203 protein-coding genes, 3 tRNA genes, 1 pseudogene and 1 riboswitch (2 of these 208 cut by a window edge) are annotated in these 226,225 nt (G+C 71.8%); of the genes and pseudogenes, 89 read left to right on the top strand and 118 right to left on the bottom strand.

What is annotated here, in order from left to right; genetic code table 11:
* The 3 genes from ACYBSK_RS01560 to bla form a co-directional block, all read right to left on the bottom strand.
* Positions 1-738, bottom strand: partial view of an FUSC family protein gene (locus tag ACYBSK_RS01560; RefSeq protein WP_460244922.1) — the 5' end (the start) only. 1,578 nt of this gene lie to the left of the window's left edge; only the first 738 of its 2,316 coding nucleotides appear in the window; it begins with the start codon at positions 736-738; its stop codon lies off the left edge, out of view.
* Positions 739-855: 117 nt separating this feature from the next.
* Positions 856-1,980 (bottom strand): DUF2786 domain-containing protein, encoded by a 1,125-nt coding sequence (locus tag ACYBSK_RS01555; RefSeq protein WP_460244921.1) that lies wholly within the window; start codon positions 1,978-1,980, stop codon positions 856-858.
* 71 nt (positions 1,981-2,051) lie between these two features.
* Positions 2,052-3,068 (bottom strand): class A beta-lactamase, encoded by a 1,017-nt coding sequence (gene bla, locus ACYBSK_RS01550; protein WP_460244920.1) that lies wholly within the window; start codon positions 3,066-3,068, stop codon positions 2,052-2,054.
* On the opposite strand from bla, the gene ACYBSK_RS01545 reads away from it, so the two are divergent.
* Both ACYBSK_RS01545 and ACYBSK_RS01540 read left to right on the top strand, forming a co-directional pair.
* The gene (locus tag ACYBSK_RS01545) at positions 3,067-3,909 is read left to right on the top strand and encodes a nitrilase-related carbon-nitrogen hydrolase (protein ID WP_460244919.1); all 843 of its coding nucleotides are present in this window, start codon (positions 3,067-3,069) and stop codon (positions 3,907-3,909) included. The two genes, bla and ACYBSK_RS01545, sit on opposite strands and share 2 nt — an antisense overlap.
* Before the next feature lie 215 nt (positions 3,910-4,124).
* Positions 4,125-5,813 (top strand): bifunctional 3'-5' exonuclease/DNA polymerase, encoded by a 1,689-nt coding sequence (locus ACYBSK_RS01540; protein WP_460244918.1) that lies wholly within the window; start codon positions 4,125-4,127, stop codon positions 5,811-5,813.
* Between the two features lie 12 nt (positions 5,814-5,825).
* Here the strand turns inward: ACYBSK_RS01540 and ACYBSK_RS01535 are convergent, their stop codons facing one another.
* The 6 genes from ACYBSK_RS01535 to topA all read right to left on the bottom strand — a co-directional run bounded on the left by ACYBSK_RS01535 (position 5,826) and on the right by topA (position 16,981).
* Positions 5,826-7,013, bottom strand: a complete 1,188-nt coding sequence (locus ACYBSK_RS01535) for a hypothetical protein (protein WP_460244917.1) — start codon at positions 7,011-7,013, stop codon at positions 5,826-5,828.
* Positions 7,014-7,360: 347 nt separating this feature from the next.
* Positions 7,361-7,434: transfer RNA gene (locus ACYBSK_RS01530), tRNA-Thr, on the bottom strand.
* A 94-nt stretch (positions 7,435-7,528) separates the two neighbouring features.
* Positions 7,529-9,106, bottom strand: a complete 1,578-nt coding sequence (locus tag ACYBSK_RS01525) for an alpha/beta hydrolase (protein ID WP_457474997.1) — start codon at positions 9,104-9,106, stop codon at positions 7,529-7,531.
* A gap of 80 nt (positions 9,107-9,186) precedes the next feature.
* The gene (locus tag ACYBSK_RS01520) at positions 9,187-10,392 is read right to left on the bottom strand and encodes a DNA polymerase III subunit delta' (RefSeq protein ID WP_457474996.1); all 1,206 of its coding nucleotides are present in this window, start codon (positions 10,390-10,392) and stop codon (positions 9,187-9,189) included.
* A 389-nt stretch (positions 10,393-10,781) separates the two neighbouring features.
* Positions 10,782-13,991, bottom strand: a complete 3,210-nt coding sequence (gene tmk, locus ACYBSK_RS01515) for a dTMP kinase (RefSeq protein WP_460244916.1) — start codon at positions 13,989-13,991, stop codon at positions 10,782-10,784.
* A gap of 149 nt (positions 13,992-14,140) precedes the next feature.
* On the bottom strand, positions 14,141-16,981 hold the full coding sequence (gene topA / locus ACYBSK_RS01510) for a type I DNA topoisomerase (protein ID WP_457474994.1): 2,841 nt from the start codon (positions 16,979-16,981) through the stop codon (positions 14,141-14,143).
* A gap of 420 nt (positions 16,982-17,401) precedes the next feature.
* On the opposite strand from topA, the gene ACYBSK_RS01505 reads away from it, so the two are divergent.
* Together ACYBSK_RS01505 and ACYBSK_RS01500 are read left to right on the top strand one after the other, a co-directional pair.
* Positions 17,402-18,013, top strand: coding sequence for a TM2 domain-containing protein (locus ACYBSK_RS01505; protein ID WP_460244915.1), 612 nt, complete (start codon positions 17,402-17,404; stop codon positions 18,011-18,013).
* A gap of 3 nt (positions 18,014-18,016) precedes the next feature.
* Complete coding sequence (locus tag ACYBSK_RS01500; RefSeq protein ID WP_460244914.1) at positions 18,017-18,433, top strand: DUF2752 domain-containing protein; 417 nt, start codon at positions 18,017-18,019, stop codon at positions 18,431-18,433.
* 27 nt (positions 18,434-18,460) lie between these two features.
* Here the strand turns inward: ACYBSK_RS01500 and ACYBSK_RS01495 are convergent, their stop codons facing one another.
* The 6 genes from ACYBSK_RS01495 to bldG form a co-directional block, all read right to left on the bottom strand.
* Positions 18,461-18,658, bottom strand: a complete 198-nt coding sequence (locus ACYBSK_RS01495) for a hypothetical protein (RefSeq protein WP_460244913.1) — start codon at positions 18,656-18,658, stop codon at positions 18,461-18,463.
* A gap of 136 nt (positions 18,659-18,794) precedes the next feature.
* Positions 18,795-20,318, bottom strand: a complete 1,524-nt coding sequence (locus ACYBSK_RS01490; RefSeq protein ID WP_460244912.1) for a DUF7059 domain-containing protein — start codon at positions 20,316-20,318, stop codon at positions 18,795-18,797.
* Positions 20,319-20,548: 230 nt separating this feature from the next.
* Positions 20,549-21,130 carry a small secreted protein gene (locus ACYBSK_RS01485; protein WP_457474989.1) on the bottom strand — a complete coding sequence of 194 codons (582 nt, stop codon included), beginning with the start codon at positions 21,128-21,130 and terminating at the stop codon, positions 20,549-20,551.
* Positions 21,131-21,402: 272 nt separating this feature from the next.
* Positions 21,403-23,814, bottom strand: coding sequence for a sodium-translocating pyrophosphatase (locus ACYBSK_RS01480; RefSeq protein ID WP_460244911.1), 2,412 nt, complete (start codon positions 23,812-23,814; stop codon positions 21,403-21,405).
* Positions 23,815-24,109: 295 nt separating this feature from the next.
* The gene (locus ACYBSK_RS01475) at positions 24,110-24,535 is read right to left on the bottom strand and encodes an ATP-binding protein (RefSeq protein WP_457474987.1); all 426 of its coding nucleotides are present in this window, start codon (positions 24,533-24,535) and stop codon (positions 24,110-24,112) included.
* Between the two features lie 117 nt (positions 24,536-24,652).
* Positions 24,653-24,994: an anti-sigma factor antagonist BldG gene (bldG, locus tag ACYBSK_RS01470; RefSeq protein ID WP_003975386.1), complete on the bottom strand. Its 342-nt coding sequence runs from the start codon at positions 24,992-24,994 to the stop codon at positions 24,653-24,655.
* An 81-nt stretch (positions 24,995-25,075) separates the two neighbouring features.
* On the opposite strand from bldG, the gene ACYBSK_RS01465 reads away from it, so the two are divergent.
* On the top strand, positions 25,076-27,532 hold the full coding sequence (locus ACYBSK_RS01465) for a DEAD/DEAH box helicase (protein WP_460244910.1): 2,457 nt from the start codon (positions 25,076-25,078) through the stop codon (positions 27,530-27,532).
* A gap of 116 nt (positions 27,533-27,648) precedes the next feature.
* On the opposite strand, the gene ACYBSK_RS01460 is transcribed toward ACYBSK_RS01465, so the two are convergent.
* The 7 genes from ACYBSK_RS01460 to ssd all read right to left on the bottom strand — a co-directional run bounded on the left by ACYBSK_RS01460 (position 27,649) and on the right by ssd (position 32,839).
* The gene (locus ACYBSK_RS01460; protein ID WP_460244909.1) at positions 27,649-28,026 is read right to left on the bottom strand and encodes an Rv3654c family TadE-like protein; all 378 of its coding nucleotides are present in this window, start codon (positions 28,024-28,026) and stop codon (positions 27,649-27,651) included.
* Positions 28,023-28,427 (bottom strand): TadE family type IV pilus minor pilin, encoded by a 405-nt coding sequence (locus ACYBSK_RS01455; RefSeq protein WP_457474984.1) that lies wholly within the window; start codon positions 28,425-28,427, stop codon positions 28,023-28,025. Before ACYBSK_RS01455 ends, ACYBSK_RS01460 begins: the two co-directional genes overlap by 4 nt.
* Positions 28,414-28,647 (bottom strand): DUF4244 domain-containing protein, encoded by a 234-nt coding sequence (locus tag ACYBSK_RS01450; RefSeq protein WP_457474983.1) that lies wholly within the window; start codon positions 28,645-28,647, stop codon positions 28,414-28,416. The genes ACYBSK_RS01455 and ACYBSK_RS01450 overlap by 14 nt, the downstream gene beginning before the upstream one ends.
* A gap of 98 nt (positions 28,648-28,745) precedes the next feature.
* On the bottom strand, positions 28,746-29,519 hold the full coding sequence (locus ACYBSK_RS01445; protein ID WP_460244908.1) for a type II secretion system F family protein: 774 nt from the start codon (positions 29,517-29,519) through the stop codon (positions 28,746-28,748).
* 6 nt (positions 29,520-29,525) lie between these two features.
* Positions 29,526-30,401, bottom strand: coding sequence for a type II secretion system F family protein (locus ACYBSK_RS01440; protein WP_460244907.1), 876 nt, complete (start codon positions 30,399-30,401; stop codon positions 29,526-29,528).
* A 43-nt stretch (positions 30,402-30,444) separates the two neighbouring features.
* Positions 30,445-31,590: a TadA family conjugal transfer-associated ATPase gene (locus ACYBSK_RS01435; protein ID WP_460246937.1), complete on the bottom strand. Its 1,146-nt coding sequence runs from the start codon at positions 31,588-31,590 to the stop codon at positions 30,445-30,447.
* A gap of 172 nt (positions 31,591-31,762) precedes the next feature.
* Positions 31,763-32,839, bottom strand: a complete 1,077-nt coding sequence (gene ssd / locus ACYBSK_RS01430; protein ID WP_460244906.1) for a septum site-determining protein Ssd — start codon at positions 32,837-32,839, stop codon at positions 31,763-31,765.
* A gap of 579 nt (positions 32,840-33,418) precedes the next feature.
* On the opposite strand from ssd, the gene ACYBSK_RS01425 reads away from it, so the two are divergent.
* A complete protein-coding gene (locus ACYBSK_RS01425) occupies positions 33,419-34,264 on the top strand; it encodes an HAD family hydrolase (protein ID WP_457474980.1) in 846 nt (281 codons plus the stop codon).
* Positions 34,265-34,602: 338 nt separating this feature from the next.
* Here ACYBSK_RS01425 and ACYBSK_RS01420 read toward each other — a convergent pair whose 3' ends face one another.
* Entirely contained in the window at positions 34,603-35,427 is an 825-nt protein-coding gene (locus tag ACYBSK_RS01420) for a Fic family protein (protein WP_460244905.1), read from the bottom strand.
* Between the two features lie 101 nt (positions 35,428-35,528).
* Here ACYBSK_RS01420 and ACYBSK_RS01415 point away from each other — a divergent pair, with 101 nt between their 5' ends.
* Entirely contained in the window at positions 35,529-36,509 is a 981-nt protein-coding gene (locus tag ACYBSK_RS01415; RefSeq protein WP_460244904.1) for an ATP-binding protein, read from the top strand.
* Positions 36,510-36,537: 28 nt separating this feature from the next.
* Here ACYBSK_RS01415 and ACYBSK_RS01410 read toward each other — a convergent pair whose 3' ends face one another.
* Entirely contained in the window at positions 36,538-37,845 is a 1,308-nt protein-coding gene (locus ACYBSK_RS01410) for a polysaccharide deacetylase family protein (RefSeq protein WP_460244903.1), read from the bottom strand.
* 338 nt (positions 37,846-38,183) lie between these two features.
* Between ACYBSK_RS01410 and ACYBSK_RS01405 the strand changes: the two genes are divergently transcribed.
* The 5 genes from ACYBSK_RS01405 (at position 38,184) to ACYBSK_RS01385 (ending at position 45,850) form a co-directional block, all read left to right on the top strand.
* Entirely contained in the window at positions 38,184-40,565 is a 2,382-nt protein-coding gene (locus ACYBSK_RS01405) for a bifunctional SulP family inorganic anion transporter/carbonic anhydrase (RefSeq protein WP_460244902.1), read from the top strand.
* Between the two features lie 183 nt (positions 40,566-40,748).
* A complete protein-coding gene (gene acs / locus ACYBSK_RS01400; RefSeq protein WP_460244901.1) occupies positions 40,749-42,704 on the top strand; it encodes an acetate--CoA ligase in 1,956 nt (651 codons plus the stop codon).
* A gap of 217 nt (positions 42,705-42,921) precedes the next feature.
* The gene (gene nhaA / locus ACYBSK_RS01395) at positions 42,922-44,325 is read left to right on the top strand and encodes a Na+/H+ antiporter NhaA (RefSeq protein WP_460244900.1); all 1,404 of its coding nucleotides are present in this window, start codon (positions 42,922-42,924) and stop codon (positions 44,323-44,325) included.
* Positions 44,326-44,390: 65 nt separating this feature from the next.
* Positions 44,391-44,900 carry a phage holin family protein gene (locus tag ACYBSK_RS01390; protein WP_457474973.1) on the top strand — a complete coding sequence of 170 codons (510 nt, stop codon included), beginning with the start codon at positions 44,391-44,393 and terminating at the stop codon, positions 44,898-44,900.
* A complete protein-coding gene (locus ACYBSK_RS01385) occupies positions 44,897-45,850 on the top strand; it encodes an alpha/beta fold hydrolase (RefSeq protein ID WP_457474972.1) in 954 nt (317 codons plus the stop codon). Before ACYBSK_RS01390 ends, ACYBSK_RS01385 begins: the two co-directional genes overlap by 4 nt.
* 360 nt (positions 45,851-46,210) lie before the next feature.
* Here ACYBSK_RS01385 and ACYBSK_RS01380 read toward each other — a convergent pair whose 3' ends face one another.
* The 3 genes from ACYBSK_RS01380 to nth form a co-directional block, all read right to left on the bottom strand.
* Positions 46,211-47,410: a MarP family serine protease gene (locus ACYBSK_RS01380; RefSeq protein WP_460244899.1), complete on the bottom strand. Its 1,200-nt coding sequence runs from the start codon at positions 47,408-47,410 to the stop codon at positions 46,211-46,213.
* 72 nt (positions 47,411-47,482) lie between these two features.
* Entirely contained in the window at positions 47,483-48,145 is a 663-nt protein-coding gene (locus ACYBSK_RS01375; RefSeq protein WP_460246936.1) for an NUDIX hydrolase, read from the bottom strand.
* 305 nt (positions 48,146-48,450) lie between these two features.
* Positions 48,451-49,356 carry an endonuclease III gene (gene nth, locus ACYBSK_RS01370; RefSeq protein WP_460244898.1) on the bottom strand — a complete coding sequence of 302 codons (906 nt, stop codon included), beginning with the start codon at positions 49,354-49,356 and terminating at the stop codon, positions 48,451-48,453.
* Positions 49,357-49,736: 380 nt separating this feature from the next.
* Here nth and ACYBSK_RS01365 point away from each other — a divergent pair, with 380 nt between their 5' ends.
* A complete protein-coding gene (locus tag ACYBSK_RS01365; protein WP_356387200.1) occupies positions 49,737-50,411 on the top strand; it encodes a Crp/Fnr family transcriptional regulator in 675 nt (224 codons plus the stop codon).
* A gap of 93 nt (positions 50,412-50,504) precedes the next feature.
* Positions 50,505-51,389 carry a sigma-70 family RNA polymerase sigma factor gene (locus ACYBSK_RS01360; RefSeq protein ID WP_460244897.1) on the top strand — a complete coding sequence of 295 codons (885 nt, stop codon included), beginning with the start codon at positions 50,505-50,507 and terminating at the stop codon, positions 51,387-51,389.
* A 61-nt stretch (positions 51,390-51,450) separates the two neighbouring features.
* Here the strand turns inward: ACYBSK_RS01360 and ACYBSK_RS01355 are convergent, their stop codons facing one another.
* The 4 genes from ACYBSK_RS01355 to ACYBSK_RS01340 all read right to left on the bottom strand — a co-directional run bounded on the left by ACYBSK_RS01355 (position 51,451) and on the right by ACYBSK_RS01340 (position 54,042).
* On the bottom strand, positions 51,451-52,281 hold the full coding sequence (locus tag ACYBSK_RS01355; protein WP_460244896.1) for an MBL fold metallo-hydrolase: 831 nt from the start codon (positions 52,279-52,281) through the stop codon (positions 51,451-51,453).
* Positions 52,278-53,162, bottom strand: coding sequence for an NUDIX hydrolase (locus ACYBSK_RS01350; protein WP_460244895.1), 885 nt, complete (start codon positions 53,160-53,162; stop codon positions 52,278-52,280). Before ACYBSK_RS01350 ends, ACYBSK_RS01355 begins: the two co-directional genes overlap by 4 nt.
* A 248-nt stretch (positions 53,163-53,410) precedes the next feature.
* Positions 53,411-53,881 (bottom strand): RidA family protein, encoded by a 471-nt coding sequence (locus ACYBSK_RS01345; protein WP_457474965.1) that lies wholly within the window; start codon positions 53,879-53,881, stop codon positions 53,411-53,413.
* Positions 53,878-54,042, bottom strand: a complete 165-nt coding sequence (locus ACYBSK_RS01340; RefSeq protein WP_086020382.1) for a DUF4177 domain-containing protein — start codon at positions 54,040-54,042, stop codon at positions 53,878-53,880. Before ACYBSK_RS01340 ends, ACYBSK_RS01345 begins: the two co-directional genes overlap by 4 nt.
* A gap of 100 nt (positions 54,043-54,142) precedes the next feature.
* On the opposite strand from ACYBSK_RS01340, the gene ACYBSK_RS01335 reads away from it, so the two are divergent.
* Positions 54,143-55,102, top strand: a complete 960-nt coding sequence (locus ACYBSK_RS01335) for an ArsA-related P-loop ATPase (protein WP_457474964.1) — start codon at positions 54,143-54,145, stop codon at positions 55,100-55,102.
* A 12-nt stretch (positions 55,103-55,114) separates the two neighbouring features.
* Positions 55,115-56,473 (top strand): ArsA family ATPase, encoded by a 1,359-nt coding sequence (locus ACYBSK_RS01330; RefSeq protein ID WP_460244894.1) that lies wholly within the window; start codon positions 55,115-55,117, stop codon positions 56,471-56,473.
* A gap of 54 nt (positions 56,474-56,527) precedes the next feature.
* Here the strand turns inward: ACYBSK_RS01330 and ACYBSK_RS01325 are convergent, their stop codons facing one another.
* Positions 56,528-56,872, bottom strand: coding sequence for a WhiB family transcriptional regulator (locus ACYBSK_RS01325; RefSeq protein ID WP_356387178.1), 345 nt, complete (start codon positions 56,870-56,872; stop codon positions 56,528-56,530).
* 450 nt (positions 56,873-57,322) lie between these two features.
* Here ACYBSK_RS01325 and ACYBSK_RS01320 point away from each other — a divergent pair, with 450 nt between their 5' ends.
* Positions 57,323-59,572, top strand: coding sequence for a transglycosylase domain-containing protein (locus ACYBSK_RS01320; RefSeq protein ID WP_457474962.1), 2,250 nt, complete (start codon positions 57,323-57,325; stop codon positions 59,570-59,572).
* Positions 59,573-59,872: 300 nt separating this feature from the next.
* On the opposite strand, the gene ACYBSK_RS01315 is transcribed toward ACYBSK_RS01320, so the two are convergent.
* Complete coding sequence (locus ACYBSK_RS01315) at positions 59,873-60,337, bottom strand: GatB/YqeY domain-containing protein (protein ID WP_460244893.1); 465 nt, start codon at positions 60,335-60,337, stop codon at positions 59,873-59,875.
* Between the two features lie 77 nt (positions 60,338-60,414).
* Here ACYBSK_RS01315 and ACYBSK_RS01310 point away from each other — a divergent pair, with 77 nt between their 5' ends.
* The 6 genes from ACYBSK_RS01310 (at position 60,415) to ACYBSK_RS01285 (ending at position 65,689) form a co-directional block, all read left to right on the top strand.
* Positions 60,415-61,368, top strand: a complete 954-nt coding sequence (locus ACYBSK_RS01310) for a metallophosphoesterase (RefSeq protein ID WP_460244892.1) — start codon at positions 60,415-60,417, stop codon at positions 61,366-61,368.
* Between the two features lie 121 nt (positions 61,369-61,489).
* A tRNA-Pro gene (locus tag ACYBSK_RS01305) sits at positions 61,490-61,563 on the top strand.
* Positions 61,564-63,171: 1,608 nt separating this feature from the next.
* Entirely contained in the window at positions 63,172-63,729 is a 558-nt protein-coding gene (locus ACYBSK_RS01300; protein ID WP_460244891.1) for a DUF5994 family protein, read from the top strand.
* A 5-nt stretch (positions 63,730-63,734) separates the two neighbouring features.
* Positions 63,735-64,019 (top strand): hypothetical protein, encoded by a 285-nt coding sequence (locus ACYBSK_RS01295; RefSeq protein WP_457474952.1) that lies wholly within the window; start codon positions 63,735-63,737, stop codon positions 64,017-64,019.
* An 11-nt stretch (positions 64,020-64,030) separates the two neighbouring features.
* Positions 64,031-64,579, top strand: a complete 549-nt coding sequence (locus tag ACYBSK_RS01290; protein ID WP_457474951.1) for a GNAT family N-acetyltransferase — start codon at positions 64,031-64,033, stop codon at positions 64,577-64,579.
* Positions 64,580-64,726: 147 nt separating this feature from the next.
* Entirely contained in the window at positions 64,727-65,689 is a 963-nt protein-coding gene (locus tag ACYBSK_RS01285; protein WP_460244890.1) for an anti-sigma factor RsbA family regulatory protein, read from the top strand.
* A 12-nt stretch (positions 65,690-65,701) separates the two neighbouring features.
* Here ACYBSK_RS01285 and ACYBSK_RS01280 read toward each other — a convergent pair whose 3' ends face one another.
* Entirely contained in the window at positions 65,702-66,172 is a 471-nt protein-coding gene (locus ACYBSK_RS01280; RefSeq protein WP_457474949.1) for a DUF5994 family protein, read from the bottom strand.
* Between the two features lie 312 nt (positions 66,173-66,484).
* Between ACYBSK_RS01280 and ACYBSK_RS01275 the strand changes: the two genes are divergently transcribed.
* The gene (locus ACYBSK_RS01275; protein ID WP_460244889.1) at positions 66,485-66,880 is read left to right on the top strand and encodes a DUF5994 family protein; all 396 of its coding nucleotides are present in this window, start codon (positions 66,485-66,487) and stop codon (positions 66,878-66,880) included.
* Positions 66,881-67,091: 211 nt separating this feature from the next.
* Positions 67,092-67,454: an ANTAR domain-containing response regulator gene (locus tag ACYBSK_RS01270; protein WP_460244888.1), complete on the top strand. Its 363-nt coding sequence runs from the start codon at positions 67,092-67,094 to the stop codon at positions 67,452-67,454.
* Positions 67,455-67,470: 16 nt separating this feature from the next.
* Here ACYBSK_RS01270 and ACYBSK_RS01265 read toward each other — a convergent pair whose 3' ends face one another.
* Entirely contained in the window at positions 67,471-68,019 is a 549-nt protein-coding gene (locus ACYBSK_RS01265; protein WP_460244887.1) for a hypothetical protein, read from the bottom strand.
* Between the two features lie 604 nt (positions 68,020-68,623).
* On the opposite strand from ACYBSK_RS01265, the gene ACYBSK_RS01260 reads away from it, so the two are divergent.
* Complete coding sequence (locus tag ACYBSK_RS01260) at positions 68,624-69,058, top strand: DUF5994 family protein (protein WP_460244886.1); 435 nt, start codon at positions 68,624-68,626, stop codon at positions 69,056-69,058.
* 17 nt (positions 69,059-69,075) lie between these two features.
* On the opposite strand, the gene ACYBSK_RS01255 is transcribed toward ACYBSK_RS01260, so the two are convergent.
* From ACYBSK_RS01255 to ACYBSK_RS01215, 9 genes are all read right to left on the bottom strand, one after another.
* Positions 69,076-70,137 (bottom strand): fatty acid desaturase family protein, encoded by a 1,062-nt coding sequence (locus ACYBSK_RS01255; protein ID WP_460244885.1) that lies wholly within the window; start codon positions 70,135-70,137, stop codon positions 69,076-69,078.
* A gap of 37 nt (positions 70,138-70,174) precedes the next feature.
* Positions 70,175-71,257 carry a ferredoxin reductase gene (locus tag ACYBSK_RS01250; protein WP_460244884.1) on the bottom strand — a complete coding sequence of 361 codons (1,083 nt, stop codon included), beginning with the start codon at positions 71,255-71,257 and terminating at the stop codon, positions 70,175-70,177.
* 544 nt (positions 71,258-71,801) lie between these two features.
* Complete coding sequence (locus ACYBSK_RS01245) at positions 71,802-72,536, bottom strand: GAF and ANTAR domain-containing protein (RefSeq protein ID WP_460244883.1); 735 nt, start codon at positions 72,534-72,536, stop codon at positions 71,802-71,804.
* Between the two features lie 316 nt (positions 72,537-72,852).
* Positions 72,853-73,101, bottom strand: coding sequence for a chaplin (locus ACYBSK_RS01240; RefSeq protein WP_457474940.1), 249 nt, complete (start codon positions 73,099-73,101; stop codon positions 72,853-72,855).
* 95 nt (positions 73,102-73,196) lie between these two features.
* The gene (locus tag ACYBSK_RS01235) at positions 73,197-73,856 is read right to left on the bottom strand and encodes a vitamin K epoxide reductase family protein (RefSeq protein WP_460244882.1); all 660 of its coding nucleotides are present in this window, start codon (positions 73,854-73,856) and stop codon (positions 73,197-73,199) included.
* A gap of 5 nt (positions 73,857-73,861) precedes the next feature.
* A complete protein-coding gene (locus tag ACYBSK_RS01230; RefSeq protein WP_457474938.1) occupies positions 73,862-74,362 on the bottom strand; it encodes a DUF5949 family protein in 501 nt (166 codons plus the stop codon).
* 163 nt (positions 74,363-74,525) lie between these two features.
* Entirely contained in the window at positions 74,526-74,807 is a 282-nt protein-coding gene (locus ACYBSK_RS01225) for a hypothetical protein (RefSeq protein ID WP_457474937.1), read from the bottom strand.
* A 210-nt stretch (positions 74,808-75,017) separates the two neighbouring features.
* Positions 75,018-75,257 (bottom strand): chaplin, encoded by a 240-nt coding sequence (locus ACYBSK_RS01220; protein ID WP_457474936.1) that lies wholly within the window; start codon positions 75,255-75,257, stop codon positions 75,018-75,020.
* A 400-nt stretch (positions 75,258-75,657) separates the two neighbouring features.
* Positions 75,658-76,068, bottom strand: coding sequence for a rodlin (locus ACYBSK_RS01215; protein WP_460244881.1), 411 nt, complete (start codon positions 76,066-76,068; stop codon positions 75,658-75,660).
* A 237-nt stretch (positions 76,069-76,305) separates the two neighbouring features.
* On the opposite strand from ACYBSK_RS01215, the gene ACYBSK_RS01210 reads away from it, so the two are divergent.
* Positions 76,306-76,716 carry a rodlin gene (locus ACYBSK_RS01210; protein WP_457474934.1) on the top strand — a complete coding sequence of 137 codons (411 nt, stop codon included), beginning with the start codon at positions 76,306-76,308 and terminating at the stop codon, positions 76,714-76,716.
* A 202-nt stretch (positions 76,717-76,918) separates the two neighbouring features.
* Positions 76,919-77,326 (top strand): rodlin, encoded by a 408-nt coding sequence (locus tag ACYBSK_RS01205; protein ID WP_457474933.1) that lies wholly within the window; start codon positions 76,919-76,921, stop codon positions 77,324-77,326.
* 83 nt (positions 77,327-77,409) lie between these two features.
* Here ACYBSK_RS01205 and ACYBSK_RS01200 read toward each other — a convergent pair whose 3' ends face one another.
* From ACYBSK_RS01200 to ACYBSK_RS01180, 5 genes are all read right to left on the bottom strand, one after another.
* Positions 77,410-77,691, bottom strand: a complete 282-nt coding sequence (locus ACYBSK_RS01200; protein WP_457474932.1) for a hypothetical protein — start codon at positions 77,689-77,691, stop codon at positions 77,410-77,412.
* A gap of 83 nt (positions 77,692-77,774) precedes the next feature.
* Entirely contained in the window at positions 77,775-81,398 is a 3,624-nt protein-coding gene (locus tag ACYBSK_RS01195; RefSeq protein WP_460244880.1) for an AAA family ATPase, read from the bottom strand.
* A 108-nt stretch (positions 81,399-81,506) separates the two neighbouring features.
* On the bottom strand, positions 81,507-84,464 hold the full coding sequence (locus tag ACYBSK_RS01190; protein ID WP_460244879.1) for an FG-GAP-like repeat-containing protein: 2,958 nt from the start codon (positions 84,462-84,464) through the stop codon (positions 81,507-81,509).
* Complete coding sequence (locus tag ACYBSK_RS01185; protein ID WP_460244878.1) at positions 84,464-87,049, bottom strand: S8 family serine peptidase; 2,586 nt, start codon at positions 87,047-87,049, stop codon at positions 84,464-84,466. Before ACYBSK_RS01185 ends, ACYBSK_RS01190 begins: the two co-directional genes overlap by 1 nt.
* Positions 87,050-87,432: 383 nt before the next feature.
* Entirely contained in the window at positions 87,433-88,473 is a 1,041-nt protein-coding gene (locus ACYBSK_RS01180) for a peptidoglycan DD-metalloendopeptidase family protein (protein ID WP_460244877.1), read from the bottom strand.
* A 394-nt stretch (positions 88,474-88,867) separates the two neighbouring features.
* Between ACYBSK_RS01180 and ACYBSK_RS01175 the strand changes: the two genes are divergently transcribed.
* From ACYBSK_RS01175 to ACYBSK_RS01155, 5 genes are all read left to right on the top strand, one after another.
* Entirely contained in the window at positions 88,868-89,455 is a 588-nt protein-coding gene (locus ACYBSK_RS01175; RefSeq protein WP_457474927.1) for a TMEM165/GDT1 family protein, read from the top strand.
* A 120-nt stretch (positions 89,456-89,575) separates the two neighbouring features.
* Entirely contained in the window at positions 89,576-91,249 is a 1,674-nt protein-coding gene (locus tag ACYBSK_RS01170; protein WP_460244876.1) for an FAD-binding dehydrogenase, read from the top strand.
* Entirely contained in the window at positions 91,246-92,043 is a 798-nt protein-coding gene (locus ACYBSK_RS01165; protein ID WP_457474925.1) for an SDR family oxidoreductase, read from the top strand. Before ACYBSK_RS01170 ends, ACYBSK_RS01165 begins: the two co-directional genes overlap by 4 nt.
* A gap of 388 nt (positions 92,044-92,431) precedes the next feature.
* Positions 92,432-94,225, top strand: coding sequence for a S9 family peptidase (locus ACYBSK_RS01160; RefSeq protein ID WP_460244875.1), 1,794 nt, complete (start codon positions 92,432-92,434; stop codon positions 94,223-94,225).
* A gap of 56 nt (positions 94,226-94,281) precedes the next feature.
* On the top strand, positions 94,282-95,076 hold the full coding sequence (locus ACYBSK_RS01155) for an SURF1 family protein (protein WP_460244874.1): 795 nt from the start codon (positions 94,282-94,284) through the stop codon (positions 95,074-95,076).
* A 201-nt stretch (positions 95,077-95,277) separates the two neighbouring features.
* Here ACYBSK_RS01155 and ACYBSK_RS01150 read toward each other — a convergent pair.
* The 9 genes from ACYBSK_RS01150 to ACYBSK_RS01110 form a co-directional block, all read right to left on the bottom strand.
* Positions 95,278-96,122 (bottom strand): IS5 family transposase gene (locus tag ACYBSK_RS01150; RefSeq protein WP_460242586.1). Its coding sequence is split into 2 segments (ribosomal slippage): positions 95,278-95,792 and positions 95,792-96,122, totalling 846 coding nucleotides; the frame shifts between segments, so codons are not numbered across the junction.
* A gap of 35 nt (positions 96,123-96,157) precedes the next feature.
* Positions 96,158-96,481 (bottom strand): hypothetical protein, encoded by a 324-nt coding sequence (locus ACYBSK_RS01145; RefSeq protein ID WP_460242585.1) that lies wholly within the window; start codon positions 96,479-96,481, stop codon positions 96,158-96,160.
* Between the two features lie 153 nt (positions 96,482-96,634).
* Positions 96,635-97,702: a hypothetical protein gene (locus ACYBSK_RS01140; RefSeq protein WP_460244873.1), complete on the bottom strand. Its 1,068-nt coding sequence runs from the start codon at positions 97,700-97,702 to the stop codon at positions 96,635-96,637.
* Positions 97,699-98,373 (bottom strand): SigE family RNA polymerase sigma factor, encoded by a 675-nt coding sequence (locus tag ACYBSK_RS01135; protein ID WP_457474921.1) that lies wholly within the window; start codon positions 98,371-98,373, stop codon positions 97,699-97,701. The genes ACYBSK_RS01140 and ACYBSK_RS01135 overlap by 4 nt, the downstream gene beginning before the upstream one ends.
* A 308-nt stretch (positions 98,374-98,681) precedes the next feature.
* Entirely contained in the window at positions 98,682-99,752 is a 1,071-nt protein-coding gene (locus ACYBSK_RS01130) for an aspartate-semialdehyde dehydrogenase (RefSeq protein ID WP_457474920.1), read from the bottom strand.
* Positions 99,752-101,038: an aspartate kinase gene (locus tag ACYBSK_RS01125; RefSeq protein WP_457474919.1), complete on the bottom strand. Its 1,287-nt coding sequence runs from the start codon at positions 101,036-101,038 to the stop codon at positions 99,752-99,754. The genes ACYBSK_RS01130 and ACYBSK_RS01125 overlap by 1 nt, the downstream gene beginning before the upstream one ends.
* Before the next feature lie 278 nt (positions 101,039-101,316).
* On the bottom strand, positions 101,317-101,985 hold the full coding sequence (locus tag ACYBSK_RS01120) for a DUF5063 domain-containing protein (protein ID WP_457474918.1): 669 nt from the start codon (positions 101,983-101,985) through the stop codon (positions 101,317-101,319).
* Positions 101,978-102,577 (bottom strand): recombination mediator RecR, encoded by a 600-nt coding sequence (gene recR / locus ACYBSK_RS01115; protein WP_385763237.1) that lies wholly within the window; start codon positions 102,575-102,577, stop codon positions 101,978-101,980. Before recR ends, ACYBSK_RS01120 begins: the two co-directional genes overlap by 8 nt.
* Positions 102,578-102,657: 80 nt before the next feature.
* A complete protein-coding gene (locus tag ACYBSK_RS01110; RefSeq protein ID WP_457474917.1) occupies positions 102,658-103,002 on the bottom strand; it encodes a YbaB/EbfC family nucleoid-associated protein in 345 nt (114 codons plus the stop codon).
* A gap of 323 nt (positions 103,003-103,325) precedes the next feature.
* Between ACYBSK_RS01110 and ACYBSK_RS01105 the strand changes: the two genes are divergently transcribed.
* Positions 103,326-104,093, top strand: coding sequence for an SLATT domain-containing protein (locus ACYBSK_RS01105; RefSeq protein ID WP_457474916.1), 768 nt, complete (start codon positions 103,326-103,328; stop codon positions 104,091-104,093).
* Positions 104,094-104,318: 225 nt separating this feature from the next.
* Here the strand turns inward: ACYBSK_RS01105 and ACYBSK_RS01100 are convergent, their stop codons facing one another.
* The 3 genes from ACYBSK_RS01100 to ACYBSK_RS01090 all read right to left on the bottom strand — a co-directional run bounded on the left by ACYBSK_RS01100 (position 104,319) and on the right by ACYBSK_RS01090 (position 107,205).
* Positions 104,319-104,969 (bottom strand): hypothetical protein, encoded by a 651-nt coding sequence (locus ACYBSK_RS01100; RefSeq protein WP_457474915.1) that lies wholly within the window; start codon positions 104,967-104,969, stop codon positions 104,319-104,321.
* A gap of 94 nt (positions 104,970-105,063) precedes the next feature.
* Positions 105,064-105,750, bottom strand: a complete 687-nt coding sequence (locus ACYBSK_RS01095) for a GntR family transcriptional regulator (protein ID WP_460244872.1) — start codon at positions 105,748-105,750, stop codon at positions 105,064-105,066.
* 99 nt (positions 105,751-105,849) lie between these two features.
* Positions 105,850-107,205, bottom strand: coding sequence for an aminotransferase class III-fold pyridoxal phosphate-dependent enzyme (locus tag ACYBSK_RS01090; protein ID WP_460244871.1), 1,356 nt, complete (start codon positions 107,203-107,205; stop codon positions 105,850-105,852).
* Between the two features lie 160 nt (positions 107,206-107,365).
* Between ACYBSK_RS01090 and ACYBSK_RS01085 the strand changes: the two genes are divergently transcribed.
* The 3 genes from ACYBSK_RS01085 (at position 107,366) to ACYBSK_RS01075 (ending at position 109,993) form a co-directional block, all read left to right on the top strand.
* Positions 107,366-107,878, top strand: a complete 513-nt coding sequence (locus tag ACYBSK_RS01085) for a hypothetical protein (RefSeq protein ID WP_460244870.1) — start codon at positions 107,366-107,368, stop codon at positions 107,876-107,878.
* A gap of 130 nt (positions 107,879-108,008) precedes the next feature.
* Positions 108,009-108,707: a response regulator transcription factor gene (locus ACYBSK_RS01080; RefSeq protein WP_460244869.1), complete on the top strand. Its 699-nt coding sequence runs from the start codon at positions 108,009-108,011 to the stop codon at positions 108,705-108,707.
* Positions 108,707-109,993, top strand: a complete 1,287-nt coding sequence (locus ACYBSK_RS01075) for a sensor histidine kinase (protein ID WP_460244867.1) — start codon at positions 108,707-108,709, stop codon at positions 109,991-109,993. Before ACYBSK_RS01080 ends, ACYBSK_RS01075 begins: the two co-directional genes overlap by 1 nt.
* A gap of 195 nt (positions 109,994-110,188) precedes the next feature.
* Here ACYBSK_RS01075 and ACYBSK_RS01070 read toward each other — a convergent pair whose 3' ends face one another.
* Both ACYBSK_RS01070 and ACYBSK_RS01065 read right to left on the bottom strand, forming a co-directional pair.
* Entirely contained in the window at positions 110,189-110,998 is an 810-nt protein-coding gene (locus ACYBSK_RS01070) for a polyphosphate polymerase domain-containing protein (protein ID WP_460244866.1), read from the bottom strand.
* Complete coding sequence (locus ACYBSK_RS01065) at positions 110,995-111,681, bottom strand: DUF4956 domain-containing protein (RefSeq protein ID WP_460244865.1); 687 nt, start codon at positions 111,679-111,681, stop codon at positions 110,995-110,997. The genes ACYBSK_RS01070 and ACYBSK_RS01065 overlap by 4 nt, the downstream gene beginning before the upstream one ends.
* A 170-nt stretch (positions 111,682-111,851) precedes the next feature.
* On the opposite strand from ACYBSK_RS01065, the gene ACYBSK_RS01060 reads away from it, so the two are divergent.
* Entirely contained in the window at positions 111,852-113,726 is a 1,875-nt protein-coding gene (locus ACYBSK_RS01060; RefSeq protein ID WP_460244864.1) for a serine/threonine-protein kinase, read from the top strand.
* 84 nt (positions 113,727-113,810) lie between these two features.
* Here the strand turns inward: ACYBSK_RS01060 and ACYBSK_RS01055 are convergent, their stop codons facing one another.
* Complete coding sequence (locus tag ACYBSK_RS01055) at positions 113,811-115,094, bottom strand: adenylosuccinate synthase (protein ID WP_460244863.1); 1,284 nt, start codon at positions 115,092-115,094, stop codon at positions 113,811-113,813.
* Between the two features lie 262 nt (positions 115,095-115,356).
* Between ACYBSK_RS01055 and ACYBSK_RS01050 the strand changes: the two genes are divergently transcribed.
* Positions 115,357-116,127: a diacylglycerol kinase gene (locus tag ACYBSK_RS01050; protein ID WP_457481621.1), complete on the top strand. Its 771-nt coding sequence runs from the start codon at positions 115,357-115,359 to the stop codon at positions 116,125-116,127.
* A 145-nt stretch (positions 116,128-116,272) separates the two neighbouring features.
* Here ACYBSK_RS01050 and ACYBSK_RS01045 read toward each other — a convergent pair whose 3' ends face one another.
* A complete protein-coding gene (locus ACYBSK_RS01045) occupies positions 116,273-116,779 on the bottom strand; it encodes a GbsR/MarR family transcriptional regulator (RefSeq protein ID WP_457474905.1) in 507 nt (168 codons plus the stop codon).
* Positions 116,780-116,871: 92 nt separating this feature from the next.
* Here ACYBSK_RS01045 and ACYBSK_RS01040 point away from each other — a divergent pair, with 92 nt between their 5' ends.
* On the top strand, positions 116,872-117,792 hold the full coding sequence (locus ACYBSK_RS01040) for an ABC transporter ATP-binding protein (protein WP_460244862.1): 921 nt from the start codon (positions 116,872-116,874) through the stop codon (positions 117,790-117,792).
* Positions 117,789-119,405, top strand: coding sequence for an ABC transporter permease (locus ACYBSK_RS01035; protein WP_460244861.1), 1,617 nt, complete (start codon positions 117,789-117,791; stop codon positions 119,403-119,405). Before ACYBSK_RS01040 ends, ACYBSK_RS01035 begins: the two co-directional genes overlap by 4 nt.
* 42 nt (positions 119,406-119,447) lie before the next feature.
* Here ACYBSK_RS01035 and ACYBSK_RS01030 read toward each other — a convergent pair whose 3' ends face one another.
* The 4 genes from ACYBSK_RS01030 to ACYBSK_RS01015 all read right to left on the bottom strand — a co-directional run bounded on the left by ACYBSK_RS01030 (position 119,448) and on the right by ACYBSK_RS01015 (position 123,663).
* Positions 119,448-120,671: a cytochrome P450 gene (locus ACYBSK_RS01030; protein WP_460244860.1), complete on the bottom strand. Its 1,224-nt coding sequence runs from the start codon at positions 120,669-120,671 to the stop codon at positions 119,448-119,450.
* A gap of 19 nt (positions 120,672-120,690) precedes the next feature.
* Positions 120,691-121,365: a response regulator gene (locus tag ACYBSK_RS01025; RefSeq protein WP_457474901.1), complete on the bottom strand. Its 675-nt coding sequence runs from the start codon at positions 121,363-121,365 to the stop codon at positions 120,691-120,693.
* Complete coding sequence (locus tag ACYBSK_RS01020; protein ID WP_460244859.1) at positions 121,362-122,681, bottom strand: sensor histidine kinase; 1,320 nt, start codon at positions 122,679-122,681, stop codon at positions 121,362-121,364. Before ACYBSK_RS01020 ends, ACYBSK_RS01025 begins: the two co-directional genes overlap by 4 nt.
* 97 nt (positions 122,682-122,778) lie before the next feature.
* Complete coding sequence (locus tag ACYBSK_RS01015) at positions 122,779-123,663, bottom strand: alpha/beta hydrolase (protein ID WP_460244858.1); 885 nt, start codon at positions 123,661-123,663, stop codon at positions 122,779-122,781.
* A gap of 126 nt (positions 123,664-123,789) precedes the next feature.
* Here ACYBSK_RS01015 and ACYBSK_RS01010 point away from each other — a divergent pair, with 126 nt between their 5' ends.
* Positions 123,790-124,425: a TetR/AcrR family transcriptional regulator gene (locus ACYBSK_RS01010; RefSeq protein WP_460244857.1), complete on the top strand. Its 636-nt coding sequence runs from the start codon at positions 123,790-123,792 to the stop codon at positions 124,423-124,425.
* A gap of 259 nt (positions 124,426-124,684) precedes the next feature.
* Here the strand turns inward: ACYBSK_RS01010 and kynU are convergent, their stop codons facing one another.
* The 10 genes from kynU to ACYBSK_RS00960 all read right to left on the bottom strand — a co-directional run bounded on the left by kynU (position 124,685) and on the right by ACYBSK_RS00960 (position 133,905).
* Positions 124,685-125,878 (bottom strand): kynureninase, encoded by a 1,194-nt coding sequence (kynU, locus tag ACYBSK_RS01005; protein WP_460244856.1) that lies wholly within the window; start codon positions 125,876-125,878, stop codon positions 124,685-124,687.
* Positions 125,871-126,725 (bottom strand): tryptophan 2,3-dioxygenase family protein, encoded by an 855-nt coding sequence (locus ACYBSK_RS01000; protein ID WP_460244855.1) that lies wholly within the window; start codon positions 126,723-126,725, stop codon positions 125,871-125,873. The genes kynU and ACYBSK_RS01000 overlap by 8 nt, the downstream gene beginning before the upstream one ends.
* Before the next feature lie 210 nt (positions 126,726-126,935).
* Positions 126,936-127,349, bottom strand: a complete 414-nt coding sequence (locus tag ACYBSK_RS00995; protein ID WP_457474895.1) for a DUF3151 domain-containing protein — start codon at positions 127,347-127,349, stop codon at positions 126,936-126,938.
* Between the two features lie 113 nt (positions 127,350-127,462).
* Complete coding sequence (fbaA, locus tag ACYBSK_RS00990) at positions 127,463-128,494, bottom strand: class II fructose-bisphosphate aldolase (protein WP_450816193.1); 1,032 nt, start codon at positions 128,492-128,494, stop codon at positions 127,463-127,465.
* Between the two features lie 200 nt (positions 128,495-128,694).
* Positions 128,695-129,249: an orotate phosphoribosyltransferase gene (gene pyrE, locus ACYBSK_RS00985; RefSeq protein ID WP_457474894.1), complete on the bottom strand. Its 555-nt coding sequence runs from the start codon at positions 129,247-129,249 to the stop codon at positions 128,695-128,697.
* Between the two features lie 36 nt (positions 129,250-129,285).
* Complete coding sequence (locus ACYBSK_RS00980; RefSeq protein ID WP_460244854.1) at positions 129,286-130,083, bottom strand: aldose epimerase family protein; 798 nt, start codon at positions 130,081-130,083, stop codon at positions 129,286-129,288.
* Between the two features lie 26 nt (positions 130,084-130,109).
* A complete protein-coding gene (locus tag ACYBSK_RS00975; protein WP_460244853.1) occupies positions 130,110-130,973 on the bottom strand; it encodes an SRPBCC family protein in 864 nt (287 codons plus the stop codon).
* Between the two features lie 136 nt (positions 130,974-131,109).
* The gene (locus ACYBSK_RS00970) at positions 131,110-132,642 is read right to left on the bottom strand and encodes a polyamine aminopropyltransferase (RefSeq protein ID WP_460244852.1); all 1,533 of its coding nucleotides are present in this window, start codon (positions 132,640-132,642) and stop codon (positions 131,110-131,112) included.
* A 102-nt stretch (positions 132,643-132,744) separates the two neighbouring features.
* On the bottom strand, positions 132,745-133,269 hold the full coding sequence (locus tag ACYBSK_RS00965) for a DUF2617 family protein (protein WP_457474890.1): 525 nt from the start codon (positions 133,267-133,269) through the stop codon (positions 132,745-132,747).
* Between the two features lie 333 nt (positions 133,270-133,602).
* On the bottom strand, positions 133,603-133,905 hold the full coding sequence (locus tag ACYBSK_RS00960; RefSeq protein ID WP_457474889.1) for a hypothetical protein: 303 nt from the start codon (positions 133,903-133,905) through the stop codon (positions 133,603-133,605).
* A 134-nt stretch (positions 133,906-134,039) separates the two neighbouring features.
* Here ACYBSK_RS00960 and ACYBSK_RS00955 point away from each other — a divergent pair, with 134 nt between their 5' ends.
* Positions 134,040-135,233 carry a pyridoxal phosphate-dependent aminotransferase gene (locus ACYBSK_RS00955; RefSeq protein ID WP_460244851.1) on the top strand — a complete coding sequence of 398 codons (1,194 nt, stop codon included), beginning with the start codon at positions 134,040-134,042 and terminating at the stop codon, positions 135,231-135,233.
* A gap of 107 nt (positions 135,234-135,340) precedes the next feature.
* Here ACYBSK_RS00955 and ACYBSK_RS00950 read toward each other — a convergent pair whose 3' ends face one another.
* Together ACYBSK_RS00950 and clpB are read right to left on the bottom strand one after the other, a co-directional pair.
* Positions 135,341-135,877, bottom strand: coding sequence for a YbjN domain-containing protein (locus ACYBSK_RS00950; RefSeq protein ID WP_457474887.1), 537 nt, complete (start codon positions 135,875-135,877; stop codon positions 135,341-135,343).
* Between the two features lie 115 nt (positions 135,878-135,992).
* Entirely contained in the window at positions 135,993-138,590 is a 2,598-nt protein-coding gene (gene clpB / locus ACYBSK_RS00945) for an ATP-dependent chaperone ClpB (RefSeq protein ID WP_460246935.1), read from the bottom strand.
* Positions 138,591-138,717: 127 nt separating this feature from the next.
* On the opposite strand from clpB, the gene ACYBSK_RS00940 reads away from it, so the two are divergent.
* The gene (locus ACYBSK_RS00940) at positions 138,718-139,137 is read left to right on the top strand and encodes a pyridoxamine 5'-phosphate oxidase family protein (RefSeq protein WP_460244850.1); all 420 of its coding nucleotides are present in this window, start codon (positions 138,718-138,720) and stop codon (positions 139,135-139,137) included.
* Positions 139,138-139,236: 99 nt separating this feature from the next.
* On the opposite strand, the gene ACYBSK_RS00935 is transcribed toward ACYBSK_RS00940, so the two are convergent.
* Complete coding sequence (locus ACYBSK_RS00935) at positions 139,237-139,590, bottom strand: hypothetical protein (RefSeq protein WP_457474884.1); 354 nt, start codon at positions 139,588-139,590, stop codon at positions 139,237-139,239.
* The gene (locus tag ACYBSK_RS00930; protein ID WP_457474883.1) at positions 139,587-139,793 is read right to left on the bottom strand and encodes a hypothetical protein; all 207 of its coding nucleotides are present in this window, start codon (positions 139,791-139,793) and stop codon (positions 139,587-139,589) included. Before ACYBSK_RS00930 ends, ACYBSK_RS00935 begins: the two co-directional genes overlap by 4 nt.
* Positions 139,794-139,921: 128 nt before the next feature.
* Here ACYBSK_RS00930 and ACYBSK_RS00925 point away from each other — a divergent pair, with 128 nt between their 5' ends.
* Positions 139,922-140,905 carry a helix-turn-helix transcriptional regulator gene (locus ACYBSK_RS00925; protein WP_457474882.1) on the top strand — a complete coding sequence of 328 codons (984 nt, stop codon included), beginning with the start codon at positions 139,922-139,924 and terminating at the stop codon, positions 140,903-140,905.
* Positions 140,906-141,021: 116 nt separating this feature from the next.
* Entirely contained in the window at positions 141,022-141,963 is a 942-nt protein-coding gene (locus ACYBSK_RS00920; protein WP_457481620.1) for a helix-turn-helix transcriptional regulator, read from the top strand.
* A gap of 34 nt (positions 141,964-141,997) precedes the next feature.
* On the opposite strand, the gene ACYBSK_RS00915 is transcribed toward ACYBSK_RS00920, so the two are convergent.
* The 4 genes from ACYBSK_RS00915 to ACYBSK_RS00900 form a co-directional block, all read right to left on the bottom strand.
* Complete coding sequence (locus ACYBSK_RS00915; protein WP_460244849.1) at positions 141,998-143,122, bottom strand: sugar ABC transporter substrate-binding protein; 1,125 nt, start codon at positions 143,120-143,122, stop codon at positions 141,998-142,000.
* A 188-nt stretch (positions 143,123-143,310) separates the two neighbouring features.
* Positions 143,311-143,550 (bottom strand): hypothetical protein, encoded by a 240-nt coding sequence (locus tag ACYBSK_RS00910; RefSeq protein WP_460244848.1) that lies wholly within the window; start codon positions 143,548-143,550, stop codon positions 143,311-143,313.
* Positions 143,551-143,747: 197 nt separating this feature from the next.
* Positions 143,748-144,578: a helix-turn-helix domain-containing protein gene (locus tag ACYBSK_RS00905; RefSeq protein ID WP_460244847.1), complete on the bottom strand. Its 831-nt coding sequence runs from the start codon at positions 144,576-144,578 to the stop codon at positions 143,748-143,750.
* A 211-nt stretch (positions 144,579-144,789) separates the two neighbouring features.
* Positions 144,790-145,254 carry an ATP-binding protein gene (locus tag ACYBSK_RS00900; protein ID WP_460244846.1) on the bottom strand — a complete coding sequence of 155 codons (465 nt, stop codon included), beginning with the start codon at positions 145,252-145,254 and terminating at the stop codon, positions 144,790-144,792.
* 157 nt (positions 145,255-145,411) lie between these two features.
* On the opposite strand from ACYBSK_RS00900, the gene ACYBSK_RS00895 reads away from it, so the two are divergent.
* Complete coding sequence (locus tag ACYBSK_RS00895) at positions 145,412-146,260, top strand: helix-turn-helix domain-containing protein (protein WP_460244845.1); 849 nt, start codon at positions 145,412-145,414, stop codon at positions 146,258-146,260.
* Complete coding sequence (locus ACYBSK_RS00890) at positions 146,257-146,466, top strand: DUF397 domain-containing protein (RefSeq protein ID WP_460244844.1); 210 nt, start codon at positions 146,257-146,259, stop codon at positions 146,464-146,466. The genes ACYBSK_RS00895 and ACYBSK_RS00890 overlap by 4 nt, the downstream gene beginning before the upstream one ends.
* Here ACYBSK_RS00890 and ACYBSK_RS00885 read toward each other — a convergent pair.
* The 4 genes from ACYBSK_RS00885 to ACYBSK_RS00870 all read right to left on the bottom strand — a co-directional run bounded on the left by ACYBSK_RS00885 (position 146,433) and on the right by ACYBSK_RS00870 (position 148,852).
* Positions 146,433-146,951: a GNAT family N-acetyltransferase gene (locus ACYBSK_RS00885; RefSeq protein ID WP_460244843.1), complete on the bottom strand. Its 519-nt coding sequence runs from the start codon at positions 146,949-146,951 to the stop codon at positions 146,433-146,435. The two genes, ACYBSK_RS00890 and ACYBSK_RS00885, sit on opposite strands and share 34 nt — an antisense overlap.
* Positions 146,952-146,985: 34 nt before the next feature.
* On the bottom strand, positions 146,986-147,879 hold the full coding sequence (locus ACYBSK_RS00880; RefSeq protein ID WP_460244842.1) for a hypothetical protein: 894 nt from the start codon (positions 147,877-147,879) through the stop codon (positions 146,986-146,988).
* 74 nt (positions 147,880-147,953) lie between these two features.
* Positions 147,954-148,445 (bottom strand): hypothetical protein, encoded by a 492-nt coding sequence (locus tag ACYBSK_RS00875; protein ID WP_457474873.1) that lies wholly within the window; start codon positions 148,443-148,445, stop codon positions 147,954-147,956.
* Between the two features lie 47 nt (positions 148,446-148,492).
* Positions 148,493-148,852 carry a helix-turn-helix transcriptional regulator gene (locus ACYBSK_RS00870; protein WP_457481619.1) on the bottom strand — a complete coding sequence of 120 codons (360 nt, stop codon included), beginning with the start codon at positions 148,850-148,852 and terminating at the stop codon, positions 148,493-148,495.
* Positions 148,853-149,548: 696 nt separating this feature from the next.
* On the opposite strand from ACYBSK_RS00870, the gene ACYBSK_RS00865 reads away from it, so the two are divergent.
* From ACYBSK_RS00865 to ACYBSK_RS00840, 6 genes are all read left to right on the top strand, one after another.
* The gene (locus ACYBSK_RS00865; RefSeq protein ID WP_460244841.1) at positions 149,549-150,097 is read left to right on the top strand and encodes a hypothetical protein; all 549 of its coding nucleotides are present in this window, start codon (positions 149,549-149,551) and stop codon (positions 150,095-150,097) included.
* Positions 150,094-150,270 carry a helix-turn-helix domain-containing protein gene (locus tag ACYBSK_RS00860; RefSeq protein ID WP_457474871.1) on the top strand — a complete coding sequence of 59 codons (177 nt, stop codon included), beginning with the start codon at positions 150,094-150,096 and terminating at the stop codon, positions 150,268-150,270. The genes ACYBSK_RS00865 and ACYBSK_RS00860 overlap by 4 nt, the downstream gene beginning before the upstream one ends.
* A gap of 260 nt (positions 150,271-150,530) precedes the next feature.
* Positions 150,531-150,932, top strand: a complete 402-nt coding sequence (locus tag ACYBSK_RS00855) for a hypothetical protein (RefSeq protein ID WP_457474870.1) — start codon at positions 150,531-150,533, stop codon at positions 150,930-150,932.
* A gap of 33 nt (positions 150,933-150,965) precedes the next feature.
* Positions 150,966-151,571, top strand: a complete 606-nt coding sequence (locus tag ACYBSK_RS00850; protein ID WP_457474869.1) for a phage tail tube protein — start codon at positions 150,966-150,968, stop codon at positions 151,569-151,571.
* A 76-nt stretch (positions 151,572-151,647) separates the two neighbouring features.
* Positions 151,648-151,938, top strand: coding sequence for a hypothetical protein (locus ACYBSK_RS00845; protein WP_457474868.1), 291 nt, complete (start codon positions 151,648-151,650; stop codon positions 151,936-151,938).
* A 65-nt stretch (positions 151,939-152,003) separates the two neighbouring features.
* Entirely contained in the window at positions 152,004-152,333 is a 330-nt protein-coding gene (locus ACYBSK_RS00840; protein WP_460244840.1) for a hypothetical protein, read from the top strand.
* Here ACYBSK_RS00840 and ACYBSK_RS00835 read toward each other — a convergent pair.
* On the bottom strand, positions 152,330-152,779 hold the full coding sequence (locus ACYBSK_RS00835) for a hypothetical protein (protein WP_460244839.1): 450 nt from the start codon (positions 152,777-152,779) through the stop codon (positions 152,330-152,332). The two genes, ACYBSK_RS00840 and ACYBSK_RS00835, sit on opposite strands and share 4 nt — an antisense overlap.
* Positions 152,780-152,831: 52 nt before the next feature.
* Between ACYBSK_RS00835 and ACYBSK_RS00830 the strand changes: the two genes are divergently transcribed.
* From ACYBSK_RS00830 to ACYBSK_RS00795, 8 genes are read left to right on the top strand one after another with little or no spacing between them, the layout of a single operon-like run.
* Positions 152,832-153,422 carry a hypothetical protein gene (locus tag ACYBSK_RS00830; protein ID WP_460244838.1) on the top strand — a complete coding sequence of 197 codons (591 nt, stop codon included), beginning with the start codon at positions 152,832-152,834 and terminating at the stop codon, positions 153,420-153,422.
* A 34-nt stretch (positions 153,423-153,456) separates the two neighbouring features.
* Entirely contained in the window at positions 153,457-154,446 is a 990-nt protein-coding gene (locus ACYBSK_RS00825) for a hypothetical protein (protein WP_457474864.1), read from the top strand.
* Positions 154,447-154,475: 29 nt separating this feature from the next.
* Positions 154,476-155,315, top strand: a complete 840-nt coding sequence (locus tag ACYBSK_RS00820; RefSeq protein ID WP_457474863.1) for a hypothetical protein — start codon at positions 154,476-154,478, stop codon at positions 155,313-155,315.
* Positions 155,302-157,701 (top strand): hypothetical protein, encoded by a 2,400-nt coding sequence (locus tag ACYBSK_RS00815; protein WP_460244837.1) that lies wholly within the window; start codon positions 155,302-155,304, stop codon positions 157,699-157,701. The genes ACYBSK_RS00820 and ACYBSK_RS00815 overlap by 14 nt, the downstream gene beginning before the upstream one ends.
* Before the next feature lie 25 nt (positions 157,702-157,726).
* Entirely contained in the window at positions 157,727-157,873 is a 147-nt protein-coding gene (locus ACYBSK_RS00810; protein WP_460244836.1) for a hypothetical protein, read from the top strand.
* Entirely contained in the window at positions 157,870-158,517 is a 648-nt protein-coding gene (locus ACYBSK_RS00805) for a hypothetical protein (RefSeq protein ID WP_457474860.1), read from the top strand. Before ACYBSK_RS00810 ends, ACYBSK_RS00805 begins: the two co-directional genes overlap by 4 nt.
* Positions 158,518-158,526: 9 nt before the next feature.
* Positions 158,527-159,381 (top strand): peptidoglycan-binding protein, encoded by an 855-nt coding sequence (locus tag ACYBSK_RS00800; RefSeq protein WP_457474859.1) that lies wholly within the window; start codon positions 158,527-158,529, stop codon positions 159,379-159,381.
* A gap of 14 nt (positions 159,382-159,395) precedes the next feature.
* Positions 159,396-159,644, top strand: a complete 249-nt coding sequence (locus tag ACYBSK_RS00795) for a hypothetical protein (protein WP_457474858.1) — start codon at positions 159,396-159,398, stop codon at positions 159,642-159,644.
* A 74-nt stretch (positions 159,645-159,718) separates the two neighbouring features.
* Here the strand turns inward: ACYBSK_RS00795 and ACYBSK_RS00790 are convergent, their stop codons facing one another.
* From ACYBSK_RS00790 to ACYBSK_RS00765, 6 genes are all read right to left on the bottom strand, one after another.
* Positions 159,719-160,177: a heat shock protein transcriptional repressor HspR gene (locus tag ACYBSK_RS00790; RefSeq protein WP_457474857.1), complete on the bottom strand. Its 459-nt coding sequence runs from the start codon at positions 160,175-160,177 to the stop codon at positions 159,719-159,721.
* Positions 160,178-160,182: 5 nt separating this feature from the next.
* Entirely contained in the window at positions 160,183-161,370 is a 1,188-nt protein-coding gene (gene dnaJ / locus ACYBSK_RS00785; RefSeq protein WP_457474856.1) for a molecular chaperone DnaJ, read from the bottom strand.
* 45 nt (positions 161,371-161,415) lie between these two features.
* Entirely contained in the window at positions 161,416-162,081 is a 666-nt protein-coding gene (gene grpE / locus ACYBSK_RS00780; protein ID WP_457474855.1) for a nucleotide exchange factor GrpE, read from the bottom strand.
* Entirely contained in the window at positions 162,078-163,931 is a 1,854-nt protein-coding gene (dnaK, locus tag ACYBSK_RS00775; protein ID WP_457474854.1) for a molecular chaperone DnaK, read from the bottom strand. The genes grpE and dnaK overlap by 4 nt, the downstream gene beginning before the upstream one ends.
* Before the next feature lie 181 nt (positions 163,932-164,112).
* Positions 164,113-165,075: a glycosyltransferase family 4 protein gene (locus ACYBSK_RS00770; protein ID WP_460244835.1), complete on the bottom strand. Its 963-nt coding sequence runs from the start codon at positions 165,073-165,075 to the stop codon at positions 164,113-164,115.
* A gap of 1 nt (position 165,076) precedes the next feature.
* Positions 165,077-165,913 carry an NAD-dependent epimerase/dehydratase family protein gene (locus tag ACYBSK_RS00765; protein WP_460244834.1) on the bottom strand — a complete coding sequence of 279 codons (837 nt, stop codon included), beginning with the start codon at positions 165,911-165,913 and terminating at the stop codon, positions 165,077-165,079.
* Positions 165,914-166,149: 236 nt separating this feature from the next.
* On the opposite strand from ACYBSK_RS00765, the gene ACYBSK_RS00760 reads away from it, so the two are divergent.
* From ACYBSK_RS00760 to ACYBSK_RS00725, 8 genes are all read left to right on the top strand, one after another.
* Positions 166,150-168,432, top strand: a complete 2,283-nt coding sequence (locus tag ACYBSK_RS00760; RefSeq protein ID WP_460244833.1) for a (Fe-S)-binding protein — start codon at positions 166,150-166,152, stop codon at positions 168,430-168,432.
* 197 nt (positions 168,433-168,629) lie between these two features.
* Complete coding sequence (locus ACYBSK_RS00755; protein ID WP_460244832.1) at positions 168,630-170,189, top strand: esterase; 1,560 nt, start codon at positions 168,630-168,632, stop codon at positions 170,187-170,189.
* A gap of 116 nt (positions 170,190-170,305) precedes the next feature.
* A complete protein-coding gene (locus tag ACYBSK_RS00750; RefSeq protein ID WP_460244831.1) occupies positions 170,306-171,700 on the top strand; it encodes an FG-GAP and VCBS repeat-containing protein in 1,395 nt (464 codons plus the stop codon).
* Between the two features lie 72 nt (positions 171,701-171,772).
* On the top strand, positions 171,773-172,978 hold the full coding sequence (locus ACYBSK_RS00745) for an FG-GAP repeat domain-containing protein (RefSeq protein WP_460244830.1): 1,206 nt from the start codon (positions 171,773-171,775) through the stop codon (positions 172,976-172,978).
* A 195-nt stretch (positions 172,979-173,173) separates the two neighbouring features.
* Entirely contained in the window at positions 173,174-174,649 is a 1,476-nt protein-coding gene (locus ACYBSK_RS00740) for an FG-GAP repeat protein (RefSeq protein ID WP_457474847.1), read from the top strand.
* An 81-nt stretch (positions 174,650-174,730) separates the two neighbouring features.
* Positions 174,731-176,239, top strand: coding sequence for an FG-GAP and VCBS repeat-containing protein (locus ACYBSK_RS00735; RefSeq protein WP_460244829.1), 1,509 nt, complete (start codon positions 174,731-174,733; stop codon positions 176,237-176,239).
* Between the two features lie 94 nt (positions 176,240-176,333).
* A complete protein-coding gene (locus ACYBSK_RS00730; RefSeq protein WP_457474845.1) occupies positions 176,334-177,734 on the top strand; it encodes a VCBS repeat-containing protein in 1,401 nt (466 codons plus the stop codon).
* Between the two features lie 112 nt (positions 177,735-177,846).
* On the top strand, positions 177,847-178,704 hold the full coding sequence (locus tag ACYBSK_RS00725; protein WP_457474844.1) for a Yip1 family protein: 858 nt from the start codon (positions 177,847-177,849) through the stop codon (positions 178,702-178,704).
* 76 nt (positions 178,705-178,780) lie between these two features.
* Here ACYBSK_RS00725 and ACYBSK_RS00720 read toward each other — a convergent pair whose 3' ends face one another.
* Both ACYBSK_RS00720 and dcd read right to left on the bottom strand, forming a co-directional pair.
* A complete protein-coding gene (locus tag ACYBSK_RS00720; RefSeq protein WP_457474843.1) occupies positions 178,781-179,287 on the bottom strand; it encodes a phosphoribosyltransferase in 507 nt (168 codons plus the stop codon).
* A gap of 11 nt (positions 179,288-179,298) precedes the next feature.
* Complete coding sequence (dcd, locus tag ACYBSK_RS00715; RefSeq protein WP_457474842.1) at positions 179,299-179,874, bottom strand: dCTP deaminase; 576 nt, start codon at positions 179,872-179,874, stop codon at positions 179,299-179,301.
* 548 nt (positions 179,875-180,422) lie between these two features.
* Between dcd and ACYBSK_RS00710 the strand changes: the two genes are divergently transcribed.
* The 4 genes and pseudogenes from ACYBSK_RS00710 (at position 180,423) to ACYBSK_RS00695 (ending at position 182,669) form a co-directional block, all read left to right on the top strand.
* Positions 180,423-180,496, top strand: a tRNA-Gly gene (locus ACYBSK_RS00710).
* Positions 180,497-181,328: 832 nt separating this feature from the next.
* Positions 181,329-181,934 carry a hypothetical protein gene (locus ACYBSK_RS00705; protein ID WP_460244828.1) on the top strand — a complete coding sequence of 202 codons (606 nt, stop codon included), beginning with the start codon at positions 181,329-181,331 and terminating at the stop codon, positions 181,932-181,934.
* A 232-nt stretch (positions 181,935-182,166) separates the two neighbouring features.
* Positions 182,167-182,376, top strand: a pseudogene (locus tag ACYBSK_RS00700) (transposase); the annotation flags it as partial.
* Between the two features lie 38 nt (positions 182,377-182,414).
* On the top strand, positions 182,415-182,669 hold the full coding sequence (locus tag ACYBSK_RS00695; RefSeq protein WP_460244827.1) for a hypothetical protein: 255 nt from the start codon (positions 182,415-182,417) through the stop codon (positions 182,667-182,669).
* 27 nt (positions 182,670-182,696) lie between these two features.
* Here ACYBSK_RS00695 and ACYBSK_RS00690 read toward each other — a convergent pair whose 3' ends face one another.
* From ACYBSK_RS00690 to ACYBSK_RS00675, 4 genes are read right to left on the bottom strand one after another with little or no spacing between them, the layout of a single operon-like run.
* Positions 182,697-182,996 carry a putative quinol monooxygenase gene (locus tag ACYBSK_RS00690; RefSeq protein WP_460244826.1) on the bottom strand — a complete coding sequence of 100 codons (300 nt, stop codon included), beginning with the start codon at positions 182,994-182,996 and terminating at the stop codon, positions 182,697-182,699.
* 39 nt (positions 182,997-183,035) lie between these two features.
* Positions 183,036-183,449 carry an arsenate reductase ArsC gene (locus tag ACYBSK_RS00685; protein ID WP_460244825.1) on the bottom strand — a complete coding sequence of 138 codons (414 nt, stop codon included), beginning with the start codon at positions 183,447-183,449 and terminating at the stop codon, positions 183,036-183,038.
* Positions 183,442-184,518 carry an ACR3 family arsenite efflux transporter gene (gene arsB, locus ACYBSK_RS00680; protein ID WP_457474837.1) on the bottom strand — a complete coding sequence of 359 codons (1,077 nt, stop codon included), beginning with the start codon at positions 184,516-184,518 and terminating at the stop codon, positions 183,442-183,444. The genes ACYBSK_RS00685 and arsB overlap by 8 nt, the downstream gene beginning before the upstream one ends.
* Positions 184,515-184,922 carry an ArsR/SmtB family transcription factor gene (locus ACYBSK_RS00675; protein ID WP_460244824.1) on the bottom strand — a complete coding sequence of 136 codons (408 nt, stop codon included), beginning with the start codon at positions 184,920-184,922 and terminating at the stop codon, positions 184,515-184,517. Before ACYBSK_RS00675 ends, arsB begins: the two co-directional genes overlap by 4 nt.
* Before the next feature lie 79 nt (positions 184,923-185,001).
* Here ACYBSK_RS00675 and ACYBSK_RS00670 point away from each other — a divergent pair, with 79 nt between their 5' ends.
* Both ACYBSK_RS00670 and ACYBSK_RS00665 read left to right on the top strand, forming a co-directional pair.
* Positions 185,002-185,415, top strand: coding sequence for an ArsI/CadI family heavy metal resistance metalloenzyme (locus ACYBSK_RS00670; RefSeq protein ID WP_460244823.1), 414 nt, complete (start codon positions 185,002-185,004; stop codon positions 185,413-185,415).
* A gap of 259 nt (positions 185,416-185,674) precedes the next feature.
* On the top strand, positions 185,675-186,874 hold the full coding sequence (locus ACYBSK_RS00665) for an IS110 family RNA-guided transposase (protein ID WP_460244822.1): 1,200 nt from the start codon (positions 185,675-185,677) through the stop codon (positions 186,872-186,874).
* Positions 186,875-187,270: 396 nt separating this feature from the next.
* Here the strand turns inward: ACYBSK_RS00665 and ACYBSK_RS00660 are convergent, their stop codons facing one another.
* The 4 genes from ACYBSK_RS00660 to ACYBSK_RS00645 all read right to left on the bottom strand — a co-directional run bounded on the left by ACYBSK_RS00660 (position 187,271) and on the right by ACYBSK_RS00645 (position 196,894).
* Positions 187,271-188,593, bottom strand: a complete 1,323-nt coding sequence (locus ACYBSK_RS00660) for an MFS transporter (RefSeq protein ID WP_460244821.1) — start codon at positions 188,591-188,593, stop codon at positions 187,271-187,273.
* Positions 188,594-188,775: 182 nt separating this feature from the next.
* Positions 188,776-190,536, bottom strand: a complete 1,761-nt coding sequence (locus tag ACYBSK_RS00655) for a PucR family transcriptional regulator (RefSeq protein ID WP_460244820.1) — start codon at positions 190,534-190,536, stop codon at positions 188,776-188,778.
* A gap of 167 nt (positions 190,537-190,703) precedes the next feature.
* The gene (locus ACYBSK_RS00650; RefSeq protein WP_460244819.1) at positions 190,704-195,785 is read right to left on the bottom strand and encodes a DUF5979 domain-containing protein; all 5,082 of its coding nucleotides are present in this window, start codon (positions 195,783-195,785) and stop codon (positions 190,704-190,706) included.
* Between the two features lie 134 nt (positions 195,786-195,919).
* Positions 195,920-196,894 carry a chitinase gene (locus ACYBSK_RS00645; protein ID WP_460246934.1) on the bottom strand — a complete coding sequence of 325 codons (975 nt, stop codon included), beginning with the start codon at positions 196,892-196,894 and terminating at the stop codon, positions 195,920-195,922.
* 197 nt (positions 196,895-197,091) lie between these two features.
* Here ACYBSK_RS00645 and ACYBSK_RS00640 point away from each other — a divergent pair, with 197 nt between their 5' ends.
* Genes ACYBSK_RS00640 through ACYBSK_RS00630 form a run of 3 tightly spaced genes read left to right on the top strand, consistent with a single transcriptional unit; the run spans position 197,092 to position 200,862 of the window.
* Positions 197,092-197,469 carry a hypothetical protein gene (locus ACYBSK_RS00640; RefSeq protein ID WP_457474831.1) on the top strand — a complete coding sequence of 126 codons (378 nt, stop codon included), beginning with the start codon at positions 197,092-197,094 and terminating at the stop codon, positions 197,467-197,469.
* A gap of 19 nt (positions 197,470-197,488) precedes the next feature.
* Positions 197,489-199,795 carry a bifunctional polysaccharide deacetylase/glycosyltransferase family 2 protein gene (locus ACYBSK_RS00635; protein ID WP_457474830.1) on the top strand — a complete coding sequence of 769 codons (2,307 nt, stop codon included), beginning with the start codon at positions 197,489-197,491 and terminating at the stop codon, positions 199,793-199,795.
* Positions 199,792-200,862, top strand: coding sequence for an acyltransferase family protein (locus ACYBSK_RS00630; RefSeq protein ID WP_460244818.1), 1,071 nt, complete (start codon positions 199,792-199,794; stop codon positions 200,860-200,862). The genes ACYBSK_RS00635 and ACYBSK_RS00630 overlap by 4 nt, the downstream gene beginning before the upstream one ends.
* A gap of 22 nt (positions 200,863-200,884) precedes the next feature.
* On the opposite strand, the gene ACYBSK_RS00625 is transcribed toward ACYBSK_RS00630, so the two are convergent.
* The gene (locus ACYBSK_RS00625; protein ID WP_457474828.1) at positions 200,885-201,742 is read right to left on the bottom strand and encodes an SCO6745 family protein; all 858 of its coding nucleotides are present in this window, start codon (positions 201,740-201,742) and stop codon (positions 200,885-200,887) included.
* A gap of 98 nt (positions 201,743-201,840) precedes the next feature.
* On the opposite strand from ACYBSK_RS00625, the gene ACYBSK_RS00620 reads away from it, so the two are divergent.
* Positions 201,841-202,533: a GntR family transcriptional regulator gene (locus ACYBSK_RS00620; protein ID WP_460244817.1), complete on the top strand. Its 693-nt coding sequence runs from the start codon at positions 201,841-201,843 to the stop codon at positions 202,531-202,533.
* On the opposite strand, the gene ACYBSK_RS00615 is transcribed toward ACYBSK_RS00620, so the two are convergent.
* Together ACYBSK_RS00615 and ACYBSK_RS00610 are read right to left on the bottom strand one after the other, a co-directional pair.
* Complete coding sequence (locus ACYBSK_RS00615) at positions 202,505-204,328, bottom strand: ABC transporter ATP-binding protein (protein ID WP_460244816.1); 1,824 nt, start codon at positions 204,326-204,328, stop codon at positions 202,505-202,507. The genes ACYBSK_RS00620 and ACYBSK_RS00615 overlap by 29 nt on opposite strands.
* 90 nt (positions 204,329-204,418) lie before the next feature.
* The gene (locus tag ACYBSK_RS00610; protein ID WP_457474825.1) at positions 204,419-204,553 is read right to left on the bottom strand and encodes a hypothetical protein; all 135 of its coding nucleotides are present in this window, start codon (positions 204,551-204,553) and stop codon (positions 204,419-204,421) included.
* A gap of 281 nt (positions 204,554-204,834) precedes the next feature.
* On the opposite strand from ACYBSK_RS00610, the gene ACYBSK_RS00605 reads away from it, so the two are divergent.
* Entirely contained in the window at positions 204,835-207,324 is a 2,490-nt protein-coding gene (locus ACYBSK_RS00605; protein WP_460244815.1) for a polysaccharide lyase family 8 super-sandwich domain-containing protein, read from the top strand.
* Positions 207,325-207,332: 8 nt separating this feature from the next.
* Here the strand turns inward: ACYBSK_RS00605 and cobN are convergent, their stop codons facing one another.
* Positions 207,333-211,139, bottom strand: a complete 3,807-nt coding sequence (cobN, locus tag ACYBSK_RS00600; protein WP_460244814.1) for a cobaltochelatase subunit CobN — start codon at positions 211,137-211,139, stop codon at positions 207,333-207,335.
* Positions 211,140-211,192: 53 nt separating this feature from the next.
* Positions 211,193-211,286, bottom strand: a riboswitch (cobalamin riboswitch).
* A 97-nt stretch (positions 211,287-211,383) separates the two neighbouring features.
* Between cobN and cobG the strand changes: the two genes are divergently transcribed.
* From cobG to cobJ, 3 genes are read left to right on the top strand one after another with little or no spacing between them, the layout of a single operon-like run.
* The gene (gene cobG, locus ACYBSK_RS00595; protein ID WP_460244813.1) at positions 211,384-212,565 is read left to right on the top strand and encodes a precorrin-3B synthase; all 1,182 of its coding nucleotides are present in this window, start codon (positions 211,384-211,386) and stop codon (positions 212,563-212,565) included.
* An 8-nt stretch (positions 212,566-212,573) separates the two neighbouring features.
* Complete coding sequence (locus ACYBSK_RS00590) at positions 212,574-213,224, top strand: precorrin-8X methylmutase (protein ID WP_460244812.1); 651 nt, start codon at positions 212,574-212,576, stop codon at positions 213,222-213,224.
* Positions 213,221-214,714 carry a precorrin-3B C(17)-methyltransferase gene (gene cobJ, locus ACYBSK_RS00585; protein ID WP_460244811.1) on the top strand — a complete coding sequence of 498 codons (1,494 nt, stop codon included), beginning with the start codon at positions 213,221-213,223 and terminating at the stop codon, positions 214,712-214,714. Before ACYBSK_RS00590 ends, cobJ begins: the two co-directional genes overlap by 4 nt.
* A 302-nt stretch (positions 214,715-215,016) precedes the next feature.
* On the opposite strand, the gene ACYBSK_RS00580 is transcribed toward cobJ, so the two are convergent.
* On the bottom strand, positions 215,017-215,787 hold the full coding sequence (locus tag ACYBSK_RS00580) for a cobalt-precorrin-6A reductase (protein ID WP_460244810.1): 771 nt from the start codon (positions 215,785-215,787) through the stop codon (positions 215,017-215,019).
* A 17-nt stretch (positions 215,788-215,804) separates the two neighbouring features.
* Here ACYBSK_RS00580 and ACYBSK_RS00575 point away from each other — a divergent pair, with 17 nt between their 5' ends.
* Entirely contained in the window at positions 215,805-216,920 is a 1,116-nt protein-coding gene (locus tag ACYBSK_RS00575) for a cobalt-precorrin-5B (C(1))-methyltransferase (RefSeq protein ID WP_457474818.1), read from the top strand.
* Here ACYBSK_RS00575 and ACYBSK_RS00570 read toward each other — a convergent pair.
* Genes ACYBSK_RS00570 through cbiE form a run of 3 tightly spaced genes read right to left on the bottom strand, consistent with a single transcriptional unit; the run spans position 216,917 to position 219,527 of the window.
* The gene (locus tag ACYBSK_RS00570) at positions 216,917-217,513 is read right to left on the bottom strand and encodes a YdeI/OmpD-associated family protein (RefSeq protein WP_460244809.1); all 597 of its coding nucleotides are present in this window, start codon (positions 217,511-217,513) and stop codon (positions 216,917-216,919) included. The genes ACYBSK_RS00575 and ACYBSK_RS00570 overlap by 4 nt on opposite strands.
* 23 nt (positions 217,514-217,536) lie before the next feature.
* The gene (gene cobM / locus ACYBSK_RS00565; RefSeq protein WP_457474816.1) at positions 217,537-218,286 is read right to left on the bottom strand and encodes a precorrin-4 C(11)-methyltransferase; all 750 of its coding nucleotides are present in this window, start codon (positions 218,284-218,286) and stop codon (positions 217,537-217,539) included.
* Positions 218,283-219,527, bottom strand: coding sequence for a precorrin-6y C5,15-methyltransferase (decarboxylating) subunit CbiE (gene cbiE, locus ACYBSK_RS00560; protein WP_460244808.1), 1,245 nt, complete (start codon positions 219,525-219,527; stop codon positions 218,283-218,285). Before cbiE ends, cobM begins: the two co-directional genes overlap by 4 nt.
* Before the next feature lie 443 nt (positions 219,528-219,970).
* Here cbiE and ACYBSK_RS00555 point away from each other — a divergent pair, with 443 nt between their 5' ends.
* Positions 219,971-221,749, top strand: a complete 1,779-nt coding sequence (locus ACYBSK_RS00555) for a DUF6049 family protein (RefSeq protein WP_460244807.1) — start codon at positions 219,971-219,973, stop codon at positions 221,747-221,749.
* Here the strand turns inward: ACYBSK_RS00555 and ACYBSK_RS00550 are convergent, their stop codons facing one another.
* Together ACYBSK_RS00550 and ACYBSK_RS00545 are read right to left on the bottom strand one after the other, a co-directional pair.
* Positions 221,750-222,712: a S8 family peptidase gene (locus ACYBSK_RS00550; RefSeq protein ID WP_460244806.1), complete on the bottom strand. Its 963-nt coding sequence runs from the start codon at positions 222,710-222,712 to the stop codon at positions 221,750-221,752. It lies immediately after the preceding gene.
* 79 nt (positions 222,713-222,791) lie between these two features.
* The gene (locus tag ACYBSK_RS00545) at positions 222,792-223,739 is read right to left on the bottom strand and encodes a LysR family transcriptional regulator (RefSeq protein ID WP_460244805.1); all 948 of its coding nucleotides are present in this window, start codon (positions 223,737-223,739) and stop codon (positions 222,792-222,794) included.
* Positions 223,740-223,866: 127 nt separating this feature from the next.
* Here ACYBSK_RS00545 and ACYBSK_RS00540 point away from each other — a divergent pair, with 127 nt between their 5' ends.
* From ACYBSK_RS00540 to ACYBSK_RS00530, 3 genes are all read left to right on the top strand, one after another.
* A complete protein-coding gene (locus ACYBSK_RS00540) occupies positions 223,867-225,102 on the top strand; it encodes an MFS transporter (protein ID WP_460244804.1) in 1,236 nt (411 codons plus the stop codon).
* Between the two features lie 82 nt (positions 225,103-225,184).
* Positions 225,185-226,015, top strand: a complete 831-nt coding sequence (locus ACYBSK_RS00535) for a nucleotide-binding protein (protein ID WP_460244803.1) — start codon at positions 225,185-225,187, stop codon at positions 226,013-226,015.
* Positions 226,015-226,225 carry the start of a ParB/RepB/Spo0J family partition protein gene (locus ACYBSK_RS00530; protein WP_460244802.1) on the top strand. The gene runs 614 nt beyond the window's last position, so 211 of the gene's 825 nt are visible here — the first part of the coding sequence; it begins with the start codon at positions 226,015-226,017; the stop codon falls past the right edge of the window. The genes ACYBSK_RS00535 and ACYBSK_RS00530 overlap by 1 nt, the downstream gene beginning before the upstream one ends.

Below are 226,225 nucleotides of genomic sequence, written 5' to 3'. Positions count from 1 at the left end.
CGGATCCGCGAGCGACGCCAGCACCGGCCGGATCCGCTCCGCGAGCCCCCGCGCCCCGTGCAACTGGGCCGGCCGCGTCCGCGCCTGCCGAGGCGTGAGCGCCGCCGCACTGCGCGCCAGCATCAACGGCTCCGGATCGAACGCCGCCACCGGATCGTGCCGAAGCCGCCGCGCGTAGTCCGCCTCCGCCGCCAGCGCGTCCGCGAGCGCGTCCCGGTGCGCTCCCCATCTGCGTACGGGAAAGAGGATCACCAGCGTCGCCTGGACCAGCCCGCCGAACGCCATCATCGCCGCGTGCCCCGCGGCCTCCGCCACCGACGTCGGCAGCGTGATCGTCACCAGCATCATCGCGACGTTCGAGGACGCCATGATGCCGATCGTCGGCCCCGCCGCCCACGCGAGCCCGGCGAGGTACGTCCACAGCGCGAGCAGCGGCAGGAAGAGGAACAGGTGGGAGCCGGTGAGGTAGCCGAGGAACGTCGAGACGCCGAGGCTCGCGCCGGAGGCGAGGGCGAGTTCGGGACGCGGCCGCCAACTGCGCTGGAACGTCGCGATCGCCGCCTGGAACGCGCCGAACGCCGACCCCGCCGCCACCGCCGGACCGAACAGCGCGAGGCTGACCGCGATCACGATCGCGAGCCCGGCGGCGCCCCGCAGAGCGATCAACGGTTCGAGCCGTTTGCGCTCGACCGTCAGGCCCGAGCGCGTGGTCACCTTCAGCGCCCGGAACCAGCTCATTTCGCCAGAATACGGGCATAAGCCGCACAGTACGGCCCTCGTTACGCCCCTTCGCGCGGCACCAGCTCCAGCAGACCGCGGAAACGCGCGTCGAACTCGGCGCGCCAGGCGCCCACCTCACCCCTCCAGCCGCGCCCGCTGCGCCGCCGCCGCGCCCTCCGCCCAGCCCGCCCCGTCGGTGACGCCCCTCATCCGCGTCGACACCGTCTTCGGGAACATCTCCTCGGCCCGCCCCGCGACCGCGACGTCGCGCGCCGCGAGCACCGGCAGCGCGTCGCCCGCCTCGCCCGTGACCCGCTCGGCGACGGCCGCGAGGCGGTCTCCGATCCGATGGGCGTACGCGGCGAGGAAGGACTGCCGGAACGTCTTCGTACGCTTGCGGCCACCGGCCCGCTGCTCGGCCTCGGCGCGCGTCATCGCGGCGGTGGCCTGCACCAGCAGCGACGTATGGAGCACCTCGACGACCTCCAGGTCCGGCTCGAAGCCGACGACCGTCGAGAACCCGAACGCCGAGTTCCACACCGCGCGGCAGCGGTTCGCCGTGGCCACCGCGTCGAGGAGGACCGCCTTCGCCGTCTCGTAGGGGGCGTCGACGCCGATCCGGCAGGCGGCGGGCGCGTCCTTCGCGTGCGTACGGGAAGCGAGCAGCGCCTCGTCGACCGAGTGCCGCGCCATCAGCTCCTGCGCCTTCGCCGACAGCGCCTCCGCCTCGGGCGGATACCCGGTCCGCTCCGCCTTGGCGAGCAGCGCCCGGATCCTCGCCAGCGCCCGCGGCTCCCCCGCCACGGGGACGGTGACCGACTCCCCCGGCACCGGCCCGACCGCCTCGATCGCGGGCAGCCGCGCCAGCAACCGGTACAGCTCCAAGGTGGCGGTGGCGGCCGAGAACCGGTCGGTGCGCGCGGGCTCCTCCGCCACCAGCTCACCGAGTTCGGCGAGCTGGGCGGCCCAGCGCGGCGGCAGCACCTCGTACCGCTCGGTCTCGGCGCGGACGAGCCGCGCGGCGAGCCGTTCGTGGGCGGCGTCCAGACCGTCGTCCCGGGCGACCATCCGCAGCACGTCGGCCGGCTGCCACCCGCGCTCCCAGGCCCGGCGCACGAACTCCCGCCCCCGCAAGCCGAGTTCGGCGTCGGACGCCGGGTCGGCGGCGAGCAACGAGGCGCCCGTGTCGAGGTCGCCGCCGTCGTGCAGCGCGACCTCGAAGGCCCGCTCGACCGTGCTGTGACCACTCGTACCGCTCATACGACCATGATCTCAGCCCCACGGAGCGCCGCCCGGACCGCGCGGCTCCCGCGCCGAACCCGCGCGGCACTTCAGCCGGCGAACGCCTCCACGATCAGCTCCGCCGCCCGGCGCACCAGCACGCTGTCGCCCTCCGCGTCCGCGTCCGGCTTCGTCGACAGGACGGAGAGGATCACCGGCGACCCGTCAGGCGTCCAGGCGATGCCCACGTCGTTGGCGGTGCCGTGCGAACCCGTGCCGGTCTTGTCGCCGAGCAGCCAGTCGGCGGGCAGCGCGGCGCGGAACCGTTCGCCGCTGGTGGTGTTGGCGAGCAGCCACTTCGTCAACCGGTCGCGGTCGGCGGGGTCGAGGGCGTCGCCGAGGACCAGCCGGGCGTACGTGGAGCCGAGCGCGCGCGGCGTGGAGGTGTCGGTGACGCGGTCCGGCTCGGCCGAGTTCAGCTCGGGCTCCCAGCGGTCGAGCCGGGTGACGCGGTCCCCGGTCGAGCGGGCGAAACGGGTGATGGCGGTGGGGCCGCCGAGGCGCTCCATGAGGAGGTTGGCCGCGGTGTTGTCGCTGTACGAGATCGCGGCGCCGCACAGTTCGCCGACGGTCATGCCGTGCGCGAGGTTCTCCGGCTTCCCGGTGACGGGCGCGCCGCCCGCACGGTCGATGTCGGCCTGCGTGTAGCGGACGCGGCGGGCCAGGTACTCCCCGTCCTCGTCGAGGTCGCGGAGCACGGCGGCGGCGGCGAGCGTCTTGAACGTCGAACACATCGGGAAGCGTTCGTCGGCCCGGTGCCGGACGGTGCGGCCGGTGGCGACGTCGTGCGCGAACACGCCCAGCCGGGCGCCGTGCCGGCGCTCCAGGGCGGTGAAACGCCCGGGGGCGGTGGCGGTTCCGGAACCCGCGAAGGCGGGGGCGGAGCCGGCGGCGGTCAGGGCGGTGACACCGACGGCGGTCGCGGTGGTGAGCAGGGCGCGGCGAGTGGTGGACACGGTGAGAGGTGTTCCCTTCTGCGCGAGCAACGGTCTCTTCGACCCGTACAGGTAGGTGTACGTGTGTACGTGTACGACGACGATCTTGCCCGCCCGTATGGTTGCGGACATGAGAGTGGCACTGGCGCAGACCGACTGCGAACTCGGCGACGTGGACGCCAACCTGGACACGGCCCGCGAACAGATCGCGCAGGCCAGGGCCCAGGGAGCGGACCTCGTCGTCTTCCCCGAACTGAGCCTGCACGGCTACCACCTCGGCGGCCTGAAGTCGGACACGTCGATCGCCACGAACGACCCCCGCCTGCTCGGCCTCACGACCTCCGACGGCCCGGACGTCATGGTGGGCCTGCACGAACACACCAGCCTGCGCGCGTACAACACGTCCGCGTACTACGCGGGCGGCGCCCTGCTGCACGCCCACCGCAAGCTGTACCTCCCGAACTACCTGGCCTGGGAGGAGCGCAAGCACGTCAGCCCCGGCCAGCACGCCCGCGCGTACGACCTGCCGCGCGACCGGGGCCGGGCCGCGACGCTGGTCTGCAACGACGCGTGGCAGCCGGTGCTGCCGTGGCTCACGGTGCAGGACGGCGCGGAGGTGTTGTTCGTCCCCGCGAACAGCGCGGCGACCCTCGACCCCGAGGCCATGGACACGACCCTCTACTGGGACACCCTGCTGTCGTACACGGCGAAGATGCTCCAGTGCTGGGTCGTCTTCGTGAACCGCGTCGGCAACGAGAACGGCGCCTCCTTCTGGGGCGGCTCCCGCGTCGTCGACCCCCGCGGCACGGTGGTGGCGCAGGCGCCCCAATGGGAACCGTCCCTCGTCACGGTCGACATCGACATCCACGAGGCCCGCCGCCAACGCCGAGCGGTCCCCCTGGTCGCGGAGGCCCGCCTCGGCCTGATCGACCGAGAGGTCCGCCGCCTGATCGACGAGGGCGGCGACAGCTGACCCACCGCGACGCCCTTTCCAGCCCCTCCGGCGCTTGAGGAGCGGGGTCCGGGGCGGAGCCCCGATCCTTTTGAGCCCGCGCGGCGCTCGATCAACGGAGCCCGGACCCTCTCAGCCCCTCCGGCGCTTGAGGAGCGGGGTCCGGGGCGGAGCCCCGAGGCCGCAACGGCGTCGCAGGACACACGTTGTCAGTGCCGGGTGTGACACTCGGCAACGTGACCGAGCGATGGGCCCTGACCCCCACCGACCACGGCGGCGCGGAGCTCATGCCGCTGGGCCCAGACGCCCTGCCCACCGCCCCACCCACCCACGAACCAAACCTCGCGGAAGCCATCCGCTCCCGCCCGAACACCACCCGCTGGATCTGGCGCGCCACCCACCCCGTCTACCCCCACCTCCTCGCCGCCGGCGTCCCCGTGGACCGCTGCTACGACATCGAGGCCGCCGAAAACCTCCTCCTCGCCCACGAGGGCCACCACGGCGACCCCCGCTCCGCCGCCGCGGCCCTCGCCCGCCTCAGGGGCACACCCGTCCCACCCGACCCCCCACCCCGCGTCGCCGCCCCCGGCTCCCAGTCCTCCCTCTTCGAACCCCGCCCACCCGTCGACGTATCACTCACCGACCTCGTCGCCGTGTACGCGGAACAGCAGCGCCGCCACGACGCCACCGCCCACCCGGGCCGGATGCGACTGCTCACCGCGTCGGAGTCGGCGGGCATGCTGGTGGCCGCCGAGATGCACGCGGCGGGCCTGCCGTGGCGGGCGGACGTGCACCGCGCGGTCCTCGGCGAACTGCTCGGCGAACGCTACGGCGGCGGAGGCGAGCCCCGCCGCCTGGCCGAACTGGCGGACGAGGTGTCCGCGGCGTTCGGCAGACCGGTGCGCCCCGACCTCCCCGCGGACGTGATCAAGGCCTTCGCCCAGGCCGGCATCAAACTGACCTCGACCCGCCGCTGGGAGCTGGAGGGCATCGATCACCCGGCCGTACCGCCCCTGATCGAGTACAAGAAGCTGTACCGGATCTACACGGCGCACGGCTGGTCCTGGCTCCAGGACTGGGTCAGGGACGGCCGCTTCAGACCCGAGTACCTGCCGGGCGGCACGGTGTCGGGCCGCTGGACGACGAACGGCGGCGGCGCCCTCCAGATCCCCAAGGTCATCCGCCGCGCGGTCGTGGCCGACCCGGGCTGGCGCCTCGTCGTCGCCGACGCCGACCAGATGGAACCGCGGGTGCTCGCCGCGATCTCCCGCGATCCCGCGTTCATGGAGGTGTCGGGCCAGGACGCCGACCTCTACCAGGCGGTCTCCGACCGGGCGTTCGCCGGCGACCGCGGCCAGGCCAAACTGGCGGTGCTCGGCGCGATATACGGCCAGACGTCCGGCGACGGCCTCAAGAACCTCGCCCTGCTGCGCCGCCGCTTCCCGCAGGCGGTGGCGTACGTCGACGAGGCGGCACGCGCGGGCGAGGAGGGCCGCCTGGTCCGCACCTGGCTGGGCCGCACCTGCCCACCGGCGGCGGGCGCCACGGACCCCGAGGAAGCGGGCATCCCCCAGGAGGACCCGGACACCCCCTCGGAGACCCCCGGCTCGACCTACGGCTACGCCTCGTCGAACTCCCGCGCCCGCGGCCGCTTCACCCGCAACTTCGTCGTCCAGGGCAGCGCCGCCGACTGGACCCTCCTCGTCCTCGCGGCACTGCGCCGCGCCCTGACCGGCATGGCGGCGGAACTGGTGTTCTTCCAGCACGACGAGGTGATCGTGCACTGCCCCAAGGAGGAAACAGACCAGGTCACGGCGGCGATCCGCGAAGCATCCGACCTGGCCGCCCGCCTCACCTTCGGCGACACCCCGGTCCGCTTCCCGTTCACGGTGGCCGTGGTGAAGTGCTACGCGGACGCCAAATGACGGGACGCCACGTCAGCTCTCACCACCGTTCTCACCACCGTTCTCACCACCGTTCTCACCACCGTCTTCGCGAGCCGTCCCTTGCACGGCGAAGCCGAGCACGGGGGCCAGCAGCCCCGCCGCGGCGATCCACGGGCGCCAGCCTCCGAGGTCCGGCAGCACAAGCAGCGCCACCAGACAGCCGAGCGCGACCATCCAGGCCGCCACGACCGGCAGCGAGGCCGTCGTGAGCCAGCCTCCGCCGAGGTCGAGGAGGCGGACCCGGCGTTGCGGGTCGGGCCGGGCAGGCTGCGTCTGCCCCGCCTTGACGACGCGCTCGGCCACCGCGACCGGAACCGCCCCGGGCAACTGCCAGCCGTCGTCGCCGACGAGGTCGGCCTGGATGTCGCGGCCACGGCGACGGCCCGGATTCCACAGCAGCCAGCCGTGGCTGCCGCGCAGGGCGTGCCCGGCGGCCTCGCTGGACATCTGGGAGTGGAACGGGAGCTCCGTGTCCCGGCCCTGGAGCACCAGCCCCTTCAGCCGCCGGGTGTTCTCCCGCTGCTTGCGCTCGTCGCCGTCGCCCGGCGGGGCGTCGACGTGCTCGCCCGCGCCGGTGACGGTGACCCGCAGGGCCAGCCACTCGGGTCCGACGGTGCGGGCGCCCCGGCGGGTGGAGCCGGTCACCCACCAGCCGGCGACCAGAGCGAGCGTCACCAGCACCCACAACCCCGCGATCACCCACACGGTGCCGACCTCCACGGCCCGCCCGGCCAGCTGCCGCTCCACGTCCGCGCGCTGATCGTCACCGACGGCCCCCAACTCGGGCCGCTCGGGAACGTACGCCACGTACAGCTCGCCGCCGACCTCCTGGCGCCGATTGGTGGACGCCTCGAACGTCGCGGGCACCCCGTCCCCGCCACTCACCGAGGGCAGCACAACGGTGAAGTCGGCCGTGGCGTCGGCACGAGGGCTGGATCCCTCCGCGACCTCGTTCTCGATCCGCGCGATCGGAAGCCGCTCGACGACCGCACCCTCCTCGGCCAGCACGGCACTCACGCCCGCACCCCGCGCGTCGGCGACCCCCACCGCCGCCCAGAGCGCCAACAACGCCGGAACGCCCACCAGCACCGCGACAACCCGCACCGACATCCAGCCCGCACCACCAAGCACCCCCGGCACCGCGTCACCGGGCCCCGCCGCCTCCGAAGCAGCGACCACAGCCCGCCGATAACTCCCCCGCCGGACCCCCCCCCCCCCCCCCCCCCCCCGAACCACCACCACACCGAGCACCACCACGCAGACCCCGAGCAGCCCCACCGCACACCACACGACGGCACCCCGCACCCCCGTCGCCCCCAGGAAAAGCCACGCGGCACTCAACGCCACGAGAGCAACAGGAACCACACCCGCCACAAACCTCCCCGCCCGCACAAACCCCACAACCACGGCCCGCTCCCCGCTCACCCAGACACCCCGTATCGATCGGAATCACGCCGCTCCCGCCCACGAGGCAGGTACGACAAAACCCCGGTTCGGAATGAGATCCGAACCGGGGTTTCAGTCTGAGCCGCCTTCGGGATTCGAACCCGAGACCTACGCATTACGAGTGCGTTGCTCTGGCCATCTGAGCTAAGGCGGCGCCGCCGCGCGCACCGGAGTGCGTCAGCAACGTCGCCAATCCTACACGCTCCGCGGGGGTGCTCCGTACAGGGTTTGTGGCCAGGGGACACGCACTACGAGCAGCGCTTTCCGTCGGTCGGAGGGGTTCCGGTCAGGAGGTAGTCGTCGATCGCGGTGTCGATGCAGTCGCTGCCGCGGCCGTACGCCGTGTGGCCGTCGCCGTCGTAGGTGAGGAGGCGGCCGGAGGAGAGCTGGGCGGCGAGGGACCTGGCCCAGCGGTACGGGGTGGCCGGGTCGCGGGTGGTGCCGACCACGACGATCGGGGCGGCGCCGTCGGCCGTGATGCGCTGGGGCTTGCCCGTCGGCTTCACCGGCCAGTAGCCGCAGTTCAGGGAGGACCAGGCGAGGCCCTCGCCGAAGACCGGGGAGGCCTTCTCGAAGTCGGGGAGCGCCTTCTCGACCTCCGCGGGCGAGGTGAAGGACGGGGGCTGGTCGAGACAGTTCACGGCCGCGTTGGCGAACATCATGTTCGAGTACGAGCCGTCGGGGTCGCGCTCGTAGTAGCTGTCGGAGAGCGCGAGCAGGCTCGCGCCGTCCTTCTTCTTCATCGCGGAGGTGAGGGCCTCGCGCAACTGCGGCCACGCCCCCTCGTCGTACATCGCGGCGATCACTCCGGTCGTGGCGAGGGCCTCGCCCAGCTTGCGGCCCTGCGGGTCGCCGGTGGCGATCGGGGCGCGGTCGAGGGTGGTGAAGAAGTCCTTGAGGCGCTTGCCGGACGCGTCGGGGTCACCGGTGCCGAGGGGGCAGTCGGAACGTTTCGCGCAGTCCTTCGCGAAGGACCTGAACGCGGTGTCGAAGCCGGCGGTCTGCTGCTCGTTCAGCTCGCGCGCGGACAGCGACGGATCCATCGCGCCGTCGAGGACGAGCCGCCCGGCCCGCTCCGGGTACAGCCCCGCGTACGTCGCGCCCAGGAACGTCCCGTACGAGGCACCCACGTAGTTCAGCTTCTCGTCGCCGACCGCCGCGCGCACGAGGTCCATGTCGCGGGCCGACTCGACCGTGGAGACGTGCGGCAGGACGCGGGCGGACGTACGGTCCTTCGACTCGCAGCCGGCGCCGAACCGCTGGTAGGCGGCGGTGAGGTCACTCTGCTCGCCGCCGTCGTCCGGAGTGACGTCGGTCTGCGTGTACGCGTCCATCCGCTTGCCGTCGAGGCAGGTCACCGGCTCGCTGCGGGCCACACCGCGCGGGTCGACGGCCACCATGTCGTAGCGGGCCCGGACCTTCTCCGGGTAGCCGATGCCCGCGTACGACTGGAGGTAGCCGATCGCGGAGCCGCCGGGGCCGCCCGGGTTGACCAGGAGCGAGCCGAGGCGCTTGCCGGGGCCCGTGGCCTTCTTCCGGGAGACCGCGAGGTCGATGTCGCCCGCGGACGGCTTGTCGTAGTCGAGCGGCGCCTTGAGCGTGGCGCACTCGAAACCGGGCACTCCGCAGTCGCGCCACTTCAAGGACTGCTCGTAGTACGGGGCCAAGTCGGCCGGCGTCGCCCGCGGCAGCGCGGCGAGCGAGGCCTCCGTCGTACCTGAACTCCCCGACGCGCACGCGGAGATGGCGGCGAGGGCCAGTCCGGCGGCGACGGCGAGGACGGCGGGTCGGCGGCGTGGGGGGAGGGGGAGGCGCCTGAAGTCCATCGGGCGAGCGTAACGCTCCGCTCGATTCCGGTCACATTACGTAAGCGGAGGGTGTGGGGCTCCTTCCCGGGTCTCCGGGGTCACCCCGAGCGCAGCGCCACCGTCATCGCCTCCACGGCCAGCAGCGGCGCCACGTTCCCGTCCAGCGCCACCCGGCACGCGCCGATCGCCTCGATCCTGCGCAGCGTCGACTCGGGCGAGGTGTTCCGGGCCAGGCGCTCCAGCGTGTCCTGGATCTCGGTGTTGGCCAGCTCCACCCGCGACCCCAGCTGCATCGCGAGCACGTCGCGGTAGACACCCGTCAGTTCGGTGAGGGCCAGGTCGAGGCTGTCACGCTGCGAACGCGTGCGCCGCCGCTTCTGCATGTCCTCCAGGTCCTTCATGACCCCGGCCGTGCCGCGCGGCATCCGCCCGCCGCTCTGCGCGCCGAGCGCCGCCTTCAGCTCCTCCGTCTCCTTCGCGTCGACCTCCTCGGCGAGCTGCTTGGAGTCCTCGGCGGCCGCGTCCACCAGATCCTGCGCCGCCTTCAGGCAGCCGCCGATCTCCTCGACGCGCAGCGGCACCTTCAGGACGGCGGCCCGGCGTTCCCGCGCGCGCGGGTCCGTGGCCAGGCGGCGGGCCCGGTCGATGTGGCCCTGCGTGGCGCGGGAGACGGCGGCGGCGACGTCGGGCTCGATGCCGTCGCGCCGTACGAGCATGTCGGCGACGGCGGAGACGGCGGGCGTGCTCAGGGTGAGGAGGCGGCAGCGGGAGCGGATCGTCGGCAGTACGTCCTCCACGGAGGGGGCGCACAGCAGCCACACGGTGCGCGCGGCGGGTTCCTCCACCGCCTTCAGGACCGCGTTCGCCGATTTCTCGTTGAGCCGCTCGGCGTCCTCCACGAGGATCACCTGCCAGCGGCCGCCCGCGGGTGCGGTGTACGACTTGCGGACCGTGTCGCGCATGTCGTCGACGCGGATCTGGGTGCCGACCGCGGCGACCGTCGAGACGTCGGCGTGGGTGCCGAGGAGGGCGGTGTGGCAGCCGTCGCAGAATCCGCAGCCGGGGGCTCCGCCCAGTGCGCGGTCGGGGCTGACGCACTGGAGGGCGGCGGCGAACGCGCGGGCGGCGGTCTCGCGGCCCGCGCCCGGGGGGCCGGTGAACAGCCACGCGTGGGTCATCTTCGATGCGGCGGGGGGCGGGGTGTCGGTGGCGGCTGCCGTCACCAGGGCGTCGGCGTCCCGCGCGGCCGCGTCCAGCGACGCGATGACGCGTTCCTGACCCACGAGGTCATCCCACACGGCCATACGACCACCACCCCTTCTCACCTACCACCAGCCATTGTGCCGCCCCCCACTGACAACCCCGCCCACCCCCACGCCACGCTGCCCATTCGCCGCCGGTCCAAAAGCCCGGGGCTCCGCCCCTCACCCCGCTGCTCAATCGCCGCAGGGGCTTGAAAGCCCCACACCCCACCGTGAGAGACCCTCGCCTTCGCTGCCCGAACGCCGCGAAGGCCCGAGGTGGCCGCACCCCGCCTTGGGCAATCTGCCGCCAAGGGCGGCAGGGTGGGCAAGGCGGCACCCCGGTGCGGGCAGCGCCTTGGGCGGGGGCCCGCCACGGTTCGGCGCAAGAACCCCGTGTGCCCGCCACGACGAACGTGGCGGGCACACGGGGTCAGGGTCCAGGCGGACGCCTACCGGCGGCGCCCGCCCCGGTCGTCCTCGTCCTCACGCCCACCGAGCAACTCGTCCGCCAGCGACGGCAGGTCGTCCAGCGGCGTCTCCTCCGCCCAGTCGGGCCGGGGCCGCCGCGGCCTGCCGTTCTCGTCGACCTGCGGCAGCTCGGCCGTACGTTCGTTGGGGTTCGGCCCCTCCGCACGCCCGCCCGCGGGCCGCTCGTCGCGGAAGTACCCCCGCGGCACCCGGTCCGCGGGATCCCGCTCGTCCGACACCTGCGGCAGCACCGCCGTCTCGTCCGCCGCCCCCGGCACGTGCTGCGGCAGCTGCGTCGTCTCCTCGGCGTCCCGCACGTCGTCCCGCACCTGCGGCAGCACCGTGGTCGCGTCGGAGTCCGCGTCGGAGCCACCCGTCTGCGGCAGCACCGCCGTCTCCTCGGCGTCCGAACCCGACTCCGGCCCCGCCTTCGAACCCGGCTCCGGCGCCTTCGTGAAGTCGACGATCGGCGTCGGCACGGTCGTCTCGTTGTCGACCGGCGCCTCGTCGGAAGCCCTGCCCGACGCCTCACCGGAAGTTCCGCGCAGCGACTCGCTCGGCAACTCCACCTTGCGCAGATTCGTCGTCGGCGCACTGCGCTGCGCCTGCTCCGCGGCCTGCGCCGCGAGGCGACGCGCCTCCTCCGCGCGCAGCAGGGCCTCCTCGGCCTTGCGCTGCTTCTCCAGGCGCCGCGCCTCGGCCTCGGCCCGCAGCCGCGCCTCCTCCTCGGCCTGCTTGCGCAGCCGCGCCTGCTCGGCGGCGCGCGCCTCCTCCTCGGCCTGGCGGCGGGCCCGCTCCTCCTCGGCCCTGCGGCGCTCCTCCTCGGCGCGCTGCCGGGCCTCCTCGGCCTGCCGCTCGGCCTCCAGGCGCTGCGCCTCCTCCAGCTCGCGGCGCTTGCGCTCCTCCTCCTCGGCGCGGAGCTTGGCGAGCTGCTCCTGGCGCTCCCGCTCCAGGCGCTCCTCCTCCGCCTTGCGGGCGGCCTCTTCCTCGGCCTTGCGGCGCGCCTCTTCCTCGGCGGCCTTGCGGGCCTCCTCCTGCGCCTTGATCTCGGCCTCGGAGAGCGGCAGGAGGACGTCCAGGCGGTGGCGGATCACCGTCGTCACCGACTCGGGCTCCTGGCCCGCGTCCACCACCAAGTAGCGGCCGGGGTCGCCCGCGGCCAGCGTCAGGAAACCGGACCGTACGCGCGCGTGGAACTCCATCGGCTCCGACTCGAGCCGGTCCGGCGCCTCCGTGAACCGCTCGCGCGCGGCCTCCGGGTCGACGTCGAGCAGCACGGTCAGGTTCGGTACGAGGCCGCTCGTGGCCCACCGGTTGATGCGGGCGACCTCGGTCGGCGACAGGTCGCGGCCGGCGCCCTGGTAGGCGACGGACGAGTCGATGTAGCGGTCGGAGATGACCACGGCGCCGCGTTCGAGCGCCGGGCGCACGACCGTGTCGACGTGCTCCGCGCGGTCGGCGGCGTACAGCAGCGCCTCCGCGCGGTGCGACAGACCGGCCGACGACACGTCCAGCAGGATCGACCTCAGCCGCTTGCCGACCGGCGTCGCGCCCGGCTCACGCGTGACGACGACCTCGTGCCCCTTGCCGCGGATCCACTCCGCGAGCGCCTCGGCCTGCGTCGACTTGCCCGCGCCGTCGCCGCCCTCCAGGGCGATGAAGAAGCCGGTCGCGGCCGGGGCCTGCACCGGGTCGTTGCCGCCGAGCAGCGCGTCCCGCAGGTCGTGCCGCAGCGGCACCCCGCTGCGGTCGTCGGCCTTGGCGAGCACCAGCGCGGCGACGGGCAGCAGCAGCGCGCCCACCAGCATCAGCGTGAACGCGGCGCCGCCGTGCGCGAAGACGAACTTGCCGCTCTCCAGGTGGTGCGGTCCGATCAGCGCGGCCAGGACCGGCGCGAGCAGGGCGCCGAGCGCGACGGCCACCCGTACGACGGCCTGGAGGTGTTCGGTCGTCCGGGCCCGCCGGAAGTCCTCGGTCTCCTGGTCGAGCAGCGCGTGCCCGGTGTTCGCCGCGATGCCCGCGGTGACGCCGGCGAGCGTCAGGATGAGGATCACGCTCGTCACGTCGGGCACCAGGCCGGCCGCGAGCAGCCCGATCCCGGTGAACGCGATGGCCAGCGCGAAGAGGCGACGCCGCGAGAGCGTCGGCAGCACCTTGGGCGCCGTACGGATGCCGACGACGGTGCCGCCGGTCACGCCGAGCACGAGCAGGCCGAACGTGACCGGGCCACCGCCCAGGTCCTTGGCGTGCAGCACGGCCACGGCGACGGCCGCCGAGATCGCTCCGGCGACACCGGCGCAGGCGAGCACGAGCAGCCGGATCGCGCCCGTACGCCCCTTGTCGACGCCCCCGCCGGTGCTGGGCCGGCGCAGCCCCTCCAGCGGGGACCGCGCGCGCGGGGTCTGCGTGTCGGGCAGCTCAAGGAAGAACACGACCGACAGGGAGGCGGCGAAGAGACCCGCCCCCACGTAGGACGACAGCGCCACCTGGTGCGAGGCGAACCAGTCGACGCCCGCACCGATCAGGTTCTGCACCAGCGTCACGACGACGAGCGCCGCGGCGCCCAGTGGGATCGCGACGAAGCCGGTGCGCAGCGACAGGCGGCGCAGGGCGTCCATGTGGTCGGGCAGCGGTCGTACGGCCGCGCCCTCGATCGGCGGCGCGGGCAGCAGCGAGGGCGCCGCGCTCTCCTTGGCGACGGTCCAGAACCGCTCGGCGACCCCGATGACGAAGGCCGTCACGAGGAGCATCGCCAGCGCGTTGTCCGGCACCCAGTCGATCCACAGGGGGGCGACGATCAGCAGCGCGGCGCGCACGCCGTCGGCGCCGACCATGGTCCAGCGCCGGTCGAGCGGCCCGCCGGGCGTCGTCAGCGAGGTGAGCGGTCCGAGCAGGACGGCGCCGAACAGCAGCGTCGACAGGATGCGCGCGCCGAACACGGCGGCGACGGCGAAGGCCACGCCCCGGTATCCGCCGCCGAACGACTCCTCGGGGATGGCCGCCTGGACGGCGAGCACCACCAGCACCAGCAGCGCGATCACATCGCCGACTCCGCCGACAAGCTGCGCCGACCACAACCTTTTCAGCTGCGGTACGCGCAACAGAGCGCGCACGGCTCGCTCCCGGGAGTCCGCGACCAGGGCGTCGTCTGGGGCCGTGTTGGGGTCCGTTGGCTGCTCGGCACGGGTCATTCGTCCAGCCTATCGGGCCCCACCGACACACCGAAGAAGTGTTCCCCACCCCGCCCTCCGGAGGGAGGCGCGGAATGGGGAACGAGTGCGTACTGCCGCGTACCGCGGCGCACGGCGGCTCACCCAAAGGCGGCTCACCCAAAGGTCGACTACTCGGCCGGAGCCGCCTTCTTCGCCGCGGCGGTGGTCTTCTTCGCCGTGGTCGTCTTCTTGGCGGCCGTCTTCTTCGCCGCCGTCGTCTTCTTGGCCGCCGTCGTCTTCTTCGCGGCGGTCTTCTTCGCGGGCGCCTTCTTGGCCGGGGCCTTCTTGGCGGTCTTCTTCTTGGCGGGGCCCTTCGCCCGCTTCTCCGCGAGCAGTTCGAACCCGCGCTCGGGCGTGATCTCCTCCACGGAGTCCGCCGACCGCAGCGTCGCGTTGGTCTCGCCGTCGGTGACGTACGGGCCGAAGCGGCCGTCCTTCACCACGACGGGCTTCTCGCTGACCGGGTCCGTACCGAGCTCCTTCAGCGGCGGCTTGGCGGCCGCGCGCCCGCGCTGCTTCGGCTTGGAGTAGATCTCCAGGGCCTCTTCGAGCGTGATGTTGAAGATCTGGTCCTCGGTCTCCAGGGAGCGCGAGTCCGTGCCCTTCTTCAGGTACGGGCCGTACCGGCCGTTCTGCGCGGTGATGTCGACGCCCTCGGCGTCCTGGCCGACGACGCGCGGCAGCGACATCAGCTTCAGGGCGTCGGCCAGCGTCACCGTGTCGAGCGCCATGGACTTGAAGAGCGAGGCCGTGCGCGGCTTCACCGCGTTCTTGCCGGTCTTCGGGGTGCCCTCGGGGAGCACCTCGGTGACGTACGGCCCGTAACGGCCGTCCTTGGCGATGATCTGACGCCCGGTCTCCGGGTCGGCGCCCAGCTCGAAGTCGCCGCTCGGCTTGGCGAGCAGCTCCTCCGCGTACTCGACCGACAGCTCGTCGGGGGCGAGGTCCTCGGGGACGTCGGCGCGCTGGTGGTTCTCGGAGTCGCGCTCGCCGCGCTCGATGTACGGGCCGTAGCGGCCGACGCGCAGCACGATGTCGTTGCCCACGGGGAACGACGAGACCTCGCGGGCGTCGATCGCGCCCAGGTCGGTCACGAGCTCCTTGAGGCCGCCGAGGTGGTCCCCGTCGCCGTTCCCGGCGTCCGCGGCGCCGCCCTGGCCGTCCGAACCCTCACCGAAGTAGAAGCGCCGCAGCCACGGCACGGCCTGCGCCTCACCGCGCGCGATGCGGTCGAGGTCGTCCTCCATGGAGGCGGTGAAGCTGTAGTCGACGAGCCGGCCGAAGTGCTTCTCCAGCAGGTTGACGACGGCGAACGACAAGAAGGAGGGCACGAGGGCCGTCCCCTTCTTGAAGACGTAACCGCGGTCCAGGATCGTCCCGATGATGGACGCGTACGTGGACGGACGGCCGATCTCGCGCTCTTCGAGCTCCTTGACGAGCGAGGCCTCGGTGTAGCGCGCGGGCGGCTTGGTGGCGTGGCCGTCGACCGAGAGCTCCTCGGCGGACAGCGGGTCTCCCTCGGCGACCTGCGGAAGGCGGCGCTCGCGGTCGTCCAGCTCCGCGTTCGGGTCGTCGGCGCCCTCCACGTAGGCCTTCAGGAAGCCGTGGAAGGTGATCGTCTTGCCGGACGCGCTGAACTCGGCGTCACGGCCGTCGGCGGAGGTGCCACCGATCTTCACGGTGACGCTGTTGCCGACGGCGTCCTTCATCTGGGAGGCGACGGTGCGCTTCCAGATCAGCTCGTACAGCTTGAACTGGTCGCCGGTCAGGCCGGTCTCGGCGGGCGTGCGGAAGCGGTCGCCCGACGGACGGATCGCCTCGTGCGCCTCCTGCGCGTTCTTGACCTTGCCGGCGTACGTACGCGGCCTGTCCGGCAGGTAGTCGCTGCCGTACAACTGCGTGACCTGCGAACGGGCGGCCGCGACGGCCGTGTCCGACAGGGTCGTGGAGTCCGTACGCATGTAGGTGATGAAGCCGTTCTCGTACAGCTTCTGCGCCACCTGCATGGTGGCCTTGGCGCCGAAGCCGAGCTTGCGCGAGGCCTCCTGCTGCATCGTCGTCGTACGGAACGGGGCGTACGGCGAGCGGCGGTACGGCTTGGACTCGACCGAGCGGACGGAGAACCGCGTGTCCTCCAGGGCGGCGGCGAGCGCCCGCGCGTTCGCCTCGTCCAGGTGCAGCGTGTTCGCCGAACCGGCCTTCAGCTGACCGAGCGAGTCGAAGTCGCGGCCCTGCGCAATGCGCTTGCCGTCGACGGCGGAGAGCCGGGCGGTCAGCGACGACGGGTCGGACGGGTCACCGGCGCGGCCGGTGCCGAACGTGCCGGTCAGGTCCCAGTACTCGGCCGAACGGAAGGCGATGCGGTCGCGCTCGCGTTCGACGACGAGGCGGGTGGCGACGGACTGGACGCGGCCCGCCGAGAGCCTCGGCATGACCTTCTTCCACAGGACCGGCGAGACCTCGTAACCGTACAGACGGTCGAGGATGCGGCGGGTCTCCTGGGCGTCGACCAGCTTCTTGTTCAGCTCACGGGGGTTCGCGACGGCGGACCGGATCGCGTCCTTGGTGATCTCGTGGAAGACCATCCGGTGGACCGGGATCTTCGGCTTGAGGACTTCCTGGAGGTGCCACGCGATGGCCTCGCCCTCGCGGTCCTCATCGGTGGCGAGGAAGAGCTCGTCGGACTCCTTCATGAGGTCCTTGAGCTTCTTGACCTGCGCCTTCTTGTCGCTGTTCACGACATAGATGGGCTGGAAGTCGTGCTCGACGTCCACGCCCAGGCGGCGCACCTCGCCGGTGTACTTGTCCGGCACTTCGGCCGCGCCGTTCGGGAGGTCGCGGATGTGCCCGACGCTCGCTTCGACGACGTACCCAGGGCCGAGATAGCCCTTGATCGTCTTCGCCTTGGCGGGCGACTCGACGATGACGAGTCGGCGGCCGCCCTGTGCGGTCTCGCTGGTCGGGGACAACTTCGCTCTTCTCTCCGGTCGGCGGTTCGGGGCCTTGACGGTGGTCTGCTCAGGCGTGCTCGCTGGCTGGCTCCCGCGGGATCGTGCCGATTTCGCGGCACTGCTGCGGAGTGTGACGGTACCTCCCGCCGGTGTGTCAAACGGGAAAAGCACGCAGCAGCCACTCGGAACGGTAACCCGACTCCTCGTGATCCTGCCCCCGGACCGACGAGGGCCGTGCCGACGGAGGCAGGGCCTCCGGGTACCCGCGCGGCGGCTCGTGTGCCACGCTCCAAGGGCGAACGTCCCGGTGGAGACGCGGTCCCGTGGCCCTCCGGGGCCCGGTTTTGTCCGTCCCTGACAAGATGGCGAGTGGCTGGGGGAGCCCGCGGGGAGCCTCCGGCTCGTCCCCGAGGCAACACCGACCCAGGAGCTTCCCGAATGTCCGACAGCAATCCGTACGGCCCGCCCTCCAAGGACCCGTCGGGCGGGAACCCGTACGGCCAGTCCCCCTCGGACCAGCCGACCCAGCCGGGCGCCGGCCCCTACGGCTACCCGCAGCAGGGCTCGGGGCCCGGCTACGGCACGCCCCCGCCCCCTCCCGGCCAGCCGCAGGGCCAGCCCGGCCAGCCCGGTTACGGCTACCCCTACCCCGGCTCCGCCCCGGCCGGCGACGGCGCCTACCCGCCGCCCCCGCCCGGCCCGGGAATGGGCGGCCCCGGCACGGGCGGACCGGGCATGGGACCGGGCATGGGCGCCCCCGGCATGGGCATGCCGTACGGCTACGACCCGGCCGCTCCCTACGGCTACGACATGTACGGCCGTCCGTACTCGGACAAGACCAAGCTCGCCGCGGGTCTGCTCGGCATCTTCCTCGGCACGTTCGGCGCGGGCCGCTTCTACACCGGGCACACCGGGCTCGCCGTCGGCCAGCTCATCGTGTCCCTCGTGACCTGCGGCTTCGGCAGCATCTGGGGCCTGATCGACGGCATCGTCATGCTCGCCTCCGACAACGCCACCGACGCACAGGGCCGCATCCTGCGGAACTCCTGACCCGTGCCCCGCGCCGCGTCCCCCACCACCCGCCTCGGAGCCGCACTCGGCTCCCCCGCGGCCGCCCCGCTCGGGGTGCTCGCCGCGGGCGCGGCGGCCGCGGCGTACCTGTACGGCACGAACCCGCACGAGCCGGGCCACCTCCTGCCCGGCTGCCCCTTCCGCGCCGCCACGGGCCTGCTCTGCCCGGCATGCGGCGGAACGCGGATGGCGTACGACCTGATGCACGGCCAGTACGGCACGGCCTGGCACGACAACCGCGCGCTGCTGCTCGCCGCGCCCTTCGCCGCCGCCCTGCTGGCGCGTTGGGCCTACGAGGGGCTGCGCGGCCGCCGTTGGTCGCCGCGGATCGGTGCGCGCGGGGCGGCGGCGATCCTCGCCGCGGCCGTGGGGTGGACGGTGCTGCGCAACGCGCTCTGAGTCGCCTGCGCACCGTACGGCCCGGCCCTAGATCTGGCCGAAGCACCACACCGCGAGCGCCAGGGCCCCGGCCCCGGCCACCCCCGCGACCACGGCCGCCGCCACGGGGCGCACGCCGTACGCCACCGGCGCCCGGTGCGCGGCGCGCGCCCCGGTCCACGTCAGCAGGCCCGCTCCGAACAACCCGAACACCGCGCCCGCGAACAGCGCAGGAACACTCTCCATCGCTTGCCTCCCGCCGTCGGGCCCCTTCCGGTACCCAGGCGGGTGACGCTGACACGGACAGTCGAACCCCGGATGAACTCCCGTACGCCACAAGGGGAATCCCGGTTGGCCGGTTCGACGCGGGCCCCGCGCGCGTTCAGTCCGCGGGCGTGAACGGCTCCAGGAAGCCCTGCTCCACCAGCGTGCGGATCTGCGCCGGAGTGCGGTCGCGCAGCAACACGGGATCCTCGCCCATGAGTTGGGCGATGGCGTCCAGGATCGTGCCGGCGCTCAGCGACCCGTCGCACACGCCCGCGAACCCGGCACCGACCGTGTCCACCTTGGTCGCACGCCGCATCCCGCGCCCCTGCCGCAGCACGACGTGCTCCGGGTCCTCGGCGCCCGGCAGCCCGACCTGCTCCTGCACGACCTCACCGGCCAGCTTGAAGTGCGCGCCGAGCAGCGCCGCGTCGTCGTGCCCGCGCAGCCAGTCGACCCGCTCGAAGTGCGCCCGCACGGTGTCGCCGAGCGGCTGCTCGACGGGGTGCGGCCACTCCTCGACGACGATCGACGGCTCGTCCGCAGCCGTCTTCCTCAGCGTGATCCAACCGAACCCGACGGCCCGCACCTTGCGCGCCTCGAACTCGTCGAGCCACGCGTCGTACAGGGCCGCGTACGCGGCCGGGTCGCCGCGGTGGTCACCGGCGTCGCGCAGCCACAACTCGGCGTACTGCGCGATGTCCTGCACCTCGCGCTGCACGATCCAGGCGTCACAGCCGCGCGGCACCCAGGAGCGCAGCCGCTCGGTCCACTCCTCCCCCTCCACGTGCTGCCAGTTGGCCAGGAACTGCGCGTACCCCCCGTCGTTCAGGTGCTCCCCTGCCCCCTGAACGACCGCGCGGCACAGATCGTCCCCGCTCATCCCGCCGTCCCGGTACGTGAGTCGGGCCCCGGGCGAGATCACGAACGGCGGGTTGGACACGACCAGGTCGTACGTCTCCTCGCCCACGGGCTCGTACAGCGACCCTTCCCGCAGGTCGGCGCTGTGCACGCCGGACAGCGCGAGGGTCAGCGCGGTCATGTGCAGCGCGCGCGGGTTGAGGTCGGTCGCGGTGACCCGGGTGGCGTGGCGCGCCGCGTGCAGCGCCTGGATCCCGGAGCCGGTGCCGAGGTCGAGGGCGGAGTCGACGGGCGTCCGCACGGTGATCCCGGCGAGCGTGGTGGACGCCCCGCCGACACCGAGCACGACCCCCTCCTCGCGGCTGCCGATGCCTCCGGCTCCCCCGACCGCGCACCCGAGGTCGGACACGATGAACCAGTCCTCGCCCTCGGGCCCGCCGTACGGGCGAACGTCGACGCTCGCCGCGACCTCGTCCGCGCCGACGGCCCGCAGCCACCCGCTCTCCAGGCACGCGTCGAGCGGCAGCACCTCGGCGACCCGCTCCCGCGTCGCGGGCTGCTGCAACAGGAACAGCCGTACGAGCGTCTCCAGGGGCCGCTCGCCGCGCGTGGCACGCAGGGCGGGCACGGTCTCGCTGCGCGCGAGCGCCGCGTAGGCGGACGCCCCGAGCAGTTCGAGCAGCCCATCGGCGGTGAACTCCGCTCCGAGCAGAGCATCGCGCAGCGACTGGGCAACATCGGAACGGTCGACGACAGGCAGCAGATCAGCTTCAGCACTCACCCCACCATTGTGACGCCCTCACCACCCCCTCCGCCGATTGCGTTTCTTGGAGCCCTCCGGCGATTGAGAAGCCGGGTCCGGTTTTTTGGAGCCCCTCCGGCGATTGAGGAGCGGGGTCCGGGGCGGAGCCCCGTGGGCGGGTCCACGGCGCGGCCCGCCGAGAACACGACAGCGCCCCCGGCGCAGCGCACGATGGCGCAACCCCGGAGGCGCGAAACGAACCGTAAGACCTAGGAACCCGAAGGCGTAGCGGAAGCGCTCTTGCAGCTCTCCTGCTTCGCCATCGCCTTCCCCACGTCCCCCTCCTCAAGGTTCTTCAGCGCATCGCTGCCGTCCTGGCTGAGCGTGTCCAGCTCCCCGGCGATGTCCTTGAGACCCTCGGCGAACTTCGCCTGGTCGTCCGTGTCAAGCTTGTCGACCTTCTTCTTGAGGTCGGCGTACGACGTCGAGATCTTGTCGAGCTCCTTGACGGCGTTCTGCTGCTTCTTCTCGCCACCGTCGACCGGCGGAGCCCCCGCCTTGTCGACCGCGTCACCGATCGCCTTGTACGCGTCGGACATGTCCTGGAACGCCTGCGAGTCGGTCTTCTGGACCTGCTCGGGTTCGCTGTTGTCCGAGGTCTCCTTCTGGATGGCGGTGTTCGCGGCCTCGATCTTCTTCGCCTGCGCCTGAACCTTGTCGCAGACCTGCTTCGCCCAGGAGTCCAGCTTCTCGTTGCTGTCGTCGCTGCAGCCCGACAACGCCAGTACCAGTACCGCACCGCCGGACAGTGCGGCAGCAAGCTTCTTGTTCACCGGATTGGTCCCTTCCATGGCTCTCGGCCCCGGAACTTACACGCCACGCACACGACAATCGCACGCCGGGTGTCCTGTACGACCACTTTATTGACCTTTAGCAGCCATTTGCACCAAGAGAGATAAGGCTCACTGAGAGCCCACGGGAACCGGAACGATCCACACCGGATGCCCAGGGAAAAGTACGCCAGAACAGACGAGTGGGCGGACAGTCCGTCAAAAGACGCTGTCCGCCCACCTGTTGCTGCTATCGGGAACCTTGCCGACGCACGGGACGTTCTACATACCGGCTACGTACCGGACGTCGACACCACCGCCGGATCCGCTTGCTTCGGCACCCCACCGGAGCCGCCCGCGTCGCTGTCCTCGTCACCGCCGACGGCGATGCCGCGCCGCTTGGACATGTACACAGCGCCGACGATCACGGCGAGCGCCACGACGGCCGCCGCGATCCGCACCCCCACGCTCGCGTCGTCCCCGTAGCTGAACTGGACGATCGCGGGCGCGATCAGCAGCGCCACGAGGTTCATCACCTTCAGCAGCGGGTTGATGGCGGGCCCGGCGGTGTCCTTGAAGGGGTCGCCGACGGTGTCACCGATGATGGTGGCCTCGTGCGCCTCGCTCCCCTTCCCGCCGTGGTGCCCGTCCTCCACCAGCTTCTTCGCGTTGTCCCACGCGCCACCGGAGTTGGCGAGGAAGACGGCCATCAACGTGCCGGTGCCGATGGCGCCCGCCAGATAGGCGCCCAGGGCGCCCACACCGAGCGTGAAGCCGACCGCGATCGGCGCCATGACGGCGAGCAGGCCGGGCGTGGCGAGCTCCCTGAGCGCGTCCTTCGTGCAGATGTCGACGACGCGCCCGTACTCCGGCTGCTCCGTGTAGTCCATGATCCCGGGGCGTTCGCGGAACTGCCTGCGCACCTCGTAGACCACCGAACCCGCGGACCGCGACACGGCGTTGATGGCGAGCCCGGAGAAGAGGAACACCACCGCGGCTCCGGCGATGAGCCCCACCAGGTTGTTGGGCTGCGAGATGTCCATCACCAGGTTCATCGGGCCGCCCTCGCCGACCTTCTCGCCGACGTCCTCGGCCGCCGTGACGATCGCGTCCCGGTACGAGCCGAACAGCGCGGCGGCCGCGAGCACGGCGGTCGCGATGGCGATGCCCTTGGTGATGGCCTTCGTCGTGTTGCCGACGGCGTCCAGGTCGGTGAGCACCTGCGCGCCCGCGCCCTCGACGTCGCCGGACATCTCGGCGATGCCCTGCGCGTTGTCGGAGACCGGCCCGAAGGTGTCCATGGCGACGATGACGCCGACCGTGGTGAGCAGCCCCGTACCGGCCAGGGCGACCGCGAACAGGGCCAGCATGATCGACGTACCGCCGAGCAGGAACGCCCCGTACACACCGAGCCCGATCAGCACCGCCGTGTAGACGGCCGACTCCAGGCCGATGGAGATACCGGCGAGCACCACGGTCGCGGGGCCCGTCAGAGAGGCCTTGCCGATGTCCTTGACCGGGCGCCGGGTCGTCTCGGTGAAGTAGCCGGTGAGCTGCTGGATGAGGGCCGCAAGGACGATGCCGATGGCCACGGCGACGACCGCGAGGACCCGCGGGTCGCCGTCCTTGCCGCTGATCGCCCCGTCGGTGACGCCGTCCAGATCGGCGTACGTCCCCGGCAGATACGTGAAGACGGCGACGGCCACCAGCACGATCGAGATCACCGCGGAGATGAAGAAGCCGCGGTTGATGGCGCTCATGCCGCTGCGGTCCGAGCGCCGCGGCGCGACGGCGAAGATGCCGATCATCGCCGTGATGACACCGATGGCCGGGACGATCAGCGGGAACGCCAGACCGGCGTCGCCGAAGGCCGCCTTGCCGAGGATCAGCGCGGCGACCAGCGTCACGGCGTACGACTCGAAGAGGTCGGCGGCCATTCCCGCGCAGTCTCCGACGTTGTCGCCCACGTTGTCGGCGATGGTCGCGGCATTGCGCGGATCGTCCTCCGGAATGCCCTTCTCGACCTTGCCGACCAGGTCGGCGCCGACGTCGGCGGCCTTGGTGAAGATACCGCCTCCGACACGCATGAACATCGCGATCAGCGCGGCGCCGAGCCCGAAGCCCTCCAGGACCTTGGGCGCGTCGGCCGCGTAGACCAGCACGACGCAGGAGGCACCGAGCAGACCGAGTCCCACCGTGAACATGCCGACGACGCCGCCCGTACGGAAAGCGATCTTCATGGCGTGGTGCGAAACAGCGGTGAGATCCTTTTCCGGCTCGCCTTCCGCCGGAGTCGCTTCCCGTGCGGCAGCGGCGACGCGCACATTGCTGCGCACCGCGAGCCACATTCCGATATAGCCGGTGACGGCCGAGAACAATGCGCCGATCAAGAAGAAGATCGACCGTCCCGCACGCTGATTCCAGTCGTCCGCCGGAAGCAGCATGAGCAGGAAGAACACGACGACGGCGAATACGCCGAGCGTGCGCAGCTGCCGTCCCAGATAGGCTTTCGCGCCTTCCTGGACCGCCGCCGCGATCTTCTTCATGGACTCGGTTCCCTCGCCGGCCGCGAGTACCTGGCGCACCAGGACTCCGGCGACGGCGAGCGCCGCCAGCGCGACGACGGCGATCACGACGACGATGAGTCTGTTGTCGTCCGTGAGAACTGCGGCTGCGAACGTAGCAGGGGTAGAGGGCTCCGCCATTCGTCCTCCTTGACGCTTGGGCTGAGCTCAAGATGTGGACGGATTGTAGGGAGCGGACCCTGATCAAAACAGGGCGCGGCAAACGGAATTGTTTCCTACCCAGCAAATGTTCGGTGAACCCCGGGCGGGCGACCACAGAGGAATGGCTAATACCCTCGGGGCATTAACGGAGATCAACGATCTCCGCATTTCTTGATCGACCTCAGGAGAAACAGAAAAGGCCCTGTTCACCGGCAGGTGAACAGGGCCAACAGGGCAACAGGGCCCCTCAAAAGATCTAGGAGATCGAGAAAAACTAGGGAAGCGTCGCCGGCAGCGTCGGCCAACTCATCCGAATGAGTCCGCCGTCCGCCTCCGCGGTCACCTCGACGTCGTCCACGAGCCCGCTGATGACGGCGAGTCCCATCTCGTCCTCACCCTCGGCCTCCAGATCGTCGCCCGCACCGGCCGCGGACGACGGGTGCACCGTGCGCGGCGCCTCGTCCCCGACCTCGATGGAGAACTGCTTCTCCTCCTCGATCAGGGCCACCCGCACCGGCGACGTGATGCCGCTGCTCTGGTGCAGCCCCACGGCGCGGCTGCAGGCCTCACCGACGGCGAGCCTGACCTCGTCGAGCACGGCCTCGTCCACGCCCGCCCTGCGCGCCACGGCGGCCGCCACCAGGCGGGCCGTCCTGACGTGCTCGGGCAGAGGGCTGAAGCGGAGTTCGACAGTGGCCATGCATCCCCCTCGGACAGACGGGCCCCACGGTTGTTCGGGCATGCTCCCCGGGGACCGGGCCGGCCTCGGCCGCCCGATCCCTGGTCTCCACCGGTGTCACCACCGGCATCATCCGGGTCAGTCGGTCGCCGCGACGGCTTCCTCGACCGAGGTGTGGATCGGGAACACCTTGGTCAGACCGGTGATACGGAAGATCTTGAGAATGCGCTCCTGGTTGCACACCAGGCGCAGCGAGCCCTCATGGGCACGCACGCGCTTCAGGCCGCCGACCAGCACGCCGAGCCCGGTGGAGTCGAGGAAGTCCACGCCCTCCATGTCGACGACAAGGTGGAAACTGCCGTCATTCACCAGCTCGACCAGCTGCTCGCGCAGCTTGGGCGCGGTATACACATCGATTTCGCCACCGACCTCGACGACCGTACGATCGCCGACGGTACGGGTCGACAGAGACAGGTCCACGGATCCTCCAGCACCTTGCTATCGAGCGGTCGCCCCTCGGGGACACCTCGGCTTGGTCCCCGAGACGGTTCGCCAGCCGCGATGGCATTCAATCACTTACTGGCAGGCGTGCACGACGCCTTCAGAGCATTGTCCGTCACGCCAGTGACACACTCGGTGCCGATGGCCAAGAATCACCGATCCGAACGACCCTCGGCGCCAGCCGCAGACCGCCCCTCCCCCGGTGCGGTCCTGGACCGGCTCGCCTCGGGTCCGAGCAGGGCTGCGCGCATCACTCATACGGAGCACTTGCCCCCTCGCCCCGGCCGTCATGCCGTCTGGCCGGACCGGATCCGCGCCGAGGTCATCGCGGCGGTGCAGAACGCCGGAATCGCGCACCCCTGGGCCCACCAGGCACGCGCGGCGGAGCACGCCCTCGACGGCGACTCCGTGATCGTCGCCACCGGCACCGCCTCCGGGAAGTCCCTCGCCTACCTGGTCCCCGTCCTGTCGACGCTCCTGGACGGATCCGAGGCGCCGAACGGGCGTGGCGCGACCACGCTCTACCTCTCCCCGACGAAGGCCCTGGCGGCGGACCAGTGCCGATCCGTGAAGGAACTTTCACAACCGCTCGGTACGGCGATCCGCCCCGCGGTCTACGACGGCGACACTCCGTTCGAGGAACGCGAATGGGTCCGCCAGTACGGGAACTACGTCCTCACCAATCCCGACATGCTGCACCGCGGCATCCTGCCCTCGCACCCGCGCTGGTCCTCCTTCCTCAAGGCACTCAAGTACGTGGTGATCGACGAGTGCCACACGTACCGCGGCGTCTTCGGCTCGCACGTGGCGCAGGTGATCCGCCGGCTGCGCCGGATATGCGCCCGCTACGGATCCGACCCCGTCTTCCTGCTGGCCTCGGCCACGTCGGCCGATCCGGCCGTCTCGGCCCGGCGGCTGACGGGCCTGCCGGTCGTCGAGGTCGCGGACGACGCCTCCCCGCGCGGCGAGCTGGTCTTCGCGCTCTGGGAGCCCCCGCTGACGGAGATGCAGGGCGAGAAGGGCGCGCCGGTGCGGCGCACGGCGACGGCCGAGACGGCCGACCTCCTCACCGACCTCGCGGTCCAGGGCGTGCGCTCGGTCGCCTTCGTCCGCTCCCGGCGTGGCGCCGAGCTGATCTCGGTGATCGCGCAGGAGCGGCTCGCCGAGGTCGACCGCTCCCTCGCGCGGCGGGTCGCGGCCTACCGCGGCGGCTATCTCTCCGAGGAACGCCGCGCCCTCGAAGCGGCCCTGCACTCCGGCGAACTCCTCGGGCTCGCCGCCACCACCGCCCTGGAACTCGGCATCGACGTCTCCGGTCTGGACGCGGTCCTCATCGCGGGCTACCCCGGTACGCGGGCGTCCCTGTGGCAGCAGGCGGGGCGGGCCGGGCGCTCCGGGCAGGGCGCGCTGGCGGTCCTCGTCGCCCGCGACGACCCCCTGGACACGTATCTGGTCCACCACCCGGAGGCCCTCTTCGACCAGCCCGTCGAATCGACGGTCCTCGACCCCGACAACCCGTACGTCCTGGCCCCGCACCTGTGCGCCGCCGCGGCGGAGATCCCGCTGACCGAACCGGACCTCGACCTGTTCGGCCCGGCGACCGCGGAACTGCTGCCGCAGCTGGAGGCGGCGAAGCTGCTGCGCCGCCGCAACGCCACGAAGGCCTGGCACTGGACGCGCCGCGAGTCCGCGGCCGACCTGGCCGACATCCGCGGCGAGGGCGGCGCCCCCGTGCAGGTCGTCGAGGCGGGCACGGGCCGGCTGCTCGGCACGGTCGACGCGGGCTCCGCGCACACCTCGGTGCACGACGGAGCGGTCCACCTCCACCAGGGCCGCACGTACGTGGTGAAGCACCTGGACCTCGACGACAACGTCGCCCTGGTCGAACTCGCGAACCCCACGTACTCCACCACCGCCCGCGACACCACCGCCATCTCCATCCTGGAGACCGACGTCGAAGTCCCCTGGGGCGACGGGAAGTTGTGCTACGGCTCGGTCGAGGTGACGAACCAGGTCGTCGGCTACCTCCGCCGCCGCCTCATCACCGGTGAGGTCCTCGGCGAGACGAAACTGGACCTCCCTCCTCGTACGCTGCGCACCCGCGCGGTGTGGTGGACGGTCACCGAGGACCAGCTCGACGCGGCCCGCGTGAACCCCGAGATCCTCGGCGGCGCCCTGCACGCCGCCGAACACGCCTCCATCGGCATGCTCCCGCTCTTCGCCACGTGCGACCGCTGGGACATCGGCGGCGTCTCGATCCCCCTCCACCCCGACACCCTCCTTCCCACGGTCTTCGTCTACGACGGTCATCCCGGCGGGGCGGGCTTCGCCGAGCGGGCCTTCCACACGGCCCGCGCCTGGCTCACCGCCACGCGTGAGGCGATCGCCTCCTGCGAATGCGAGGCCGGTTGCCCCTCGTGCATCCAGTCCCCGAAGTGCGGCAACGGCAACGAGCCGTTGCACAAGCGGGGAGCGGTACGGCTGTTGTCGGTGCTGCTGAGGGATGCGGAGGGGTAGGTCCGGGCTCGTCCTCAATCGCCGGACGGGCTCCATCCGTCGGCCGCCGTCGCCTTGGGCAATCTGCCGCCGGGGGCGGCAGGGTGGGCAAGGCGGCCCCCGGTGCCGCGCGGGGATCACGGCGGGCCGAGACCCGGTGTCGGCACCCCGGCGGACGGCGGGCCCGCCCGCGACCGCACCTCCGACCGGAACCCCCGCGCTCCCGCCACCGCGGTGACGTCGGACACCTCGCCGTGGAGGGCGCACCGCACCACCCCGGCTCCCTGCGCCCGCGCCACCCGCACCGCCAGGGCGCACGCCCGCGTCCTCCCCTCCGTCCAGTGGTCCGCCGCGGCGAGCGCCGCGAGGTCCGCCGCCGAGCCCGCCCGGTGCCGCGCCTCCACGGCCTGCGCCATGGCCAGCACCGCCCCGAACACCACCCCCACCGCGGCCATCGCCACGGCTGTCCACACCGTCGCCGACCCCCGGTCCGATCCCGCCCCACGTCTGCTCACGCCTGCCCCACCTCCTCCTCCGCCGCCGCCACGGCCTGCGCGCTCAGCTCCACCGCCAGCGGCCCCGGCCCCGCCGACGAGGCCCGCACCGTCACCCGGACCAGCCCGCCCTCCCGGCCCACCGTGATCCGCGCCCCCTCCGGCGCGGCCTCACGGGCCGCCGCAACCGCCGCGCCCCGCGCCTCCTGCCGGGCCACCGCACGGGCCCCGGCCCGCGCCGCGTCCACGCATTTGATCTGCGCCGACGCCGCGAGCACCACCCAGACCAGCGCCATCGTGAACGTCACCAGCACGGGCAGCACCACGGCCGCCTCCGCCGTCACGAAGCCCTTGTCGGCACGGTTGACGCGGCCCGCTCGGTCGGCGCGTCCAGTACCGCCGGACCGTTCAGAACGACCCATGGAGCGCCTTCGCCACCAAGGACTGAAGCGCCGACTGCACCACACCACTCGTCACCACCTGGTACAGCACCCCGGCGAAACCCACCGCCGCGATCAGCCCCACCGCGTACTCGGCGCTGACCATCCCGGCGTCCCGCCGCCCGGCCCGCACCGCCCGCGCCCACCTGAGGACACCTCCGCGCAGCCACCAGTACGCCCGCCCCGCTCGCATTCCCGCCATGTCAACTCCCTTGAGAAAAGCCCTCGTCACAGCTCTCGTCACAGCTCTCGTTACAGCTCTCGCCTGCTCGCCCACCGCCCCAGCGCCACCAGCGCCGGTCACCTCCCGCCCAGCACGCCACCTCCCAGTCCGATCACCACCGGCACCACCCCGACCACCAGGAACGCGGGCAGGAAGCAGAGCCCCACCGGCGCGGTGATCATCACGGCCGCCCTGCGCGCCACCGCCGTCGCGTGACGCCCCCGCTCGGCCCGGCACTCCGCGGCGAACCGCGCCACCGGCGCCGCCGCCGGAGCCCCGGACTCCCCCGCCCGCTCCAGCAGCCGCACCAGCCCCTCGGCCCCCGGCACGGCCGACAACTCCCGCCACGCCGAACCCAGTTCACCCCCGAGCCGCACCTGCGCCGCACCCCGCGCGAGCCCCCGACCCACCGGCCCGCCCAGCGCCTCACCGACGGCCCCCGCCGCCTCCACCGGACCGGCCCCCGCCGCCAGGCACGCCGCCAACAGGTCCGACGCCAGCGGGAGTTGCCGGACCGCTTCGCCTCTCTCCCGCCCACTCGCCACGACCGGCCCACCGCGCCGCCGCCAGTGCCACACCCCCACCCCGCACCCCGCCCCGACCACGATCCCGGCCACCCCGCCGACCAGGACGAACCCGGCACATCCCGCCCCCACGGCCGGCGCCCACCGCCGCACCGCCACGGGCACCCGCACGGTCCGCCGCGCCGCTTCCTCCGCGGCCACCTCCAGCACGAGCCGCACCCGTCGCCGCAACGCCCGCTCGGCCCGCCGCGCCGCGATCTCCCGCGCCAGCCACACCACCGCCGCCGCTACGCACAGCACCACCCCCAGCCTGTGGAAAACATTCATCGCCGCTCAGCCCTCCGCCCCTCGCACGATCCGCGCCGCCCACCACATCCCGGCGGCCTCCAACGCCCCGCCCACGACAAGGCACCCGATCCCCGGCCACGTGTGCAGCAGCACCCGCAGCGGGCGCGCCCCCATGGCCGCGCCGAGCAGCAGCGCGAACACCGGCAGCGCGGCGAGCATCACCGTCGTCGACCACGGGCCCGCCAACTGCGCCCTGAGGTCGCCCCGTTGATCCCGCTCCGCCCGCAGCGCGTCCGCGAGGCGCTCCAGGCCGGAGGCGAGCCCCGCGCCCCGGTCCACCGCCACCCGCCAGCACGCCGCGAGTCCGTGCAACCCCTCGGCGCCCGGCTCCCGCGCCGCCACTCCCAGGGCCTCCGGCACATCCCCGCCGAACCGCGCCGCCGCCACGACGGCCGCACTCCCCGCGCCGGTCAACGCCCCGGAGCCGCGCACCGCGACGACCAGCGCCTCCCCCGGCTGACGCCCGGCCCGCACCTCTCCCGCCACCAGCCCGCACAGCCGGATCACCGCCTCCCCGCGCCGCTCCTTTCCGCGCCGCGCCACCCGGGCCCGGCGCAACCGCCCCGCTCCCGGCACGGCGCACATCCCGAGCACCACCGGCAGCACCGAGGCGCCGACGATCCCGACCACCAACCCGCCGACCGCACACCACCTTTCGGGCCGCGCCCGCACCCACCCCCACCACCGCTCAACGGCACCCGGCCGCCGCGCCACCACCCCGTCGCCCGGACCGACCCCCAGCACCCTCCGGATCCGCCGCACCTCCACCTCCCGGCCCCGCACCACCCACAGCGCGACGACCGCCCACAGGCCGGCCACCACACCCGGTCCCCCGCCACTCAGCACCCAGCTCACATCCACACACCCCTCCCGTTCGACCATCCGCGACACCCCGCACCCGCCCTCACGCCCGCCGCATCCGCACCCCCAGCAACCCGCCGAGCCGCTCCCACCCGACGCCCTCCACGAACCCCCGCGCGCCCCACTCCAGCGCCGGCACCGCCCGCACCCAACCCTCCGGATCCCGCTCCAGCACCTGGACCTGCGCGATCCGCCGCCGCCCGTCCCGGTCCCGTACGAGGTGGACCACCACGGAGACGGCTGCCGCCAACTGGCTGTGCAGGGCGGCACGGTCGAGTCCGGCCGCCGTCCCCAGCGCCTCCAGCCGCACCGGCACATCGCTCGCCGCGTTGGCGTGCACCGTGCCGCAGCCGCCCTCGTGCCCCGTGTTCAGCGCGGCGAGCAGGGAGACGACCTCCGCGCCGCGCACCTCGCCCACCACGAGCCGGTCGGGCCGCATCCGCAGCGCCTGCCTGACCAGGTCGTCGAGGCCGACGGCCCCCGCGCCCTCCTGGTTGGCGGGGCGCGATTCGAGCCGTACGACGTGAGGGTGGTCCGGCCGCAGCTCGGCGGAGTCCTCGGCCAGCACGATCCGCTCCCGCGGGCCCACGAGCCCGAGCAGCGCGCTCAGCAGCGTCGTCTTGCCGGTGCCCGTACCACCGCTGATCAGGAACGACAGCCGCGCCTCCAGCAACGCCCGCAGCACCCGGTCGCCGCCCGGCGGCACCGTCCCCGCCGCCACCAGCTCGTCCAGGGTGAACGCCCGGGGCCGTACGACGCGCAGCGACAGACACGTGCAGCCCGCCGCGATCGGTGGCAGCACCGCGTGCAGCCGGGTCCCGTCGGGCAGCCGGGCGTCCACCCAGGGCCGCGCGTCGTCCAGGCGGCGGCCCACGACGGCCGCGAGGCGCTGCGCCAGCCGCCGTACGTCGGTGGGGCCCTCGAAGGACACGTCGGCCGGTTCCAGGCCGGCTCCTCGGTCGACCCACACCTCGTCCGGCGCCGACACCAGGACGTCCGTCACCGCGGGGTCGGCGAGCAGCGGCTCCAGCGGCCCCGCACCCACCAGCTCCGACCGCAGCCTGCCCGCCGCGCCGAGCACTTCCGTGTCGCCGAGGACCCGCCCCTGGGCGCGCAGCGCCTCGGCCACGCGCGCGGGGGTCGGCTCCGACCCGTTCTCGGCGAGCCACTGGCGTACGCCGTCCAGCATCCGCGCCCCGACCACCGCACTCACGCCACCCCACCCCGCCCCCACCAACCAGCCACCGGGCCCCGCAGCGCCCGGCCCCCGAGCACTCGACCACCGCCGACCACCCCGACCCGCACCGAGCGCACCGCGAACCGCCCGCACACACCCCTCACGCCCGCGCCCCGCACACCCCTCACGCCGCATCCCCCTCCACCGCCGCCACCGGCATCCGCTCCCAGAACGCCCCGCAGAACCGCCCCAGGGGGCCGCTGTCCAGTACGCCGGTGTCCGGAGGGAGTTCTCCGGCGAACGGCAGGCCGACGAGGCGCGCCACCTCCTCCGGGGCCAGGCCCCCCGCACCGCGCGCGGGCGCCGTCACCACCCGCAGGTCCCGCAGCACCATCCCCGCCGCCCCCGCCATCCGGCGGGCCGCCGCCACGGCCCGCAGCTCCGGCGGCACCACGAGCAGCCCGAGGTCGAGCTGGGCGAGGGCCTCGACGGATCCGGCGTCCACCCGGCGCGGCAGGTCCACCACGACGGTTCCGCCCCTGCGCCGCCCCGCCGCGAGCACCGCCCGTACCGCCTCCGAGGGCACCGCCGCGAGCTCGCCGCGGTCCCAGCTGAGCACCCGCAGGTCGTGCAGCCGGGGCAGCGACTCCTCCAGGGCCGTCGCTCCGACGCGGCCCCGCGACTCGGCGAAGGCCGGCCAGCGCAGCCCTTCGACGGCCTCACCGCCGAGCAGCACGTCGAGCCCGCCGCCGAGCGGATCCGCGTCGACGAGCAGGGTGCGCCGCCCGGTCCGCGCGGACGCCACGGCGAGCGCGCAGGCCAGCGTGGAGGCCCCGGCGCCGCCGCGACCGCCGAGCACCCCGACAGTCAGGGCGGGCCGCCCCACGCCTTCGGCGACATCGGCGATCCGGTCCATCAGCCACTGCTCGCCGTCCGGCAGCACCAGCACATGGTCGGCGCCGATCTCCACGGCCCGCCGCCAGACACCGGAATCGTCCTGATCACGACCAACCAAGATCACTCCGCGTCGTCGGGCCACCCCGCGCAACCGCCGCGCCGCGTCGTCCCCGACCAGCACGAGCGGCGCCGATTCCCAGCCGCCCCAGCTCCCTCTGCCCGACGGCGCCCCGTGCCCGACCTCGGGCCGTACGCCCGCCGCCGCGCACAGGCGCAGCAGGTCGTCGAGCAGTTCCACGTCCTCCGTGACGATCAGCGGGGCGCTCCGCGTGCCCCGCGTGTCGCACTCGATGACTTCCGTCATGTCCCGGTCCCCTCGCGCCGCGCTCGCCCGCCTCTGCGGACGATCCGTTCCGCACGCGAAGTCGGTGGCGTCCAAGCCGCCGAATACCGCCGGTCCGCCACAGCCCGGCCATAACGAACCGGCCATGAACACGGATCCGAACTTCGCGTGCGGAATCACCGTGCAGCGATCCCGGAAATCGTGGGGATCTTGGTCAATAACTGTGGACGTGAGAAGGCTTGTGAATATCCCGGTCACCCATACCAGTGACACCCTGAACTCGGCATGAATCTGCTCGCAGAGCAGCCCTTCGGTCACACAGAGTCACGGATCGAGGCCGCATCGGGCCAGGCATCGGATGCTCGGAAGCCGCCGGGAGGTCACGGGGCCGGAGAGGAAAAGGGACCCGAAAACGGGTCCGGACATGCGACGACCCCCGCCGGGGGGGAGAGCGGGGGTCGTCTTCCACGGTCCGACTCGGGGGGGGAGGAGCCAGACCGGGTTAGCACGGTCGCGAACGATCCGTGACTTCCATGGTGTACCCGAGAGCGTTCTCAAGCAAACCCACGCGCCCCAGCTTACGCCGAATGGTTGGCGCCTATGCTCGGCCTCGTGGAAAACCACTCCTTCACTCACTCCGCGCCCCGTACAGCGGCGTTCTTTGACCTGGACAAGACGGTCATCGCTAAGTCGAGCACGCTCACCTTCAGCAAGTCGTTCTACCAAGGCGGGCTGATCAACCGCAGGGCCGTACTGCGCACCGCGTACGCCCAGTTCGTCTTCCTCGCCGGCGGCGCGGACCACGACCAGATGGAGCGGATGCGCGCGTACCTCTCGGCGCTGTGCCGCGGCTGGAACGTGCGGCAGGTGAAGGAGATCGTCGCGGAGACGCTGCACGATCTGATCGACCCGATCATCTACGACGAGGCGGCGTCCCTCATCGAGGAGCACCACACCGCCGGGCGCGATGTGGTGATCGTCTCCACATCCGGCGCCGAGGTCGTCGAGCCGATCGGCGAGCTCCTCGGCGCCGACCGGGTGGTCGCCACGCGCATGGTCGTGGGCGAGGACGGCTGCTTCACCGGCGAGGTGGAGTACTACGCGTACGGGCCGACGAAGGCGGAGGCCATCAAGGAGCTGGCGCGCTCCGAGGGGTACGACCTCGCGCGCTGCTACGCGTACAGCGACTCGGCGACGGACCTGCCGATGCTCAGCTCGGTCGGGAATCCGCATGCCGTCAACCCGGACCGGGCGCTGCGCCGCGAGGCCCTCGCGCGCGAGTGGCCGATCCTCGACTTCCACAAGCCGGTCCGGCTCAAGCAGCGCCTCCCGCACCTCTCCGCGCCCTCGCGGCCCGCGCTCCTCGCGGCCGCCGCGGTCAGCGCGGCGGCGGTCACGGCGGGCGCGGTCTGGTACGCGAGCCGCCGCCGCGTTCGTCCTGTTTGAACCTAAAAGTAAAGAAGTGCGGCCAGGGCTTCCGCTTCCCCCGGGGGAGGAGTACAAAGGTTTCAACGGCCCGCGAGACCAAGGACATCCGAGAGGAACACCTTTAACCGCAAACAGGCCCCACGGACCGATGCATGAACACCAGGCACCCACGCGACGTCGACCCGTCGATTACGGGCCAGCCGCACCAGGCGACGGGCAAAAGTTCCCGACCTGATGGGCAACACTTCGAGGACGCTTGGTAACCCGGTGGACATGCCAGCGGCGGTACGAGTTCTCGTACCGCCGCACCCCTGTGCAGGACCCTTCTTCTTAAAGAAGGGCCCTTTTTCGCGCCGTTACGCGGCGCCCCGCTGAAGTGCCTCGCACACCGCCGTCGACTCCCGGACGCCCAGCTCGACCGCCTTGCCGCAGTGGGTGATCCAGGCCGCCATCCCCTCCGGTGTGCCGGAGGCGTAGCCGTCGAGGGCGGCCGCATACGCCGCCCGCCCGAGTTCGGCGTGGCCCAACTCCGCGGGGCAGATGGACTTCGGGTCGAGGCCGCTGCCCACCAGGACGATGCGCGAGGCGGCGCGCGCGACCAGGCCGTTGTGCGAGCCGAAGGGGCGCAGGGCGAGCAGTTCGCCCTCCACGATGGCGGCGCTCACCAGGGCCGGAGCCGCGCTCCCGGCGATGACCAGCTGAGACAGGCCCTCCAGGCGACCCGCCACCTCCTCGGCATCCGGCAGCGGGAGCTCCACGAGCGGCTCGTCGACCGGCTCGCCCACGAGCCGCGGCCGGCCCACCGCGTCGCTCTTGTCGGCCGCCGCGACCAGGTGCAGGCGCGCGAGCACCCGCAGCGGCGACTGACGCCAGATGGACAGGAGTTGACCCGCCTCGGCGGTCAGCCGCAGGGCGGCGCCGACCGTGGGCGCCTCCTTGTCGCCGTCGCCGCCGCTGAAGTCGGTGCGCCTGCGCACCTCTTCGAGCGGCCAGTCCGCGCCGGAGAGCGCCGCGCTGCCGCGCGCCCCGCGCAGCGCCGCCTCGGCGGTGACCTCGTTGCTGCGACGCCGCATGACCCGGTGCCCGTAGACCCGGTCCACGGCCTTGCGCACGGAGTCCACGGAATCGGCCACGCCCGGCAGGTCGGCCAGCGCGGCGAGGGGGTCGGCTGTCGTACTCATGAGTACGACAGTACGGGCCGCGGCGCGCCGCCCCACGAAGGAGTGGTCTTCTTCACCCTGGATCGACACGGACAGCTACAGCACCGATACCCTTTGTGAACATGAAGATCGCTTTCGTCGGGAAGGGCGGCAGTGGCAAGACCACGCTGTCCTCGCTGTTCATCCGCCACCTCGCCGGCACCGGCTCCCCGGTCATCGCCGTCGACGCCGACATCAACCAGCACCTCGGGCCCGCGCTCGGGCTCGACGAGGGCGCCGCCGGCGAGCTGCCCGCCCTCGGGGCACGGCTGCCCCTGATCAAGGACTACCTGCGCGGCTCGAACCCGCGCATCGCCTCGGCCGACACGATGATCAAGACCACGCCGCCCGGCGAGGGCTCGCGCCTGCTCCGGGTGCGCGAGAACAACCCGGTGTACGACGCCTGCGCCCGCCCGGTCGAGCTCGACGGCGGGACCGTGCGCCTGATGGTCACCGGCCCCTTCACCGAGGCCGACCTCGGTGTCTCCTGCTACCACTCCAAGACCGGAGCGGTGGAGCTGTGCCTGAACCACCTGGTCGACGGGCGCGACGAGTACGTGGTGGTCGACATGACCGCGGGCTCCGACTCCTTCGCCTCCGGCATGTTCACCCGCTTCGACATGACCTTCCTGGTGGCCGAGCCGACCCGCAAGGGCGTCTCGGTCTACCGCCAGTACAAGGACTACGCGCGGGACTTCGGCGTCGACCTGAAGGTGGTGGGCAACAAGGTGCGGGACGCGGACGACCTGGAGTTCCTGCGCTCCGAGGTCGGCGACGACCTGCTCGTCACCGTCGGGCACTCGGACTGGGTGCGCGCCATGGAGAAGGGGCGCCCGCCGCGCTTCGACCTCCTGGAGGAGCCCAACAAGGCGTCCTTGCGGGCCCTTCAGGACGCGGCCGACGCCACGTACGAGGCGCGCGACTGGGAGCGCTACACGCGGCAGATGGTGCACTTCCACCTGAAGAACGCCCAGAGCTGGGGCAACGAGAAGACCGGGGCCGACCTGGCGTCCCAGGTCGATCCCGGCTTCGTGCTGCGGGAGAGCGTCGCGGCGACCGCCTGAGCGGCCGCCTCCGACCTCCGTGCGACGGCTACGGCTTGGCGGCGGGGGCGCCCGGCACCCCCTTGGGGGCCGGGGCCCGCTCGCCCGCCAGGTACCGCGCCCAGCCGCCCTTCGGCGCCTCGGCCACCGCGAGGCGCGCGAGCTTCTTCAGGGTCTTCGGGTCCTGCGCGTCGAGCCAGTCGGCGAGCTGCCGGAAGGAGACACAGCGGACCTCGGGCTTCGTGCAGACCCGCTCGACCGTCTCCTCGACGGCGCGCATGTAGGTGCCGCCGTTCCAGGACTCGAAGTGGTTGCCGATGATGAGCGGGGCGCGGTTGCCCCGGTAGGCGCGGTCGAAGCCCGCGAGCAGGCTGTCGCGCATCTGGTCACCCCAGTACGCGTGCTTGGAGCGGTCGCCCTGGGTCGCCGAACCGGACTGGTTGACCATGAAGTTGTAGTCCATGGTCAGCTGCTCGTAGGAGTGGCCCTTGAACGGGACGAGCTGCATCGACAGGTCCCACAGGCCGTTCTTCTTCGTGGGCCAGACCTGGTTGTTGACGCCGCTGGTGTCGTAGCGGAAGCCGAGGTCGCTCGCCGCGCGCGTGAAGTTCTCCTTGCCTTCGAGGCAGGGGGTGCGGGCGCCGATGAGCTCCTTGTCGTAGTCGAAGGGCAGCGGGGCCGCCTTGTTCAGGCCCGTGTTGCTCTTCCAGCCCTTCACGAAGGACTTGGCCTGCTGGATCTCGCTCTTCCACTCGGCCACCGACCACTGGCCCACTCCGCCGCCCTTGCCGCAGAAGTGGCCGTTGAAGTGGGTGCCGATCTCGTTGCCCTCCAGCCAGGCACCGCGCAGTTGCTCGACGGTGTCCTTGATTCCCCTGGTGTCGTTGAAGCCGATGTCCGAGCGGCCCGCCGAGTGCTGCGGCGCGTGGTACTTGTCCGCCTTGGCCTGCGGGAGCAGGTACACGCCGCTCAGGAAGTACGTCATGGTCGCGTTGTTCTTCTTCGCGACCTTGCGGAAGTGCGAGAACAGCTTCTGGCTGTCCTCGCCCGCGCCGTCCCAGGAGAAGACCACGAACTGCGGCGGTTTCTGCCCCGGTCTGAGGCGCTCGGCCGTCGGCAGGTGCGGCTGCCGCCCGGTGTACGCGGTCGAGCCGTCGCCGATGAGGCGGACCGCGCTGCCCGGAGCGGCCTTGGGCTTCGCCTTCTTCGGGGCGGGGGCGCCCTGGCGGGGCTTGGTCTTCTCGGCGTCGTGCGCGCTCTCCTGGGCGGCGCAGCCGGCGAGCGCGGCGGCGCACGCGGCGGCGGCGGTGATGCCCGCGGCGAGCCGTGTGGTGACGGGCCTGGGGGTGGCGGCCATCTTCCGCCCACCTTCTTCCTGGTGTCGGCTTGTACGGCGGTGAAAAGAGAGGAATGCCCGCTATGTACGGGTACCGCCGCCACCGTGGCACGGGAACCGGACGTCATTAGTCCGACAAGCCGACAAGCTTTCTTATTCACTACTGAGCGTGAACGGCTGACCCGTTTGCCCCTTTGGTCCGGCCAAAGCATTTACTCTGCATTACGATTCATTTACCGAACGTTGATTTTCATCCCGCCGCTGCACGCCGTGAACCACGGCCGCGATCGACCCCACCCACCGCTCTGGGGTCCCCCCACATTCCGCGACCGCGCTGCACCCCGGAGGAGACGGGAAACATGTCAGCCTGCGTACCCACTCGCACCAATGACTCCGACCGGCCGGACGAGCCTTCGGGCGCCGCTCGTACCGCACACAGTCCCCCGCCCAAGCACCGCCGCTTCCGCATCGCGGGAGCCGACCTGTCCGCGTCCGTCGCGGTCTTCCTCATCGCCCTGCCGCTGTCGCTCGGCATCGCCCTCGCGACCGGCGCGCCCCTCGAATCGGGGCTCGTGGCCGCCGCCGTCGGCGGCATCGTCGCCGGCGTCATCGGCGGCTCACCGCTTCAGGTCAGCGGCCCCGCCGCCGGTCTCACCGTGGTCACCGCCGAGCTGATCCAGCGCTACGGCTGGCGCACCACCTGCGCCATCACCGTCCTCGCCGGACTGGCCCAGCTCGGCCTCGGCTGCCTCCGCGTGGCCCGCACCGCCCTCGCCGTCAGCCCCGCCGTCGTGCACGGCATGCTCGCCGGCATCGGCGTCACCATCGCCGTCGCCCAGCTGCACATCATGCTCGGCGGCAGCCCCGAGAGCTCCGTCCTCGCCAACCTGGCATCCCTGCCGCAACAGTTCGCCGATGTGCAGCCCGCCGCGCTCGGCGTCAGCGTGCTCACGCTCGCCGTGCTCCTCGCCTGGCCGCGCATCCCGGGCCGGGTCGGACGCGGCACACGCAAGGTGCCCGCCGCGCTCATCGCCGTGACGGTGGCCAGCGCGACCGCCGCGCTGCTCGGGCTCCGCCTGCCCGAGGTCGATCTGCCCTCCTGGAGCAGCCACGCGCTGGCCGGGCTGCCGGAGGGGCCGGTGCTCGGCATCGTCGCCGCCGTCCTGACGACCACGCTCGTGTGCAGCGTGCAGTCGCTGCTCGGGGCGGTCGCCGTGGACAAGATGACCGCCAAGCGCTCCGACCTGCCGCCCGCGATGCGCCGCTCCAACCTGGACCGCGAGCTGCTCGCGCAGGGCGCGTCGAACATCGTCTCCGGATCGCTCGGCGGGCTGCCCGTCGCCGGGGTCGCGGTGCGCAGCACGGCCAATGTGAACTCGGGCGCCGTGAGCGGGAACTCCTCGATCCTGCACGGCGTCTGGGTCGTGGCCGCCACGCTGCTCCTGGTCCCCGTCCTGGAGCTGATCCCGCTCGCCGCGCTCGCCGCCCTGGTGATGGCGGTCGGCATCCAGATGGTGTCCCTGAACAACATCCGCACGGTGACCCGCCACCGCGAGGTCCTCGTCTACGCGGTCACCACCCTCGGCGTCGTCGTCTTCGGCGTCCTCGAAGGCGTCGGGCTCGGTGTCGCGGTCGCCGTCGGCGTCGCGCTGCACCGCCTCGCGCGCACCCGCATCACGCACGAGGTGGACCCCCGCGGCTCCCACCACGTGCGCGTACGCGGCCAGTTGACGTTCCTCGCGGTGCCCCGGCTCAGCCGCACGCTGCACCAGGTGCCCCAAGGCGCCGACTGCGTCGTGGAGTTGGACGGGTCCTTCATGGACCACGCCGCGTTCGAGGCGTTGCAGGACTGGCAGAAGTCGCACACCACGCAGGGCGGTCAGGTCGAGGTGGCCGGGCGCGGCGGGGCCCGGATCGCCGAGCCCGCGCGCGCGAGCCACACCTGCTGCCGCCCCTGGACGCCGTGGCGCAACCACCACTGCGACCGGCCCTCGCACGACCACCGGGCGGCGGCCGCGGAGACGGCCGAGCCGCGACGCGTCGGCGGGCATCAACTGGCCAGCGGGATCAGCGCGTTCCAGCGCAACACGGCGCCGCTGGTGCGCGAGGAGCTGGCGCGCCTCGCCCGCGAGGGACAGCAGCCCACGCAGCTGTTCCTGACGTGCGCCGACTCGCGGCTGGTCACCTCGATGATCACGTCCAGCGGCCCCGGCGACCTCTTCGTCGTGCGGAACGTGGGCAACCTGGTGCCGCTGCCCGGCGCCGAGAGCGCGGACGACTCGGTGGCCGCCGCCATCGAGTACGCCGTGGACGTGCTGAAGGTGCAGTCGATCACCGTGTGCGGGCACTCCGGATGCGGGGCGATGCAGGCGCTGTTGAGCAGTCCGCCGAGCGGGCACGGCGCGCTCACGCCGCTCAAGCGCTGGCTGCGGCACGGGATGCCGAGCCTGGAGCGGATGTCCGACGCGGGCGTGCCGTGGGCCCGGCTCGCGGGGCGGGCGCCGGCCGACGCGGTCGAGCAGCTCTGCCTGACCAATGTCGTCCAGCAGCTGGAGCACCTGCGGGAGCACGAGTGCGTGGCGCGCGCGCTGGAGCGCGGCACGCTCGAACTGCACGGCATGTACTTCCATGTCGGAGAGGCGCAGGCGTATCTGCTCGCGGAGACCGATCCCGTCTTCGGGCAGGTCGAGGACGGCGCCCTCGACGAGCGCCTGGACGAGAGCGGCGCGGCGCGCGGCTGAACCGAGCCGCGCCCGGCGCCGTGCAAGCAGATGAGACCGTAGGGCTCCCGACCTGGTCGGGAGCCCTACGCGTACAGGTCTAAACCAATTGACCGACCCCCCTTGTCACCAGGGGGCGGCTTCTGATGAGCTGTGGCCTGGGACACAACGGTCGCCCCCGCACAGCAGCGCAAGGGAGATGTCGTGAGCAACGAAAGCCTGGCCAACCTCTTGAAGGAGGAGCGACGCTTCGCGCCGCCAGCTGACCTGGCCTCGAACGCCAACGTCACGGCCGAGGCGTACGAGCAGGCCAAGGCTGACCGGCTCGGTTTCTGGGCCGAGCAGGCCCGCCGCCTCAGCTGGGACACCGAGCCGACCGAGACGCTCGACTGGTCGAACCCGCCGTTCGCCAAGTGGTTCAAGGACGGCAAGCTCAACGTCGCGTACAACTGCGTCGACCGGCACGTGGAGGCCGGGAACGGCGATCGGGTCGCGATCCACTTCGAGGGCGAGCCCGGCGACAGCCGCGCGATCACCTACGCCGAACTCAAGGACGAGGTCAGCCGGGCCGCGAACGCCCTGACCGAGCTGGGAGTTCAGCAGGGCGACCGGGTCGCCGTCTATCTGCCGATGATCCCCGAGGCGGTCATCTCGATGCTGGCCTGCGCCCGCATCGGCGCCGCGCACTCCGTCGTCTTCGGCGGCTTCTCGGCCGACGCCATCGCCAAGCGCATCGAGGACGCCGACGCGAAGGTCGTCATCACCTCCGACGGCGGCTTCCGGCGCGGCAAGCCGTCCGCGCTGAAGCCCGCGGTCGACGAGGCGCTGACCCGCGTATCGGTCGAGAAGGTCCTCGTCGTGCGGCGCACCGAGCAGGACGTGGCGTGGACCGAGGGCCGCGACCTGTGGTGGCACGAGACGGTCGGGCGGCAGTCCACGGAGCACACGCCGCAGGCGTTCGACGCCGAGCAGCCGCTCTTCATCCTGTACACGTCGGGCACGACGGGTAAGCCGAAGGGCATCCTGCACACCTCGGGCGGCTACCTGACGCAGGCCAGCTACACGCACCACGCCGTCTTCGACCTCAAGCCGGAGACCGACGTCTACTGGTGCACGGCCGACATCGGCTGGGTCACGGGCCACTCGTACATCACGTACGGCCCGCTCTCGAACGGCGCGACGCAGGTCATCTACGAGGGCACCCCGGACACCCCGCACCAGGGCCGGTTCTGGGAGATCGTGCAGAAGTACGGCGTCTCGATCCTCTACACGGCGCCGACCGCGATCCGTACGTTCATGAAGTGGGGCGACGACATCCCCGCGAAGTTCGACCTGAGCAGCCTGCGCGTGCTCGGGTCCGTGGGCGAGCCGATCAACCCCGAGGCGTGGGTCTGGTACCGGAAGAACATCGGCGGCGACACGTGCCCCGTCGTCGACACCTGGTGGCAGACCGAGACCGGCGCGATCATGATCTCGCCGCTGCCGGGTGTCACCGAGGCCAAGCCGGGCTCCGCCCAGCGTCCGCTGCCGGGCATCGCCGCGACCGTCCTCGACGACGAGGCGGGCGAGGTGCCCAACGGCGGGGGCGGCTATCTGGCGCTCACCGAGCCGTGGCCGTCGATGCTGCGCACCATCTGGGGCGACGACCAGCGGTTCATCGACACGTACTGGTCCCGTTTCGAGGGCAAGTACTTCGCCGGTGACGGCGCCAAGAAGGACGAGGACGGCGACATCTGGCTGCTCGGCCGGGTCGACGACGTCATGCTCGTCTCCGGCCACAACATCTCGACCACCGAGGTCGAGTCCGCGCTGGTCTCGCACGCGGCCGTCGCCGAGGCCGCCGTGGTCGGCGCCGCCGACGAGACGACCGGTCAGGCCATCGTCGCCTTCGTGATCCTGCGCGGCAGCGCGAACGCGGAGGACGAGTCGCTGGTGGCGGACCTGCGCAACCACGTCGGCTCCGTCCTCGGCCCGATCGCCAAGCCGAAGCGCATCCTGCCGGTCGCCGAGCTGCCCAAGACCCGCTCCGGCAAGATCATGCGCCGCCTGCTGCGCGACGTCGCGGAGAACCGGGCGGTGGGCGACGTCACCACGCTCGCCGACTCCTCCGTCATGGATCTCATCCAGGCGGAGCTGCCGTCGGCGTCGAGCGAGGACTGACCCCCGTACGACACCCGTACGAACCCGTGCGACCAGGAAACGGGCATCCGGCGAGCGAGCCGGGTGCCCGTTTCGTGCGTAGGGTGATGATCGACAAGCCCGCCGGGGCACCCTGTAGGGTAAAAGCCGCGTCAAAGACGCGTCAGAGATCCGAATAGGTGCGCCGGGAAGTCTGGTCGGCAACGCAGTCAGCCGTACCCGACTGGAGGTCTCTCCCGTGAGCGCGCCCCCCAACAAGTCCGACCGCAAGGCGTTCGGCCGCCTCTCCCTGCCCGAGCGCACCTTCGTGGCCGACGCGCTGCGCACCGAGACCGTCGGCGGCGTCCTGCTCCTCGTGGCCGCGATCGCCGCCCTCCTCTGGTCCAACATCCCGGCCCTGCACCACAGCTACGAGGCGGTCAGCGACTTCCACATGGGCCCGAGCGCCCTCGGCCTGGACCTCTCCATCGAGCACTGGGCCGCCGACGGACTCCTCGCGATCTTCTTCTTCGTCGCCGGCATCGAACTCAAGCGCGAGCTCGTCGCGGGCGACCTGCGCGACCCCAAGGCCGCCGCGCTGCCCGTCGTCGCCGCCCTGTGCGGCATGGCGATGCCCGCCCTCGTGTACGTCGTCGTCAACGCGACCGGTGGCGGCTCACTGGCCGGCTGGGCCGTGCCGACCGCCACCGACATCGCCTTCGCGCTCGCCGTCCTCGCCGTCATCGGCACGTCGCTGCCGAGCGCCCTGCGCGCCTTCCTGCTCACCCTCGCCGTGGTCGACGACCTCTTCGCGATCCTGATCATCGCGATCTTCTTCACGGACGACCTGAACTTCGCCGCACTCGGCGGCGCGTTCCTCGGCCTCGCCGTCTTCTGGCTGCTGCTCAGGAAGCGGGTGCGCGGCTGGTACATCTACGTACCCCTGGCCCTGGTGATCTGGGGGCTGATGTACAACAGCGGCGTGCACGCCACCATCGCCGGTGTCGCCATGGGCCTGATGCTGCGCTGCCACCGCGAGGACGGCGAGGAGCACTCCCCCGGCGAGCACATCGAGCACCAGGTGCGGCCGCTGTCCGCCGGACTCGCCGTGCCGCTGTTCGCACTTTTCAGCGCCGGTGTCGCCGTGTCGGGCGGCGCGCTCGGCGATGTGTTCACCAAGCCGGAAACGCTCGGCGTGGTGCTCGGCCTCGTCGTCGGCAAGACACTCGGCATCTTCGGCGGTACGTGGCTGACCGCGCGGTTCACCAAGGCCTCGCTCTCCGACGACCTCGCCTGGCCCGACGTGTTCGCGGTCGCCTCGCTCGCCGGCATCGGCTTCACCGTCTCGCTGCTCATCGGCGAACTCGCCTTCACCGACGACCCGTTGCTGACCGACGAGATCAAGGCGTCGGTGCTGATGGGCTCGCTGACGGCCGCGGTGATCTCCAGCGTGCTGCTGAAGATCCGCAACGCCAAGTACAAGGCGCTGTGGGAGAACGAGGAGCGCGACGAGGACCGCTCCGGCGTCCCGGACATCTACGAGGAGGGCGATCCGGAGTACCACCTCCGGATGGCCGAGATCTACGAGCGCAAGGCCGCGGAACACCGGAGGCTTGCGGAAGTGGCGGCCGGGGCAGGCGACGAGGACCGCCGTCCGGCATGATCTGACGGAGAGTCCGCGCAGTACGCGCATACGGAGCAGCCACAGAAGAACAGGGGAGTAACGCGATGAGCGCACCCGACGACAACCCGGTCGGCGCCGAACGCAGCATCGGCCAGCTGTTCGCATCGGCGACGGCCGAGATGTCCGCGTTGGTGCACGACGAGATCGCCCTCGCGAAGGCCCAGCTCAAGCGGGACGTGAAGCGGGGCGCGGTCAGCGGCAGCGCGCTGGGAGCGGCCGGCGTGGTCCTGACCTTCTCGCTGCCGATGCTGAGCTTCGCGCTCGCCTACGGGATCAACGCGTGGACCGGCGGGTTCAACGGCGACGGCGGCTGGAACATGGCCTGGTGCTTCCTGCTGTCGTTCGCGGCCAGCGTGGTCGTCGCGCTGCTGCTCGCGCTCATCGGCGTCGTCTTCGCCAAGAAGGCCGCGAAGGGCAAGGGCCCGCAGAAGACCGCCGCCTCGTTCAAGGAGTCGGCGGGCGTACTGCAGAACGCCAAGCCGCACCCCCGTGAGGTGACCGCGGGCGACCGTGACACCAAGGCCCTCGAGGCTGTGGCACGCTCGTCTTCATGACGGACCCCGCCACTCCTTCGGCCCAGCCGCCCGCATCCTTCGTACGCCTCGACGTTCCCGGCGGGCAGAAGCTGACCCACAGGGACGTCGCGGCGAACGGCGCGCGCTTCCACATCGCCGAGATGGGCGACGGGCCGCTGGTCCTGCTGCTGCACGGTTTCCCGCAGTTCTGGTGGACGTGGCGGCACCAGCTCGTCGCGCTCGCCGACGCGGGCTTCCGCGCCGTGGCGATGGACCTGCGGGGCGTCGGCGGCAGCGACCGCACGCCGCGGGGCTACGACCCGGCGAACCTCGCGCTCGACATCACCGGGGTGGTGCGCTCCCTCGGCGAGCCCGACGCGGCGCTGGTGGGGCACGACCTCGGCGGGTACCTCGCGTGGACGGCCGCCGTGATGCGGCCCAAGCTGGTGCGCCGGCTCGCGGTCTCCTCGATGCCGCATCCGCGCCGGTGGCGCTCGGCGATGCTGGCGGACTACCGGCAGTCGCGCTCGGGGTCGTACATCTGGGGCTTCCAGCGCCCGTGGCTGCCCGAGCGCCAGCTCGTGGCGAACGACGGGGAACTGGTCGGCAAGCTGGTCCGGGACTGGTCGGGGCCGCACCAGCCCGACGACGAGACCGTGCGGACGTACCGGGAGGCCATGTGCATCCCGTCGACCGCGCACTGCTCGATCGAGCCGTACCGGTGGATGGTGCGCTCCCTCGCGCGACCCGACGGGATCCAGTTCAACCGGCGCATGAAGCGTCCGGTGCGCGTGCCGACGCTGCATCTGCACGGCTCCCTCGACCCGGTGATGCGCACGCGCAGCGCGGCGGGCTCCGGCGAGTACGTGGAGGCGCCCTACCGCTGGCGGCTGTTCGACGGGCTCGGGCACTTCCCGCACGAAGAGGATCCGGTCGCGTTCTCCAAGGAACTCGTCAACTGGTTGAAGGACCCGGAACCGGACCGGTGAGCCCTCCTCGTTGAGGACCTTCCCGCAGGGGAACGCCTGTGCCTCGAACGGCCAATTGCCTCGCGCATAAGCCAATTTGGGAAGCGTGAGGGCGGTTACCGACCATGGGGCGGGGGCACACGTCGGGGTATGGGCTGGACGCACGACTACAGTGACGCAGCACGCAATCGCCGCCCAGCGATGACGCTGGGCTCTTCCCAGAAGGGGGCGCCGGACGGCTGGTCGGCGCATGATCCCCGGCTGGGCATTCCGCGCATCCTGCGGCGTCGGGCCCGGTGGGTCTCCGCGCGGATCCGGCACGGCGGCGGGCGGGACTGACCGCTCCTTGCCGCCGGGCGACCACGTCTCCCGGCTCGACGGCTACAGCGCGCAGGCGTCCGTGTCGACCTGCTGGTTCGCCGAGCGGCCGCGCGCGATGTCCGTGTTGATCTCGTCGCCGGACAGCGCGTAGCCCGTCTGCGAGTCGTCGAGGGACTTGGCGAACACCACGCCGTAGACCTTGCCCTCCGGGGTGAGCAGCGGCCCGCCGGAGTTGCCCTGACGGACCGTCGCGAACAGCGAGTACACGTCGCGCCGCACCGTGCCCCGGTGGTAGATGTCCGGGCCGTTCGCCGTGATGCGCCCGCGCACGCGCGCCGGGCGGATGTCGTACGCGCCGTTCTCCGGGAAGCCCGCGACGATCGCGCCGCCGCCGCGCTGCGCGTCGGTGTCGGTGAACTGGAGCGGGGGCGCCTTCAGGGTCGGCACGTCGAGGACCGCGATGTCGCGCCGCCAGTCGTAGAGCACGACCCTGGCGTCGTACTTCCGGCCCTCGCCGCCTATCTGCACGGTGGGTTCGTCGACGCCGCCGACCACGTGCGCGTTCGTCATCACGCGGCGGTCCGAGAACACGAAGCCCGTGCCCTCCAGGACCTTGCCGCAACTGGGCGCCTGGCCCACGACCTTGACGATGGATCGTTTCGCGGTGAGCGCCACCCGGCCGTTCGCCAGCGCCGGGTCGGGCGGCTGGACCTCGGTGATCGGCTCGTTCGCGAACGGGCTGAAGACCTGCGGGAACCCGTTCTGCGCGAGGGTGGAGGAGAAGTCGGCGAACCAGGTGTCCGCCTGGGTGGGCAGCGCCTGCGAGACGCCCAACAGCACCTTCGAGCCCCGCACTTCCTTGCCGAGCGTGGGCAGCGTCGTACCGGCGAGCGCGGAACCTATCAGCCAGGCGACCAGGAGCATCGCCGCCACGTTGACCACGGCGCCACCCGTCGCGTCCAGCGCGCGGGCCGGGGACCACGTGATGTATCTGCGCAGCTTGTTGCCCAGGTGCGTGGTGAAGGCCTGGCCCACGGAGGCGCAGACGATCACGACGACCACGGCGACGACCGTGGCGGTCGTGGTGACCTCGGCGTCACTGGTGATCGCGTCCCACAGCAGGGGCAGCGCGTAGACCGCGACGAGGCCGCCGCCGAGGAAACCGATCACCGACAGGATGCCGACGACGAAGCCCTGGCGGTAGCCGACGATCGCGAACCACACGGCGGCGGCGAGCAGCAGGAAGTCCAGCACGTTCACCGATTCACGCCTCGCCTTGCATCTCGCCCCGCATCTTCCGGCCTGTGGTCGTCGTTCACGGCGCCCACCCTGTCACGACCGCCAATCGAGTGGCACCGTCTTTGATCGGTCCCAGGGGCGCTCCCACCCCGCGTAGTGCAGCAGTCTGTCGATCACGCCCGCCGTGAACCCCCACACCAGAGCCGATTCCACCAGGAAGGCCGGGCCCTTGTGGCCGCTCGGGTGGACCGTCGTCGCCCGGTTCGCCGGGTCGGTGAGGTCCGCCACGGGGACCGTGAAGACGCGTGCCGTCTCCGCCGGGTCGACCGCCGAGACGGGTGAGGGCACCCGCCACCATCCCAGTACGGGCGTGACGACGAAGCCGCTCACCGGAATGTAGAGCTTCGGCAGCACGCCGAAGAGCTGGACGCCGCCGGGGTCGAGGCCGGTCTCCTCCCACGCCTCCCGCAGCGCGGCGCGCAGCGGCCCGTCGGCGAGCGGGTCGCCGTCCTCCGCGTCGAGGGCGCCGCCGGGGAAGGAGGGCTGCCCCGCGTGCGACCTGAGCGAGCCGGAGCGCTCCATGAGCAGCAGCTCGGGCCCGCGCGCCCCCTCGCCGAACAGGATCAGCACGGCGGACTGCCGCCCCGCGCCGTCCTCGGGCGGCAGGAAGCGGCTGAGCTGCTCGCCGCGGACGGTACCGGCGGCACGGGCGACGGGCTCCAGCCACCCGGGCAGCCCGTCGGAGCGGAGCGTCACGTCGGAGGGGGGCGGGCCGCCGTGGGCGTGGCCACCGTGGCCGCTGTGGCCGGGGCCGTCGGGGCGGTCGAGGCGGGGGCTGTCGTGGCCGTGGCCCGCGCGGACCTCGGGGGCCGACACGTCCGCACCGCCCTCACGATGCACACCGGGCGCCTCGTGCGTCTCCGCCGGTTCGTCCGGCCCCGGGGGCCCCTCCGTCCCGGCGCGCGCCTCGCCCCTCGCCTCGCCGATCTCGCTCACGTGCTTCATCGCCGCCCCCTCGCGGTGTGCTGGGCCAACCCCCGACTGCCCTTCGACGCGGTCCGTCACGCCTCCCGGCCGGGCAGCGGCGGGGCCGGCAGACCGCCCGCCTCCAGGTAGGAACGCGGGGGCTTAAGGCGCTGGCCGGGGAAGCCGCCCTTCTCGTACTTGAGGAGCTTCCTCGCCTTCTCCGGGTCCGTCTCGCCCTCCCCGTACGCGGGGCACAGCGGGGCGATCGGGCAGGCGCCGCAGGCCGGCTTGCGGGAGTGGCAGATGCGGCGGCCATGGAAGATCACGTTGTGGCTGAGCTGGGTCCAGTCGCTCTTCGGGAAGAGCGCGCCGACGGCCGCCTCGACCTTGTCCGGGTCCGTCTCCTCGGTCCACTTCCAGCGGCGCACGAGCCGCCCGAAGTGCGTGTCGACGGTGATGCCGGGCCTCCCGAACGCGTTCCCCAGCACCACGAAGGCCGTCTTGCGGCCCACGCCGGGCAGTTTGACCAGGTCTTCGAGGCGGCCGGGCACCTCACCGCCGAAGTCCTCGCTCAGCGCCTTGGCCAGGCCCATGATCGAGCGCGTCTTGGCGCGGAAGAAGCCGGTCGGCCGGATCAGCTCCTCGACCTCCTCAGGGTTGGCCGCGGCCAGGTCCTCGGGGGTCGGGTACGCGGCGAACAGGGCCGGCGTCGTCTGGTTGACCCTCAGGTCCGTGGTCTGGGCCGACATCACCGTGGCCACGAGGAGCTGGAAGGGGTTCTCGAAGTCCAGCTCCGGGTGCGCGTACGGGTACACCTCCGCGAGCTCCCGGTTGATCTTCCGGGCCCGCCGGACGAGCGCGGTGTGCGACTCGGCCTTCTTGGCGGGTGCCTTCTTGGCGGGTGCCTTCTTCGCAGCTGCCGGCTTGGGAGCGGCCGCCTTCGCGGCGGTCCTCTTCGCGACGGTCTTCTTCGCGACGGTCTTCTTCGCGGGTGCGGTCATCGGTCAGGCGGCCTTCCCGTGTACGAACACGAACTTGAGTACGGGCCCGGAGGCGGCTTCCGACGACTGTTCGCCCACAGCGGAATCACGGTCTCCCCGCACCGTCACGACCCCCTCCGCCTGCGCTCTCACCGGCTTTTTGAACACCCGGCCAGCCTAAAGCCCGACACTGACATCCGCCCCGAAGCCGCCGGATCGCTCCACGATTGGCCCCCTCCCCCTCGGGTTGTGGCGCGGGTGCGGCAGACTTGTGTACGAGTGACTGATCACACTGTTTGGACCGTCCGGCAAAATGGGCAGTGGAAATGATCGACAACCGGGGCGATCCGGTCGATTCGATCGGGTCCCTTCCCGATGCAGGCGACATAGGAGAGAAACTCGTGGACGACGTTCTGCGGCGCGCCCCGCTCTTCGCGGCGCTCGATGACGAGCAGGCCGCGGAGCTCCGCGCCTCCATGAGTGAGGTGACCCTCGCACGCGGCGACGCCCTGTTCCACGAGGGCGACCCCGGAGACCGCCTGTACGTGGTCACCGAGGGCAAGGTGAAGCTCCACCGCACTTCCCCCGACGGGCGCGAGAACATGCTCGCCGTCCTCGGCCCCGGCGAACTGATCGGCGAGCTGTCGCTGTTCGACCCGGGACCGCGCACCGCCACCGCGAGCGCCCTCACCGAGGTCAAGCTCCTCGGCCTCGGCCACGGCGACCTCCAGCCCTGGCTGAGCGCCCGCCCCGAGGTGGCCACGGCTCTGCTGCGCGCCGTCGCCCGGCGCCTTCGCAAGACCAACGACCAGATGTCCGACCTGGTCTTCTCCGACGTGCCCGGCCGTGTGGCCCGCGCCCTCCTCGACCTGTCGCGCCGCTTCGGCGTGCAGTCCGAGGAAGGCATCCACGTCGTGCACGACCTGACGCAGGAAGAGCTGGCCCAGCTGGTCGGCGCCTCCCGCGAGACGGTCAACAAGGCGCTCGCCGACTTCGCGGGCCGCGGCTGGCTCCGCCTGGAGGCCCGCGCCGTGATCCTCCTGGACGTGGAGCGCCTCGCGAAGCGCTCGCGCTGACACCACCACGCATCCGTCGAACGGGTCCCGCCACCGATCGTGTGGCGGGACCCGTCCGCGTAGCGCCACAACCGCACACAAGGGGAGCCGCTCATGACCCAGCCGCCCGATCTCGTCACCCGTTTCGAGGCAGAGCGCGGGCGGCTGCGCTCCGTGGCGTACCGGATGCTCGGTTCGCTGAGCGAGGCCGAGGACGCCGTTCAGGAGGGGTGGCTGCGGCTTCAGCGCGCCGACAGCGACGACGTACGGAACCTGAGCGGCTGGCTGACGACCGTGGTGGGGCGGATCTGCCTGGACATGCTGCGGGCCCGCTCCTCGCGCCGTGAGGAGCCCTTGGAGGACGGTCCCGCCCAGATCCACCTGCCCGACCCGCTGGTCCGCCCCGCCGACCCCGTCCACGAGGCCGAACTCGCGGACTCCGTCGGGCTCGCGCTCCTCGTCGTCCTGGACACCCTGGCCCCCGCCGAACGTCTCGCCTTCGTGCTGCACGACATGTTCGCTGTGCCGTTCGAGGAACTCGCCCCGATCGTCGAGCGCACCCCCGCGGCGACCCGCCAGATGGCGAGCCGCGCGCGGCGCCGGGTGCAGGGCGCGACCGTGCCGCCGGACACCTCGCTCGCCCGGCAGCGCGAGGTCGTGGGCGCCTGGCTGGCCGCCTCGCGCGCGGGCGACTTCGAAGCGCTGCTGGAACTCCTCGACCCGGACGTCCTGCTGCGGGTCGACGCGGGCGGCGGCACGGCCTCCGGGCTGCTGCGCGGGAGCGTGGAGGTGGCCAAGCAGGCCGCGTTCTACGGGAAGCTGGCGCAGGCCGCGTACCCGGTGTTCGTCGGCGACACCGTCGGCATCGTGCAGGCGCCGCGCGACCAGGCCGTCTCCGTGCTCGCCTTCACGTTCCGCGACGGCAAGGTCGTGGGGGTCGACATCATCGCGGACCCGCCACGCCTCGCCGCGCTGGGCGTCACGTGGGCGACCTCTTGAAGAAGCACATGAACAACCTCTTAAAGAGGTCGCCCCTCGGCATGAGGGCGCGCTGGGCCCGCTAGATCAGGCCGTGTTCGCGCAGGTACTCGAGCTGGGCCCGCACGCTCAGCTCGGCCGCAGGCCACAGCGAGCGGTCCACGTCCGCGTACACGTGCGCGACGACGTCGGGCGCGGACACCAGCCCGTTCTCGACGGCCGTCTCCACCTGGGCGAGACGGCCCGCGCGGTGGGCGAGGTAGAACTCGACGGCGCCCTGGGCGTCCTCCAGGACCGGCCCGTGTCCCGGCAGCACCGTGTGCACCCCGTCGTCGACCGTCAGGGACCGCAGTCGGCGCAGCGAGTCCAGATAGTCGCCCAGGCGGCCGTCCGGATGGGCCACCACGGTCGTGCCGCGCCCGAGGACGGTGTCCCCGGTCAACACGGCTTGATCGGCCGGGAGATGGAAGCACAGCGAGTCCGCGGTGTGTCCCGGGGTCGGTACGACGCGCAGCTCCAGGCCGCCCGTGGTGATCACGTCACCGGCGGCGAGGCCCTCGTCGCCGAGCCGCAGCGCCGGGTCGAGCGCCCGCACCTTCGTCCCGGTCAGCTCGGCGAACCGGCCCGCCCCTTCGGCGTGGTCGGGGTGGCCGTGGGTGAGGAGGGTGAGCGCGATCCGTTTGCCCGCCCGCGCGGCGACGTCCATGACGTGGCGCAGGTGCGCGTCGTCCCGCGGACCCGGATCGACGACGACGGCGAGGTCGCTGTCCGGTTCGGCGACGATCCAGGTGTTGGTGCCGTCGAGGGTCATCGCGGAGGGGTTCGGCGCCAGGACGTTGACCGCGCGGGCGGTGGCGGGGCCGGAGAGGACCCCGCCGCGCGGCTGGCCCGGCAGGGCGGCGGCCTCGGTCATGCGGAGGCACCTCCGTTCCGGTGGGTGTGCCCCGTGGGGATGTGCTTGGTGAACTCGTCGTGCCCCGGCCAGGACAGCACCAACTCGCCCTCCTCCATGCGTGCCTGTGCCAGTACGGGGGTCAGGTCGCGCCCCGTCGCCCCGCCGAGGGCGCCGCGCACGTCCTCGTACGCCTCCAGGGTGCGCAGCGTCGCGATCGTCGGCGGCATCATCGACAGCTCGCCCCGGTCGTACGCCGCCGCGGCGCGGCCCGGACCGATCCACACGGTGCGGTCGGCCTCGGAGGAGTCGTCGCTGGTGCGCTGGCCCTGCGGGAGCGCGGCGACGAAGAACCAGGTGTCGTAGCGGCGCGGTTCGAACTCGGGGGTGATCCAGCGGGCCCAGGCGCCGAGCAGGTCGGAGCGGAGCACCAGGCCGCGGTCCTCCAGGAACTCGGCGAAGGACAGGTCCCGGTCGATCAGCGCCTGCCGGTCGGCCTGCCAGCGCTCGCCCGTGGTGTCGTCGACGACGGTGTCCGGGGTGGGGCCCGCGAGCAGCACGCCGGCCTCTTCGAACGTCTCCCGTACGGCGGCGCAGACGATCGCCTGGGCCTCCGGCTCGGGCACGCCGAGGCGTTCGGCCCACTCCGCGCGCGTGGGGCCGGCCCAGCGGACCAGGCGGTCGTCGTCGCGGGGGTCGACGCCGCCGCCGGGGTACGCGTAGGCGCCGGCCGCGAACTTCATCGACGTACGTCTGCGGAGCATGTGCACCTCGACGCCCTCGGCGTCTCTGAGCAGCATCACCGTGGCCGCGCGGCGGGGGGTTGCGGGGGTGAGGGTGCCGGCTGCGAGTGCGCGGATGCGGTCCGGCCACTCGGGGGGATACCACTGCCCATTTGCCATGGCCGGAGGCTAACTGGTGGCGCCCGGATGTTCGAGAGCCCGTTTCCTCACGGGTACGCGGATCCCGGGTGCGCCCACCCGTCCCCCACGCCACGGGGCTCCGCCCCGGCCCCCGCTGCTCAATCGCCGCAGGGGCTCCAATTGCCCCGCCGGCGTTTGAGGCGACGCGTTTCAAGCCCCGCCGGCGTTTGAGGCGCGGGGTCCGGGGCGGAGCCCCGGGGGTGTGGGCCCGGGGCGGCGCGCGGGGGTCAGGACTCCGTCAGTTCGACCTGGATCTCGACCTCGACCGGCGCGTCCAGCGGCAACACGGCCACGCCCACGGCACTGCGCGCGTGCACACCCTTGTCCCCGAGCACCTCGCCAAGCAGCTCGCTCGCGCCGTTGATGACACCGGGCTGCCCGGTGAAGTCCGTGGCGGAGGCCACGAACCCGACGACCTTCACGACCCGCTCGATCCGGTCGAGGTCACCCGCCACGGACTTCACCGCCGCGAGCGCGTTCAGCGCACACGTGCGGGCCAGGTCCTTGGCCTGCTCGTCCGTGACCTCGTCGCCGACCTTCCCGGTCAGCGGCAGCTTGCCGTCGACCATGGGCAGCTGCCCCGCCGTGTACACGTACACACCGGACCGCACAGCGGGCTGATACGCCGCCACCGGTGGAACCACCGGCGGCAGCGTCAGCCCCAGCTCGGCGAGCCGCGCCTCGACGGCGCCGCTCACGCGTCCTTCTCCCGCTTCAGGTACGCCACCAGCTGCTCGGGGTTGTTCGGCCCCGGCACGACCTGGACCAGCTCCCAGCCGTCCTCGCCCCAGGTGTCCAGGATCTGCTTCGTCGCGTGCACGAGGAGCGGCACGGTCGCGTATTCCCACTTCTTTGCCATGGGGCCGACTGTATCCGCCGCACGTGGCCGAAGCGCACGTGGCCGAAGCGTTCCGGAGGCTGCTGCGTGGATGTCCGACGTACTGGTTAGGCTCGAATACGTGAGCAGGCTCCAGGTCGTCAGCGGCAAGGGCGGGACCGGAAAGACCACGGTCGCCGCCGCGCTCGCGCTCGCCCTCGCGACCGAGGGAAAGCGCACTCTCCTCGTGGAGGTGGAGGGCAGACAAGGTATCGCGCAGCTCTTCGAGACGGAGGCGCTCCCGTACGAGGAGCGGAAGATCGCCGTCGCGCCGGGCGGCGGGGAGGTGTTCGCCCTCGCCATCGATCCCGAACTGGCGCTGCTGGACTACCTCCAGATGTTCTACAAGCTGGGCGGCGCGGGCCGCGCCCTGAAGAAGCTCGGCGCCATCGACTTCGCCACGACCATCGCGCCGGGCCTGCGGGACGTCCTCCTGACGGGCAAGGCCTGCGAGGCCGTACGGAGGAAGGACAAGCAGGGGCGGTACGCGTACGACTACGTGGTGATGGACGCGCCGCCCACCGGCCGCATCACCCGGTTCCTGAACGTGAACGACGAGGTGGCCGGGCTCGCCAAGATGGGCCCGATACACAATCAGGCGCAGGCCGTGATGCGGGTCCTGAAGTCCCGTGAGACCGCGGTGCACTTGGTGACGCTCCTGGAGGAGATGCCGGTGCAGGAGACCCTCGACGGGGTCGCCGAGCTGCGCGCCGCGAAGCTCCCGGTAGGACGGATCATGGTGAACATGGTGCGACCCGCCCTCCTCGGGGAACCCGCCCTGGCGCTGACCCGCGACGGCGGGGTCCGCCCGGCCGTCACCGAGGCACTGACGGCCGCCGGACTCGGCAGCGCCAAGCGGCTCGTCGGCCCGCTGCTCGCGCAGGCCGGTGAGTACGCCGAGCGCTACGCGCTGGAGCGCGCACAGCGCGACCAGCTCGCCGCGGCGGGCCTGACGCTGCACGAACTGCCGTTGCTCACCGAAGGACTGGACCTCTCCGGGCTGTACACGCTCGCCGAGGAACTGCGCCAGCAAGGGATTTAGGGGACCGTTCCGATGACGCTGAATCCTTCCGCCACGCTCGCCGTGGACCCGCTGCTCGACGACCCGTCGACCCGCATCGTGGTGTGCTGCGGCAGCGGCGGCGTCGGCAAGACCACCACGGCCGCCGCCCTCGGCCTGCGCGCCGCCGAGCGCGGCCGCAAGGTCGTCGTCCTGACCATCGACCCGGCCCGCAGGCTCGCCCAGTCCATGGGCATCGACTCGCTGGACAACACCCCGCGCCGGGTGAAGGACATCGACAACGGGTCGGGCGGCGAGCTGCACGCGATGATGCTCGACATGAAGCGCACCTTCGACGAGATCGTCGAGGCGCACGCGGACGAGGAGCGCGCGCAGGCGATCCTGTCCAACCCCTTCTACCAGTCGCTCTCGGCGGGCTTCGCGGGCACGCAGGAGTACATGGCGATGGAGAAGCTGGGGCAGCTGCGCTCGCGCGACGAGTGGGACCTCATCGTCGTCGACACCCCGCCCTCGCGCTCCGCGCTCGACTTCCTGGACGCGCCCACGCGGCTCGGCTCCTTCCTCGACGGGAAGCTGATCCGGCTGCTCATGGCGCCCGCGAAGGTCGGCGGGCGCGCGGGCATGAAGTTCCTGAACGTCGGGATGTCGATGATGACCGGCACCCTCGGCAAGCTGCTCGGCGGTCAACTCCTGCGCGACGTGCAGACGTTCGTGGCCGCGATGGACACGACGTTCGGCGGTTTCCGCACCCGCGCGGACGCCACGTACAAGCTGCTCCAGGCGCCCGGCACGGCGTTCCTCGTGGTCGCCGCGCCCGAGCGGGACGCGCTGCGCGAGGCCGCGTACTTCGTGGAGCGCCTGGCCGCGGAGAAGATGCCGCTGGCCGGTCTCGTACTGAACCGGGTGCACGGCAGCGGCGCGGGCCGGCTCTCGGCCGAGCGCGCCCTCGCCGCCGCGGAAAATCTTGACGAGCGCGGCATTGTGGATCAGACGGGCGGGAAGGAAGAGGGGCGTGCCACTCCCGAGGCACCCACCGAGTCCTCCCCCGAGAACTCCGATCCAGAGAACCCCGAGTATCCCGAGAACCCCGAGACTCCCGAGAGCTCTGAGAACTCCGCGGAAGCGGCCTCCGAGCGTTCCGAGGCCCGGTCCACGAGCGGGACGGCCGAGCCCACCGTCGAGCAACTCACCGCGGGGCTGCTGCGGTTGCACGCCGAGCGCATGCACGTGGTCGCGCGTGAACAGCGCACCCGTGACCGCTTCACCGCGCTGCATCCCGAGGTCGCCGTGACCGAGGTCGCGGCGCTGCCCGGGGACGTGCACGACCTGGCAGGCCTCAGGGACATCGGGGAACGGCTCGCGGCCGGTGGCACTCCGGCCGGAGCAGCATGAGCCGTACGCGCACGCGCCGTCCGCGGGTGGAACGACCCGCGGTGCGCGCGCCGGCTATCCGACGGCGGCGTACCTCTCGTACGTCTCGTCGTTCTCCAGCTCCACGGGCAGCAGGCCCGCGCCGCGCTCGTACTCCGTACGCGCCGTCTCAAGCAGCCGGCGCCATGAGGTGACGGTCGGACGCCTGCGCAGCAACGCGCGGCGCTCCCGCTCCGTCATGCCACCCCACACGCCGAACTCGACGCGATTGTCCAGCGCGTCCGCCAGGCACTCGGTCCGCACGGGGCATCCCGTGCACACCGCCTTCGCCCGGTTCTGCGCTGCTCCTTGAACGAACAGTTCGTCCGGATCGGTAGTGCGGCAGGCCGCCTGCGCACTCCAGTCGACTACCCAGCCCATACCGGCGCCGTCCTCTCCCGAATCGAGGCTCCCCCACGGCGGCAGCGGCATATTCACCGCCGCCAGTTGAGGACGTTACGGAAGGTGGGCACAGCGCAACACCCCCTTCGGGCCCAATCTTGAATGGCCCGAACGGACTATGCGTGAGCGGCAGATCACCCGACGGAGTGACCGACGGACATGCGTAATAACCCCGGCAAAACGGGACAGTTCACTTGAGTCACAACGGGCGTCGAGTGACACACAAGGCGGATTCGGACACCCCCTGAGCCCTACGCGAAGCTCCGCGAACAGGCCCGGAAATGACTACAAGAGGCACTTCGTAAGTACCGGGAACGATTCGGGGTCGTCCCGCATCTTGATACGTGACCGCACTGCTGTGACAGTTGAGTGCAGCTTAGGCCAAGGCATATACGCCTGTCCGGAGAATCGGCACGTAGGCTGCCCCGTATGGGAAAGAAGCGCTCGGGCGGTGGCGGCGGCATGTCCCCTGCCCAACAGGCCGCCAAGTTCCTCGGAGTCAGCGTGCTCGCGGGAGCGGTGCTGGCCGGCATCGCGCTGCCCGCGGCGGGCGCGCTCGGCCTCGCGGCCAAGGGATCGGTCGAGGGATTCGACGAGATCCCGGCGACGTTGAAGACCCCGCCGCTGAGCCAGCGCACCACGATCCTCGACAACGAGGGCGGGAAGATCGCGACCGTCTACTCGCGCGACCGCACGGTCGTGAAGCTCGACGACATCTCGCCGTACATGCAGAAGGCGATCGTCGCGATCGAGGACTCGCGGTTCTACGAGCACGGCGCGATCGACGCCAAGGGCATCCTGCGCGCGATCAACGCCAACGCGCAGAACGGCAGCGTCTCGCAGGGCGCCTCCACCCTCACCCAGCAGTACGTGAAGAACGTCTTCATGGAAGAGGCGGGCGACGACCCGACCAAGCTGGCGCAGGCGACGCAGCAGACCATCGGCCGCAAGGTCAAGGAGCTGAAGTACGCGATCCAGGTGGAGGAGGAGGTCGGCAAGAAGAAGATCCTCGCCAACTACCTGAACATCACGTACTTCGGGCAGCAGGCGTACGGCGTCGAGGCCGCGGCCCAGCGCTACTTCTCCAAGCCGGCCAAGGACCTGAACATCCAGGAGTCCGCGATGCTCGCCGGCATCGTGCAGTCCCCCAGCCGCTACGACCCCGTCAACGACGAGGCGGAGGCGAAGAAGCGGCGCAACGTCGTGCTCCAGCGCATGGCGGAGACGCACGACATCACGCGGGCCGAGGCCGAGGAGGCCAAGAAGACCCCGCTCGGACTGAAGGTCAGCAGGCCGCAGAACGGATGCATCACGGCGGTGCGGGGCGCGTCGTTCTTCTGCAACTACGTCAAGAACGTCTTCCTCAACGACTCGACGTTCGGCAAGACCCCGGAGGAGCGCGCCAAGGTCTGGAACCGCGGTGGCCTCACAGTGAAGACCACGCTCGACCCGCAGACGCAGGACTCGGTGGAGGCCTCGCTCAAGCGGTACGTCTACAAGACGGACAAGGTCGCCGGGGCGGGCGCGTTCGTCGAGCCGGGCACCGGCAGGATCCTCGGCATGGGCCAGTCCAAGCCGTACGGCTCCGACACCAGCAAGAACGAGACGGAGCTCAACTACTCGGTCGACAACAAGTACGGCGGCTCCTTCCTGGGCTTCCCGACCGGTTCGACGTTCAAGCCGTTCGTGGCGGCCGCGGCCCTGGAGAAGGGCACGCCGGTGACGAAGCAGTACCCGGCGCCGTACCAGATGCCGTACCCGAGCACCGTCCAGACGTGCAGCGGCAAGCCGTGGGTCAACGACGGCGGCTACAAGCTGGAGAACGAGAACGAGTCGGAGGTCGGCCCGTACCGCCTCAAGGAGGCGATGGCCAAGTCCATCAACACGTACTTCGTGCAGATGATCGGCGACATCGGCATGTGCCCCGTCGTGCAGATGACGAACAAGCTGGGCGTGGTGCAGGGCAACGGCGAGAAGGTGCCCGAGGTGCCCTCGTCGATGACCCTCGGTTCGACGGGTCTGTCGCCGCTGACGATGGCGTCCGCGTACGCGGCGTTCGCCAACCGCGGCACGTACTGCACGCCCGTCGCGATCGCGTCGATCACCGACCCGAACGGCAAGGCGCTCGACGTACCGAAGACGAAGTGCTCGCGCGCGATGTCCACCAAGACCGCCGACAAGATCAATACGCTGCTCAGCGGCGTGATCGACTCCGGTACGGGCAAGGCCTCCGGCCTCACCGGCCGGGACAACGCCGGTAAGACCGGTACCACCGACGAGCGCAAGAACGCGTGGTTCGCGGGCTACACGCCGAACCTGTCGGGCGCGGTCTGGGTCGGCAGCGCCTCGCAGGCCGTGAAGATGACCAACATCACCATCGGCGGCCGGTACCACGCCAAGGTCTTCGGCGCGGACACGCCGGGGCCGATCTGGCGCGACGCCATGACCGGCGCCCTGTCCGGCAAGGAGGCGCCCTCCTTCAACAAGGTGAGCATCCCGGACCCGGACAAGAAGAAGGACAAGGGCCGCGACAGGCCCGACCCCGCGGACCCGGGCGGCGGCGGTGACGACGACGCCGGCAACGGCGACACCGACCCTTTCCCCGACATCTCCATCCCCCCGGACCTCATCGGCGGCAACAGCAACGGAAACGGCAACGGGGGCGGCTGGGGCCGCTAACGCCTCCGGCGCTCTCCGTGCCACCCCACTCCAGCCCCCCGGCGGGACGATCCAGCCCCTCCGGCGCTTGAGGAGCGGGGTCCGGACGCACCACCACCCCCCGGCGCTTGAGGAGCGGCGTCCGGGCACCATCCAGCCCCTCCGGCGTTTGAGGAGCGGGGTCCGGGCACTATCCAGCCCCTCCGGCGTTTGAGGAGCGGGGTCCGGGGCGGAGCCCCGTGGCGTGAGGGGACGGTCGGGCGGAAGACGAAGAGGGCGTACCCCGCACGGGGTACGCCCTCTCGGGGTTCGTGGTGGGGCTCAGCCCGCCAGCAGACGCTTGACCGTGGCGGCAACCCGCCCACCCTCGGCCCGATCCGCCACCTTCGGCTTCACGATCTTCATGACCTGCCCCATGGCCCTCGGCCCCTCCGCCCCCGCGGCCCTCGCCTCCTCGACCGCCTCCGCGACGATCCCTTCGAGCTCCGCGTCGCTCAGCTGCTGCGGCAGGTACTCGGCGAGCACCGCACCCTCCGCCTCCTCACGCGCCGCCGACTCCGCGCGCCCCGCCTTCTCGAAGGCCTCGGCCGCCTCGCGCCGCTTCTTCGCCTCCTTGGCGATCACCTTCTGCACCTCGTCGTCGCTGAGCTCACGCTTCTCCGTACCCGCGACCTCCTGATTGGTGATCGCGGAAAGGGTCAGCCTGAGCGTCGAGGAGCGCAGCTCATCACGCTCCCTGATCGCGGCGTTGAGGTCGTCGTGCAGCTTCGACTTGAGCGTGGTCATGACTTGATTGTCGCAGGTGCCCGAGGCACAACGCCCGCCGATTTCCGGGTCGGTGCGGGTCTGACACGATGGAACCCATGCGCGCTCGATACGGGAATCCTCTGAAGACCTCCCTGAAGGTGACGGCAGGCATCGCGGCGGCGGGCGCCGCCGGCCTGATCTACTCCGCGGGCTTCGAGGCCCGCTCCTTCCGCCTGCGCCGGGTCACGATCCCGGTCCTTCCTGCGGGAATGCGCCCGATGCGGGTGCTCCAGGTCTCCGACATCCACATGGTGAGCGGGCAGAACAAGAAGCGGCGCTGGCTCCAGTCCCTGGCCGGCCTGCGCCCCGACTTCGTCATCAACACGGGCGACAACCTGTCCGACACGGAGGGCGTCCCCGAGGTCCTGGACGCGCTCGGCCCGCTGATGGAGTTCCCCGGCGCGTACGTCTTCGGCTCGAACGACTACTACGGCCCCAAACTCCTCAACCCCGCCCGCTACTTGAAGCAGCAGGTCTCGGGCAAGCACGGCCTGAACGGCAACGCCCCCGTCGTCGGCGCCATCCACAACCCGTGGGAGGACCTGCGCGACGGCTTCGACGAGGCGGGCTGGATCAACCTCACGAACACCCGCGGCGCGCTGAAGGTCGCGGGCGTCGAGATCGGCCTGACCGGCCTGGACGACCCCCACATCAAGCGCGACCGGTACGCGGAGGTGGCCGGCGGCCCGCTCTCCGGCCCCGACTTCTCGCTGGGCGTCGTGCACGCCCCGTACCTGCGCGCCCTGGACGCCTTCACCGCGGACGGCTACCCGCTGGTCCTCGCCGGCCACACCCACGGCGGCCAGCTCTGCATCCCCTTCTACGGCGCCCTCGTCACCAACTGCGACCTGGACAGGGCACGCGTGAAGGGCCTCTCCACCCACGAGTCGGAGGGCAACACCTCCTACCTCCACGTCTCGGCGGGCTGCGGCACCAACCGCTACACCCCCGTCCGCTTCGCCTGCCCGCCCGAGGCCACCCTGCTGACCCTGGCCCCGGCGGCCCCGTGAGCTCCCCGGGGGCGGCCCCGCGGCCGCCCCCGAAAACCGGATTTCGTCTCAGGCCGACAGTCCGCTAAAGTAAACGACGTCGCCGCGACCTGCAGAACAGCAGAGACCGGAACAACGACATCGGGGTGTGGCGCAGCTTGGCAGCGCGCTTCGTTCGGGACGAAGAGGTCGTGGGTTCAAATCCCGCCACCCCGACAGCTGAAACACCAGGTCAAGGGCCTGATCCGCATCGCGGGTCAGGCCCTTTCCGCGTCTCGGGTGATCGTTTGGGAGAAATCTGGGAGAAGATCTTGGGCGGGGTCTCCCAGACGGTTCTGCATGCCGGAGCCCGCGACGGCAGCCACCGCGTGACCGATCCTGTGCACTCGCCAATCGGTATCCGCAGAGCCTGGCAGCAGGGGGCTGCCGTGGCCGGGCGGCTGTGCCATCGGACAGCGCGGGATGGAAGGGGCGGAGCCCGCTCCTGGACGTGCGGCGCTAGCGAATCAGTGCTGTCCGCCGCTCGCGAAGCGCGCGCTCACGAAGTGCGCGGCGGCGGCCACCGCCGCTGTCCTCCTGGGCACGGAGGTGAGGCCGGCCACCGATGCGCGACGCTGCCCACTCCGTCGCGGGTGGCCGACCCGCTGCGGCAGGTGGCGGACCGCCGCGCGGTAGCGCCCCCGTAGCTTCGACATCGGGTCTCAGTGAGCCCTGGGCCGCCCCACGGTCTTCGAGGCGTCGAAGAGGCGGATGACGGCGGCCGACGGGTCGAACCGGCCACGTTCAACCCCGTGCCGGGCGCTCGCCGATCATGGGGCCCTGCGAGTCCACGCTCCAGGTGATGTGGTGGAGCAGGGCGATGCGGACGAATCCCGTCCACAGCAGGCCGGTTACCCCGTAGAGCCCGCCGCGATGATCCAGCCGAGGCCGAACGGCAGGGCGAGGAGTGAGTACGCACACCGCGGGGAAGGCGCGCGCGGATGTCACGGTCGGCCGGCAGACCGGGGGCGTAACGCTCGGCGGACGTGGGGTCGTTGCGAAACAACCGGCCGATGTGCGTGTGCAGCAGTCCGCGGAGCCGATCGCGCAACCTGGTGCCTAAGCGGTACGGGGAATGCGGGTCGCCGGGGCGGTCGGTGAACGCGTGGCGGCGGTGCGTGGCGACCCAGCCGATGGCATCGCCCTGGAAACTCATCGATCCGGCCACGGCGAGGGCGACGCGCACGGGGCGGACGGCGCGGTAGCCGCCGTGGGTGAGGCCGCGGTGGAAGGCGACGGTGATCCCGAGGCCGGTGAGCACGTACAGGGCGAGCCCGAGCACGATGTCCGTGGGGTGGATCAGCCGGCCCCACAGCAGCCATCCGGCGAGGCCGAGGGCCACGAACGGCAGCACGCGACGATGACCGCCGTCACCGCCGTCATCGCCACGTACAGGCGCTCGCGTCCTTCGCGCGGCGGCGGCAAGGTGCGCGGGGGAACGTCAGGGACATGCATCGACTCCTCGGCCTGGTTGCGCATGGCGCGGCCGGGGTCGGGGGCTGTCGCTGAGGGATGGCGAGGTGCGTGTGCACAGCGGTCCGGGACCGGCAGGGGGAACGCCCTCTCCTTCTTGCACCGTACTTCCGTCCGGCAGGAAACGGATCAGACGGCCCGTCACCTACCCGCTCCCGACGCCGCCGACGGACCCACCGCCGGCCCCACGCGCAGGAGTACGCTTGGAAGTACCAAGGGCACTTCGCACTCCGGCATCCGCGCGGGTCTCGTCCTCGGTGAGCAAAGGACCTCGGGGCGGCCACCGCGCCGCTCCGAAGACGGGTTCGCATCATGAACGCGACCACGAGCTCCCTGCGCGTCATCCCTCCAGCCCCGTCGCCCACCGCCCGCGTGGCGCTGAAATCACCGACAGGCCGCGGCCTGCTCGACGGCGCCTGGTGGCCGCGTTCGCGCGACCTGACCGCCGAACTCCCCGCCCTGGCGGACGTACTCGATCCGCTGTGGGGCCGCATCACCCGTGTCGCCGTGAATCCGATGCTCTGGCCCGTCGTCCCGCGCAAGGTGACCGTTCACGACCGCGTGCTCAAGGTCGGCTGGTTCACCCCTGAACTCGACCCGCACAAGCTGCTGTTGCTGTCCTACGGCACCAGCCGCTTCGACCTCCTGGTGATCCCGCCCGAGACGGCGGCCGCGAGCGCGGCCCGGCTCATGGCCGCCGCCTGCGACACGGCCGGGCCCCCGCTGACCGCCACCGCTCTCATCGCCGCCGAGACCGCACGCCACCACGACGTCGCCGTGGGCGAGCGGCCACAGGCCGGGGAGGAGTCGTGGGAGTACGAGGGCGGCGCCACCTCCGCACACGCCGCTCTCACGGCCGTGGGACGGTGATCGCCGTGGACGCCGTGCTCACCGCAGCCGCTTTCCTGGTGCTGATCACTCTCGCCGCGTACGTGATCCACCGTCTCAACACCCAGCACGCCGAAAGGATCGCCTTGCGCACCTACAGCCGCTTCCTGCCGGGCCGCCGGACCGCCACCACACCGCACGACGACGAAACGCTGCCTCTCCAGCCCCCGCCGGCCGACCCGGTCGGCCGGCGCGACCACCGTGATGGTGGTCGCGGACGGTTCCGGGCACGCCGACGCCGTGATCGCAGCACGCACAAGAAGGGTCGCTGAAGGGAGTCCGGATGGCCGAGGTGTATCTGCGCAGGCTCACCCGATGGCAGGCCGAGCAGCAGCGAGCGGTCGTCGCCGACCTTTACGTCACGGCATACCGCACCGCCGCCGGAGCCGAGTACCGCGACCGGGAGGAGTTTCTACGCCTCTTCGCGCAGCATGTGCAGCACGACGGCTTCGACATGGTCGTCGCCGACGCGGTGGGCCTCGTCGGCTGCGCCTACGGACACCGCCTGGAGCGCGACGGGGCGTGGTGGGCCGACTTCCCCGTCGAGGTGACGCCGCAGACCGAGGAACTCACGGCATCGGGGCGGGTGTTCGTACTCGCCGAGCTGATGGTGCTGCCCGGGTACCGCCGCCGCCGTGTCGCGACCCGCCTCGGCGAGCTGCTGCTGTCCCGCCATCCCCTGGACCTGGTCGTGGCCGGTGTGGGCCCGGACAGGGCCGAGGGCGGGATCAGGGATCTGCTCCGCGCCTGGGGCTGGAAGGAACTGCCCGCCTCGGGGCCGGGCGCGAAGGCGTCGCGCAGCGTGGTGTGGGCGCGCGAGCCGATGCGATGAACGGCGCCGAGACGGGCGCTCAGGTTCACCGTCCCGGACACCGGGGCGAGGGACCGCGTGCCCACACGTTCGCCCACAGTGCGCCGTCGTGGCACGGCGGGTCCGTAACGGCCCGACCTCTCACTGTCCGTCATGGAAGGACTTGCGATGAACGAGGCGCGCGCGCCGTCCCGACCGGGATGCGCGCACCACCTGCTGCTCTATGGCAGCGACGACCAGTTCCTGGCCGCGGCGCTGCCCTTCGCCCACGACGGCGTCGCCGCCGGGGAACCGGTCTTCGTCGCCACGAGCCGGCACAACACCGCGCTGCTGCGACGACGTCTGGGTCCGCGGGCCGCAAAGGTGACGTTCGCCGCGACGCACTGGTTCCGCAGTCCCGCCCAGGCGCTGCTGTCCTTCCACGACAAGGCCCGCCCCGGCGAGCCCGCGTCCCGCGTCCTGGGCGAGGCCCCCTGGAGCGAATTCGCCCCCGGCCAGGTGCGGGAGTGGTCGCGCTACGAGTCGCTGCTCACCCTCGTGCTCGCCTCGACCGGCGCCTGGCACCTGTGCCCCTACAACACAGCCGTCCTGGCCCCCGGAATCCTGCGCACCGCCCGGCTCACCCACCCCACGCTGGCCGCGGGGAGTTCCCACTGCGCCAATCCCGATCATGTCGCGCCCACGCAGTTCATCGCGGGCTGTGACGCCGCGCCGCTGTCCGAACCGCCCACGGGCTGCGCCGAGTTCTGCTTCGACGGGCCCGGACAGCTCGCCGCGCTGCGTGAGTTCGCCGCACGGTGGGCCCGGTGCGCGGCGCTGTCCTCCGACCGTGCCGACTCCCTGCTGATCTGCGTCGCCGAAGCCGCCGCGAACGCCCTGCAGCACGGCGGCGGTGCGGGCGCCTGCCGGATCTGGGTCACCGCGTACGAGCTGGTCTGCGAGGTCAGCGACGGCCGCGGCACCCTGGACACCACGCTGGCCGGCCGTCTGCCGCCCGAGCTGACCCGCCTCGGCGGCCGCGGCCTGTGGATCATCCGCCGGCTCAGCGACTCCACGGACATCCGCAGCACCGGCGACGGCACCACCGTCCGCATCCGGATGAGCCGCAGCCGTGACCGTGCCACGCCCTGACGGCCTCGGACGTCAGCGGGCATCGATGCCGGTGGCAGCCAGGATCTCCGCTGCCGACGCGCTGTTGCCGTCCCGTACGGCGAGGGTCATGGCGGCACGGGCGGCCTCCTCGTCGGCCTCCGGCGGAAGCATCAGGAAGGAGAAGATGTCCCGTACCCCACGGGTGACGAGCATCGTGTGGTCGTCGACCGCGGACCAGTCGATCCGGACCAGGTGGCCGTCCACGGTCAGCGAGCGGTGGTGCACGTCCCAGGCTCCGGTGTCCAGACCGATCCGCTCGACCGTGCCGAGGCGCTCGCTCAACGACCTGATCAGGTCGGGCAGCTGGGAATCGACATCCCGGGAACGCGGCCACCACGCACCGTCGAACGTGCCGTCACGACGGGGTGACGTCGCCAGCCTGAGCAGAGCCGTTCCGGGAGCGATGCCGCGAGTTTCCTCGCCCGCGGACAGTACGACCGGCCTCACCAGGTCGTCACTCATGGCGCACCTCCCTTGGGGGTGGCAGGAGAAACCGTGGGTCCCTCACCCGTTCGAGCCTACTCCTGCGGCCCGAACGGCCACCCGTCCATGCCCGAACGGGCCGCCGGAGCGGGCCCCGCCTCCTGACGCAGCTCCCGACGGGCTTCCGCCGTCGGTCCCGGACTCACCGCATCGACCCGGCATCGCCGGGACCGGGAACAGGCCGCCGCCGTGACGGTGACCGACGCACCGCCCCCCCTCGATCCCCGTGCCGCCGACGCGAGTTCGCGGGGCCGATCCTGCCGCAACCCTCATCACACACCGGAGATCACCATGCCCTCGCGTCTGCCCGGAGCGACCGACACCAGCCCCCTGGTCCGCCTGTACCTGACACCGCCCGCCGCGACCCCGCACCGTATCAACGGCGCCTGGTGGCCACGCACCGACGACCTGGTCGCCGAGCTTCCGCACCTGCTGCACGCGCTGCCGTACAGGTGGGCGCGGATCGTCCATGTCAGCGTGAACGCCGGGGCGTGGGCCGCCTTTCCCGGCCGGATGCTCTGTGACGGCCATGTGCTCCATCTGCACGCCGGCACCCGCCCGGGTGCCCCTGCGACGGTCTGCCTGATCGCGCCCGGCCTCGGACGGTGGGACCTCGCGGTCGTGCCGCCTCTGACCGACGAGGCGAAAGCACTGCGCCTGATAGCCGACGTCTGTGGGCCTCGGTGACGGCATCGACGGGCACGCCCACCACCGTCGTCGTAAAGCCCGGTTCGGGCCCTCCTTCGAGTTGATTCCATCAAGCCCGGTGCCCCTGTCCCAGCCGCCCGGTAGGCTCGAAGGACGGTCGCCCCGGTCCCGGCCCTCTCCGTGGTTCTCCCCCGCGCAACAGAGGCTCTGCGTACTCCATTGCACCGCCCTGTCAGAGGAGTTGGGACGGATGAGTCCGTACCCCGACGAGCACCACGACCCGGTTCCGCCCTACGGGCCCACCCTGTGGGCACCGCCCTCCGTCCCCTTGGCCGACTGCCGTGTCGTGCGCGCCCAAATCCTGCAGCAGCGCACGCTGGAACGGTCCCACATCGAGAACGCGCAGCTGAGCGGCGCACTCCACAGCAGGGTCCTTGTCGAGCAGGCCAAGGGCGTGCTCGCCGAACGCTGGGACACCTCCGTCGACGAGGCGTTCCAGGCCATGCGCGGGTACGCCCGCAACCACCATCTGCGGCTGACGGACCTCGCCCGGAACATCGTCGACGCCAGCTTCGACACCCGCGTCATCACCGCTCCCGGGCCGCCCGTCTGACAGCGCGGGCCACGCGTCAGGGGTCGAGCAGCAGAATGCGGCGTGTGGCCGCCGGCCGTACTCCGCGAAATCCCCACGCCGCGTTCCGCCAACCCCAGGCCCGCAGTCCCATGAGGGTGTACAGGTCCGAGCTGTCGACCACTGTGACTCCGGTGGGGCGGTCCTGGTTGCTCAGCAGTGTCCGTTGCAGCCTGCGCGCCAGGTTCCACTCGCGATGCGCGGACTGCACCCGCACGCGTCGCGGGACGACGATCTCCCGTATCCCGAAGAGCCGTGACCCCAGGGGAAATCCGTACGCACAGGCCGTCGGCACCGCACCCTCCGCGATCAGCAGGGCGAACCCGCTGCGGCGCATGTCGAGCGTCAGCCGACGGATGAAGAGTTCGCCGAGCCGCTCCCACTGCCCGGCCTCCACACCCGAGTTGGCCGCGTAGAGCCGGCCGAGCTGCGGGAGACGGTCGCCTGTCTGGCACCGGGTCAGGCGGCGGATGCACGCCGCGTCCCACGGGGACGGGCCGCGGTCCGTGGATGCGCCATGAGGGTCGTCAAAGGAGTGCTGAGGCATGGGACAGAACCTGTCCTGGGTGCCGGCCGTGCGGCGCCCCTGAGTCACTGATCGCCGAGAACGGCACGGCTCGGAAGGCGGTACACGAAGGGCCCTCGGTCCATCCACCGTACTCCGGCGGGTACCGGCGTCGGCGGTCGCCGACGGGACACGAACCCGACGGCGACCGCCCGCGGTTCCGCGACGCGACCGCTCCCCCACGAGTCGCGTACCTGCCGGAACCTGGGCACCCCACGTGGACCCGCGGCGGCTGCGGGAGGGAGCCGCGACGCGGTTCTGCGGGGATGTGCGAGAGGCGACGAGTTCGCCTGGTCCTCGCCGCTGTCGGTGGACGTCCTGTCCTGCCCTGGCGCAGCGACACGGCGCGTGCGGCGGGTACGAGCAGCCGTGGCTGCCGGGATTAAGAGAACGGGCCGCCTCTTGGCCGACCCTTCATCTCGACCCTAGGCGTAAACAGGAGGCATGGCTACCCCCTCCCACACCCAGGCGCGGAGTACGGTGGAAACACCGGGAGTTCACCGCGTGTCACCCTCCCAGGGCACCGCCCCCGGCGCACGCCGACACCGGGCCGCCGCACCGGCCGTCCGGGGACAGGGACCGCGCCATGAACGCGTCCGCCCGGCTCACCTTGACCCCGCCCAGCTTCCCCCCGGGTCCCCTGTGCGGCGCCTGGTGGCCCCGATCCGACGAGCTTGCGGCCGAACTCCCCGCGCTGTGCGCGGAGTTCGACCCGCGCCTGGGCAGGGTCACCCGAATCGTCGCCCGCCGTGACGCCTGGGCGGCGACGCCACCCTCCCTGCCCGTGCGGGGGCACACCGTGCGGGTGAAGTGGCTCACTTCCGGGTGCGACCCGTACACGATCCGGCTCTTCTCCTACGACGTCGCCCGCTGGGACCTGCTCGTCATCCCCCACGGCACCGCGACCGTCACCGCGGACCGCCTCATGTCCGCGGTGACGGACCCCGCCAACCGCCTCACCGCCGCCGCTCTCGTGATCGCGGAGCAGGCACGCCTCCCGGACCTCGAGCCGCGGAAGTGATCCCCGGCCGGGCCCGGCTACGGCAGGGCGTGGCGCAGCACGCGGCCCCACATCGACGCGTACTGGCGCCACAGCGGTCCGCTGACGTACGGCAGTTGGTAGCGGGCACAGATCTCCCGTACGCGCGGGGCGAGTTCGGCATAGCGGTTGCTGGGCAGGTCGGGGAAGAGATGGTGCTCGATCTGGTGGCTGAGATTGCCGGTGAGCACGTGCAGGAGCGGGCCGCCCTCGATGTTCGCCGAGCCCTGGATCTGCCGTAGGTACCACTCGCCCCGGCTCTCGCCCTCGATCTGTTCCTCGGTGTACGTGAAGGTGTGCACGTCCGCGGGGAAGTGGCCGCAGAAGATGACCGTGTGCGCCCACACGTTGCGAGCCACGTTCGCGGTGAGGTTGCCGAGCAGGCAGGGCAGCGCGCTGGGGCCCGCGAGGAGAGGGAACAGGACGTAGTCCTTGGCGGACTGGCGAACCGCCTTGCGCACCAGGGCGGTTGCGTCACCGAGGAGGGACCGCAGGCTCTTGCGGCCGGACGGCACCGCGTCCACCTCCAGGTCGTACAGGGCGATGCCCCACTCGAAGACGGGCGCGAGCAGGGCTGCGTACAGCGGCTGGAAGAAGTGGACCGGATGCCAGGGCTGATCGGGGGCCATCCGCAGGACGGTGTAGCCGAGGTCCCGGTCACGGCCGACGACGTTCGTGTACGTGTGATGCAGGTGGTTGTGGGTGCGCTGCCAGGCGTCGGGGGGCGTGACGAAATCCCAGTCCCAGGTCGTCGAGTGGATCGCCGGGTCGCCGAGCCAGTCCCACTGGCCGTGCAGGATGTTGTGGCCCAGCTCCATGTTCTCCAGGGTCTTGGCGAGGGCGAGCAGGGCGGTGCCCGTCGCCCAGGCGGGCGGCAGCAGGGAGACGGCGAGGGCGCAGCGGCCGGCCGCCTCGCAGCCACGCTGCACGGCGATCACCGTGTGGATGTAGCGGGCGTCGGCGGAGCCGCGGCTCGTGACGACGCCTGCGCGGAGCCGGTCGAGTTCCCGGCCCAGCTCGTCAGTGTTGGTGGCTTCCAGAGCGATGGCAGGCAAGGCCATGAGGTCTCCTCGGGAGCAGCGTTCGTGATGTGAGGGCTCAGAGGTCGAACACCAAGGGACCCGCGGCACCGTTGACGCAGGTCTGAATCAACTCGCTTTTCGCATGGCGCAGTTCGCCCGTACGCAGATCCCGCACGCGACCGTCGACGAGCGGGACGAGACAGCCGAAGCACAGGCCCCGACGGCAGCCGTGAGGCATCGGCACGCCCGCCGCCTCGCCGACCGCGAGGAGCGGGGTGCCCGCGGCGGCGTCGGTCTCCACGCCGCTGCGCGCGAACCGCACCCGGCCGCCGATCGCGCCCTCGCCTGCCGGCTGTACGGGGGTGAGGTGGAACCGCTCCGACCGCAGCCGTTTCCTTGAGCCCGCGGCGGACCACTGCCGCTCGGTCGCGTCGAGCAGCCCGTCCGGACCGCACACCCAGGCGTCCCGGTCACGCCAGTCCGGGCAGGCTTCGTCGATCCGGTCCGGCGTGAGCCGACCGTCGTGGCGGGTGTGGGTGAGGCGGATTCTGAGCCAGGGCAATGTCCGCGCCATGGCGTTCAGTTCGTGACGGAAGAGGCATTCGGCCCGGGTCGGCGCGCTGTGCAGGAGGACGGTGTCCGGGCCGGTGCGGCGCCGGGCGAGCGTGCGCAGCATCCCCATGACCGGGGTGATCCCGCTGCCCGCGGAGACGAACAGGGCGCGGTCGGGCAGCGGCTCGGGCAAGGTGAACCCGCCCTGCGCCGGGCCGAGCCGCAGCACCGTGCCGGGCGGCGACCGGTGCACCAGATGCGGGGAGACCCGGCCGTCGGGTCGGGCCTTGACCGTGAGGGTGACGTCCCTGTCGTCGGGCGGCGAAGTGATCGAGTACGTACGCCAGTGCCGTGCACCGCCGATCTCGACCCCGACGGGGAGGTACTGCCCGGCCCGGTGGCCCGTCCAGCCCCTGCCGGGACGGATCGTCAGCGTGGCCGCTCCGGGCCCTTCCCACCGTACGGCGCGGACCCTGCCCGCGGGGTGCCGCGCCGACCAGAGCGGATCGAGCAGGCCGAGATAGTCGTCCACGGTCAGCGGGCTGGCCAGCCGGTTCAGCGCCCACGTCCAGGGCGAAAGAGATGGTGCCGGGAACGAACGGACCATGTCGGCTCCTTTCTGCACGGGCCTCGACGTCGGTAGGCAGCCGGCTCGGGTACCCGAGCGAAGCACACGACACTGCGCGCGACACCGCCGCCGATGGCTTCGCGCCATGCGCCGCATGGCGAGTTCACGCCTGCTGCCTGGTGGACATCCGCACGGCGCGGAGTGCCGCGCCGGGTGTCCGGAGCGTCGAGGCAGAGGTGGTCTCGGGGGCGGCGAGAGCGAGACGGCGAGCATGTCGGTGAGGACGACGAGGTCGTCGCGTTGTACGGGGGCGGCGCACCGCGCCGGGTGGCGCCCCTGGACAGGGACAGCGCAAGCAGCGCACGGATCCCGGGCGAGGGCGGCAGGGGTGAACACCGGCCACCGTACGAGCGGTGAGGCCGTCAAATCGCCCTGGAAAACGGCGAGTCCGGCTGTGGCCACGTCGGGTGCCGGGTTCCTCGCCGACGGTGAACCGCAGGTCGTGCCGGGCCGTCCCGGGACGAGGCGCTCCGCAGGGTCTCGCTCAGGACCGGGTTGGATGGGGGTGGACATCCAGTCACGATCACGCCGGAGGGGCGGCCAGCAGCTCCGTGCGCTCGTCGATGACTTGGCGGGCCAGGACGGTCAGTCGCTGCCTGCGGTGCCGGGCGTGCCGGCGCATCCTCTCGAAGGCCGCGTCCAGGCCGATGTTCGCCCGCTCGGCCAGCATGCCCTTCGCCTGTTCGACGACGACACGGTTGTCGAGGGCGGTCTGGAGCTGCTCGCTGAGCTGTCGGTGCCTGTCCAGACCACGGTGGTTGAGGATCGCGGCGGTGGCGGCGTCCGCGAGCGCCTGGCCGAGGCGCAGTTCCGGGAGGCTCACGGGGGTACGGCGGGTGTGGAAGAAGCCGAGCGCGCCGATCACCAGGCCGCGCGACGTCATGGGCACCGCGGCGATTCCCGTGAACCGGCGGGTCAGGTCGAGGGAAGCGAACTGCGGCCATCTGCGGTGGGACACGCCGTCGACCAGGAAGACGTCGGGCGTGGGGTCACCGGACTGGATGCAGTCCCAGCAAGGTCCCTGCCGCAACCGGATCTGCGCGAGTCCGACACGGCGCGCCAACTCACTGGAGGCGGTGGCGTCGACGACGTCACCCTGCGAGGAGAACAGCATGGCTCCGCACTCGTCGACCCCGAGCAGGCCGACGGCGTGGCCGGCCAGGCGGTGCAGGAGGTCGATGACGTCGAAGTCGTCGGGCAGGACGTCCGCGAGATCGACGAACGCGGCGGCCAGCTGCTGTTCGCGGTGCGCACTCATGAGGGGGGACCGCCTCTGCGGTGGAAGGGCTGCCGTCCGGGCACGGAGGGTCGGCGAATGGCCGGGCATGCCCTTTCCCATTCCCCTGGTCGCCCCTGGACCGGGACCGACCTGTCTCCGATACCTCGTGAGAAGACCCGCGCCCTCATGCTCCTCCACTGGTCCCCGGAAGGAAAGGTGGCACTGGAGCCGGCCACGACCCATCGGCGGCTCGGGCGTAGCAGACGGCGGCCCCGCGGAGCCCCTGAGCGCACGCGACGGCGCCCGGAACAGCCGATGCCGTTCCGGGCGCCGCGGGTACGAACCGAGGCGATGCTCAGCCGTTGACGCAGGCGTTGCCCGCCGTCGGGTTGAGCAGGCCGATCACGTTGAGCGAGTTGCCGCACGCGTTGATCGGAACGTCGATCGGCACCTGGACGACGTTTCCGGACAGCACGCCGGGGCTCTGCTGCGCTACGCCGGTGGCGCTGGCGCCCGGACCGTCCAGCGCGGAGGCCATGGCGGCGGACCCCAGAACGGTGGTGCCGGCCAGCACGGCTGCGGTCGCGAGTACGCGAAGACGCATCGTTGCTCCCTTTGAGTGTGAGGAAATATGACTCGCCCATCACAACGCCACCCGCCCGTTATGGGCGGAAATTGCGCCAATGGGGGGCGTGTCAGCTAGCTCGTCCAGAAATCCCACCAGCGGGTCAGGATCAGCATGCCGATCATCCCCAGGTGCGCCAGGGGCGGCACCCAGGAGAAGTCCGTGAAGAAGGCGCGTACGGCCCGGGGCGCCGGCAGGAAGCCCGCGCGGACGTTGAACGCGACCAGCTGCCAGAACATGACGACGGTGGCCGCCCACGCCAGACAGCACCACAGGCACAGCGAGTTGATCCGGTACAGCGACTGGAACTGCAGCCAGGTCACGAATCCGACGCCGAACAGCATGCCCGTGTTGCAGGTCAGCCAGTACCAGCGCGGGAAGCGGGCCCCGGTCAGCAGGCCCGCGCCGACGCAGACGACGACGCCGTAGGCGACCAGACCGAGCATCGGGTTGGGGAAACCGAACGCGGCGGCCTGCTCGCTCTTCATGATGTTGCCGCAGGAGACCACCGGGTTCAGGCTGCACCCGGGTGTGAAGTTCGGGTCCTCCAGCAGCTTGAACTTGTCGAGCGTGATGACCCATGACGCGAGCACCCCGGCGGCGCCGGTGACCACGAGGACCCACGCGAGGAGCCGGTCGCTCCCGGCGGGCAGAACCCGCGCGCTCGTGGCACTCGCGGTGCTCCGGTGCCGGTGCACCGCCGGGGCGGACGTCCGCTCTTGGTCGATGCTCATCTCGGCTAGCCGCGGACGCGCCGGATGGGCAGCACGCAGTGCGCGGCAGCCGTCAGGGTCTCCTCGGCGCCCGCGAACTCCTGGAGTTCCTTCTCGTCGACCGGGGAGCCGGGGACCGCGTTGGGCCACACCCGCGTGGTGAAGAGGAAGTAGGCGCTCTTGCGGGTCTCCGCCGCCTCCAGCCACTCGGGCGGCACCGGGCACTGGGCGTTCAGGAGCGGCATGGTGACGACGGCCTGGCCCGCCTCGACCAGCAGGGAGACGGGGAACCGGGGGACGCTCGACGCGTCGTGGACGGTGGTGCCGATGGTGAGGCCGTTCGTCTCCAGGAGGCCCCGCACGGCCGCCTCCGCGGCCTCGGGTCCGGCGGCGGAATCGCCCATGGAGTATGCGAGGAGAAAGGGAATGTCGCCTTTCTCGTCCGGGCCTTCTCCACTCCAGGCGATGACCGCCAGAGTTCCCAGATCGGCTGCTCGGAATGCGGGGGTGCTCATTGTTGAAGTCACCGGCGAAGACTAGCGATACATGGTTCGCACAAGAGCCGCCCTTCACCCGCATGGCGTAATGCATTCGACGGATGAAATACCGAAGGCTGACCCGGGAACCAGGATTCCCGAACCAGCCTTCGAATGCGCGGCCCGCCGTGCGAAGGGGCCGCCGCCGTGGCGCCTACTGGCCGACGGGGAGACCGCCGAGCAGGCCCGTGGGGCCGGAGCCGCCGTTGTTCACGCCGTTCACGGCGTCGCCGACGGTGCTGACCGCGCCGTCGTCGTTCTTCGGGTCCAGGAGGTTGCTGTCCACCGGGCTGGCGTCGAGCGTCGGCTGGCTGGCGATCGTGTCCACCGCGCCGTTCAGGCTCATCGGAGTGAGGTCCGAGGCGAATGCGGGAGCAGCGGCCCCGACCAGCGCCATGGATCCGGCGACAACGGCGGCGGTCTTCAGCGACTTCATTGTTTTTTGCCTTCCCTCGATAACGTTCGTCATCGGTTTGGAATATTCACCGTGCGGCATTCTGGATGCCCCGGTGTCTCGCTTCTTATTGCTCAACGAGCGTCGCGCCGTGTGGGTGTGCCGATTTTCGCTAAATCCATGAAACAGCCACAAAACGGAGCAGCCGCCCCTCGAAGGAGGGGCGGCTGCGGAAGAGCCGGTGTGCGGCCGTCAGTCGTTGACGCAGGTGTTGCCGAACGTCGGGTTCAGCAGACCGATGACGTCGACGGTGTTGCCGCAGACGTTGACCGGCACGTGGACCGGAACCTGCGCGGTGTTGCCGGAGATGACGCCGGGCGAGTTGGCGGCCGCACCCTGCGCGCCGGAGTCGGCGGCGGCGACGCCGGCCGAGCCGGCCATGGCGGCGGCGGCCACAGCGGAAAAGACGACTGCCTTCGCGGTACGCGACATGAAACTGCTCCTTGGGGGGTCGTACTGGTCGGCCAGCGCGGGGTGCCTGGCTCGTGGTGCAACGGGCAGGCGGGGCAGGGGGTTGCGGCTCCGAACGGGTGACGGGCCGCCGCCGCTGCCCGGGGCGGCCCGGCGCGCGGGCGTCCGGGCCGGTCGCCGCCCGTCAAGCACCCCGGGCGGCCGGGCCCTTTGGGGTGACGTCATGGGCGAACGAGTGAACCGGTTCTTCCCGCGCGGAGCACCGGTGATCCACTGAGGCCGTCATGAGATTGGCGGCGCCGCCTTCCTGTCAGCCGTCGGCTCCGCGCCGTTGGAGGGCGGGCCCGGACGCCCCGTGACAGAGCTCGGGCCGCCGGCGATGACGCTTGCCGGCGGCCCGAGCCGTGTGTGCGGGGAACGGTCAGCCGTTGCCGGCACCGTTGCCGGCGAGGACCGGGATGTCCTCGAGGATGTGCGACAGCGGCTCGTCACCCTTGGCCTGCGTCGAGTTCTCGGCGCACTGCTGGTTCTGCGGCGCGGACAGGACCGGGATGTCCTGGGCCGAGACGGGCACGAGGCCGACGAGCGAACCGGCGTTGCCCTTGACGGGCAGGCCGACGCAGAGCTTGTTCAGGGAGCCCTGGACGAGGCCGAGCTGCGGGCTCATGTCGCCGGCGGTCTCGGAGTTGCCGTAGCTCGCCGACGAGTTGTTGCCGCTCGTGGACGTCGTGCCCTGGTCGTCGCCGATGGCGAGCGCCTGCGGAGCGGCAGCGGCGGAGACGCCGACGACGGACGCGGCAACCGCGGCCGTGGCCATGGCCTTCTTGAGCATGAGTCAGTTTCCTTTTCTGGTGGCACCGATAACTGCACTGGAGGCAACTGCGCAGCGCGCGAATGGTTCCGCAGAACCACCCGATCGGAGAACCGGGGGTGGCGCGATTTTCATTTCATCGGCGTCGGCGTCCGTTTGGAATGGGGTACCACCCCGTCCGAGTGAACCTGAGCAACCGATGTCGCGGCAGGGAGTTGTTACAAGTGCTCCCAGACGGAAAAAGAAGGGGAATTCCTCATGCTGAAGAAGGCTATGGCTGCCGCGGCGGCCACCGCTTCGCTCGTCGGTATCGCCGCGGCCGCCGCGCCGCAGGCCCTGGCTGTCGGCAACGACGGTGGGACCACGTCCGAGAGCGGCAACAACGCCGTGCAGACCTACGGCAACTCGGCCACGTACGGCAACATGAGCCCGCAGATGGCGCTCATCCAGGGCTCCCTGAACAAGCCCTGCATCGGCCTGCCGGCCAAGGCCAACCTCGGCTCGCTCGTCGGTGTCGTGCCGGTCTCCGTCCAGGACATCCCGGTCCTGTCGGCCCCGCAGAACCAGCAGTGCACCGAGAACTCCACCCAGGCCAAGGGCGACGAGCCGCTGTCGCACGTCCTGGACGACATCCCGGTCCTGTCGGGCAACGGCGTCGGCAACAACTGATAAAACTCCACACGGATCGGGCCGCCCGCATCGGCGGCCCGTCCGCTGTTCCGGCCCGCACCGGTAATTCGGGCCGAACTTCCTGCAATTGGCAGGCGCGGGAGTGGTCCGAACGGGTTTCGGTCCGCAACTGCCCCGAATGCAATCCAGTTACCCAACTGGAGCTCCGTATCCGGAGCACGCGTATCGAAAGGATCCCCCCATGAAGAAGATGTTCGCAGCCGCCACCATCGCTGCCTCCGTCGCCGGTCTCTCGGCCGTGGCCGCCCCCCAGGCCCTCGCCATCGGCGACGACCAGGGCACCACGTCCACCAGCGGCAACGGTGCGGTGCAGGAGTACGGCAACTCCGAGACCGCCGGTGACATGAGCCCGCAGCTCGGCCTGGTCCAGGGTTCGCTGAACAAGCCGTGTGTCGGTCTGCCGGCCAAGGTCAACGCCGGTTCGATCGTCGGTGTCGTGCCGGTCGCGGTCCAGGACATCCCGATCCTGTCGGCCCCGCAGAACCAGCAGTGCACCGAGAACTCCACCCAGGCCAAGGGTGACGAGCCGCTGTCGCACATCCTGAGCGACATCCCGGTCCTGTCCGGGAACGGTGCCGGCAACCACTGAACAGGTTGACGAAGGCGGTGGACCGGAATCCGGTCCACCGCCTTTGTGCTGTCTCTGTGCGGTTCTGGGGGGGGAGCGCGTGGTTACTGGATCGACGGCACCACGTTGGTGACCGGGGCCACGAGGTCGGTGACCTGGTGCAGATCGTTGAGGTGGTTCAGGCCGGAGAGCTGCTCGGCGGTGCTGGGGATCTGCTCCTGCTGGTCGGCCGGGATCGCCATCGTCGACAGCGTGTCGAGGGTCCCCGTGGGGGAGATGGCGCCGTCCGCGGCGGGCATGTGGGCCGCCTGGGCCGAGGGGGCGACCGCGGCGGCGGCGCCGAGGGCGAGGAGGACTGCGCTGAGGGCTCGTCGAGTGTTGGTCATGTCCGGGTAACGGGGCCCGGCCGTCGGCGGATACGGGCGGCGCGCGGCGCCCACCCGACAGGTCTAAGCGTTCCGAACACGCGTCACACCGCCGCGCCGTCGTCGCCGGGATGCGGGCGGCGCAGCGTCTCGGCCAGGGTTTCCGCCCGGGTCAGGGCCTGTTCGGCCCCGGGGTCGCGGAGGTGGGCGAGGGCCGCCGCGCGGGCCAGGCCCGCTTCCGCCTCGGCGAGGCGTTCGCCAGTGCGGGCGGCGCGGGCCTCCTCCCGGGTGGCCGTGGCGAGGGCGGACGCCGCGTCGCCGCAGCGCAGTTGGGCCCAGGACTTCAGGGTGGGGGCCTCGTCGGGGCAGACGCGCAGCGCCGCTTCGGGGCGGCCGGTGCGCAGGGCGAGTTCGGCGCGGGCCGTGGCCACCTCGTAGCGGGCCTGGCGGTCGCCCAGGTGGTCGGCGGCGGGGCCGGCCCGGTCCAGCAGGCGGGTCGCCTCCGGGAGGTCGCCGGTACGCAGCCGGACCCGCGCGAGGGTCGTGAGCGCGTACGGCAGGCACCATGCGCCGTCGCCCTCCGCGAGTGTCACGGAGGCCTCGGCGAGGGTCGTGGCCTCGCTGAACTCGTCCAGCAGGAGGTGGAGTTCGGCGAGGTTCAGGCGCTCGAAGGAAGCGGCCGTCGGGTTTCCGGAGCGGTCGGCGAGGTCGAGGGCGCGTTCGCCGATCCGGACCGCTTCGCGGAGCCTTCCGTGGCGGCGGGCGTTCTCCCGGAGGGTCGACAGGACCGTACCGAGCAGGGTGGGGTCGCCGTACGCCTCGGCGGGCGCGAGGGCCCGGTCGCCGGCCTCCCGGGCCTCGGCGAGCCGTCCCGCCAGGCCCAGGTTGGTGGCCTGGAGGGCGTGGGAGCGCGCGAGCAGGCCCTGGCCGCGCACGCCGGGCACACGCCGGGCGGCGTCGAGGGCGCGGCGCGCGGCCGCGTACCCGTCGTCGTAGCTGCCCCGTACGCCGTCCAGCACGGCGCGCGCCACGTGGTGGGCGGCGGCGGGTTCGGCGGCGGTGGCGGGGGTCACCGGGTGGGCGCGCAGTGCCTGCGCGGCGGCGTCGAGGGCCCCGGTGCGGACGAGGGACTCGGCGAGGCGGGCCGCCGTGAGCACCGCGTCGTCGTGGGCGCCGCGCCGGACGAACTCGGCGAGGGCCTCGCGCAGGGCGTCGGCCGCCGCCTCGAAGTGGCCCATTCTGGCGAGGACCTGACTGTGGGCCAGGCGGGCGCGGGCCGCGTCGACGTCGAGGCGGGAGACGAGGTCGCGGTAGTAGCGGTCGGCGGTGTCGTTGGCGTAGAGGGCGGCGGCGCGTTCGGCGGCGCGGCGCAGGTACTCGGCGGCGCGGGGGTCGTCGGCGCGGGCGAAGTGCGAGGCGAGGGCATCGACCGCGTCGGGGCGGCGGGCGAGGACGGCACGGGCGAAGGCGCCGTGCAGTTGCCTGCGGCGGACCGCGGTGAGCTGTTCGTAGCAGGTGAGGCGGACGAGTGGGTGGCGGAAGGCGAGGCCCGGCTCGGGGCGGCCGGCGACGACGACCTGGCGTTCCTCCACGAGGGAGGCGGCGATGGCGCGTTCGACGGCGTCGGTGGCGGCGGCGCCGGTGACGGGTGGGTGGAGGCCGTGTTCGGCGACGTCGAGGAGTTCGGTCAAAGGGGCGTCGCCGCCGGCGGCGGAGAGGGCTTCGACGAGGTGGCGGGTGTGGGGGGCGAGGCGGGAGAGGCGGTCGGCGACGAGGTCGCGGATGCCGGCGGGGGGTGTGGTGCCGGTGGGGTTCTCGGCGAGGTCGCGGGCGAGTTCCAGGGCGAACAGGGGGTTGCCGAGGGAGAGGTCCCAGATGCGGTCGGCGTGGGGTGGGGTGGTTGCGGGTGGGGTGGGCGGGCGCGGCGACGGCGGAAGGATCGGGGCGCTGCCCCGGACCCCGCTGCTCAATCGCCGCAGGGGCTTGAGCGGCGGAGACGGGGGTTGGCCCGGCAGGTCGGCGTCGGCGTGAGGCCGCAGGGGCTTGATGGGCGGAGACGGGGGTTGGCCCGGACGGTCTGCGTCGGCGTGAGGCCGCAGGGGCTTGAGCGGCGGAGACGGGGGTTGGCCCGGCCGGTCGGCGTCGGCGTGAGGTCGCAGGGGCTTGAGCGGCGGAGACGGGGGTTGGCCCGGCAGGTCGGCGTCGGCGTGAGGTCGCAGGGGCTTGATGTGGCCGGTGGTGTTCACCACCGCCAGGCACGCCTCGCGGGTCAGGCGGGGGAGGGGTTCTTGGGTGGCCAGGTGGTGGCGGAGGAGGAAGGTGAGGATGGAGCGGCGGGGGTCGTCGTCGGGGAGTTCCTCCTCGCGGTACGTCACCAGGAACCGCAGGCGGGTGCCGCGGGCGGTGGCGCGGCGGGCCAGGTGGCTCATGAGCTGGTACGAGCCCGTGTCGGCCGCGTGCAGGTCGTCGAGGACCGTGAGCACCGGGCGGACCGCGGCCAGGTCGCCGAGGAGGGCCGCGCTCGCCCGGAACAGGCGGTCCCGCTGCTCCTCGGGGCTGCGGTCGCCGGGGGTGCGGATCTGGCCCAGCGACGGGAGGAAGACCGCGAGTTCGGGGTATTCCGAGCCGACCCGGGCCCGTTCCGCCGCGTCGTGCTCGGCCAGCCACCCGTCGAGCGCCTCCGCGAACGCGCCGTACGGGGTGTGCCCCTCCGCGTCCTGCCCGCCGCCCCACAGCACGGCCGCGCCGGAGGCCGCGGCGCGCCGCGCGACCTCGCCCGCCAGGCGGGTCTTGCCGATGCCCGCCTCGCCGGTGAGCAGCGTGACCGCGGGTCCGTCCGCCGCGAGCAGCCGGTCGAGCACCTCGTCGCGGCCGAGCAGCGGTGTCGTGGTGGTGGCCCGCAGTGGCGCTGGCAACGTTGTCGTCGCAGGCACGGGGGCCGGGGCCGCGGCGAGGGCCTCCTGGTGCAGGGCTTCCGTCTCCGGCCCCGGGCGGACGCCCAGTTCGGCGTCGAGGGCCTCGCGGCACACGTGGTACTGGTGCAGCGCGCGCCGTCGCAGGCCCTGGCGCAGGGAGGCCTCGATGAGGACGCGGTGGGCCAGTTCCTCGGCGGGGCTGGTGGCGAGGACCTGTTCGGCGGCGGCCGCGGCCTCGGCCGCCGCGCCCTGCGCGAGGTGCGCCCGCGCGAGGCCGAGCAGCAGCCGTTCGCGCAGCAGCGCCAGCCGTCCGCGCCGTTCCTCGGCCCAGGCCGCGTACCGGTCCTCGGGGAGCAGTTCGCCGGTGAACAGGGCGAGGGCGGCGGCCAGTTCGGCCGCTCCCCCGCCGGCGAGCGCCGTCTGCGCGGCCGTCTCCGCGGCGTCCGCGTCTATCCACACCGTGGCCGGGTCGAGGTGGAGCATGCCGCCGTCGGAGGTGAGGTACGACGACGCGGCGCGCGGGGCGAGTTCGGGTTCCAGGGCGTGCCGGGCGGCGTGCAGGGCGACGCGCAGGCTGCCGGTGGCGGAGGACGGGTCGGCGTCGGGCCAGCAGATGTCCATGGCCTGTTCGCGGTGGAGGCGGTGGCCGGGGGTGACGGCGAGGAGCTTCACCAGGGTCCGCGCGCTGGGGCGCGGCCAGCGTTCGGCGGGCTCGGGGCCGCCGTCGCGAGTCGCCCGGAAACCGCCGAAAAGGTGCAGACGCAGGGGCGGGACACCGGAGTTGGGGCCGCGGTCCGTGCGTGGTGCATTCATGAGGGCGACAGCGTAACCGAGCACGCCGATGACCCCCTGGGCGGTGGCCCAGGGGGTCGATGCCGGTGGACCCGCGCCGTCGCGGGCCCACCGGGATCCTGGTGGCCGTCAGGCCTTGTCGATGGTCAGGGTGACCGCCGCGCGGATCGCGGTGTACCCGCCGGTCGAGTCCTCGTTGTCGACGAGGCCCGCCGTCCGGTCGGCGAGGTAGCGGTCGAAGGCGAGCGCGACGATCTCGTCCTTGCCGTCGCCGTCCAGGTCGGCCACGAAGTTCTCGCGGGCGCCGAGGATGTCGATGCCGCTGTCGGCAGCCTGGTGCCCTTGTGGGTCGCCCTTCAGCGCGGCCGGGTCGTACAGGGCGACGAAGGTGTCACCGCTGCGCACCAGGATGCGGTCGCCGTTCGGACCCGTGGCGAAGGAACCCCCGCGGATCTCGGCGATCGCGCGCGCCCGGCCGTCCGCGCCGTCGGCTCCGTAGGTGCGCAGCGAGGCGAGGCTGTTCTCCACCAGCCCCTCCGGGCCGGTCATCCAGTTGGACAGCGTGGAATAGCCACCGGCCGGTGCCTCGTGCAGCAGCTCGCCGGTGCGGCCGTCGCGGATCTGCACCATGTTGGTCAGCTGGTTGGGCGGGGTCTGGTCGGCGTTGCCGCGCACGATGTAGGTGAAGACGACCGCGTGCCCGTCGGCGTAGGGGATGCCCGGCGAGGCGAACGTGCCGGCCCGCAGCGGGACGCCGAGGATGGCGCCCTGGCTGAGGGCGGGGGCCTTCGGGGTGAACGACCAGAGGGCCTTGCCGTCCTTGCCGTCGAGTCCGACCCCGCCCGCGGCGACCGGCTGGCCGGGGTTCTTGCCGCGGGTCTGGAACTGGGCGTAGACCTTGCCGTCGGCCGCCGACAGGTCGGCGAAGGCCGGGGTGCCGATCTCGGAGGGGACCGCGTACTCCCACTTCAGCGAGCCGTCGCCCTCGTAGGCGCGGACCTTGTCGGTGGCCACGGCCACCTCGGCCTTGCCGTCGCCGTCGAGGTCGGCGGCGACGACGTTGCGCACGTACTCGCCGTCGCCGGCCCCGATGGTGGTGAGGACCTTGCCGGTGCGGGCGTCGACGACCGCGGCCGCCGAGGTGGCGGCGACGATCAGCTCGTCGCGGCCGTCGCCCGTGGTGTCGGCCTTGGTCACCTGGGCCACGCGGCCAGGCAGCGTCGCCGCCCACAGCCGCTTCGGCTTGCCGTCCACCATCGACGGGCCGTCGTAGGCGAACAGGCCGTTGGAGGAGCCGCCGAGGACGACGTCGTTCTTCTTGTCGCCGTTGATGTCGGTGGCCGCCGCGCTGGAGGGCGTGCCCTCCAGCGGCTGGAGGCTCTCCTGCTTGCCGCTGCCGACGTTGTAGACCCGCACGTTCTGGTTGGCGTCGACGGTGCGCACCCGCCAGCCCTTGTCCTTGGCGAACGGCTGGGCGTAGAACATCGAGCCGACGAGGCCGCTCTTCTCCCATCGCACGGTGCCCTTGTCGCCGCTCAGCGCCGCGATCCGCGCGTAGCGCTGCGCCCCGCGGTTCTCCGCGGTGCGCGAGTCGGCGCCGTTCACGTACGAGGCGACGATCCTGCCGTCGACGGCCTCGATGCCCCAGGCGACGTCGGCGTCGCCGCTCTCGCCGGACCGCTTGAGGGTCCGGGCCCACAGCTGGCTCGCGTCGTCGCCGTTCAGCGCACGGACGCTGTTGCTGTTCATGGCGGGGAACGAGCTGCCGGCGTCCTGGGTGAGCGTGGACTCGCTGACCGTGTACTCGGGCTCGGCGCCGCCCTGGATGTCGGCGACCTCCAGGGCGAGCGGCACCGCGTTGATCCGCTCGGAGCGGGTCGTGCGGGTGCCGTCGGCGAGCTCGTACGTGGCGAGTTCGTACTTCGCGCCCTCGGCGAAGTCCGTCTGCTCGATCGCCACGACCCGGTCGCGCGCGGCGTCGTATCCCAGCTGCCGGGAGTAGAGCCCCCCGGACTTGACCCACTTGAGGCCGCCGTCCTTGGTGTCCACCACCAGCGTGGTGCCGCTGGGCGTCCCGTCGGAGGTGTAGCGGCTGTTCTGGTTCCAGGAGGCGGCGAGCAGTCCGTCGCCGAGCGACTCCAGCGCGCCCCACTGGACCCCGGTCAGGGTGCCCGCGTCGTACGTCCAGGTGTTCTTCGGTGTGAGCTTGCCGTCGGCGTAGTCGAAGCGGACGCCGTTCAGCGTGCTCTTGGCGTCGGCCGGGGAGTTGAGGTTGTAGAACGCCGAGTCCGCGACGACCAGGGTCTTGTCGACGATCTTGACGTTGTACGCGGCCGCGTACAGCTTCGACCACAGGGTCTTGCCGGTGGCGCCGTCGAGGACCGTGACGAAGGTGCCGTTGGGCAGCGAGGAGCCGGGCGAGGTGAACGGGCGGTAGGGCAGCACGCCGTTCTCGGCGGTGAAGACGATGTCGTCGACGCCGTCGCCGGTCAGGTCGCCCGTGTCGACGCCGTCGGCGGTGGCCACGGTGAACGGGCTGATCGCGTTGTAGCCCATCACGACGGCGGGCGGGTAGGGATCCTTGCTTCCCCGGGGCAGCGGTGTGATCTGCCAGTCGCGGTCCAGGGACGTCGCGTCGCGCGACCACAGCGGCTTGCCGTCGGCGCCGACGCGCTGGATCGGGCTGAGCGAGTTGACCGAGAAGTAGTCGCCCTTCGAACCGCCGACCTGGAAGGTGGCGGCGGTGCCCTGGGCGCCCTCGACGGCCGACTTCTTGGTCAGCTTCCACTTGCTCGTGGCGGTGGTGGACGCGTCGCCGGTGTCCGCCGTGGTCCCGGCGTCGTCGGTGGCCGCGGACTCCGCGGCCTCCTTGGCGTCCTCGGCGGCCTGCCGCGGGTCGCCGAGGTCACGCCCGTCGCCGTAGACGTCGGGCGTGAGGTGCTGGGACAGCTTCTCCGCCTGGCTCTCGGTGAGGGTGATCGGGCCGCTGTCGTCGTCGGCGTACACGGCGGGGGACGCGCTCATGGCGAGCCCGGAGGCGATCAGTACGGAGGCCAGGCGCAGGCCCCGTCGTTGGATGTTTCTCATCAGGCGCCCTTCGGGGTGAAGCGGATGGCGGTGGCGTCGCTCAGGACGGTCTCGTTGAAGGAGTGGCCGAGGCCGTCGGTGCCGGCCTGGTTCTCGATGCCGGTGGTCGCCGAACCGCCGCGCTGGAGCGCGCTGGCGCCGATGCCCTTGTACTGGAGGGTGACGGCGCTGGTGGCCTCGTCGAGGAGGACCTCGAAGGAGATCCGCACGGAGGTGTCGGAGGCGAAGGAGGCGTTGTTCCAGACGATCGCGAACTTCCGGGCGCCGCTCTTGCCGGTGACGGCGGTCTGCACGCTGGAGCGCTTGTCCAGGACGAGGTCGTCCCAGAGGGCCGCGACGACACCGTTGGGCTGAGTGGCGGCCGGCAGGGCGGTGTTGCCGTAGTCGCCCAGGCGCGGCTGGAGGAAGTTGACCAGGCCGTTGGTGGAGACGGAGGCGCTGGTGTACTTCACGCCGTAGTACGTCACCGGGAACGGCAGGCCGATCGTCCTGGCGTCCTCGTCACCGGTCAGACCGGTGGCCGTGGAGCCCTTGATCCAGGAGGCGGTGACGGGGGCGCAGGAGTACGTGCCACCGGCGTCGGTGCGGTTGGGCAGCTTCACGTCGGCGGTCTTGTCACCGTCGACCTCGAGTCGGCCGTTGTACGTGCCGTTGCACACGACCGGCGCGGCAGGGGCGACCCGCAGCGTGTAGCTGCCCTCGGCGACCTTCGGCAGGCTGAACGTGCCCTGGGCGTCGGTGGTCACCGCGTCGACCGGATTGCCGGGCAGCGAGACAGTGGCCTTGGCGAGCGGCTTGCCGGTGACGTCGAGGACGGTGCCGGTGACGGCGTGCCGGGGGACGGCGGTGAGCGCGGCGTCCTGGGTCAGCGGCTCGCCGGTGGTCAGCTCGACGCCGGACACGGTGTCGGCCGCGTAGCCGTAGGCGCTGAGCGAGAAGGTGTACGTGCCCGGGGGCAGCGTCATCCGGTAGGAGCCGTCGGCACCGGTGGTCACCTCGCGGGTGGCGGCACCCGTGGCCTTGACGGTGGCGTCGGCCAGGCCCTTGCCGGTCGCCTTGTCGGTGATCTTTCCGGACACGGTGACCGCGGTGTGCGGGGCCTTGTCGACGGTCGAGAGGATGTCGAGCTTGCCGTTGCCCCACACGTTGTTGGCGTCGGCGGTGCCGCCGCAGTGCGTGTCGTCGACGTCGGTCGCGCCCTCGTCGAGGAGCCTGCGGGTCTCGTCGATGTCGCCGACCAGCGACGGGGCGGCCGACCACAGCAGGGCCACCGCACCGGCGACGTGCGGCGTCGCCATCGACGTGCCGTCGATGGTGTTGTACGAGGAGTTGAGCCACGCGGACTCGACGTCGACGCCCGGCGCGGTGATGTTCGGCTTCATCGAGCCGTCGATCCGCGAGGGGCCGAAGCCGGTGAAGTCGGAGATGGTTCCGGAGGAGTCGTAGGCGCCGACACCGTAGGCGTCGGTCTGCGCGCCGGGCGGGTCGGTCGTCGAGCAGGTCTCGCCGTCACCGAAGTTGCCGGCCGCGAACGCCTCGAAGATGCCCGCGGACTTCCAGGCGTCGATGACGTCCTCGTAGAACGGGTCGGTGCCATAGTTCTGGCCCCAGGAGTTGTTCACGATGTTCGGGGCGAGGTCCGGGCGCGGGTTCTGCCCGTTGTGGTCGGTCGGCGCGAGGATCCACTGGCCGGCGGCGAGCAGGTAGCTGTTCGTGCACCGGTCGGACTCGCAGCCCTTGGCGGCGATCCACTTGGCGTTCGGCGCGACACCGATGCCGTTCTTGCCGACCATCGTGCCCATGGTGTGGGTGCCGTGGCCGTTGTTGTCGCACGGGGTGCCGTCGGGGGAGCAGTTCCCGGTCGGGTCGTAGAAGTTGTAGTCGTGGGTGAAGGTGCCGTCGCCGTTGTTGCCGCGGTACTGCTTCACCAGGTCCGGGTGGTTGTACTGCACGCCGCTGTCGACGTTGGCGACGACGATGCCCTCGCCGCGGTCGGCGTACTGGTCCCAGACCTGGTCGGCCTTGATGTCGGCGACGCCCCACGTGGGAGTGTCCGTGCCGTCGGCGGACGTCGCGACGCCGGAACGGGTCTCCGCCACCTTGGCGTCCGACGTCTCGATGTCGTCGAGCGTGAACGTCCGCTCCTTGACGATCTCCTTGACGTCGGAGCGCTTGGCGAGTTCCTTCACCAGGTCCTGGTCACCGGTCACCTGGACGGCGTTGGTGATCCAGAAGTCCTGGTGCCCGACCTTCTCCTTGTCGAGGAAGGCGTTGAGCGACTTCTGGCTGTCGGCCGCGTGGGTCTTCAGCGCCTTGTACGCGGCCGTGGCGGCCTTCGCGTGCGTGCGCTGCTTCTTCGCCGTGGTCAGGTCGGCCTTGTCCTTGAGGACGACGAAGAAGGTGGCGTCGTCGCCGCCCTTCACGGCCTTCGTGAGCGCGGAGTCGACCTTGGCCGAGACCGCGGAATCCTCAGTCGCGGGGGCGGCGACGGCGGGTATCGCGCCGGTCAGCAGGGCGGCGGCCGCGGAGATCGAGGCCGCCGCCCATGCGGCGCGTCTGCGCCGGGGCGGTCGGGGCTGGAGCATCGGGCACTCCTCGGGGAGGGTACGGGGGTGCCCGGAACCTAGGAAGAGGCCGTTACTGCGCCATTACAGGCCCCGTCGGCATGCCACCCGACGACGCAGGGCCGGTCAGACGGGGCAGCACTCGGTGAGCGAGGCGGTGACCGAGGTCACCGTCCCGAACGGCCCTTCGACGCTCTCGCCCGGAGCGATGGGCAGCGGCGGCTCCAGGTTCGGCGATGTCGCCGACGGCCCGCGCGCCGGAGGCGTTCGCCGATGCCGCGCCGAATGCGGCCAGGGCGGTCATGGTGGTACCGACCAGCGCGGCGCGCCAGGCGCACGGAAGTTGCCCGGCGGCCGGCACGGCAGGTGAACCTAGGCAGCAGCCGTTACCGGTCCATTACCGGTCACAGCCTCAGCCCCCGCCCCCGCAGCCACGGCAACGGGTCGATGCCCGAGCCGAACCGGGGCGTGATCCGCACCTCGAAGTGCAGGTGCGGTCCGCTGGCGTTGCCGGTCGCCCCGGACAGGCCGAGCACCTCGCCCGCGTCGAGGCGGTCGCCGGTGCGCACGCCGATCCGCGACAGGTGGGCGTACTGCGTGTAGTAGCCGTCGGCGTGTTCGACGACGACCTGGTTGCCGAAGCCGTCGCCGCAGCCCGTGGCCACGACGGTGCCCGCGCCGACCGAGTGCACCGGGGTCCCGGTGTCCACGGCGAAGTCCTGGCCGGTGTGCGTGTGCGCCCACCGGTGGCCGTCCGAGCCGAAGCCCGCCGACAGGGGCGCCGGGTCCACCGGCTTCACCCACGTCCGCCCCGCGCCGGTCCGGTCGTCGTCGCCGACGTCGCCGCGTTCGCACGTCCCGTTCCCCGACGGCATCGGGCCCGCCGCCGCGAGGGCCCGCGCACGAGCCGCGCGCATCTCCGCCTCGGCCTTCGCCAGTTTCGCCTCGATGTCGGCGCGGGCCGCCGCGCGGCGCTCGGCCTGCGTCTTGAGCTCCGCCACCAGGCGGGCGGACTCGGCGCGGCGGTCGGCGACGCGGTCGCGGGCCCGCGTGACGCGGTCGGTGAGCTGGCGGGCGGCGCGGTCGCCGCGGCGGGCGAGGACGGCGGCGTCGAGGGCGCGCTGCGGGGTGGCGGAGGTGAGCAGCGGCAGCATCGTGCCGAGGCCCGAGGCGCCCCGGTACTCGCTGCGGGCCTGGCGGGCGAGGGCGGCCCGCAGGGTGTCGAGCCGGTGCTGTTCGGTGGCCTGGTGCCGCGTGATGCCGGCGAGCCGCCGCTCGCCCTCCCGCACGGCGTCCCGCGCCTTCTCGTGCGCGGCGACGGCGCCCGACGCCTCCCGCAGCAGCCGGTCGGCGCGGGCCGAGAGCGGTCCGATGCCGGGGCCGTCGTCCGCGGCCGCCGGGGCGGTGGCGGAGCCGAGGAGCGCGGCCACCACCACCGCGGCCACGCACGCGGCCGCCCCCGTACGCCTCGTCGCGTTCCGTCGTACACATCGCATCGACTGAATGTCGCAAAAAGGGGTGGGGTGGGTGGTGGTGCGGGGGCGTGTCCTCGGGGTGGGATCCATCGGACGTACCACTCACGAGGGCTCCGTGTACCCTGAAAGGGCAAGCGAAGGGGAGTAGCCCCGCGAACCGGTCGTCGACACACTGGAACCCCCGGGTTCCCGGTGGCCGGGCTCGGGCCGTGATCGCGCGGACCGGGTGGGCGAGACCTTCGACCAGGCAGAACACGCACACGTGCGCAACCGCGCCGACGTGTGTCCGCTGCCGGGTCGAGTGGTCCTCCCTACGCAGCGGGGCGGGGTTCACGACGGCCCGGCCCGCACAGAAAGCGTCCCCATGGATCTCGATCCCCTGGCGATCGTCACCGCCTTCGGGCTGATCTTCCTCGCCGAACTCCCGGACAAGACCATGTTCGCCTCCCTGGCCATGGGCACCCGGATGAAGCCGCTCTACGTCTGGTTCGGCACGTCGGCCGCCTTCCTCGTGCACGTCGCCATCGCCGTCGGCGCGGGCTCGCTCCTCGGCCTCCTGCCCGGCTGGATCGTGAAGGTCGTCTCCGGCCTGATGTTCCTCTTCGGCGCGTTCATCCTGCTCAAGGGCGGCGACGACGAGGACGGCGAGGACGAGGCGGGCGCGAGGACCGTCACCGGTTTCTGGCCGGTCTTCGGCACGGCGTTCATGGCCGTGTTCATCAGCGAGTGGGGCGACCTCACGCAGATCACCACGGCCAACCTCGCCGCCACCAACGGCACCTGGTCCACGGCCATCGGTTCGTGGGCCGCCCTGATGTCGGTCTCCGCGCTCGCCCTCGTCGCCGGCCGCTTCATCGCGAAGCGGGTGCCGCTCAAGACCGTTCAGCGCGTGGGCGGCTTCTGCATGCTCGCGCTGGCGGTGTGGTCGTTCGTCGAGGTGTTCACCGGCTGACGGTCCGAAGTGACCGACAAGTAGGGCCGCGTACAGCCATAGCCGTACGCGGCACTTGCCTCGCCCTCTCGAATGCGTGAACGTGTCGTTCCGACGCCTACGTACTCCGAGGGGAACCGCATGAGCAGCAGTGACGCCAGTGCTGATGTCATCGTCGTGGGAGCCGGCCTCGCCGGTCTCGTCGCCACGTACGAACTGACCCGCGCGGGCAAGCGGGTCGTGCTGGTCGACCAGGAGAACGAGGCGAACCTCGGGGGCCAGGCGTACTGGTCGCTCGGCGGGCTGTTCCTCGTCGACTCCCCCGAGCAGCGGCGCATGGGCATCAAGGACTCGTACGAGCTCGCCCTCGCGGACTGGCTCGGGTCCGCCGGGTTCGACCGCGACGACGAGGACCACTGGCCGCGCCGGTGGGCCGAGGCCTACGTGCGGTTCGCCGCCGAGGAGAAGCGGGACTACCTCCTCGGGCTCGGCCTGAAGGTCACCCCCAACGTCGGCTGGGCGGAACGCGGTTCGGGCACCGCCACCGGGCACGGCAACTCCGTGCCGCGCTTCCACATCACGTGGGGCACCGGGCCCGAGGTCGTGCGCGTCTTCCGGGAGCCGGTGCTCGCGGCCGCCGAGCGCGGGCTCGTCGACTTCAAGTACCGCCACCAGGTCGACGAGTTGATCGTGGAGGACGGCGCCGCCGTCGGCGTCCGCGGCTCGCTGCTCGAACCGTCCGCCACCGCGCGCGGGGTCGCGTCCTCGCGCGAGGTCGTCGGGGACTTCCAGCTGCGCGCGAAGGCCGTGATCGTCACCTCCGGCGGCATCGGCGGCAACCACGAACTGGTCCGCAAGAACTGGCCCGTCGAGCGCATGGGCGGGCCCGCGCCCGAGTCCATGGTGACCGGCGTCCCCGCGTACGTCGACGGGCGGATGCTGGAGATCACCGAGGCCGCGGGCGCCTCCCTCGTGAACCGCGACCGCATGTGGCACTACACGGAGGGCCTCAAGAACTGGGACTCGATCTGGCCCGGCCACGGCATCCGGATCATTCCGGGGCCGTCCTCGCTGTGGCTGGACGCCGAGGGCAGGCGGCTGCCCGCGCCGCTCTTCCCCGGCCACGACACCCTCGCCACGCTCAAGCACATCACCGGGACCGGGCACGACCACACCTGGTTCGTCCTGACCCGCGCCATCGTGGAGAAGGAGTTCGCGCTCTCCGGCTCCGAGCAGAACCCCGACATCACGGGCAAGGACCTGAAGCTGGTCCTCCAGCGCGTGAAGAAGGGGGCGCCCGGACCGATCCAGGCGTTCCTCGACAAGGGCGAGGACTTCGTCGTGCGGCGGAACCTGAAGGACCTCGTCGCGGGGATGAACGAGCTGACCCCGTCGACTCCCCTCTCCTACGAGCAGGTCGAGCGCGAGATCGTCGCCCGCGACCGCGAGGTCGCCAACGGGTACTCCAAGGACCTCCAGATGATGGCGATCCGCAACGCCCGCTCGTACCTCTTCGACCGCCTCACCCGCGTCGCCAAGCCGCACCGGCTGCTCGACCCGGCGCAGGGCCCGCTGATCGCCGTACGGCTGCACGTGCTCACCCGCAAGACGCTCGGCGGACTGGAGACCAACCTCGACTCGCAGGTCGTGCGGCCCGACAAGTCCCTCTTCCCGGGGCTGTACGCGGCCGGGGAGGTCGCCGGGTTCGGCGGTGGCGGCGTGCACGGGTACAACGCGCTCGAAGGAACGTTCCTCGGCGGCTGCATCTTCTCCGGCCGCGCCGCGGGGCGCGCCCTCGCGCGGAGCCTGGCGTGAGTACGCGGGGCACGGCCCTGGTGACGGGGGCCTCCTCGGGGATCGGGGCGGCGGTCGCGGCGGCGCTCGTGCGGCGCGGCTACACGGTGTACGGCACCAGCCGGGACCCGCGGAAGGTCGCGGCTCCCGTGCCGGGCGTGGAGTACCTGCCGCTCGACCTCGCCGACGAGGAGAGCATCGAGGCGCTCGCGCGGTCGGTCGGCGAGGTCGACGTGCTCGTCAACAACGCCGGGGAATCGCAGAGCGGCCCGTTCGAGGAGCTGCCGATGGACGCGGTGCGGCGGCTGTTCCAGCTCAACGTGTTCGGGGCGGTGCGGCTGTCGCAGCTGCTGCTGCCGGGGATGCGGGAGCGGCGGCGGGGGCGGGTGGTGATGGTCGGCTCGATGCTGGCCAGCTTCCCGCTGGCGTACCGGTCCTCGTACGTCGCCTCGAAGGCCGCGATCAAGGGGTTCGCGAGTGCGGCGCGGCGGGAGTACGCGCCGTACGGGGTCGGGATCACGACGGTGGAGCCGGGGTCGATCGCCACGGGGATCAGTGAGCGGCGTACGCAGTACGTGGCGGAGGGATCGCCGTTCCGGGCGGCCTACGACACGATGCTCGCGGCGCTCAACTCCAATGAGGCGAGCGGGATTTCGGCGGAGAAGGTGGCCGCGAAGGTGGTTTCGGTGGTGGAGGCGGGGCGGCTGAAGCCGTTGTACGCCGTGGGGAGCAATGCGCCGGTGGTGTTCGCGTTGCGGAGGGTGTTGTCGCGGGGGGCGGCCGAGCGGATGGTGGCGCGCAGGCACGGGTTGTGAGGGGTGGGTGGGCCGTCGCTCGGTGGCCCACCCGGGGTGGACGCCGCGGGGCTCCGCCCCGGACCCCGCTGCTCAATCGCCGCAGGGGCTTGAATGGGCCGCGGCTCAATCGTCGCGGGGGCTTGAACGTGGGGCCCAACAGGGGGTTGAGCAGCGGGGGGTGGGGGCGTACATTCCCCTCACCGTCGCCGCGTGCGCGTGGTGGATCGGATGAATTGCGTCGGTGCTGTTCATCCGTGGGCCGGGCCGTGCGGGGCGGGATGCAGGCGCGAGCGGAAGCGGGAGCACCTGCGTAGGCCGGCCCGGCCACTCCCCCCGGAAAGCACCGATCCGGTCGGGCCGAGCCCGCTCCCGGCGGATTGTCGGCGGGGGCAGGCACACTGGGGCCATGACTGAGAGCAACATGCCCGACTGGGAGAAGCGGTTCCGGGCGCCGCGCGTCTCGCTGCCCGACTGGGCCGAGGACGCGCCGGACCGCTCGCTGTTCGTGTCGAACGCGACGGGGACGTACGAGCTGTACGCATGGGACCGGGCGACGGGCGAGCAGCGCCGCGCGACGGACCGGGCGAACGGGACGACGGACGGCGTGCTCTCCCCCGACGGCGCGTGGATCTGGTGGTTCGACGACACGGACGGGGACGAGTTCGGGACCTGGCTGCGGCAGCCCTTCGAGGGCGGGGACGACGTCGAGGCCGTGCCCGGTCTCGCCGCCTCCTATCCCGCGGGGCTCGCCCTCGGACGCGACGGGCACACGGCGGTCGTCGGCCGCTCCACGGACGACGAGGGCACGACGATCCACGTCGTACGGCCCGGCTCCGACGCCCCCGTGGAGATCTACCGGCACCGTGAGTCGGCCGGCGTCGGCGACCTGTCGCACGACGGGACGCTGATCGCGATCGAGCACACCGAGCACGGCGACGCGATGCACGGCTCGCTGCGCGTGGTCCGGCTCGACGGTTCGACGGTCGCCGAGCTCGACGACAGCAAGGGCGGCGAGGAGGAGCTCGGCCTGGAGGTGCTCGGCTTCGCGCCCGTGGCCGGTGACACGCGGCTGCTCGTCGGGCACCAGCGGCGCGGCCGCTGGGAGCCGATGGTGTGGGACGTCGCCACCGGCGAGGAGACCGACCTGGCGCTCGACCTGCCGGGCGACGTGTCGGCGGAGTGGTACCCGGACGGTTCGGCGCTGCTCGTCGTGCACGAGTTCGAGGCGCGCGGCGAGCTGTGGCGCTACGAGTTCGCGACGGGGGCGCTGACGAAGGTCGACACCCCGGTCGGCTCGGTGTCGGGCGCCTCCGCGCGGCCCGACGGCAGCGTCGAGTACCTGTGGTCGTCGGCCGCCGAACCGCCGGTCGTGCGCTCCACCACGGGTGACGTGGTCCTCGACCCGCCCGGTATGAAGGCCCCGGCCTCCGTGCCCGTCGAGGACGTGTGGGTGGAGGGGCCCGGCGGCCGCATCCACGCCCTCGTACAGAAGCCGGCCGGTGCCGGTGCCGGTCCGCTGCCCACCGTCTTCGAGATCCACGGCGGGCCGACCTGGCACGACTCCGACGCGTTCGCGGCGGGCCCGGCGGCCTGGGTCGACCACGGGTACGCGGTGGTGCGGGTCAACTACCGGGGCTCGACCGGGTACGGGCGGGCGTGGACGGACGCGCTCAAGCACCGCGTCGGCCTGATCGAGCTGGAGGACATCGCGGCGGTGCGCGAGTGGGCCGTCTCCTCCGGGCTCGCCGACCCCGAGCGGCTCGTCCTCGCGGGCGGCTCCTGGGGCGGCTATCTGACGCTGCTCGGCGTCGGCACGCAGCCCGGCGCGTGGGCGGTGGGTCTCGCGGCGGTGCCGGTCGCCGACTACGTGACGGCGTACGAGGACGAGATGGAGGCGCTCAAGGCCCTCGACCGCACGCTGTTCGGCGGCTCCCCCGAGGAGGTCCCCGACCGGTTCCGCGTCTCGTCCCCGATCACGTACGTCGACGACGTGAAGGCGCCGGTCTACATCTCGGCGGGCGTCAACGACCCGCGGTGCCCGCTCCAGCAGATCGACAACTACGTCGACCGGCTCGCGGCGCGCGGCGCGATCCACGAGGTGTACCGGTACGACGCGGGGCACGGTTCGCTCGTCGTCGAGGAGCGCATCAAGCAGGTCGCGCTCGAACTGGACTTCGCGAAGCGCCACTTGCCGGGCTGAGGTCCGACGAGGGGGTCGCGGTACGGGTCCTTATATCGGACCCGTACCGTGGAGGTGTGTACCGGTTCCTCCTGACCCCGCGCTGGTGGGGGATCAACATCTTCGTCCTGCTCGCGATCCCCGTGTGCATCTTCATGGGCTCGTGGCAGCTCAGTCGCTTCGAGGACCGGGTGCAGGACCACAAGACGGTGTCCGAGCAGACGAAGGCGAACGAGACGGCTGCCGCGCGGCCGCTCGCCTCCGTGCTGCCCGTGGACAAGAAGACCTCCGGGATGCGGACGACCGCGACCGGCCGCTACGGCGAGCAGCTCCTGGTGCCGAACCGGGACCTCGACGACCGCAGTGGCTTCTACGTCGTGACGCTGCTCAAGGTGGAGGGGACCGGGAAGGCGCTGCCGGTGGTCCGCGGGTGGCTGCCCGGCAAGGCGTCCGCGGCGAAGGCGCCGGCCGCGCCGAAGGGTGAGGTCACCGTCGTCGGGGCGCTTCAGGCCTCGGAGTCCGCGACGTCGAACGGGGTGACGGCCACGGGTGGGCTGCCCGCCGGGCAGGTCGGGGTGATCGGTGCGGCGTCGCTGGTGAATCTGGTGCCGTACGACGTGTACGACGCGTGGGTCACGCTCGACGAGGCGGATTCCGGGATGACGGCGGTGCCGGCGTCGGCGCCGGAGGGCAGTGGGCTGGACCTCAAGGCGTTCCAGAACCTCGGGTACACGGGTGAGTGGTTCGTGTTCGCGGGGTTCGTGGTGTTCATGTGGGTGCGGTTGGTGCGGCGCGAGGCGGAGGCCCTCCGGGATGCGGAACTGGGCCTCACGGAGCCGGCCCCGTCCCCGCAACCCAAGACCTCCGTCTGAGCCACCCGGGGTGTACGCCTCGGGGCTCCGCCCCGGACCCCGCTGCTCAATCGCCGCAGGGGCTCAAATGGCCCACCGGATCTTGAGCAGCGGGCCCGGCCACCCCTAGCCCTTCCGGCGATTGAGGAGCGGGTGCGGCCACTCCACGCCTTCCGGCACTTGAGGAGCAGGTCCGGCCACCCCTAGGCGGTTTCGTTTGGATCACCTGGCTGACCAGAGGAAGATGCTCGCAACGAGGAGTCCGGCCAGGTAGATGGCTGCTGCCTTCTCGTAGCGGGTGGCGATGCCTCGCCACTGTTTCAAGCGGTTGATGCAGCGTTCGACCGTGTTGCGCTGCCTGTAGGTCTCGCGGTCGAAGGCGGGTGGTCGGCCGCCCCGGCTGCCGCGTCTCAGGCGGTGGCCGCGTTGATCAGCCGGCACGGGTATAACCGCCCGGATGCCGCGCCGTCTGAGGTGTTCACGGATGGCGCGTGACGAATACGCCTTGTCTGCGAGGACTGCCTCTGGCCGGGTTCGGGGCCGTCCACGTCGCCGGGGAACACGCAGCCGGGCCATCACGTCAGCGAAGGCGGGCGCGTCACCGGCCTGTCCGGCGGTGAGATGGAAGGCCAGGGGCCGGCAGTTGCCATCGGCTGCGAGATGGATCTTCGTGGTTAGTCCGCCGCGAGACCGGCCGATGGCGTGGTCGTCCGGCTCGCCGGCCGGGGCCCCTTTCTGCGGGCTCCGGCCGCGTGCTGGTGGGCTCGCACGATCGTAGAGTCCACCGAGACGACCCAGTTCAGCTCCCCGTCGGCGTCGGCCTGTGCCACAAGCGCGGTGAACACCCGCTCCCATGTGCCGTCGGCGGACCACATCCGCAGCCGGTTGTAGACGCCCCGCCAGTTTCCGTACTTCTCCGGCAGTTGCACCCACTGTGCCCCGGTCTGAAACTTCCAGGCGATGGCGTCGATCACCTCTCGGTGGTCCCGCCATCGGCCACCCCGCTTCGGTGTCCGGTCCGGCAGTAACGGCTCGATCCGCGCCCACTGCGCGTCAGTCAACGACACACCCGGACAACGAGCAGACGATCCGGAGGGAGCGACTACACGCAGCCGGTGCCATCGGTCTCGACGGCAACTGTCCACCAGGAGGTCACTTTGGCAGCCATCTCTTCCGGCTCTGACGGAAGAGGGGTGAGACCGAAGTGATCTACCAGCTCATGCCGCAGGAACTCGCCGATCTCCGCTTGGTCGGCGCCACGCCGGAGCCGCCGCAGGAGAGGGACGAGCATGCAGTCGTACTCGTCTTGCACCTCGTCAGCGACGCCGATCGGGTCCCACTCATTGAGCAGATGCCGCAGGCCGTTCTCGGTGACGTCGGTTCCGGGTCGCATCGCTCCAGAATGCCGCTCCGGAACCGCCGTCATCGCTCACCCCCACCTTGATCCAAACGAAACCGCCTAGCCCCTCCGGCGATTGAGGAGCGGGGTACGGGGCGGAGCCCCGGCTTTTGAGCCTCTCCGGCGATTGAGGAGCAGGTCCGGCCACACCAAGCCCCTCCGGCGATTGAGGAGGTTCGGTCAGGAGGCTGGGAGGAGGCCGGTGCGGTAGAGGGTGCCGGCGCAGGCGTCGGAGATGGTGGTGGCGGCGGACGGCGCCCCCGGCTCCGCCGTGTGGGAGACAGCCACACTGCCTTCCTCGGCCCCGTCGGACCCGAGCTGCGTCGTCGTCTGGGGCGCGGTGTCGGTCGTGGCCTCCCCACCCGACCCCGTGTCCTGACTCGGCGAGGGGGACGGGGAGGGCCCCGCGGTCCCCCCGTCACCGCCACCGGTTCCGCCCGACGAGGGGCAGGACGCCGACGGCACCCACGCGAACCGCACCTCGTACGCCTTGCCCGGTTCGAGGATCAGCTGGCTCGGCTCGGTCGAGGGGTCGGGGAGCCCGGACCCGTCGCCCGAGGTGTGGTCGACGACGCTCACCTTCGCCGGGTCGGCCGCGCCCTGCGCGACGGTGACCACGGATCCCGGGTTGTCCACCGTGCAGTTGGAGCCCGAGACGTTGGCGACGCGGAACGAGCCGTAGACCTTGCCGTCCGCTGCGGGCGGCCCCACGGACGCGGTCGGAGCGCCCAGCTCGCCCGCCGCACAGGTGGGAGAGCTGGCGGCCGCGGTGGACGCGGGATCGCCGCCACCGGCGGCGGCGCCGGAGCCCTTGTGCTCGTCGCCCTTCGCGCCCTTCTTGCCGTCCTTGTCCTTGTCCTTGGCGTGGGACGGCTTCCCCCCGCCGTCCTGCCCCGCGCCACCGGTCTCCGTGCCCTCGGTCGCCCCGCCGTGCGTGGCCTGGCTGTGGCCCGCGATGGACGGCTTGGCGCCGGAGGAGTCCGTGTTCGCCACGTGCAGCACGGCCGGCACCGCCATCGCCGCGAAGACGCCCACGGCGACCGCGCCCACGGCGGCCTGCCGCTTGCGGGCGCGGCGGGCCGGAACCGCCCGCTGCAACGCGTCGAGGGCCTGGTCCGAGGGCTCGATGTCGGAGACGGCCTGCCGCATCATGCGGCGCAGCGCCAGCTCGTCCGTGCCGGGCTCGCCTGCCTCACGCACTTCGTCGGCCGCCCGCTCCTCCGGGCCGCCGTCGAGATGGTGGTTCATGCCGGCTCCTCCATGGCGACGCGCAGCGCCGCGATACCCCTCGATCCGTACGCCTTGACCGAGCCGAGCGATATCCCGAGCGCCTCGGCGACCTGCGCCTCCGTCATGTCCGCGAAGTATCGCAGGACGAGGACCTCGCGCTGACGGCGCTGCAACCCCCGCAGCGCCTTCTTCAGGGCGTCACGCTCCAGCAGGTCGTACGCACCCTCCTCCGCGCTCGCCATGTCCGGCATCGGCTTGGTGAGCAGCTTGAGGCCGAGGATGCGGCGGCGCAGCGTGGACCGCGACAGGTTCACCACGGTCTGCCGCAGATACGCGAGCGTCTTCTGCGGGTCGCGCACCCGCTTGCGCGCCGAGTGCACGCGGATGAACGCTTCCTGCACGACGTCCTCGCAGGAGGCGGTGTCGTCGAGAAGCAGCGCCGCGAGCCCCAGCAGGGAGCGGTAGTGGGCGCGATAGGTCTCGGTGAGATGGTCGACGGAGGTACCGGCCTGCGTCATCGACTCGTCAGCGCCCTGTGCCGGAACGCGCGCCGGCCGCGCCGCGGGCATGGGGGCGATCACCGGCATGCCGCCGGCCGTGCGCACACGGCGGGTTCCAAGGGGAGCGAGAGGCGGACGAAGGGCCGCGCCCGTCGCCCGCACCGCTGTGAAGTCCAGTACTTCTGCCACGCCTGTTGGACAAGCTTCCCCCCGTCAGGGTTGTACGCGTCAGGCGCCCCTTTTGCGACAGACCTCGTCGTCCCCACCCAGGGCGCCGCCTCGAATGCCGACATGCGTACCACTCTTCCCCTATGCCCCATATGTCCGAGCCGTTCTCCACACCTCGGCAGGGCGACCGCAAAGACGCTCCCCGCCCTGCTTCCGGTTGCAGGGCGGGGAGGGAAATACCGCTTACACAAAACTCACACAGAATCTTACGAGTCAACGCGCGTAGGGGAAGGGGCATCCCGGATCACGGGCGTGGAAAGAGCCGCAGCTCACAGGGGAGTGAGCTCGGCCGCCACGAGTTCGGCGATCTGCGCGGTGTTCAGAGCGGCGCCTTTGCGGAGATTGTCCCCGCACACGAAGAGTTCGAGCCCCGCCGGATCGTCGAGCGAGCGCCGTACGCGCCCCACCCACGTCGGGTCGGTGCCCACCACGTCGGCGGGCGTGGGGAACTCACCGGCGGCCGGGTTGTCGAAGAGGACGACGCCGGGGGCGGTCGCGATGATCTCGCGGGCCCGGTCCACGGTGACCTCGCTCTGGAAGCGGGCGTGGACGGTGAGGGAGTGCGTGGTGACGACCGGCACCTGGACGCAGGTGACGGCGACCTTCAGGTCCGGCAGCCCGAGGATCTTGCGGGTCTCGCCGCGCACCTTCATCTCCTCCGAGGACCAGCCGTCCTCGCAGAGCGCGCCCGACCACGGCACGACGTTCAGCGCGACGGGCTCCGGGAACGGTCCCGTCCGGTCGCCGACGGCCCGGCGCAGATCGCCCGGCGCGGTGCCGAGCTCCGAACCGGCCACCAGGGACAGCTGCGCCCGCAGCGTCTCCACACCGGCCTGCCCCGCCCCGCTCACCGCCTGGTAACTGGACGCGACCAGCTCGCGCAGCCCGAACTCGGCGTGCAGCGCCCCGATCGCCACGATCATCGACAGCGTCGTGCAGTTCGGATTGGCGATGATGCCGCGCGGCCGCACGCGCGCGGCATGCGGATTCACCTCGGGGACGACGAGCGGTACGTCGGGGTCCATGCGGAAGGCCGGCGAGTTGTCCACCACGACGGCGCCCTTGGCGGCGGCGACGGGCGCCCAGCGCGCGGCCACGTCGTCGGGCACGTCGAACATCGCGACGTCGACCCCGTCGAAGACGGACTCCTCCAGGGCGACGACCTCGACCTCCTCACCGCGTACGGAGAGCTTGCGCCCCGCGGAGCGCGCGGAGGCCACGAGCCGGATCTCGCCCCAGATGTCCGCGTGCTGCGAAAGGATCTGCAGCAGAACGGCGCCGACGCTCCCGGTCGCTCCCACGACCGCGAGCGTCGGACGCCTGGCGGAGACTTGGGCCATCAGCGGCCGGTGCCCCCGTAGACCACGGCCTCGTCGGAGTCCGAGTCGAGACCGAAGGCCGAGTGCACGGCGCGGACCGCCTCGTTCACGTCGTCGGCGCGCGTGACGACCGAGATGCGGATCTCGGAGGTCGAGATCAGCTCGATGTTCACGCCCGCGTCGGTGAGCGCCTCGAAGAAGCCGGCGGTCACACCCGGGTTCGTCTTCATGCCGGCGCCGACGAGGGAGATCTTGGCGATCTGGTCGTCGTAGCGCAGCGAGTCGAAGCCGACGTTGGCCTTCTGCTTCTCCAGGGCGTCGATGGCCTTGCGGCCCTCGGTCTTGGGGAGCGTGAAGGAGATGTCGGTCAGACCGGTCGACGCGGCCGACACGTTCTGCACGATCATGTCGAGGTTGATCTGGGCGTCCGCGACGGCCCGGAAGATCTTCGCGGCCTCACCCGGCTTGTCCGGCACTCCGACAACGGTGATCTTCGCCTCGGAGGTGTCGTGCGCGACACCCGAGATGATGGCCTGCTCCACGCCCTGTTCCCCTTGCTGCTTCTTCTCGATCGGCTCGTTGCTGACCCACGTGCCCTGCAGCCCGCTGAAGCTGGAGCGGACGTGGATCGGGATGTTGTACCGACGGGCGTACTCCACGCAGCGGTGGAGCAGCACCTTCGACCCGGAGCTGGCGAGCTCCAGCATGTCCTCGAAGGAGATCCAGTCGATCTTCCGCGCCTTCTTCACGACGCGCGGGTCGGCGGTGAACACACCGTCGACATCGGTGTAGATCTCGCAGACCTCGGCGTCGAGCGCGGCGGCGAGGGCGACGGCGGTGGTGTCGGATCCACCACGACCGAGGGTCGTGATGTTCTTGCCCTCCTGGCTGACGCCCTGGAACCCGGCGACGATGGCGATGTTGCCCTCGTCGATCGAGGTCCGGATGCGCCCCGGCGTGACGTCGATGATCCGTGCTTTGTTGTGGACCGAGTCGGTGATGACACCGGCCTGACTGCCCGTGAACGACTGGGCCTCGTGCCCCAGGTTTTTGATCGCCATGGCCAGCAGGGCCATGGAGATCCGCTCTCCGGCGGTCAGCAGCATGTCGAATTCGCGCCCGGCAGGGATCGGGGAAACCTGCCCGGCGAGATCGATCAACTCATCCGTCGTGTCGCCCATCGCGGACACCACAACGACAACCTGGTTGCCGTTCTTCTTGGCGTCGACGATGCGCTTGGCGACCCGCTTGATGCCCTCGGCATCTGCAACGGAGGAGCCTCCGTACTTCTGCACGACAAGGCCCACGTGCGCTCCTCGCTCAGTCCGTCTGTCACCGCATGTACGTATGCGCACTGCGGTCGGCTCAGTTTAACGAGCGGCCGAAATCCGCCCCGGATATATCACATCGTGAGATGTCCCGCCCACGACCTGATCACCAGGTTTCCGTTTGCCGACCTCCGGCCGCTCCGGACAAGCGCATGCCCAGACCGTGCCGGGGCAACCGGGAAGTGGGGCGGGTCACACTCTTGACACGGGAGCCGGGGTGGGTGTTGCGCAGTTCCCCGCGCCCCTGCGGGGCGCTCCTACTTCACGGGGCGCAGGCCCAGCGGACCGGCGATCTCCGCTGCCATGACCTGGCCCGCCTCCTCCTCCAGCGTGCCCTCGGCCGCTGACAGGTCCTCGTCGGTGTCGAGGCCGTCGAGGTCCTCCAGGGGCTGGTTCAGGCGGACGTGGGCCACCAGGGACTGGAGGGCGCGCAGCGTCGCCGAGGCCGTCGAGCCCCAGTTGGAGAAGTACGAGAACTGCCACCACCACAGCGCCTCGGTGATCCGGCCCGCGCGGTAGTGGGCCATCCCGTGCCGCAGGTCGGAGACGACGTCCGCGAGGTCGTCCGAGATCCGCGCGGCGACCGGCGCCTTGCGGGGCTCGTACGGGTCGAAGACCTCGGAGTACACGTCGACCGGGTCGAGCATCGCGCCCAGGCGTTCGCGCAGGTCGTCCATGTCGGGCTCGGCGCCCAGGTCCGGCTCGTAGCGCTCGTCCGGGAGGATGTCCTCGTGCGCGCCCAGGCGGCCGCCCGCGAGCAGCAGCTGGGAGACCTCGAGCAGCAGGAACGGCACCGCCGAGTCCGGCTCGTCGCCCTTGGCGATCTCGGTCACGGCGACGATGAACGACTCGATCTGGTCCGAGATCTGAACGGCGAAGTCGTCGGGGTCCGGACCCTGCGGCGACTTCTCTGGCGTCTTAGACATCTAGGAGTCTTCTCCCCTCGAAGGCGCGGCCGAGGGTCACCTCGTCCGCGTACTCCAGGTCGCCCCCGACGGGGAGGCCGCTGGCCAGGCGGGTGACCTTCAGGCCCATGGGCTTGATCATGCGGGCGAGGTACGTCGCTGTGGCCTCGCCCTCGAGGTTCGGGTCGGTGGCGAGGATGAGCTCGGTGACCGTGCCGTCCGCGAGGCGGGCGAGCAGTTCCCTTATCCGCAGGTCGTCCGGTCCGACGCCCTCGATGGGGCTGATCGCGCCACCGAGCACGTGGTACCGCCCGCGGAACTCACGGGTGCGCTCGATCGCCACGACGTCCTTGGGCTCCTCCACGACACAGATCACGGAACCGTCCCGCCGCTGGTCGCGACAGATGTTGCACAGCTCCTCCTGCGCGACGTTGCCGCACGTCGCACAGAAGCGGACCTTCGCCTTGACCTCCATCAGCGCCTGCGCGAGGCGTCGCACGTCGGTCGGCTCCGCCTGAAGGATGTGGAAGGCGATCCGCTGCGCGCTCTTGGGACCGACGCCGGGCAGCCTGCCCAACTCGTCGATGAGGTCCTGGACCACGCCTTCGTACACGGATTGCCTTCGCCTTCGGGTCGTCTACTGCTGGTTCCGCGGGTGCCGCGTCCTGGTACGTACGGTAGTTGGCGGCGGGGTCAGAAGGGGAGACCCGGAATGCCGCCGCCACCGCCGAGGCCCTGGGCGAGCGGGCCGAGCTTCTGCTGCTGGAGGGTCTGCGCGTTCTCGTTCGCCGCCTGGACCGCCGCGACCACCAGGTCGGCGAGGGTCTCGGTGTCCTCCGGGTCGACCGCCTTCGGGTCGATCACGAGGTTGCGCAGCTCGCCGCCTCCGGTCACCGTCGCCTTGACGAGACCGCCGCCGGCCTGGCCCTCGACCTCCGTCTGCGCCAGCTCCTCCTGAGCCTTCGCGAGGTCCTGCTGCATCTTCTGGGCCTGCTGGAGCAGCTGCTGCATGTTGGGCTGGCCACCACCGGGGATCACGATCAGCTCCTGTTCCGGTCCGCTTCCGGTCCGTTGCGCGACGACGTCGGGCGGGGCGTATGTCTGCGGTTGTCCGCCGGTGCCCCTGGATCCGAGCCTACGTGGTCGGGGGGTCCGGTGGCGCGGGGACCGGGAGCCTCACGGGGGCACGGACGGCGTCTTTTCCGCTCTGCACTCTTTCGAGTGAGATGGGTTGCTTTCTATACCTGATGCACGCCCACGTCCGGGCGGAGATCCGGTGAAAACAGGGGTTCGGCCACCCATTGGGCGGTAGGAAGATGCTGCACATCAGCCCCAGCAGTGACCAGTCGAGGGAGTTCCGGGTGAGTCAGCCGGAGATGCAGCCCGAAGGAGCGCCCCACGAGGGGGCGGCCCCGGGCCGGAGCGGCGGCGGGGGCACCCGCGGCGGCAAATCCCCCCGGCAGGGCGATCTCACCGGCCGTACGTTCCCCCTCGGCGACTGGGGCGAGCCCGCGGAGCGGCTCGACGAGCTGTACCGGTGGGTCGAGGACGGGGCGCTGCGCACGGCGGACTGGTACCTCGCGGACCGGGTGTGGAAGCGGCGGGGTGCGCGGACGCTGCGGACCGGGACGGTGCTGGGGGCGGTGTGCGGGGGTGTGCTTCCGCTCCTCGACCTCACGGGTGTGGTGGGCGGGGTCGCGCCCTGGGGGTATCTGTCGCTGCTGATCGCGGTGGCGTGTGTGGCGTGCGACCGGTACTTCGGGCTGACGTCCGGGTGGATGAGGGACGTGGCGACGGCGCAGGCGGTGCAGCGGCGGTTGCAGGTGCTCCAGTTCGACTGGGCGTCGGAGAACGTGCGGGAGGTGCTGGGGCCCACGGAGGGGACGGCCAGTGAGGCGGCCGAGCGGTGTCTTGGGGTGCTGCGGAGGTTCTCCGACGACGTGACGGAGTTGGTGCGGGCGGAGACGGCGGACTGGATGGTGGAGTTCAGGTCGGGGCCTGCGCCGTTGACGATGCAGGCGGCGGTGCCGGGTGGGGGGCGGCAGGTGGAGCAGCCCAGCAGTCGGTTTCCGTTGCCGCCGGGGGCGCGGCCCAACATGCCGCGTCAGCGGCCCCCGGAGCCCCGGTAGGGGTGCCACCGGCGGATGGCCCCACGCCACGGGGCTCCGCCCCGGACCCCGCTCCTCAATCGCCGGAGGGGCTCCAAAAATCGGGGCTCGCCCCGGGCCCCGCTCCTCAGCCGCCGGAGAGGCTCCAAAAGATCGGGGCTCTGCCCCGGGCCCCGCTCCTCAAGCGCCGGAGGGGCTTGATTGGGGCCGGAGGGGCTTGAATGGCCCCCGGAGGGGCTTGGATGGTCAGCTGAAGATGAGCATGGAGCCTTGGGCGAGGCTGCGGGTGGCGGCCTGGTGGAGGCCGAGCCAGACGTGGCGTTCGCGGGCGAAGGGGCTGTCGTCCAGGGGGACGGCCGCGGCCGGTTCCTCCAGGGACGTGGGGGCCGCGGGCGGCGCCGGGGGCGCGGGCGGGTTGGCCGGGTCGATGCCGATGGACGGCGCCACGTACTCCAGCTCCCGCAGCAGCGCGTGCGACGAGCCCAACGGGCCGCCCCCCGCGAGGAGTTCGTCGTTGGACAGCGGCGCGGGGAAGTCCACGGGCACGTACGCCCCCGCGTGGTCGTAGTGCCACACCAGGTGCGAACTCTGCGCCGTCGACTCGAACATCTCCAGGAGCTGCTCGTAGTCGCCGCCCAGTTCGTCGACCGGCGTGACGGCCAGCCCGCAGATCTGGAGCAGGTACGCCCGCCGCAGGAAGTGCAGCGCGTCGTAGTCGAACCCCGCGATCGGCGCCACGTCCCCGGACAGGCCCGGCATGTACGCGTAGACCGGCACCGGTGGCAGTCCTGCCTCGCCCAACGCCTTGTCGTAGAGCGCGAGTTCTTCGGCGAACGGGTTGTCGGGGCTGTGGCACAGCACGTCGACCAGGGGAACGAGCCACAGGTCACAGGCCAAGGGGGCTCCTCAGTGCTCCGGAGTACGTCAGGTCAGGGTAGTGCGGCGCGGGCCGGTGGTGACCTGTCTTGCGCGTACCCGTTGTTCCCGCCTGCTAGCCGCCCGTCAGCGTCTCTATCAGGGAAAGGGAGTCGTCGTTGTACGAGGCGATGAGCGCCTGCGCGGCGTCGGGGTCGCGGTCGGCGAGCGCGTCGACCAGCGCGCAGTGCCCCGCCCACAGCCGGCCCCGGAGGTCCCCGGCGGCGCGCAGGTGCGGGACCGCGCACATCCAGGACTGCACGCGCAGGCGGTGGAAGAAGTCGGAGAGGTACGGGTTGCCGAAGAGGGCGGAGAGTTCGCGCCAGAAACGCAGGTCGTAGCCGATGAGGACGTTCAGGTCGCCGGCCGTCGCCGCGCGGGACGCCTCCTCGCCGCGGCGCCGGACACCGGCGAGGTCCTCGGCGGTCCGCGGGGCGCGGTCCGGGTCGGCGGACAGGCCGCGGAAGATTCCGTCGGCGACGAGGCTGCGGGCCTCGATCATCGCGCGGTAGTCCGGGAACGAGTACTCGTGGACGCGGAAGCCGCGGTGCTGGGCGGAGTCGAGGAGGCCCTGGGCGGAGAGGTCCACGAGGGCCTCGCGGACGGGCGTGGCCGAGACGCCGTAGCCCTCGGCGATCTCCTTGACCGTGAACTCCTGGCCGGGAGTGAGGCGGCCCGCCAGGATCTCGTCGCGCAGCGCGTCCGCGATCTGCTGGCGGAGGGTGGAGCGGGTGACGGCGGGGCTGCCGTCGGGAACAGGCACGGGTCGGTTCCCCCGGTTCGGGTGGTGGGGCGGGCGGTCGGGGCGGGGCAGGGCGGGTCGGCTGGTCAGGTTACGCCCCGCCCCGGCCCCGCGACCGGGTTACGCCACGTGCTCGTCGGCCGCGGACAGCGCGACGTCCAGGGCGGCGAGGCCCTCCTTGGCCTCCGCCTCGGTGATTTTCAGGGCGGGCACCACGTGGGTGCGGTTCATGTTGATGAAGGGCCACAGGCCGTTCGCCTTGGCGGCGGCGCCGAACGCGGCCATCGGGGCGTTGGCCTCGCCCGTCGCGTTGTACGGGACCAGCGGCTCGCGCGTGGCGCGGTCCCGTACGAGCTCCAGGGCCCAGAACATGCCGACGCCGCGCACCTCGCCCACCGAGGGGTGGCGCTCGGCGAGGTCGCGGAGGGCCGGCTCGACGACCTCGGAGCCGAGCTTCGCGGCGTGCTCGACGATGCCCTCCTCCTCCATCACGTTGATGGTGGCGACGGCGGCGGCGCAGGCCAGCGGGTGGCCGGAGTAGGTGAGGCCGCCGGGGTACGGGCGCTTCGCGAAGGTCTCGGCGATCGCGCCGGAGATGGCGACGCCGCCGAGCGGGACGTACCCCGAGTTCACGCCCTTCGCGAAGGTCATGAGGTCCGGCGTCACGTCGTACAGGTCGGCGGCGAACCACTTGCCCGTACGGCCGAAGCCCGCCATGACCTCGTCGAGGACGAACACGATGCCGTAGCGGTCGCAGAGCTCGCGGACACCGGCGAGGTAGCCCTTCGGCGGCAGCATGATGCCCGCCGTGCCCGGCACCGTCTCCAGGATGATCGCCGCGATGGTCGCCGGGCCCTCGAACTGGATCGTGGACTCCAGGTGCTCCAGGGCGCGCTCGCACTCCTGCTCCTCCGTCTCCGCGTAGAAGCGGGAGCGGTAGAGGAACGGCGCCCAGAAGCGGGCCACGCCCGCCGTGCCGGTGTCGTTGGCCCAACGGCGCGGGTCGCCCGTCACGTTGATGGCCTGCTGAGTGCCGCCGTGGTACGAGCGGTACGCGGAGAGCACCTTCGGGCGGCCCGTGTGCAGGCGGGCCATCCGCAGGGCGTGCTCGACGGCGTCGGCGCCCGCGTTGGTGAAGAAGATCTTGTCGAGGTCGCCGGGGGTGCGCTCGGCGATGAGGCGTGCGGCCTCCGAGCGCGACTCGATGGCGAAGGCCGGGGCGAAGGTCGTCATCCTCCCCGCCTGCTCCTGGATCGCCGCGACGACCTTCGGGTGCTGGTACCCGATGTTCGTGTAGACGAGGCCGGAGGTGAAGTCGAGGTAGCGGTTCCCGTCGTAGTCCCAGAAGTAGGAGCCTTCGGCGCCGGCGACGGCCAACGGGTCGATCAGCTCCTGTGCCGACCAGGAGTGGAACACGTGCTTGCGGTCCGCGGCCTTGACGGCGGCGCCGACCTGGGGATTCGGCTGAGGGGTCATGGGGCCGAGGGTAAATGCGCGATGCACCGGCACACCATCGGCGTCCTGTCTGTGGGACGCCGCCGAACCCGACAACCTGTCGCCCCGCCCCCGGCCCGGGTCGCTTTCGGCATGGCGCTTTTAGCGTGGCGTTAGGAAACCGTCGGGCAGGCTGGCCGTCATGAGACAGCCGATCGCGCAGCGCTGGCGCAATGTCGCCGTGACCGCGGCCTGGGTCGCCGTGGGGACCACCGCGGGGGCGCTGGGCGCCTGGCAGTTGGCGGGAGCCGACGCGGACGCGGGAGCCGGTGCGCACGGGCGGCCGCTCGACGACGTGGCCGTGCGGCGGGCGCTGGCCTCCGCGGAGGCGGCGCCGCGGCCGTCGGGATCGGCGTCGGCGTCCGGCTCCGCCGCCGCCTCCCCCGCCGACCAGCGGCGCACGCTGCGGTTCACCGGGGGCTCGGCGAGCGTCGAGTGCGGGGCGGACGGTGGGGTGTACCTGGTGTCGTGGAGTCCGGCGGACGGGTACGAGATCGATGACGACGACGTGGTGCGGGGGCCGGGGCGGGTGGCGCGGGTCAAGGTGGAGCCGGAGGACGGGGACGATTCTCTCTACGAGATTCGGTGTGGGGTGGGGGGTGGGGGGCCGCGGGTTGCGCTCGTCGCCGAGCCGGATGATGACGATGACGACTGAGCGCGGCGTCGGGGGTGCGCTCCTGGGGCGCTGCCCCAGACCCCGCTCCTCAATCGCCGGAGGGGCTTGATGCGGGCTCGCCGGAGGGGCTTGATGTGGGGTCGGTGGAGGGGTTTGGTTGGGTGGTTGTATGCCTCATCTATTGGTCGTCGAAGATGATCCCGCGTTGCGGAACGCACTGGTTCGAGCCCTGCGGGACCGTGGTCACGCCGTCGCCACCGCGGCGACGGGGATGGCCGGGCTCGATGCCGCCGTCACGGACCGGCCCGATCTGGTCGTGCTCGATCTGGGGCTGCCGGATGTGGACGGCGCCCGGATACTCCGGATGCTGCGCGCGGTGAGCGACGTGCCGGTGATCGTGGCGACGGCCCGCGACGAGGAGCCGGAGATGGTCGCGGTGCTCGGGGACGGGGCCGACGACTACATCGTGAAACCGTTCGGCGCGGCCCAGTTGGACGCCCGGATCAAGGCGGTGCTGCGGCGGCTCGGGCTGCCCGGCGACGTCGACGAGCCGCTCACGGTCGGCGGGCTCGTGGTCGCGCCCGCCTCCCGCGAGGTGACGCTCGACGGACAGCCGCTGGACCTGACGCCCCGCGAGTTCGACCTCCTCGCCTACCTCGCCCACCGCCCCGGCCAGGTCGTCTCGCGCCGCGAGCTGCTGGCCGAGGTGTGGCAGCAGCCGCTCGGCGGCGCCGACAAGACCGTCGACGTCCATCTGTCGTGGCTGCGAAGGAAGTTGGGCGAGTCCGCGCAGGCGCCCCGCTATCTGCACACCGTGCGCACGGTGGGTGTGAAACTGTCGGCGCCGGAGGCCGGGGATGCCTCGTAATGCGGCGCACCCTGCTGCTCCTGACGGCCGCCACCACCGCCCTCGTCCTGACCGCGCTGCTCGTCCCGCTGACCCTGCTCACCCGCAGCCACGCCGCGGACCGGGCGACCGCGGAGGCGACGGCGCGCGCCCAGTGGGTGGCCGCCGCGATGGGGCCCACGCTGCACAGCGCGGGTGAGCGGGCGGGCGCCGAACAGGCCGTGGAGAGCGTCAACTCGACCTCCCGGCCGGACACTTCGCTGATCTTCGCCGACGGCAGGGTGATCGGGGCGCCGGCCGCCGTCACCGACGCGGTGCGGCTCGCGCGGGCGGGGCGCGCGTTCACGTACGAGGCGCCGGGCGGCGGACGTCAGGTGCTGGTGCCGGTGCAGGGCGCGGAGGGCGGCACGGCCGTCGTCCAAGTGACGCTCACGAACGGGCAGTTGTACGACGGGATGCTCTCGTCGTGGCTGACGCTGGCCGGGATCGGGGTGGGCCTCGTCCTCATCGGGCTGCTGCTCGCGGACCGGCTCGGGGCGCGGCTCGTCGGGGCGACGCGGGCGCTGGCCGGGACGGCGGACCGGCTCGCGGGCGGTGACCTCACGGCGCGCGCCGAGCCGCAGGGGCCGCCGGAACTGCGTTCCGTGGCGGCCGAGTTGAACCACCTTGCCGCCCGCATCGACGAACTGCTCACCGCCGAGCGGGAGAACGCGGCGGACCTCGCGCACCGGCTGCGCACCCCCGTCGCGGCGCTGCGGCTCGACGCGGAGGGGCTGCGGGACGCGGAGGAGGCGGAGCGGATCGCGGCGGGGGTCGCTTCGCTGGAGCGGGGGGTGGACGAGGTGATCCGCAAGGCGCGCAAGCCGTTGCGGGGGACGGCGGGGGCGGACCTCGCGGCGGTGGCCCGGGACCGGGCCGCGTTCTGGGAGCCGCTCGCCACCGATCAGGGGCGGGTGCTGGAGGTGTCCGTGCCGGAGGCGGTGGTGGCGGTGCCGGTTCCGGAGGACGAGCTCGTCGCGGCGCTCGACGCGCTGATCGGCAACGTGCTGGACCACACGCCGCAGGGCGTGGGGTTCCGGGTGGTGGTGCGGAGGGCCGGGGCGGCGGTGGAGTTGGTGGTCGCGGACGACGGGCCCGGGATTCCGCCGGAGTCCGAGGCGCGGGGGGCGAGTGGGGGTGGGTCCACGGGGCTCGGGCTGTCGATTGTGCGGCGTACGGTGGAGGAGTCCGGGGGTGAGGTGTCCGTCGCGAACGGAGCGGGCGCCACCATCACCCTCCGGTGGCCCCCTTCCAGCCCCTCTGGCTGATCCCCCTCTAGCCCCTCCGGCTGATCCCCCTCCAGCCCCTCCGCTGGCCCACTCCAGCCTCACCGGTGGCCCACTCAAGCCCCTCCGGCGATTGAGGAGCGGGGTTCGGGGCAGAGCCCCGAGACCGCAACCACCGGCACCGTGCCCCGCCCTGGGGCTCCGCCCCAGACCCCGCTCCTCAAACGCCGGAGGGGCTTAATAGGCGGGGGTCAAGGGGCCGGAAGGGAAGGCGCGGCGGGCCGCGTGGGACCAGCGGTTGGGGGTCAGGTCGGGGCGGAGGGCCGCGAACCCGCCGCAGTACTTCGTGAACTCGGCCGCCCGCACCCCGAACCGGTGCAGCATCCGATCCGCCTCCGTGAGGTGCCCCCGCGTCTTCGTCTCGACGAGGACGAGCCCCCCGTCCGCCCGAACCGTCCGCCCGTCGGAGACGTCCCGCACGACGAGCCCCGCGTCGCACGTCACCCGCTGCCCGTCGGCGACGAACGTGGCGCGCTGGTAGTCCGTGACCAGCGAAGGCGCGAGCTCGTCCGGCGCGTCGATGCCGTACGCCCCGCCGAGCACCCCCGCGAGGAACCCCCGCTGCGCCGCGTCCAGCGGCCCCTCCGCGCCGTCGAGGCGGCGCCGGTGCTTGACCGTCTCGCCCCGGCCGTTCTTGAGCTTGACCTCGAACTGCCGCTCCCCGCTGTCCTGGTAGACCCGCTCCCGGATCTTGTAGCGGAGCCGCCGCCCCTGCCGGTGGTCGTGGTAGGTGCGAAGGTCGGCGGTGTCGTAATAGGTGGATCTGTACGAGAACCAGCGGCGGCCGTTCAACGACAGCGCCCGGAACGGGCCCCCGGCCCGCCGGGGGTCGGTCAGCAGCGCCGCGAAGTCCTCGAAGACCTCCACCGGCACCAGATAACTGTTGTCGTAGCGGGCCAGCAGCTCGGCCCTGTCGTTCAGTTCGTCCAGCGACAACGGCTTGGCGGCGAGTGCGGCGCGCCCGATGGCGCGTACGGCGGGGATCACACGGTCTCCTGGTGATAGGCGGCTGCGGTCTTCGTCGTACTGCGAGGCTCATGACGGCCATGAGCGTCCCGGTGGGTACGTGAGTGACGTATGGGCTCCTCCGATCGTTCCCGTACATCCGGTTGCCGGAATTCAACTTCCACAACCATGAGGTCGCGTACGTAGTCGATCTCCCGCACCGTCCAGCCGTGCGGCGGACCCACGCGTCGCGCGAGTTCGGCCCGCAGCGCGTTCTCGTCGGTGTGCACGGCGTCGAGGGTGACGACGGCGCGGCGGTCGCGGGCGTACAGGCGCGGGTGGTCGGCGACGTAGACGACCACGAGGAGCAGCGCGACGAGCGCGGCGGTGATGCCGAGCCCGAGGGCGCGCAGCCCGCACAGCAGCCCGAGTACCAGCGTGACGAAGTAGTACGCCACTTCCTGGTGCCGCAGCGCGTCCGAGCGCAGCCGCACGATGGACAGCACTCCGAACAGGCCGAACCCGAGGGCGAGCCCGCCGCCGCGGCCGACCTCGCCGAGCGCGGCGACGACCGCGAACAGCGCGACGTTCAGGGCGAGATACGCGGGCACCAGCTCGCGCCTGCGGTGCCGCGGGTAGAAGATCCCGAAGGTCAGTACGGCGACGGCCAGCAGGTCGAGGCCCAGATGGGCGCCGAGTTGGATGACGGGAGGGCTGTTGTCCATGGCTCGCACGCTAGGCACGGCCGGGTTAACGCCGCGCTTGGTGACAGTTAACGAACGGCGTAACCGAACAGCCACGGAACGGAACCGGCGACGCCGCGAAGCGCCTCATCTGTCATAGGTCGGCACTAGTCTCAGTTCGTTGCACACATACCGGGGGAGGGTGGCGCGACATGGAGGGAATGCGGGGCGGGCAGAGCATCGGGGCCTACCGACTGCTCGGCCGGCTGGGGGCGGGCGGCATGGGCGAGGTGTACCTCGCGCGTTCGGAGCGCGGGCGCACGGTCGCCGTGAAGGTGGTGCGCCAGGAGCTCGCGGAGCAGGAGGAGTTCAGGAACCGGTTCCGGCAGGAGGTCGAGGCCGCGCGGCGGGTCGGGGGCGCGTGGACGGCGCCGGTCCTCGACGCGGACACGGACGCGGAGATCCCCTGGGTGGCGACGGGTTACGTGGCCGGGCCCAGCCTCCAGCAGGTGGTGTCGCACGACTACGGCGCGCTGCCGGAGCGTTCGGTGCGGATCCTCGCGGGCGGGCTCGCGCACGCGCTGAAGGACATCCACGCGGCGGGCATCGTCCACCGCGACCTCAAGCCGTCGAACGTGCTGATCACCATCGACGGCCCGCGCGTCATCGACTTCGGCATCGCGCGCGCCCTGGAGACGCTGACCGACGGCGGGTTCACGCGCACCGGGGCGCTGGTCGGCTCGCCCGGTTTCATGGCGCCGGAGCAGGTGCGCGGCGACCGGATCACGCCCGCGTGCGACGTGTTCTGCCTGGGTTCGGTGCTCGCGTACGCGGCGTCGGGGCGGCTGCCGTTCCGTACGTCCAGCAGCGGGGTGCACGCCCTGATGTACCGCATCGCGGAGGAGCCGCCGGAGCTCGGGGACCTGCCGGAGGGCTTGCAGGACCTGGTCCGCGACTGCCTGCACAAGCAGCCGGAGGCCCGTCCCACGCTCGACGACCTGCTCCGCCTCACCCGTGCCGACGACACGCTCGGGGACGGCGGCCGCACGCGCGATCCGTGGCTGCCGGGCGCGCTGGTGGCCCAACTGGGGCGGCACGCGGTCAAGTTGCTGGACACGGAGAACCCGGAGCGCACGACGGTCGAACCGGCGGCGCCGCCCGCCGGGCCGGCCGCGACCGAACCCGCCGAACCGCCCCGCCCGGCCGGCCCACCCGCGTCGCCGGTGCCGCCCGTGGCGCCCGCTCCGGTAGCGGCCGACGATCCCGCTCCCCCGCCGCCCGGCCGGCCGGGCGCGGCCCCGCTGGACCACCTCCCGACGGTGGTCGCCCACGAGTCGCCGCACACCCCGCCGCCGACCGCGCCCGCCGCGCCGTACGGCTACCCGCACCCGCCCTCGGGGCCGTCCGGACCCTCGTACGGCTACCCGCAGAGCGGCTGGAGCCAGACCCCGCCCTACGGGCCGCCGCCTCCGGCGCAGGAGCCGCGCCGCAGCCGGTCGACCCCGGCGCTGATCGTGGTCGCGCTGATAGTGGCGCTGGGCGCGGGCGGTTCGGTGTACGCGCTGATGAACGGCGAGGGCTCGCCCTCCGGTGAGGCGGACGGCAAGGTCTCCGCATCGGCCGACGCGTCCGGTCCGTCGTCGTCCTCCGGCCCGGACGCGGCGGACTCCCCGAGCGAGGACGTGTCGTCGGCCCAGGAGTCGCGACAGGAGTCGCCGCGGTCCGCCGACGCGGGCGCCGTGCCCACGCGCTTCCTCGGCACGTGGGAGAGCGCGATCGACAACTCCCTGGGCCATCACCCGCGCAGCATCACGCTCCAGCAGGGCGAGTCCGGCGACACGGTCTTCTCCCTGACGGCGGACGGCTACCAGAAGAACGGCGAGCCGTACCACTGCGTGTTCCAGGGCCGGCTGGAGTCGGCGACCGCCTCCACGGTCCGCATCGGCCCCACCGACCCGACCACGGCGCAGCCGAGCGGCGCCTGCACACCGGGCGCGCCGAGCACGATCACGCTCACCGCGGACGGCCGCCTGACGCGGGTGATGGCGGGCGGCGAGAAGCCGCTGACCTACGACAGGTCGGGGTGACGGCCGCCGGGTAGGGCGCGGAACGCGCCGGTGCCCCGGCCCGCCGCAGCGGACCGGGGCACCGGGGCGTGCACCACGTGTCGCCTAGAGGAACGAGTTGACCTCGATGGTCTCGTCGCGGCCCGGACCGACGCCGATCGCGGAGATCGGGGCGCCGGACATCTCCTCCAGCGCCTTCACGTACGCCTGCGCGTTCTTCGGGAGGTCCGCGAAGGTCTTGGCCTTCGTGATGTCCTCCGACCAGCCCGGCAGGTACTCGTAGACCGGCTTCGCGTGGTGGAAGTCGGTCTGGGAGTACGGGAGCTCCTCGACGCGCTTGCCGTCGATCTCGTACGCGACGCAGACCGGGATCTGCTCCCAGCCCGTGAGCACGTCGAGCTTCGTCAGGAAGAAGTCCGTCAGACCGTTGACGCGCGTCGCGTAACGGGCGATGACCGCGTCGAACCAGCCGCAGCGGCGGTCACGGCCGGTGGTGACACCGCGCTCGCCGCCGATGCGGCGCAGGTCCTCGCCGTCCTGGTCGAACAGCTCGGTCGGGAACGGGCCGGCGCCGACACGCGTCGTGTACGCCTTGAGGATGCCGATGACCCGGCTGATCTTCGTCGGGCCCACGCCCGCACCCGTGCAGGCGCCGCCCGCGGTCGGGTTCGAGGAGGTGACGAAGGGGTACGTGCCGTGGTCGATGTCGAGGAGCGTGCCCTGGCCGCCCTCGAACAGCACGACCTTGTCCTCGTCGAGCGCGTTGTTGAGGATCAGGGTGGTGTCGGCGACGTAGCCCTTGATCTTGTCGGCGTAGCCGAGGAGCTCCTCGACCACCTGCTCCGCCTCGATGGCGCGACGGTTGTAGAGCTTCGTCAGGAGCTGGTTCTTGACCTCGAGGGCCGCCTCGACCTTCTGGGTGAGGATCGACTCGTCGTAGAGGTCCTGGACGCGGATGCCGACGCGGTTGATCTTGTCCGCGTACGTCGGGCCGATGCCGCGGCCGGTCGTACCGATCTTGCGCTTGCCGAGGAAGCGCTCGGTGACCTTGTCGACCGTCACGTTGTACGGCGTGATGATGTGAGCGTTTCCGCTGATCAGAAGCTTCGACGTGTCGACGCCGCGCTCGTTCAGACCGCTCAGCTCGGAGAGCAGGACCGACGGGTCGACGACGACACCGTTTCCAATGACCGGCGTGCATTCCGGGGAGAGGATTCCGGAAGGGAGGAGATGCAGCGCGTACTTCTGGTCGCCTACGACAACCGTGTGGCCGGCGTTGTTGCCGCCCTGGTAGCGCACTACATAGTCCACGGATCCACCGAGCAGGTCGGTGGCCTTTCCCTTGCCTTCGTCACCCCACTGAGCACCGAGCAGCACAAGTGCGGGCACAGGCGTACACCCCTTCCGGGCGGGGCATGTCCAAGGTCAGGGGCCGTGGCCGCGGCTGTGCGGCGTGCCTTCGTAAGCCTTGGGGTGCCCCGGAATAGACGAAGCCCCTGGCGCAATAGCGCAAGGGGCTCTTGCACAAAGATGCTACCCGAGGAAGCGAGGCAAGGCCGAGGTGGCGGCTTTGGACCATCCATCTGACCGTGCGGACGACGCGAGCGAGGGGCTGTCGCGGCAGCTGCTGGTGATCGTCGATCCGGTCGCGATGCGCGCCGACGGGGAGTCCGTACGCATCGCCAAGGACGTGTTGTGCGCGGGCTCGACGGCGAAGGTGTGTCTGCCGCAGGGGCCCGCCGATTTCGCGAAAGCGCTGGCCAAGCGGGGTGCCCGGCGGCCCGTCGTGGTCGGCGACGACCGGGCGCTGCTGCGGGCGGTGTCGCTGCTGCACCGGGAGCGGGAGCTGGCGGGCGCGGTGTTCTCGATGGTGCCGGTGGGCTCCGCGGTGTCGCTGGCGCGCTCGCTCGGGGTGCCGGGCGGGACCGTGGACGCGGCGCGTGCCGCGCTCGACGGGGCGGTGCGGCGGCTCGATCTGCTGGTGGACGACAGCGACGGGGTGGTGCTGGGCGGGCTGTCCATTCCGCCGGTCGCGGAGCCGTCGCCGTCCGGCGTGGGGCACGGGCGGCCGTGGTGGCGGGCGTGCGGTTCGCTGGTGCGGTCGCTCGGGGGGCGGGCGCCGGTGGACGGGGGGCGGCCCGCGCGGTTGCGGGTGGAGGCGGACGGGGTGACGCTCGTCGACCTCGACCAGCCGGTGGAGGGGGTGTCGGTGGGGCCCGTCGGGGGGACCGGGCTCGCGCGGGTGGAGGTGCGGCGGGCGGATCCGGATCCGGTGGCGCCGCCGGTGATCGCGCAGGCGAGGGTGGTGACGGTGACCGGGGCGGATTTCCGGTACCGGGCGGATGCGGTGGCGATCGGGGGGCCGGTGCGGAGGAGGACGTGGTCGGTGCGGGCCGGGGCGTGGGCGCTGGCGCTTCCTTGACCCGTCCGGTTGCGCGGCACCGTGGTCGACGCCACGGGGCTCCGCCCCGGACCCCGCTGCTCAATCGCCGCAGGGGCTCCAAAAGATCGGGGCTCCGCCCCGGACCCCGCGCCTCAAACGCCGGCGAGGCTGGAAGGGCGGTGGGTCAGTCCAGGTTCAGGGTTTTGCGGTGGTCGCGCCAGCGGTTCATCATGGCCGCCAGTTCGGCCTGGACGAACTCGAAGAAGGCCAGGGTCTCGCCGATGCGGCGGCCCGCCGGGGTGTCGGGGCCGAGGGTGTCACGGCCCTCGCGGAGCGCGTCCTCCCACTGCTTGAGGATGCTGTCGCGGTTGGTCAGCGCCTCGTACCACTGGTTGCTGTGGACCCGGAAGAGGTCGCGCCGCGTTCCGGGCTCGCGCTCGCGGGAGACCATGTGCTGCTGCGTGAGGTAGCGGACCGCCCCGGACACGGCGGCGGGGCTGACCTTCAGGCGCGCGCCGAGTTCGGCGGCGGTGAGGGCGCCGGAGTCGGCGGCGAGGAGGGCGGCGAAGACGCGGGCGGGCATCCGGGTCATGCCGGCCTCGACCAGCTGCGCGGCGAAGCGCTCGACGAACCGGGAGCGGGCCTCCTCGGCCGCCGCCGCCCGCTTCTCGTCCTTGCCCTGCGCGCTCATGTCCCGATCCTCTCCCCTTGCCCGGCCTGCGACGACAGTTTATACGCTTCCTTAACTTCACAAATTTGTGAAGTGCGCGTAGCTTCACAAACATGACGAAGGCAATCACGGTCTCCGGACTGCACAAGTCGTTCGGCGGGACCCGCGCGCTCGACGGTCTCGACCTGGACGTCGAGGCGGGCGAGGTGCACGGCTTCCTCGGCCCGAACGGTGCGGGGAAGTCCACCGCGATCCGCGTGCTGCTCGGTCTGCTGCGCGCCGACTCCGGCGCCGTCCAGCTGCTCGGCCGCGACCCCTGGGCCGACGCCGTGGAGCTGCACCGCCGGGTGGCGTACGTGCCCGGCGACGTGACGCTGTGGCGCAACCTCAGCGGCGGCGAGGTCATCGACCTGTACGGGCGTCTGCGCGGCGGGCTCGACGTCAAGCGCAAGGCCGAACTCATCGAGCGCTTCGAACTCGACCCGACCAAGAAGGGCCGTACGTACTCCAAGGGCAACCGGCAGAAGGTCGCCCTGGTCGCCGCGTTCGCCGCCGTCGACATCGACGTGCTCATCCTCGACGAGCCGACCTCCGGGCTCGACCCGCTGATGGAGGACGTCTTCCAGTCGTACGTCGAGGAGGCCGCGCGCGAGCACGGGCGCACGGTGCTGCTGTCCTCGCACATCCTCAGCGAGGTCGAGGAGCTCTGCGACCGGGTCAGCATCATCAGGAAGGGCGTGACCGTGGAGAGCGGTTCGCTGGCCGAGCTGCGGCATCTGACCCGTACCAGCGTGACCGCCGAACTCGCCGGCGAGCCGCACGGGTTGAGCGTTCTGCCCGGCGTGCACGATCTCGACGTCCAGGGCAGGCGCGTCCGGCTCCAGGTCGACACCGACAAGCTGGACGCCGTGCTGCGCGCCCTCACCGGGTCCGGGGTGCGCACCCTCACCAGCACCCCGCCGACCCTGGAGGAGCTGTTCATGCGGCACTACCAGGAGGACGTCCGCACGCCCGATGCGGCGGTGGCGCGATGACCGCCCTCGTGAGCGACGGCCGTCCCGTCGCCCGGCCGGGCGGCGCGCGGCACCTCGCCGGTACCGGCACCCTGCTCAGGCTGGCGCTGCGGCGCGACCGCGTCATGATGCCCGTATGGATCGCCGTCACCGCCGTGCTGGTCGTGTCGATGCCGAACTCGCTGGAGAGCGTGTGGCCCACGGCCGCCGAGCGGGCCGACATCGCGGCGTCCATGAACACCAACGGCTCGATGCGCGCCATGTACGGGCCGGTCTTCGGGGACTCGCTCGGCGCGCTCACGGCCTGGCGCGCGGGCACCTTCGCCGCCGTACTCGCCGCGGTCATGAGCCTCCTCGTCGTCGTACGGCACACCCGTGACGAGGAGGAGAGCGGGCGGCAGGAGCTGGTGTCGTCGGCGATGGTGGGGCGGCGCGCGCCGCTGACCGCCGCGCTGCTGGCGGCGTTCGTCGCCAACGGGGTGCTCGCGCTGCTCGTCGCGGGCGGGCTGGCCGCCCAGGGCGGCGCGGGGGCGCTCGCCCTCGGGCTCGCGATCGGCGGCTGCGGCATGGTGTTCGCGACGACGGCCGCGATCGTCGCCCAGTTCACGCAGAGCGCGCGGCTCGCGCGGGGCGCCACCTCCGCGGTGCTCGGGGTGGCCTTCGTGCTGCGGGCGGCGGGCGACTCCGGCACGAACGACGGCTCGTCGCCGCTGACGTGGGTCTCGCCGATCGGCTGGGTCGAGAACGTACGGGCCTTCGCCGGTGAACGGTGGTGGGTGCTGGGCCTGTTCCTCGCCGCCGCCGTGATCCAGGGCGCGGTCGGCTACGAACTCGCCGGGCGGCGCGACATCGGCATGAGCTTCCTGCCGACCCGGCCGGGCCCCGCCGACGGACGCCTCGGCACGGCCGGTGCGCTGGCCTGGCGGCTCCAGCGGGGCAGCGTCGCCGGCTGGTCCCTCGGGTTCCTCGCGGCCGGTGTCGTCTTCGGCGGGATGACCGAGGGGGCGGCCGACCTGGTCGGCGACAGCCGGAACACGGTCGAGATCATCGAGCGGATGGGCGGCCGGTCCGGCATCACCGACGCGTTCCTCGCCACGATGGTCGGCATGCTGGGGATGGTCGCCGCGCTCTTCATCGTGCAGGCGGTCCTCCGGCTGAACGGCGAGGAGACCTCGCAGCGCGCCGAGCCGATCCTCGCCAACGCGGTGGGCCGCCTCGCCTGGGCCGCCGGCCACCTGGTGATCGCCTTCGCGGGCGCGGCCCTGATCATGCTCCTCGGCGGCCTCGGCCTCGCGGTCGGCTACGGCCACGACACCGGCGCGATCGTCGGGGCCTGCCTGGTCCAGCTCGCCGCGATCTGGACGCTCGGCGGGATCGCCGTGCTGCTGTTCGGGGCCTGGCCGCGGGCCGCCGCGGCCGCGTGGGCGGCGGCGGGCGCGGCGCTCCTCATCGGCTGGATCGGCCCGGCGCTGAAGCTGCCGCAGGCCGTCATGGACGTCTCCCCGTTCGGGCATCTGCCGAAGCTGCCGGGCGGCGACATGACGTGGGGGCCGGTGGTCGTGGAGCTGCTGCTCGCGGCGGTGCTGGTCGCCGCCGGGCTGGCGGGACTGCGCAGACGGGACCTCACCACCTGAGCGCGTCCGTGCCGGTGGGGGAACCCCGCCTCACCCGTTTCCTCACAGCTCGACGCGGAGACCCGCCAGGCCCCGGATGACGAAGTTCGGCTTGCGTTCCGGTTCGGCGGCGAGCCGCAGCGTCGGCGCCTGTGTCAGCAACGCCCGCATGGACGCGGCCAGTTCGAGGCGGGCGAGCGGGGCGCCGATGCAGTAGTGGATGCCCGCCGAGAACGAGATGTGGGGGTTGTCGGCGCGGGTCAGGTCCAGCGCCTCCGGGGCGGTGAACACCTCCGGGTCGTGGTTGGCCGAGCCGAAGAGCAGGGCGACCTCCGAGCCGACGGGGATCGTGGTGCCCGCGACCTCGATCTCGTCGAGGACCCAGCGTTCGAAGAGCTGGAGCGGGGTGTCGTACCGCATCAGCTCCTCGATCGCGGACGGCACCAGGGAGTGGTCCGCGCGCAGCGCCGCCAGCTGCTCGGGGTGGCGGAACAGGGCCCACCAGCCGTTCACGGTCGCGTTGACGGTGGCTTCGTGGCCCGCGTTGAGGAGCAGGACGCAGGTGGAGATCATCTCCTGCTCGGTGAGGCGGGCGGGCCCCGTGCCGTCCTCGTCGTCGTGCGCGGCGATCAGACCGGAGACGAGATCGTCGGCGGGCCGCTTGCGGCGCTCCGCGATCAACTCCCGCAGATACGAGGTGAATTCGAGCGACGCGGTGACCGCGGCGCGCGCCGTCTCCGGCGACGGGTTCAGCTCGTACATCCCGCAGATCGCCGCCGACCAGGGCCGCAGCGGCGCCCGGTCGGACTCGGGGATGCCGAGCATCTCGGCGATGACCGCCACCGGCAGCGGCTCGGCGACCGCCGTCTGCAGATCGCCGCCGCCCTCCGCGACGAGCCCCGCCACCAGCTCCTCCGCCAACTTCTCTACGTACGGCTGGAGTTGCCGCACCGTGCCGGGCGTGAACGCCTTCGAGACCAGGCGGCGGATGCGGGTGTGGTCCGGGGGTTCGAGGTCGAGCATGCCGTGGTCGTTGAGGGTGTGGAACGGCTCGTGCTCGGGCGGCGGCGCCGTGCGGCCGAACTCCTCGTGCGCGTACCGGTGTTGGTAGGTGCGGCCGAGGCGGCGGTCGCGCAGCAGCGCCGAGACGTTGGCGTGGTGCGGGATCAGGTACTGGTTGGTCGGCGCGAAGAAGTGCACCCGGCCCGCCTCGCGCAGCGCGGCGTACGCAGGGTAGGGGTCGGCGACGAAGGCCGGTGACCAGGGGTCGAAGGCGGCGGCATCCATGCCGGGACGTTAGTCCCGCTCACCCCGGCGTGACCAGACGTGCCTCGTACGCGAAGACCGCCGCCTGCGTCCGGTCGCGCAGCCCGAGCTTCACCAGGACCCGGCTGACATGCGTCTTGATCGTCGACTCGGCGACCACGAGCCGCTCCGCGATCTCCCCGTTCGACAGGCCCTGCGCGATGAGGACGAGCACCTCCGTCTCCCGGTCGGTCAGCTCCCCGTACGCGTCCGGGTTGCGGCCCGTCGCGAGCCGCGGCGTCTGCGACAGCTTGGAGAACTCGGTGATCAGGCGGCGCGTCACGGTCGGCGCGAGCAGCGCCTCGCCGCTCGCCACCACCCGTACCCCGTCGGCGAGTTGGCGGGCGGAGGCGTCCTTGAGGAGGAAGCCGGAGGCGCCCGCGCGCAGCGCCTGGTACACGTACTCGTCGAGGTCGAAGGTGGTCAGGACGAGCACCTTCGCGCCGGTGTCGGCGGGTTCCGACGCGACGATCTCGCGGGTCGCCTCGATGCCGTTCAGCTCCGGCATCCGGATGTCCATCAGGACGACGTCGGGGTGCAGCTCGCGGACCTTGGCGACGGCCTCGACGCCGTTGACCGCCTCGCCGACGACCTCGATGTCCGGCATGGCGTTCAGCAGCACCGAGAAGCCCTCGCGGACCATCATCTGGTCGTCGGCGACCAGGACGCGAATCATGCCTGCTCCTCGGTGACCGCGGCCACCGGGACGAAGACGGCGACCTCGTAGCCGCCGTCCGCGGTCGCCGCCGCCGTCATCTCCCCGCCGAGCATGGACACCCGCTCCCGCATCCCCGTGATGCCGTGCCCGGCGCCGGGGGACGGCTTCACCAGACCGGTCGACGGACCGTTCACGACCCGGAGCCCCAGCCCGCCGAGGACGTACGCCACCTCGACGGCGGCGTCCGCGCCGGGGGCGTGCCGCAGCGTGTTGCTGAGCGCCTCCTGCACGATCCGGTACGCCGACAGCTCGACGCCGGGCGGCAGTTCACGGGGCGCGCCGGTCACCGTCATCGTGGCGGCGAGCCCGGCGTCCCGCACGTTCTCCAGGAGCCGGTCGAGGTCGGCGAGCGTGGGCTGCGGCGCGTCCGGCGCCTCGTAGTCCTCCGCCCGTACGACGCCGAGGACGCGGCGCAGTTCGGTCAGCGCCGCCACCGCGTTCTCCCGGATCGTGACGAAGGCCTGCTCCAGCTCGGGCGGCGGGTTCTCGACGCGGTACGGCGCGGCCTCCGCCTGGATGGCGACGACCGACATGTGGTGCGCCACCACGTCGTGCAGTTCGCGCGCGATGTTCGTGCGCTCCTCCAGCAGGGTCCGCCTGTCGCGCTCGACGGCGGTGACCGTGCGCTCCTGGACGACCTGGCGCTTGGCCGCGCGGTTGACCTGGACGAGGGCGACCACCGCGACGGCCATGCCGGAGAGCACGGCCATGGGGATGGCGATGCCGCCGTCGATGCCGCCGAAGAGCACGGCGGAGCACAGCGCGTACAGCGTGGACAGGGCCCACATCCACGCCGCCGTACGCGGCCGGGTGCGCGCCGCGACGACCATCATCACGATCGTGTGCCCCAGGAGGCTGCCGCTCGACCACGGGTAGAGGCCGTCGCCGGTCGCCACGACCAGCAGCGGCGCCACCGCCAGCGAGAGCCACCAGGCGAGGACCGGGCGGAGCAGGGTGAGCGCCACGGGGACCGCGACCATCAGCCCGGCGACGAGGGCGAACGCCTGCTCCGAGCCGTAACTCGCCGTCCCCACAAGAAACGTGAGACCGGCCAGGCCCAGCACGACGGCGTGCGGCAGGAGCGCCAGGTGCCTGCGGGCCCGCGCCGGGAACAGCCGCGCCCACGGCCCGTCGGTGCCCGCGCGGGGCAGCGGCCGGTACGCGCGCACCCCCCGGAACAGGTCCTCGCGCAGCCCGCGCAGCGCGGCCTTGACGAGGCTGAGCTCGGGGCTCGGCTCGCGCGGGGCCCCGATGATGGTGGTCGTGTCGGTCATGGCATTCACGGTAGGCGGGGACGGGGGGCCGCCGCGTCCGTACGGAGGAGGGTTCGCGGCCGTCCGTCGCAAGTACTACACGCCGGTGCGGCGCCGCTCACCAGGCCAGTTGCGCGATCTCCTCCGCGACCACCGCGCAGGCGTCCGCCGCCGGGTCGATCAGCGGGAAGTGGCCGACGTCCTCCAGGAACGTGACGCCCACGACCTCGCCCGCCTTCGCCGCCGCGTCGGCGTACGCCTCGGCCACGGCGAACGGGACGGTGGTGTCCGAACGCCCCTGCACCAGGGTCGTCGCGACGCCGGTCGGCAGCAGTTCCGCGGGGTCGGCGTACGGCCGCCGCTCGTCGAACAACTCCTGGACGCCGCCGAGGAACTGGCCGCACGCGCCGCCGCACACGCCGAGCTCCTCGGCGAGCCGGAAGTCCGCGATGGGGGCGAGGGCGACCACGCCGCGCAGCGCCGCCGAGTCCGGGGTGCGCCACGGCGCGCCCTCCGGCAGCACGTGCCGGGCGGCCGCCCACAGCGCGAGCTGGCCGCCCGCGGAGTGGCCCGTCACGATGGTGCGGCGCGCGTCGGCGGACGGGAGGTGCTCCGCCGCGAGTTCGGGCAGGGCGTCCAGGGCGTTCGCGACGTCGTCGAGGGTCTCCGGCCAGCGGCCCGCGACCGGGCCCTCGGCGCCCTGGTGGGGCACCGGGCTGCCGCGCCGGTACTCGACGTTGGCGACGGCGAACCCGCGCCGCGCCAGGAAGTCGCAGAACGGGCTCAGGTGCTCCCTGTCGTACGGCGCCCGCCACGCGCCGCCGTGCAGGACCACGACCAGCGGGGCCGCCTTCGAGCCGTCCCTCGGGGCGTAGAAGTCGACGACCTGATCAGGGTGATCGCCGTACGCGGCGCTGACGTCCGGGGCCACGGCAGGATGCGAGAAGGCCGACGCCTCCTCCGCCTCCTCGCGGGCGGCGCCGGACGTGTCGGGGTCTGGCATGCTCCAACCTCTCGACGTCGTGCGGAACTTGCGATTTCGGGTAAACGGACGCTACCAGGCCGATGACGTGCGTCAACACGCACAGTGACCGGGCAAACGGTTCGCCTGTTCCGTTACGCTGGGGGTGTGACCAGTGACGCGACCGGCGCCCCGACCACCGACACTCCCGAGCCCGGCACGCTGCGGCCCGGCGGGCGGACCGCCCGGGTGCGGGCCGCCGTGCTCGACGCGGCGGGGGACGTTCTCGCCGAGCACGGCTTCGACCGGCTCGACCTCGCGGATGTCGCGCGGCGGGCGGACGTCGGCAAGACGACGGTGTACCGGCGGTGGGGTTCGCCCTCCGGGCTCGTCGCCGACCTCCTCGACCAGATGGCCCAGGAGTCCCTGCCCCGCACCGACACGGGCAGCCTGCGCGACGACCTCACGGCCAACGCGGCCCTGGTGCGGCGGACGTTGGCGGACGCGCGGCAGGGGCCGTTGTTCCGGGCGGTGATCGCGGCGGCGGCGTGCGACGAGCGGGCGGCGGGGGCGCTTGCGCGGTTCTACGCGGTGCGGGTGGGGGAGTGGGCGCCGTGCGTGGAGGGGGCGGTGTCCCGGGGGGAGTTGCCGGTCGGCACGGATGCGGCGGAGGTGATCCGTGCGGTTTCCGCTCCGCTGTACTACCGCCTCCTGACGACCGGGGCGGCTCCCACGGAGGCCGACGCGGCCCGAGCGGTCCGGGCCACCCTGGCCGCCGCCCAATCGGGCGCCTACACCACGTAACCCCCGGGGCTCCGCCCCGGACCCCGCTCCTCAAACGCCGGAGGGGCTGGATGTGCCCGGCCACCCCCGGGGCTCCGCCCCGGACCCCGCTCCTCAATCGCCGGAGGGGCTTGAATGGCTCGCCTGTCGAGCCTCTTAGAGCCGCGTGAGGCTTGGGGTGGGCACCCCAAGCCCCTGCGGCGATTGAGCAGGCCTTTGCTTTTGGAGCCCCTGCGGCGATTGAGCAGCGGGGGCCGGGGCGGAGCCCCGTGCGGGGGGGTCAGGGGAGTTGGTGGGCCAGGGTGGTCGCCGCCCGTTCCGCATCCGCGAAGGACACGTACAGCGGCGTGAAGCCGAACCGGAGGATGTCGGGGGCCCGGAAGTCCCCGACGACCCCCGCCGCGATCAACCTCCGCATCACCTCCCCCGCCTCCCCGCACCGCAACGCCACCTGACTCCCCCGCTCCCCATGGGCGACGGGCGTCACCACCTCCACCCGCCCCCCGGGAACGTACGCCTCGACGCACTCCAGGAAGAAGTCCGTGAGCGCGAGGGACTTCGCGCGCACCGCGTCGAGCGAGACCTCCGGGCGCGACCACACCTCCAGCGCCGCCTCCAGCGCCAGCATCGACAGGATGTCCGGCGTCCCGACCCGCCCCCGCACGACCCCGTCCGCCGCCTCGTACTCGGACCGCATCCCGAACGGCTCGGCATGCGAGTTCCAGCCCGGCAGCGGCGAGTCGAACGCCGCCTGGTGCACGCGCCGCACGTACAGGTACGCCGGCGAACCCGGCCCCCCGTTCAGGAACTTGTACGTGCAGCCGACCGCCAGGTCGACCCCGTGCTCGTCGAGCCCGACCGGCAGCGCGCCCGCGCTGTGGCACAGGTCCCACACCGAGACCGCCCCGGCCGCCCGCACCGCCGCCGTCAGCCCCGGGAGGTCGTGCAGCCGCCCGGTGCGGTAGTCGACGTGGTTCAGCAACACCGCCGCCGTACGCGACGACAGCGCGTCCCGCACCTCACCCGGCTCCACCGCCCGCACCGAACAGCCCGTCATCCGGGCCGCGGACGCGGCGATGTACCCGTCCGTCGGGAACGTCGCCGCGTCGACCAGGATCTCGTCCCGGCCCTCCCCCGCGAGCCGCACCGCGCCCACGAGTGCCTTGAAGACGTTGACGCTTGTGGAGTCGCCGACCACCACCTGGCCGTCGGCCGCGCCCACCAGCGGGGCGATCAGGTCCCCGATCCGCTCGGGCGCCGTCCACCAGCCCGACTCGGTCCACGACCGGATCCGCAGCTCGCCCCACTGCCGCCGCACGACGTCCTCGACCCGCCCCGGCACGTTCGCGGGCAGCGCGCCCAGCGAGTTCCCGTCGAGGTAGACGACATCGTCGCCGAGGACGAAGTCGCCCCGCACAGAAGCGAGTTGGTCGGCGGCGTCCAGTTCCTTGGCCCGCTCGTACAGATCAGACATGGGACCTCGCCGTCCACAGCTCGGGGAACACGTTCTTCTGCGCCCGCTTCTCCAGCCACGCCACCCCGGCGGAGCCGCCCGTGCCCGCCTTCGCGCCCATGGCGCGCCGCGTGGCCACCAGGTGGTCGTTGCGCCAGCGCCACACCAGCTCGGCGACATCGGTCAACGCCTCGCCCAGACGCGCGAGTTCGTCGTTCTCGTCGCCCGCGTACAGGCGCGTCCACACCGCCTCGACCTCCGCCGACGGCTCGTACTTCTTCGACACGTCACGGTCGAGGACGGCGCGCGGCACCGGATGCCCGCGCCGGGCGAGCAGCCGCAGCACCTCGTCGTACAGGCTCGGCTCGTGCAGCGCCTTCTCCAGCTCCGCGTGCACGCGCGGGGCGCCGCGGTGCGGCACCAGCATCGAGGCCGACTTGTCGCCGAGCAGGAACTCCATGCGCCGGTACATCGCCGACTGGAAGCCGGAGCCCTCGCCGAGCGCGGACCGGTACGAGTTGAACTGCGCCGGGGTGAGCTGGCCGAGCGGCCGCCACGAGGCGTTGAGCGCGTCCAGCTCCCTGACGGACCGTTTCAGCGCCGCCACCGCCGTCGGCACGTCGTCCGTGCCGAGGGCGCGCGCCGCCGTCTCCCACTCGTGCACGATGACCGTGAACCACAGCTCCATGACCTGGGTCGTGACCAGGAAGACCATCTCGCCGGGGTCGTCCGAGCGGAGGTGCTGGAGGTGGGTGAGGACGTCGGCCTGGACGTAGTCCTCGTAGGGCGTGGTGCCCGCGAAGTCGAGATGCGGGGTGGCGGGCGCCTCTGTGTCGCGCCCCGCCTCGTGATCCGCGTCGTGGGACATCGCTGTCTCCTGTTTTGTACTCCGGGTAGCGGTCCGCCCTGCCGTTACCGACACGGGGCCCCGGTCCCCACGTGCATCCTCCGCAATCGTCCCCGCAAACGGCAACCCGAAAGAAAGGCGCGTAGCGCTTCCTTGGAAGGGCGGTGGTGGGAGACGGGTGGGCCCGCCTGGTCACAATGGACCGGGCGGGCCTTGCAGAGCGGAGAACGCTCAGGTCAGCGTCTGTGCGGCGGTCTCCGAGGAGTCCTTGAGGAACTGCGTGCAGCGCTCGTACTCCTCCTGCTCGCCGATGGCGCCCGCGGCCCGCGCGAGGGCGTGCAGGGCGCGCAGGAAGCCGCGGTTGGGCTCGTGCTCCCACGGCACCGGGCCGTGGCCCTTCCAGCCGGCCCGGCGCAGCGAGTCGAGGCCGCGGTGGTAGCCGGTGCGGGCGTAGGCGTACGACTCGACGACGCTGCCCCGCTCGAAGGCGTCGTCGGCGAGCTGCGCCCAGGCGAGCGAGGAGGTGGGGTACTTCGCGGCGACGTCCGCGGGGGCCGTGCCGGTCGCGAGCAGCTCGCGCGGCTCCGGGTCGTCCGGGAGCTCGGTCGGGGGCGGGCCGCCGAGGAGGTTCTCGTGAAGGTTCATGGGGTCAAGTGTGCCGCGCCCGGCCGGTGACCTGTCGAGTGCCCCGGCGACCGACGCGACATGCCGCGGGCCCGGCCCCTCGAAGGGAACCGGGCCCGTGCCCACGTCACGCCCTACTTGATGCGCGTACCCGTCGAACGCAGGTTCTCGCAGGCCTGGACGATGCGGGCGGTCATGCTCGCCTCGGCCTTCTTGCCCCACACGCGCGGGTCGTACGTCTTCTTGTTGCCGACCTCGCCGTCGACCTTCAGGACGCCGTCGTAGTTCTCGAACATGTGGCCAGCGATCGGGCGCGTGAAGGCGTACTGGGTGTCGGTGTCGAGGTTCATCTTCACGACGCCGTTCTCCAGCGCGGTCGTGATCTCCTCGACCGTGGAGCCCGAGCCGCCGTGGAAGACGAAGTCGAACGGCTTCGAGCCGGCCGGCTGGCCGTACTTCGCGGCGACGCCCTCGTTCAGCTCCTTGAGCAGGTCGGGGCGGAGCACGACGTTGCCCGGCTTGTACACGCCGTGCACGTTGCCGAACGAGGCGGCCAGCAGGTAGCGGCCCTTCTCGCCCAGGCCGAGGGCCTCGGCGGTGCGCAGCGCGTCGTCGACCGTGGTGTAGAGGTTGTCGTTGATCTCGTGCGAGACGCCGTCCTCCTCGCCACCGGTCGGCGTGATCTCGATCTCGAGGATGATGTTCGCGGCCTTGGCCTTGGCGAGCAGCTCCTGGGCGATCTCCAGGTTGTCCGTCAGCGTCTCGGCCGAGCCGTCCCACATGTGGGACTGGAAGAGCGGCAGGCCGCCGGCCTCGACGCGCTTCTGCGAGATCGCGAGCAGCGGGCGGACGTAGCCGTCCAGCTTGCCCTTGGGGCAGTGGTCGGTGTGCAGCGCGATCTTGTTGCCGTAGCGGGCCGCCGCGACGTGCGCGAACTCGGCGAGCGCCTCGGCGCCGACGACCATGTCCTTCACGCCCTGGCCCGACAGGTACTCGGCGCCACCGGTGGAGATCTGGATGATGCCGTCGGACTCGGCCTCGGCGAAGCCCTGCAGCGCCGCGTTCAGCGTCTGCGTCGACGAGACGTTGATGGCCGGGTAGGCGAACTTCCCCGCCTTGGCCCGGTCGAGCATCTCGTTGTACTGGTCCGGGGTTGCGATGGCCATCTGCCGTCTCCTCGTAAAGCGCGCGGGTTGCGGGGCTCGGGTTGTCGTTCTCGGTGACCCTCACCAAGCGTCAAGGGGTGACATCATCGTCGACCCCATCTTTCCAGACTTGTGCGGATGCTCCAGTCCGGCGATGGTCCCGAAATACGGGACCAGGGTCCGGGACCGGTACGGGTCCGGGTCCGGTCCGGATCCGGGGCTCAGTCGAGGCCGAGCTCGTCCTTCGAGAACGCGAAGAGGTACGGGACCCCGGCGCCCTCGGTGATCTTCTCCGCGGCGCCGGTCGCCCGGTCCACGATGGTCGCCACGGCGACGACCTCGGCCCCCGCCTCCCGCACCGCCTGCACGGCCTCCAGCGGGGAGCCGCCGGTGGTCGACGTGTCCTCGACGACGAGCACGCGGCGGCCCTTGATGTCGGGGCCCTCGACCCGGCGCTGCATGCCGTGCGCCTTGGCGGCCTTGCGGACGACGAACGCGTCGAGGCGCTCGCCGCGGGCGGCCGACGCGTGCAGCATCGCGCCCGCGACCGGGTCGGCGCCCATGGTGAGGCCGCCGACCGCGTCGAACTCCAGGTCCTTCGTCAGGTCCAGCAGCACCTGCCCGACCAGCGGCGCGGCCTCGCCGTCGAGGGTGACACGGCGCAGGTCGACGTAGTAGTCGGCCTCGATGCCGGAGGAGAGCGTCACCTTGCCGTGCACCACGGCCTTGTTCTTGATCTGCGTCAGCAGCGCGTCGCGCACGTCGTTCGTCGTCATGCCTATGAGCTTAAGGGCCGGGCGAAGAGGCCGGTTTTACAGGTGGTGCCACGTCCAGGTGGTGCGGGCCTCCAGCGGCTCGACCGGGGTGACCAGGCGCGGCGCGGTGTTCAGGCCGTTCGGCGGGCCGGTCTGCGGCTCCACGCAGACGGCCGCGTCCTGCTCGTCGTAGACGACGACCCAACTCTCGGGGCTGGTCACCCGGAGCTGGAGGGCGCCCGGCCAGTTCAGCGTGACGTCGACGCCGCCGTCCGCCATGCCGAAGCAGTCGTCCCAGGGGCCGGGGGTGGGCTCGATGCGCTTGCCGGTGGGCAGGTGGTCGGCGCCGCGCTCCTCCTGCCAGGCCGGGTCGAAGGCGATCTGCACACTGCTGCCGCCGTCGGTGATCGTCCGGTTGAACCAGGGGTGCCAGCCGGCCTGCGCGGGGAACGAGTCGCCGTACGTCTCGATGCCGAGGGAGAGCGTCAGCGCGTCCTCGGTGAGGCTGACGAGCTGCGTGACGCGGCCGCTGTACGGCCAGGGGTCGGTGAGGTCGTACGTGAAGACGGCCTCGGTGGCGGTCTCGCGGGCGGTGGTCCACTCGGCGTTCCGGGCGAAGCCGTGGATGGCGTGCGGCGGGGAGTTCAGCGGCATCTGGTGCACCTTGCCGCCGTCCCGGAACTGCCCGTCCCTGATGCGGCCGCACCACGGGACCATCGGGAAGCAGCCGTACTTCTCGCCCTGGCGCAGCAACTCGGTGCCGGAGATCTTCAGACTGCTGATGCGGCAGCCGTTGCCCGGCGCCACGGTCACTTCCGCGTCACCCGCGGTCAGCGTCGTTTCCTGTGTCGTCACGGGGACTGAGCCTATGCGGCGGACTGCTACCGGCGCCTGCGGAGGGCCCTTCCGACGACGATGGCCGAGGCGAGGGCGAAGGCCGCCGCGGGGGCCGCCCAGCGCAGGGTGGCGCTGGTGGTGGCGCCCTCGGGGGCCGGTACGGGGGCGTAGCGGCCGCGCGGCGGGGCGTGGTCGACCTCTTCCGCGCTGCGGCCGATCATCGTGCGGCGGGCGTGCGCGGCGGCGGGCTCCGCCGGGAGGTCGGTCTCGTGGCCCTCCGCCGCCGCGAGGTCGGCGTCGGGGTCGAGGGACGGGGGCGGGATCTCGGTGTCGAACACGGAGGAGTGATCGGGGCCGGCGACCGGGCTGTCGCCGGTGCCGTCGACGGTGTCCTCGGAGGGGGGTTCGACCTCGTCCGTGGGCGTGTCCGTGGACTCGTCCGGGTCCTCGAAAACGTTCTCGTTCTCGTCCGGGTCCGAGCCCGGCTCCTGGCCCGTCGCGCCCAGGTTCTCCGCGAAACGGTTCAGCAGGCGGTGGACCGCCGCTTCCACCGCTTCCAGCGGCAGTTCCGTCACGCGGCCGTCGCCGGAGCCCGTGCCGGAGAAGGCGACCGCGGAGCCGCCGGCCGCGGCGGCGACACGCGCGGTCAGGGTGAACTTCACGCTTCCGGTGCCGCGGGCCTCCGCGCCGACGCCCGTCACGGTGAAGGCGCCGTCGGGGGTCTGCGTCACGGTGACGCTGCCGCGGTACGTGATGGTGTGGCCGCTGATCCGTACCTTCAGGCGGCCGCCGGCGGTGCCGGAGGCGTCGCGTTGGTAGCCGGGCAGGGCGCGGTCCACGCGTTGGGGGTCGCAGAGCACCGCCCGCAGGGACTCCGCCGGAACCGGAACGAACACCTCATGCTCCATGTCGCCGAGCCTAGCGACCCCGTCGCTCACGTGTCCCCCCTTCGCCTCGCCGATTTCCGTATCGGCACCCGTTCCTCACCCCCGGGGCTCTGCCCCGGACCCCGCTCCTCAATCGCCGGAGGGGCTTGATGGGGGGTCAGTCGGTGTAGCGGGGGTGGGTCAGGGTGGAGGGGGGTGTGTTCCGGGGTGGGGGGAGGGGGGTCGTGCCGTGGGGGGTGGTCGGCGCGGTGTGGCCCGCCAGGACGTAGCCGACGTCCGCCGCGCCGCGGTACGCCACCTCCCGCAGCCCCGCGGACCGCACGGTCACCGCCGCCGTGCCGAGCGGCGCCGCGCCTCCGCCGACCCGCACCACGACCCGGCCCCGCTCGGCGAGCACCCGCCCCACCAACCCGTAGAACTCCTGCGAGTACAGCTTCGTGCTCGCCGTGCTGCCGGGGTCGGGCAGATCGCACACCACCACGTCGTACGGCACCGAGCGCGGCGCCTCGCGCAGCCAGCCGAACACGTCCCCCGTCTCCACCCGCACCCGCGGATCCCACAACGCCCGCCCGTTCAGCCTGCTCAGCCCCGGATCGTGGCGCGCGAGCCGCACCACCCCGGGGTCCGGGTCGACGACGTCCACGCTCCGCACGCCCCGGTGCCGCAGCGCCTCCCGCGCCGCGAGACCGTCCCCGCCGCCGAGGACGAGCACCCGCTCCCGCGGCCCGCCCCGCAGCGCCGGCGCGACGAACCGCTGGTGGTCGAGGCCCCGCTCGCGGCCGTCCGCCCGCAGCTGCCCGTCCACGTACAGGGACGTGGACCGCCGGCCGTCGCCGGTGAGCACGACCTCCTGCATGTCGGTCCGCACCGCGACCCGCACGTCCGACCCGAACAGCGCGTGCCGCGCCGCCCGCTCGAAGTCGTCGACGAGCACCCACGACGTGGCGAGCACGCCGAGCACCGTGACGTTGGCGGCGATCAGCAGCCAGCGGGCGCGCCGGCTCAGGTCCCGCCGGAACAGACCGAGCACGAGGAACGCCCCCGCCACCGCGTTGACCGCCCCCGTCAGCAGCGCCCCCGTCAGCTGGCCCAGCAGGGGCAGCAGCAGGAAGGGGAAGGCGAGGCCGCCCACGAGCGCGCCCACGTAGTCCGCCGCGAACAGGTCGGCGACCGCGCCGCCCGCGTCCTGCCGCCGGATCCGCTGGATCAGCACCATGAGCAGCGGCACTTCCGCACCGATGAGCACCCCGATGGCCAGCGAGAACGCGACGAGCAGCCAGCGCGGCCCGTCGGCCCAGGCGCCGCCCCAGTCCCCGGTCCACGCGAACACCGCGTACAGCGCCATGGCGCTGCACCCGCCGACGAGCGCGAGCAGCGACTCGATCAGCCCGAAGCCGACCGCGGCCCGCGGCCGCAGCCGCTTGGCGGCGAGCGAGCCGAGGCCCATGGCGAAGACCATCACGGAGAGCACGACGGAGGCCTGGGTGACCGAGTCGCCCATCAGGTACGAGGCGAGCGCGACCAGTTCGAGCTCGTAGACGAGCCCGCAGGCCGCGCAGACGAAGACGCCGACCAGGACGAGGAAGCGGGCGACGCCCGGCCGCACCGGCAGCGGGGTCCGGATCGGGCCGCCCCAGGGCACCGGGGCCTCGGGGCCTCCGGGTGGCGCGGACGGGTGCGGTTCGATCACGCCTGGAACGCTACGTCACCGTTTGACTCCGTCCAGTCACCCACACGTGTGGAACCGGCGTACCGCACGCATACTCGCCGCCGTAGCGGCCACGGCTCCCGGTCAGAGCCCCACGGGCACCGGCACCCGCGCCCCCACCCGGGTCCGGGTGGCGACGAGCTGGCCGTCCTGCGGATACGCGTGCCAGGTGCGCCAGTGCACCTGGCCCTCGTGCCGCTGCGCGAGCATCGCGGTGAAGGCGTACGGGCTGCCGGGGAAGACGCCCACCAGCCCGTTCGGATGGTCGGCCACGAGTGCGAGCAGTTCCTGCGCCCGTCCCGCGAACTGGCCGGACGTCAGATGTTCGACGCGGGCCGCGAATTCGTACTCCCAGTCGCCCAGTCGCTTGGCGACACCCAGCGGCAGCGGGGTGCTGCTGCCGGGGATGCACGCCACGGTCTCCGAGCAGCTGCCCCGCTCCTCCTCGAGAAGTACCTGGTGGGAGGCGCCGAGCAGTCTCAGTTGAAGGCTGGCGTCGTCGATTTCGAGGTCGAGTGTGGCGAGGGCGGGCAGCGGCTCGCGGCCCAGTGCCCAGGCCAGATCGGACGCACTGGTGTCGGTGTAGGCGGTGTTCAGGGTCGTGAGCATGGGTCGGCTCCGCTAGCACGCAAAGGGAGGTGGGGCCGGCTGAGGCGAAGGGGCCGGCTCGTGCCCACTCGTACGCGACAACTGCGTAGGACGAGGGCGGTGTTGACGGATAAAGGGAATCATGGGCGGATGCACCGCCACAGCGTTTTTACCCAACTTCGGAGGGTTTCCATCCCCCCGAGGGCAGCTCAGCTCAACTGTTCAACTTCCACAGCCACCTTTCGCGCCCGGCGCACAACCTCCGGGGGCACACCCGGACAAACGTGCGGCCCACGCGGACCGACTGCCCCGTGTCAGTCGTCTCCGCGCGGGCCGCACACACCGGACGCGTCGTCAGCTTCCGCCGCCGCACCCACCACCACCGCCGCCGCACGACGAGCCGCCTCCACCGCAGGATGAGCCGCCGCCGCACGAGTGGCCGTGATGCCCGCCGCCGGAGTCACCGGAGGAACAGGAATAGCCACTGCCACCCGCGGTGCCGCTCGCGGTACCACCGGCCCACCAGCTGTCGCCGCCGCGCCGCTTCTTCTTCTTGAGCGAAGTGCTCGACGCGCGGCCGCTGCCGCCCGCCCTGGCCGTTCCGAGCACGATGGCCACGACCAGTACCACGAAGACCACGATGACGAATGTCCCCATCACCGGTCCTCCTCTCTTGTCCCCCGTGTCCCCCGCGGGGCCGCCCCGTGCGGGCGTGACAGGGGGATGCCCCTGCCAGGAGCGCGTCAAAGCAGAGTTGAGCTAATCCAGAGGTTCGGCGCAGGATGGCCGCCATGACCGCCACCCCGAACAGTCCCCGCCCCCTGCTCAACCGCCGCCTCGCCGAGTTCGGGACGACGATCTTCGCCGAGATGTCCGCGCTCGCCGTCCGGACCGGCGCCATCAACCTCGGCCAGGGCTTTCCCGACACCGACGGCCCCGAGCAGATCCGGGAAGCGGCGGTCCGGGCACTGCGCGACGGCCGCGGCAACCAGTACCCGCCCGGCCCCGGCGTCCCCGAACTGCGCACCGCGGTCGCGGACCACCAGGCGCGCCGCTACGGCATGACCCTCGACCCCGACCGCGAGGTCCTGGTCACGGCGGGCGCGACCGAGGCCATCGCCGCCTCCCTCCTCGCCCTCGTCGAGCCCGGCGACGAGGTGATCGCCCTGGAGCCGTACTACGACTCGTACGCCGCGAGCATCGCCCTCGCGGGCGGCACCCGGGTCCCGGTGACGCTCAGGCCGCACGAGGGCTCCTTCCGGCTCGACCTCGACGAGCTGCGCGACGCGGTCACGCCCCGCACCCGCCTGCTGCTCATCAACACCCCGCACAACCCCACCGGCACCGTCCTCACCCGCGCCGAGCTGGCCGCCATCGCCGAACTCGCCGTCGAACGCGACCTCCTCGTCGTCACCGACGAGGTCTACGAGCACCTCACGTACGACGACGCCGAGCACGTCCCGCTCGCCACGCTCCCCGGCATGCGCGGGCGCACGGTCACCATCGGCTCGGCGGGCAAGACGTTCTCGTTCACCGGGTGGAAGGTCGGCTGGGTCACGGCCACCCCGGAGCTCGTCACGGCCGTCCGCTCGGCGAAGCAGTTCCTCACGTACGTGTCCGCCGGTCCGTTCCAGTACGCCGTCGCGGAGGCCCTCGCGCTCCCCGACACCTACTTCGACGACTTCCGCGCCGCCATGACCACCAAGCGCGACCTGCTCGCCACCGGCCTTGAGGACGCGGGCTTCACCGTCTTCCGCCCCCAGGGCACCTACTTCATCACCACCGACATCCGCCCCCTCGGCTTCGACGACGGCTTCGCGTTCTGCCGCGCGCTGCCCGAGCGCTGCGGCGTCGTCGCCGTCCCCAACGCCGTGTTCTACGACGACCGTGCCGCGGGAGCGCCCTTCGTACGGTTCGCGTTCTGCAAGCGGGACGACGTGCTGAGCGAGGCGGCGGCGCGGCTGGCCAAGGTGCGCACGCGGTAGCCGTACCGGCCTACGCCGAGAGCCCGGCCGACGCGGGTCGGCCGGGCTCTCGGCGGCGTACGGGACGTACCTGGTCGGCTACGCCCGCACGCTCCTGTGACGCGTACTCACTCGGAGTCGCCGTCCTCCGGCTTCTCGGCGGAGTCGACGTCGGCCTCCAGGCCGAGCTGCTCCACGAGCCACCGGTCGAACTCGATCGCGGCGCGCACCCAGGAGACCGTCGACGACACGAAGTGCTCCAGCGAGACCCCGGTGCCGATCAGCATCTGCGCCTCGCCGATGAGGCGGACGGTGCCGTCGTCGTGGGTGTGGCTGTAGACCTTCGGCCACAGGGTGCGGCGGTTCCAGTCGTCGATCGACTCCAGCAGCTGCGGCTTGATCTCGATGCCGTGCGGCCGGTCGTAGAACGTCCGCACCGAGAAGACCTGCTGGTCCCCCTCGCCGCGGAACATGAAGTACGTACGGAACTCCTCCCACGGCGCCGCGAGGTCACCCTCCTCGTCGGTGACGTACTTGAGCTCCATCTGCTCCAGCAGCTGCTTGACCAGCTCCTGGTCCGGAATGACGGGACCGGCCGGTCCCGCCCCCTGCTGCGGCTCGGGCTGTCCCCCGAAGTTGGGAATCGAGGACGGGTCGATGCTCACTTGCTTGGTCCCTTCGTACGGATGCCGCCATCCTCTCCCACCGGGGCCCCCCAAGGGCAAGCCCGCGCCCTTTTCTGTGGGGCGCGGGCCCAGTGAGGCGGCCGTCAGGCTCGGCTCACAGCGTCTTCCCCGTCGCCGGACCCACCAGCAGACCCTCGCCGAAGGCGTCGACGCGGACGGTGTCGCCGTCCTTGATCTCGCCGGAGAGGATTTCCTTGGCGAGGCGGTCGCCGATGGAGGTCTGGATGAGGCGGCGCAGGGGGCGGGCGCCGTAGGCCGGGTCGTTGCCCTCGTCGGCGAGCCAGGCCAGGGCGTCGTCGGAGACGTCCAGGGTGAGGCGGCGGTCGGCGAGGCGCTTGGCGAGGCCGCCGAGCTGGAGCTTGGCGATGCGCTTCAGCTCGTCCTTGTCGAGGGCCGAGAAGACCACCAGGTCGTCGAGGCGGTTGAGGAACTCGGGCTTGAAGGACGCGCGGACGACCTCCAGGACCTGTTGCTTCTTCTCCTCCGCCGAGGTCGTCGGCTCGACCAGGTACTGGCTGCCCAGGTTGGACGTCAGGACCAGGATCGTGTTGCGGAAGTCGACCGTGCGGCCCTGGCCGTCGGTGAGGCGGCCGTCGTCGAGGACCTGGAGGAGGATGTCGAAGACCTCGGGGTGGGCCTTCTCCACCTCGTCCAGGAGGACGACGGAGTACGGGCGGCGGCGGACGGCCTCCGTGAGCTGGCCGCCCTCCTCGTAGCCGACGTAGCCGGGGGGCGCGCCGACCAGGCGGGCGACGCTGTGCTTCTCGCTGTACTCCGACATGTCGATGCGGATCATGGCCCGCTCGTCGTCGAAGAGGAAGTCCGCGAGGGCCTTGGCCAGTTCCGTCTTGCCCACGCCCGTGGGGCCCAGGAAGAGGAAGGAGCCCGTGGGGCGGTCGGGGTCGGCGATGCCCGCGCGGGTGCGGCGCACGGCGTCGGAGACGGCGCGGACCGCTTCGGTCTGGCCGATGAGGCGCTTGCCGAGTTCCTCTTCCATGCGGAGGAGTTTTTGCGTCTCGCCTTCCAGGAGGCGGCCTGCCGGGATGCCGGTCCAGGAGGCGACGACGTCGGCGATGTCGTCGGGGCCGACCTCCTCCTTGACCATCGTGTCCTTGGAGGCTTCCTCCTCCGCCTCGGAGGCTTCCTCCAAGTCCCTTTCCAGGGTGGGGATCTCGCCGTAGAGGAGCTTGCTCGCGGTGTCGAAGTCGCCGTCGCGCTGCGCGCGTTCGGCCTGGCCGCGCAGTTCGTCGAGCTTCTCCTTCAGCTCACCGACGCGGTTGAGGGACTGCTTCTCCTTCTCCCAGCGGGCGGTGAGGCCGCGCAGCTCCTCCTCCTTGTCGGCGAGGTCGCGGCGCAGTCGCTCCAGGCGGTCGCGGGAGGCCGGGTCGGTCTCCTTGGCGAGGGCCATCTCCTCCATCTTCAACCGGTCGACCGAGCGCTGGAGTTCGTCGATCTCGACGGGGGAGGAGTCGATCTCCATGCGGAGGCGGGACGCCGCCTCGTCGACGAGGTCGATGGCCTTGTCGGGGAGGAAGCGGGAGGTGATGTAGCGGTCGGAGAGGGTGGAGGCGGCGACGAGGGCGCTGTCGTTGATCTGCACCTTGTGGTGCGCCTCGTAGCGGCCCTTCAGGCCGCGCAGGATCGCGATGGAGTCCTCGACGGACGGCTCGGCGACCAGGACCTGCTGGAAGCGGCGCTCCAGCGCGGGGTCCTTCTCGATGCGCTCACGGTACTCGTCGAGCGTGGTCGCGCCGACCATGCGCAGTTCACCGCGGGCCAGCATCGGCTTGAGCATGTTGCCCGCGTCCATGGCGGAGTCGCCGCCGGCGCCCGCGCCGACGACCGTGTGCAGCTCGTCGATGAAGGTGATGATCTGGCCGTCGCTCTCCTTGATCTCGGAGAGGACGGTCTTGAGGCGCTCCTCGAACTCGCCGCGGTACTTGGCGCCCGCGACCATCGCGCCGAGGTCGAGCGAGACGAGCCGCTTGTCCTTGAGGGACTCGGGTACGTCGCCCTTCACGATGCGCTGGGCGAGGCCCTCGACGACGGCGGTCTTGCCGACGCCGGGCTCGCCGATGAGCACCGGGTTGTTCTTGGTGCGGCGGGACAGCACCTGGACGACCCGGCGGATCTCCTGGTCGCGGCCGATGACCGGGTCGAGCTTGCCCTCGCGCGCGGCGGCGGTGAAGTCCGTACCGAACTTCTCCAGTGCCTTGTACGACCCTTCGGGGTCGGGTGTGGTCACCCGGCGCCCTCCCCTGCTCTTGGTGAATGCGTCGACCAGCTTCTTCGCGCCGGCCCCGTTCCGTGTCAGCACGTCGCCGGCCGCGCCGCCCTTGTCCGCGATGCCGATGAGCAGGTGCTCCGTGGAGAGGTACTCGTCGCCGAGGTCCTTGGCCCGCTCGGAGGCGTCGGCGATGACGGCGAGCAGCTCGCGGTTGGGCTGCGGCGGCGCGACGGTGGAGCCCGTCACGCTGGGCAGCGAGGCGAGTACCCGCTCGGCGTCGGCGCGAACCTGTGCCTGGTCGGCGTCGACCGCGGCGAGCAGGTCGGTGATGTTCTCGTTGTCCTGGCCCTCCAGCAGGGCCAGAAGCAGGTGCGCCGGGGTCAGATCCGGGTGCCCCCCGGACACGGCTCGGCTGCTGGCCGCGTTGATCGCGTCGCGGCTCCGGTTCGTCAGCTCGGCGTCCACGTGCCTGTTCTCCTCCATGTACTGGCGAAAGTCACTCTGACTCGTCCAACGTGCACAAAGTTGAGTCTATTCCACTCAAGGCGGCGCGGGGAACGCACCCCGCGACCTCTGGGATAAGTTCCCGTCCATGGCCAAGCGCATCGACCTCGACGCCCCCGGATCCGCGTTCCTCACCTTCTGGCGGGAACGCCACCTGTGCACGCTGACGACGCTGCGCGCCAACGGCACGCCGCACGTGGTCCCGGTCGGCGTGACCTACGACCCCGAGGCGCGGGTCGCCCGCGTCATCACCGGCAAGGCCACCCGCAAGGCGGCCCACGTCCTGGCGGGCTCGGGGCTCGCCGCGGTGTGCCAGGTCGACGGGCGGCGCTGGGCCACGCTGGAGGGGACGGCGACGGTGCACACGGACCCGGAGCGCGTCGCGGACGCCGAGCGCCGGTACGCCGAGCGCTACTCGCGGACGCCGCGGCCCAACCCGGACCGGGTGGTCATCGAGATCGCGGTGACCCGGGCGACGGCCAACGTGCCGGAGGAGGATCCGGCCTGAGAGGCCGGAAACGCCGCAGCGGCGCCACCGTGTCAGGTACACGGTGACGCCGCTGCAGGGGGGAAGCGCCTGCGCGATTACAACGACGGGGGCATCGCGTCAGGCACTGCGGGGGGTGGCTGTGGTGCGGGGGTGGATCGGGTGGGACTGCGAGGGCTCGGGTCCTGCCTCGCCGACCAGCTGATGGTCCCTCTGGTCGAGGTTCACGAAGATCATTCCGTAGCGGACGACCGTACGCACCGGCTGTGGGGCGCCGCGCGGCCGGCGCAGACACCGGTACGCCCGGATGTCGTCGCCTTCGCGGACCACGATGACGGGCTCTCCGAAGAGGGTGACCATGAGGGAGTCACCGGAGTTCGGAATCGCGGTCACGAGGTCGATGGTGTGCCAGCCGGAGCGGTAGGCGATCGCCATCTCCCGACGTAATGACCGGTCGTCGGGCGGGGTGATCATTCGCCGCCGCCTCCGGTCACGGGAGCGACTCCCCAGGCGACGTCGTCGGCACCGGACACGGTCGTGACGCTCTGCGTGCCGACCTGAGCGGATCCCCAGGCGACATCGTCGTTGGTGACGGCGCCGGCGGTGCCGAGCGCCAGCGCCAGCGCGCCAGTCGCGACCGCCGCGCCGAGCACTGAGCGAAGCATTCTCTTACTCATGTCGGCTTCGTCCTTACTTGATGGCTTCTTCTCCCCCGCACCACAGACGATGACTCATTCGGGCACGTGGAAACCACAGGAGCGATGCATCATGTTCCTGCACGTTCAGGACCCTGGGGGGTGGAGATTTGCCAACGAGCAGCCCAAAAGCGACACATCCTCATCCGGTCACTGAGCTGTGCCCGGAAGGAGAGCGTCTTTACGCCAGTGCGCTGAGCGCGGGCCGCGTCGCCCGCGCCGAGATCAAGTCAGCTCCCTGCCTGCTGGAATTCGCGCTTCTGCACCCGGATCCGGACGACGCGGACTGGCTGCGCCCGGTTCCCCCTTCGGTCGTACTCGCCCAGCGCCTCCAGCCGATAGAGCGGGAGATCCACGAACGGCGGGAGCTGTCCGGTGAGCTCACCGCCGCTTTCCAGCCGTTCATGGCCATCAGCGCCCAGATGCCGGCCACGACCCACGCCATCACCGTGCTGGAAGGCGGCGGCCGGATCAAGGCGGCGCTCGACAAGGCGATCGCCGAGACCCGCACCGAAGTGCTGACCGTGCAGCCCGGAGGGGGGCGCAGCGAGCATCTGCTGAGCGAGGCGCTGGAGCGCAGCCGGCCCCTCATCGAGCGCGGCATCTCGATGCGCACGCTGTACCAGCACACGGTGCGATACAGCCAGAACACCTTCGCGTACATGGACAAGATGGCGGGGGCCAGGGTAGAGATCAGGACACTCGAGGAACTCATCGAGCGGCTCATCATCTGTGATCACGACGTAGCCTTCATCCCTGCCGAGGCCGGTGACAGTGTGGCCCTTGAGCTGCGTCACCCAGGTCTCGTGCAGTACCTGATCAACGTCTTCGACCACATGTGGCACCGCGCCACCCCCTTGCAGGAAGACGTCCCGTACGAGTCGACTCCCGAAGGAATCACCGGTGTTCAGCGCTCCATCGCGAAACTGCTCATCGAAGGACACGTCGACGAGGCGATCGCCCGTCGGCTCGGCATGAACGTGCGCACCTGCCGCGCCCACATAGCCAAGATCGCCGCCGCCCTCGGCAGCGGCAGCCGGGCCCAGCTCGGCTACCTCATCGCGCAGTCCGGGATGCTGGAGCAGGATTCGTGACGCCGCCCGAACCGCACGTCCGACAGCAGGTGGCGGCGGGCCCCGCGCCCGTCGCGCAGTCGGCGGGCCCCGCGCCCGGCGTTCCGCCGGAGCCGCACGCGCACGGCGCGGAGGAGCTGTGCCGGGAGGGCGAGGAGCTGTACGCGCGGGCGCTGCGCGAGGGCCGCGTCGAGCAGCGCGACGCCGAACCGGCGCCGTGTCTGCTCCGGTTCGGCCTCCTCGTCCCGGCCGACGACGACGCGACGACGCTGCGGCCGGTGGCCCCGGCGGTGGCACTGCCCCGGCTGCTCGACGGTTACGAGGAGGAGATCGCCCGGCAGCGGCGGCGCAGTTCACGGCTCGCGGACCGGTTCGCGCCGCTGATCGCCCTCGAAACGCAGCGCGCCTCGATACCCAGTACGCCCATGTTCCGGGTCCTGATGGGTTTCCAGCGGATCAACGAGGCCATCGACGAGGCCGCGGGCGAGGCCTCCCAGGAGCTGCTCACCATCCAGCCCGGCGGCCGCCGTCCCCCGCGGGGGCTGGCCGCGGCGCTCCCGCGCGAGCAGCAACTCCTCACGGGCGGCGGCCGGATGCGCACGCTCTACCAGCACACCGCCCGGCACGCGCCCGCCGTGACCGCGCACTACGAACAGCTCGTCGGCGACGTCCAGGTCCGCACGCTGGACGAGGTGACCGAGCGGCTCATCATGCTCGACCGCACGGTGGCGTTCATCCCCGCGAACCCCGATCGCACGGTGGCGCTGGAGGTGCGGCACCCGGCGCTGATCAGCTATCTGGCCACCACGTTCGAGCGGTTGTGGCAGCTGGCCACGCCGATGTTCCCGCAGGCGGCGGTCGAGGAGCTGACCTCGGACGGCGTCACGACGCGCCAGCGCACGATCGCCCGGCTGCTCATCGAGGGCCACACCGACGCGGTGATCGCGGAGCGCCTGGGCATGAACATCCGGACGGTCCGCGTGCACATCGCGAAGCTGGCGGCGACGCTGGGCAGCGACAGCAGGGCGCAACTGGGCTATCTGATCGGCCAGTCGGGCCTCCTGGAGGACCCGGACTGACGCCGACGCCGACGGCGGTGGCCTGCGTCGGGCCCTACTTCAGCCCGGCCGCCGCACAGGCCTCCTCGTACTTCGGCGTGCAGATCTCCGACACCTTGAAGATCTTGTCCTTGACGACGGTGCTCTTGATGTTGTCCTTGGTGAGCGCGACGACGCTGACGCTCGCCGTCCTGATCTGCTTGTCGGTGGGGCTGTCGGTGCGGTCCATCGCGAGCGCCTCGAACTCGATGTCCCGCCCCTGCGAGACCCGTACGGCCATCTCGGCGGCGGTCTGCGCCTCGTCCGGGTACGGCTTGTAGACGCTCATGTACTGCTCGCCGGTCAGGATCCGCTGCACGGCGGCGAGTTCGGCGTCCTGGCCGGTGATGGGCGGCAGCTTGGTGACGCCGACCTCCTCCAGCGCCTCGATGACGCCGCCGGCCATGCCGTCGTTGGCGACGTAGACGCCCGCGATGTTGTCGGCGCCGAGGGCGTTGATGGCCTGGGTCATGTTGGCCTTGGCGTTGGACGGCTTCCAGCCCGCGGTGTCGTACGACTTCGCGACGGTCACCGAGTTGTTCAGCTCGACGCGGGCGCTGGACTTGAACTCGGCGGCGTTGGGGTCGGTGGGCGAGCCGTTGATCATCACGACCTTGTCCTGCTTGGTGGCCTTGGCGCCGCCGAGCGCGGTGATCAGCGCCTTGCCCTGGGTCTGGCCGACGAGTCCGTTGTCGAAGCCGACGTAGGCGTCCACCGGGCCCTGGGCGAGCCGGTCGTAGGCGATGACGTGGATGCCCGCGTCCTTGGCGCTGCGCACCTCGGGGGCGATGTCAGCGGCGTCCACGGCGTCGACGACGATCGTGTCGAGCTTCGACGCGATCATCTCCCGCATCTGCTTGCGCTGGAGGTTCGCGTCCTGCCGCGCGTTGGCGTAGACCACCTCCCCCTTGCCGTCCGTCAGCTTCGCCACCTGACGTTCGAACATGGGGTGGTCGAACTTCTCGTAGCGAACGGTCTCCTTCTCCGGGAGCAGCAGCCCGATGGTGACCTCGTCGCCCTTGGTGGCGGACGCGCTGGGCTCGCCGTCGTCGCCCGGCAGCACACCACCGCAGGCCGTGAGCGAGACCAAGAGGACGGATGCGGCGCCGGCCGTGGCGGCGCAACGCATACGCGTGTTCATGTGCGGATACCTCCCTGACGTGGCCGCGACGGTGCGACCGAGGTGGCTCGAAAGCCAACTCGTCCGGACATGCACCGTCAAGAGGTGAAGCCACACCGCAACGAAACCGGGTCCTTTACTTCCTCACATGAAGCCGGTTACGACGAATACCGGACATCTCCGCAAGGTGCACAGGAGTTTCACAGAGGTCACTCGCGGACCGCCTGCAAAGCCTCGTCAAGAAGCGCGCTCAGCTCACGCAGTGCCTCACGCGCGGCACGAGGGTCCTCGTCCTCCAAGTGCTGCCGCGCATGGTCGTAGCGGGCTGCCAGGTCGGGTCGCCGCGCGATCTCGATGTCCCTGGCCCACGTCAGCACCCAGCTCCGCACGGGGCTCAGCGAGTGCCACTCGACGGCCTTCGCGAACGCCTCGTCCTTCTGCTCCTGCATCTCGGCGAGCCGGGCGGGCGCGACGGCGGCCAGCGCCGCGCGCAGGGCGTCCGGCGTCTTCTCGGGACGCGGGATCAGCTCGTCTCCGCCGGGGCAGGTGTGCTCATCGAGTCCTCCAGAAAGTGCCTCGCCCAGAGTATCGGGCGGGGCGCCGCTGAAGTGGTGCGACGAACGGCGGCCATACCGATCAGCTCCTTTCAGAGGAACCGGTCACCGTCCGCCGGAGCCGTGGCCGGCTCGCGGGCCGTGCAGCCGGGGCAGCGGTTCGGCAGTGGGCCGCGATAGGCGTGGTCGCAGGTGTCGCAGTTGCGCAGGGGGTGGCGTACGGGAGGGGGTGCGGTCGGCGTCGGGGCGGGTGCGGGCCACGGCGGGAGACCGGCCGTCAGGCGGTGGGCGAGGAGGGCGGCCGGGCTGTGGACAGGGCGGTCGTCGGGCAGGCCCCTGACCAGGGCGTGCCGTACGGCGCCGGGGGCGAGGCCGCGTTCCAGCCAGGCGGCGACGCCGGGCGCGAGGCGGTCGATGTCGCGGGCGGGGAGGACGAGACGGGCGTCGGTGCGGTGGAGGGCGGCGAGGAGGTCGGTGGCGGACTGGACGAGGTGGGGGCGCGGGTTCACTGGGTGGGGGACGGCCAGGGGGCGCGGCTTCTTCTTCGCGGTCACGGGCCTCGGCGGTGCGGGCGGGTCCTGGGCGGCGCCCGGCTGGTTGCACGAGACCGTGCGGGTGCGCACCCGGCCGTCCGGCGTGCGCAGGCGCTCGCGCCGCAGGTATCCGTGCCGCTCCAGTTCGCGCAGGGCGGCGGAGATCCGGACGGTGCCCTCGGGGAAGCGGGCGGCGAGGGTTCTGATGTCCACGCGGGAGCCCGCCGGGAGCGACTGGATGTGGACGCCGAGGCCGATCGCGAGACCGGAGAGTTCGCGGTGCTGGGCGAGGTGGTTGCCGATGACCGTGAAACGTGTGTGATGACGGCGGTTGTCGTGGACGATGCCGCCCGGGACGTGCGTGCCCGCGCTAGGGTTCTGGGTATCCATCGGGAAGGCGCTACTTCCTTGGTGGTCAGGCCCTCGCCTCGGGATTGCCGTCCCGGCGGGGGCCGTCGTATGTCTGCGGTTGTGGTGTTGGGCGTGAGCGTAGAGGGACGAACGGGCATATGCGCAAGCCGAGTTGATGTTCTTCACCCGTCCGAGTGGCGCGGGAGGAGGGTGGGCTTGGGTTGGTTTCTTTGCCCCTCGCGTTTGTTCCTCATCGTTTGTCGTCCCCGCCACCGGAGTACGGGTTCCCGTGCCCCGGTGACCGTACGAGGTCCAGTTCGGCCCAGACCGTCTTGCGGGGCGCGGGCCCGGTCTCGACGCCCCACCGGTCGGCGACCGCGGACACGAGCAGCAGGCCACGGCCCGACTCGCCCACCCCGGGCACCGGTTGGGGCAGGCGGTCGCCCCGGGCGTCGGAGACCTCGATGCGCAGCGCGTCCCCGGCGACGTACAGGACGAGCCGGAAGTCGCGGCCGGGCAGGCGGCCGTGGGTGACGGCGTTCGCGGCGAGTTCGGCGACGATGTGCGCGGCGTCGTCGAGCACGTACGCCAGCCCCCACGTGCGGAGTTGTTCGACCGCGAGGAGGCGCGCGAGGCGGGCCGCGCGTGGCGTGGGTGACAGCTGGACGCTGAAGTGACGGGCGGGAGCGCGGAGTTCGGCGATTTCCTGGTTCACGTCACTCAGCGTGGCCGCGTCTGCCTACTCTGACCCGCCACACGGCCGTCACGTACGGTGACTGTCCAGCGTTTGTCCAGCGCTGTACAGGCTGTCCGACGCCCCTCACGGGTACGGCCGTTGACGCAACGTGCGCGGACCGGGAGGAGCGGAGCGGATGGCCGAGGCGACGGACGGTGACGGGTGGGAGATCGAGCCGGGCGACGAGGAGGGCGCGGCGGTCATGGCGCTGATCGGCCGCCAGCTGCGGGGCTGGCGGGAGGCCGCCGGGCTGCGGGTGCCCGAGCTCGCCACGGCGATGGGGTACGGCGAGGGCATCATCTACAAGGTCGAGGGCGGCACCCGCATCCCGCGCCCCGAGTACCTCGACAGGGCCGACGACGTACTGAACGCGAACGGGCGCCTGAAGGAGCTGAAGGAGGACGCGGCGAAGCTGCGGTATCCGAAGAAGGTGCGGGACATCGCGGAGACGGAGGCGAAGGCGGTGGAGCTGACGTCGTACTGGGCCCACAAACTGCACGGCCTACTCCAGACCCCGGAGTACGCGCAGGCGCTCTTCTCCATGCGCCGCCCCGCTCTGTCTTCGGACCAGATCGAACGGGCCTTGGGCGCACGCGCGGCCCGAAAGTCGATCTTCGAACGCGATCCGGCGCCCGACCTGAGCTTCATTCAGGAAGAGGTGACGCTACGACGGCCGATCGGAGGCAAGATGGTGTTGCGGCGTCAGCTCGAACATCTCCTGGAAATCGGTCAGTTGCCGACTGTCGACATCCAGGTGATGCCGACAGACCGCGAGTTCCACGCCGGAATGGACGGGGAGATGGAGGTGCTGAAATTCAGGGACGGAACGGCGCTCGGGCGCTGCGACGGCCTCTACGCCGGACGTCCGGTCTCGGACCCGAGGCAGCTCCGCAGCATCGAACTGCGGTGTGGCATCATCCGGGCTCAGGCGCTCTCCCCAGAGAGGTCGCTGGCCTTCATCGAGCAAGTGCTGGGAGAACTATGAACCGCGAACCGGAACTGGCCTGGTTCAAGAGCAGCTACAGCAGCGGCGGCAGCGAGCCGGACTGCGTAGAGATCGCCCACACCCCCGCCACCACCCACGTCCGCGACTCCAAGACCCCCGGCGCCCCCCACTTCTCCGTGAGCGGCGCCGCCTGGGCCGGGTTCCTCGCCGGTCAGCCCTGGAACTCCGTCAGGTCGATCGCGTAGAGGCGTTGGCCCTCGTCCTCGCCGGTCGGCTGCATGCCGAGTTTGTGGAGGACCTTCAGTGAGGGGGCGTCGTCGGGGGCGGTGACCGCCACGACCCGGTCGATGCCCCGGTCCTGGAGGGCGAACTCCAGGCACGCCTGTGCCGCCTCCGAGGCGTACCCCTGGCCCCAGAAGACGCGGCCGAGGCGCCACTGGATGCCGATGTGCCCCGCCACCTGCGGCGGGGCATCGGGCACGTACAGGCCGATCGCGCCCACCAGCTCGCCGGAGCCGAGCAGCTCGACGGCGAAGACACCGAAGCCCTCGTCGTCCCACTCCTCCTCCCAGCGCTCGATGTCCTCGGCGCTCTCGTCGAGGGAGCGCGGCGCGCCGTCGCCGATGCGGCGCATGACGGCGGGGTCGGTCTGGATGTCGGCGAGAGCGGCGAGGTCGTCGTCGGGGTTCCAGCGGCGCAGGAGGAGGCGGGGGGTACGGATCTCGGTCATGCCTCCCATCCTGCCGGTACGCGAGGGGGCGGGATCACGCGCCCGGCAGCTCCTTCACGATCGCGTCCACCACCCGCAGGGCGCCGGGTATCCCCTCGGCCAGCGCGGGGTCACTGGCCGACCCCCGGAACAGCGTGTCCAGCTTGTGGACGGCCTCGGCCAGCCGCTCCAGCTTCCGGAGCATCCCGCCGAGGCGGGCGCCCGCCTCGGCGGTGCGTTCCGCGGCGGTGACCAGCGCCCGCCACTGCAAGGGCGCCAGCTTGTCGTCGAGCGCGTGCCACTCGTAGTAGCCGCCGTCCCGGACCGCCCGGGAGCCGCAGATCGCCCTGCAGCCGAGCAGGATGCGGATCGCCAGCTCGCCCTCGGGACTGTCGAGGTCGCGCGTGAGCACGTAGCGGTGGTGCATGCGGCGCAGCACCTCCGTCTTGGGGGTCACGCGTGCCACGGGCTTGCCCCGGCTCGGTACGGCGTCGTGCCACAGCGGCGCGGTCCGGAAGTACGCCTCGTCCCCGTACCCGAAGCGGCGCAGTGGTTTGCGCTCCTCCCAGGGCAGCGACGGGTCGGTCATCACCGGTTCGTCCAGCTGCCGCTGGTGCTTCGACACGTACATCTCGATGAGCTCGGCCAGGGCGCCCCCGGCCGACGGCGTCGGCCGTACGGCGACCGCGTCCTGCGGTTCCGCTTCCGCCGGGCCCGGGTCCGCGACAGCGGTGCCGTCCTGCTCCAGGGGTACCATGACGGAGGTCACCAACACCCGTGCCGCCGCTGACAGTTGACGTGCCCTTTCCCGGTCCGGGTGTTCCGCCGCGGCCTCCAGCAGGCGTCCGCCCAGCCGCCGCAGCTCGCGCGCCAGCTGCTCGACTCTTTCCTCCACCGTTTCCATGCTCCCCCGCTCCCTCATGCCGCTCATGCCGCTCATGCCGCTCATGCGCTCATGGTCACGGCGGGGAGCCTAGGGCACGCCCGTGACGCGGGGTAAGGACGCGGCGGCCCCGGTCGCGGCTACGGCCGTTGCCGTCCCCGGGACCTGAGACGGTGCGGCATCAGCTCACGGACCTCGGCCTCGGCGGCGCCGACGACCGGTAAGGGGAACGTGTCCCGGCCGCCGTCTTCCCGCTCGCCGTGGCCCTCGCCGTCCGTGTCGCGAGACACCTCGCCGTGACCCACCTCGCCGTCCGGTGCCTCCCCGTGACACACCTCCTCGCCGTCCGCCACGCGCAGACGTGGATGGGGTGTGTCCCGTGGTGTGCCGCGTGGTGTGTCGGAGGTGTTCCGCCCGTCGTGACCGGGGGCGGGGGCGGGCTCCCCGCTCTCGTCCGAGACCAGGCGGGCGTGCTCCTGCCAGCCCAGGAGGAACCAGTCGATGCGTTCGCGCTCGGCCTCCTCGACGGTGACGACACGCAGTGCCGCAGGCCCGAACTCGGCCATCTTCCGGCCGAGTTCGGCGACCAACTCACCGGCGCGGCGTCGCGCGTCGGGCTCTTCGCCACCCATACGCCCCTGCCCCTTCGTCCCCCTGGGACTGATCACTGACTGTCCATTCAGCCGCCTTCCGGCAGGAACTGCCTCGCCACGCGGACGAAGGTGTCCCGCAACTCCGGCGGTACTCCCATGCGTCGGGCCGCCTCCTCAGGTGACAGACGCGGCCCTTCGGCCCTTGCCTTCCCTGGCAGGGCGTCGCCAACCGGCAGGTCCTGCTCGGTGAGCCGCCCGGACCGGATCAACATGTCCCGTACCGGGACACCCAGGGCCACCGCGAGCCGCCGCATGGTCTCCAGATCCGGCATGCTCTGCCGGTTCAACAGCCGGCTGACGGCGGCCCGGTGGACACCCGCGTCGTCCGCGAGGCGCGATTTTCCGCCACCTCTCGGGCTGTCGATGGTGTACCCGCGCTCCCGCATCAGACCTTCGATCCAGTCCGCGAACGCGTCCAGGCCGGGCGGCTGCCCGCCGGCTCTCGCCTGGTCGGGGACCTGATCCGGCCCCTGGGCGGGGTCCTGCTCGATGTGGGCCCGTGCCCACGAGCTACCGCTCATGACGCTGCTCTCCCCTCGTCGCGGGGCACAGCGTACCGAGCGCGCGCGCATCAAAGCTGTGCGCGCACGCACACAGTTCCGGATTTCTGTACACAACACACCGGCCACGTCGGCCAGTTGGCCCCCAGGACTCCCCCTCCTCCCCTGTGTCTCGTAACGGATCGCGACAGCTTGCGCACGCACACGCAACATGTCACTCTCGACACGCGTTCGCATGTGTCGAACAAATATTCCCATACGTGGGGAGGCGCTACACGTGTCACACCCGATGATTCTTTCTCCATCGTCGGTGAACAGGGCTTTTGCCAGGCATGACGAGGAGCTCGACTGGCGCAGATCCGCCGCCTGTGCCGATCTGCCCCCGCATCACGTCTTTACGCGAAGCCCCTCCGACGCCACCCCTACGTTGCGAGCCTGCAACAAGTGTCCGATCCGGAAGGAGTGCGAAGCCGTGGTGGACCCGGCCCACACCTGGTTCGACGGCGTCTGCGCGGGCCGCCTGTGGCGCAACGGGCGGGTGGTCGACACCCCGGAACAGACGGAAGAGAGCGAGACCCGGCGATGAACGTACACACCGAACGTCCGGCCGGTGACACCACCGAAGCCCTCGGCTGGCTGCGCGCCCTGGCCGAGCGATTGCCGCTGCTGCTCGCCGAGTTGGCGCCGTCACCCGCCTCCGGGACACCCCGCCCCGGCACCCCCGGCACGAGCGCCGACGGCGGTCGCGCCCCGCTGCGGCTCTACGTCTCCGACACCCTGCGCGACGTCACCGACGGCGTCGTCGAGCTGGAGGAGGCGGTCCGCGAACGGCTCGGTCTGCACCCCGTCCGCCCGTCCCCCGCCCCTGTGCCCGTACGACTGCGCCGCCTCGCCGAACTCCTCGACCGGGTCGCCGCCGTGCCCGACCTGTACGCGCACGTGACCAGCGAGGCCCGCCGGATGGCCGGCCGCTGCGCCCGCGCCACCGGCGACCCCGAGCAGCTCGTACGCATCCCGGGCCGCTGCCCCGCCTGCGACTCGGTCTCGCTGCGCGCGCTCCCGGAACGCGCGGTGGTGATGTGCGTGAACCCGGTCTGCCGCCACGTACTCGAAGAGGAGGACGGCGCGTGACGTACGTGACCGGTGAACTGGCCGCCAACGAGGCGGGGGTCTCGCCCGCGACCATCCGCAAGTGGGTGCAGCTCGGACACCTCCCACCGGCCGGGAAACAGGGGAGGCGAACGATGTACCGCCTTGAGGACGTGTTCGCCGCCGAGCGCGCCGCACGCGGGAGGGGCAAGTAGGCCAGTGTGACCCCGAAGGGCCCGTCGACCTGCGTCGACGGGCCCTTCGGCGTCTGCGCAACACCCCTCCCACAGAGGCCAGTTGCGAGATTCGGGACCCCGGATCACACTTGAAGCAGCGGCAGAGCTGCGCCCCGGACCGGGGCCGCGGACCTGCCGCTTCGTGTTGCCCGGACTCCCTCGTCGCGGTCGCGATCCGGGCTCGTACACCGCGCGACTTCCCGTACTCGAAGGACCGGAAGGTCCGAAGGAGCGTCCATGTGGCCGTCCTGAACTTTCCCGACGTCGAGATGCTCGTCGTCGACTTCCTCAAGAACCGCACCGAGATGGCGGGCGTGACCGTCGACAACCGGCCGCCCGCCGGGTTCGACGGCACCCAGAAGACCGTCCTGGTCTCCCGGGCCGGCGGCGCCTGGGTCGACGATCTGGCGCTCGACCATCCGCTGGTCGACCTGGAGGTGTACGCGGCCGACAAGACGGTCGCGCACGGCGTCTCGCTCGCCGCCCGCGCCTGTGCCGTCGAACTGGAGGGCACGACGTACGGCACCGCCCTCGTCACCGATGTCGCCGAGGCGGACGGGCCGCGCTGGCTGCCCGACTACAACCGCCCGGCGAGCAGCCGGTACCTCACCACCCTGCGGCTGTCGATCAGCCCCTCGTAGCCCTCAACCACCGCACGCTCACAAGGAGTTCGCATGCCTTCTCCCAACACCAGCTCCCAGATCCGCGTCGCCGGCACCGGCAAGGTGCTCGTCGCCCCGTACGGTGCCAGCCCGGCCGTCGTCGGTCCCATCGACACCAAGGCGTCCTGGCCGACCGGGTGGACCGAGCTGGGGTACACCTCCACCGACGGCGTGAAGCTGGCCAAGAAGGACAAGATCGACCAGGTCGACGGCTGGCAGTCGGTGAGCGCGCTGCGCTACATCTACTCCGACCGTGAGCTGACGCTGAAGTTCCAGCTCATGCAGTTCAACAAGACGACGCTGCCGTTCTTCATGGGCGGCGGGGCGACCGCCGCCGTCGCCACCACCGGCGCGGAGGCCGGGACCTTCAAGTACGACCTGACCTCCAACCCGACGGCGGACGAGCGTCAGCTCGGCTTCGAGTTCACCGACAGCAAGGGCGGTTCGCCGGTCGTCTACCGGCTCATCGTGCCGCGCGGCCAGGTCACCGAGACCGAGGAACTGTCGATGACCCGGACCGGTGCGCTGAAGCTCGGCATCACCTTCACGGCGTTCGCCCAGGACGACACGTCGCAGCCGCTGGCCACGTGGCTGATGAAGGACGACGCGTACGCGTAAGCGAGCCCACGGGGGCGGGGCCGTCCGCGGCCCCGCACCCGTCTCCGCCACCCCACCTCTCCCAAGGAGTCCCCGCATGCCCGGCTTCGACGTCAACGCCGCCCGCGCCCAGCGCCTGGAGGCACTCGGCCGCACCTGGTCCTTCCAACTCGACGGCGACACCTTCGAGTTGCCCACCGAACTCGGCCGCGCCACGGCCCGCAAGCTGCGCGACCTCGACGACAACGACGTGGACGGCCTGTTCCGGCTCCTCCTCGGCGACCAGCAGTTCGCGCGCTTCGAGCAGCACGACATCACCATGCAGGACATCGCCGCGATCCTGGAGGCCTACGGCAAGGAGACCGGGCTCGGCCTGGGGGAAGGCTGAGCCTCGGCGAGCTCGTCGAAGAGCACGCCGGGGCCATCGAGGCCGATCTGCTGCGCCACTACGGCGTGGACCTGCTGGACTGGCACCGCGGCGAGCTGTCCTCGCGGCGGCTCGCGGTGCTCGTCGAGCACCTGCCGCGCGACAGCGCGCTCGCACGGGAACTGCACGGTGAAGGCGCCGAATGGACGGTGAGCGACTATCTGCTCGCGCACGCCGTGGATCAACTCCAGGAAGCCAACTGGATGTTCGCCACCGTCAACCGTGACGAGGACAGCGAACCACTCGACCCCCCGGTCCCCGTGAAGCGTCCCGGCCAGCAGGATCCGCCCGACACGGACACGTCGACGCCGGACGCCCTGCCCACCCCACAGGAGCTGCGCCGGTTCTTCGGCTAGCCGAACGACGCGACACCGATCGCAGCGGCGAGCGCGCCCATGAGCAGCGCGCCGAGCGGAATCCCCCACGCGCGAATGCGCGGATATCGCCCCGGAGGATAGAGGAAAGCCGGGTTCTTCGGATCGTAGTCGAAGGTGACGAACTGCCCGACTCCAAAAGTCCGGTCTCCGAACTTCTCCGGCCGGCCCGCCGTCCATTCATCGTCGCCACCCGGTCGCGAACTCGGCCCCTTTTTCTCGACCGCACGAAACCTGTACTCGGTCCCGTGCGGCATGTTGATCGTCGCCAGAATCTCGACTCTCCGGGTCACCTTCCTGCGGTATTCGCCAAAGCTCATCAGCGCTATCACCACGCCCCAGCCCATCGCCCCTAAACCACCGACAATCAGGGCGATTTGATACACGATATCTGGAATCACGGGAAAACCCTCCACTCCGACAGCCATGGCGATCCGACCGCGGATGCTACCAAGGCACACAACGCAAAGGTAGAGGGAAATGGCAGACAAGACCCCAGCCCAACTGGACAAGGAGATCCAGGACCTTCGGGCGTCCATAAAATCCGCAGCCTTCACGAGCACCAAGGGCGACCTCGCGACCCAGCAGTGGGTCGAAAAGGAAACAGCGCCCAAGATTTGGGAGAACCACAAGAAAGAAATCATCGGGCTTGCCGCCGGATTCGTTCTCGCCAAACTCGAACTGCCGTCCCTTTTCAGCCTGGAGCCGATCGTGGAACGGCTGCTCGCGAAGAAGAACATTGAACGCGGCAAGCACGGCTTCCTGTTGCCGGTGAAGCGCGCGGAACGCGAGCGGCGCCAACGGGTCATCGATGAGGCCGAAGCCAGGCTGGCCCGCATGGAGCGCGGACTCGGCCGACTCCAGGACCTCGTCACGAATGCCCACCAGAAGGTCGGCAACTCCAACCGGCGCATCAACGCCCTGGAACGGCGCGTCTCCTCGATGTCCAGGGCGAGCGGGCGCACCCGCGAGCAGGTGCGGGCCAGCGCCTCACCGAACCTCAGTGGTTCCACGACTCAACTTCAACGTCTTGAGGCCCGCGTCAACGCCCTGACCGTCGCTCTCGGATGACCCGGACAACCGTCCCGCAAGGAGGTGATCGCCCATGAATCTCAAGCAGGCGCTCACGAACGCCAGTACCGGCATCAGCCGACTCAGCAGCCGGTCGACCAGCGCGAGCACAGCGGTCACGCGGCTCAAGACATCCGTCACCCAGAGCCAGAGCGCCGTCAACAGGCTCGGCACGGGCGTGCGTTCGGCCAACACGTCACTCGGCAGGTCCAAGACGTCCACCGACCGTTTCAAGTCGTCGCTGGACAAACTCAGGTCGTCCGCCACCAGGTCCCAGACCGCCCTCCGCAACGTAAAACGCCAGTCCGACGCCGTCGAGAAGTCCGTCGGGAAGGCCGGCAAGTCCGCCACCGGCAGCGGCAAGTCGATGACCGGGCTCGGGAAGGGGCTGAAGGGAGCGACGGTCGCCCAGAAGGGGCTCAACATCGCTATGAAGGCGAATGCCTTCGGGCTGATCATGACGCTGCTCGCGCCGATCATCAGCCAGTTCATCAACATGGACAAGGTGGCCAAGGTCCTCGCCAAGGGCGTGAAGTGGGCCTGGAACGCGATATCCGGCGCCATCAAGTCCCACTCCGGGCCCATCAAGGCCGTCATGAAGGGCATCATCAACGCCTTCACGGCCCTGCCCCGCGCCTACATCGGCGGCATGAACGCCATGATCGGCGGCCTGAACAAGATTCACGTGAAGATTCCGGGCTGGGTGCCGGTCGTCGGCGGCAAGGAATTCGGCATCAATCTGCCGAGGATCCCGAACATTCCGACGCTCGCCGAAGGCGGCGTCATCGGCGCGCGGACCGGTGGTCGGCTCGCCGTCGTCGGTGAGGGCGGCGAGGACGAGGCGGTCATCCCGCTGTCGAAGCTGAGCGCGATGCTCGGGCACCACCCGGGCGGCGGCTCCGCCGTGGAACGGCTCGCCGCCGCCGTCGAAAGGCTCGCCGACCGGCCCGTCCACATCCAGGTCGACTCGCAGACCATCGCCCGCGCCGTCTTCCTCGGCCAGCGCCAACTCGCCCGCCGCTAGGGCGGCCTCACCGAAAGGGGTGTGCATCAATGGGCAGCAATCTGTGGATCGGCGCACCGGGTTCCCTGTACGAGATCGACCAGGTCACCACGTCCTTCGACCGCAGCGCCGACCTCGGCGTCAGCGAGTTCAAATCGCTCGGCGGCCTCGTCACCGTCACCCGAACCGCCTCCACCACCCGCCGTACGAAGCTGAGCTGGGACCGGCTGCCGCCCGCCGACGCCCGCGCCCTCGACCGGCTCGCCCGGCGGATCGACGGCCCTGGCCCGCTCGTCCTCGTCGACCCGGTCGCGGGCAATGTGCTCGGCGCCGCCCAGGCCGCGGGCCGCGGCGTGCCGGGAGCCGGTGACGCCAGCGGGCTCGACCAGTGGTTCAAGGTGTCGGCGACCGGAGCGGTCGTCGAGGTCGCCGCCGCGCCCGGCACCTTCGCGTTCACGGCGGCCGACGCGACCAGCAAGCTCGGCTGGCGGTGCGTGCCGTGGCAGGGCAACTTCCCGGTGGCGCCCGGCACCCGGATCTCGTTCCGCGCGCCCAGCGCCATGGCCGCGCTCGGCACCGTCGGCGTGAACATCGACTTCAAGAAGGCCGACGGGACCTATCTCTCCGGCCCCTCCGCGACCGGCCCCTACCTCGCCGCCACCGTGCCCGCCGGGGCCGTCTTCGCCACCCCGTGCGCGACGCCCGGCACCGCCGGCACGTACTCGCTGGCCGGGGCCTGCCTCTCGTACGACGACGGGGCCGCGCACACCATCCCCGGCGACGGCCTCCCGCAGCTCGCCGTGACCTCGTACACCGATACCCCCGGCCTCCCGCTGCCCTACCGCAGCATCAGTCTCGAACTCGTGGAGGTGTCCCGTGCAACAGGCTGACCAGGCCACCGAGGCCGCGCTCGGCGCCGGGGAGCGCACCGCCACGCACACCACCCGGCTCGGCGGGCGGGACGTCAGCGACCAGGTGCAGTCCTGGGAGCTGGAGCGTTCGTACGCGACCGATCTGCCGGCCGCGATGCGGGCGTTCTCCGGCAGCTCCTCCGCACAGCTCCAGCTGCAACTGGGCGGCAGAGGAACGGAGTTGGCGCCGGAGCTGTACTCCGCGTGGGCCGACCGGGCCACCGGTGACCTCGCCCGCCCCGGCCAGAGCGTCGTCCACGAGACGGGGCTCGGCGGCGGTTCCGACACCCTGCCCGCCTTCCGCGGCACCCTGCGCAACCGGTCTGCGGCCTCCGGCACCGACACCGTGCAGCTGACCGCGCTCGACGGCGCCGAACGGCTGCGCTCACCCGCCGAACTCCCGCGCCCCTACACGGGGTTGTACTGGGGCCGGCCGGTCGCCACCGCCACCTGGTGCGTCGACGAACTGCTCCGGCAGGCCGGATTCCTGACGAGCCCGCCCGCACGGGGCCCGCAGTTCGTCGCGGGGGCCCCGCTGACCCTCGTGCACGCCACCCTCCACGGCGGGTTCGCGACGTCGTACGGCATGCCGGAGGACCTGCCGGACCCGCGGCACTACACGTGGTCGCGGACCGGGGCACCGCACGAGATGGCCCTCGTGCCGCGCGGGCTCCCGGCCGGCGAGACCGGCGTCACGGCCTCCTGGTTCCCGCGCAGCCGCGTCACCGTGCCGGGCAGCAGGCTGCTCGCCGAGGCATGGGTGAACAACGCCGTCGGCATCGGCTCCACCGTCCGCCTCGACCTGGAGCTGAACCGCACCGGCACCGCGAACGGCACCCTGTCCCTCGCGCTCGACTTCACCAAAGGCACCGTCACCGCGTGGTCGCTCAGCAGCGACGCGGCGGTACCGGGCAGCGGACTGACCTGGAGCCAGAACGCCACCGCGATGAAGGCGCAGCGCGGCGTATGGCACATCGGCGCGTACGTCGATGTGTACGCGTCGACGGGCGGCCGGGCGCTGCCTCAGGTCACCCCGCTGATCACGGCGCCCGACGGCACCACGTGGGTCGGCGGCACCGGCGCGTTCACCGCGGCGAACGGTCCGCAGCCGGTGGCCGAGCTGCGCAAGATCCGCCTGATCACGTCGATGGCGACGGAAGGGGTGCAGGTCACGAGCGGCCTCGCCGCCGTTCCGAGCGTCGCCGAGTTCACCCAGGCCGGCCAGTGGGACAAGACCGCCGACCTGGACGACGCGATCCTGCCGCTGCGCACCATCCCCAAGGTGTCCGGTTCCCAGTGGGAGGCCATCGGACAGATCGCCAAGGCGAGCATGTCCACGGCCGAGCTCGACGAGCGCGGCCGCTTCCGCTGGCGCAACTTCACGCGCTTCGCGTCCACGCCGACCACCCCGGACCTGACGCTGACCTCGGTGCGCTCGATCGCCGCGCTCACCGTCACCGAGGAGATCGACGCCTGCCGCAACTACTGCGTGCAGCCCGCCGCGGACTGGAGCGCGGTCCGGGCGGTCGCGGGAGAGCTGATCACGGACACGGTGGTGCGGGAGATCCCGGCGGGCGGCTCCCTCACGGTCAACTACACGTTCGGCGAGGACGAGTTGGATGTCGGGCCGCCCGACACCGACGACGACTCCGTCGCCACCGCCGGATCCTCGTTCCGGGTCGCCACGCAGAACGCGGCGGGCACGACGGCGGTCAAGGGCGCCGTCGACGCGCTCGTGCGGCGGGAGAACGGGGTGATCGTGCTGCGCCTGACCAACCGCACGGCGTCCCGCCTCTACACGGTCGACCAGAAGGGCGGCCCGTCCATCCGGATCCTGCCGATCCGGCCCGACCGGGACCCCGTGGAACGGCAGGCCGTCTCCTATGTCGCCGACAGCGACAGCGAGAAGTGGTACGGACGCCAGGAGTTCTACGGGGACCAGTCGGAATGGGTCCAGGACCTCGGCGCCGCACGGGAGCTGGCGGCGGCGATGCGGTCGGCCGGGGAGTTCCCCGTGCCGGTCCTGGAGGACGTCCAGGTCCTGTACGACCCCCGCATCCAGCTCGGCGACGTGGTCCGCGTCGTCGACACGTCGGGCGCCGCGCTCGACACCCTGGCCTGGGTCGTCGGCATCACGGCTTCCGCCGCGGCGGGGGGCGGGGTCCAGCAGACGCTGAGCCTGCGCGGCGTGGCGGCGAACGGCGTCCCCGCCGACACCGGCCTCACCCCGGACGCCCCCGCGCTCCCGCCCGCCCCCGACCTCTCCCGCACCTACGCGACGGTGACCGCCTCGTACGCCACGCTCGCCGCGATGCGCGCGGCGAACCCGACGTGGTCGGACGTCCGCCGCGCCACGACACCGTGATCCCGCCGAACCCACGGAGTGCACCGTGCCCGAATCCTCCGACACCCCCACCCCCGTAGAACCGCCGGACGCCCTCCTCGAAGAACTCGCCTCGTACCAGGAACCGGTGCCCGTCGAACAACAACCACTCGGTGACGCCCTGCTCACCGTCACCGTCGAGGAGTCCCCGTGACCATCCAGTACACCCCCGTCAGCTCGCTCCCCTACCCTCAGGCCACCGATCCCGCCGACCTCCCCGCCCATCTCAAGGCGCTCGCCGACGCCGCGGACGGCCGCCTCGTCATGCGCTTCCCGGACACCGCGACCCGCGACGCCAAACTGCCCGCCCCGGTCGCCGGCATGGTCGCCTGGATCGGCACGCCCGGCCGGATGATGTACCACACCGGCACCGCGTGGGTGCCGATCGCCCCGGTGCCGGTGTACCGGGTCAACGTCGACGACGGGGACACCGCGTCGACCTCGTACGTGGAGACCCTCTCCAACGCCGGCGGCGACCCGATGGCGGCGACGTTCACCGTCCCGGCGTCCGGCCAGGTCATCGTCACCGTGGGCAGTTACATCCGGTCGTCCGCCAGCGGCACCTCGTACATGTCGGCCAACATCCGCAACGCCGCCGGCACGGTGGTCCTCGCCGCGGACGACAACCGCTCGGCGGCGATCCAGATCACCAGCCGTACCTCGGTCTCCGCACAGTTCCTGGTGAGCAGCCTCGCCGTCGGCACGACCCACACGGCGACCCCCGCCTACCGCTCCAGCGCCACCACGAACACCGCCTACTTCGACACGCGTTTCATCCGCGTCGACCCGATCCCGTAGGAGCGCCCGGTGGCCACACCCCTGACCGCGTACGCCTTCGCCCGCGCCCTGCGCGACGAGGGCGTACGGATTCGTGAACACGCCGACTGGCAGACGCACAACCGCGATCACAAGGGCCCGTGGGGCCCGGTGAACGGCGTCATGCTGCACCACACCGCGGGCCGCGACAGCCTCGCCCTGTGCCGCGACGGCACCGCCGCCCTGCCGGGTCCGCTCTGCGCGGGCCTGGTCGCGAAGGACGGCACCGTCCACCTGGTCGGCTACGGCCGCACCAACCACGCGGGTTCCGGTTCGGCCGCCGTGTACGCGGCCGTCCGCGCCGAACGGGCCCTGCCCTCCCCGCCGGGCCCCGACTCCGTCGACGGCAACATCCATTTCTACGGTTTCGAGATCGAGAACCTCGGCAACGGCCGGGACCCCTACCCCTCGCCCCAACTCACCGCCGTCGAACGGCTCTCCGCCGCCCTGTGCCGCGCCCACGGCTGGACGGCGGCGAGCGTCGTCGGCCACAAGGAGTGGACCCGCCGCAAGATCGACCCGTCGTTCTCGATGCCCGGCATGCGCACCCGCGTCGAGGCCCGCCTCGGCACCACCCCGAAGCCCCCGAAGCCCTCTTCGTACGCGGATTTCCCCGGCGCCGCCTTCTTCGTCCCGGGCCGCCGCAGCGCCCTGATCACGGCCGTCGGCAGACGCCTCGTCGCGGAGGGCTGCGGACGGTACCGGGTCGGGCCGGGCCCGGAGTGGACCGCGGCCGACGTGGCCTCGTACGCGGCCTGGCAGCGCCGGCTCGGCTACTCGGGCGCGGACGCCGACGGCATCCCGGGCCGCACCAGCTGGGACAAGCTGCGCGTGCCCCGCGCATGAGAGGAGACGGAGGAGTGGGTGAACAGGTCGATGTGGCCCTGGAGTTGGAGCGGCTGCGCCGCTCCGTGGACGTCGGCTTCGCCGCCACCCAGGGCAATCTGGCGCTGGTGCTCCAGCGCGCCGATCAGACGGACAAGACGCTGGGCGAGCACGAGGACCGGCTCGACGCCCTCGAACGCTCCCGCTGGCCCCTGCCGTCGCTCGCGGCGCTGACCTCGTGCGCCGCTCTGGTGGTCGCGGTCTGGCAGTCGACGGGCCGGTGAGGCGGTGGACCGGGACATGCGAAGGGGCCCGCCGACCATGATGGTCGGCGGGCCCCTTCACCTGTGTGCGGGTGTCAGTCCTTCGCGCGCTTCGGGCGCCACACCACCAGCGCGCCGGTCTGCTGGACCTCCTGGTAGGGGACCAGGTCCCGGCGGTACGAGGCGTGCACCGCGGCCTCGCGCTGCTGGATGGCGGAGGCGGCGGTCTCCACCGCGGCGGAGAGCTCGGCGACTCTGGACTGGAGCGCGGCGACCTGGTTCTCCAGCTCGATGATGCGCTTGATGCCTGCCAGGTTGATGCCCTCGGCCTGCGACAACTGCTGCACCGTGCGCAGCAGTTCGATGTCGCGCGCCGAGTAGCGCCGGCCGCGCCCGGCCGTGCGGTCGGGCGAGACCAGGCCGAGGCGGTCGTACTGGCGCAGGGTCTGCGGGTGCAGGCCGGACAGTTGTGCCGCCACCGAGATGACGTACACCGGCGTCTCGTCGGTCAGTTCGTACGGGTTGCTGCGCCGACGGCCGTGCTGCCCGTCCATCACACTCACGCTCCCTTCGCGGCCTTGAACAGTTCTGCCCGCACGTCGGTGTCCTCAGTCGCCTTGCGGTACGACTCGAGGGCCGAACGGGCGTCTTCCGAAAGGTCCTTGGGGACGGCCACCTCGACCGTCACCAACAGGTCCCCGCGCGTGCCGTCCTTGCGGACCGCGCCCTTGCCGCGGGCCCGCATCGTCCGCCCGTTCGGCGTGCCCTCGGGCAGCTTCAGGGTGACGGCGGGACCGCCGAGCGTGGGCACCTTGACCTCGCCGCCGAGCGACGCCTCGGTGAACGTCACCGGGACGGTGACCGTGAGGTTGTCGCCCTTGCGGCCGAAGACCGGGTGCGCGTCCACGTGGACCACGACGTACAGGTCGCCCGCCGGGCCGCCCCGTTCACCGGGAGCGCCCTTGCCGCGCAGGCGGATGCGCTGGCCGTCGGAGACCCCGGCCGGGATCCGGACCTGCATGGTGCGGGAGGACTTGGCCCGCCCGCTGCCCTTGCAGGCGTCGCACGGGGTCTCGGCGATGAGGCCGCGGCCCTTGCAGTCCACGCACGGGTCGGTGAGGGAGAAGCCGCCACCGCCGCCCCGCGAGACCTGCCCGGTGCCGACGCACGTCGGGCACACGCGCGGTGTGCCGTTCGCGTCGCCGGTGCCGGAGCACGCCTTGCAGGGGGCCTGCGAGGACATCCGCAGCGGGACCGTGGCCCCGTCGACGGCCTCGGTGAAGCTGAGCGTCACCTCGGACTCGATGTCCTGGCCCCGGCGCGGCTGCGTCCGCGTACCCGCGCCCGCGCCGCCCCGGTTGAACAGACCGCCGAACACGTCACCGATGCCGCCGCCGAAGCCGCCCTGTCCGCCCTGGCCCTGGGCGCCGCCTCCGAAGAGGTCGCCGAGGTCGAAGTTGAACGAGCCGCCCGCGCCCGCGCCGCCGGGGCCGGGCCGGAACCCGCCGCCGCCGAACAGGGCGCGCGCCTCGTCGTACTCCTTGCGCTTCTTGGGGTCGCCGAGGACGTCGTTCGCCTCGGAGATCTCCTTGAAGCGCTCCTCCGCCTTGTCGTTGCCCTTGTTGGCGTCGGGGTGGTTCTCGCGGGCGAGCTTGCGGTACGCCTTCTTGATCTCGGCGTCGGTGGCGTCCTTGGGGACGCCGAGGACCTTGTAGTAGTCCTTCTCGATGAAGTCCTTGGTGCTCATCGGCCTCGACGTCCCTCCTCACCTGTTCCTGTTACGTGTATGACGTCAGCCCTCTTCCGGGCCACCGTTCTCCTTCTCGGCGTCCTTGTCGGCCGCCTCGTCGGACGAACCGGCCTGCGCGCCCGGCTGCGGCTCGGCCACGGCCACCCGCGCGGGGCGGATGGTGCGCTCGCCGATCCGGTAGCCCGGCTGGAGGATCGCCACGCAGGTCGTCTCCGTGACGTCCGGCGCGTAGGAGTGCATCAGGGCCTCGTGCACGGTCGGGTCGAAGGGCTCGCCCTCCTTGCCGAACTGCTGAAGGCCCATCTTCGCGGCGACCGTCTCCAGCGACTCGGCGACGGACTTGAAGCCGCCGACGAGCTCGCCGTGCTCACGGGCCCGGCCCACGTCGTCGAGGACGGGAAGCAGCTCGGACAGGAGGTTCGCGACGGCGACCTCCTTGACCGTGACGCGGTCCCGCTCCACACGGCGCCGGTAGTTCTGGTACTCGGCCTGAAGGCGCTGGAGGTCGGCGGTGCGCTCGGTGAGCGCCGTACGCACCTGGTCCAGCTGCGCCGTCAGGGCAACGTCCGATGCGGAAGCTGAGTCCCCGGCCGGGGCCGCCCCCTCCTTGTCGGAGGGAGCGTCCTGCGGCTCGGCGTCGTCGGAGGTGGCGCCGGAGGGGACGTCAGGCTTCTCGTTCTCCTCGAAGCCCGGGGTCTCCTCCGTCACGCGGCACCGTCCTTGCGGTCCTTGTCCTCGTCGACGATCTCGGCGTCCACGACGTCGTCGTCGGCCTTGGCGTCGCCCTTCGGGGCGTCACCCTGAGGGGCCTCGGCGCCCGCGGCCTGGGCGTCGGCGTACATGGCCTGGCCCAGCTTCTGCGAGACGGCGGCGACCTTCTCGGTGGCGGTGCGGATCTCGGCCGAGTCCTCGCCCTTGAGCTTCTCCTTCAGCTCGGTGACGGCCTCCTCGACCTCGGTCTTCACCTCGCCCGGGACCTTGTCCTCGTTGTCCTTGAGGAACTTCTCCGTCTGGTAGACGAGCTGCTCGCCCTGGTTGCGCGACTCGGCGGCCTCGCGGCGGGCGTGGTCCTCGTCCGCGTACTTCTCGGCCTCTTCGCGCATCCGGTTGACCTCGTCCTTCGGCAGCGAGGAGCCACCGGTGACGGTCATCTTCTGCTCCTTGCCCGTGCCGAGGTCCTTGGCCGTGACGTGCATGATGCCGTTGGCGTCGATGTCGAAGGCGACCTCGACCTGCGGGACACCGCGCGGGGCCGGCGGCAGACCGGTCAGCTCGAACATGCCGAGCTTCTTGTTGTACGCCGCGATCTCGCGCTCGCCCTGGTAGACCTGGATCTGCACCGACGGCTGGTTGTCCTCGGCCGTCGTGAAGATCTCCGAGCGCTTCGTCGGGATCGTCGTGTTGCGCTCGATCAGCTTGGTCATGATGCCGCCCTTGGTCTCGATACCGAGGGACAGCGGGGTCACGTCGAGGAGCAGGACGTCCTTGACCTCACCCTTGAGGACACCGGCCTGGAGGGCGGCGCCGATGGCGACGACCTCGTCCGGGTTCACGCCCTTGTTGGCCTCGTTGCCGCCGGTCAGCTCCTTGACCAGGTCGGCGACGGCGGGCATACGGGTCGAACCACCGACGAGAACGACGTGGTCGATCTCGGAGAGGTTGATGCCCGCGTCCTTGATGACGTTGTGGAACGGCGTCTTGCAGCGCTCCAGAAGGTCGGACGTGAGCTGCTGGAACTGGGCGCGCGTGAGCTTCTCGTCCAGGTGCAGCGGGCCCTCGGCGGAGGCCGTGATGTACGGCAGGTTGATCGTGGTCTCCGTGGAGGAGGACAGCTCGATCTTCGCCTTCTCGGCGGCCTCGCGCAGGCGCTGGAGCGCCATCTTGTCCTTGGAGAGGTCCACGCCGTGGCCGTTGTTGAACTGCTTGACCAGGTAGTCGACGACGCGCTGGTCCCAGTCGTCACCGCCGAGCTGGTTGTCGCCGTTCGTGGCCTTCACCTCGACGACGCCGTCGCCGATCTCCAGGAGCGAGACGTCGAAGGTGCCGCCACCGAGGTCGAAGACCAGGATGGTCTGGTCGTCCTTGTCCAGGCCGTAGGCCAGGGCCGCGGACGTCGGCTCGTTGACGATGCGCAGGACGTTCATGCCGGCGATCTCGCCGGCTTCCTTCGTCGCCTGCCGCTCCGAGTCGTTGAAGTAGGCCGGGACGGTGATGACCGCGTCCGTGACCTTCTCGCCGAGGTAGGACTCCGCGTCGCGCTTCAGCTTCTGCAGGATGAACGCCGAGATCTGCTGCGGGTTGAAGTCCTTCCCGTCCAGATCGATCTTCCAGTCGGTGCCCATGTGGCGCTTCACCGAGCGGATGGTCCGGTCCACGTTCGTGACCGCCTGGCGCTTGGCGACCTCGCCGACCAGCACCTCGCCGTTCTTCGCGAAAGCGACGACGGACGGCGTGGTCCTGGCGCCCTCGGCGTTCGCGATGACGGTGGGCTCACCGCCCTCCAGAACGCTGACGACGGAGTTAGTCGTGCCCAGGTCGATGCCGACCGCACGTGCCATTTCGATTCCTCCAGCTACCTACTTGAGTGGAACTGGCTCAAGACTGCAACACCTCCCCCCTCGGCGTCAACAGACCTGAGTCAGCCCCACTCAAGTTTTATCCTGCCCTTATCGGCAGACCGCTGAAGGCATGGCTCTGACCTGGCCTTTTGTCAGTCAGTACGGGAGTGATGACGCGAAATTACGCTGCGAGCGAGGCGTACAGCCGCTCGATCCGCTCGACCCACACGGCTTCCCCGTACCGTTTCGCGTACACCGCGCGGCAGTGCTCCCGCAGCGTCGGGAAGACCTTGCCCGCGACATCCAGCGCGTCGGGCAGGTGCGCGTCCGGCGCCGTCACGGTCCCGGTGCCCTCGGCGCGCACGGCGCGCGGCACCACCGCCCCGGCCGCCCCCTCGAAGGCCAGCACCGGCAGCCCCGCCGCGAGCGCTTCCGCGTACACCAGCGGAGCCACCGGCCCCGGCAGCACGATCCCCCGGTACCCCGGCAGCTCCCGCCGCAGCTCCCCACGCCCCACGGCCCCGCGCAGCCGCACCCCGGCGGGCGCCGCCGCCCGGCACCGCCCCTCCAGCGGCCCCGTCCCGACGACGTCGAGGCGCTCACCGGCGGGCCAGCGGCGCAGCAGTCCGAGCACGCCCTTGTCCGGCGCGAGCCGCCCCACGCACACCCACGCGTCGCCGCCCTCGGCCGCCGCCTCCACGGCCCGGGGCACGAAGTCCGGCACCACGTCGAGCCGCTCCCTGGGCAGCCCCGCCCGCGCGTACGCGTCCCGGCCGGTCTCCGAGAGGGCCACGAGCCGGTCGGCCCGGCGCAGCAGCGGGTCCTGCCGCAGGTCCCCGCGCGCCGTCCACCCGAACTGGAGCGCGGCGAACCGGGCGCCGCGGGGGCGGCCGCGGCGCAGGGTGGCGACGACGGGGCCGGTCCACTCGGCGATCCAGGCGCGCCCGAAGGCGGGGAACAGGTGGTGGACGTGCACCACGTCGGGCCCGAACGCGCGCAGCGCCGCGAGCGGCCCGTTCCCGCGCCGGTCGACCGTCACGAGGCGCACCTCGTGCCCGGCCCGGGTGAGGGCGGCGACCTGGTCGAGCACGGCCTCGTCCTCGCCGCCCGGCGCACCGAAACCGTGGACGACCGCGATCCTCATGTCAGGCCCCGACCGTCGCGGCGGGAACGGCGCCGGACGCGCGGCCCGCGTCGACGAGGGCCGCGTCCACGATGTCGGTGAGGCCGAGGCCCGGCTGCCAGCCGGTGAGTTCGCGCAGTGGCCGGGTGTCGGGCGCCGGTCCGCCGGGGGCGCCCGCCCCCTCGTCCGGGACGAAGCGGAGCGGTGACGCGGAGCCGGAACGTTCCACCACGATGCCGGCGAGGTCGGCGACGGCCGTCTCCTGGTCCCCGGCGACGTCGAAGGCGCGCCCGGCCGCGGCGGGCTCGGCGAGCAGCCGCACCAGCGCGTCGACCGTGTCGGTGACGTGCGTGAGGCGCAGCCGCCGGGTGCCGTCGCCGTGCAGGGTGAGCGGCAGGCCCGCGACCGCCTGCCCGGCGAGGCGCGGCACGAGGGCGCCGCGCGCGGGCGACTGGCGCGGGCCGACGGTGTCGTGCAGGCGGACCCGCGTCACGTCGGTGCCGCTGTAGCCCTCGCCGCCGTGGGGGCCGTCGGAGTCGACGAGGAGCAGGCGGCGGCCGTGCCGGTGGGCGGCCGCGACGACCGGGCTGGCGCGCTCGGCGGCGAGGTGGACCACCGTGTCGCAGCGGCTGACGAGCTCGTCGACGAGGCGGTCGTCGAGGGCCGAGCCGCGTACGAAGCGGAGCTTCGGGCTGGGCCAGGCGGTGGCGAGGTTGGCGCGGTCGCCCGTGGACAGGTCGTCGAGGACGACGACGGTGTGCCCCAGATCGAGCAGCGCGTCGGTGAGGTGCGAGCCGACGAAGCCGGCACCTCCGGTGATCAGATGGGTGGAGGGCGAAGTCGTCAACGGTGCGCTCATCCCCATAAGTTATTCCGCTATGTCCAAATATGGGGTGAATAACACGATCGGCTTGGCCGCCCCGCGCAGGCCCGCGTAAGGGCTACCTGCGCGACACAGATCACCAGCCCGGCGACTACATTGCGAACGGGTAAGTGGGTAGTCTCAGACGGACGACCTAAGTTACCGCTTAGTAATCAGCATCCGTCCCGACCCGTCCCGAGAAGACTTCCCTCGCAGGCCCGAGGAGCCCCCAAATGCAACTCGCCGCGATCATCGTGTCGCTGGCCCTGATCGTGGTCGGCGTGGCTCTGTTCGTCCGAGCCATCGCGCAGATCTACCGCCACATGCGGCTCGGCCAGAACGTCCCCGCCGGGACGCGTACCGACGAACCCGTGCAGCGCACCGTCACCGTGGCCAAGGAGTTCCTCGGCCACACCCGCATGAACAAGTGGGGCATCGTCGGCTTCGCGCACTGGTTCGTCGCCGTCGGCTTCTTCTCGCTGCTGCTGACGATCGTGAACGCCATCGGCCAGCTGTTCCAGGCCGACTGGCTGCTCCCGATCATCGGCGAGTGGGCGCCGTACAACATCTTCGTCGAGTTCATCGGCACGATGACGGTCCTCGGCATCGCGGCGCTCATCGTGATCCGCCAGCTGTCGAAGCCCAACAAGCCGGGCCGCAAGTCCCGCTTCGCGGGCTCGAACTTCGGCCAGGCGTACTTCGTCGAGGCCGTCATCCTCATCGTCGGCGTCTGCATCTTCATGCTGCACGCCCTCGAAGGCGCCCAGCACCACGTCGACAGCTACGAGGCGTCCTTCTTCATCTCGTACCCCGTGGTGAACGCGCTGTCGGGCCTGGACGTCTCCACGCTCCAGAACCTCACCTACTTCTTCGCCGGGCTGAAGATCGCGACCTCGTTCATCTGGATGATCACGGTCGCCCTGAAGACCGACATGGGTGTCGCCTGGCACCGCTTCCTGGCCTTCCCCAACATCTGGTTCAAGCGTCGGGCCGACGGCGACGTCTCCCTCGGCGCGCTGCTGCCGATGACCTCCAAGGGCGAGCCGATCGACTTCGAGGACCCGGGCGAGGACGACGTCTACGGCGTCTCCCAGGTCGAGCACTTCTCCTGGAAGGGCCTGCTCGACTTCTCCACCTGCACCGAGTGCGGCCGCTGCCAGTCGCAGTGCCCCGCGTGGAACACCGGCAAGCCGCTCTCCCCGAAGCTGCTCATCATGTCGCTGCGCGACCACGCGCACGCCAAGGCCCCCTACCTGCTCGCCGGTGGCGGCAAGTCCATGGAGGGCGAGGAGCAGGCCACCGAGGAGCAGCTCAAGGACGTTCCGGCCGCCGCTCTCGCCGAGGCCGAGCGCCCGCTGATCGGGACGGTCGAGGAGAACGGCGTCATCGACCCGGACGTCCTGTGGTCCTGCACCACCTGCGGCGCCTGCGTCGAGCAGTGCCCGGTCGACATCGAGCACGTCGACCACATCGTCGACATGCGCCGCTACCAGGTGATGATCGAGTCCGCGTTCCCGTCCGAGGCGGGCACGATGCTCAAGAACCTGGAGAAGAAGGGCAACCCCTGGGGCCTGGCGAAGAAGCAGCGCCTGGAGTGGCTCAAGGAGCTCGACTTCGAGGTGCCGGTCGTCGGCAAGGACATCGAGGACCTCACCGAGGTCGAGTACCTGTACTGGGTCGGCTGCGCCGGCGCCCTGGAGGACCGCGCCAAGAAGACCACCAAGGCCTTCGCGGAACTCCTCCACATCGCGGGCGTCAAGTTCGCGATCATGGGCGGCGACGAGAAGTGCACCGGTGACTCCGCCCGCCGCCTCGGCAACGAGCCGCTGTTCCAGCAGCTCGGCCAGGAGAACGTCATGTCCCTCAACATGGCCTTCGGCGAGGAGTACGACGACGACGGCAAGGTGACCGAGGAGTCGCGGAAGCCGAAGACCGCGAAGAAGATCGTCGCGACCTGCCCGCACTGCCTCAACACGATCGGCAACGAGTACCCGCAGATCGGCGGCGACTACGAGGTCATCCACCACACGCAGCTGCTCCAGCACCTCGTCGACGAGGGCAAGCTGCTTCCGGTGACCCCGGTCGAGGGCATCATCACGTACCACGACCCGTGCTACCTGGGCCGCCACAACAAGATCTACACGCCGCCGCGCGAGATCATCGCCAGCGTCCCCGGAGTCCGCAACGAGGAGATGCACCGCCACAAGGAGCGCGGCTTCTGCTGCGGCGCCGGTGGTGCGCGGATGTGGATGGAGGAGCGGATCGGCAAGCGCATCAACAACGAACGTGTTGACGAGGCGCTGAGCCTGAACCCGGACATCGTCTCCACCGCCTGCCCGTTCTGCCTCGTCATGCTGACCGACTCGGTCAACGGCAAGAAGAACGACGGCAAGGCCAAGGAGTCCATCACCGTCGTCGACGTCGCCCAGCTGCTGCTCGACTCCGTCAAGACGCCGGTCGACCCGGCGGGCGAGGCGGAGACCGAGGACGCGCCGGAGCCGGAGCCGGTGAAGTAACCGGCCTCGCACGCCACTTGAGGGCACCCCGTCACGACGGGGTGCCCTCTTGTTCTGTCAGGGGGCCCACTTCTCTTGTTCCGTCCCGTACAACCCTTGCGCCCGATCCCGTGTCAAACGGTGCGCCGGACAAGGAACGGGCCCTTTCCGGTCATCCCCCCGCGCTGCCCGGTCTTCCTTCAGCCAAGGAGCCGCACGTGCGCAAGAACCGTTCGGCCGCCCTCGCCGCGGCCTCGTTCCTTCTTCTCACCGGTACGTTCATCGCCGCCGCCCCGTCCGCGTACGCGGGCACACCCGGCGGCACCCGCGCGAACGACCGCAACACCGACTTCAACGGCGACGGCTACGACGACGTGCTCGTCGGCGCCCCCGGGGCCACCGTCGGCGGATACGCCGGGGCCGGGCTCGTCACCGTCCAGTACGGCGCCGCGAGCGGCATGGGGACGTCCCGCTCCGCCGTGATCAGCCAGAACACGACCGGGGTGCCGGGCGCCGCCGAGAAGGGCGACGCGTTCGGGCAGGCCGTCGCCACCGGGGACCTCGACGGCGACGGCTACGACGACGCGATCGTCGGCGCGCCCGGCGAGGACGTCGGCACGGTCACCGACTCCGGCGGCGGCGTCGTCCTGTGGGGCACGCCCAAGGGCCTCACCGGCAGCGCCAGCCAGTGGATCGAGGCCGACGAGCCCACCGCGGGCGGCAAGTTCGGCCAGTCGCTCGCCGCCGCCCGCTTCACCGACGGCGGCGACGGCGACCTGCTCGCCGTCCTCGACTCGGTCGGCCTCACGGTCTACCGCTACGAGGCCGCGAGCGCCGCCAGATCCACCGCCGACGCGGGCAAGAAGCTGGTCCGCGACTCCCGGACCGACTTCGCGCCCAAGGCGCCGAAGGCCGAGGAGCCCAAGGGCAAGGCGCCGACCGCCACCGCACGCGCCGCCACCCTGGCCGCACCGACCGGCATCCAGCCGAAGTCCCTGACCACCGGCGACTACGACGCCAACGGCTTCGCCGACCTCGTCGTCTCCGGCCTCTCCGTCGGCGACGAGTCCGGCGACGGCTGGTCGTACGTCATCCCCGGCACCGCCGCCGACGCCGAACCGCTGCCGAACCTCACCCTGCGCGGCGGCCCGGTCGCCGCCTCCGGGGACGTCAACGGCGACGGCAAGGACGACCTCGTCACCGGCGAGCCCAACAGCCCCGACGACGGCGGCCCGTGGACGACCGGCGGCATGGTCGGCGTCCACTACGGCTCGGGCTCGGGCCTCACCGGGGAACCGCAGTGGTGGACGCAGGACTCCGACGGCGTGCCCGGCACCGCTGAGAAGGGCGACGCCTGGGGCGCCGACCTGTCCGTCGGCGACACGAACGGCGACGGGTACGCCGACGTCGCGATCGGCGCGCCCGGCGAGGACATCGGGACGGTCGCCGACGCGGGCGCGGTCACGGTCATGCGGGGCACCACCCTCGGCCTGCGGACCAGCGACGTGCGGGACTTCAACCAGAACTCGGCGGACGTCCCCGGAGAGGCCGAGAAGGGCGACAAGTTCGGCGGCCAGGTCTCCTTCACCGACCCCAACGACGACGGCCGGTTCGGCCTCCTCGCGGCGGCGCCCGGCGAGAACACCAACGACGGCGTGGTCTGGGTCTTCTCGGCGGGCTCCGGCGGGGTCACGGCGGCCGGATCGTGGACGTACGGGGCGGGATCGCTGTCCGCTCCGTCCCTCGACGCGCGGTTCGGGGCGGCGATCGACGACTGATTGACGCCCGCTCGACGACGGGGACCGGCGGCCCGCGTACAACCATTCGCCGGTCCCCAGCCGTCACACCCAGCGCACTACGGAGAACAACTGCCTCACCCAACGCTGGAGTTGACGTGCGCCTCACCAAACTCGCCATGGCCGCCGGGGTGGCCGCCCTGACCGCGGGCGGCCTCGCCCTCCCCCTCGCCGGGACCGCGTCCGCCGCGACCACGCTCAAGGACGACTTCAACGGCGACGGTTACCGCGACCTCGCCATCGGCACGCCGAAGGCCAACGCCGTGACGGTGACGTTCGGTTCGTCGTCCGGCGTGGGCACCGGCAAGGCCGTGACGATCACGCAGGAGACCTCCGGCGTCCCCGGGACCACCGAGAAGGAGGACGAGTTCGGGGAGAACGTCACCAGCGGGGACGTCAACGGCGACGGCTACGCCGACCTGATCGTCGGCGCCCCCGGCGAGCAGGTCACCGACTGGGCGAGCGGCTCCCTGAACGTGGTCTGGGGCGGCGCAGGCGGCTTCACCCAGGGCGCCACCGTCTACCACGCGCCCTCCAGCAACGACGAACGGTTCGGCGAGGGCGCCGTCTTCGTCGACCTCGACGGCGACGACCACGCGCAGCTCGCCGCCGTCAGCGCCAAGAAGTTCTGGTGGTACTCCGACTCCAACAAGCCGGAGGACGCCTACGCGCCGGAGGTCGAATTCGTCCCGTCCGACGTGACCCTCGAAGGTCTCACCGCCGACCAGTTCCGCAAGCCGGGCGTCGGCGAGACGTACACGTACGTCCTCTACGGCAAGCACGCCGACGGCAGCCCGTACACGGGGTGGGTCAACGGCGGCCCCGGCGACATCGGCTACTACTCGGGACGGATCGACGGCCAGTACGCCGGCTCCACCACCGGGGCCGCCGCCACCGGCGACGTGAACTGCGACGGCCACCCGGACCTCGTCACCGGCCAGGCCGCCGACAACTCGGTCTGGGTGTTCTACGGCGGATCCACCATCTTCACCGACGAGATGGAGGGCATGGACAAGATCACCCAGGACAGCGCCGGGATACCGGGAGCGACGGAGACCGAGGACCGGTTCGGGGCGTCCGTGGCGGTCGGGGACGTGGACGGCGACGGCTGCGACGAGGTCGCGGTCGGCGCGCCCGGCGAGACCGTCGACGGCGTGCGCGGCGCGGGCTCGGTCGTCCTCCTCAAGGGCGGCAGCGGCTACATCGACGCGGGCCGCGCCTACCACCAGGACACCGCCGGGGTGCCGGGCGTCGCGGAGACCGGGGACGCCTTCGGCTCCACCGTCCGCCTCAAGGACGTCAACGGGGGCGGCCGCGCGGACCTCTCCGTCGCCGCGTCCGGCGAGGACATCGGCCCGGCCGCCGACGCGGGCGCCGTCACGGTGCTGCGGGGCTCCTCCCCGTACCTGACGACGACGGGCGTCACGTCGTTCAACGGCGCGGACTTCGGGCTGTCCGGGGCGAACCTCTCGTTCGGCGACGCACTGCGCTGATCTACCGTTTCCGCCCGGCGCCCGCCATCATGGGGCGGTTGTCAACTTGTGGGACGAGCGGGAGCGTTGTCGATGGGCAGAGCGGGCGGACGGACACCTCTGGCGCTCGGCGCGCTGTGCCTCGCCGCCGTCCTCACGGGGTGCGGCGGCGGCCAGGGCGGCGCGGACGCCCCGCGCCCCGCGACGGTGGCGGGCAAGCAGCGGCACAGCGCCCCGCTGCCGGTCCCGCGCGGCACCGGCAGCGAACTGCCCACCGACTTCAACGGTGACGGCGCCCCCGACCTCGTCCTCGACGACCTCGCGCGCGACGGGCTCGGCGACGACCCCGGCATCGGCATCGTCTACGGCAAGAAGGGCCACGGACTCGTGCCGGGCACCCGGCAGTTGCTGACCCCGGCGACGTACGGGGCGGGGACCTTCGCCGCCGAGGCGAGCTGCGACCTCGACGGCGACGGCTTCGCCGATCTCGTCGTCTCCACCGACCCGCCGTACGACGGCCAGGGCATGCCCCCGGTCCCGCTGCGCATCCTGTTCGGCTCGCCGACCGGGATCTCCGGCAAGGGCGCCATGCTGAAGATCCCGGCGCGGGCCCGGTTCGGCAACGAGTGGGCCGACCAGCCGGTGTGCGGGGACTTCGACGGCGACGGGCGCGCCGACCTCGTGGTGCACGCGAGCGGGGGCCGGCTCAGCGTGCTGCCGGGGCCGTTCACCCGCTCCGGCGCGCCTCGCGGCACGGCCCGCCTCGCACAGGTCGGCGGAAACGTTCCTGTGGGTCCCGCGGCCGACGTCGACGGGGACGGCACGGACGACCTCGTGGTCCGCGCCCACGCGGGCACGGCGCGCTCGACACTCGTCCTCGGCGGCCGCGGCGGCCTCACCCAGGGCGCCGCGCTCCCGGCCGGCTCGGCGGTGACGTTCGGCCGCTTCGGCTCGGCCGTCCTCGGGGCGGACGGCGTGACCCTGTACGGCCCGGGAGGCGCGGCCGGGCGCACGGTCCGGGTCCCGGGCGAGGCCCTGACCACGGCCGACCTGGCCGGCGACACGGCCGCCCGCCCGTCCCTGCTCGTCTCCGACGCGACGGACCACGTCCACATCGTCCGCGCCGGAAAGACACGGGTGGCCGCGGCGCGGGGCCATGTGGTGGCGGTCGCCGACTACGACGGCGACGGCCACGACGACGCGGCCCTCCAGCGGACGACGTCCGAGGGCAAGGACAAGGTCACGATCCTCTCCCCCACCCCCGACCTCACCTTCACCACCCGCGACTTCACGTCCTGAGGCCCCGTCCCCCTCCTCAATCGCCGGAGGGGCTCGATTTGCTCCCGGTTCACGTACAACCCTCCCGCCCCACCATGAGTCTCCTGTTCGCCGAACGACGAGCCATGCTCAGGACAACTCCAGGCGAACGCCCGGTATTCGGCACCCCGTTGACGGGATGTCCGCCAGACATTCCCTTGCCGCAGGAGCCACCACATGGCGAAACACAAGCGCAGACCCGCCCCGTCGCCGACCCGCGTCCGGCTCGCCACGGCGACCGTCGCGGCGGCGGCCGTGACGGGCGGGCTGCTCACGCTCTCCGCCGGCACCGCCGCCGCGACGGTCTCGGACACCGCCCAGTCCGACGCGGACTTCAACGGCGACGGCATCGGCGACACGGCGGTCAGCGCCTCCCACGCCGCCGTCGCCGGCCACAAGGCAGCCGGCCAGATCGTCGTCATGTACGGCGGGGCGACCGGCCTCCGCACCGCCACCATCAGCCAGAACACGACGGGCGTGCCCGGCTCCGCCGAGAACGACGACTACTTCGGCGCGGACTCCGCGTACGGCGACTTCGACAACGACGGCTACGACGACCTGGCGGTCGCCGCCCCGGGCGAGGACGTCGGCTCCGACGGCAACGGCGGCACCGCCGCCATCCTGTGGGGCTCCCCGAACGGCCTCCAGGGCGGCACGACGATCGACGACCCGCGCCCCACCGCGCACGACGGCTTCGGCGGCCCGATCGAAGCGGGCGACTTCAACGGCGACGGCAGGGCCGACCTCGCGATCGGGGCCCAGAACAAGGACACCGTCGACGTGTTCACCGGCGCCACCAGCCGCTCCGGCGGCCCGAGCGGCCACAGGACCCTCACGGTCCCGGTCATCAGCGACACCGGCGCCGGCGTCTGGAACCTGCACTCGGGTGACGCCGACGGCGACGGCAAGGACGACCTGATCGTCAACGGCTACGCGACGGACGACAGCACCAACGCCAACTTCTGGCTCCCGGGCACGTCCTCGGGCCCCAGCACCTCCGGGGCCGTCCGTCTGCCGTCCGGCGTCATCACCGACCTCGGCGACACCAACGGCGACGGTTACGACGACATCGTCGTCGGCAACCACTGGGCGGACAGCAACAGCAAGAGCAACGCCGGCGCCGTCCAGATCATCAAGGGCAGCGGCGCGGGCCCCGCCGCCACCCGCACCACGATCACGCAGGAGACCGCGGGCCTGGCCGGCGGCAGCGAGGCCGAGGACCACTTCGGCTCCGAACTCGACCTCGGCGACGTCAACGGCGACGGCCACCTCGACCTCGTGGTCGGGGCGCCCGACGAGGACCTGACCGGCGGCAGCAACACCGGCGCCGCGTGGGTGCTGTACGGCAAGGCGGACGGCACCGGCATCACCGGCCAGGGCTCGGTGTTCCTGGAGCAGAACAACGCCTACGTGCCCAACAGCAACGAGGCGAAGGACTTCTTCGGCTCCGACGTCCACCTGGACGACCTCAACGGCGACGGCCGCGACGAGGCGTACATCGGTGCGGCGGGCGAGAACGGCTCCAACGGCGCCGTGTACCCGGTCCGGTTCACCGCCACCGGCACCCTCGCCGCCTCCTCCGGCCTCTACACCTCGACGCTCGGCATCTCCGCCACCGGCACCCCCCGCCTGGGCGCCAACTTCACGGACTGAACCCCGGCGCGGCCACCGATACGAACCCGGCGGGCCCGCCACCCACCCCTGCCTTCTTCCACATCCTCAGGAGCCACCCGAATGGGCAAGCACAGACGCACCCCCGCCCCCTCCCCGACGCGCATCCGCCTCGCCACCGCGACCGCCACCGCGGCCGCGCTGACCGGCGGGCTGCTCGCCGTGTCCGCGGGTTCGGCGGGCGCCGCCGACGCCATGACGCACAACGAGGCCGACTTCAACGGCGACGGCTACGGCGACGTGGCGTTCTCCGCCGTCAACGCGACCGTATCGGGCCACAAGGGCGCCGGGGACATCGTCGCCCTGTACGGCTCGGCCAGCGGCATCACGTCGACCAAGCGCACCACCATCAGCCAGAACACCACCGGGATCCCGGGCAGCGCCGAGGCCAACGACGCCTTCGGCGCGGTCAGCGCGTACGGCGACTTCAACCACGACGGCTACGACGACCTCGCCGTCTCCGCCCCGCACGAGAAGGTCGGCACCGACGCCGACGGCGGCACCGTCGCCCTCCTGTGGGGCTCCGCGAGCGGCCTGTCCGGCGGCACCACGCTGGCCGACCCCTCGCCCAGCGGCCACGACCGCTGGGGCCGCTCCCTGGCCGCGGGCGACTTCGACGGCGACGGCGTCGAGGACCTCGCCGTCGGCGCGTCCGGCGCCACCGTCCACGTCTACAAGGGCGGGCTCACCAAGTCCGGCACGGCGGGCGGCCGTTACACGGTCAAGCCGAACATCATGAGCGGCGGCGAGGCCGGCCCGATCAGCCTCTACGCGGGCGACGTCAACGGCGACGGCAGGAGCGACCTCGTCGTCAACGGCTACGAGACCACCGGCGACTACGGCTGGAACACCAACTACTACGTGCCCGGCTCCGCCTCCGGCCTGACCATGTCCGGCGCCAAGCAGCTCAAGCGCGGCGTCATCACCGGCGTGGGCGACGTCAACGGCGACGGCTTCGGCGACATCGTCACCGGCCAGGACTGGGACCCGGCGAAGTCCACGGACGAGTTCCCCTCGGTGCCCGAGTCCGTGACCGGCGGCCAGGTCCACGTCACGTACGGCTCCACCGACGGCCCGGCCTACGTCACCGACATCGACCAGGACACCGGCAACGTGCCCGGCGGCTCCGAGCGCGGCGACTGGTTCGGCGGCGAGCTCTCCCTCGGCGACATCAACGGCGACGGCTACGCGGACGTGGCCGTCGGCGCCTCCGGCGAGAACCTGAACGGCGTCGTGAACACCGGTTCCGTCACCGTCCTCTACGGCTCCCCCGACGGCCTGAACACCACCTCCGGCGCCCAGTTCCTCGCCCAGTCCACCGCCGGCGTGCCCGGCAACGACGAGAAGGACGACTTCTTCGGCGGCGAGGTGAAGCTCACCGACACCAACCACGACGGCAAGGCGGACCTCACCGTCGGCGCGTACGGCGAGAACGACGGCAACGGCGCCCTGACCTACCTCCCGTCCGACGGCACCAAGATCACCACGACCGGCTCCCGCGGCATCTCCACCACGGCCGCCGGCGTCAGCACGGACGGCTACCCGATGTTCGGCGTGAACGCGGCCAACTGACGCCCGTAGCAGTCGCGTTCACGGCGCGGGGCCGCACCCCACGGCCCCGCGCCCGCACCTCCGCCCCACCAGCCAAAGGCAAGAACCCGCACCCATGCGTCGACGCACCCTCCTCATCGCCACGGCCGCCCTGACCGCGCTCCCCCTCGGCCTCACCGCCCCCGCCCACGCCGCCCCCTCCGGCCTGCGCGGCGACTTCAACGGCGACGGATACCGCGACGTGGCCGTCGCCGACTCCGCCGCCACCGTCTCCGGCCATCACGTGGCGGGCGCGGTCACCGTGTTCTACGGCTCCTCGTCCGGCATCAGCGCCTCCCGGCACAAGGTCATCACCCAGGCCACCTCCGGCATCCCGGGCACCCCCGAGACCGGCGACCTGTTCGCCTCCTCCCTCGCCACCGCCGACCTCGACCGCGACGGCTACGCCGACCTGCTCGTCGGCGCCTCCGGCGAGGCCGTCGACACCGACCCGGGCCGCGGCAGCATCACCGTCGTCTGGGGCGGCTCCGGCGGCCTCGGCTCCGGCGCCACCATCAAGCCCGCGTCCGTCCCCGACGACAACTGCTACTTCGGCGAGAACATCACCACCGGCGACGCCGACGGCGACGGCGCACCCGACCTCACCGTCGGATCACGCTGCTCCGCCCAGCACTTCTCCGGCCCCTTCACCCGCACCGGGACCCCCGCGCGCGCCGCCCGCGACTCCCGCTTCGGCACCATGCAGGGCGCCGTGACCGGCAACCTCGACGGCGACGCCGCCGAAGAGCGCGTCATGCTGCCGGGCCGCTCCACCAACGACCCCGGCGGCGCCGTATACGTGGACAACTACACGGGCGGCCAGCTCACCCGCACCGAACTCACCCACGCCGACGGCACCGCGGGCGCCATCACCGACACCGACGGCGACGGATACGGCGACCTCGTCCTCGGCGACTACGACGACCCCACCGCCGACAAGCCCGGCGGCCACCTCGGCGGCCAGATCACCGTCTGGCGCGGCGGCCCCGCCGGCATCGACCCCGAGCAGACCCCCGTACGCATCGACCAGGACACCGCCGGCGTGCCCGGAGCTGGCGAGGCGGACGACCGGTTCGGCCTCTCCCTCGCCGCGGGCGACACCGACAAGGACGGCTACGGCGACGTCGTGGTCGGCGTACCCGGCGAGGGCATCGGCAGCGCCTACTACGCGGGCGCCGTCATCGTCCTGCGCGGCTCCGCCGACGGCCTCACCGGGACCGGGGCCCGCTCTCTCAACGAGGACACCAGCGGAGTCTCCGGAGCCGCCGAGAAGACCGACATGTTCGGTCAGACGGTCAGCCTCAGCGACAACAACCGGGACGGCAGGGCCGACCTCACCGTCGGCGTCGCCAACGAGAACGGCTCGGGCTGCACCTGGAACGCCCACGGCACCTCCGTGACCAACTCCTTCTACATCTGCGCCCCCGCCCTCGGCCTGACCGGCGAGAGCGGCCTCGGAAACGCCCTCACCCCCTGACGTCTCCCCCCTCGGGGGGATCCCTTACGGGATGTCACAGCTCAGCCGCAAAGCCGGGCCCGACCCCTCGGGCCCGGCATGACACCCCTGGAAACCAGGTACGTTCGAGTACGTGGCTGGATTCAGGAACGGACGCGGCCGGGACAACCGCGAAGCGCCGCAGGGGCACCCTCCGTACGGGCCCCCTCAGCAGCAGTACGGGTACGGGCAGCAGCAACAGCAGCAGTGGCCGCAGCCGAACGGCGGACACGGTGAGCCGGAGTACTTCGGGGACCCGAACGCGCCCCGCGCGCACGGCGGACACGACCCGTACGCCGCCAACAACCCCGGCCACACCCAGGCGTTCTCCGTGAACCCCGGCGAGGACCCGTACGCGTACACGCAGGGCAACACCTACCAGGCGGGTGACGCCCCCGCCGGCCCCGTCGGCCCCCGCCTGCACTGGAAGCAGCTGCTGTCCGGGATCGTCCTGCGCCCGGCCCCCACGTACCTCCAGATGCGGGACTACGCGATGTGGGGCCCCGCCCTGATCGTCACGTTCCTCTACGGGCTGCTCGCCATCTTCGGCTTCGACGGCGCCCGCGAGGACGTCATCAACGCCACGCTGTCCTCGGCGATCCCCTACGTCCTGACGACCGGCGTCGCGATCACGCTCAGCTTCTTCGTGCTCGGCGTCGTCACCCACACCCTGGCCCGCCAGCTCGGCGGCAACGGCGCGTGGCAGCCCACGGTCGGCCTGTCCATGCTGATCGCCGCGCTCACCGACACCCCGCGTCTGCTCTTCGGCATGTTCCTCGGCGGCGACGCGATGTTCGTCCAGGTCATCGGCTGGGCGACCTGGGTCGCGGCGGGCGCCCTGCTGACCACGATGGTCTCCAAGTCCCACGACCTCCCCTGGCCGAAGGCCCTCGCCGCCTCGGCGATCCAGCTGATCGCACTGCTGTCGATCATCAAGCTGGGCACGTTCTAGCGGTTTCTGAAAGACGGAAGGCGGGGCCCCGAGGGGCCCCGCCTTCCGTCGTTCGTCGCGCTTTCGTCGCGTGTGCTCAGGCGTCGAGCACCTGACCGTCGCGCCGCACGACGGGCGGTTCGACGCTCCACGGGAAGTTGATCCAGTCGTCCGTGCGCTTCCACACGTACTCGCACTTCACGAGCGAGTGGGACTTCTCATAGACGACCGCCGAGCGGACCTCGGCCACGGTGTCGAGGCAGAAGTCGTGGACGAGCTTCAGCGTCTTGCCGGTGTCCGCGACGTCGTCGGTGATCAGCACCTTCTTGTCGCTGAAGTCGATGGCGTTCGGGACGGGCGCGAGCATGACCGGCATCTCCAGCGTGGTCCCCACACCGGTGTAGAACTCCACGTTCACGAGGTGGATGTTCTTTACATCCAGCGCGTATCCGAGGCCGCCGGCGACGAAGACGCCGCCGCGCGCGATGCTCAGGATGATGTCGGGCCGGTAGCCGTCGTCGGCGATGGTCTGCGCGAGCTCGCGCATGGCGACGCCGAACTTCTCGTACGTAAGGTTCTCGCGCTCGGGGCTGACGTCACTCATGTCGCTGCTGCTCACACCTGGGTCCGATGGAAGTTGAGGTAGGAACGGGAGGCGGTGGGCCCGCGCTGTCCCTGGTAACGCGAACCGTAGCGCTCACTGCCGTACGGGAACTCGGCGGGTGACGACAGCCGGAACATGCACAGCTGGCCGATCTTCATGCCGGGCCACAGCTTGATGGGGAGCGTCGCGAGGTTCGACAGCTCCAGCGTCACGTGGCCGCTGAAGCCGGGGTCGATGAACCCGGCGGTCGAGTGCGTGACGAGGCCGAGGCGGCCCAGCGAGCTCTTGCCCTCCAGGCGCGAGGCGAGATCCTCGGGCAGGGAGATGACCTCGTACGTCGACGCGAGCACGAACTCGCCGGGGTGCAGGATGAACGGCTCGTCGCCCTCGGGCTCCACGAGCCGCGTCAGGTCGCTCTGCTCGACGCTCGGGTCGATGTGCGGGTACTTGTGGTTCTCGAACACCCGGAAGTAGCGGTCGAGCCGCACATCGATGCTCGACGGCTGCACCATCGACTCGTCGTAGGGATCGATTCGTACCCGTCCGGCGTCGATCTCGGCCCGGATGTCCTTGTCTGAGAGAAGCACGTAGCGAGGATACGCAGTGCGTGCGGGCCCGCCACAATCCGGCCATTCGGTCGGAGCGCGTGGCGGGCCCGCAGGTGGTGTCGCTGGTACTGCTTTCTTGCTCGGACGCCCTATCGCTCGTCCGGTCCCACAGGGACGGCATGCCGAAGTCGCGCGCAACGCGGACACCGAATGAGCCGGCTTGGACCGAGTCGGTCGGCCTGCTGCATCGGGAACGAAGCGGTGCTGAAGACGTGCCCTTCGGCACATCGGACGACGGTGCGGTCCATCGAGTCCATCAAGTCCCGGAGTCCCTTCCCCACGGAGCCATTGGGCCAGTTTCCTGACCGACGACGAAGCGCAACATTACGGGATGAAAGGGACGTCGATCCAGGCGGCACCCCGCAAAGAATCGTCCTCGGCCGGAGCCCCCACCGTACGCTTCAACTCCCTTCACCCGCAGTCACTTCCACCCCGCCCAACGCAGCCGGGCCCCGGGGCATGAGCGCCCGGGGCCCGGCATGGGGTACAGTGTCCGCCAGTACGGATTGCTTCAACGGCCGTACTGCGCGGGTGTAGTTTAATGGTAGAACATAAGCTTCCCAAGCTTAGAGCGCGAGTTCGATTCTCGTCACCCGCTCCACCGCTAAGGCCCAGGTCAGAGACCCGGGCCTTTTTGCTGTGCGGATGCGCTCAGTCGTCGCGTGCCAGATCCGTGCCAGAAGCCTGACCATCCGGCTTCCGCACCACGGCGGACCGACGAGCCTTGCGAACTCTCCGACGGCTGCCCGGCCGGTGACTAAGGCCAGCAGGCTCTTCGACGCGGTGCTGTGCGAACTCGACAACGTGATCCGCTTCTGCGGCATGGCTCCGCCGACCGAGCCGGAACGCGCCACGGGAGTGCCCGAGGGCACCACCGCTGCGGCGGCCTACGCCCCTGATCCTGGTGACCAACGCGACCCTGGAGCTGGAAAGTGATCTTGAGTCGATGGGGCTGGCGAACCTCGCCGACCGTGTCATCAGCAGCGCCCGGGTGGGGGTGGCCGAACCCGCTCGGGATGACCGGTGTGCACTACCAGCAGCCGGCCGACCGCCAGCAGTTGCTGACCTTTCTCCCCACCAGCTGACAACAGCCTCAGTTCCTTCCGAGCCGGCCCTGGTCCCGATCAGGTCGCGTGCACGCGGCACTCCAACCGCCCAGGAATCAGCGGTTGATACAGGTTTCTCCACCTCATCAAGCACCTGCTCCGCCGCCCTTCGCGCTCATGCCTTCGGCCCGCGCTACGGGCGCTGCGCCGACGCGCGCCCACAAGTGGTCAGGCCGGGATCATGAGGCGAGCACCGGGGGCCGGGCGTCGCGCTGACGAGTGCGGGCACGTCGTTGGCTGGGGTTGGGTGGTGTGCTGAGAGGGGAGCGGGCGGCAAGAAAGTAGCGCGGCACCCAAACGCCATCGCACGGGTGCATACTGCCAAGCATGGGCACCGATCCGTCAGGCCCCGATGACGCCCTCGTAAACGCTGTGGACGAGCGAGAACGCAGGGCTGACGAGCGAGAACGCAGGGCTGACGAGCGCGAGCACACCGCTGACGAGCGCGAGCGCATGGCTGACGAGCGAGCGGAGCAGCTCGCTGTGTGGGAGAAGAGGCTGGATCGACTGGCCCATCGCATCGGACTGCCGACCTCGAACCCGCGAGACCGCTCGTACCAGGCAATCAACCGGGCTCGGGCGCTGGTGGACGCCAGCCAGGCTCGGCTTGATCGCAGTGAAGCCGCGTTACGGCGTGCCGATGAGCGCGACGACCGCGAACAGCGCACCATCGACGGTGAGGTGGAGAGCTCCCGACAGCGCGAGACAAGGCACGGACCCACAAAACGGGAATCCCTGGAAGCCAGAGCTCTCCGCCTGTGGCAGCAGCGCGCGTCGAACACGGCCTACCTCCGTACCACTCATGAGGCACTGGCCCACGAGTACGCGCGGCTCGCCCGGGTGCATCCAGAACAGGCCGAGGCCTTTCAACGCCGTGCCGACCATGCTCGCCAGGTAGCAGCTGAACTCATCGACCCGGACCCGGGCCAGTAACGAGGCCCGTGCCATGACCGTGCCAGGTCGACCGGAGAACCACGGGGAACGGCAGGTGTGAAGTCGGCCGCACCGAGGGGTCGTTGAGGCGCTCCCTCGCAGGTCAGGGGCCCAGCTGCCCGTAGATCTCGTCACCCGCCCCACAGGGCAAGCCAGTTCAGATGACCTGCCCCAGGTCCTGGGTTCCAGTTCTGGTGGCTAACTGACGGCCCTTCGCGGAAGGCTGGCAGTCATGCCTCGTCTCTATCCTCCGGAGTTCCGGGCACGTGCCATCGCGCTGGTCCGTGCCGGCAAGCAGGCCAAGCAGACCGCGGTCGAGCTGGGGATCCATCCCGTCACGTTGTCGAAGTGGCTGCGGCAGGACGACATCGACCACGGAAGGCGGCCGGGAACGCCGTCGAGTGAGTCCGCTGAACTGCGGGCCGCCCGCCGGCGGATCCGCGGGTCGCGGTCCTGGACGTCGGCGGCAACGACCATCTGATGGTCGTCGAAACCGCTGCCGTCCCCGCCACCGGGCTCGATCCCCTCGCCAATGCGGGATGGGGTCTGCGTGTCGCGGCGTACGCGGAACTGTGGGAGGTGCGCGCACGCATCCTGGGTGCCGGGTGGTCCGTCGGACAGATCGAGACATTGCCCGCCCAGTGGACGATGACGGCTCTCGATCCCGACGGACGCCCGGTCGACGTCCGGACCCACCGTCCGCGCACCGCATCGCCCTCACCGGGCCTTGGCTGACGGCCCTGCCAGGTCGTGCGGATGCGCTCACGCTCCGAGGCCGCCCGCGACGGTTGATTCGCGGCTGGTGAACTCGCCCGTGAGCAGGGGCATGGCGGAGGTGATCGCCTCTTTGGCCTCGGGGAGTCGCAGGGACGCGTCGTGGTGTTCCTTGGATTCCCACACCTCGGTGACGACGATCGTGTCCGGGTCGTCGGTGGCCAGGCCCACCACGTAGCTGCGGCAGCCGTGCGCTTCGAGGCTCGCGGCTCCGGAGAGCAGGATCGCGACCACCTCGTCGCGCTTGCCGGGTCGGGTCCTCATCGAGCCGATGTAGCCGTAGGTCATCGCACGCCGCCTTCGTCAGAGGGTCAGGATGTCAGGGTGTCAGGGTGTCAGGGCCGTGAGGAGGGTGCGGACGCGGCGTTCGATCTCGTCGCGGATGGGGCGGACGGCGGCGATGCCCTGGCCTGCCGGGTCGGGGAGTTGCCAGTCGAGGTAGCGCTTGCCGGGGAAGACGGGGCAGGTGTCGCCGCAGCCCATCGTGATGACGACGTCGGAGGCCTGGACGGCGTCCGCGGTGAGGAGCTTGGGGGACTCGGCGGCGATGTCGATGCCGACCTCGGCGAGGGCCTCCACCACGGCGGGGTTGACCGTGTCGGCGGGGGCCGAGCCCGCCGAGCGGGCCTGGACGCGGTCACCGGCGAGGTGGGTGAGGAACGCCGCCGCCATCTGGGAGCGTCCGGCGTTGTGGACGCAGACGAACAGCACCGACGGCGGCGGGGGCGCGGTGTCAGACACGGGTGACCTCCAGGGTGGGGAACCAGCGGCGCGCGTGCAACGCCACGTAGACCAGGGCGATGAGGACGGGCACCTCGATCAGTGGGCCGACCACCCCGGCGAGCGCCTGCCCGGAGGAGGCGCCGAAGGTGGCGATGCACACGGCGATGGCCAGCTCGAAGTTGTTGCCCGCGGCCGTGAACGCGAGTGTGGTCGCGCGCGGGTGGTCGAGGCCGACCGCCCGGCCCAGTGCCAGGGATCCGGTCCACATGAGGGCGAAGTAGACGAGGAGCGGCAGCGCGATGCGGAGGACGTCGGCGGGCCGCGACGTGATGGTGTCGCCCTGGAGCGCGAAGAGGACGACGATGGTGAAGAGGAGGCCGTACAGGGCGAACGGGCCGATGCGCGGCAGCAGTTCCGCCTCGTACCAGGCGCGGCCCCTGGTCCTCTCGCCGATGCGGCGGGTCAGGTATCCGGCGGCGAGCGGGATGCCCAGGAAGATCAGCACGCTGCGGGCGATCTCCCACACCGACACGTCCAGGCCGGTCTGTTCCAGGCCGAGCCAGCCCGGCAGGACCTGGAGGTAGAACCAGCCGAGCGCGGAGAAAGCGATCACCTGGAACACCGAGTTGAGGGCGACCAGGACCGCCGCCGCCTCGCGGTGCCCGCAGGCCAGGTCGTTCCAGATGATGACCATGGCGATGCAGCGCGCGAGCCCCACGATGATCAGGCCCGTGCGGTACTCGGGCAGGTCCGGCAGGAACAGCCAGGCCAGCGCGAACATCAGCGCCGGGCCGACGATCCAGTTCAGCAGGAGTGAGGGGAGCAGCAGGCGGCGGTCGCGGGTCACCGTGTCGAGACGGTCGTAGCGGACCTTGGCGAGCACCGGGTACATCATCACGAGCAGGCCCAGCGCGATCGGCAGGGACACCCCGCTGACGGTCACCGTGGCCAGCGCGTCGCCCAGGCCCGGGACCAGGCGGCCCAGGCCGAGGCCGACCGCCATCGCGGCGAGGATCCACACGGCCAGGTAGCGGTCCAGGAACGACAGCCGCCCGGCCACGCCCTGCTCGGGTGTGCTGTCGCTCATGAGGCGGCACCGGCCGGGCGGGTCAGGACGCCCGCGAGGCGGTCGGTCGTCTCGGGCAGGAGCCAGTAGTAGACCCAGGTGCCGCGTCGCTCGCAGTCGATCAGGCCGGCCTCGCGCAGCAGCTTGAGGTGGTGCGAGATCGTCGGCTGGGAGAGGTCGAAAGCCGGGGTCAGGTCGCACACGCAGACCTCGCCGCCCGCCTGGGAGGCGATCATCGACAGCAGGCGCAGGCGCACCGGATCGCCGAGTGCCTTGAAGACCTTGGCCAGTTCGACGGACTGGGCCTCGTCCAGCGGCGAGGCCAGCAGGCCGGGGCAGCACGCGTCGCCGCCCGCGCCGGCGTCCGCGTCGGCGTCTGCGTCCGCGCCAGACTGGCCCAGCACCACCAGTTCTTGATTCGACATGCTTCTATATTGACAGCCATCTATCTCCGGCGCAATGTTGTATCGACAGATATCGATGCAAGAACATCGGAGGACCGTCATGTCCCGCGCACAGCTCGCCCTGCGTGTCAGCGACCTGGAAGCGTCGATCACCTTCTACTCGAAGCTGTTCGGCACCGAACCGGCCAAGCGGCGCGAGGGCTACGCCAACTTCGCCGTCGCCGAGCCCCCGCTGAAGCTCGTCCTCATCGAGGGTGAGCCCGGCCAGGACACCCGGCTCGACCACCTCGGCGTCGAGGTCGAATCGACGGACCAGGTCGTCGCCGCCACCGACCGGCTCAGGAGCGCCGGCCTCGCGACCTTCGAGGAGAACGACACCTCGTGCTGCTACGCCCTCCAGGACAAGGTGTGGGTGCACGGCCCCGGGCAGGAGCCCTGGGAGGTCTACGTCGTGAAGGCGGACGCCGGGACCCTCGGCAAGAGCGCGGCCGAGTCCGCGTGCGAGTGCGGCTGATCCCCGTCCGGGAACGCGAAAGCCTTAGAACCGAAGTCGTGGTCCCAAGGGAATGGATCGGGCAAGGTGGTTGTGGTCCGGGGGAACCGGGTGTGGCTGATGACGAAAGTGCCGCACATGGCTCCCGGGGCATGGCCGCCCGGTTCCCTTGGACGCTCTGACTGCTGATTGAGAGTTGCGGCCCATCGCTGACTAAGGCTTCGACAGCGGGGTGTCCCTCGGACCACAGAAGTAGAGGTCCAAGGGGCAGGGGCACAGCGTGAGCACGGAAGCACAACGGATATGGGTCGGCGTCGACGTCGGCAAGGGCCACCACTGGGCCCTCGCCGTGGGCGCCGACGGTGAACGGCTGCTGTCCAGGAAGGTCTTGAACGACGAGGACGACATCCTGACGCTGATCAACGCCGTCTTACCGATGGCGGACGAGGTCCGGTGGGCCGTGGACATCACGAGCCGCCCCGCCGCCCTGCTGCTGGCTCATCTGCTGGCCCAGGAACAGCCGGTGGTCTACATCCCCGGCAAGACGGTCAATCGCATGTCGGGGGCCTACCGAGGCGAGGGCAAGACCGACGCGAAGGACGCCCGGATCATCGCCGATCTCGCGCGGATGCGACGGGACTTCCGGCCCATCGAACCCTCGGTGGAACTGACGAACGGGCTCCAGCTGCTGGTCGGTTATCGCCAGGATCTCATCCACGAACGAGTGCGATTGATCAACCGCCTGCACGAGGTGCTGGTCGGTATCTCTCCGGCCCTGGAGAACGCCTTCGACTACCGGAAACGGCCGGGGCTGATCCTGATGACGGGCTACCAGACGCCGACCGCCATCCGCCGCATCGGCGTGAAACGCCTGACGGCCTGGCTCGCCCGCCGGTCGGTCCGCGAGGCGGCCAGTTTCGCCGAGCGCGCGGTGGAGGCTGCCGGGGCCCAGCACGCCGTGCTGCCGGGCGAGACGCTAGCGGCCCGTCTGGTCCGGGAGCTGGCGTGCCGCATCCTGGAACTGGACGAGCGGGTCAAGAAGAACGATCGCGAGATCACCGCCCTGTTCCGCACCGATGAACGGGCGGCGATCATCGAGTCGATGCCGGGCATGGGGCCCATCCTCGGTGCCGAACTGCTGGCGATCGTTGGCGACATGTCACTGCACCGGGACGCCGGCCACCTCGCTGCCCATGCCGGGCTCGCGCCGATGCCGCGTGATTCCGGACGTAAGAGCGGCAACCTGCACCGGCCCAAGAACTACAGCCGACGTCTGCGTCGGGTGCTCTACATGTCGGCCCTCACCGCGATGCGCATGCCCGGCCCCTCGCAGGTCTACTACCGCAAGAAGCGTGCCGAGGGCTTGATCCACATCCAGGCCGTCCTGTCCCTGGCCCGGCGCAGGGTCGACGTGTTGTGGGCCATGCTGCGGGACAAACGCCTGTTCACGATCAGCCCACCGGTACGTGCCGCCGCCTGACTCCGGCAGGGACGGGCGGCGGCCGCCGTTCGCAACGGCGGCCGCATGCCCCTTCCGAGTGCTTCTGCCCTCCCCCGAGCAGACCACCGGAGCATTCCCTCCAGGCGGCCGGGGGCGCGGTCCTGCCCGGCCTCGAAGTTGCCCCGAGGGACCGGCCGGACTGTCGGCGACCTTCCGCGGGAGTGGAAGGGTGAGCCCGGCGTCCTTGATGCGCCACAGGCTCGCTCTGCTGCGGGATAGCCCCTCTGCGATACGCCAGGAGGCGCTGAGGGCTGCTGCCCCCAGCCTAAGCCCCGGAGACGGATAGGAACCCCAGCGAACCAGCCCCGATTCAGCTTGACTTCGGACATTGAGATGCCCCGGGCCGCCGACAGCGGCCCGGGGACCTGCGCGTGCTCAGATCGTGTCGAGGTCGCGGCTCTTCGTCTCCGGCAGGGCCAGGATGCAGAGCAGGGACAGCAGCGCCATGCCGCTCATGAACCAGCCGCCCACCGAGGCGCTGTAGTTCTCGGCGAGGGCCGTGACCACGAGGGGGGCCGCCGCGCCGCCGAGGACGCCGCCGAGGTTGTAGGAGAAACCGGCGCCGGAGTAGCGCAGGCGCGTGGCGAAGAGTTCGGGCATGTAGGCGCCCGCCGGGCCGTAGATGATGCCCATGCAGAGCAGCGCGCCGCTCAGGGCGACGGCGATCAGGACGTAGTTGCGGGTGTCGAGGAGCGGGAAGAGGACCGCGCCCCAGACGACGCCGAACGCCGCGCCGCCGATGATGAGCTTTCGGCGGCCGACCTTGTCCGACCAGCGGCCCACCGCGTACGTGGAGATGCCCAGGACCGTGACCGCGACGAGCGTCAGGAGCAGCATGTCGTTCTTGGGGATGCCCAGGTCGCCGGTCGTGTACGTCATGCAGTACGTGGCCGCCGTGTAGAACATCACGTAGACGACGGTGATCATGCCCGCGCCGAGCAGCATCTCCTTGGGGTGCTTGCGGAAGGCCTCGGCGAGCGGCGCCTTGGCGGTCTCCTGCTGCGCGGTGACCTTCGCGAAGGCCGGCGTCTCGGCGATCTTCAGGCGGATGACGAGGCCCACCGCGACCAGGACGAAGGAGAGCAGGAACGGAATGCGCCAGCCCCAGCTCTCGAAGGACGCGTCGTCCAGGAGCGAGGACATGACGAGGAACGTGAGGGTGGCGGCGAAGTAGCCGACGGGGGAGCCCATTTGGGGCGCGGAGGCGTACAGGCCGCGTTTGCCCTTCGGGGCGTGCTCCACGGCGAGGAGGGCCGCGCCGCCCCATTCGCCGCCGAGGCCGAGGCCCTGGATCAGGCGGAGCAGGACCAGCAGGACCGGCGCCATCACGCCGAGCGTGTCGTAGCCGGGGAGCAGGCCGATGAGGCCCGTCGACAGGCCCATCATGAGCAGGGAGACGACGAGGACGGCCTTGCGGCCGACGCGGTCGCCGAAGTGGCCGAAGATCGCGGCGCCCAGCGGGCGGGCCGCGAAGCCCACGGCGAAGGTGGAGAGCGTGGCCAGCGTGCCCGCCGCTTCCGAGAGTTCGGGGAAGAAGGCCTCGTTGAGGACGAGCGCGGCGGCGGTTCCGTAGATGTAGTAGTCGTAGAACTCGATGGCTGTGCCGATGAAGCTCGCGGTGGCGATCCGGCGCATGCCGGCCGGCGGCGTGGCCGTGGTGGTGTCGTCCGTGGTGGCGGACGGGGTGGACGAAGGCATGGGGCGGCCTCCCGGAAAGGGGCAACGAGGAGCAGGGGACGGCGTCGCGGAATGCGCATGCGAACTGGGTGTGAACCTAAGCCGACGGGGCCGGTCCTCCCGTTGTCCGCTCGGACAGCGCTACGGGCCCCGGGGTGTCCGCGTCGACAAGGTTCCGCCGCGGGCGCCGTGCCACGTGCCGGTCAGGCGCCGGGGAAGGCCGGGTCGGTGAGTTCGCGGGCGTCCAGGTCCAGGCGGAGCTGGAGCGTCGCGGCGAGGCGGTGCTCGGGGTCGTCGAGGTCGAGGCCGGTCAGGGCGACCGCCCTGCGGACCCGGTAGCGCAGGGTGTTGGGGTGCACGTTGAGGCGCTTGGCGACCGCGCCGACGTCGCCGAACGCGTCGAGGTAGAGCAGCAGGGAGCGGGCCAGGTCGGTGCCCTGTTCGCGGTCGCGGGCGACGAGGGCGGCCACCGTGGGGAAGCGCAGCTCCGGGGAGCGGTCGAGGAGCTCCAGGGTGTCGCGGACGAGCAGCGCGGGGGCGAGCCGGGTGTGGGTGCCGACGGTCGCCTCGGGCGTGCGGGCGAGGAGTTGCAGGGCGCGGTGGCCGCGGAGCTTGACGGCGGGCACGTCGGAGAGCCGGTCGGCGCGCCCCGCGAGAGCGGCCTGCACCGGGGTGCCGGTGAGGCGGCGCAGCGTCGCCACCAGTTCGTCGGCCCAGCGGAGCAGCGGGGCCTCGCTCTCGTACGCCGACGGGGACGGGGACGGGGACGAGGGCAGGGGCGCGGACGCGGCAGCCGACCCGGGCGCGGGCACGGACGAGGACGCGGACGGAGAGGACGGCGGCGGCGTGGGCAGCACCGCGTAGATCTGCCCGCAGGCCTGCGCCACCAGCGCGTTCTCCCGGTGCGCCGCCACATGCACGGAGACGATCCCCGCCGCCTCCGCCCGCCGCGCGTCGGCCCGTACCGCGTCGCCGCCCTCGGCGGGTTCGCGCAGGTCGACGGCGACGATGTCGGCCCCTGCCGCCGGGGCGATGCCGAGGTGGGCGGCGAGCGCGGCGGCGTCGAAGCGGCCGGTGAGCAGGCCGTGGCTGAGCTCCTCGCGGGAGGCGAGCCGGGCCCCCGCGTCGCCCTGGAAGTAGTGGTCGACGAGTTGCAGCGCGGCGAGCCGGGCGGCGCCCCGCAGCATCTGGGGCGCCCGGTCGGCGAGCGGCCGGTCGCCCTCCTGCACCCAGATCGTGCCGAGGGGACGGCGTCCGGCGTTGACGCCGACGACGAGGCGGCGGCGCGCCCCGAGGTCCGGCTGCGCGTCGACGGTGACGACCTCGTCGCCGGCCCGGACCCGCTGGTGGACGCCGAGGCCGCGCAGCAGCGCCAGGTACGGCTCGGGGCAGCTGCGGCCGAGGATGGTGGCGCGGCGCAGTTCGTCGGCCTCGTCGACGGGTCCGGCGTAGGCGAGGACGCGGTGGGCGCCGTCCTCCAGGCTGACCAGGCCGTGCGTGAGCGTGGCCACGGTCTGGGCGAGGGAGAACAGGTCGCCGCTGCGGCCCGGCGCGAACTCGCCGGTGGGCGCGGCCAGTACGGCGCGTATCTCGGCCTCGGCGCGGTCCCAGCGCAGCCCGCGCGGCAGACCGACGACGGCGATCCCGGCGTCCTGCGCCGCCGCGCGCACCGCCCGGGGCAGCCCGTCGCCGTCGACCCGTACGGCGAGCGCGACCGCGCCCGCGGCGCCGGCCGCGGTGACCATGGCGGCCGCCTCGGCCTCCCGGGCGCCGACCGCGAGCACGAGGGCGCCGGTCAGACCGTCGAGGGCGTCGCCGGGTTCGGCGATGACGACGTCGTGGAGTTCACCGTCGTCCGGCCCGCACCACACCGGCCGCGGTTCCAGCACGTCGGCGAGGCGGCGCAGCACGGCGTGCACGTCGGCCCGGCCGCGGGCCCCGGTCTCCTGAGGTCTGTCGTCCACCGGGGCAGCGTAGACACGAACCCTGTCCGCCAAGTATGGCCCTCATCACCGCGGGCGCCCCTGAAAACCCGGCGTAAAAGCCGGCGCAAAAGCCGGCGGCCCCCGGACGAGTCGTACTCGTCCGGGGGCCGCCGCCCGCACGCGCTACCGCTCACACGCGCTACCGCTCACGCACGGTTCCGGCGCGCCATCCTCCGCACCGTGAACCCGGCCGCGAGCGCCAGCACCATGAACAGCACCCCGAGCAGCGTCCAGTCACGGAACCCCGTGTCCGCGAGGTGACCGCCGCCGTCGTGGCCGCCGGTACCGCCACCGTCCGTGCCGCCGTCCTCGGGGAAGGTGTTCGTCACGTCGACCGTGGCCGCCCCGTCCACCCGGACCTCCCCGTCGGACCCGTCGTCGGACGCCTCGTACGTCACCGTGTCCCCGGAGGGCACGTTCGTCTCGGTGACCGTGCAGGTGGCGCCCTCGGGGACGCTGACCGTGCGCTCCTCGCCGTCCTTCAGCCGGAAGGCGCTGTCGTCCCCGGCCAGGGCCACGTCACCCTGGTCCGTGGTGCAGGCGAGCGTGAAGTCGTACGGCCCCGCGCCCCCGTTGACGACGTGCTTGCGGACCGTGAGGTCGGCGGCCGGGAAGGTGTTGGTCACCGTGATGGCCGCCTGTTCCGGCGCGTCGCCCGTCGTGACGACGGCCGGGTCGTCGGCGGACCCGTGGTCGACGGTCGCCTTCGCGGCGCCCCCGGTGTCCACCTCCTCGGCCCAGCACCGGGTGTTCACCGGCAGCGGCCTGATGGTGACGGGCTCACCGGCCGTCACCTCGTACGTCCGGTGCAGGATGCGGTCACTGGCCGCGCCGGAGGCGTCCGGCAGGGCGCAGGAGACGTCGACACCGAACGTGCGGCCCTCGGCGTACCCGGCGGCGTCGCCGTCGGTCTCCTTGAGGAGCTGGAGCGCGCCGAACCGGTACGTGTTGGTGATCCGCGCGGACTGCGGCACCTCGGTGTCGATGTTGGGCTTGATGGTGACCTCGACCGGGTCGCTCTTGGTGTGGTCGGTCTGCCCGCCGCGCGCCGAGGTCTCCCAGATCCGGCACTCGGCGCCCGCCGGGATGCCCTCGATGGTGACGGGGTCGTTCACGGACACCCGGTAGTCCTCGTCGAGGACCACGCGCGGCAGCCGTCCCTGTGGGTCGATGGTGCAGGTGACGTGGAACGGGTACGGCACCTTCCGCAGCACCTCGTCCAGCCGGTCGGGGTGCTCGCCGAGCCGCTTGACCAGCTTCAACTCACCGTAGGCGAGGGCGACTCCGACCTGGATCGGCTCGTTCTTCTGGAGCACCCGCGGGGAGCCGTTCCGGTCGGTGGTCTCGTTGTGGGCGTAGGAGTTCCAGGCGATCGTCGGGTCGCCGTTGTGGGTGACGTCGAGCGGGGTGTCCATCGCGTACGTGATGTCGACGGTGCCGCCGGGCTCCAGCTCGTCGGGGAAGGTGAGGTCGAGTTCGACGCCGCGCGCCTTGGCGCTGTACGCGTCGTCCCAGGTGTCGGAGGGGCACTGGTCGGCGCTGGATCCGGCGCCGCCCATGTCGAGGTCGTCGGTGCACAGCGGCTCGTCGTTCTCGTACTTGTTGGTCATCTCGCCGGGGCTGGAGCCGTCGAGCGCCGGCTCGGAGGCGAGCGTGGGCCGCTTGTCCCAGGCGGTGCCGCGGTCCTGGTCGAGGACGACGCCCTTGTCACCGGCGACCGGGAAGCGGTCGACGATGCGCATGTCGGTGCCGTCCTCGGTGCCCGCGTTCCGCAGCCGCATCAAGTAGTGGTACCGGTCACCGGGGTTGACGAGGGCGACGCACGGGTTGGCGGTGTAGCGGCGGCCCGTGGAGTCGGTCGTCATCAGGCACGAGTCGTCGCCCACGGCGACGGTCTTCTTCGTCGAGGTGTTGTACCAGCCGAGGGCGTCGTTGCCCGCCACCCACTTGCGGGCGGTGAAGGCGGCGCCGGACTTGGCGGTGAGCTTCGCGTCGTCGACGCAGTACAGGCCGGAGCCGAACATCGCGCCGTCCTCCTCGGCCTCGCTCGCGTCCTCGCAGGCCAGGTCGGGGTCGGACGAGGTGGCGCCCATGGTGTTGGTGACGGTCTCGTCGGCGCGGATGCCCGCTTCGAGCTTCACGTGGATCTCGATGGTGAAGCTGCCGCCGGGCGGGAAGTTCCACGCCTTGCCGTCGTCGTCCTCGGAGAAGTCCCAGGTGAGGCCGGAGACGCGGTCGCCGTCGGTGGTCCGCGAGAAGACGGGCGTCGGAATGGCGACGGTGCCGTCCGGCTCCTTCTTGTCGATGATTTTGTACGGCTGTCCGTCGTCGCCGGCGAAGGTGTCGTCGAACGCGATGCCCTCGGGGAGGTCGTCCTTGACGACGAGGTTCGGGACGTTCGCCGTACCGGTGTTGGTGACCTTCAGGTAGAAGGGCGCGTCCTCACCGGGCGAGAGCACGGTGTCCGGGGTCTTGTCGACGTCGAGCTTCGGGTCGCCCTTGACCAGGTCGAGGGTGGCGTCCACGGGGTCGATGTCCCGCGGCTTGTCCTCGTCCTCGACCTTGGTGAGGAACTGGCCGGTGGCGGTGTCCTCCAGGTGGTCCGGGATCGGCTCGCCGCTGCTGCGCAGGGTGGGCCGCGGGCTCACGTCGAGGACGAGGATGCCGGAGCAGCCGCTGGACGTGCACTCCGGCTTGATCACGTAGCCGTCGTTGGTGGTGCTCGTCGAGGTGTACGTGGCGCGGATCCCGGTGACGTCGGCGGCGTCGACGCCGGACGGCAGGGCCGCCGAGGAGGACGGCGTGCCGTTGACCCACGCGCCGTCCACGTACGCGTCGATCTGGACGCGGTTGGCGCCCGCCGGCATCTGGTTCGACTTGATGGACACGAGGTCCACGGCGTCGAAGAAGTCCTCGTCCTGGTCGGTGATCTTCAGGTACTTGGCCGACATGTTGCCGGTGTTGCGCACCGTGAGCGTCATGTCGGCGTGCTGGCGGGGCAGTCCGGCGACGTACTCGGGCAGCTCACCGGGCGAGATGGTCTTGTTCAGGGAGGCGCCGTCGGCGGCGGGGCCGGTCTCCATGGTCTTGCAGTCGCCGCCCTCGAAGTCACCGCCCTGGCTGTCCTTCCCGGTGACCGAGAAGCAGTTCTGGAACGTCTCGCCGTTCTCGACGCCCTCGCGGCGCTCACCGGTGACGTTGATGGTGACGCTGTCGCCCGGCGCCATCGTGTCGGTGTAGAGCGCGCGCACGCCGGTGGCCCGCGCGAGCACGTCGGCGTCGACGCCCTCGTAGTCGACCCAGGCGTCCGTGTCCGGGTCGTACACCTGGAGGGTGACCGGCGCGTCGGACGGGGACACGGAGACGGACGTGATCTCCAGCTTGTCGAAGGGGCTCGCGGTGCTGGGCTTGCCGTCGGCGTCGGCGGCCGGGTCGGTGATGACCACGTCGCTCAGCGGCAGGTTGCCGGTGTTGGTGAACTTCAGCTGCATGTCGATGGGCTGGCCCGGCGGTACGTCGGTCTGGCTGACGGTCTTGACGCCGTCACCACCGCCGTTCGGGTTCTCGACGACGAGGTTGGCGCAGCCGCTGCCGGAGGCGGTGCCGCTGCCGTCGCCGCGGCCCGCGTCGCCCTTCGTCCCGGCGCAGTTGCTGACGCCGTCGGCCACGTCCTGCGCGTCGACGTCGTCGGTCAGGGTGCCGTGCAGGTCGAGTCCCGCGGTGGCGCCTTCGGCGATGGACGGGTTGCCGTCGCCGTCGACGCCCGAGTACACGACCTCGACCTTGGAGACCTGCTTGCAGTCCGCGGGGACCTCGTAGGTCGCGTTCTCGGTGTATGTCTCCTCGCGGGTGGTGCCGTCCTCGCAGGTGACCGTCAGCTTCGCCTCGGTCGCGCCGGAGGGGAAGCGCAGCCGCACCTTGTCCACGTCGAGCTTGTCGAACTCGCTGGTCGCGTTCGCGTCCGGCTCGGTGATCGTCAGCGTGCTCACCTTGAACGGCGACTTGTTCGTCAGGTCGACCTCGGTGCTGACCGGCGAGTTCTCCCCGATCACCGCGTGCTCGTTGCCGCCGTGCGAGAAGTCGCCGTTGGTGTCCGCGTAGTACTTCTTGCCGGTCTCCAGGACCAGGATGTCCGGGAGGATGTCGTAGGTGTCGCAGGCCGGGTCGCCGTCGACGTCGCCCTCCGTCGACTCCTTGGCCGTCGGCGTCGCGCAGTTGTCGACCGTGATCTTGTCGGTGGGCTTGAGGTCCGAGCCGTCCGAGCGCTTGGTGTCCCGCAGCTTCATGCCGACCTCGACGGTGCCGGGGTTCTCGTCGTACGGCAGCGGGTCACCGGCACTGTTGGTGAAGACGACCTCGAAGCCGATCACGTCGTCCGGGTCCACACCGTCCGGCAGCGGCAGCTCGCCGGGGGAGGTGATGGTGGCGCCGGTCTGCGTGCCGTCGGCCGTGGTGACCACCAGGTACGCCTGGTCGGCGCCCTTGGGGAACGCGGTGACCTCGGCGCCGGTGAAGTCGAAGTACTCGAAGGTGTCCTCGGTGGTGTCGGCCACCGACAGCTCGGTCACTTCGGCGGACGACGAGGACTGGTTGCGCACGTTCAGCGTGATCGTGGACGTCTCGCCGCTCTGCGCGACCGCCGAACCGTCCTCCCACGTCTTGGTCGTGACCGGCTTGACCACGCGCGGGATGGAGATCGTGATGTCCGTGTCGGACGACTTCGGGTCCGCGTTGTCGGCGTCGGCCTGCGCGGTGTTGGTGATGGTGGTGCCGTCCTCCAGCTGGATGTCGGCGGGCACCCGCATCCCGATCTCCACGGAGCCCGCCTGGCCCGCGCGCAGCCCGGTCTCGCCCGCCGGGTTCTGGAGCGACTGCTTGTAGACGATCGTCAGCTGCCGCGTCGACTCGTCGTAGGTGACGTCCCGCGTGCTGTCCGACTTCGGAAGGCTGGTCACCTCCAGGCCTTCCGGCAGGGTGTCGGTGACCGTGAAGTTCACGCAGTCCACGGTCAGCCCCGAGCACTGCCCGCTGATCGTGTAGATGAACTCGTCGCCCGGCTCCAGGGGCTCACCACCGGTGTCATTGGTCTTGGTGATGCCGACCGAGCTCTGCGGGTCGTCGGCGAACGCGAGAGGGGCCGTGAGGGCCTGGGTGCCGAAGACGAGACTGAGCACCGCAGCCAGCACGACCATCGGGCGCAAGCGCGTGGGTCTTCCAACCGTGGACATGGCGGCGACGCTAGGCGGGGCGTCCTCGGAGGCGCGTCATGGCATGCCGCATGATTGACGGCCTATCAGATATTTCGCCCGGACGGCGGCAGGCCCGGCGCCCGCGACCCGGCGCGCGCTCACCCGGCGCGTACTCACCCGGCCAGCGCCCGCCCGAAGGCGCCGTCGCTCTGCCGCACCCCGCTGCAGTTGGTCGCGGCGTCGTCCGTGTCCGTGCCGTCCTCGCAGGCCACGTCGCGGAACGTGGCCCACGTCGACACCCACGCGATGCCCTTGTCCTCGGCGAAGGACCGCAGCTGGGCGGCGTCCGCGAGCGTGAAGGTCTCCCCCTCGATGTCGTTCACGCCGAGCATCGGGGTGAGGGCCATGCCCTGCCAGGCCTTCGCGTCGGAGAGGCCGAAGACCTTCTTGAGCCGGGTGTGGGTGGCGCGGGCCGCCGTACGGGCGTAGTCGCTCATGTCGCCCTGGTAGGACTCGCCGTAGTTCATGGTCATGATGTTGACCGTGGAGACCTGGACGCCCTCGTCGTTGGCGGCTTCGAGGAGGGACACGGCGTCGTCGTCGAGGCCGGACGGCATCACGGGCAGCGTGAACGTGACGTCCACGTCCCGCTCCTTCTGGAGCAGCGCGACGGCCTCGGCGCGCCGGGTGTTCGCGGCGGAGTCCTTGAGGGTGTCGCCCTCGACGTCGAAGTCGACGTGGGTGGCGCCGCCCGCCGCGTCCAGCGCCGCGGCGTAGGCGTCCGCGAGGTCGGAGGCGGAGTCGCAGGCCGTGGCCAGCTCCTTGCCGGAGGCGCCGCCGAAGGAGACCCGGAGCGTGGCCCCGGAGGCGGCCAGCTTCTTCAGGCGGGCCGCGACAGCGGTGTCGCCGATCTCCGTGTGCCCGCCCCAACTCGGCGTACAGGCACTGCCGTTGGCGACGACGAAGGCCAGGTTGTACGCGTCCGGGGAGCCGGCCGAGTCGGTGGCGTAGGCGGTGGTGGCGCTGAGGTAGGGGGCGTATGCGGTGGTGACGGACGTGGTTCCGCTTTCCGTTCCGGACGTCGTGGTGCAGCCCGCGAGCGCACACAGGGCCAGTGTTCCGGTGGCTGACTTCCATGACATCGACATGCTCGGCATACCGAGAACCTCGCACCCGAAACTGTGCCGCCCGGCCGATTCCCCTGAGGAATCACACAGACAACAAGGGGCATAACCACCCACACTCCCCCACCCGCTCAGGCGGTTGACAGCCTGCGCCCGCTTTCAATGAGCACTGACAACAAACGCTCAGCACCGGCCACAGAAGGGTTCCTACTCTGCGCGGAATGCGCTCCGATGCCCTTCGCCCCGACGCCCTGCTCGAACAGCCCGCCGCGGGCACCACCCGCACCCGCGGCCGCCGCCGCAAGACCCGCCGGTCCGCCGCCGGTGAGGGCCCCGTCTTCGTCGACTCCTCCGGCCGCAGAGCACGTCTGCTGCGCCGCCTCGGGATCGCCCTCTGCGTCGGCTGCGCCGGATACGTGGTGCTGCTGTTCCTGGCCTTCATGGGCGTCGGCATCCCGCTGACCTCGTCGGACCTGCTGCCCTTCGGTGACGCGGGCAACGGCGGCCGGGCACCCGCCGGGCCGCGGCTCGGGGCGCCGGACTCGGCGCCGCTGATCACCCCGTCGCCGTCCGCGTCCACCGCCGTCGGCGCCAACTGAGCGGGGAGCACGACCACTCATGTCCCAGAAGACCGGGCGCCCCGCCCGACGGCACGCCAACCCGAGCCGCATCGCGCGCATGAGCCGCCGCGCCGCCACCCTCCAACGCCCGCGCACACTCCTCGCGCTGATGCTGCTGCTCGCGCTGACCTGCGCGCTGCTCCTCGACGGCTATGTGCGCGGCGAGGTGTTCAACGACAAGCGCGTCCGGGACGGCGCCGCCTACGACAAGGTGTCGGACTCCGTCCTGAACTCCGGCCCGATCTGGACGTCCCGCAACGGGAAGGTCGAGGACGAGTCCGTCCCCGACAAGACCATCGTCCTCACCTTCGACGACGGCCCGAACGCCACGTACACGTCGAAGGTCCTCGACATCCTCGACGACAACGACGTGCCCGGCACGTTCTTCCTCGTCGGCTCGATGGCCGCCCGCTACCCGGACCTGGTGCGGCAGACGGTCGACGAGGGCAACGAGGTCGGCATCCACTCCTTCTCCCACGTCGACCTCTCCTACCAGTCGTACGCGCGGCTCAAGCGGGAGCTGAAGCAGACGCAGCTGGCCATCGCGGGGGCGGCGGGCGTGACGACGACGCTGTTCCGCGCCCCGTACTCCTCCGAGACCGACGCGATCGACAACTACAGCCTCGGCGTCTACAAGAAGGTCGCGAAGCTCGGGTACACCAGCGTCTTCATCGACACCGACAGCGACGACTGGAAGCAGCCGGGCGTCGACAGCATCATCGAGACGGCCACGCCGAAGAACGGCAAGGGCGCGTCCGTGCTCTTCCACGACGCGGGCGGCGACCGGGACCAGACGCTGAAGGCGCTGCCGAAGTACATCAAGAAGATGAAGGCCAAGGGCTACACGTTCACGACGGTGAGCGGCGCCCAGGCCATGAACCAGAAGGCGCAGGCCGAGAAGGCGCAGGCCGGCTCGGAGGGGGCCGGGGGCGTGCCGAACGGGATGCCCGGCGCCCGCGAGGAGGACCTCGACCCCACCTCCACCGCCGCCGAGCAGGCCGCCATGCACGAGGCGACGGGCTCCACCCTCTGGGTCGGCAAGTCCCTCGTCGCCGCCACGGCCGTCGCCGAGTGGACGATGCCGCTGCTGTCCGGGTTCCTGGCCGTCGTCGGCGTCGCCGTCATGGCGCGGTTCCTGCTGATGCTGGTCGTGGCCCGCCGCCACTACCGGCGGCGCAACGACCCGTCCTTCTCCTGGGGGCCGCCCGTCACCCGCCCGGTGAGCGTGATCGTGCCCGCGTACAACGAGAAGGAGTGCATCGCGAACACGGTGAACTCCCTGATGGCCAGTACGCATCCGATCGAGGTCATCGTCGTCGACGACGGGTCCTCGGACGGCACGTCTCAGATCGTCGAGTCCCTCGGCCACCGCAACGTCCGCGTCGTCCGCCAGGAGAACGCGGGCAAGTCCGCGGCGCTCAACAACGGTGTGCGGCACGCCCGTTACGACATCGTCGTGATGATGGACGGCGACACCGTCTTCGAACCGGACACCGTCGCCACGCTGGTGCAGCCGTTCGCCGACCCCGGGGTCGGCGCCGTCTCCGGCAACGCCAAGGTCGGCAACCGCAGGACCCTCATCGGGGCGTGGCAGCACATCGAGTACGTGATGGGCTTCAACCTCGACCGCCGCATGTACGACGTGCTGCGCTGCATGCCGACGATCCCCGGCGCCATCGGCGCGTTCCGGCGCGACGCGGTGCTCGCGGCGGGCGGCATGAGCGAGGACACCCTCGCCGAGGACACCGACATCACCATCGCCATGCACCGGGCGGGCTGGCGCGTGGTCTACGAGGAGCACGCGCGGGCGTGGACGGAGGCGCCGGGCTCGTTCAAGCAGCTGTGGTCGCAGCGCTACCGCTGGTCGTACGGCACGATGCAGGCGCTGTGGAAGCACCGCAAGTCGCTGACGGACAAGGGCCCTTCGGGCCGTTTCGGCCGGATCGGCATGCCCCTGGTCGTCCTCTTCCAGATCATCACGCCGGTCTTCGCGCCGCTCATCGACGTGTTCACGGTCTACTCGATGATCTTCGTCGACTTCAAGGCGTCGCTGCTGGCGTGGCTGGCGGTGCTGGGTGTCCAACTGGCCTGCGCGGCCTACGCGTTCCGCCTGGACCGGGAGAAGTACCGCTACCTGCTGATGCTGCCGCTGCAACAGGTCGCGTACCGCCAGATGATGTACATGGTCCTGATCCACTCGACCGTCACCGCCCTCACGGGCGGGCGCCTGCGCTGGCAGAAACTGAAGCGGACGGGCGAGGTCGGAACGCCGACGGCGGGGCCGGGCACGGGGGCCGGAGCATGAGCGGGCGACGCCGGCGCGGCGCGGCCCCGGTGCAGGAACCGGAGCCGGTCGCGGTCGCCGCACCCGGCCGGGACCGGTACTTCGACGCGCTGCGCGCCGTGGCCCTGGTCCGCGTCGTCACGTACCACTGCTTCGGCTGGGCGTGGGCGGGGCTGGTGTTCCCCTCCATGGGCGTGATGTTCGCGCTGGCGGGCTCCCTGATGGCCCGCTCGCTGCGACGGCCCGCGCTGTCCGTGATCCGCAGCCGGATGCGGCGGCTGCTCGTGCCGTTCTGGGCGTGGGGCGCCGTCGTCGTCCTCGCGATGCTGGTCCACGGCTGGATGCCGGACTGGCGGATCGTCTACTGGGTCGTCCCGCTCGGCGACCCGCCGGGCAGCGCGTGGGCCGAGCAGGCGTGGGAGATCCTCTGGTACCTGCGCTGCTACCTCTGGTTCGTCCTGCTCTCACCGCTGCTGCTGCGGGTGTTCCGGTGGGCGCCGGTCCCGGTCCTGCTGCTCTCGCTCGCGCCGGTCCTGGTGTGGGACGACGCCGGGGCGGTCACCGACTTCTGCATCTTCGTCTTCTGCTGGCTGCTCGGATTCGCGCACCGGGAGGGGCTGTTGGAGCGGTGGCGGCCGACGCCGGTGGTGGTGCTGTCGCTGGCCGCGCTGGCGTTCGGCGGCTGGTACGCGTTCGCCCACCAGGGCGTGTACGGGACGTACGACCTCGACGACGTGCCGATCGCGCAGACCTTCTGGTCGGCCGGGTTCGTCACCCTCCTCTTCTCCGCGAAGGCGCTGTGGCGCATCGATTTCGCGTGGCTCGCGCGGTACCGGCGGGTGGACCGGGTCGTGACCGTGTTCAACGCACGGGCCGTCACGATCTACCTGTGGCACGAGATCGCGCTGATCCTGGCGGTGCCCCTGATCGACACGTTCTGGAACGTCCCGGCGTTCGAACGGTGGCTGCCGCTGGAGAGCCAGTGGTTCCTGTTCGGGGTGGGCTGGGTGCTGATCGCGGTGGCAGTGCCGATGTGGGGGTGGGTGGAGGACGTGGCGGCGAGGCGCTCGCCGCGCCTGGTCCCGTGATCCGTGCGCCCGCCCGCGGGGGTTACGCGGCCGTCGCGGCGAACGCCTCGGCGACGGGCGCGACGAGCGAGGCGAGACGGCGGGCGCCCGCGGTGCCGATCGGCGCCCAGAGCGCGGCACAGTGCTCGTCCGTCTCCCGTTCGACGCGCTCGCGCGCCGCGCGGCCGGCGTCGGTGAGCGCGCCGTCGGAGTCGAGCCAGCCGCGTGCGACGAGACGTGCCGACGCCGCGCTCCACTCCTCGTCGTTCCACTGCCGGGTCGCTCGCACGAGAGCGGTCGGGAGTTCCCCGGTCGCGGTGTGCAGAACGAGGCAGTCGCACGGCCCGAGGCCGTTGTCGGCGAGGACGACGAGGTGGGCGTCGCCGCGCCACTCCCGCGCCACCGTGATCTGCTGCCACAGCGCGACAAGAGGGTCGTGCGGCAGCGCGACGGAGGCGTTCGCCGCGGCGAGCACCTTGCCGGCGCAGTCGGCACCGGCGACGACCGGATCGATCAGCGTGCGCGCCTCGGCGAGGCCGTCGTCGCCGAGCCGTACGCCGACGCGCCGCATCGCCCGTCCGGCGGCCCGGAACCGGGCGGCCTGCCAGCGCTCGGGCGGCGCCGCATCCCACACGCCCTCCATGGTCCGCACCGCCCGTGGGCTGAAGTTGTAGAAGGCCGCGAGCGTGACGCGCCAGGGGACCGCGCCCATCGCGGCCGACCGGAAGGCCAGATACGCCGGTACGCGGTCGTTCACACCGAGCCCGGCCGCCTCCTCGGCGCTCTCGGGGGCGAAGTAGACGAAGCGGTGGGCGGCGCTGACGGCGCGGCTGACGTCACGGACGGCATCGAGGTCCGTCGGGCCGTCACCGGGGCGGGCGAAGGGATCGTTGGCAGGCACAGCGGTCGTTCCTTCCCGGACGAGGGCACCCTCATCGACTCTTGAATCGACCATAACACTAATAATCGATTATCCAGTGGATCGTCTAGGATGAGCCCATGGTTCAGACGGCGCGCTCCTCGGCCCCGCCGGGGAAGCAGATGCTCTCCGAGCAGGTCTACGCACACCTGCGGGACGCGATCATGCGCGGAGACCATCCCCCCGGCGCCCCCCTCAAGCCGCAGGATCTCGCCAGGGAGCAGGGCGTGAGCCTGGCCGTGGTGCGCGAGGCGCTCGTGCGGGTGGTCGGCGACGGGCTCGCCGACCGGCTGCCCAACCGCGGTTTCGCGGTACCGGCCTTCTCCGACCACCGCTGGCAGGAGATCGCCGAAGCCCGCCGTACGGTCGAACCGGTCGTCCTGCGCATGTCCGTCGAGCGCGGCGACGTCGACTGGGAGGCCCGGGTGCGGGCCGCCCATCACCGTCTGGTGCGCACTCCGGCGTTCGCCCCGGAGGAAGGCGATCACTACACCGGCGCCTGGGCCGAAGCGCACCGGGTCTTCCACCGCACGCTGCTGGAGGGGTGCGGCAACGGAGCCCTGATGGAGACCTTCGACCGGTTGTGGACCGCGAGCGAGCTGGCCCGTCGGTGGTCGGCGCACCGCAACCCCGGCCGGGACGGCGCCGAGGAACACCGCAGGCTGGAGGAGGCGGTGCTGGCCCGGGACGCCGACACCGCGGCGGCGGTCCTGGTCCGGCACCTCAGCCTGACCGCGGCAGCGCTCACCGACGACTCACCTCCGACCCCGTAGGCGTACGCCGCCCCGCCGCGGGTTTCCCGTCCCCGCTCAGCCGGCCCTCCTCCAGGAACACCACCCGGTCCGCGTAGGGGGCCAGCGTCAGGTCGTGGGTGATCAGGATGGTCGTACGGTCGCGCATCAGGCGGCGCAGCGGTTCCACCACTCGGTGGGCCGACTCGGCGTCGAGGCCCGTGGTGGGCTCGTCCAGGATCAGGACCGGCGAGGGGCGCAGCATGGCGCGGGCGATGGCGATGCGCTGGAGCTGGCCGCCGGAGAGCGCCGCCGTGCCGGGGGCGATCCGTGTGGCGTACCCGTCGGGGAGCGCGGTGATGAAGGCGTGCGCGTCGGCGTCCCGGGCCGCCCGTTCGACGTCCGCGTCGCTCGCGTCGGGGCGGCCGGCCGCGATGTTGTCGCGGACGGTGCCGTGGAGGACGTGGGTGCGTTGCGGCAGGAGGGTGATGCGCTCGCGGACGTCCGCGAGCGGCAGCTCGGACAGGGGGACGCCGTCGAGCCGGACGGCGCCGGAGGTCGGGTCGTAGAACCGGATGAGAAGCTGCGTGAGCGTGGACTTGCCGGCCCCGCTGGGACCGGTGACCAGGACGAGTTCGCCGGGCCCGGCGGTGAGTGAGACGTCACGCAGGGCGGGTCGGTCGGCGCCCGGATACCAGTGCGTGACGCGCTCGCACACCAGCAGCCCAGCGGACGCCGCGGCACTTTCGAGCCCCCGTGGCCAATCAAGCCCCTGCGGCGATTGAGCAGCGGGGTCCGGGGCGGAGCCCCGTGGCGTGGAGGGCTTCGGGTCCCGCACCAGGGCGGGTTCCGGGTCCCGCACCGCCGGACGCGCGTCCAGGATCTCCGCGAGGCGCCGCGCCCCGGCCGTCGCGGCCGTCAACGTGAGCCCGAGCTGACCGAGGTCACGCACGGGTGGGTACAGGTACCCGATGAACGCGGCGAACGCCAGCAACTGGCCCAGCGTGAGCCGCTGTTGCACGATCTCCCACGCGCCGAGCCCGATCACCGCGAGCACGCACACCGTCTCGACGACCTGCACCACCTGCTCGTACATCTCGGTGGCGCGAGCCCCCCGCACGGACGCCCGCATCCACGCGCGCGCCTCGGTGGCCAGGCGCGCTTCCTCTGCGCGGTGCCGGTTGTAGGCCTGGGTGAGTTCGACGTTGCCGAGGGCCTCCTCGACGACGGAGGTGATCGCGCCCTCGGCGGCCCGCTCGTCGCGCGCGGCGCGCCCGATGCGGCCGGAGAAGCGGCGCGCGGCGAGCAGGAACAGCGGGGCGAGGACGAAGGTGGCAAGGGCGAGGTCCCAGCGCAGCCACAGGGCGGCGGCGCCGTAGAAGAGGACGGAGAAGACGGCGGAGACCGTGCCGACGACACCGGAGACGACCAGTTGCTCGATCGCCTCGACGTCCCCCGTGAGCCGGGACACGAGATCACCGCGTCGGTGTTTCCTGAAGAAATGCGGCGGCAATTCCTGGAGGTGTGAGAATACTTTCGCGCGCAGCCGCAGAACGAATCTCTCCGCCGTCCATACGGCGAGCGAATTTCCGGCATACCCGACGAGCGCGCCGACGGCAGCCGCTCCGAGCCAGGCGAGCGCGGGTCCCCAGAACGCGGAGAGCGACCCCGCGTTCAGGGCGTGGTCGGTGATCTCGGCGAACAGCAGGATCGACGCGGTCTCGGCGAGCGCCGCCACCATCACGCAGGCGACGATCACGACGAGCCGCCCCCGATCCCCCCGGGTGAGGGGCCAGAAGCGCCGGAACGCCTCGGTGATGTCGCGTGTGCCGCGCATGGGTGACGTCAACTCCGTGGTCGGGAAGGGGAAAAGGCCGAGGCGGGGCCGCCGGAAGGGACGGCCCCGCCTCTCGGTGCGGGGGTCGGGTCAGCGCTTGCCGCCGACCGGACGGCGCTTGGCCTGCGCCTTCGGCGCGGCCTTCTTCGGCTGCGCGTGGCGCTTGGCCGGGGCGGCGGTCTTGTGGTTGCGCTTGGCGACGGGGGCGATCTTGTGGAAGCTCATGGCGTTCTCCTAGAATTTCTGAGTCAATTCACTGGTTCTTTTCTTCGCCGTCGTTGTTCGTCGGCGACATGGAAAACACTACGGGATGGAAAAGGCCGGGCGAACCAATTTCGTTTAGAGGTCGATTAATTGCGACTGAATCGGTTTTTCATAAGCACGAGCCGGCCACCGTCGACCGGGCCGGGATGGCCTCCGGTGGCTCTTGTCGCCGGTCACCCCGTCTGCTTGACTCCGGCGCGCGCATGCCGAGCGTGGGGCGACGACGGAGGGACGGACGACCGATGGAGATCACCCGTAGACGTCTGCTGAGTGCCATCGCCGCGAGCGGGGTGCTCGCCGCCGTGCCCACGCGGTGGGCGGGTGCGGCCGAACTCGCCGAGGGGGCAGCGCAGTTGCTCGCGAATGCGGTGGGCATGTTCGCCGGGACCGTCGAGTCCAACGCCCGTCCGGAGACCGCCGCCAAGCTCGCCGCGATCGAGAAGACGGCCCGCACGAACCTCGCGGCGATGGACGCGGCGGCGCCGGGCGGCGGCGAACTGTTCAAAGGCGTGCCGCTGGGCACCAGCGATCCGAACCTCAGCACTACGTACCAGCGCCTCTACGAGATCGCGCTCGCCACCCGCACTCCCGGCATCTCCGGTGATCTGTACGGGAGTTCGGCGGTGCGCGCACGGGTCGTCGACGCGCTCGCGTGGTTGCACGAGCGGTATTACGGCGACCAAGCGGCCGGGTACTACGGCAACTGGTTCACGTGGGAGATAGGCATCTCCCAGTACGTCAGCCGGACCCTCGTGCTGCTCGGCGACGCCGCGCCCGCCGCCCTCACCGCCACGTACATCGCCTCCATGGACGCCTACCTGCGCAACGGCGAGGACGGCGACGTCGACCTCGACTCCCGGTTCCACACGGGCGCCAACCTCGCCGACATCACCACCAACCGCATCCTCCAGGGCGCCCTGACCGGCGACGAGGCCCGCATCCGCAAGGCCCTCACCGACCAGCTGACCGTCTTCGCGACCGTCGACCCGTACGACCTGCGGCACGGCGTCACCGACGGCCACTACGCCGACGGCTCCTTCCTCCAGCACTCCTCCGTCGCGTACACCGGCTCGTACGGAAAGGGCCTGCTCACGCGCGTGATCCAGACGCTGAAGCTGCTCGACGGGACCGGCTTCGCACACGGCGACGAGCTCGTCCCCACGGTCCAGCGGTGGGTGCGCGACGGGTTCGCGCCGCTGATCTTCGAGGGCTGGATGATGGAGGCGGTGAAGGGCCGGGCGGTCGCGCGCACGAGCAGCGGGTACACGGACGCCGCCGCCGTCGTCGAGGCGGTCGTCGACCTCGCGTCGCTGTCCACGGGGACGGAGGCGGCCGCTCTGAAGTCGTACGTGAAGCACATCCGGGCCACGTCGAAGGCGGCCCTGGACCCGGCGACGTTCGTCTCGCCGCTGAGCATCGTCCGGTACGCGGACGTGCTGGCCGACGCCTCGGTCCCCGCCGCCGACCTCAACCCGCCGGCCCGCTCGGTCGCCTTCAACGCCATGGACCGGACGGTGCACCGCCGCCCCGGCTACGCCTTCACGCTGTCCCGCAGCTCGCGCCGCATCAGCAAGTACGAGTACATGAGCGGTGAGAACCTGATGCCCTGGTTCCAGGGCGACGGCGCCCACTACCTGTACCTGGCGGGCCAGGACCAGACGACGGCGTACGGCGTCGACTACTTCACGACCGTCTCCCCGTACGGACTCGCGGGAGTGACCGCGCCCGTCGAACACCGCGGCACCGTCCCGGAGTTGTACGGCGGCAAGCTGTTCTACGACAACCCGGGCCATCCCCTGAACTTCACGGCGTCCAGCGAGTCGCAGAACACGTACGTCTACTTCCCGACGGCGACGCAGGCGTACTCCGGCGGGGCGGTCCTGGACGGCCGGTACGGGGCGGCCGGCTGGGTCGCCTCCGACGACGTGCCGTGGCGGGACAAGCGGGCCGGGCTCCTGCCGGACGACTTCGTGGCGTACCGGAGCGCGCGGGCCACGAAGTCGTGGTTCCTCCTCGACGACGAGGTCGTGGTGCTCGCGGCGGGCGTCGGCGACCCGGCGGGCCGCGCGGTGACGACGACGGTGGACGCGCGCGTGGCCCCGGAGGGCGACGCGGTGACCGTGGCCGAGGGCGACGGCTGGGTGCGCTGGGCGAACGGGACGCGGGACGCGGCGGTCGGCTACGTACGGCTGGCGGGCCCGGCGGCGAAGCCGCGCCTGGAGACGGTGACCCGCAGCCGCCGGGCGGTCCGCACCTCGAACCCGGACACGCAGGTGACCCGTCAGGTCTTCTCCCTGACGCTGGAGCAGGCGGCGGGCGCCCGACCCGCCTCCCTCGCCCACGCGTTGCTGCCGAACGCCTCGGAGGCGGCGGTGCGCGCGTACGACGCCGTACGCGTCCTCACGAACACGGTGCGGGCGCAGGCCGTCCGCCACGACGCCCTCGCCCTCACGGCCGTGAACACCTTCACCGGCGGCACGCACCGGGTCGCGGGCATCGAGGTGACCGGCCCCGCGTCCGTCCTCGTACGCGGCCGGGGCAAGGGCCTCACAGTCGCGGTCTCCGACCCGACCACGGAACGGGACACGGTGACCGTCGTCCTGCGCGGCCGCCGCCTGCGCAAGGCCGACGGCGACGACGCGGTACGCGTCACGCCCGTCGCGGGCGGCACCCGCCTCGACGTCGGCACGCACCACGCGTACGGCCGGAGCTTCGGCGTGACGCTGAGGTAGCCCCGTACCTACTCGTCCGCCTCCAGGTCGCCCTCCGTCTCCAGGTAGACCTGGCGGAGGGCCTCCAGGACCTGCGGGTCCGGCTTCTCCCACATGCCGCGGGACTCGGCTTCGAGGAGGCGTTCGGCGATGCCGTGCAGGGCCCACGGGTTGTTCTCGGAAAGGAACTGGCGGTTCGTCTCGTCGAGGACGTACGTCTCGGTCAACTTGTCGTACATCCAGTCGGCGATGACACCGGTCGTGGCGTCGTAGCCGAACAAGTAGTCCACCGTCGCGGCGAGTTCGAAGGCGCCCTTGTAGCCGTGGCGGCGCATCGCCTCGATCCACTTGGGGTTGACGACGCGGGCCCGGAAGACACGGGACGTCTCCTCGACGAGGGTGCGGGTCCTGACCGTCTCGGGGCGGGTGGAGTCGCCGATGTACGCCTCGGGGGCCTGGCCCCGCAGCGCGCGGACGGTGGCGACCATGCCGCCGTGGTACTGGAAGTAGTCGTCCGAGTCGGCGATGTCGTGCTCGCGGGTGTCCGTGTTCTTGGCGGCGACCGCGATCCGCTTGTAGGCCGTCTCCATCTCGGCGCGGGCCGCCTTGCCCTCCAGGCCGCGGCCGTACGCGTAACCGCCCCACACCGTGTAGACCTCGGCGAGGTCGGCGTCCGTGCGCCAGTCCTTGGAGTCGATCAGCTGGAGGAGACCGGCGCCGTACGTCCCCGGACGCGAACCGAAGATACGGGTCGTGGCGCGCCGCTCGTCGCCGTGCTCGGCGAGGTCGGCCTGGGCGTGGGCCCGTACGTGGTTGATCTCGTCCGGCTCGTCCAGGGACGCGGCGAGCCGCACGGCGTCGTCGAGGAGGCCGATGACGTGCGGGAACGCGTCGCGGAAGAAGCCGGAGATGCGGAGGGTGACGTCGATACGGGGGCGGTTCAGCTCCTCGTACGGGATCGCCTCCAGGCCGGTCACGCGGCGGGACGCGTCGTCCCAGACCGGGCGGACGCCGAGGAGGGCGAGGGCCTCCGCGATGTCGTCGCCGGCGGTGCGCATGGCGCTGGTTCCCCAGAGGGAGAGGCCCACGGAGGTGGGGTACGCGCCGTTGTCGTCCTTGTACCGGGTGAGGAGGCTGTCGGCGAGCGCCTGTCCGGTCTCCCAGGCGAGGCGGCTCGGGACGGCCTTCGGGTCGACGGAGTAGAAGTTCCGCCCCGTCGGCAGCACGTTCACGAGCCCGCGGAGCGGCGACCCGGAGGGCCCCGCCGACACGAACCGGCCGTCGAGCGCCCGCACGGCGTTGTCCAACTCGTCCGTGGTGGCCCCCAGCCGTGGCACCACCTCACGCGCCGCGAACTCCAGGATTGCCGCAACGGGGTCAGAGCCCTCGTCATCGGCGCGCGGCACCGTGGGCCGCCTTGCCCACCCTGCCGCCCCAGGCGGCAGATTGCCCAAGGCGGGGGCGACCTCGTCGGCCCCTTCGGCGTCGGCGGGGGTGGGCATTTCAAGCCCCTCCGGCGATTGAGGAGCGGGGTCCGGGGCGGAGCCCCGAGGCGTGGCCGCCAGGACGGCCGGAACCGCCGACGGGTCCCAGCCGACCGCCTCCATCGCCTCGACAAGGCCACGCGCCACCGCCTCCGCCTCGTCGGCCGACGCCCGCGTCGCCGCCGACTCGTCGAGGCCCAACGCCTCACGGAGTCCCGGAAGCGCCTGCGACCCGCCCCAGATCTGCCGGGCCCGCAGAATCGCCAGGACCAGGTTGACCCGCGCCTCCCCGGAGGGCGCCGCGCCGAGGACGTGCAGGCCGTCCCGGATCTGCGCGTCCTTGACCTCGCACAGCCACCCGTCGACGTGGAGCAGGAAGTCGTCGAAGCCGTCGTCGTCGGGGCGGTCCTCCATCCCCAGGTCGTGGTCGAGCTTCGCCGCCTGGATCAGCGTCCAGATCTGCGCGCGGATCGCCGGCAGCTTCGCCGGGTCCATCGAGCTGATCTGCGCGTACTCGTCCAGGAGTTGTTCGAGGCGCGCGATGTCGCCGTAGGAGTCCGCGCGCGCCATCGGCGGCACGAGGTGGTCGATGAGCGTCGCGTGGACGCGCCGCTTCGCCTGCGTGCCCTCGCCCGGGTCGTTCACCAGGAACGGGTAGACCAGCGGCAGGTCGCCGAGCGCGGCGTCCGGCGCGCACGCCGCCGAGAGCCCCGCGTTCTTGCCGGGCAGCCATTCCAGGTTGCCGTGCTTGCCGAGGTGGATCATCGCGTCGGCGCCGAAGCCGCCGTCGGCCGAGGCCGCCGCGATCCAGCGGTACGCCGCCAAGTAGTGGTGCGAGGGCGGCAGATCGGGGTCGTGGTAGATCGCGATCGGGTTCTCGCCGAAGCCGCGCGGCGGCTGGATGAGGATGAGGAGGTTGCCGCGGCGCAGCGCCGCGAGCACGATGTCGCCCTCCGGGTTGCGGGACCGGTCGACGAACATCTCGCCGGGCGGCGGCCCCCAGTGCCGCTCGACGGACTCCCGCAGCTCCTCGGGGAGGGTGGCGTACCAGCGGCGGTAGTCGGCGGCGGGGATGCGCACCGGGTTCGCGGCGAGCTGCTCCTCCGTCAGCCACTCCTGGTCGTGGCCGCCCGCGTCGATGAGCGCGCGGATCAGCTCGTCGCCGTCGCCGGAGGCGAGGCCGGGGATCTCGGCCGGGTCCCCGAAGTCGTAGCCCTCGTCGAGGAGCCGCCGCAGCAGCGCGACCGCCGAGGCGGGGGTGTCGAGGCCCACCGCGTTGCCGATCCGCGAGTGCTTCGTCGGGTACGCGGACAGCACCAGCGCGAGCTTCTTCTCCCGCGCCGGGATGTGCCTGAGGCGCGCGTGCCGGACCGCGATGCCGGCCACCCGGGCCGCCCGCTCGGGGTCGGCGACGTACGCCGGGAGCCCGTCCTCGTCCAGCTCCTTGAAGGAGAACGGGACCGTGATCAGGCGGCCGTCGAACTCCGGCACCGCGATCTGCGTCGCGGCGTCCAGCGGCGAGACGCCCTCGTCGTTCTCCTCCCAGGCCGCGCGGGACGACGTCAGGCACAGGGCCTGGAGGATCGGGACGTCGAGCCGGGTGAGGGCGCCCGCGTCCCAGGACTCGTCGTCGCCGCCCGCGCTCGCCTCGGCGGGACGCGTGCCGCCCGCCGCGAGGACCGTCGTGACGATCGCGTCGGCGGGGCGCAGCGCCTCGATCAGCTCCGGCTCGGGGGCGCGCAGCGACGCCACGTACAGCGGGACGGGGCGGGCGCCCGCGCGCTCCAGCTCGTCGCAGAGCGTGTGCACGAACGCCGTGTTCCCGCTCATGTGGTGGGCGCGGTAGTACAGCACGGCGACCGTGGGGGCGTCGCCGTGCCGGGTCGGGGCGGGGCGCTCCAGCTCGCCCCAGGTCGGCGCGGGGGCCGGCGGCTCGAAGCCGTGGCCGGTCAGCAGCACCGTGTCGGAGAGGAAGCGTGCCAGCTGGTCCAGGTTCGCGGGGCCGCCGTGCGCCAGGTACTTGTGCGCCTCGGCCGCGATGCCGACCGGCACCGTGGACGTCGCCATCAGCTGGGCGTCGGGCGCCTGTTCACCGGTGAGGACGACCAGCGGGATCCCGGCGGCGGTCAGCCGGTCGATGCCGTCCTGCCAGGCGCGGACGCCGCCGAGGAGCCGGACGACGACCAGGCCCACGCCGTCGAGGAGGCCCGGCAGGTCGGTCTCCACGTCGATGCGGGAGGGGTTGGCGAAGCGGTAGGCGACCGGGGCGTCCGCGGCGTTCGCCGCGCGGGCGCTGAGCAGGTCGGTGTCCGACGTCGACAGGAGCAGGAGCTGCGAAGGCTGCTGGGGCATGCGTCGTCTGGCCTTCCTCGGGGTGTCCGCGCCCCGGGTGGTCGTGTGGAAGGGAGTTCCTGGCTCGCTCTCCGGCTGGAGAGTTCACAGTGGCGGGACCGCGCCGGAATCGCACCGGGCTTCCTCCCCTGCCGCCGTCACCGGCGGTGGCCGACCGGGTCCGGGCAGCCACCGTGCATCGTACGGTGCCGGGCGACGACCTGGTACGGGGTGGTGGAATCGGCCGATAGGTATGCTCCCCGGCATGTCCCCTCCCCCCATACCCGTGCCGCCCTCAGGAACGGGCGACGCCTGCCCCGGCGCTTTGCGCCTGCACAGTGCCGACGACGGTTTTCTCGCGCGGGTGCGGATTCCCGGCGGGGTACTGGACTTGGTGCAGGCGCGGGCGCTCGGCGAGGCGGCGGAGCGGCTCGGGGACGGGATGCTGCATCTCACTTCGCGCGGCAATGTGCAGTTGCGGGGTTTGCGCGACGGGTGCGGGCGTGAGCTCGCGGAGCGACTGGGGGCGGCGGGGCTGCTGCCGTCGGCGGCGCACGAGCGGGTGCGGAACGTGGTGGCTTCGCCGTTGTCCGGGCTCGACGGTCGCGGTTTCGTGGATGTGCGGGAGTGGTTGACCGGACTCGACGCGGCGTTGTGTGCGAGTTCCGTCACGCCGGAATTGTCCGGGAGGTTTCTGTTCGGGCTGGACGACGGGCGGGGGGACGTAGCGGGCCTCCGCCCGGATGTGCTGGTTCGGGGGACAGCGTCCGGTGAGGCGGATGTCTTTCTCGGCGCGGCGGGGGTGCGGGTTCCGTACGGTCGCGCCGCGGAGGCTGCGGTCGCCGCGGCGGAGGTCTTCGTCGCGGCGGCGCGGGAGGCCGGGGGGCGGGTGTGGCGGGTCCGTGAACTCGGCGCTTCTCGCGCGGAGTTGGCCGACCTCCTGTCAGCCCACCCGGCGTTGACGCCGCGGGGCTCCGCCCCGGACCCCGCGCCTCAATCGCCGGCGGGGCTTGAATTTACCCACCCGGGGCTCGCCGTCCCGTTCGGTGTGGTCGAGCCCTCCGCATGGCGGGCGCTGACCGAGCTTGCCTCGCGGTTGCCCCAGCAAGAGCTTCGGCTGACGCCCTGGCGCAGCGTTGTCGTGCCCGGCGCCACGCAGGCGCAGCTCGCCGGCACCGGACTCGTGGCCGACCCCGCCTCCCCGTGGAACCGCGTCGCGGCCTGCATCGGGCGTCCCGGGTGCGCCAAGTCCCACGCCGACGTCCGCGCCGACGCCGCCGCCCGCATCGACGACGCCCACCCGACCCTCCCCACCTACTGGTCCGGCTGCGAACGCCGCTGCGGCCACCCCGTCGGCCCGTACGTCGACGTCGTGGCCCGCCCCGACGGCGGATACACCACCACCGTGCCCACCGTGACCACCCCACCGATCCACACCGAGAGCTGAGAGCAACCGTGTTCGACTACGAGAAGGACGGCGCGGCGATCTACCGCGAGTCCTTTGCCACGATCCGCGCGGAAGCCGCGGACGGACTCGCGGCGCTGCCCGCCGACGTCGCCCAGGTGGCGGTCCGCATGATCCACGCCTGCGGCCAGGTGGATCTCGTACAGGACATCGGCTACTCGACCGGTGTCGTGGCGAACGCGCGGGCCGCGCTGCGCGCCGGGGCGCCGATCCTCTGCGACGCCCACATGGTCGCCAGCGGCGTGACCCGCAAGCGGCTGCCCGCCGACAACGAGGTCGTCTGCACGCTGCGGGACCCTCAAGTACCTGATTTGGCAGCGGAGTTGGGGACCACGCGCAGTGCCGCCGCGCTCGAACTCTGGCGCGACCGCCTCGACGGCGCCGTCGTCGCCATCGGCAACGCGCCCACCGCGCTCTTCCACCTCCTGGAGATGATCGCGAAGGGCGCGCCGAAGCCCGCCGCCGTGCTCGGCATACCCGTAGGCTTCGTCGGCGCCGCCGAGTCCAAGGAGGCCCTGGCCGTGAACGAACTGGGCCTCGACCACCTGGTCGTACGGGGCCGGCGCGGCGGCAGCGCCATCACCGCCGCCGCACTGAACGCGATCGCGACCGAGGCGGAGATCATGGAGGACCGGGCATGAGCGGGAAGCTGTACGGGGTCGGGCTCGGGCCCGGCGACCCGGAGTTGATGACCGTCGCGGCCGTGAAGGCGATCGCCTCCGCGGACGTGATCGCGTACCACTGCGCGCGCCACGGACGTTCCATCGCCCGCTCGATCGCGGCCGAGCACATCCGGGAGGACCAGATCGAGGAGCGGCTGATGTATCCGCTCACGGTCGAGACGACGGACCACCCCGGCGGCTACCGGGGCGCCCTCGACGACTTCTACGAGGAGGCGGCCGCCACCCTCGCCGCGCACCTCGACGCGGGGCGCACCGTCGCCGTGCTCGCCGAGGGCGACCCGCTGTTCTACGGCTCGTACCAGCACATGCACAAGCGGCTCGCGGGCCGGTACGACGCGACCGTCATCCCCGGCGTCACGTCGATCAGCGCCGCGGCGGCGCGGCTCGGCGAGCCGCTGTGCGAGGACAAGGAGACGCTGACCGTCATCCCCGGCACGCTGCCGGAGGACGAACTGTCGGCGCGGATCGCCGCCGCGGACTCGGCGGTCGTGATGAAGCTGGGGCGTACGTTCACCAAGGTGCGGGCGGCGCTGGAGAGTTCGGGGCGGCTCGACGACGCGCGGTACGTGGAGCGGGCGTTCATGAAGGGTGAGCGGACGGGAGCGCTCGCCGACATCGACCCGGCGACCGTGCCGTACTTCTCCGTGGCCGTGCTGCCCTCCCGGATCGACGCGGAGCCGGCGCAGGCGCCGGAGCACGGGGAGGTCGTGGTCGTCGGCACGGGGCCCGCGGGGGCGCCGTGGCTGACGCCGGAGTCGCGGGGGGCGCTCGCCAACGCGGACGACCTCGTCGGGTACACGACGTATCTGGCGCGGGTGCCGGAGCGGCCGGGGCAGACGCGGCACGGTTCGGACAACAAGGTGGAGTCCGAGCGCGCGGAGTTCGCCCTCGACCTCGCCCGGCGCGGGCGGCGGGTGGCGGTCGTCTCCGGGGGCGACCCCGGGGTGTTCGCCATGGCCACGGCGGTGCTGGAGGTGGCGTCGGAGGAGCGGTACGCGGAGATTCCGGTGCGGGTGCTGCCCGGGGTGACCGCGGCGAACGCGGCGGCGGCGAAGGCGGGGGCGCCGCTGGGGCACGACTACGCGACGATCTCGCTGTCGGACCGGTTGAAGCCGTGGGAGGTCATCGCGGAGCGGTTGCGGGGGGCGGCGCGGGCGGATCTGGTGCTGGCGCTGTACAACCCGGGGTCGCGGACGAGGACGTGGCAGGTGGGGAAGGCGCGGGAGCTGCTGCTTGAGGTGCGGTTGCCGGATACGCCGGTGGTGGTGGCGCGGGATGTCGGGGGGCCGGAGGAGTCCGTGCGGGTCGTCCGGCTGGCGGATCTGGATCCGGCGGTGGTGGACATGCGGACGTTGCTGATCGTGGGGTCGTCCCAGACGCAAGCGGTGACCCGGCCTGACGGCCACACCCTCACCTGGACCCCCCGCCGCTACCCCGACCTCCCGTAACCCCCGGGCCCCCGCCCCGGCCCCGGCTGCTCAATCGCCGCAGGGGCTCAAAGACCGGGGCTCCGCCCCGGACCCCGCTGCTCAATCGCCGCAGGGGCTTGAGGTGCGCACCCCGGCGCCGCTCGAACGACTCGGGGCTCCGCCCCGGACCCCGCTGCTCAATCGCCGCAGGGGCTTGAGGTGCGCACCCGCCGCCGATACCCGACAGAGCCCTCAAGCCCCGCCGCAGGCCCCACTCAGCCCCTCCGGAGGACACACTCAGCCCCTCCGGCGCCTGAGGAGCGGGGTGCGGCGCGGGTGTGTCATTCGAGCCCCTCCGGCGATTGAGGAGCGGGGTCCGGGGCGGAGCCCCGGGTTTTGAGCCAGGTGATGGCTGACTCGACCGTGGTGGACACCGGTACGCCCGGCGGAGCCGGGGGGCGGCGGAGCACCACCACCGGAACCCCCGCCTCGCGCGCGGCGACCAGTTTCGGGGCCGTGGCCGCACCACCACTGTCCTTCGTGACGAGGACGTCGATGCGATGGCGGGCCAGGAGGGCCCGCTCGGCGTCGAGCGTGAACGGTCCCCGGTCGAGAAGCACCTCCATCCGGGGCGGAAACGGCGGCTCGGGCGCATCCACGGACCGCACGACGAAGTACGCGTCGTCGACGCCGGCGAACGCCGCGAGCCCCATCCGCCCGGTCGTGAGGAAGACCCGGCCCGCACCGCGCACGGCCTCCGCGGCCTCGGCCAGCGAACCGACCTCACGCCAGTCGTCCCCGGCACCCGCCACCCAGCCGGGCCGCCGCAGCGCGAGCAGGGGAACATGGGCGGTGGCGGCGGCCCGCGCCGCGTTGAAACTGATCGTCCCGGCGAAGGGATGGGTGGCATCGATGACCGCATCCACAGGGTGGGCGCGCAGCCACTCCGCCATGCCCTCGGCCCCGCCGAACCCACCGACGCGTACCTCCCCGGGCGGCAGCCTGGGGCTCGCCACCCGGCCCGCCAGCGAGCTGGTGACGTGTACGTGCGGGTGCAGGGCCTCGGCCAGGCGCCGGGCCTCGGTGGTACCGCCGAGGATCAGAACACGCATCGGAAAACAGGCACTCCATGACTGAGGCAGAGGGCGGGCGCAGCGCCCAACTCAAGCACACCGGTCTGCGCCCCGGCTGGACGACCGGCGCCTGCGCGACGGCCGCGACCACCGCCGCGTACACGGCGCTGCTGACCGGCGACTTCCCCGATCCGGTGACGATCACGCTGCCGAAGGGGCAGACGCCGTCCTTCGCGCTGGCCGTCGAGGACCTGGACGGTTCCAGCGCCACCGCAGGTGTCGTCAAGGACGCCGGTGACGATCCCGACGTCACGCACGGCGCGCTCGTCCGCTCCACGGTGCGGCGGCTGCCGCCCGGCTCGGGGGTGGTGTTCCGGGCGGGCCCCGGCGTCGGTACGGTCACCCGCCCCGGCCTCCCGCTGCCCGTCGGGGAACCGGCGGTGAACCCCGTTCCCCGCGAGATGATCCGCGCGCACGTCGCGGAGGTCGCGGCCGCCCACGGCGCCCCCGGTGACGTGGAGGTCACCCTCTCCATCGACCACGGCGAGGAGATCGCCCGCTCGACCTGGAACCCGCGGCTCGGCATCCTCGGCGGCCTGTCGGTGCTGGGGACGACGGGCATCGTCGTGCCGTACTCGTGCTCGGCGTGGATCGACTCCATCCGGCGGGGCGTGGACGTGGCGCGGGCGGCGGGGCGTACGCATGTGGCGGGGTGCACGGGGTCGACGTCGGAGAAGACGGTGGTCCGTGAACACGGGCTGCCGGAGGACGCGTTGCTCGACATGGGCGACTTCGCTGGCGCCGTCCTGAAGTACATCCGCCGTCATCCGGTGGACCGCCTGACGATCTGCGGCGGCTTCGCGAAACTGTCGAAGCTGGCGGCCGGCCACCTCGACCTGCACTCGGGGCGCTCGCAGGTCGACAAGAAGTTCCTCGCCGAACTGGCCCGGCGCGGCGGCGCGAGCGAGGCGCTGGCCGCCGAGGTCGCGGAGGCCAACACGGGTCTCGCCGCCCTCCAGTTGTGCACGGCCGCCGGTGTCCCCCTGGGCGACCTGGTCGCGGCGCGGGCCCGCGACGAGGCGCTCACGGTCCTGCGCGGCGCCCCGGTCGCGGTGGACGTGATCTGCATCGACCGCGCGGGGAACGTCGTGGGCCGCGGCGCGGCGCGCTAGGAAGTCCCCGGGGAAGTCCCGCCTGCCATCCCGCCTGCCAGGTCCCTGACCGTCCGCTCCAGCCGCGTCCGCCGGGTCTTTGCCGTCGTGGCCTGGAGGAGCGGGAGCATCAGCTGGTAGCGGGCCGTGCGGTCGAGCGCGTCGAACGCCGCCCGCGCCGCCGGGTCCGCGGCGAGGGCGGCCGCCAGGTCGTCCGGGACGGTGGCGGTCGCCTGGGAGGCGTAGGCGCGGTCCCAGCGGCCGTCCTCCTGCGCCCGCCGGACCTCGGCGAGGCCCGGTTCGCGCATGCGGCCCGCGACGGTCAGCGCCGCGACCTTCTCGACGTTGACCCGCGACCACAGGCTCCGGGGCCGCCGCGGCCCGTACTTCTGGAGGTAGTGGCGGTCGTCGAGGCCGCGCCGCTGACCGGAGATCCAGCCCCAGCACAGCCCGACGTCGACGAGTTCGTCGTCGGTGACCGACGCGATCCCCGACGCCTTCTTCGCCACCTTCACCCACACGCCCTCGCGGCGCGTGTGGTGTCCGGCCAGCCACTTCTCGAAGGCCGCCGCGTCCGCGAACGCGACGACCTCCACCCCGTTGACGTCCTCCATGCCCGGCAGCCTAGAGCCCCGGGTCAGCAGGTGTGGCGGTCGCGTTCCGTCGAGTACAGGTGGCTGTCGCGGAACTGGGACGCGCCGAGCGTGCGGCCCACCAGGATCACCGCCGTGCGCAGCACCCCGGCCTCCTTCACCTGCGCCGCGATGTCGCCGAGCGTGCCGCGCAGGACGAGTTCGTCCTCGCGGCTCGCGTACGCGACGACGGCCGCCGGGCAGTCCTCCCCGTAGTGCGGGACCAGCTCCGACACGATCCGGTCGACGTAGCGGGCGCCGAGGTGCAGGACCAGCAGCGCGCCGGACGCCCCGAGCGTCGCCAGGTCCTCGCCGGCCGGCATCGGCGTCGCCTGCTGCGCGATCCGCGTGAGGATCACCGTCTGCCCGACGGTGGGAACGGTCAGCTCCCGCTTGAGGGCCGCCGCTGCCGCCGCGAACGCGGGTACGCCGGGCACCACCTCGTAGGGGATGCCGTGCGCGTCGAGGCGGCGCATCTGCTCGGCGACCGCGCTGAACACCGACGGGTCGCCGGAGTGCAGCCGCGCCACGTCGTGCCCCGCCTCGTGCGCGGCGACGAACTCCCGCTCGATGGCGTCGAGATCGAGGTTCGCCGTGTCGACGAGCCGGGCGTCCGACGGGCACTCCGCGAGGAGTTCGCGCGGCACCAGCGAACCCGCGTACAGGCACACCCGGCAGTCCGCGAGGGTGCGGGCGCCGCGCACCGTGATCAGGTCGGCGGCGCCGGGGCCCGCCCCGATGAAGTAGACCGTCATGCCTGTCCAACCCCTGTCTTCGTTACGGACCATTGGGTGACGGGCATCGCCTGCCGCCACCCCGTGAAGCCGCCGACCGGCACCGCGTGCGCGACGGACAGCTTCACCAGTTCGCCGCCGCGGCGCCGGTACCAGGTGGCGAGCAGCGCCTCCGATTCGAGCGTGACCGTGTTGGCCACGAGGCGGCCGCCCGGTGCGAGCGCCGCCCAGCAGGCGTCCAGCAGGCCGGGCGCGGTGAGGCCGCCGCCGATGAACACCGCGTCCGGCGGCGGGAGTTCGGCCAGCGCTTCGGGTGCGGCGCCGGTCACCACCGTGAGGGCCGGGACGCCGAGGTGTGCCGCGTTGCGGGCGATGCGGGCGGCGCGGTCCGCGTCGCGTTCCACGGCGTACGCCCGGCAGGACGGGTGCGTGCGCAGCCACTCGATGCCGATCGAGCCGGAGCCGCCGCCGATGTCCCACAGCAGTTCGCCGGGGGCGGGCGCGAGCGCGGCGAGGGTCGCGGCGCGCACGTGGCGCTTGGTGAGCTGGCCGTCGTGCTCGTACGCGGCGTCGGGCAGGCCGGGTGCCGCGCCGAGGCGGAGGGCGTCGGGGGCGCGGCGGCAGTCGACGGCGACCACGTTCAGCGGGTCGCCGGGCGCGTGCGTCCAGGTCTCGGCCACGCCCTCGTGCCGGTCCTCGTCGTGCGCGCCGAGGCGGGCCAGGACGGTGAGGCGGCTCGGGCCGAAGCCACGGTCGGTCAGCAGGCGGGCCACCTCGGCGGGGGTGTCGGCGCCCGCCGACAGGACGAGGACGCGGCGGCCGTCGTGCAGCGCGGCGGCGAGCCGGTCGGCGGGGCGGCCGACCAGCGTGACCACCTCGGTCTCCTCGACCGGCCAGCCGAGGCGGGCGCAGGCGTACGCCACGGAGGAGGGGTGCGGCAGGACGTGCAGCGCGTCGGCGCCGAGCGTTTCGGTGAGGGCCCGGCCGATGCCGTAGAACATCGGGTCGCCGCTGGCCAGGACGGCGATGCGGCGGTCCGCGTAGCGGGCGAGAAGGCCGGGGACGGCGGGGCGCAGGGGGGAGGGCCAGGGGACGCGTTCGGCGGGGCACTCCTCCGGGAGGAGGGCGAGGTGGCGGGGGGCGCCGAGGACGATGTCCGCGGTGCGGAGGGCTTCGCGGGAGGGGGTGGGGAGGCCGGGCCAGCCGTCGGCGCCGATCCCTACGACGGTGGCCCTCCGGGGGTGCGGGTGCGTGGGGGTCACTGCCGGTTCCTCGTGGGGCGTCAAGGGCGTCAACGTCGGAGCCGCACTCTATCGGGCGACCCGGGCCCAGCCCCGACCGGACCGCCCCCGGCACCCCGGGGCTCCGCCCCGCCCCCCGCGCCTCAAACGCCGGCGAGGCTGACAAACCGGGGCCCCGCCCCGAACCCCGCGCCTCAAACGCCGGCGGGGCTGACAGGCCGGGGCTCAAACGCCGCAGGGGCTTGATGGGGGCATGCGCCGCCGAATCTCGACAGGACCTTCAAGACGAGCCCGACCTGGGGGATATGGAGCCCCTCCGGCGATTGAGGAGCGGGGTATGGGGCGGAGCCCCATGGTTGGGGGGGCGTGACCGACGCGCCACAGGGGTGGACGTACGCGGAGGGGTGGGTTCCGGGACGGAGAATGCGGCACCTCAAGAACCGTACGGGTGGAGGCGGAGCGACATGGCGGGATACGGCACGGCACGAGCCTGGATCGTGTCCGCCGCGGCACTGGGCGCCACCGCCCTCCCCGGCACCACGCCGGAGGCCACCGCGGCGGACGACCCCGTACCGGCCACCGTCGTGTGGCCGGTCACCGCGACCCCGCACATGACGGCCGCCGCCCTCGGCTCCGGCTCCGCCGCGAAGGCCGTCTTCGACGACGACTCGCTCGCCGGCCTCCTCGCCCGGGGCGGCCGCCTCCGCGAGGTCGTCGACGCGGGCAAGGACCGCGACGTCACCTGGGTCCTCGACCCGGACCTGGTGCTCGCCGCGCAACAGATGTCCACGGGCTACCGCGTCGCGGAGTCCGCCGACTCCACCAATCCGCAGGACACCACGGAGGGCACCGGCGCGAGCGCGGCCCGCGCCTGGCTGGCCGCCCTGAAGGACGCCGTGAAGGGCCGCGAGGTGTGGCTCCTGCCGTACGCCGACACCGACCTCGCCTCGCTCGCCCACCACCCCGGCACCGACACCGACGACCTCACGGAGGTGGTGTCCGGGCTCGCGGCCGACGCCACGAAGCGCGTCGACCGGATCCTCGGCACCGGCGCCCGCACCGGCCTCGGCTGGCCCGCCGACGGCGCGCTCGACTCCCGGGTGGCCGCGCTCGGCCCGAAGCTGGGCATCACCCGCGTCCTCGCCTCCGGGCAGGGGCTCACCCCGGCGGACACCGACCCGGTGACCCTGGGCAGCGGCGACGACGAGCTGACGGCGCTGCCCTACGAGGCCGACCTCACGACCGCCCTCGCCCGCGTCAAGGACCCGGAGCCCTCGGCGACCCCGTCCGTGTCCGCGTCGGCGAGCCGTTCCACGTCGCCCTCCCCGAGCCCCAGCCCGTCCGCGTCCAGCAGCGCGGACGAGCCCGACGAGGCCACCGTCGACCACGTCACCGCGCTGCTCAAGGCCAACGCCCGCCCCGTCGTCGTACCGCCCCGCAATCTGTCGGGCACCGCGGCGAACGCGCTCGGCGCCGCGATCGACACCGGCACCGACGACGGCTGGCTGGACCTTGAGGACCTGCGCGCGGCCGGCGACGACCCGGTGGACGGCACGGCCGGGTCCCCTGCCGCGTACCCGTCGAAGCTGCGCGGCGGCGAGCTCGGCAAGGAGCAACTGACAGATGCGGCGGGCGACTTGGACCGGCTCGCGACGCTGTCGAAGGTGCTCGCCGATCCGAAGACCACCACCGCGTCCGTGCACGCGGCGATGGCCCGCGCCCTGTCGACCGCGTGGCGGGCGGAGGAGGACGCGGCGCAGCGGACGTTCCAGCGGCGCACGACGGACTTCCTGTCGACGTCCGTGACGTCGCTGCGGCTGGTGCCGAAGACGACGGTGACCGTCACCTCGGGCGACGCCTCGATCCCGGTGACGGTCGACAACGCGCTCCAGCAGCCGGTCTCCGGGCTCGAACTGCGCGTCACGTCCAGCGACTCGGAGCGCCTGCGGGTCAACGAGGGCGAGATCGCGGTGTCCGCCGCGGGCTCCGCGAGCCACACCTCGCAGATCGACGTGACCGCGAAGGCCAACGGCAAGGCGCAGCTGACGGCCCGGCTCTACACGACGAGCGACGGCAAGCCGTGGGGCGACGAGATGACCTTCGAGGTCGACGTGACGTCCGTGTCGTCCGGGGCGATCGCCGTGGTCGCGGCGGGCGTCGGGCTCATCGTCCTGGCCGCCGTGTTCCGCATGCGCCAGATGCGCCGCCGCAACGGGAACGGCGAAAGCACCCCTGCCGACTGATTACGAGTCCTTGGCCGCCTTCTTCACCGCGGCCTGCGCGTCCACGATGCCGAGGCCCAGCTTGTCGATGTTCTTCGGGTTGGCCGCCGTCCCCCGGATCGTGGAGATGATCTCGTCGGGGTCGAGCCCCTGGTGGTGCAGGAGCGCCGCGAGCGCGGAGACGTAGGGCGCCGCCATCGACGTACCGGACAGCTTCCCGTAGCCGGAGGTGTCCTTCAGGGTCTCCTTCGTCCTGTACGTCGGCAGCGTGGAGAGGATGTCCTCGCCGGGCGCCGAGACGGCCTGCTCGGCGCCGAAGTTGGAGAAGTCGGCGGCCGTGCCCTTCTCGGTGCTGGCGCCGACGACCAGGACCGGCGTCCGCACCTTGTACGGCTGGGTGTCCGCGCCGTCGTTGCCGGCCGCGGCGACGACGACCGCGCCCTTGTCGTGGGCGTGCTGGATGGCCTTGTTGAGGATGCCGCCCTGGAGCAGCTTCGTCATCAGGACGCCCTCGCCGAGGGAGAGGTTGATGACGTCGGCGCCCTGGTCGGCGGCCCAGACGATGCCCTTGGTGATGTCGCCGTTGGAGCCGGAGCCGTTCGCGCCGAGGACACGCACCGGCATGATCTTGGCGCCGGGTGCGCCGCCCGCGACGCCGACGCCGTTGTCGGTGTGGGCGGCGGCGATGCCGGAGACGTGCGTGCCGTGGCCGTTGAGGTCCTTGGGGTCGTCGTCGCCGTCGACGAAGTCGTATCCGTCGACGAGGCGGCCCTTGAGGTCGGGGTGGTCGGTGGCGACGCCGGAGTCGACGACGGCGATGACCGTGTCGTCGCCCTTCGACGTGTCCCAGGCTTCGGGGAGGTTCATCGCGTCGAGCGCCCATTGGTCGTCCCGCATGGGGTCCGGCTCGCTGTCGTCCCCGCAGGCGGTCAGGGCCAGCAGGGCGGCGACGGTGGTGGCGACGAGGGGGGTACGGATGCGCATGGTCCGAGCCTGCGGTCCCCCGCCGCCTCACGCATGTGGTGGCCGCCCGTGTGGGCTACCGGCGGGTTCGCCGGGCCGCTCACCGGGCCCAGTCCGGCATCCAGAAGTCGCCGCCGTCCGGCGCCTCGTACCGGGCCGTCAGATACGCGAGGAGCGCCCGGAGTGCGGGGTGCGCGTTGTCGGGCCGCCACAGCAGCGACAGCGGGTAGAGCGGGGTGGGGCGGCGTACGGGGAGGAACCGCAGCTCGATGCCGGCGGGGCGGGTCAGCGGGGTGCGGGTGCCCATGATGGTGGCCACGTCGTCCGAGGAGGCGACCGTGCGCAGCAGGTGGCCGCCGCCGAAGCGGGTGCCGCCGGTGTCGATGGCGAGGCCGAAGGCGCGCGCCAACTCCGCGTAGTACGCGGCCCATTCGCTGCCCTCGGCCAGGCCGGGCATCCAGATCCGGTGGCCGGCGAGCTCGGCGGGCGTGACCTCGCTCCGGCCGGCCAGGGGGTGGGCCGTGCCGGTGACGAGGACGGCGGGCTCGTCGATGACGCGGGCGCTGCGTACCTCCCGCGGCAGCCGCTCCTCGGGCACGGCCCGCGTCCAGAACGCGGCGTCCAGGCGCCCGTCCCGTACGGCGGTGAGCGCGGCGCCGCCGTCCTGGCCGAGGGCGACGACGTCGAGGGGGAGGTGGGGGTGGGCCTGGTGGAAGTCCTGGACGACCCCGTTGGTGATCACGTTGGCGCCGAGCACGTCGACGCGGAGCGGGCGCCCGCCGCCGCGCACGGAGTCGGCGGCCCGCCCGGCCGCCGCGAGCAGTTCCCGCGCGGGCGGCAGGAAGGTCTCGCCGTCGAGGGTGAGGCGTGCCCCGCGCGGGGTGCGGGTGAACAGGCGCACGCCGAGGCCGCGCTCCAGGGCGGCGACGCGCTTGGAGGCGGCCTGCTGGGTGATGCCGAGTTCGGCGGCGGCGACCTGGATCTGCCCCTCGTCGGCGACGGCGACGAAGGTGCGTACGTGCTGGAGGTCGAGGTGCGCGAGGTCCACGCCTCCATACAACCACTGGTTGTACGGGAGGTCGTGCCGGTTGTTTGCCGCGGCGTGTCCCCCGGCGCTTGTATCTCCCGGTCGGCCGCATCTCCCGGTCGGCGGCGCGGGACGGGGAGGGCGGGGCATGCGGCTCGGGCGGGACTTCGGGTGGCTGTGGGCCGCCTTCGCGGCGAGCAGCGCCGGATCGTGGCTCGCGCTCGACGCCTTCCAGCTGGTCGCCGTCCTGGCGCTGGACAGCGGCGCGGCGCGGGTGTCGTTCCTCGCGGCGGCCGGGCTCGCGGTCGGCGCGCTGCTCGCGGTGCCGCTCGGGCCGTGGATCGAGTTCCGGCGCAAGCGGCCCGTGATGATCCTCGCCGACCTGGTGCGCTGCGGGGCGCTGCTCACGCTGCCCCTCGCATACGCCCTCGACGCGCTCACCTTCGTCCAGCTCGTCCTGGTCTCCGTCGTCGTGGCCGCCGCCGACATCGTGTTCCGCGCGGCGAGCGGCGCCCATCTGAAGGCGCTGGTGCCACCGGAGGGGCTGCTGCCGGCCAACGCCCGCTTCGAGTCGACGCAGTGGACCGCGACGGCCGTGGGGCCGCCGCTGGGCGGCGCGCTGATCGGCGCGTTCGGGCCGCTGACGACGGTCCTGCTGGACGCCGTCAGCTACGTCCTGTCGGCGGGCGCCGTCCGCGCGATCCGGGCCCCCGAACCCGAGCCCGCCCGCGGCGCCCGCGGGCGGTTCAGCGCCGCCGAGGTCGCCGAGGGCTGGCGGCACCTGTGGCGACAGCCCCGGCTGCGCGCCCTGTTCCTCAACACCGGCCTGGTCAACGCCCTGATCATGGTGGGCTCCCCGCTCATGGCGGTGCTGCTCCTCGACGACCTCGGCCTCGCCCCCTGGAGTTACGGCCTGGTCTTCGGGCTCCCGTGCCTCGGCGGCCTCCTCGGCTCCCGGCTCGCCACCCGGCTCGTGCAGCGGTACGGGGAGCGGCGGGTGCTGCTGGTGAGCGGGGCGGCGCGGGCGTGCTGGCCGGTCGGGCTCGCGTTCGTGGGGCCGGGCGTTACGGGGATGCTCCTCGTGGTGGGCGTGGAGTTCGGCCTCATCACCTGCTGCGCCGTCTTCGCGCCGGTCATGGCGGCCGAGCGGCTGCGGCTCACGGACGACGACCGGGTGGCGCGGGTGCTGTCCGCGTGGACCGTCACCCAGCGGGCCCTGACCGCCGCGCTGACGCTGGTGTGGGGCGGGTGCGCGGCGCTGATCGGGACGCGCGGGGCGCTCGCGCTCGCCGGAGTGCTGCTGCTCGCGACGCCCCTGCTGCTGCGGGGGCTGCGCTCCCCGGCGTGTACACCCCGCCCCGCGGCGCCCACGCTGCCAGAGTGACCACGGACAACTGCCCCAAATGCGGCGGATTTTCCGTTTCGTGGTTCAGGGGCTCAGGGACCGAGGGACTCAGGGAGCTTTCGTGGCACGCGTACACGTGATCCTCAATCAGAAGGGCGGCGTGGGGAAGTCCACGCTCGCCGTGAACCTCGCGGCCGTCACCGCCGACGTGCTCGGCGCGGGCGCCCCCGACGCCGAACGCCCGCCGGTCGTCGCCGTCTCCATCGACCCGCAGGGCTCGGCCGTGTGGTGGTCGGAGCGGGTCGGCGAGGGCCTCCCCTTCGACTTCGTGCAGGCCCACGACGACCTGTCGGGGCTCGCCGCGCTCTCCCGCATCCCCTCCGCCGAGCACGTCTTCGTCGACACCCCGGGCTGGCTCGACCTCGCCGATGACGACGGCGACGACCCCCTCGGCAAGGGCGCCGCCGCCGACGCGCTGCGCGCGGTCCTCTCCAACGCCACCGACGTCATCGTCCCCATCGAGCCGGAACCGCTCGGCTTCCAGCCCACGCAGCGCACCGTGGAGCGCGTCGTGAAGCCGCGCGGGCTGCCGTTCCGCGTGGTCATCAACAACTGGGACCCGCGCGACGGCAAGGCCGACCTGACGCAGACCCGCGCGTTCGTCGAGGCGCAGGGCTGGCCGCTCGCGCGCACCGTCGTGCGCCACTACAAGCTGCACACGCGGGCCAGCGCGGACGGCCTCGTCGTTACGCAGTACGGCGCCAACAAGGTCGCGATGCAGGCCCGCGAGGACTTCTTCCGGCTCGCCCTGGAGGTCGGCCTCGCGGCGATCCCGGCACCGGCCCGCAGCAAGAAGACCTCCCGTACGAAGCCCGCCGCGAAGGCCGCGAAGTCCACGAAGACCACGAAGACCGCGAAGGCCACGCCGGCCACGAAGAAGGTGAACGTCTGATGGGGCGCCGTACCGACCTGTCCTCGCTGCTGTCCGCCGAGAAGGAGGCGGCCGCCGAGCAGGGCGCGGCGCCCGCCGGGCGCAGACGCCCCGACACCAAGCCGCTCACCGTCCCCCTCGGCGACCTCGCCGAGAACCCGGACAACCCGCGCCACGAGCTGCGCGACCTCGACGGCCTCGCCGAGACCGTGCGCGAACGCGGCGTCCTCC

The organism is Streptomyces sp. BYX5S (genome assembly GCF_054724165.1).
Note: the sequence above shows the minus strand (reverse complement) of the source record. Positions and strands in the feature narration are given on the sequence as shown.

Coding starts and splice junctions, on each gene's coding strand:
- ACYBSK_RS01080 (WP_460244869.1), top strand. CDS start 108,009: ATGCCTCATCTATTGGTCGTCGAAGATGATCCCGCGTTGCGGAACGCA.
- pyrE (WP_457474894.1), bottom strand. CDS start 129,249: ATGACGACGAACGACGTGCGCGACGCGCTGCTGACGCAGATCAAGAAC.
- ACYBSK_RS01495 (WP_460244913.1), bottom strand. CDS start 18,658: ATGGAGAGTGTTCCTGCGCTGTTCGCGGGCGCGGTGTTCGGGTTGTTC.
- ACYBSK_RS01525 (WP_457474997.1), bottom strand. CDS start 9,106: ATGGACTTCAGGCGCCTCCCCCTCCCCCCACGCCGCCGACCCGCCGTC.
- ACYBSK_RS01220 (WP_457474936.1), bottom strand. CDS start 75,257: ATGTCGCGTACCGCGAAGGCAGTCGTCTTTTCCGCTGTGGCCGCCGCC.
- ACYBSK_RS00690 (WP_460244826.1), bottom strand. CDS start 182,996: ATGACCTACGGCTACATCGGCTCGATGAGGACCCGACCCGGCAAGCGC.
- ACYBSK_RS00660 (WP_460244821.1), bottom strand. CDS start 188,593: ATGCCTTCGTCCACCCCGTCCGCCACCACGGACGACACCACCACGGCC.
- ACYBSK_RS00935 (WP_457474884.1), bottom strand. CDS start 139,590: ATGATCACCCCGCCCGACGACCGGTCATTACGTCGGGAGATGGCGATC.
- ACYBSK_RS01445 (WP_460244908.1), bottom strand. CDS start 29,519: ATGAATGTTTTCCACAGGCTGGGGGTGGTGCTGTGCGTAGCGGCGGCG.
- dnaK (WP_457474854.1), bottom strand. CDS start 163,931: ATGGCACGTGCGGTCGGCATCGACCTGGGCACGACTAACTCCGTCGTC.
- kynU (WP_460244856.1), bottom strand. CDS start 125,878: ATGTCTGATCTGTACGAGCGGGCCAAGGAACTGGACGCCGCCGACCAA.
- ACYBSK_RS01235 (WP_460244882.1), bottom strand. CDS start 73,856: ATGAGCATCGACCAAGAGCGGACGTCCGCCCCGGCGGTGCACCGGCAC.
- ACYBSK_RS01275 (WP_460244889.1), top strand. CDS start 66,485: ATGCCCTCGCGTCTGCCCGGAGCGACCGACACCAGCCCCCTGGTCCGC.
- ACYBSK_RS00940 (WP_460244850.1), top strand. CDS start 138,718: ATGGCCAAGCGCATCGACCTCGACGCCCCCGGATCCGCGTTCCTCACC.
- ACYBSK_RS00825 (WP_457474864.1), top strand. CDS start 153,457: ATGAATCTCAAGCAGGCGCTCACGAACGCCAGTACCGGCATCAGCCGA.
- ACYBSK_RS01545 (WP_460244919.1), top strand. CDS start 3,067: ATGAGAGTGGCACTGGCGCAGACCGACTGCGAACTCGGCGACGTGGAC.
- tmk (WP_460244916.1), bottom strand. CDS start 13,991: ATGACCCGTGCCGAGCAGCCAACGGACCCCAACACGGCCCCAGACGAC.
- ACYBSK_RS01455 (WP_457474984.1), bottom strand. CDS start 28,427: ATGGGTCGTTCTGAACGGTCCGGCGGTACTGGACGCGCCGACCGAGCG.
- ACYBSK_RS01465 (WP_460244910.1), top strand. CDS start 25,076: ATGGCATTCAATCACTTACTGGCAGGCGTGCACGACGCCTTCAGAGCA.
- ACYBSK_RS01425 (WP_457474980.1), top strand. CDS start 33,419: ATGCTCGGCCTCGTGGAAAACCACTCCTTCACTCACTCCGCGCCCCGT.
- dnaJ (WP_457474856.1), bottom strand. CDS start 161,370: ATGAGCACCAAGGACTTCATCGAGAAGGACTACTACAAGGTCCTCGGC.
- ACYBSK_RS00870 (WP_457481619.1), bottom strand. CDS start 148,852: ATGCGGGAGCGCGGGTACACCATCGACAGCCCGAGAGGTGGCGGAAAA.
- ACYBSK_RS01085 (WP_460244870.1), top strand. CDS start 107,366: ATGAGACAGCCGATCGCGCAGCGCTGGCGCAATGTCGCCGTGACCGCG.
- ACYBSK_RS01015 (WP_460244858.1), bottom strand. CDS start 123,663: ATGCCAGACCCCGACACGTCCGGCGCCGCCCGCGAGGAGGCGGAGGAG.
- ACYBSK_RS00895 (WP_460244845.1), top strand. CDS start 145,412: ATGGCCGAGGCGACGGACGGTGACGGGTGGGAGATCGAGCCGGGCGAC.
- ACYBSK_RS01300 (WP_460244891.1), top strand. CDS start 63,172: ATGAACGCGACCACGAGCTCCCTGCGCGTCATCCCTCCAGCCCCGTCG.
- ACYBSK_RS01475 (WP_457474987.1), bottom strand. CDS start 24,535: ATGGCCACTGTCGAACTCCGCTTCAGCCCTCTGCCCGAGCACGTCAGG.
- ACYBSK_RS00615 (WP_460244816.1), bottom strand. CDS start 204,328: ATGCGCGGCACACGCGACATCACCGAGGCGTTCCGGCGCTTCTGGCCC.
- ACYBSK_RS00730 (WP_457474845.1), top strand. CDS start 176,334: ATGCGTCGACGCACCCTCCTCATCGCCACGGCCGCCCTGACCGCGCTC.
- ACYBSK_RS01325 (WP_356387178.1), bottom strand. CDS start 56,872: ATGGGCTGGGTAGTCGACTGGAGTGCGCAGGCGGCCTGCCGCACTACC.
- ACYBSK_RS01245 (WP_460244883.1), bottom strand. CDS start 72,536: ATGAGTGCGCACCGCGAACAGCAGCTGGCCGCCGCGTTCGTCGATCTC.
- ACYBSK_RS01480 (WP_460244911.1), bottom strand. CDS start 23,814: ATGGCGGAGCCCTCTACCCCTGCTACGTTCGCAGCCGCAGTTCTCACG.
- ACYBSK_RS01330 (WP_460244894.1), top strand. CDS start 55,115: ATGACGCTGAATCCTTCCGCCACGCTCGCCGTGGACCCGCTGCTCGAC.
- cobM (WP_457474816.1), bottom strand. CDS start 218,286: ATGACGGTCTACTTCATCGGGGCGGGCCCCGGCGCCGCCGACCTGATC.
- ACYBSK_RS01520 (WP_457474996.1), bottom strand. CDS start 10,392: ATGGCCGTGTGGGATGACCTCGTGGGTCAGGAACGCGTCATCGCGTCG.
- ACYBSK_RS01215 (WP_460244881.1), bottom strand. CDS start 76,068: ATGCTCAAGAAGGCCATGGCCACGGCCGCGGTTGCCGCGTCCGTCGTC.
- ACYBSK_RS00670 (WP_460244823.1), top strand. CDS start 185,002: ATGTCCCGCGCACAGCTCGCCCTGCGTGTCAGCGACCTGGAAGCGTCG.
- ACYBSK_RS01175 (WP_457474927.1), top strand. CDS start 88,868: ATGGATCTCGATCCCCTGGCGATCGTCACCGCCTTCGGGCTGATCTTC.
- ACYBSK_RS00635 (WP_457474830.1), top strand. CDS start 197,489: ATGTCCCAGAAGACCGGGCGCCCCGCCCGACGGCACGCCAACCCGAGC.
- ACYBSK_RS01200 (WP_457474932.1), bottom strand. CDS start 77,691: ATGACCAACACTCGACGAGCCCTCAGCGCAGTCCTCCTCGCCCTCGGC.
- ACYBSK_RS01260 (WP_460244886.1), top strand. CDS start 68,624: ATGAACGCGTCCGCCCGGCTCACCTTGACCCCGCCCAGCTTCCCCCCG.
- ACYBSK_RS01390 (WP_457474973.1), top strand. CDS start 44,391: ATGAGCGCACCCGACGACAACCCGGTCGGCGCCGAACGCAGCATCGGC.
- ACYBSK_RS01485 (WP_457474989.1), bottom strand. CDS start 21,130: ATGGAAGGGACCAATCCGGTGAACAAGAAGCTTGCTGCCGCACTGTCC.
- ACYBSK_RS00605 (WP_460244815.1), top strand. CDS start 204,835: ATGGAGATCACCCGTAGACGTCTGCTGAGTGCCATCGCCGCGAGCGGG.
- ACYBSK_RS01355 (WP_460244896.1), bottom strand. CDS start 52,281: ATGACCGAGGCCGCCGCCCTGCCGGGCCAGCCGCGCGGCGGGGTCCTC.
- ACYBSK_RS00955 (WP_460244851.1), top strand. CDS start 134,040: ATGACCGCCACCCCGAACAGTCCCCGCCCCCTGCTCAACCGCCGCCTC.
- ACYBSK_RS01285 (WP_460244890.1), top strand. CDS start 64,727: ATGAACGAGGCGCGCGCGCCGTCCCGACCGGGATGCGCGCACCACCTG.
- ACYBSK_RS01140 (WP_460244873.1), bottom strand. CDS start 97,702: ATGAACCACCATCTCGACGGCGGCCCGGAGGAGCGGGCGGCCGACGAA.
- ACYBSK_RS01050 (WP_457481621.1), top strand. CDS start 115,357: ATGCGCGCCGACGGGGAGTCCGTACGCATCGCCAAGGACGTGTTGTGC.
- ACYBSK_RS00975 (WP_460244853.1), bottom strand. CDS start 130,973: ATGGAGCATGAGGTGTTCGTTCCGGTTCCGGCGGAGTCCCTGCGGGCG.
- ACYBSK_RS01290 (WP_457474951.1), top strand. CDS start 64,031: ATGGCCGAGGTGTATCTGCGCAGGCTCACCCGATGGCAGGCCGAGCAG.
- ACYBSK_RS01025 (WP_457474901.1), bottom strand. CDS start 121,365: ATGATTCGCGTCCTGGTCGCCGACGACCAGATGATGGTCCGCGAGGGC.
- ACYBSK_RS00650 (WP_460244819.1), bottom strand. CDS start 195,785: ATGTCCACGGTTGGAAGACCCACGCGCTTGCGCCCGATGGTCGTGCTG.
- ACYBSK_RS00555 (WP_460244807.1), top strand. CDS start 219,971: ATGGCGGGATACGGCACGGCACGAGCCTGGATCGTGTCCGCCGCGGCA.
- ACYBSK_RS00880 (WP_460244842.1), bottom strand. CDS start 147,879: ATGAGCGGCATGAGCGGCATGAGCGGCATGAGGGAGCGGGGGAGCATG.
- ACYBSK_RS01195 (WP_460244880.1), bottom strand. CDS start 81,398: ATGAATGCACCACGCACGGACCGCGGCCCCAACTCCGGTGTCCCGCCC.
- ACYBSK_RS01035 (WP_460244861.1), top strand. CDS start 117,789: ATGACCGCCCTCGTGAGCGACGGCCGTCCCGTCGCCCGGCCGGGCGGC.
- ACYBSK_RS00620 (WP_460244817.1), top strand. CDS start 201,841: ATGGTTCAGACGGCGCGCTCCTCGGCCCCGCCGGGGAAGCAGATGCTC.
- ssd (WP_460244906.1), bottom strand. CDS start 32,839: ATGACGGAAGTCATCGAGTGCGACACGCGGGGCACGCGGAGCGCCCCG.
- ACYBSK_RS01045 (WP_457474905.1), bottom strand. CDS start 116,779: ATGAGCGCGCAGGGCAAGGACGAGAAGCGGGCGGCGGCGGCCGAGGAG.
- ACYBSK_RS00835 (WP_460244839.1), bottom strand. CDS start 152,779: ATGGCTGTCGGAGTGGAGGGTTTTCCCGTGATTCCAGATATCGTGTAT.
- cobG (WP_460244813.1), top strand. CDS start 211,384: ATGTCCCCTCCCCCCATACCCGTGCCGCCCTCAGGAACGGGCGACGCC.
- ACYBSK_RS00610 (WP_457474825.1), bottom strand. CDS start 204,553: ATGAGCTTCCACAAGATCGCCCCCGTCGCCAAGCGCAACCACAAGACC.
- ACYBSK_RS00930 (WP_457474883.1), bottom strand. CDS start 139,793: ATGAGTAAGAGAATGCTTCGCTCAGTGCTCGGCGCGGCGGTCGCGACT.
- ACYBSK_RS01320 (WP_457474962.1), top strand. CDS start 57,323: ATGGGAAAGAAGCGCTCGGGCGGTGGCGGCGGCATGTCCCCTGCCCAA.
- ACYBSK_RS01170 (WP_460244876.1), top strand. CDS start 89,576: ATGAGCAGCAGTGACGCCAGTGCTGATGTCATCGTCGTGGGAGCCGGC.
- ACYBSK_RS01420 (WP_460244905.1), bottom strand. CDS start 35,427: ATGAGTACGACAGCCGACCCCCTCGCCGCGCTGGCCGACCTGCCGGGC.
- ACYBSK_RS00705 (WP_460244828.1), top strand. CDS start 181,329: ATGGGCACCGATCCGTCAGGCCCCGATGACGCCCTCGTAAACGCTGTG.
- ACYBSK_RS00575 (WP_457474818.1), top strand. CDS start 215,805: ATGACTGAGGCAGAGGGCGGGCGCAGCGCCCAACTCAAGCACACCGGT.
- ACYBSK_RS01205 (WP_457474933.1), top strand. CDS start 76,919: ATGAAGAAGATGTTCGCAGCCGCCACCATCGCTGCCTCCGTCGCCGGT.
- bla (WP_460244920.1), bottom strand. CDS start 3,068: ATGTCCGCAACCATACGGGCGGGCAAGATCGTCGTCGTACACGTACAC.
- ACYBSK_RS01270 (WP_460244888.1), top strand. CDS start 67,092: ATGAGTCCGTACCCCGACGAGCACCACGACCCGGTTCCGCCCTACGGG.
- ACYBSK_RS01310 (WP_460244892.1), top strand. CDS start 60,415: ATGCGCGCTCGATACGGGAATCCTCTGAAGACCTCCCTGAAGGTGACG.
- ACYBSK_RS01435 (WP_460246937.1), bottom strand. CDS start 31,590: ATGCTGGACGGCGTACGCCAGTGGCTCGCCGAGAACGGGTCGGAGCCG.
- ACYBSK_RS00630 (WP_460244818.1), top strand. CDS start 199,792: ATGAGCGGGCGACGCCGGCGCGGCGCGGCCCCGGTGCAGGAACCGGAG.
- ACYBSK_RS00580 (WP_460244810.1), bottom strand. CDS start 215,787: ATGCGTGTTCTGATCCTCGGCGGTACCACCGAGGCCCGGCGCCTGGCC.
- ACYBSK_RS00735 (WP_460244829.1), top strand. CDS start 174,731: ATGGGCAAGCACAGACGCACCCCCGCCCCCTCCCCGACGCGCATCCGC.
- ACYBSK_RS01145 (WP_460242585.1), bottom strand. CDS start 96,481: ATGACGGCGGTTCCGGAGCGGCATTCTGGAGCGATGCGACCCGGAACC.
- ACYBSK_RS00720 (WP_457474843.1), bottom strand. CDS start 179,287: ATGAGTGACGTCAGCCCCGAGCGCGAGAACCTTACGTACGAGAAGTTC.
- ACYBSK_RS01240 (WP_457474940.1), bottom strand. CDS start 73,101: ATGCGTCTTCGCGTACTCGCGACCGCAGCCGTGCTGGCCGGCACCACC.
- ACYBSK_RS01020 (WP_460244859.1), bottom strand. CDS start 122,681: ATGACCGACACGACCACCATCATCGGGGCCCCGCGCGAGCCGAGCCCC.
- ACYBSK_RS00915 (WP_460244849.1), bottom strand. CDS start 143,122: ATGAACACGCGTATGCGTTGCGCCGCCACGGCCGGCGCCGCATCCGTC.
- fbaA (WP_450816193.1), bottom strand. CDS start 128,494: ATGGCCATCGCAACCCCGGACCAGTACAACGAGATGCTCGACCGGGCC.
- ACYBSK_RS00740 (WP_457474847.1), top strand. CDS start 173,174: ATGGCGAAACACAAGCGCAGACCCGCCCCGTCGCCGACCCGCGTCCGG.
- ACYBSK_RS00995 (WP_457474895.1), bottom strand. CDS start 127,349: ATGAACCTTCACGAGAACCTCCTCGGCGGCCCGCCCCCGACCGAGCTC.
- ACYBSK_RS01190 (WP_460244879.1), bottom strand. CDS start 84,464: ATGAGAAACATCCAACGACGGGGCCTGCGCCTGGCCTCCGTACTGATC.
- ACYBSK_RS01075 (WP_460244867.1), top strand. CDS start 108,707: ATGCGGCGCACCCTGCTGCTCCTGACGGCCGCCACCACCGCCCTCGTC.
- arsB (WP_457474837.1), bottom strand. CDS start 184,518: ATGAGCGACAGCACACCCGAGCAGGGCGTGGCCGGGCGGCTGTCGTTC.
- ACYBSK_RS00745 (WP_460244830.1), top strand. CDS start 171,773: ATGGGCAGAGCGGGCGGACGGACACCTCTGGCGCTCGGCGCGCTGTGC.
- ACYBSK_RS01210 (WP_457474934.1), top strand. CDS start 76,306: ATGCTGAAGAAGGCTATGGCTGCCGCGGCGGCCACCGCTTCGCTCGTC.
- ACYBSK_RS01505 (WP_460244915.1), top strand. CDS start 17,402: ATGTCCGACAGCAATCCGTACGGCCCGCCCTCCAAGGACCCGTCGGGC.
- ACYBSK_RS00540 (WP_460244804.1), top strand. CDS start 223,867: ATGCGGCTCGGGCGGGACTTCGGGTGGCTGTGGGCCGCCTTCGCGGCG.
- ACYBSK_RS00865 (WP_460244841.1), top strand. CDS start 149,549: ATGAACGTACACACCGAACGTCCGGCCGGTGACACCACCGAAGCCCTC.
- ACYBSK_RS01130 (WP_457474920.1), bottom strand. CDS start 99,752: ATGGCCCAAGTCTCCGCCAGGCGTCCGACGCTCGCGGTCGTGGGAGCG.
- ACYBSK_RS01255 (WP_460244885.1), bottom strand. CDS start 70,137: ATGGCCTTGCCTGCCATCGCTCTGGAAGCCACCAACACTGACGAGCTG.
- ACYBSK_RS00910 (WP_460244848.1), bottom strand. CDS start 143,550: ATGCAGGAGCAGAAGGACGAGGCGTTCGCGAAGGCCGTCGAGTGGCAC.
- ACYBSK_RS01385 (WP_457474972.1), top strand. CDS start 44,897: ATGACGGACCCCGCCACTCCTTCGGCCCAGCCGCCCGCATCCTTCGTA.
- ACYBSK_RS01185 (WP_460244878.1), bottom strand. CDS start 87,049: ATGCTCCAGCCCCGACCGCCCCGGCGCAGACGCGCCGCATGGGCGGCG.
- ACYBSK_RS00770 (WP_460244835.1), bottom strand. CDS start 165,075: ATGAGGATCGCGGTCGTCCACGGTTTCGGTGCGCCGGGCGGCGAGGAC.
- ACYBSK_RS00570 (WP_460244809.1), bottom strand. CDS start 217,513: ATGGAGGACGTCAACGGGGTGGAGGTCGTCGCGTTCGCGGACGCGGCG.
- ACYBSK_RS00850 (WP_457474869.1), top strand. CDS start 150,966: ATGCCTTCTCCCAACACCAGCTCCCAGATCCGCGTCGCCGGCACCGGC.
- ACYBSK_RS01030 (WP_460244860.1), bottom strand. CDS start 120,671: ATGGATGCCGCCGCCTTCGACCCCTGGTCACCGGCCTTCGTCGCCGAC.
- cobJ (WP_460244811.1), top strand. CDS start 213,221: ATGAGCGGGAAGCTGTACGGGGTCGGGCTCGGGCCCGGCGACCCGGAG.
- ACYBSK_RS01555 (WP_460244921.1), bottom strand. CDS start 1,980: ATGAGCGGTACGAGTGGTCACAGCACGGTCGAGCGGGCCTTCGAGGTC.
- ACYBSK_RS00765 (WP_460244834.1), bottom strand. CDS start 165,913: ATGAGCGCACCGTTGACGACTTCGCCCTCCACCCATCTGATCACCGGA.
- ACYBSK_RS00890 (WP_460244844.1), top strand. CDS start 146,257: ATGAACCGCGAACCGGAACTGGCCTGGTTCAAGAGCAGCTACAGCAGC.
- ACYBSK_RS00830 (WP_460244838.1), top strand. CDS start 152,832: ATGGCAGACAAGACCCCAGCCCAACTGGACAAGGAGATCCAGGACCTT.
- ACYBSK_RS00550 (WP_460244806.1), bottom strand. CDS start 222,712: ATGCGCATCCGTACCCCCCTCGTCGCCACCACCGTCGCCGCCCTGCTG.
- ACYBSK_RS01225 (WP_457474937.1), bottom strand. CDS start 74,807: ATGAAGTCGCTGAAGACCGCCGCCGTTGTCGCCGGATCCATGGCGCTG.
- ACYBSK_RS01120 (WP_457474918.1), bottom strand. CDS start 101,985: ATGTCTAAGACGCCAGAGAAGTCGCCGCAGGGTCCGGACCCCGACGAC.
- ACYBSK_RS01060 (WP_460244864.1), top strand. CDS start 111,852: ATGGAGGGAATGCGGGGCGGGCAGAGCATCGGGGCCTACCGACTGCTC.
- ACYBSK_RS01415 (WP_460244904.1), top strand. CDS start 35,529: ATGAAGATCGCTTTCGTCGGGAAGGGCGGCAGTGGCAAGACCACGCTG.
- ACYBSK_RS01450 (WP_457474983.1), bottom strand. CDS start 28,647: ATGGCGGGAATGCGAGCGGGGCGGGCGTACTGGTGGCTGCGCGGAGGT.
- cobN (WP_460244814.1), bottom strand. CDS start 211,139: ATGCCCCAGCAGCCTTCGCAGCTCCTGCTCCTGTCGACGTCGGACACC.
- ACYBSK_RS01250 (WP_460244884.1), bottom strand. CDS start 71,257: ATGGTCCGTTCGTTCCCGGCACCATCTCTTTCGCCCTGGACGTGGGCG.
- ACYBSK_RS00640 (WP_457474831.1), top strand. CDS start 197,092: ATGCGCTCCGATGCCCTTCGCCCCGACGCCCTGCTCGAACAGCCCGCC.
- ACYBSK_RS00960 (WP_457474889.1), bottom strand. CDS start 133,905: ATGGGGACATTCGTCATCGTGGTCTTCGTGGTACTGGTCGTGGCCATC.
- ACYBSK_RS01065 (WP_460244865.1), bottom strand. CDS start 111,681: ATGGACAACAGCCCTCCCGTCATCCAACTCGGCGCCCATCTGGGCCTC.
- ACYBSK_RS00820 (WP_457474863.1), top strand. CDS start 154,476: ATGGGCAGCAATCTGTGGATCGGCGCACCGGGTTCCCTGTACGAGATC.
- ACYBSK_RS01410 (WP_460244903.1), bottom strand. CDS start 37,845: ATGGCCGCCACCCCCAGGCCCGTCACCACACGGCTCGCCGCGGGCATC.
- ACYBSK_RS01280 (WP_457474949.1), bottom strand. CDS start 66,172: ATGAGTGACGACCTGGTGAGGCCGGTCGTACTGTCCGCGGGCGAGGAA.
- ACYBSK_RS01160 (WP_460244875.1), top strand. CDS start 92,432: ATGACTGAGAGCAACATGCCCGACTGGGAGAAGCGGTTCCGGGCGCCG.
- ACYBSK_RS01315 (WP_460244893.1), bottom strand. CDS start 60,337: ATGACCACGCTCAAGTCGAAGCTGCACGACGACCTCAACGCCGCGATC.
- ACYBSK_RS00645 (WP_460246934.1), bottom strand. CDS start 196,894: ATGTCGATGTCATGGAAGTCAGCCACCGGAACACTGGCCCTGTGTGCG.
- ACYBSK_RS00875 (WP_457474873.1), bottom strand. CDS start 148,445: ATGGGTGGCGAAGAGCCCGACGCGCGACGCCGCGCCGGTGAGTTGGTC.
- ACYBSK_RS00760 (WP_460244833.1), top strand. CDS start 166,150: ATGCAACTCGCCGCGATCATCGTGTCGCTGGCCCTGATCGTGGTCGGC.
- ACYBSK_RS01040 (WP_460244862.1), top strand. CDS start 116,872: ATGACGAAGGCAATCACGGTCTCCGGACTGCACAAGTCGTTCGGCGGG.
- ACYBSK_RS01265 (WP_460244887.1), bottom strand. CDS start 68,019: ATGCCTCAGCACTCCTTTGACGACCCTCATGGCGCATCCACGGACCGC.
- nth (WP_460244898.1), bottom strand. CDS start 49,356: ATGACCGCACCCGCGAAGAAGACCGTCGCGAAGAAGACCGTCGCGAAG.
- ACYBSK_RS01405 (WP_460244902.1), top strand. CDS start 38,184: ATGTCAGCCTGCGTACCCACTCGCACCAATGACTCCGACCGGCCGGAC.
- ACYBSK_RS00845 (WP_457474868.1), top strand. CDS start 151,648: ATGCCCGGCTTCGACGTCAACGCCGCCCGCGCCCAGCGCCTGGAGGCA.
- ACYBSK_RS00885 (WP_460244843.1), bottom strand. CDS start 146,951: ATGACCGAGATCCGTACCCCCCGCCTCCTCCTGCGCCGCTGGAACCCC.
- ACYBSK_RS01360 (WP_460244897.1), top strand. CDS start 50,505: ATGACCCAGCCGCCCGATCTCGTCACCCGTTTCGAGGCAGAGCGCGGG.
- ACYBSK_RS00675 (WP_460244824.1), bottom strand. CDS start 184,922: ATGTCGAATCAAGAACTGGTGGTGCTGGGCCAGTCTGGCGCGGACGCA.
- ACYBSK_RS01350 (WP_460244895.1), bottom strand. CDS start 53,162: ATGGCAAATGGGCAGTGGTATCCCCCCGAGTGGCCGGACCGCATCCGC.
- ACYBSK_RS01090 (WP_460244871.1), bottom strand. CDS start 107,205: ATGACCCCTCAGCCGAATCCCCAGGTCGGCGCCGCCGTCAAGGCCGCG.
- ACYBSK_RS00905 (WP_460244847.1), bottom strand. CDS start 144,578: ATGGATACCCAGAACCCTAGCGCGGGCACGCACGTCCCGGGCGGCATC.
- ACYBSK_RS01340 (WP_086020382.1), bottom strand. CDS start 54,042: ATGGCAAAGAAGTGGGAATACGCGACCGTGCCGCTCCTCGTGCACGCG.
- ACYBSK_RS00965 (WP_457474890.1), bottom strand. CDS start 133,269: ATGCTCACGACCCTGAACACCGCCTACACCGACACCAGTGCGTCCGAT.
- ACYBSK_RS00790 (WP_457474857.1), bottom strand. CDS start 160,177: ATGGACGGGCAGCACGGCCGTCGGCGCAGCAACCCGTACGAACTGACC.
- ACYBSK_RS00695 (WP_460244827.1), top strand. CDS start 182,415: ATGGTCGTCGAAACCGCTGCCGTCCCCGCCACCGGGCTCGATCCCCTC.
- ACYBSK_RS01000 (WP_460244855.1), bottom strand. CDS start 126,725: ATGTCCCACGACGCGGATCACGAGGCGGGGCGCGACACAGAGGCGCCC.